Here is a 226,320-nt window from a genome sequence, read left to right as displayed (position 1 = left end):
CGTTTGCCGAGGTGCTGATCGGCGAACTGGATGGCGAGCCCGCCGGTTTTGCGCTGTTCTTCCACAACTATTCGACCTTCCTTGGCAAACCCGGCATCTATCTGGAGGACCTCTACGTGCGCAGCAGCGCCCGCGGTGCGGGACTGGGCAGGGCACTGCTGGCAGAGCTGGCGCACTTGGCCGTGAGTCGCGGTTGTGGTCGCTTGGAATGGTCGGTGTTGGATTGGAACGAGCCCGCGCTCGGCTTCTATCACCGCCTTGGCGCTCGCCCGCTGGACGATTGGACGGCCTATCGCTTGAGCGGTACCGCCCTGACCGAGCTGGCCCAGCACGCAGGCTAAAGCTGCACCTGGGCACTCGCGAGGCTTGCCGTTGTCATAGCCTGCGTACTCACTCAGCACCTTATCTTCTAAAGGGACTCTGCAATGCCCCGTCCTCTAGGTCTTGCTGCGCTCTTGAGCGGCCTCGTCTTGAGTCTGCCGCTGCTGGCGGCCGATATCGACGCCGCCAGCTATGGCTACCCACTGAGCAACCCGTTCGAGGCGACCATCGCCACCACCCCGCCGGAACTACGCCCGGCGCTGCCCGCCGACGCCGATATCGACCAGGCCGACTATGAGCTCAAACTGCGCCCGGAACGCGAGTTCGAGCTGCCGGATAACTTCTGGCCGGTGACCAAGTTGCGCTATCGCCTGGCTGAGCAGAAAGGCCCGGCGCCCCTGGTCTTCATCATTGCCGGCACCGGCGCGCACTACTCCAGCAGCCTGACCGAATACCTGAAGAAGCTGCTCTACGGCGCCGGCTACCATGTGGTGCAACTGTCCTCGCCGACCAGTTATGACTTCATGACGGCGGCCTCGCGCCATGCCACCCCAGGCGTCTCTACCGAGGATGCCGATGATCTGTACCGGGTCATGCAGGCCGTCCGCGCCCAGCACCCTGGGCTCGAGATTACCGACTTCTACCTGACCGGCTATAGCCTCGGCGCCCTGGATGCGGCCTTCGTCAGCCACCTCGATGAAACGCGGCGCAGCTTCAACTTCAAAAAAGTGCTGCTGCTGAACCCACCGGTCAACCTCTACACCTCGATCACCAACCTCGATAGCCTGGTGCAAACCGAGGTCAAGGGCATCAATGACAGCACCACCTTCTATGAACTGGTCCTCGGCAAGCTGACCCGTTACTTCCAGCAGAAGGGCTATATCGACCTCAACGATGCCCTGCTCTTCGACTTCCAGCAGTCCAAGCAGCACTTGTCGAACGAACAAATGGCCATGCTGATCGGCACCGCGTTCCGCTTCTCCTCGGCGGATATCGCCTTTACCTCCGACCTGATCAACCGCCGTGGCCTGATCACCCCGCCGCACTACCCGATCAGCGAAGGCACCAGCCTCACACCCTTCCTCAGGCGTGCGCTGCTGTGCGACTTCGACTGCTATATCGGCGAACAACTGGTGCCGATGTGGCGCGCCCGCACGGATGGCGGCAGCCTGCTGCAATTGATCGACCAGGTCAGCCTCTACGCTCTGGAGGATTACCTGAAAACCAGCAGCAAGATCGCCGTGATGACCAACGCCGACGATCTGATCCTCGGCCCTGGCGACCTCGGCTTCCTGCGCCGCACCCTGGGTGAGCGCCTGACCGTCTACCCCCATGGCGGGCACTGCGGCAACCTCAATTACCGCGTCAACAGCGCCGCCATGCTGGAGTTCTTCCGTGGTTAAGACATCCTTCCTGCTTGCCCTGCTGCTCACCAGCAGCCTGGCCCACGCCGAACAGACGGTTGATCCGGATGGTTTCAGCGAACCGCTGAAAACGCTGAAATTCAACCCGGGCCTCGACCAGCGTGAGTTCGAGCGCTCGAGCCTTGACGCCCTGAACGTCTACGACCCCTTGGAGTCGTGGAACCGGCGGGTCTACCACTTCAACTACCGCTTCGATGAGTGGGTGTTTCTACCCGTAGTTAACGGTTACCGCTACATCACCCCCGGCTTCCTGCGCAGCGGGGTTAGCAACTTCTTCGGCAACCTGGGCGATATTCCCAACCTGCTCAACAGCCTGTTACAGCTCAAAGGCCAGCGTTCGATGGAAACCACGGGGCGGCTGCTGTTCAACACCACGCTGGGGATCGCCGGCCTGTGGGACCCGGCAACTATGCTGGGCCTGCCCAAGCAGACTGAAGACTTCGGCCAGACCCTGGGCTTCTACGGCGTGCCCGCGGGTCCTTATCTGATGCTGCCGATACTCGGCCCGTCCAACCTGCGCGACACTGGCGGGCTAGTGGCGGATTTCAGCCTGGAGAGTCAGATCAACTTCCTCAACGTCGCCGAAGTCAGCGGCGATCACCCGGAAATCAGCGCGCTACGCGCCGTCGACAAGCGCCACAGCACCAATCTCCGCTACGGCCAGACCAACTCACCGTTCGAGTACGACAAAATCCGCTACGTCTACAGCGAGGCGCGCAAGCTGCAAATCGCCGAATAGCCGGCTTGACCCGGGAGCCGCCCCCAGGTTTTAAGCTGCGCCATTCTTGTGTAGGAACGAGCTCTGCTCGCGATCAGATCCACCCACAAAGCATCGCTCGCGATGCTCGCTCCTACAGGTTCACGTCCATTACAGGAGTTTCCATGCGCGTCGCCCAACTGGCCAAAGCCGCCGCCGTCAGCACTGAAACCGTGCGCCACTACACCGCCCTCAACCTGCTGCAACCCCGCCGCAACCCGCATAACGGTTACCAGGAATATGCCAGCGAAGACCTCAGCCGTCTGCGTTTTATCGCCCGGGCACGGCGCCTCGGTTTCAGTTTGAAGGACGTGCAGGCCATCCTCGCCCGTGCCGACAGCGGCGGCGCGCCCTGTGGCGAGGTGCGCGACCTGCTCAGCGAACGCCTGAACGCCCTGCAAGCGCATATCGATGAGTGCCAACGCCTCGCCGGCGTGATGCAGGCGGCGCTCAGCGACTGGGCCAGCAAACCGCAATGCGCGCCGGATGGTCTGGCCATTTGCCGGCTAATTGAAGAGTTCGAGCTAGCCGGCGAAAGCCGCCCGGCCACCCCCTGCCCCGCGCACTGAAAAAACATCTAATAACTCGATATCTATACCGCGAAATTCGCACCATCCAATCTGACCAACCGGGATAGCATGGCTACATTCCCCGCAGGCGGTGCCGTGATGACCCAGTTCCGTAGCGCACTTAGCGTGCAACCTGGCCTAAGGTCGGCCCAGTGCGCGGATCGAGCCGCGCGGCTTACGGGCTGAGCGCTGCAAGCGACTCTAAACCGAGGAAACTGAGCAGCGCCGCCTTTTGCGCCATGGCGTCCTGATAACCCAACTCAATCAGCTCATTGCAGTAGCCCGGCTCGAATAGCAAATAGCTGAGAACCCCAGCGCCGCTGGCCTTGGTCGCGCCAGGCCCACGCAAGAACAGCCGCAGCGTCCGCGGCAGCTCGTGAAGATGGCGCGCGGCGATCAGATCCAGCGGCTGACTCGGGGCAATCACCAACACCTCCACCGGCTTCGGGGCCAAACTTCGCGGCGGTAGCTCGGCGGGCAGCCAACGGCTCATGTGGTTGAGCCGCTCCAGCAGTTCGATGTCGCCTTCCAGGCTGTCAATAAAGGTGCTGTTGAGCAGATGCCCGCCGATCTGCGCCAAGCTGGGTGGGCGCCCGGTTTTCGGCCGGACGACGATCGCATTCGCATCGCCACTCTGCGGATTGCCGCTGACCCCGACCACCAGTACACGGTTGGCGCCCAGGTGCAGCGCCGGGCTGATCGGTGCCGACTGGCGCACTGCGCCATCGCCAAAGTATTCGCGATTGATCTTCACCGGCGGGAAAATCAGGGGGATCGAAGCACTGGCGAGCAGATGCTCGAGCTTCAGCCGGGTGGGTACGCCAACCCGGCGATGGCGAAGCCAGGGATCGATGGTCGCGCGCCCCTGATAGAAGGTCACTGCCTGGCCGGACTCATAGCCGAACGCGGTGATGGCCACCGCGCGTAATTGGCGCATCCGCACCGCCGCGGCGATCCCGGAAAAATCCAGCTCCCGCGCCAGCAATTCACGCAACGGCGAACTGTCGAGCAGCGCGACGGGCAAACTCTTACCCAGGCCGAGCAGGCTGTGACCGAGAAAACGATAGGCCTGACGCAGTACCCCAGGCAGATCGCTGCGATAGATCTGATGGGTATGGAAGTTTTGCCAAACCTGGGTCAGCCGGTGGACCGCCTCGGTGAAGTGCAACGCGCCACACGCCAGCCCCACCGCATTCACCGCGCCGGCGGAGGTACCGACTATCACCGGGAAGGGATTTTGCGTGGCATCCGGCAGCAGGTCGGCAATCGCGGCCAACACCCCCACCTGATAGGCCGCCCGAGCTCCACCGCCGGAGAGAATCAGCCCGGTGACCGGCTTGGCAGAGCTATCTGCTGGATTCATCGGCGCGCTCTCGGGGCATTTCCGCGAGTATAGGCGCGGCCTACTTAGGCCGCTTTTTGTACAACTTGGGTTCACCGCTCGGCCGGGTCTTGAAACGTCGGTGCGCCCACAGATATTGCTCGGGGCACTGGCGAATAGCCGTTTCGACCCATTGGTTGATGCGCAGGCAATCGGCCTCCTCGCTCTCGCCGGGGAAAGCCTCCAACGGAGGATGGATCACCAGGCGATAACCGGCGCCAGCCTCCAGACGCTCCTGGGTAAAGGGTACGACCCGCGCCTTACCGAGCCGAGCGAACTTGCTGGTGGCGGTCACAGTCGCCGCGCTGATGCCGAAGAACGGCACGAAGATGCTTTGCTTGGCGCCATAGTCCTGATCCGGCGCATACCAGATCGCCGCGCCGGCACGCAGCACCTTGAGCATGCCGCGCACGTCTTCGCGCTCGATGGCGCTAATCAGCCGCTGCTCGCGACCACGACGCTGAACGTAATCGAACAGCGGATTCTTATGCGCGCGGTACATGCCGTATAGGCCATGTTCCAGCCCAAGCAAGCCGCCGCCCATCTCCAGGGTGGTGAAGTGTAGGGCCATCAGAATCACACCCTGCCCGTCGGCCTGCGCCTGCTGCAGATGCTCCAGCCCCTCGATCTGCGCCAATTTGCGCAACCGCGCCTCGGGCCACCACCAGCTGATCGCCATCTCAAAGAAGGCGATACCGGTAGAGGCGAAGTTCTCCCGCAGCAGGCGCTTGCGCTCAACCGCAGGCAGCTCTGGAAAGCACAGCCGCAAATTACGTGCGGCAATCTGCCGACGCGAACGCGCGCCCCAATACATCAGCGCGCCCAAGCCGCGCCCGCACTTCAGCAACAGCGCGTAGGGCAATTGGGTGATCAGCCACAGCAAACCCAGGCCCAGCCACAGCAGCCAGAAACGCGGATGGAGGAAATAGGCACGAAAACGCGGACGATCCATCTCAAATTCCGGACAAACAACAAGGCCGCGCATTCTACAGGACTCCACCTGGCTTGCGGCCCAACCGCGTTCTCGCTATAAATCCCGACTACTTTCGCCCTCAGAGCCTGTTCAATATCTGCTGCGTTTGGTCATGCTGCGTTGAAAACAGGCTCGGAATGCTCATTTACCACTCGTAAACTCTGCTTCCTCGCCTGTTTGACTCGTTACGCGTTGTGACCCACATGGATGTGGGGAATGTCGCTACCCGTAGGGAACGGGTGCGGCCCTGACCTGCACTCGCGACGATCTTGAACAGGCTCTCAGCAAACTACCAAGGCGCATCAGGCAAACCATGAGCCAAGCCGATCTTCTCAACCAGGACCCCGTGTTCCAGCTCAAGGGCAGCATGCTCGCCATCACGGTGCTGGAGCTGGCGCACAACGACCTCGCCCGCCTCGAACTGCAACTGGCCGAAAAGGTTGCCCAGGCGCCGAACTTCTTCAGCAACACCCCGCTGGTCCTGGCGCTGGACAAGCTGCCTGATGGTGAAGGCCTGCTCGACCTCGGTGCGCTGATGGCCGTCTGTCGCCGCCACGGCCTGCGCACCCTGGCCATCCGCGCCAGCCGCGAGGAAGACATCGCCGCCGCCAGCGCTCTCGACCTGCCGGTCTTGCCGCCCTCCGGCGCGCGCGAACGGCTGGTCGAACCCGTCGAAAGCATCGCCGCGCGGAAAAAAGCGGAAAAACCTGCAGAACCGGTCGCCAAACCGACCAAGGTCATCACCACCCCGGTGCGCGGAGGCCAGCAGGTGTATGCCCAAGGGGGCGACTTGATCGTACTGGCCCCCGTCAGCGCCGGCGCGGAACTGCTCGCCGACGGCAATATCCATGTGTACGCGCCGATGCGCGGCCGGGCTCTGGCGGGCATTAAAGGCGACACCAAGGCGCGAATTTTTTGCCAGCAAATGGGCGCAGAAATGCTCTCGATTGCCGGTCAATACAAGGTCTCGGAAGACCTCCGGCGCGACCCGCTATGGGGCGACGCGGTGCATGTCAGCCTATCGGGTGACGTGTTGAACATCACCCGTCTTTAACGGATACTGCCGCCGACTTCTAATTTAAGTCCCACCGGGGCATTACGGGAATTCGCGCAGCCGCAGTACGGCTTATTAAGTTCCCGATTTATTTACATTTGGGGTGAATCACCTTGGCCAAGATCCTCGTAGTCACTTCCGGCAAGGGTGGCGTGGGTAAAACCACCACCAGCGCCGCCATCGGTACCGGCCTTGCCCTGCGCGGGCACAAGACCGTCATCGTCGACTTTGACGTCGGCCTGCGTAACCTCGACCTGATCATGGGCTGCGAACGCCGCGTGGTGTACGACTTCGTCAACGTCATCAACGGCGAAGCGACCCTCACCCAGGCCCTGATCAAGGATAAACGCCTGGAAAACCTCTACGTCCTGGCCGCCAGTCAGACTCGCGATAAAGACGCGCTGACCCAGGAAGGCGTAGAAAAGATCATCAACGAACTGCGCAAAACCTTCGAATACGTGGTCTGCGACTCGCCGGCCGGGATCGAAAAAGGTGCGCATCTGGCCATGTATTTCGCCGATGAAGCGATTGTCGTGACCAACCCGGAAGTCTCTTCCGTCCGTGACTCCGACCGTATGCTCGGCCTGCTGGCAAGCAAGTCGCGGCGCGCCGAGAAAGGCGAAGAACCGATCAAAGAGCACCTGTTGCTGACCCGCTACAACCCAGAACGGGTGACCAAGGGTGAAATGCTCGGCGTGGAAGACGTCGAGGAAATCCTCGCCATCCGCCTGCTCGGCGTGATCCCGGAGTCGCAAGCGGTGCTGAAAGCGTCTAACCAAGGCGTGCCGGTGATCCTCGACGACCAAAGCGACGCCGGCCAGGCGTACAGCGATGCCGTCGATCGCCTACTGGGTAAGGAAGTCGGGCATCGCTTCCTCGACGTGCAGAAGAAGGGCCTCCTGCAACGCCTGTTCGGAGCTCGCTAATGAATATTTTTGACTTCTTTCGTGAGCGTAAGAAGGAATCCACCGCCTCCATCGCGAAAGAGCGCCTGCAGATCATCGTCGCCCACGAGCGCGGTCAACGCAGCCAGCCCGACTACCTGCCCGCCTTGCAGCAGGAACTGGTCGAGGTCATTCGCAAATACGTGAACATCGACTCGGATCAAGTACAGGTCGCACTGGAAAGCCAGGGCAGCTGCTCGATTCTGGAACTCAACATCACCCTACCGGATCGTTGATTCGCAAGGGTACGCGACGGCGGCCTCGGCCGCCGTTGGCGTTTCTGGAACTGCCCAATGCCGCTTTCCCACATTGAAATAGTCCACCAGGACGCTGCCATTCTGGTGATCAACAAGCCGACCCTGCTGCTCTCGGTGCCTGGCCGCGCCGACGACAACAAAGACTGTTTGATCACCCGTCTGCAGGAACATGGCTTTGCGGAAGCCCGCATCGTCCATCGCCTGGATTGGGAAACCTCCGGGCTGATCCTGCTGGCCCGGGATGCCGACAGTCACCGCGAACTGTCACGGCAATTCCACGACCGCGAGACGGAAAAAGCCTATACCGCGCTATGCTGGGGCGAACCGCAGCTGGACAGCGGCCGGATCGAGTTACCCCTACGTTACGACCCGCCCACCAAACCGCGACACGTGGTCGATCACGAACTGGGCCGGCACGCCCTGACCTTCTGGCGCGTACTCGAGCGCTGCGGCCATTACAGCCGAGTCGAGCTGACCCCGATCACCGGCCGCTCGCACCAACTGCGGGTCCACATGCTCTCCATCGGCCATCCGCTACTCGGCGATCGACTCTATGCCCATGAGCAAGCCCTCGCCGCCCATGAGCGCCTGTGCCTGCACGCCAGCATGCTCGCCTTCAGCCACCCGCAAACCGGCGAACGCCTGCGTTTCGACTGCCCGGCACCGTTCTAGCTGCAACTTCTCCCTGTTCTTGTAGGAGCGGATTTATCCGCGAAGCCGAGCCCGAGAATGACACCGATCCAGCTGAAAGAACGCCGCGTTGTTCTTGTGGGAGGGGCCTTGGCCACGACGGCTGTGTTGTTTGAGAGGCCCCATCGCGGATAAATCCGCTCCTACAGGTTCACGCAGCCGAGTCCCTCGCGACGCATCCAGCCCAACGACCCCAGCCAATACGGTAAACTGCCGACCTTGCCGCCTGGAGTGCCCTATGCGCGAAGAATTGAACCAAGGCCTGATCGACTTTCTCAAGGCCTCGCCCAGCCCTTTTCACGCCACCGCCAGCCTGGTCCAACGCCTGGAAGCCGCAGGGTTTCAAGCGCTGGACGAGCGTGAGCCCTGGGCCACTGAGCCCGGCGGCCGTTACTACGTGACACGCAACGACTCCTCGATCATCGCCATCAAACTCGGCAAACGTCCGCCGTTGGAAGGCGGTCTTCGTCTGGTTGGCGCGCACACCGACAGCCCCTGCCTGCGGGTGAAACCCCAACCGGAGTTGCAGCGCCAAGGCTTCCTGCAACTGGGGGTGGAAGTCTACGGCGGCGCCCTGCTCGCGCCCTGGTTTGACCGCGACCTGTCGCTCGCCGGGCGTGTCACCTTCCGCGAAGGCGGCAAGGTGCAGAGCCAACTGATCGACTTCCAGCTGCCCATCGCGGTAATCCCCAATCTGGCGATCCACCTCAATCGCGAAGCCAATCAGGGCTGGCCGATCAATGCGCAGAACGAACTGCCGCCGATTCTGGCCCAGGTCGCCGGTGATGAGCGCTACGACTTCCGCGCCCTGCTGGCCGATCAACTGAGCCGCGAACATGGCCTCAACGCCGACGCGGTGCTGGATTACGAACTGAGCTTCTACGACACCCAAAGTGCCGCCGTGATCGGCCTGAACGGCGACTTTATCGCCGGCGCGCGCCTGGACAACCTGCTGTCCTGCTTCGCCGGCCTGCAAGCGTTGCTCGGCAGCGAGGGTGATGAAACCTGCGTGCTGATCTGCACCGACCACGAAGAAGTCGGCTCCTGCTCGGCCTGTGGCGCCGACGGCCCGATGCTCGAGCAGGTGCTACGGCGTGTGCTGCCCGAAGGCGAGGCGTTCGTGCGGATCATCCAGAAATCCCTGCTGGTCTCGGCCGACAACGCCCACGGCGTACACCCCAACTACGCCGACAAGCACGACGCCAACCACGGCCCCAAGCTCAACGCCGGCCCGGTGATCAAGGTCAACAGCAACCAGCGTTACGCCACCAGCAGCGAAACCGCCGGTTTCTTCCGCCACCTGTGCCTGGCCGAAGAAGTGCCGGTGCAGAGCTTCGTGGTGCGTAGCGACATGGGCTGCGGCTCGACTACCGGCCCGCTCACCGCCGGCCAGCTCGGTGTACGCACGGTGGATATCGGCCTGCCGACCTTCGCCATGCACTCGATCCGCGAACTGGCCGGCAGCCATGACCTGGCGCATTTGGTGAAGGTACTGACGGCGTTCTACGGTGCCGAACTGTTCTGAGTGCCTTACGTCCCCTGCACGACGGTAACAACGCCCCGCCAGCAGCAGGGGCGCACCTACTCCGGCACTTCGACGCTCACGTGGATGGCGTCGTGCCGCCAGTACTCGATGTCGCAATCGATGAGCCGGCCGTGCTGGTCACGGTTGATCCGGATGATACGCAGCGCCGGGCTGCCGACCGAGACCTTGAGTGCCGCCGCGGCCTCCACGTGCAACGCGGTCGGCACCATATCGAAGCGCACCCGCCCGTAGAAGATGTCGTACTGCTGCGCATACAACTCGGTCAGCGAGCGGGTCAGGTCGAACGTCAAAACACCGGGGAAATGCGCCGGATTGAGGTAGTGCTCGACATACAGCACCAACCGCCCATCGATGCGCCGGGCCCGGCGAATCTGAATCACGCTGGACAACGCCGGTAACTCCAGCAGAGCGCAGATTGCCGCCGATGCCGGTAGCAAGCGCGCCGACAACACCTCGGTGGCGGGGTGCCGGCCTTGTTCGCCGACCATCGCGTGGAAGTGGCTACGCACCAACGGGTTGTAGGTCAGCCGTGGTGGCGAGACAAACCAGCCGCGCCGCTCTTCCCGATAGATCAGCCCCTGCGCCTCCAACTGCCCCAGCGCCTCGCGCAGGGTGATGCGCGTGGTAGCGAACAACTCACTGAGTTTGCGCTCGGCCGGCAACTTGCTGCCTGACGACAACAAACCGTGCTCAATCTGCTCTTCCAGCGCGCGACAGATGGCCGTCACGGCGCGGGGTGCTTCATCTCGCATCAGGCCTTTCCCATTCTGGACTAGTCCAGCCCCATTTAGGGGCTTTGATTGGCTCGGGTTGAGCCCGTAATAGAGTGGTAATCCTAGGTAGCCTAGATGACTATTCGATGACATCCAGCCGTATTTGCGCGCCGCAGGTCAACCCGAGTAAAAAATCTACAGCAGATAAATCAGTTACTTAACTATGGTCTACGCTTGTTCAGCACGCACCTTGGCACCGCCATGGGCAGCGTGGAAATACCCTGACCGACACAAAACCGTCATCCAACCCGGCTAACTTGGCTTGGCTATTGCTGATCTAGACCAACATCTTCACCACCCCTTGCTACAAAAAGGAGCGTCGAATGAAACGCCTGTTGCTAGCTTCACTCATAGGATCGACCATTGCCCTGGCCAGCTCGGCCATGGCGGCAGAAGCAGAGCTTAAAAGCCTGGAACAAGCTGCCCGTGCCGAAGGCGCAGTGAATAGCGTGGGCATGCCCGATAGCTGGGCAAACTGGAAAGACACCTGGACCGATCTCGGCAAGGTCTACGGTCTCAAGCACCTGGACACCGACATGAGCTCGGCGCAGGAAATCGCCAAGTTCGCGGCCGAGAAAGACAACGCCACCGCCGATATCGGCGACGTGGGCGCCGCCTTTGGCCCCATCGCCACGCAACAGGGCGTGACCCTGCCCTACAAGCCGAGCACCTGGGAGCAGATCCCCGCCTGGGCCAAGGATGCCGACGGCCACTGGATGCTGGCCTATACCGGCTCGATCGCTTTCATCATCAACAAGCAACTGGTGAAAGAGCCGCCGAAATCCTGGGCCGACCTGGAAAAAGGCAAATACAAAGTAGCCATCGGTGATGTCAGCGCGGCCGCGCAAGCGGTCAACGGCGTACTGGCCGCCGCCATCTCCAAGGGCGGCGACGAGAAGAACATCCAACCGGGCCTCGACCTGTTCGCCAAGATCGCCGAGCAAGGTCGCTTGTCACTGTCGAACCCAACCATCCAGACCCTGGAAAAGGGTGAAGTCGAAGTCGGCATCGTCTGGGACTTCAACGGCCTGAGCTACCGCGACCAGATCGACCCGAGCCGCTTCGACGTGCTGATCCCGTCCGACGGTTCAGTGATCTCGGGCTACACCACCATCATCAACAAGTACGCCAAGCACCCCAACGCCGCCAAGCTGGCCCGCGAGTACATCCTCAGCGACGCCGGCCAGATCAACCTGGCCAAGGGCAATGCCCGCCCGATCCGCGCCGAGCATCTGACCCTGCCGGATGACGTCAAGGCCAAGCTGCTGCCGAACGAACAGTACGCCAAGGTCCAACCGATCAAGGACGCCAAGGCCTGGGAGGCAACCTCCAAGGCCCTGCCGGGACTGTGGCAAGAGCATGTGATCATCAACATGGAATAACCGCGTGCCCAGGCGCCGGCCACCCGGCCGGCGCCTAACCACCTCCAAGGCGCAAAGGCTATGAAGCACAACGTCATCCTGGTCCTGCTGGATGGCCTGAATTACGGTGTGGCCCAGCATGCGCTGGGTCACCTTCAGGCTTACTGCGGTGCGGGCCGGGCCGCACTCTACAAGCTCGAATGCGAGCTGCCGGCGCTCTCCCGACCACTCTACGAGTGCATCCTCACCGGCATCCCGCCGATCGAGAGCGGCATCGTGCATAACGATGTCTCGCGCCTGTCCACCCAGCGCAGCATCTTCCACTACGCGACCGCTGCCGGGCGCAGCACCGCCGCCGCGGCTTACCACTGGGTCAGCGAGCTGTACAACCGCTCGCCGTTCAATGCCGCCCACGACCGCCATACCGAGGCGCCGGAATTACCGATCCAGCACGGGCACTTCTACTACGCCGACCACTATCCGGATTCGCACCTGTTCGCCGACGCGGAGAGCCTGCGCCTGCGCCATGCGCCGAACTTCCTCCTGGTGCACCCGATGAACATCGACGACGCCGGCCACCAGCACGGCCTCGACTCGGCGCAATACCGCAATAGCGCGCGGCTCGCCGACATCCTCCTCGCCGAATACCTGCAACGCTGGCTCGACGCCGGCTACCAGGTGCTGGTGACCGCCGACCACGGCATGAACAACGACCGCTCGCACAACGGTCTGCTCGTTGAGGAGCGCGAGGTTCCGCTGTTCGTGCTGGGTGACGCCTTCAGCCTCGACCCCTATGCACAGCCGAAGCAGACCGACCTCTGCGGTACCCTCTGCGAGCTGCTCGGTGTGCCCCACGACAAACCCGTATGCCGGGAGCTGTTGAAGTGAGTTCAACCACCCGCGGCAAATGGCTGGCCCTGCTCTGCCTGCTGCCTTTCGCCATCTTCTTCATCGCCTTCCAGATCGCCCCGCTGGCCTGGGTGGCGCTCAACAGTCTGAACAGTGCCGATGGCTGGGGGCTGGGCAACTATGCCAAGGCCTTCAGTTCGAAGTTCTACCTGCAGGCGATCAAGCACAGCCTGCAGATCTCCTTCTGGTCGAGCCTGATCGGCATCGTCATTGCCATCCTCGGCAGCTACTCGCTGCGCAAGGTGGACAGCAAACTGCGCGACTTCGTCATGGCCTTCTCCAACATGACCAGCAATTTCGCCGGAGTGCCGCTAGCCTTCGCCTTCATCATCCTGCTCGGCTTCAACGGCGCGCTGACCATCCTGCTCAAGCAGAGCGGGGTGATCGAGGACTTCAACCTCTACTCGAAGACCGGCCTGATCGTGCTCTACACCTACTTCCAGATACCCCTGGGCGTGCTGCTGCTCTACCCCGCCTTCGACGCCCTGCGCGAGGACTGGCGCGAATCGGCCGAGCTGCTCGGCGCCGGCACCTGGCAGTTCTGGCGCCATATCGGCCTGCCGGTGATGACCCCGGCGCTGCTCGGCACCTTCGTGATTCTGCTGGCCAACGCCCTCGGCGCCTACGCCACCGTCTATGCCCTGACCACCGGCAACTTCAACGTGCTGCCGATCCGCATCGCGGCGATGGTCGCCGGCGACATCTCCCTCAACCCGAACCTGGCCAGCGCCCTGGCGATGGTGCTGGTGGGCCTGATGGCGCTGATCACCGTGGTCCATCAGTGGCTGCTGAAGAGGAGCTACCATGTCGCGCGTTGAGTCCAAGGTCGGCAGCCTCTACCACCGCACCGTGGTCTGGCTGCTGTTCCTGATCCTGCTCCTTCCGCTGGCCGGCACCCTGCTCTACTCGCTGTCCACCAGTTGGTCGGCGACCATCCTGCCTGACGGCCTGACCTTCAAGTGGTACCTGGCGCTATGGAGCGATGCACGCTTCCTCAGCGCCTTCGGCCAGTCGCTGCTGGTCTGCTTCGGTGCCTTGTTGCTCTCGGTGGTGTTGATCCTACCGCTGTTGTTCGTGGTGCATTACCACTTCCCGAAGCTCGACGGGCTGATGAACATCCTCATCCTGCTGCCCTTCGCGGTACCGCCGGTGGTGTCCTCCGTGGGTCTGCTGCAGCTCTATGGCTCCGGCCCGCTGGCCATGGTCGGCACGCCGTGGATTTTGATCGGCTGCTACTTCACCGTGGCCCTGCCGTTCATGTACCGGGCGATCACCAACAACCTGCAGGCGATCAACCTGCCGGATCTGATGGACGCCGCCCATCTGCTCGGCGCCAGCACCTGGAAAGCCGCACTGTTGGTGGTGCTGCCAAACCTGCGCAAGGGTTTGATGGTGTCGCTGTTTCTCTCGTTCTCTTTCCTCTTCGGCGAATTCGTCTTCGCCAACCTGCTGGTCGGCACCCGCTATGAAACCCTGCAGGTCTACCTGAACAACATGAAAAACAGCAGCGGCCACTTCAACAGTGCGCTGGTGATCTCCTACTTCTTCTTCGTGCTGCTGTTCACCTGGGCAGCCAACCGCTTGAACAAGGACAAGTCATGAGTTTTCTAAGCATCCAGGGTCTGCACAAAAGCTACGGCGGCACGACTATCTTCAGCGATATCCAGGGCGAGATCAGCAAAGGTGAGTTCGTCACCCTGCTCGGCCCTTCCGGTTGCGGCAAATCCACCCTGCTGCGCTGCATCGCCGGCCTGACCGAGGTGAACGGCGGCAAGATCCTCCTCGACGGCCAGGACCTGGTGCCGCTGTCGCCACAGAAGCGCGGCATCGGCATGGTGTTCCAGAGCTATGCGCTGTTTCCCAATATGACCGTGCAGCAGAACGTGGCTTTCGGCCTGCGCATGCAGAAAGTTGCTGGCAACGCTGCAGCAAAGCGCGTCGACGAAGTGCTCGGACTGGTTGAGCTCGGCGACTTCGCTGGTCGCTACCCCCATCAGTTGTCCGGCGGCCAGTGTCAGCGCGTCGCGCTGGCCCGCTCGCTGGTAACCCGGCCCCGCCTGCTCCTGCTCGATGAGCCGCTGTCCGCCCTGGATGCGCGGATTCGCAAGCACCTGCGCGAACAGATTCGGCAGATCCAGCGCGAGCTTGGCCTAACCACTATCTTCGTCACCCATGACCAGGAAGAAGCGCTGGTCATGTCCGACCGGATTTTCCTGATGAACCAGGGCCGCATCGTCCAGAGTGGCGACGCCGAGACCCTCTACACCGCACCGGCCGATGTCTTCGCCGCGGGCTTTATCGGCAACTACAACGTGCTCGACGCCGACACCGCCAGCCGCCTGCTGCTGCGCCCGGTCAACAGCCGCATCGCCATCCGCCCGGAAGCTATCCAGCTCGGTGTTCACGGCAACATCGAAGCCGAGGTACGCAGCCACAGCCTGCTCGGCAACGTCATCCGTTATCGCGTCGAAGCCCGCGGGGTAGAATTAGTGGTCGATGTCCTCAATCGCTCGGCAGCCGATCTGCATAGCAGGGGCCAACGCCTTGCACTGTCCATCGATCCCAGCGCGATTCGTGAGGTAGCCTGATGGCTCTGGCAATTTTTGATTTAGACGAAACCCTGATCCACGGCGACTGTGCCAGCCTGTGGAGCCAGCAAATGGCCAGACTCGGCTGGGTCGACGGCGACTCCTTCCTGCGCCGCGATGCCGAGCTGATGGCCGCTTACGCCAAGGGCAAACTGGCCATGGAGGACTACATGGCCTTCAGCCTCAGCCCGCTGGTCGGTCGTACCCCCGAAGAAGTGGCCTTTGTGGTCGAGCCCTTTGTCGAAGAGGTGATCGAGCCGCGGATCTATGGCGATGCCTGCACCTACCTGGCCAAGCATCGCGCGGCGGGCGATCGCCTGCTGGTGATCTCTGCGTCCGGCGTGCACTTGGTAGCCCCGATCGCCGCACGGCTGGGCGTCGAAGACGTGCTGGCGATCGGGCTGGAACTGCAGCACGGCTTCTACAGTGGCCACACCGAAGGCGTGCTGACCTACCGCGAGGGCAAAGTCACACGTCTGCAAGCCTGGCTGGAAGCCGAAGGGGAATCCCTGGAGGGCGCCAGTTTCTACTCCGATTCGCGCAACGATCTGCCGCTGCTGCAACTGGTCAGTCGCCCAAACACGGTCAACCCCGACCCGGTTCTGCGACGCCATGCCGAACAAGCGGGCTGGCCGATTCTGATCTGGAGTTGAGTCAAGCGGCGGCTAAGGCTTGGCGCTATTCGCCCTGCGCGGAACGAACATCCTCGCAGGGCGAATAAAAGGATGGAGAGCTTTATCCGCCATCCCTTAGCGCAAGCTTTCATCGATCAGCAGCACCAGCTTGCCCGCCACCCGATTGCTCGCCAGCGCGGCGAACGCCAGCTCAACCTCCTTGCTCGGGAAGCTACGCTCCAACTGCGGTTTGAGTCGCCCCTCGGCAAACAGCGGCCAAACGTGCTGGCTCAAGTCACTGAGCAGATCGGCCTTGAACTGCTCGTCGCGGTTACGCAGCGTCGAGCCGCACAGCTGTAGTCGTTTCGCCAACACCAGCGCCAGATCCAGCTGCGCCTCGCGCCCGCCCATCAAGCCAATCAACACCCAGCGCCCATCCTGCGCCAGCAGTTGCTGATTCAGCGCCGCATAGCTGCCACCGACCGGATCGAGGATCACATCGAAGGGGCCGAAGTCGCGCAGGCTTTCCAGGCTCTCGTCGCGAGTCGCCCCGCCCTGGGCGCCCAGTGCCTCGCAATAGGCCAAGCGCTCGGCCGAACCGACGCTGACCCAACAGGGATTGCCGAAGGCCTTGCACAGCTGGATCGCCGCCGAGCCAACGCCACTGGCGCCAGCGTGCAAGAGCACCTTCTCACCCGGCTTGAGCCCAGCCAGCTGAAACAGATTGAGCCAGGCGGTCGCATAGACCTCCGGCAACGCCGCGGCCTCCGCCAGGGACAGGCCCTCCGGCACCGGTAGCGCGTGTCGCGCATCGACCACCACTTCTTCGGCCATGCCGCCGCCGGCCAGCAGGGCGCAAACCCGATCGCCAACCTGCCAGGCGCTGCCGGCGCCAACCTCAGTGACCACCCCGGAACACTCCAACCCGAGGATGTCGCTAGCCCCTGGCGGCGGCGGATAGAGGCCGGCACGCTGCAACAAATCGGCTCGATTGAGACCCGCCGCCGCCACCCGAATGCGAATTTGCCCCACATCGCACGCCGGGCTTGGCCGTTGTGCCCATTCCACCTGCCCTTCAACGCCTTGCAATGCCTTCACGCTGCCTCCATAGTGACTTTGGACTGAGCCCCTTGCAAAACATCGGGCTATTTGCATTATGCAGCCGGACTCGAATGGAACCGGCGCTCTCAAAGACGGCCTAATATGCGTTATCAACTGCCCCCGCGTCGACTCAGCATGCAGCGCTTCCTCCCCAGCACCGCCCTCGCCTTACTCCTTAGCCTCAGCGCTTTACCGCTGGCGGCCAGCACCACTGCCGTCAACAGCTGGGACGGCCTACAGCCCGACCGTGAGCAGGTGATCGCCAGCCTCAATGTGGTGGAGTTGCTCAAACGCCATCATTACAGCAAACCACCGCTGAACGATGAGCGCTCGGCGATCATTTACGAGAGCTACTTGAAGCTGCTCGACCCGGCACGCAGCTACTTCACCGCCGCCGATATCGCGGAATTCGACCGGTGGCGCAACAAGTTCGACGATTTGCTGAAAAGCGGCGACCTCGAGCCGGGCTTCGTCATCTACAAGCGTCATCTGGATCGTTTGAAGCAGCGCCTGGACTTCGCCCTGGCCCTGCTCGACAAAGGCATCGGCAGCTTCGACTTCAGCGTCGATGAAAGCCTGCAAGTGGACCGTGAAAAAACCCCTTGGGCGAAGAATTCGGCGGAGTTGGACGAACTCTGGCGCAAACGGGTGAAAGACGAAGTGCTGCGGTTGAAAATCGCCGGCAAAGAGCCCGAAGCGATTCAGGAGTTGCTGACCAAACGCTACAAGAATCAGCTCTCGCGCCTTGAGCAAACCCGCAGCGAAGATATCTTCCAGGCCTATATCAACGCCTTTGCGCAATCCTATGACCCGCACACCAATTACCTCTCGCCGGACAACGCGGAAAACTTCGACATCAATATGAGTTTGTCCTTGGAGGGTATCGGCGCGGTGCTGCAGAGCGACAACGACACCGTTAAAGTCGTTCGCCTGGTACCGGCTGGCCCGGCAGAAAAAAGCAAACAAATCGCACCGGCCGATAAGATTGTCGGGGTTGCCCAAGGCGACGGCGAAATGGTCGACGTGATCGGCTGGCGACTGGATGAAGTGGTCAAGCTGATCCGCGGCCCCAAAGGCTCCGTGGTGCGCCTGGAAGTGGTTCCCGCCAGCAATGGTCCGAACGATCGGACCAGCAAAATCGTCGCGATCACCCGCGAAGCGGTCAAGCTGGAAGAACAGGCCGCGAAAAAATCCCTCCTCAAGCTGTCCCATGATGGCCGTGAGTACAAGCTGGGCGTGATCGAGATCCCGGCTTTCTATCTGGACTTCAAAGCCTTCCGCGCCGGTGACCCGGACTACAAGAGCACCACCCGCGACGTTAAACGCCTGCTCGCCGAACTCCAGAAAGACCAGGTCGACGGCGTGGTCATCGACCTGCGCAATAACGGCGGCGGCTCCCTGCAGGAAGCCACCGAACTGACCGGCCTGTTCATCAACCAGGGCCCCACCGTGCTGGTGCGCAACAGTGACGGGCGCGTCGATGTGCTCGCCGACGAAAACCCCGGCAGCTACTACACCGGTCCGCTGGCGTTGCTGGTCAACCGCCTCTCCGCCTCGGCTTCGGAAATTTTTGCCGGCGCCATGCAGGACTACCATCGCGCCTTGATCCTTGGCGGCCAGACCTTCGGCAAAGGCACGGTGCAAACCATCCAGCCGCTCAACCATGGGGAGTTGAAGCTGACCCTGGCGAAGTTCTATCGCGTCTCCGGGCAAAGCACTCAGCACCAGGGCGTACTGCCGGATATCGCTTATCCGGCCGTCGTCGACACCAAGGAAATCGGCGAAAGCGCACTGCCCGAAGCCATGCCGTGGGACAGCATCCGCCCGGCGATCAAACCGGAAGTGGATCCGTTCAAGCCCTTCGTGGTCGAGCTGAAAGCCCGCCATGATGCGCGCGTGGCCAAAGACCCGGACTTCGTCTTTACCCGTGACCGCCTGGAACTGGCGCAACAGCTGACCCACGAAACCACCGTCAGCCTGAATGAGACCAAGCGCCGGGCGCAACATGCCGACATCGAAACCCAGCAGCTGACCATGGAAAACACTCGGCGCCAAGCCAAGGGTGAGGAACCGCTGAAAGAGCTGAAGAAGGAAGACGAGGATGCGCTGCCGGCGGAAGACGAAAAGCTCAAGCCAGAAGACGATGCCTATCTCTCGGAAACCGGGCAAATCCTGCTCGACTATCTGGGCTTGAACTCGGCGGTAGCCACGCACTGATCGAGTGTCATCAAAGAGTCATCACCCTGTCGTGAAATAAGGGGCTGATAGCGATATCAGCCCCTTCGCTTTTTCAGGACATCGAGCCCCACCATGACCGTCACCGAGCAGTTGAGCGCGCTAGGCCTAATCCTCGCTCACGGCGACCTGCACAGCCTGTTCCAACCGATTGTTTCACTGTCCGAGCGCCGCATACTCGGCTACGAGGCCCTGATCCGCGGTCCGTCCAACAGCCCCTTGCACTCCCCAATCAACTTGTTCGGCGTGGCTCGCCACGCCGGGCGTTTGGGTGAACTGGAATTGGCCTGCCGCAAGAGCGCCTGCCGAAGGTTCAGCGAGCTCAAGCTGGACGGCAACCTGTTTCTCAACGTCTCGCCAGAGTCCCTGCTGGAACCGACTCATCAACCCGGGCGCACCCTGCAGCTGTTACAGACCTACGGCATTCCACCGAGCCAGGTGGTTATCGAGCTGACCGAGCTATCACCCACCGAAGACTTTGCCCTGCTCGACACCGCCCTGCACCACTACCGTGCCATGGGCTTCTCCATCGCCCTCGACGACCTCGGCGCCGGCTACTCCAGCCTGCGCCTGTGGTCCGAGCTACGCCCGGACTACGTGAAGATCGACCGGCACTTTATCGATGGCATCCATCAAGACGCGGTTAAACGCGAGTTCGTCGGTTCCATTCTGCAGATGGCCAAGGCCTCACGCGCCCAGGTCATCGCCGAAGGCATCGAGCTGATCGAAGAATTAGCGGTATTAGCGGAAATGGGCGTCGATCTGGTCCAAGGCTATCTGCTCAGCCGTCCGCAGGAACTGCCGCCGCGCGATGCCCGCAGCCTGCTGCCGAAGCTGGAGTCCGCCACTCCGGCCCTCAGCGAGGAAGGCAGCGACCTCGCGGCCCTGCTCAATGAACAACCGGCCGTCGCACAACACCTCCCGATCGCGGAAGTCTTGGAAGCCTTTCGCGCACAGGCCAACCTGAATTCGCTGGCGGTCCTCAACGAGGAGCAGCAACCGGTCGGTATCGTCCACCGTCACTCGCTTGCCGACGCACTGCTGAAACCTTTCGCCACCGACTTGTTCGCACGCAAACCGATCAGCCGACTGATGAGTACGGACTTTCTTGCCGTGGAGCTGGGCCAATCTCTGCAGAAGGTCAGCCGACTCCTGACCAGCCGGGCACGGCAACGGATCGAGGAAGACTTCATCATCACCCTGCACGGCCGTTACCAGGGCCTGGGGCGTGTGATCGACGTACTCAAGCTGATCACCGAACTGAAGATCCAGCAGGCGCGCCATGCCAACCCACTGACGCTGCTACCCGGTAACGTGCCGATTCAGCAATGCCTGGCCAGGTTGTTGCAGCAAGCCCGCGAGGCGGTGATCTGCTACGTCGATATCGACAGTTTCAAGCCGTTCAACGACCTCTACGGCTACGCCAAAGGCGACGAAGTCCTGCTCTGCCTGGCGCAGTGCCTGGGTGAGCGCGTCGACCCGGCGCGCGACTTCGTTGGCCACATCGGCGGCGACGATTTCTTGCTGGTACTGGGATCGGAAGACTGGCGCGCACGCCTGAACTATCTGCTCGAAGATTTCCAGGGCCAGTGCCGGCGCTTCTACAGCGCCGAGCACCTGGAAGCGGGCTGCTTTATCGCGCACAACCGTCAGGGTCAGCGGCAGGAATTCCCGCTGCTGTCACTCTCCTTAGGGGTGGTGCATCTACGCCCGGAGAACTGCGCACAACTGGATGCCGCGCAACTGGCCAGCCTGGCCTCGGAAGCCAAGCGGCAGGCCAAGACAGTACCCGGCTACAGCCTGCATATCATCGACACGCAAAAGCTCTCGGCTTAAAACTCAAAGCCCCAACTCGGTCGCGCGCTGCGCATAGAGCGCGGCCTGCTCGGCATCGGCCGCCAGCCCGTGGCCGCCTTGTTGATAGAGTTCGGCCAAGCGGTGTGCCGCCAACGGATGCCCTGTGCTAGCGGCCAATGCCCACCAGCGCGCTGCCGCAAGCCCATCAGGGGCTGCACGGGTATCGCCCGCCAGACTGAGTACGCCCAACTGATAAGCCGCCTTGGCATCCCCCGCGTTAGCCGCCAAACCCAGCAGGCGAATGCCTTCCTCGCGCGCGCCGAAACCACGCCCGCGAAACAACAACAGATGACCGTAGAAACTTTGCGCCGCGACATCGTTCAGTGCCGCCATGCGAGCGAACCGTCCTTCCATCCAAGCCCAGGCCCGTGGTTGACGGACCAGCCACGACCAATGGAAAAGACGCCGGGCCAGGAGATAGCTCAGCCGCGCGGGCAAACGCCAGAGCAGCACTCAAACTTCCTCGGCGTAGCTGTACTCGAACACCCGCACGACTTCTGCGGCATGCCAGGACGCCGCGGCGATACCGTCAGACGGGCCAGCAAAGCGCCCAAGGCGCACGACACACTCAAAGAACCCCGTACGCGGCAGACGGCTCGCGCCCTGACTGATTACCAGCGCGCTGCGCAGCGGCTGATCGGCGCGGGCATCCAACGCAGCGAGATGCTCCAAGGCCGCAGTCAGGGTCTGCATGGCCGGAGTCGGCAGTTCCAAGCGCTCAATCAGCGCCCGATAGGTCAGCAGATGGCGCTGACGGCGCGCATCCTCAAGCTCACTGAGAAGCGCCTGCCAATGCTGGCGGCTAATGCGTACGCTCAAGTCTCCAACTCCCAACCGCTAATACCCAGGGCCCGCGCCAAGGCACGACGAATCGCCGCATCCGGCTGGCGCTCGCCACTTTCGATCAGTGTGAGATAGTGCGGACTGATACCCACGGTCCGCGCCAACTCTTCGAGCGACAAGCCCTTGCCCTCGCGTAATGCGCTGAGTTCAGTCAGCTTGGACATAACAGTCGGCGCTGGTACAGCGACAACCGGGGCCACCGCGCTTCGGCCGGCGGCCTGCAGCAAGGCCTGATACTCAGGCCAGGGCAAAATCGCGTACTCGGCTTCGCCGTCACGCATGATCACTTGCACATCCATCACAACTCTCCGTGGAAAGCAGTGCCGACAGCTTCAGCACCTTCCTTGCAGGCGGCCATCTTATCAGGCCAAGTATGCCTCTGGGCGTGATCTATACGGCCCTGGCGCAATGCGCGCTGGCAGGATGATGAGCGCGAAGCCACTGCACAGCGCAACCAGCACCTCCAGGCTCAGCGTGACGGGGCCTCTGGCTCCGGCGACGGTGCAGACAACAACCGCTCCCAGGCAGTCTGCTGCTCCGGCGATTGCGCCGCTCGCCATGCGCGGAAAGCTTCCAGCTCGCCACTCCAGGCACGCATCAACCAGGCCAGCACGGCGATGTCATCGACAAAGCCCACCCCCAGTAACCCGTCGGGAATCGCGTCCACGGGCGAGAGAAAATACAGCAGTGCCGCGACTACCAAGAGCAAAGCCTGCGAACTGATCGCTCGATACTCGCCGCGCCACCACGCCATACAAAGCGCCTGCAACACACGCAGATCCTCCTTCAACGCACCCAATCGCCCACCCTGCGTGGCGCTCTTGCGCGCGACCGCAAACAGCAACGCAGGTAACCGGCCGCGAGCGAGGAAACGCTGAGCTAACGGCAGGTAACGGGTAAAATTCCACGGTGCGTTCATCCTCACTCCTCGACAGCCCGCGTACTGACTGGGCTCGCTGGGTTATCCACTGAAGCTGTGGATAACCTTGTGAACAAATTTTCAATCAGCCGGGCAAAAGCCCAGCCCATGCGGCCTCGCTACAGATCGGGCATTTTTTAAACAGAACAAAAAAACCAATAAAATCATAAACTTAAAAACAAAACCAAGTTAGCACTAAAGTGTCACCCGAAGTCGATGCGAAACAATCGCGCAATGTGCATAACCGTAACACTCGCAGCGCACTCACCTGTATTCAGACCCTATAGTCAGCTTCGGGTTCGTTTCCTGACTGGCAGAAACAACAACGCCCCGTCTCGACGGGGCGCTGCATAAAGCCGTATTACTTATTGCTGAGTGGCGGCCGGTTGCTGAGCAGCGGCCGGATCTTTGATCCCCAACAGCTCCAACTCGAATACCAGTACCGCGTTAGCCGGAATCGCCGGGCTCGGACTTTGCGCGCCGTAAGCCAGCTCGCTAGGGATGTACAGTTTGTACTTCTCGCCAACGTGCATCAGTTGCAGGCCTTCAACCCAACCTGGGATCACGCCATTGACGGGCAGATCAATCGGGCTGCCACGCTCGACGGAGCTGTCGAACACCTTACCGTCGGTCAGCTTACCCTCGTAGTGCACAGTGACCACGTCGGTAGCTTTCGGCTGAGGGCCATCGGCTTTCTTCACAACTTCATATTGCAGACCAGAAGCGGTAGTGGTTACCCCCTCACGCTTGCCGTTCTCTTCGAGGAATTTCTTACCGGCTGCAGCCGATTCTTCGCTGATTTTGGCCATACGCTCTTCAGCACGCTTCTGCAGATAGGCGAACGCTTCCATCAGCTCTTCGTCTTTCAGCTTCTGCTCTTTCTTGCCGACGGCGTCTTCGATGCCCTGAGCAACAGCCTTGGAGTCCAGGTCGTCCATGCCTTCCTGAGCCAAGCTTTTGCCCATGTTCAGGCCGATGCCGTAGGAGGCTTTTTGCGCCGGGGTTTTCAGCTCTACGCTAGTCTGCGAATCGCAACCCGCGAGAACCAGGCCAACCAGGGCCACCGCCGCCGCTAAACGATGTTGTCTCATGCTATTTCCTTGTTCGTGCGCTAAAGGGCAATCGAGTGAAGACGCGAGCTTAGCAGGCTGCCGCAATCACTGGCTACCGGGATACGAACCAGAAAATGTCGATAAGTTCAGGTGTTTAAACGAGTTTTGCGCGGATTGAAGCGAGCTTGGGTAGAACAGAAGCGGGATGATGCGGAGGCGAAGCGAGGAGAAAAATGGCGCAGCGGACGGGACTCGAACCCGCGACCCCCGGCGTGACAGGCCGGTATTCTAACCGACTGAACTACCGCTGCGCGTAACCCCAAAAGTTATGGTGGGTGATGACGGGATCGAACCGCCGACCCTCTGCTTGTAAGGCAGATGCTCTCCCAGCTGAGCTAATCACCCTTCACTCTCGAAGTGGGGCGCATTCTACGGAGCGATCCACCCCCTGGCAAGCGCTTTTTAAAATAATTTTTACTGCCGTTCCAAAGGCTTAGCGCAGGGTTGGCCAATGGCGTCGAGGGGAGAATAATGCGCGCTTTGCGTTAATGGAGATGCCCCCCTCATGTGGTTCCGCAACCTGCTCGTCTATCGCCTTACCCAAGATCTACCCTTCGATGCGCAAGCGCTGGAAACCGCACTGGCCGCCAAGCCCGCCCGCCCCTGCGCTAGCCAGGAGCTGAGCACTTACGGCTTCATCGCACCCTTCGGCAAAGGGGAAGATGCACCCTTGGCGCATGTCAGCCAGGACTTCATGCTGATTGCCGCGCGCAAAGAAGACCGTATCCTGCCCGGCAGCGTGGTGCGTGACGCCTTGAAGGAAAAGGTCGAGGAGATCGAAGCCGAGCAGATGCGCAAGGTCTATAAGAAGGAGCGCGACCAGCTCAAGGACGAGATCATTCAGGCCTTCCTGCCGCGGGCCTTTATTCGTCGCTCGGCCACCTTCGCCGCCATCGCACCGAAGCAAGGCCTGATTCTGGTCAACGCCGCCAGCCCGAAACGCGCCGAGGATTTGCTCTCCACGCTGCGCGAAGCCATCGGCTCGCTGCCAGTGCGGCCGCTGTCGGTGAAGGTCGCCCCCACCGCGACGCTGACCGACTGGGTGAAAACCCAGAAGGCCGCCGACAACTTCACCGTGCTCGACGAATGCGAACTGCGCGACACCCAGGAAGACGGCGGCATCGTGCGCTGCAAACGCCAGGACCTGACCAGCGAAGAGATTCAGCTGCACCTGTCCTCCGGCAAGCTGGTCACTCAGTTGTCGCTGGCCTGGCAGGACAAGCTGTCCTTCGTGCTCGACGACAAAATGATCATCAAACGCCTGCGCTTTGAAGACCTGCTGCAAGATCAAGCCGAGCAAGATGGCGGCGATGAGGCCCTGGGCCAGCTCGACGCCAGCTTTACCCTGATGATGCTGACGTTCGGCGAGTTCCTTCCAGAGCTGTTCGAAGCCCTCGGCGGCGAAGAGATCCCGCAAGGCATCTAACGCCGCCACATGGCTTGCGGGGACCTGAAGGAAAACCCCCGCAATAATTCACGCGCCCCATCCATCCCGCCGACCTTGCCCGGTTCGGCGGGATGTGCAAAATAGCGCACGGTGTAAGGACGACCTTACCGCTCGTTGAGTGACCAACCGGGGACGGCCCCATCCATAGTCGTACCCTTGGAGGTCACCATGTCCTGGATCATTCTATTTTTCGCCGGCCTGTTCGAAATCGGCTGGGCTGTCGGCCTGAAATACACCGACGGTTTCAGTCGCCCCCTGCCTACCGCCCTCACCCTCGGCGCCATGATCGTCAGCCTGGCCCTGCTCGGCCTGGCGATGAAGGAACTGCCGCTGGGCACCGCCTATGCAGTCTGGACCGGTGTGGGAGCCGTCGGCACCGTCATCGCCGGGATCATCCTGTTTGGTGAATCCATGGCAGTGATCCGTCTGGCCAGCGTCGCCTTGATCGTCTGCGGGCTGCTCGGTCTCAAGCTCAGCAGCCGTTAAAAGAGTGCATAAGAAGCCCGCCAATTGGCGGGCTTCTTCGTTGCCGAGGTTTAACGCGAACTGCCCCGCAGCTCGGCCACCTGCGCTTGCAACGTCACCCGATCGGCCACTTCCGGCGCCAGTGGGGCACCCGCCACCAGGGTGATGCGCGACCACAGACGACGGAACAAGCCCCTGTTCGGGTGGCGACTGAAGAAACTGCCCCATAGCCCCTGCAGCGCCATCGGAATCACCGGTACCGGGTTTTCCTCGAGGATCCGCGCGATGCCATTCTTGAACTCATTAAGCTCGCCATCGCCGGTCAGCTTACCTTCGGGAAAGATGCACACCAGCTCGCCATTCTTCAGGTACTCGCCGATCTTTTTGAACGCCTGATCGTAAATCAACAGGTCTTCACTGCGTCCGGCGATCGGCACCGTACCGGCGGTGCGGAAGATGAAGTTGAGTACCGGCAGGTTGTAGATCTTGTAGTACATGACGAAGCGGATCGGCCGCCGCACCGCACCACCCACCAGCAGCGCATCGACGAAGGACACGTGGTTGCAGACCAGCACGGCCGCGCCTTCATCGGGAATCGCCGCCAAACCACGGTGCTCGACGCGGTACATGGAATGGCTGAGCAGCCAGATCATGAAGCGCATGCTGAACTCGGGAACGATCTTGAAGATGTAACTGTTCACCGCGATATTCATCAGCGACACCACCAGGAACAGCTGCGGAATCGACAGCTTGGCCAGGCTCAAGAACAGAATCGAGGCGAGCGCCGAGACCACCATAAACAGCGCGTTGAGGATGTTGTTGGCCGCGATCACCCGCGCCCGCTGGTTTTCTGCAGTGCGCGACTGGATCAGCGCGTACAACGGCACTATGTAGAAGCCACCGAACACGCCGATGCCGAGAATATCCGCGAGCACCCACCAGGCCTGAGCATGGCTCAGCACCACGAGCCAGCTCTGCGCTTCGGTACCCTGCGGGAAGTTGCCGGAGTGCCACCACAGCAAGATGCCGAACAGGGTCAGGCCAATCGAGCCAAACGGCACCAAGCCGATCTCGACTTTGCGCCCCGACAGCCGTTCGCACAGCATCGAACCCAAGGCGATACCGACCGAGAACACCGTGAGGATCAGCGTCACCACCGTCTCGTCGCCGTACAGCCACTCTTTGGCGTAGGCCGGAATCTGCGTCAGATAAATAGCCCCGAGGAACCAAAACCAGGAGTTGCCGACAATCGAGCGCGACACCGCCGGCCGCTGGCCCAAGCCCAAACGCAGAATCGCCCAAGACTGCCGGAAGATGTTCCAGTCCAAGACCAGCGTCGGCAAGGCGGCCGCCGCACGGGGAATGCCGCGGCTGACCAAGTAACCGCAGCAAGCGACCAGCACGATCGCGGTGGCCACCAGCGACGCGTAAGCCTGCCCCGACATCATGATGCCGGCGCCGATGGTGCCGGCGAGAATCGCCAGGAAGGTGCCCATCTCCACCAGCGCGTTGCCGCCGACCAGTTCCTCCTCACGCAGCGCGGCCGGCAAGATCGAGTATTTCACCGGGCCGAACAGCGCCGAGTGGGTGCCCATGCCGAATAAGGCGATAAACATCAACGTCAGGTTATTCAACAGGAAACCTGCGGCGCCCACCGCCATGATGACGATCTCGGCCAGCTTGATCGCCCGGATCAACGCATCCTTGGCGAACTTCTCGCCGAACTGCCCACCGAGGGCAGAGAACAGGAAGAACGGCAGGATAAACAGCAGCGCGCAGAGGTTGACCAATACCGCCCGATCACCGGAAACACTGAGCTTGAAGAGGATGGCGAGAATCAGCGACTGCTTGAAGATGTTGTCGTTGAAAGCGCCGAGCAATTGCGTGATGAAGAACGGCAGGAAGCGTTTTTTACCAAGCAAAGCGAATTGCGAGTGTGTGGTCATGATCCCTTTGTACCTATGCGAGGCCACGCTGGCCGTCCAACATTGGACTGCAAGTACATGACTCCAAGCCACAGGTCACGATAAATTTTGCTGCCTACTGCAAAAAACGGGCGCTCATCGGCGCCCGTTCAACTTGTCGCTGAGGATTAAAAGCTGACGCTGGTCTGCAGATACAAGGTACGCGGCTGACCGAGGTACTTGCCCAGGTTGTTGTCGGTGGAGCGGGTGTAGTACTCGCGGTTGAACAGGTTCTTCACCCCGGCCGCCACTTTCAGGTTGGCCAGCTGCGGGCCGAAGGCGTACTCGCCGCGGCCGTTCCAGTAGGCGAAGCCGGGGATCTCGCCGAGCGAGCCGTTGGCGCTTTCCGCATCGGTGTTGGCCGCATCGGCGAACTGCCGCGACTGGGCGTAGCCATCCAGGTTCCAGGTCCAGGGGCCGGTCTCGTAGCGCATACCCAGGGTGGCGATCTCGCGCGAATAGAACGGCAGGTCGTTGCCCTGGTTCGCCCCCTCCTCGCGGGTGGCCTCGGTCAGCGCCAGCGAGGCGTAGGCGGAAAGCCCCGCCAGACGCGGATCGAGCGCGGCGAACTGGTAGCTGCCGGCCATCTCCGCGCCGCGGTGGCGGGTCTCACCGGCGTTGGCCCAGGCGCTCGGCGACGAACCAGGCACTAACTCCAACTGGTCTTCGAACTTGATGTGGAAGAAGGTCAGCTCGGCGCTCCAGACGCCATCGTCGTAACGCGTGCCGAGCTCGTAGGTCTGCGCCTTCTCGGCGCTGAGGTCGTCGTCCTGGGACAGCTGGATGTGCTGGATGCTGCCGAAGGAGGTGTTGTAGTTGGCGTAGAGCTTCCAGGCATCGGACAGGTGATACAGGGCGTTGAGCGACGGCAGCGGCTCGCTGTAGCGCTGCTGGCGGTGCTCGCCGGTCAGGCGGTTATGCGAGCTGACCCGCACCTGCTCGTAGCGGATGCCGGGAGTGAGGGTCCAGTTGCCGATATCGATGCGGTCATCGACATAGGCGGCATGCGCCTCGGTCGCGGCGCTGTTGGAGGTTTTGAGGGTTCGCGCGGCCGCCCAAGGATTACCGCCGGCGGCGAAGTTGCGATCGTAGCGCTTCTCCGCCGAATCCTCCTCCATGTAGCGGTAGCCCACGCCCAGCTCGTGGCTGCTGTCGCCCACCAGGAACAGTTGCGAGTAGCGCGGCTCGATGCCGAACACCTCGTAATCCCGGGGGAACTGGCGCAACCAGGTCATCTTGCGCGGGTTGCCGTTGGCCAGGCTGCTGCCACGATGGCTGGTGTTGTAGAAGCTGGTCAGCTCGAACTTGCGATCGGCGTCCGGGGTGCGGCTGTACTTCACCACCGCCTGCTTGCGCTCGCCGTCGAAGCGGTCGAAGGGTCGGCTGCTCTGGAAGGGATCGTCCTCGAACTCGGCGGCGCTCAGGCCGCCCGGCATGTCGGCGTCGGCCTCGTAGTACTGCAGGCTGGCGGAGAGCTCGTCGATGTCGGACAGCTTGTAGCTGGACTTCAGCATCACATCATCGATCTGGGTGTCGCTGTGGTCGCGGTAGGTGTCGCCGCGCACGCCCGAGTAGAGCAGAGCCATGCCTAGACCGTTGTCGGCGGTGCCGCCGATAAAGGCATTGCTGCGATTGAGGAAGCCGCCCTGGGCCGGCGCCGACTCGGTCTGGAAGCTCAGCTCACGTACCAATTCCTCGGGGATGCCGCGAGTGACGAAGTTGATGATGCCGCCGACATTCTGCGGGCCATAACGCACTGCACCGCCACCGCGCACCACATCGATCGATTCGATATTGCCAAGCGACGTCGGCGCCAGCGACAGCTGCGGCTGACCGTAAGGCGCCACCGCCAGCGGAATGCCGTCCTGGAGGATGGTCGCCCGTGGTGACAGGCGCGAGGTCAGGCCACGGGTGCCGACGTTGAGGGAGATGTCACTGCCGCCGGTACCGTTACTGTCCTGCACCTGCAGGCCTGGCACCCGGCGCAGCACTTCACGGACGTTGCTGGCGCCACTCTCACGGATGGTTTCTTCGCGAATCACCGTACGGGCGCCGGGGTGGTTCTTCACGTCCTCGTCGGTTGCGTCACCGAGCCAGTCCCCCACCACTTCGACATTATCCAACTCCAGCGTTTCGGCAGCAGCCGCGACCAACGAGGACAAGGCCAAAGCGACACCCAGGGCCAGGCGCGTGGATTTGCCGACAGACTGCATAACATGATCCCCAATAAACCAATGAGCCGATTGCCGGCCCAAAAAAGGGGAGCGAAAATAGGTGAAAAAGAATCAAATGTAAATAGCAATGAGTCTCAAGTGTAATTTTTATCCATTTTAGACAGGCAGTTGTCCCAACGCCCAACGCAGCAAAAAGAACAGCAGCAGCCCACCGCCGATAGTCGCCAGCAGATTACGACTGAGCGCGGCGACCAGGATCGCGCTGAGGCCCGCGAGCAGATAAGCGTTGTCCAGGTTGAGGGCGAGGTGCTGGCCGTCCGGCAGTAGCATGCCGGGCACGACGATGGCCGTGAGCACGGCCGCCGGCACATAGTGCAAACCCTGCAGCACCAGCGGCGGGAAACGCAGACCTGGCCAGGCGAACAGGCTGTAGCGGATGGCGAAGGTAATCCCGGCCATCCCCAGAATCAGCAACCAGAGCTCCATTACCTACCCTCCCCAAGCAGTTCTGCGTCAGCCCGGCGCTCCAGCCAAATACCGACAGCGATCCCGGCCAAGGCCGCGGCCATCAAACCGAGCTTGTACGGCCAGGCATGCGTCAGCACCGCGACTGCACCCGCCATCAGCGCCGCCGCGACCTGCGGCCGATTGCGCAACATCGGCACGACTATGCCGATAAAGGTCGCCAGCATGGCGAAGTCCAGACCCCAGCCGGCCAAACTCGGCATGGCCTGACCGAACAGCACCCCCAGCAGCGAAGAGGATATCCAGCACAGGTACAGCGATAACGCCACGCCGGCGTGGTACCACTGGCCCTGCCCCCCAATGCCATGGGCGAGGTAACGGCGCTGCACGACCGCGAAGGTCTCATCGGTGAGGCCAAACGCCAGGGGTACGCGCCAGCGTTGCGACAGATGGGCGATATAGGACTGCAGGGAGGCGCTGTAGAGGACATGGCGCAGATTGACGATCAGGGTGGTAAACAGAATCACCGCCCATCCCGTTCCCGCCCCCAACAGGCTGATGGCGATAAATTGCGCCGAACCGGCATACACCAGCAGCGACATGCCCAACGCCTGCCATAAGGTCAAGCCGGCGACGCTGGCCAAGGTGCCGTAAATAATGCCGAAAGGCGCAACCCCGACAATCATCGGAATACTGTCGCGGGCGCCATAGATGAACAGTTGCGAGCGGGTCATGGAAGCTCCTCCTGCCCGCCAGCCTAAGCGGCCCAGCTCAGTCCGTCTTGAACGATCTTGCGCAAGCCAGCCGATACTCGCCGGGGCCGACCCCATAGGCCTGCTTGAACTGGCGGGTCAGGTGGCTCTGGTCGGCGAAGCCCAACTGCACCGCCACGCCGACCGGCGCGCAGCCACTCTTCAACAAGGCCCGTGCCTGCTCCAGCCGCCGCTGTTTGAGCCAGGCATGCGGCGGCAGGCCGGTGGCGCGGCGGAAGACCCGGGCGAAATGGAAGGGCGAGAGGTTGACCGCCGCCGCCAGTTGCTCCAGCGAGGGCGGCTCGCTCAACTGCGCACCGAGCAGCTCCTTGGCCCGCCGTACCGCCTGCGGCTCACGCCCGGCAGCAGGCGCCTCGGGAACTCGCGCATGGCGTTGAAGCAGCAGTAGAAGCGTCTCGCGCCAGGCGGTCTGCTGCTGCAAGACGCAGCCTGGCTGCTCCAGCAGCCGATGCAGGGCATTGAAACGAGCGGTCATTTGCGCATCATGCAAAACGCTGCAGGTAAAAACCGGCCAACCATTTTTGGCCAGCCCCAACTCATCCAGCAGGGTATTCAACTGCTCGAACTCGGGGTAGAAACCCCGGTAGCGCCAGCCTGACTCATGGGCCTTGGAGCCGGTGTGCAGCTCATCCGGATTGATCAGCACCATGCTGCCCATGGGCGCCAGATGCTCGCTGCCACGATGACGGAAATACTGAGCGCCGCTCTCGATCACCGTGATCACATAGCCTTCGTGCACATGGGGGGCGAAGCGCTGCTCGACATAGCGGGCGTGCAGCAACTCCAAGCCGCCCACCGCGGCCGCCTTCCAGAAACGCGTCTGCTCGCCATGACTCATCCCGTATCAGCCGCTGAAACGCGCCTCCAAGCGAGCCTTCACCTGCGGCCACTCCTGATCGGTGATGCTGTACAGCAGGCTGCCGTCCAGCCGCCCATCGGCCAGGCGGCGATGGTTGCGCAACTCGCCTTCGCGCACCGCGCCGAGCTTCTCGATGGCGCGTTGCGAGCGCAGGTTGCTCGCCGCAGTTTGCAACTGCACCCGCACCATCCGCCAGCTCTCGAAGGCATGCCGGAGCATCAGGTATTTGATCGTGCTGTTCAGCCCAGTGCCATGCTGGCTGCGATCCAGCCAGGTCCAGCCGATTTCGGTGGACGGCAGGGCTGGCATAAACCCGGCAAACCGCGTGGTGCCGACCAATCGGTCGCCAAGCCGGATCACAAAGGGTAACGCCTGGCCGTTGCGCTGCTCGATCAGCCCGCTGCGGTACCAATCCAGGCGCAGCGGCCCACTCATATAGGCCAGCTCGTCACGGTTGGCCTCGGCCAAAGCCACCAGGGCGGGAATGTCGCCATCGACCATAGGCTCCAGGCGCAGGGCGCCGCGCTGCAGAGCGATCAACTGCGGTTTGAACATGAATACCATCCTCGTCGACATCTAAGCGTCATGCTAGCAGGGCGAAACGCCCCCAGACGGCTCTGCGACCATAGTCGCGCCTGACTGAATTGTACTTTGGTGCGACACTAACCGGGGCCCGAGTGTTCCCACCTGCTCGTCTCAACAGGCGAGCTGCGCTGGAATGCCACAGCCTCCAAGCCAGCCCCGCGGGCTGGCCGGCAAAACGCTGTACTTGGGGAGCACCCCAAGCGGGTTTACCTGGAGTTCGCATGTCGTTGTCCAGCGGGCTGATCGCCACGGTCGCCCTGAGCTATATGGCCATCCTGTTCGCCATCGCCTTCTACGGCGACCGGCGCCGCACGCCCTTGTCGCCGCGGCTGCGGGCCTGGGTCTACAGCCTGTCGCTGGCGGTCTACTGCACCAGTTGGACCTTCTTCGGCGCGGTCGGCCAGGCCGCCGGGCAGCTCTGGGCCTTCCTGCCGATCTACCTGGGGCCGGTGCTGTTGCTGCTGTTCGCGCCCTGGGTGCTGCAGAAGATGGTGATGATCAGCAAGCAGGAGAACATCACCTCGATTGCCGACTTTATTGCCGCGCGCTATGGCAAGTCGCAGTCGCTGGCGGTGGTGGTGGCCCTGATTTGCCTGGTCGGCGTGTTGCCCTACATCGCCCTGCAACTCAAAGGCATCGTCCTCGGGGTGAACCTGCTGATCGGCGCGGGCGCCGAGTCCACCGGCACCCGCGCCCAGGACACCGCGCTGATCGTGTCCCTGGTGCTGGCGCTGTTCACCATCCTCTTCGGCACCCGCACCCTCGACGTCACCGAACACCACCGCGGCATGGTGCTGGCGATCGCCTTCGAATCGCTGGTCAAACTGCTGGCCTTCCTCGCCGTCGGCGCCTTCGTCACCTACAGCCTGTACGACGGCTTCGGCGACCTGCTCGGCCAGGCCGAGGCCGCACCGCAACTCGACGCCTTCTGGGCGGAGACGGTGAACTGGCCGGCCATGCTGGTGCAGACCGGGGTGGCGCTGATGGCCATCATCTGCCTGCCGCGGCAATTCCATATGACCGTGGTGGAAAACATCGAGCCGCAGGATCTGCGCCTGGCGCGCTGGGTGTTCCCGCTCTACCTGGTGCTGGCCGCGCTGTTCGTCGTGCCCATCGCCCTGGCCGGGCAACTGCTGCTGCCGGCCGGGGTGCTGCCGGACTCCTTCGTCATCAGCCTACCGCTGGCCGAGGCCCATCCAGCTCTGGCCATGCTGGCCTTTATCGGCGGCGCCTCGGCCGCCACCGGCATGGTGATAGTCGAGGCGGTGGCGCTCTCGACCATGGTCTCCAACGACATGCTGCTGCCCTGGCTGCTACGTCGGCAGAGCGCCGAGCGGCCGTTCGAGGCGTTCCGCCAGTGGATGCTGACGGTGCGCCGGGTCAGCATCGTCGCCATCCTGCTGCTGGCCTACGTCAGCTACCGTCTGCTGGGCTCCACCGCGAGCCTGGCGACCATCGGCCAGATCGCCTTCGCCGCCATCACCCAACTGGCCCCGGCCATGCTCGGCGCGCTCTATTGGAAGCAGGCCAACCGCCGCGGGGTGTTCGCCGGCCTGGCCGCCGGCGCCCTGCTCTGGGCCTATACCCTGGTGCTGCCGCTGCTGGCCCGCGGCCTGGGCTGGCCGCTGCAGGGTTTTCCCGGCCTGGCCTGGCTGGCCGGCAACCCGCTGGGCCTGCCGTTCGACCCTATGACCCAGGGCGTGCTGCTGTCGCTGACCGGCAACTTCCTGCTGTTCGCCCTGGTGTCGCTGTTCTCCCGCACCCGCGTCTCCGAACACTGGCAGGCCAGCCGCTTTATCGGCCAGGAAGTCAGCGCGCGGCCGAGCGGCCGCCCGCTGCTGGCCGTGCAGGTGCAGGACCTGTTGATGCTGGCCGCGCGTTTCGTCGGCGAGGAACGCGCACGGCAGAGCTTTGCCCGCTTCGCCGCGCGCCAGGGCAAGGACTTCAACCCCAACCAGACCGCCAACGGCGAGTGGATCGCCCACACCGAGCGCCTGCTGGCCGGCGTGCTCGGCGCCTCGTCCACTCGCGCGGTGGTCAAGGCCGCCATCGAAGGCCGCGAGATGCAGGTCGAGGACGTGGTGCGCATCGTCGACGAGGCTAGCGAAGTCTTGCAGTTCAACCGCGCCCTGCTGCAAGGGGCGATCGAGAACATCACCCAGGGCATCAGCGTGGTCGATCAGTCACTGCGCCTGGTGGCCTGGAACCATCGTTACCTGGAGCTGTTCGACTACCCGGAGGGGCTGATCAGCATCGGCCGGCCGATCGCCGAGATCATTCGCTACAACGCCGAACGCGGCCTCTGCGGCCCCGGCGATGTCGAGACCCATGTGACGCGCCGGCTGTATTGGATGCGCCAGGGCCATGCGCATACCTCCGAGCGGCTGTTCCCCAACGGCCGGGTTATCGAGCTGATCGGCAACCCGATGCCCGGCGGCGGCTTCGTCATGAGCTTCACCGACATCAGCGCGTTCCGCGAGGCCGAACAGGGCCTCAAGGAAGCCAACGAAGGCCTGGAGCAGCGCGTGGCCGAGCGCACCCATGAGCTCTCGCAACTGAACCTGGCACTGAACGAAGCCAAAGGCGTGGCTGAATCCGCCAACCAGTCCAAGACCCGCTTCCTCACTGCGGTCAGCCATGACCTGATGCAGCCGCTGAATGCCGCGCGGCTATTCTCCGCCGCCCTCGCCCATCAGCCCGAGGCCCTGCCGGGCGAGGCCCAACAGTTGGTGCGGCATCTGGACAGCTCGCTACGCTCGGCGGAAGACTTGATCAGCGATCTGCTGGATATTTCGCGCCTGGAAAGCGGTCGCATCACCCCGGATCGGCAAGCCTTCGCGCTCAACGCGTTGTTCGAGACCCTAGGTACCGAATTCAAAGTCCTCGCGCAAGAACACGGCGTGGACTTCCACCTACGCGGCAGCCAACTGCGCGTGGACAGCGATATCAAACTGCTGCGGCGGGTGCTGCAAAATTTTCTGACCAATGCCTTCCGCTACGCCAAGGGCCATGTGCTGCTTGGTGTGCGGCGCAGCGCTGGCGAGTTGCGCCTGGAGGTCTGGGACCGCGGCCCGGGCATTCCCGAGGACAAGCGCCAGGTGATCTTCGAGGAGTTCAAACGCCTCGACAGCCACCAGACCCGCGCCGAAAAAGGCCTCGGCCTCGGCCTCGCGATTGCCGATGGCCTCTGCCGGGTGCTCGGTCATAGGCTCGAAGTGCGTTCCTGGCCCGGCAAAGGCAGCGTGTTCAGCGTCACCGTGCCAATGGCGCGCAGCCCGGCACCGGCCGTGCTCAACGACCTCAGCTCCGAACTTAACGGCCAGACATTGAGCGGTACGCGAGTGCTCTGCATCGACAACGAAGACAGCATCCTGGTTGGCATGCACAGCCTGCTCTCGCGCTGGGGCTGTCAGGTCTGGACGGCGCGCAATCGCCTGGAATGCGAGCACCTGCTAGATGAAGACGTGCGCCCACAACTGGCGCTGGTGGACTACCACCTGGACGAAGGCGAAACCGGCACCGAGCTGATGGCCTGGTTGCGCAGCAAACTCGGCGAGCCGGTGCCGGGCGTGGTGATCAGCGCCGACGGCCGCCCCGAGCTGATCGCCGAAGTCCACGCCGCAGGCCTCGACTACCTGGCCAAGCCGGTCAAACCGGCGGCCTTGCGGGCCTTGCTGAGTCGGCATCTGAGCTTGCGCTGAACCACCCAGCGACACACCCGTAGGCTGGGTAGCGCGCAGCAAAACCCAGCGCTGCGCCGGCTCAGCCGGGTTTCGCCTGCGACTCTACCCAGCCTACGGTTTGAGGAAACCCTTGAACAATTCGCCGACCCGCTCGCCCAACTCCCGATTGGCCGACAGTTGCAGGCCGCGCGCCAGCTCGGTCTCCACCACCTGCTCGACCAGCGGGCGCAGCTGCATGAGGATCTATCCCGTTGGGTGCCCAAGCTCTGGCGCCGCGAATTGAATGCCGGGCACTGGCAGGCGCTGGCCCGGCCGGAGCGCCTGGCCGGCTGGATTCGGGAGTTTGTCCGCGCCCTGGAAAACCGCCAGCAACCTCCAGTTTCCTCGCCGGGGTGAGCAGGCGGTGAGACGCAGGTGACTGCCACTAAGCGCTAGCCGATCGTTTCGTCGACCGCTTCATCGACATGCGGCAGACCGGCTGCGCGCTCCAGTAAGTCCGTCGGCAGGCTTTTGCTGGCGCGGGCGCCGAGCAGTTTGAGGTTTTCCACCCGGCCGATGATATTACCGCGGCCATCGCTGAGCTTGTTCCGTGCCGCGGCGTAGGCCTTGTCCAGCTGCTGCAGACGACTGCCGACCTCATCCAGATCCAGAATAAAGGCGACGAACTTGTCGTACAGCGCGCCGGCCCGCTCGGCGATCTCACGGGCATTCTGGCTCTGCCGCTCCTGGCGCCAGAGGCTGTCGATCACCCGCAGGGTGGCGAGCAAGGTGGTCGGGCTGACGATCACGATATTCTGCTCGAAGGCCTCCTGGAACAGCCCGGAATCGGCCTGCAACGCCGCGGCAAAGGCCGCTTCGATCGGCACGAACAGCAGCACGAAGTCCAGGCTGTGCAGCCCTTCCAGACGCTGGTAATCCTTCACCGAAAGGCCTTTGAGGTGGTTGCGCAGCGACAGCACATGCTGCTTCAGCGCCTGCTGGCGGAGCGGCTCATCGTCGGCGGCAATAAACTGCTGATACGCGCTCAGGCTGACCTTGGCATCCACCACCACCTGGCGCTCGCCGGGTAGCTGAATCAACACGTCCGGCTGGAAGCGCTCACCTTCGGCGCCCTTCAGGCTGACCTGGGTCTGATACTCGCGGCCCTTCTCCAGACCGGCATGCTCCAGCACCCGCTCCAGCACCAGCTCGCCCCAGTTACCCTGGGTCTTCTGGCCTTTCAGGGCGCGCGTCAGGTTGGTCGCCTCATCGCTCAGGCGCTGGTTGAGCAGTTGCAGGCGCTCCAACTCCTTGCTCAGCGAGAAGCGCTCGCGGGCTTCCTGCTGATAGCTCTCCTCGACCCGTTTCTCGAAGGACTGGATACGTTCCTTGAGTGGATCGAGCAACTGGCCGAGGCGCTGCTGGCTGGTTTCGGCAAAGCGCTGTTCACGCTCATCGAAGATCTTCCCAGCCAGTTCGGCGAACTGCGCCCGCAGCTCATCGCGGGAACCTTGCAAGTCGTCCAAGCGCTGCTGATGGCTGTCCTGCTGCTCACGCAACTCGGCAACCAGGCCGGCACGCTCGGCGCTCAGTTGGCGCAGCTCGGCTTCTTTCTGTTCACGCTCGGCACGCCAGGCCTGGGCAGCCTCGCGCGCCGTGCCACGCTCAACCTGCAGCAACTCGGCTTCGCGACGCAATGCGGCCAACTCGGCTTGCTGGTCGGCCTTAGTTTCGCTGAGTTCGGCGACTTCACTGCGATAAGCATTGAGTTGCGCAGCCAGACCATCCTGAGCCAGTTGCGCAGTGCTCAAGCGCTCATCGAGTAATGCGCATTTCGCCTGTTTGAGCGCCAAACGCCGTTGCAGTTGCCAAGCCAGCGCCAACAACGGCACGGCGGCGGCGAACAGACCAATCAGCAAGTTGGGCAAATCGATAGGCATAGACGGCTCCACGCAAGAATGCCGGGCAGTATACCCAGCCCCGCACGGCGCGCTTAAGAGCCTGTTCATGATCTGCTGCGCGTCGGCCATACGGCGTTGAAATCGGGCTCAAAATGCTCATTTACAATTCGTAAACTGCGCTTTATCGCCCGATTTCGCCTTGCCTGACCTTAGCTCGCGAGATCGTGAACAGGCTCTAAGAATGGGGGTAGAGGTTGCTCAGCAGCCGCTTGGCTTCGTGAGAGCCCTGCGCCGCGGCTTGTTCCAGCCAATGCCGGGCTTGCTGCGGTTCATGCTGACGCGGCTGGCTGTACAGCCGACCCAGCTCCAGCTGAGCCCGCCGCTCACCCGCACGCGCGGCCTGGCGCAACAGCTCGAGGCCAATCCGGCGGTCACGAGTATTGCCGCAGTCACGACAGAGCAACTGCCCCAGACGACTTTGCGCGACTACCACACCCTGGCGGGCAGGTTGCTTGAGCAGACGTACGGCGAAACGCTTGACACTGACGGCATGTCCCAGCCGTGGGCTGTCCAACAACCAGAATGCTACTCGGAGAAGCAGACGTGGACGAGTGGGGGCTGGAGCGGCAGGCAGGGAGAGTGAGACGCGAGGCATAAATGACTGGGATGGCGGGAAAGGCGCGCCACTCTACTCTTTTTTTTTCGCCGGTAAAGCCTTGCAAATGACGCCCAACCGCGATCTAGAGCAAGCGCTCGGGACAATCCACAGAAGCTGTGGATAACTCAGTGGACAACTTGGTAGCAAGACTCGCCAAGCCTGATGGGATGGGCCTCCAAGTCAAACTGATGCTTTTTTCACCAGCTTAAAAAAACTATATTTTTCATTGACTTAATAAACACACGGAAAGAATCAAGGGTTTACAGGCGCTTGTGACAGGCGCTTGACAAGCCGCTTCGCAATTGTGCACAAGTTTTCGCGGGGGCACCCTGGGCGCCCCGTTTCAGGGCGTCTACGTGGCGCTTTGCGGGTTAAATTCAATAGCCGCATGAGTGCTCAAGCGACGCAAGACACAGAACAAGCGACCCTGCTCGGCCAAGCCCAAACATGCAGCGGTATTCCCCAGCCTCGTCTTGCGCCAAATCTGTGCACAGCAGCACCCGGCCAAAAAACTGCGAACAACCGTCAATCGCCACTGCTCGGACGCGCAGCAAGCCGCTCACTCGATCACGGGCGTCACGCCGGCTGCGGCAAGCGCCCCTCGACCAGAAAGTCGTCCCAACGAAACAACCGCGGCGTATCGGGGGCCTGCGCGTGCTTGAAAGCCACATAGGCGGCGGTGGTTTCGCACAGCCAGGGCGTCAGGTTACGCGGACGCTTCTCCATGAAGGCTTGCGGGGTATACAGCGCGACATTGGCACCATCCAGCGGACAACGGGCGGACTGGTACTCAAAAGCCTCAACGCCGGCACCACGCATCGCCCCACCGAGCGCCTGAGTCGCCCGGTAGTGCAGCGGATCGGTCAACTCACGCCGATGCTCGGTGAACGGCGCGTGCTGTAACTGAATACCGCGCTCCACCTGATAGCGCGCCTCAAAGGAAGAATGCTCGGACAAAATACGCCCGCTCGGTGGCGGGCTGAGCATGCCGTCCCACAGCACGAAACGGTAATACGCCGTCTCGGCCATGGCGGTTTCCAGACGCGTGGCGGCGTAGAACAGACTGGGCTCGTAGACGCTGCCAAAACGCGAGCCCCAGCGCAGCGGTGGATAGCGAAAGGGGGTTTTCAACAGGTAATGCAGCGGTTCGGCGCTTTTCGGCAGCGGCGGTTTGCTGGCCTCGATCAACTCTTCCAGCAGCGCCTGCTCCGCCAGGTTGTCGACCAATTGCAGCGTCGCGACCTGCTCCTGGCTTTCCACTATGCGCACCAAGCGCCCGCGCAGGGGCTTGATCTGCTCTACACCACGGCAGGCCTGCCAGATATCCATGGCCACTCTTCCTTGTATGACTCAGACCTTGCCGCGAATGGCATCCAGGTATTCGACCACCCGCACCAGCCCTTGCACGTGCCCCATCTGCTGCAGCGGTACGCCTGCCAGATGCCGGTTTTCAGTGCGCAGAAAGTGCCGCATGTCGGCAAGATTGCCGCCGAACAAGGCAAACAAGGCGCGGTAGGCGCGGATCAGCAACAAGGCCAGCTCACCGGTCTTGCTCTGCGGGCGCAAGCCGCCGCTATCCTGCCAGCGGGTGATCGCAGTGCGATGCACGCCAACGATCTCCCCCAGCTCCTGCTGCGTCAGCCCCAGCTGTTCACGGGTATTGAGCAAGGCCTTGGCCAGTACCATGTCGGCGTCAGGCGAGGCTTTAATGAGTGCGCTCATGGCGAACAACCTCTGTGCGTTTGCAACAATATTAATAGAAAATAGCACAAACACACAAGGAAAGACCCAGTCGATAACCCAGCCCTTCCAGCGCAGGCGCCCGACTAACAGCAATCGATCCAGAAGACTTACGGCCCCACCGGACCACCTTTGCAAAAGCGCTATGGCCTCATCTGGTTCGGCGCTGCGTGCACAGCAGAAAACGCCACAAACGTGTCGCCATCGCCCGCGCCTTAGCGATGGAGCCGGACGTAATCCTCTTCGATGAGCCGACTTCGGCGCTCGATCCGGAGCTGGTCGGCGAGATGCTCGCCACCATCCGCAGCCTGGCGGAAGAAAAACGCACCATGATCATCGTCACCCACGAAATGGGCTTCGCCCGCGATGTGGCTAACCGGGTGATCTTTATCGACAAGGGGGTGATCGTCGAGCAAGGCGAAGCCAAGGCGCTGTTTGCCAATCCGCACGAAGAGCGCACCAGGCAGTTTCTCAGCAAGTTTCTCTCGCAGTCAGGATCGCAACCCAGCGGGCTGGTCAGCTCCTAAGCCACGCGGAGCAGGCAGGGTTCGTCGCACCGCTCATGCCTCTGCGGTCGGCTTGGACAGCGCGTCGAGCCCGAGATGGCTTGAGCTTGCCCCAGACTATGGTCGGGCTCCACGGCATTAGACTAGCGGCAGTACAAAGGCTCGCACTTCCCGGGCAAACCGCGTATGGTGTTGCGACTGTGCTGCATGTGTCACCGCGAATCGCAATTGATGTTAGATCTCGATCCAACCATCTCGACTCCTTTTACTCTTTGCACTCAGTCTCGGCTTGGGCTCTTCCAGGACCGTAGTTAACTTTGTTCAAGGAGATACACCATGTCCAATCGCCAAACTGGTACCGTCAAGTGGTTCAACGATGAAAAAGGCTTCGGCTTCATCACCCCACAATCTGGCGGCGACGACCTGTTCGTGCACTTCAAAGCCATCCAGAGCGACGGCTTCAAGAGCCTGAAAGAAGGCCAGACTGTTTCCTTCGTGGCTGCCAAAGGCCAGAAAGGTATGCAAGCTGAAGAAGTTCAGGTGGTCTAAACACCCCTGTTCTGCTCAAAAAGCCCCGCCCTACGGCGGGGCTTTTTTGTGCCCGGATTTTACCCGAGCGACCCAAGCGCCCAGCAGCCGAACGGATTCTTTTTAGCTCTACCCGAGACCGCCGATCCGGCCTCCGTATCCAAAAACTGACCGGCCGATTACAATGCGCACGTTAGTACCAAGCTGAAAGTCAATTAGGCCGCTAAACCCCTCTAGCAAATTTACTCACCAAGAGCACCTTGCTGACACCAAGGGCACCGGCCCCTAGATGGCTCCCAGGTAAAGACTTCTGCCAGCTTCTTTCCAACTTGAAAGACTGCTGTGAAGTCCGTTTACTCTGCCCTAGCCAACCTGTCGATTGATCAGGCTCACCACCCAGGATATCTAACCATCCTTGGTATCGCCTGCCCTCCTAAGTACCTACCTGCCAGCCTAAGCGCCGCGATACTGCGGAGCTTTATCTTGCGGCCCTGCTCCGATTAGATTCATTCCGCCTGTCCATTTGGCCAGCGACACCGGAGCTTTTAATTTTCGCGGTTACCTAACCGTAATTTGTAGGAAACACCTAATAAATATGTCCACCCAACACCAAGTTCAGGATGCTATTCGCACCCTATCCACCGCCTTCGCCCCATTCGATTGCCAGATCCAAGCCGTTCGCAAGGGCTGCTTCAGTTTCACCATCGTCAACGAGCGCGGCATTGCCCGTCATAGCGAACGCTTGTATCCAGAACAGTACTCCTCCGGATCACTGCAACTGGTAATCGATCGAACACATCAGGTATTGGCCAGCAAAGGCTTTACTGCGTGAACCTAACTACCCCATGACGGTCACAACGACTCACTCTCGCGATGGAGCGCCGTCATGCAACACATTAATATCGGTCTGCTTGAGAAAACGTTTCACCCTCTCCGCGTTTCCCTCGGCAACCGCCGACCTGATGGCGGCATAGTGTACACCTTGGCTGACTCGACCAATGTAACGGCTTATAGCCGTGTTATCAGCTCAAAAGAAGTGAGTAGCCCAGAGGTATTTTGTCGCGTGGTAGAAGATGTTCGCCGCGAGCTATCGGTCCGCTCAGGGTCTTTATCTACAGAGATAAGAAAACAGCTGGTAGAGAATGCAGGTGTTATGCCCTACATTTCTGGCTGACAGCGTGCAAACCCAAGTCCCGCAAGCCGCGGGACTTGGGCTTACAACCGTCCCACAGAATTAAATACGTTAGATACCTACTCGAGATACTGCCTTCTACAAGCATTCTGTATCTGATTAACAGCCATGCTGTTTTCAACACCAGGTATGTTTTTTAGCAAGCACTCGTTATATGCCTTTTCTTTACCCAATAGAAAAGCACCTTCTTGGTAAAGCTTCCTACACGCATATTCAATCAAATACGCAGATAGATTTGTTTTTGCACCTTTCTGATACTGCAACAAACAGACATTGTATTCATCGTCATCAGCGCACGCACTGGACGAAAACACCATCACAAGCAAACATATAGCGCCGAATTTATAACTCATTGCTTTCTCGCCAAGAGCATATACTTCTTGTCGTGAACATATGCGAATTCAAAGCATATGGAGCGCCATCAACGTCATAGCTGCAGCCCGCTGACACTTCAAACTATAGCGCTGGCACGGGCCATAGCCACAAGCAGCCAGAATCATTGTTCGCCGCGCTATCCGCGGCAGGACTTACGGAAAATTACTCGAAGCTCTCCATGCCTCGGCGTCGCCGCTCCCTGAGCGTTCGGGATAGCAACCGTGCAACGACAGCCAGGAGCAGTTGAAGCCATGAGCCCCTTATGATGAGGCTCTATGGACGTCCTCGCCCCGGCGTTGCAGGCACGCCGGGCAACTGTTTTGCGCCCGATAGCCGTCACCATGATTACTTGCAGATAACGACCAGACTCCGGCTAGCAAACCTACCGGGCTCTATACCGAGTAGACCGTCAGCTGGGTCGGCGTCCGGCCTGCCTTTCTTGCCGACGGTCTCATAGCCACTACCGGCGCATGCCTGGGTTGCCTTCTCGTAGCAGTGCTCCCACTTTAAGGCCTGACCAGAGCAGTCAATGCTGAGGGCATCACTGCCATCTTTCGTTGTGGTTTTATTCACCGTCGCGCATCCGCCGATGGCCAGCAGAGTGGTGAATACGATAAGCCGGATCATGTCCTTACCTGAGCTAATGTGTTGCACCCTGCAGCCAGCACCAAACGTTACTGCTTAGCGGCAGATAATGATCATGTTGCGACTAGAGAAACCGTCTGGATTTAAACCAAGCGGGTAGTTTTCCGCATAGTCACCTTCACCGACTCCCGACTTCGCCATGACCCTATAACCAGCTAAGCCGCATGCCATGACCGCCTCTTCGTCACACTTTTCCCACGAGGAGGTAAGGCCAGAACAGTTGATATGCAGACCTTTTCTGCCGTATTTCTTGTGCACTGTGGAAGTCGCGGCGCAGCCAGCAATTGCCAGAATGGTAAGCAACACCAAGAGACGCTTCATGCAGTTTCCTTATGCGGCGCCTATTTTTATGCGGCTAGTCGCAGATTGTCATAACCACTTAGCTAGAACTCAACAGCCGAACTGCTCAAGAAATGCCAGCCGACTGGAAGTCCTATGCTCATTCGCTGCTACCTGAGCAGTATCTCATTATTACCCGAGACTCACGACCGCCAGCCACTTGCAAGATCGGCTCACATCGCTCAGCAGCACTTGGCCGGGGTTATCCAACACATGGCATGCCCGGGCGCCTCAAGACTGCCTACACTCCGGTTAAATACGCACCCCATCAACCAAGCAGACTGAATCGCCCCTAGTTAAGCCGCCATACCGGGCTTCAGTCAGTCTCTTCTGGATTTCGCTCAGGCGGCAAACTCTTACTATTGCGCTGCAACTGCTGCTCCAATAGCGGGATAGCCTGATCCCGCGGGTTAACCGAGTCGGCTCGCGGCAGGCGACTACTGTGGTTGTTCAACAGCCGCGGAAGGTTCGGTGCCAGTTCTGGCGTGTTGCGCGGCGTCACTGGCTGATACGGGTTGGGCGTGGCCGTACCCGGTGAGCCGGGTGGCGGACTGCCTGGGGGACGCAGCAGGTATTCCTGCGCGTATGCCCCGGCTGAGCACAACGCGGCGAGGGTAAGCATCGCGAGAACCTGGGTTCGCATGACGAGCCTCCGTAACACGCCGAGGGGCGCTCGCATTGGGCGGTGGCCAAAGCAGGCGCTGACGATGCCTTGCATCAGGCGCCGGTTTGTCACGTTAGACTATGCACCCGCGGCGCTTTGCCCGCATCCCTTCGCTCAGCCCCAGCGACCCAACCGCCAATCCCGAGACCGCCATGAAGCGCTTTGTATTGCTCGACACCGTAGAGATCCCCAATAACGGCGGCGCGTTGTGCCTGTTCGAATATGGCGAGGATTTCGTGATCAAGATCCAGGGCGGTGACGGTGGTCAGTTGATGAACACCCGCATGCACGGCTCGGAAGATGCGCTGGCAGAGATCCCCTGCAAGAAAGTCGCCCAGCGCCCGCAGCCGCGCGTGCTGATCGGCGGGCTGGGCATGGGTTTTACCCTGGCATCGGCACTCAAGCACCTGGGCGATAACGCCGAAGTGCTGGTGGCCGAACTGGTGCCGGGGGTGATCGAATGGAATCGTGGGCCGCTCGGCACCAAGGCTGGCCAGCCGATTCTGGATAAGCGTGCCGAGGTGCGGGCCATCGATGTCGCCAAGGTGCTGCAAGCCGAGCCGCAAGGCTTCGATGCGATCATGCTGGACGTGGATAACGGCCCCGAGGGGCTGACCCACAAGGGCAATAGCTGGCTGTACTCGATGGAAGGGCTGAATGCCTGCCATAGCGCGCTGCGACCAGCAGGCGTACTGGCGGTATGGTCGGCCAGTGCGGATCGCAAGTTCTCGGAAAAAGTGCGTAAGGCCGGCTTCAAGGTCGAAGAGGTGCAAGTGTATGCCCACGGCAATAAAGGCACCCGGCATACCATCTGGATTGCGGAAAAGCTCAAGCCTGCGCGCTGAACCCTGCGCTTGATTACTGGCAAGCCCGTAGGCTAGGTAGAGCTAGGCGAAACCCAGCTCATACCCCGCTGGGTTTCGCTTCGCTCTACGCCAGCCTACAAAGCTCGCGATAGGTACACGCATCAACCGTACAGGCCGGCTACAGCGCAGATAGAGAAAGCGCTAAGCTTTAAGCAAGCGATTAGACGATTTAACAGGTGAGAGCATGAGCACGGAAAAATCTGCGGCGACCCAAAAGACCGACCACATCCTCGCAGAGGCCCAGCGCAGCCGTGAAGAAGGCTACCGGGAAAAAGCCCTGAAAATGTACCCCTGGGTGTGCGGTCGTTGTGCCCGCGAGTTCAGCGGCAAGCGGATCAGTGAGCTAACCGTCCATCACCGCGACCACAATCACGATAACAACCCCCAGGACGGCTCGAACTGGGAGCTGCTGTGCCTCTACTGCCACGACAATGAGCACGCCCGCTATACCGACCAGCAATATTTTGCCGAGGGTTCGACCGCCAGCCAGCAAGGACCGAAATCGACCCACAAGGCCTTCGCCGACCTGGCCGCCTTGCTAAAAAGCAAAGAGTAGCCGGCGCTGTTTGCAGGCCACGACAGCGCAACCGTCCACGCCTGCAAACGCGCTTATCACCCCCAGCCCCTAGGCTGCAGCCAAGCCCGTATAATCGCGGCTTTCTTCAAGAGCACGCACACGTGGCGAACAGAAGGTACAGCTGCATCGGGTTATTCAACCCCAAGTCCCCGGAAAACGTCGGCTCAGTGATGCGCGCGGCGGGCTGCTACAACGTCAACTCGGTGTTCTACACCGGCACCCGTTATGCCCGCGCGCAAGACTTCATCACCGACACCAAGAAGATTCACCAGGACATTCCGCTGATCGGCATCGATGACCTGCAGAAAATCATCCCGCTCGGCTGCACGCCGGTCGCGGTCGAGATGGTGGAAGGTGCCTGCGCATTGCCGGACTACACCCACCCGGACCGCGCCATTTACATCTTCGGCCCGGAAGATGGCTCGCTGGATAAAAGCGTCCTGGCCTGGTGTGAAGATGTGATTTACATCCCCACCAGCGGCTGCATGAACCTGGCGGCGACGGTCAACGTGGTGCTCTACGACCGCCTGGCGAAAGGCAACAACACCAAGTCCGGCCCGCAGTTTTCGCGCTAGTGGCCCCCGCCCCACCCGCAGCACACACCTTAACGGCGCTATCAGTCACACAGAGTTCGGCGGCAGCGCGACCGAAATGCGCGTGGCGGGCGGCACACTCGAAGGTGCGCAAGGCGGTGAGCGAGGGTAGGCGGCGCATAGAAACTCTCGGGGACGCAGTGCGCCGAATCCTCGCCCAGCGCGGCAGTAACGTCCAGGCTTAAGCAGCCGCTGTTAACGCAGCAATGAATTGTCCAGCACCTTGGACGGCTCGGCCATCAGCCCCTCGCTGACCTCGATAAAGTCCTTGGTGCTGACCACATCCATACGCATCAAGCCGCGGCTGACGTCATCCAGCGAGCGCTGATTTTCGGTGCGCTGGCGGATTTCCCGATCCAGTTCCTGCAACAGCAACACCGCACGGGCGGTCGTTGCGCCGCTTACGCTCTCGCCGCGTAGGCTGCTGACCTGGCTACTCCATTTGCTCAAGTTGGCGCGCACGGCCTGATAGCGTTCCTCACTCATGCCACCGGCACGGCGTACCAGTTCGATGGCGTAATACTCGGCCAGACCTTCGCTGATCCAGTCGCTTCTGTCGGTGTCGCGGATGCGGCTGAACACATGCACCAACTCATGCACCAAGGGGCTGGTGCCGTTCTCGCTGACCAGCGGCCGGTCGGCGTGCATGAACAAGGAATTGGCTGCCGACAAACCGCCACGCCACAGCGGATCGCCGGCGCCAACCACCAGCAATTTGCCCGGATCACGCGGAAAAACCGCCTGTACTTCGGGCCAGACGAAGGTCAGCAGCGTGAGGATGTCCATGCGCCGCATGCCGGCGCCGATGGGCGCGGCGATGGTGACCTCGGTTTCCCCGAGTTTGCTGCGGCGGCTGCCGATTTTACCGGCGAGTATCCAACCGGTCGGGCGGTCGAACTGGCGTGAGGGGTTGTCGATCCGAAAACGATTCTTGCCGATCCGCGGCCAGCCGGTTTCAACGCTTTTCCAGCCGTTTGGCAGGGCGAATTCGAGGCGCGAGACCAACTCGACAGCGCTCTTCTGCTTCAGTTGCGCGCTGGGCACCAGGTCATCGCCACGCAGCAACGCCCAGTCCTCGGTCATCCGCGCATCGAAGCTGCCGGACTTGCGCGGATGGCTGATACGCACACGGTAGCTCAGGCTGGCCTTACCGGCCGCCGGCTGCCAGATGCCGCGCTCGCTGCCCTGCTGCTGCCAGTTGCCGTCGGCCTTGAAGTCGCTGTAGTAACCCTTGTTGCCGAGATCGAAGTTCAGGCTTCTGACGGCCTCGCCCTGCTCCAGGGTTAGGCGCACTTCGGCCTGATCGCTCTGCGGCAAGAACCGTACGTGGTAATCCAGATCGACCTTCTGCACAGCCCACAGTGGTGTACTCAAGGCCAGCAAGACGACGGACAGCAGCAGATTCAAGCGGGTGGGCATTGCAGAGGGTTCCTTAGGGCCTGTTCACGAGCTGCTGCGCAGTTCACTCCCTATGAGTCGGCCGGCTTCGATTGATTCAGCGCTGACTCAGCCGGAGCGAAAAATCATGTAGTCCTCCCAGTCATCCTCGGCCACGCTGTTTTCACTGAGCATGTTGCCGGACTGGGAAATGCCGGCGTTGTGCACCATCTGCGGATCGCCGCACACCAGTGGGTGCCAGTGATGCAGGTCCTTACCCTCGGCCACCAGGCGGTAACCGCAGGTCGGCGGTAGCCACTGGAACTCGCTGGCCTGCCCCGGCGTGAGCTGGATGCAGTCCGGCACGAACTTGCGTCTATTGCCGTAATCGGTGCAGCGGCAGCTGTTCAGGTCGAGCAACTTACAGGCGATGCGCGTGTAGTAGACGCTGCCGTCGTCCTCGTCTTCGAGCTTTTGCAGGCAGCACAGGCCGCAGCCGTCGCACAGCGATTCCCACTCGTCCTGATCGAGCTGGTCGAGGGTTTTGCGTTTCCAGAAGGGTTCGACTTTGGCGGCCATGACTAAGGGTACGGAGTGACTGGCGAAAAGGCCGGCAGTCTAGCTCGGCACCACGAGCCGGCCAAGGCCGCGACGCCGAACGGCTTTAATAACCGCGGGCGAAATCCACCTGACCGCGCAAGGCTTCGCCGCTCTGATAGCGTTTGAGGTTGTCGAGGAACAGCTGCGCCATCAGCTTGGGCTGTGTCGGTGCCGAGCTGTGGCCGGTCAGCAGCAAGCCGAACGCGGTCCAGAATGGGTGACGGGCGGGCAGCGGCTCCTGGCGACACACATCGATCACCGCGCCAGCCAGATGGCCCTCGCGCAGCGCGGCCACCAAGTCGGCATCGACCACCGCCACACCGCGCCCGGCGTTGATAAACAGGGCGCTGGGTTTGCACTGGGCGAACAGTGCGGCGTTGTAGATATCCTGGGTGGCCGGGGTATCCGGCAACAGGTTGATCACGTAATCGGCCTGCGCCACCAACCGGCCGAGATCGGCCAGCCCGGCGACTTCCACGAAGGGCGCCAGGGCCCGCGGCTCGCGGGCGACGCCGAGCAGCTCGATGGCAAAAGGCGCGAGGAACTGCGCCACGCTCACACCGATATCGCCGGTGCCGACGATCAGCACGCGCCGCCCGGCGAGGCTGTGCGGCAGGCGGTTGTCCCAATGCCGCTCGACCTGGCTGGCCAAACGCGCCAGCAATTCGCGCTCGTGGGCGAGCATATAGGTCAGCACATACTCGGCCATCACCTGGCCGAAGATACCGACCGCACGGGTCAGTCGATAATCGTGCGGCAGGCCCTTGGCCAGCAGCGGCGTAATGCCGGCCCAGGTCGACTGCAGCCATTGCGGCCGGTGGCCTTTGCGCAACAGCGGCGCGAGCAAATCCGGCTGCCCCAGCCAGAGTGGGCAGTCAACGGCCAGTTGCGCCAACTCGCTAGGATCATCGCTGGCCCGCACCTCCAACGCAGGCTCTGCGCGACGCAGCAAGTCAGCATAGGTAGCGTGGTGCTGCTCGGCAATCAGAACGCGCATGACTTAAAACCTTTCAAAAACATAGCCAGCCCCGTTAACCGCCCGGTAGCAATTGCAGTAATTAGGGGTAATGCCCGCAGGCAAGAGACGGCCTACGGCAAGGCGTTCGCGCCGTTCAGCTGCCGCTTAAAGCGGATCGTTGCGGCGCAGCAGCTCTTCCGGCAGATGCTCGATGTACTCGTCTTCGGCCGGCGGCATTTGCAGGTGATAGCCCTGGCTGTCGAGGTTTGCCAGCACCTTGTGGATGTCCTCACGGGCCAATTGCCGCTCGGGGTTGAGCACCAGATCGAAGGTGTGCAGCGGCGCGCCAAACGCCGTGAGTAGCGACTCCGGCACCCGCTTCAGCGCATCCGCCTTGAGCACGTAGAGGTACATCTCGTTCTTGCGCGGGCTTTTATAAATCGAGCAGATACGTTTCATGCCTGTTCTTCCAGGTGGCCTGTACGGTTAGTTGGTTAACTCAAGTTCGGATGACTGGAGTTCTGAGACAAGGCGCCGCGACGAGTCATAGCTGGGCTATGGCGAGGAGCGGCAACGCGGTATCGGGGCTTCAGGCGCCGAAATTGACTAATTGAACTAGCCACACAGGCCACTAGGGTTGCGCAGCCAAGCTGTCGAGCAGTGCCTGGCCCATCAACTCACGCCGCCAGCCGCGCAGGGACTCGGGCAATTGGTAAGGGCCGTTGGGATAGCCGCTTTTCAGCAGCGCTTCGAGGGTTTTCTTGCGCAGCATCAGCTCGGGCGCCATGTCCAGCCGCTCGGCTTCGCATTGGCCGATGGCGCGCAGTTCTTTGAGCAGCGCCGCGGCCTCCATCGGCAGCGGTTCGGGCAGCGCCAGCGGCCACTCGGCCGCGGGCGTGGCGGCCGCTTGTTTGATCAGCTGGAGAATGAACTCGCCATCCTGACGCACGGTCTTGGGGTGCATATCGTCGATACGCGCCAGTGCGACCAGATTGTCCGGCTGGGTGCGGGCCAGCGGCCACAGCGAGTTTTCCCGAATGATCCGATTGCGCGGCTGATTCCGCGCCCGCGCCTCACGCTCGCGCCAGGCGCACAGCTCCCGCAGCACCGCGAGCTGCGCCGGCGAGAGTTTCCAGGCCAGTTTGGCCTCGCGGTAGACCTCATCCGGATCGACCTCGCGGCGCAGGTTGACGACCAGCTCGGCACCGTCCTCCAGCACCCAGGCGGTTTTCTCGGCCGACAGCTTGGGCCGCAAGGCCTCGAAGACCTGCGCCAGGTGCAGGGCATCTTCGGCGGCGTAGCTGATTTGCGTCTCCGAGAGCGGGCGCTGCAGCCAGTCCGAGCGGGTCTCGCCTTTGGGCAGCTCGATCCCCAGCACGGCCTGTACCAGGCGCGAATAGCCCATGGAGAAGCCGAGGTTGAGGTAGGCGGCCGCCAGTTGGGTGTCGAACAGCGGCGCCGGCAGGCTGCCGGTCAGGCGCGAAAACACTTCCAGATCTTCGCTGCAGGCGTGCAGCACCTTGAGCACCGCCGGGTCTTCCAACAGTGCACTGAAAGCCGTCCAGTCCTGAATCAGCAAGGGATCGAGCAGATAAACCCGTGCACCGTCGCAGATCTGCAGCAGACCGGCGATCGGGTAGAAGGTGTCGACCCGCATGAATTCGGTATCGAGGGCCACGTAAGGCAGGCGCTGCCACTCGGCGCACTGTTGCGCCAGGCTGACGTCGTCACGAATCCAATGAATATCGATGGCCACATGACTCTCCTAAAATAATGGCGCGCAGTATATATCGACCCCGCCGCTTGCCGGGTATTCACGGCTTGCCGTGCGTCATGTGCCCTCCTATGCTGCCGGCGCTTGTCCGCCAAGACACAGAACAAGGATATGTCATGAAAAAGCTTCTGGGCCTGATCGCCCTGCTGCTCGCCGCCGCGGCTATCTACCTCGTTGTCACCCCCAGCCCGATCGATCCGCTGGCCTGGGACGCGCCGAAAGCACCGGCCATGCTCGGTGTGCTGGAACCCAACGACACCCTGATGAAAGCCGAGCTGCTTGCCCAAGGGCAGGTCCAGGGCCCGGAAGATACCGCCGTCGATGCCCAGGGCCGGGTCTACGCCGGCCTGCAGGACGGCAAGATCGTGCGGATCAAGACCGATGGCAGCCTGGAACCCTTTGCCGACAGCCAAGGCCGCCCGTTGGGCATGGACTTCGACGCCAACGGCAACCTGATCGTCGCCGACGCCTATAAAGGCTTGCTCAGCATCAACCCGCAAGGGCAGATCAAGGTGCTCAGCACGCAAGCCGAGGGGCAGCCGTTGCGTTTCACCAATGATGTGGAGATCGCCAGTGACGGACGGATCTACTTCTCCGATGCCTCGAGCAAGTTCGAACAACCGGATTATCTGCTCGACCTGCTTGAGGCTCGCCCCCATGGTCGCCTGCTGCGCTACGACCCGGCGAGCGGCAAGACCGAGGTACTGCTCAAAGACCTGTACTTCGCCAATGGTGTCGCCCTGTCGGTCAAGGAAGACTTCGTGCTGGTCAACGAAACCTACCGCTACCGCATCACCCGCTACTGGCTGAGCGGGGAAAAAGCCGGCACTCAGGATATCTTCATCGACAACCTGCCGGGCCTGCCGGACAACCTGCAAGGCGATCGCGCCGGCACCTTCTGGGTCGCCCTGCCTTCAGCGCGCAAAGCCGATGCCGACTTCCTGCATCAACATCCGTGGTTGAAAACGCAGATTGCTAAGCTGCCGCGCAGCATGTGGCCGAAGGTGGTTCCCTATGGCTTGGCCATCGCCATCAACGAGCAGGGCGAAATCGTCCGCAGCCTGCACGACACCAGCGGTGCGCACCTGCGTATGGTCACCTCGGCCAAGCCGGTGGGGGGCTACCTGTACTTCGGCAGCCTGGACAACGACCGCATCGGCAAGCTGAAGATCCACTAAGCCTTGCCGACTGTAAGACCCCTGCCGCCGTCATTCCGGCTCTGCGCTTTGCGACGATCGGGATGACGGCATGGTGCGACTTCAGTCATAGATTGCCGGCCTGACCTCTATCGGTGCGCTGCCATTTTCTGCGCCGCCTGCGTTTATGATGCGCACTGACCTCGATACGACTCAGGAGCCCGTCATGTCCCTCGCGCAACTGCTCAGCCCCCAACAACTGACCGCCCGCCTGGGCCAACCCGGTTTGCTGATTCTCGACTGCCGATTCGCCCTCGATGACGTTGCCTACGGTCAACGCAGCTACGCCGAAGGGCATATCGCCGGCGCCCACTTTGCCGATCTGGAGCGCGACCTCTCCGGGCCGATCGTCAAAGGCCTCACCGGCCGCCATCCATTGCCGGACCCGGCGGTGCTGATTGAGCGCTTGCGCAGCTGGGGCCTGGACACCGACAGCGAGGTGGTGCTGTATGACGACGGCCCCGGCGCCTTTGCGGCCCGCGCCTGGTGGCTGCTGGCCTGGCTGGGCAAGCGCGACGGCGTGTTCCTGCTGGATGGCGGCTTGCAGGCCTGGCGCGCAGCGGGCCTGCCGTTGACTGCCGAGCCGACAGCCGCCAGCCGGGGCGATTTTCACGGCCAGCCCGACGCCAGCCTGCTAGTGAGTGCCGAGCAGTTGCGGCAACGTCTTGGCGATCCCCAGCTGACCCTGCTGGATGCGCGCGCCTTGCCGCGCTTTCGCGGCGAAGTGGAGCCGATCGATCCGGTTGCCGGGCATATCCCCGGCGCGCAGTGCGCGGTGTTTACCGACAACCTCGGTGCCGATGGGCGTTTCCTGCCGGCCGCACAATTGCGTCAGCGTTTCGCCAGCCAACTCGGTCAACGCTCGCCGGCCGGCCTGGTGGCCTATTGCGGTTCCGGCGTGACGGCCTGTCATAACCTGTTCGCCCTGAGTCTGGCCGACTATGCGCTGGCACCGCTGTACGCCGGCTCCTGGAGCGAATGGATTACCGATCCGCAGCGCCCCATCGCCAAAGGCGAGTGAAGCGTACGACCGATCGAACCTCCTGAAACTCGCCTGGAAGGCTCTAACAGGCCATTTGCCACCCTTGCAGTGGGAAACGCCTGCTAAGCACCAAGCGGAATATCGACAATAACCAAAAGCTGGAAACGATTTAAAAACAGCCCTTTACAGCCGAAAGATCGCACTAGACTTCAACATGAGCGGCTAACCCCGCTCCCGGTGGGGCCTTTCTAGAACAATGAGTAGAAGCTGCCATGCGCCCTGGCCCTGCCGGTCACCTTTCGCGAGGTTTATATGGGCATTGCCGCCAGCGAGTTACGTCAGCACGTTATCCGCCCTACCCTCCTCTACTTGGGGCGTCACTCAGCCAGTGCCGAAGCCCTCTTGCTCGGTGCCGCCGCCTGCCAGTCGGCACTCGGCTCGGCCCTTGACGACCGCCGCGGCCACGGTCTCTACCGCATCGCCGCACTACGTCATCAACTGCTCTGGGATCGCCATCTGGCCCTCGATCCAGAGCTGGCCAGTCAAGTGCGTGGGCTGGCCAGCCAGCATGCTTTCCTGGCTGCGCCGCACCTCGAGCTGACGGTGAATCTGCGCTACGCCACCGCCATCGCCTGGCTGCTGGTGGAAGCCGAAAAGACGCCGCTGCCCGATGCCGACGACCTACTCGGCTTGGCCCATGTATGGCGCCAGGTGTTCCAGCCGCAGGGCCGCTTACGCGACTTTATGGAGGCCTGGCAGCACTGCATCGGCAGCTTCAGCCAGGTCGCTTAACAAGCCGCAAGCGGGTAGGCAGCGTCGTACAAGATCGCAGCAAATGCCATCATTTTGACTCAGATTGTCCGACAAAACCGCTCTAGATCGCGGTTTTTAGCGACTGGCCAGAACCTGGAAATCCTGCTAATTTTCGCGCCCCGCGATACCCCACAGGAATTCCCCGATGAAACAAGCCTGGTTCAAGACCACCCTCGCCCTGGCCATCGGCGCCGCTTCCAGCTACAGCCTGGCCGGCGGCTTTGCCCTCAACGAACAAAGCATCAGCAACATGGGCACGGCCAATGCTGGGCGCTCCTCCGCCGCCGCCGACGCCACCACCGTCTTCGGCAACCCAGCCGGCATGTCCCGCCTGAAGCGCGAACAAGTCAGCGGCGGCCTGGCCCTGCTGGACGCGAAGACCGATATCGACGATGCCAGCGGGAGCTTCGGCGGCAGCAATGACGGCGACATGGTGCCGCTCGTCGGCGTGCCCATGGGCTACTACGTCAAACCGCTGGACGACCAGTGGACCTTCGGCCTGGGCGTGTACGCCCCCTTCGGTCTGGTGACCGACTATGAAAGCGGCTTCCAGGGCCGTTACTACGGTGACCGCAGTGCAGTGCGCGTCATGACGCTGCAGCCAACCCTCAGCTACCAAATCAATGATCGACTCTCGGTCGGTTTTGGCCCGACCATCAACCGCATCGACGGCGAGCTGACTTCCGCAGTACGCAATCCTTTTGGCGGCGCTGACGGCGAAGTGAAGATCAAAGGCGACGACGTTGCCGTAGGTTTCAACGCTGGCGTGCTGTACGAGATGACAGCGCACACCCGCCTGGGCCTGACCTACCACTCGATGGTCGACTACACCCTGGAAGGTGACACCAAGGTTTCCGGTAGCGGCATCTTGGCAAGCGCCGCCGGCAAGTACGACGCCTCCCTGGCTCTGAAAACCCCGGAGTCGGTGGATCTCTCCGTGACCCATGACCTCAACGACAACTGGACTATCTACGCCGGCAGCACCTGGACGCGCTGGAGCCGCCTGCAAGACATCACCGTCGACAGCAAAGGCATCAGAGGCCCATTGGCACCTGTGTTGGGCACCATCAGCGAAGAACAGAAATGGCATGACACCTGGTCCTACGCGGTCGGCGCTGCCTACAAGCTGAACCAGCAATGGCTCCTGCGCGCCGGCCTGGCCTACGACCAGACGCCAACCAACAACGAATTCCGCTCGCCGCGCATCCCGACCGACGACCGCAAGATCCTCAGCCTCGGCGCCGCCTGGAGCCCCAACGCTGACATCAGCATCGACCTGGCCTACTCCTATCTGAAAGAAGATGACGCGGACATCAACCTGAACAGCCCTCTCAAGGGCGCCTACAGCTCCACCTACAAAAACACTGCGCACGGCTTCGGCACGCAAGTGACGTATCGTTTCTAAGCGCTTAAACACGGATTGCGCGACACTCGCGCGGCGCAAAATTGCGCCTCACTTGACCACCTGTTTGCATTGCCACTGACCCGTCATTTGCATTCCATCTGACCACGCATTTGCAAACGGGATGACCACTTCCGCGAGCCACCCGACCGGCTCAAAACGGCCCAAAGCCGACGCCCGAACATGTATACGAAACCAGGGGCGATTCAGTCTGTCGGTACGGTGACGAGGCTTCGATTAACTTTGCTCGGACTCATGGCGGCTAGTTAGCCTGCCGTCTAACACAGCCACGTAAGGAGGTGCCTGCTCTTCACTCATAGCTTGTAGCCGATCTGCCGCAACAAGTTCTTCCGCCACAGGATGTCGTCGTCGCCTTCGATGTCATTGGTACAGAAGCCATCCACCACACCAAGGACACCTCGCCCCTGTTCCGTCTCAGCGAGAATCACTTCAGTTGGATTGGCTGTTGCGCAGAAAATGCGGCATACCTCTGGGACCATTTTGACTGCGTTCAACACGTTCAGCGGATAGAAGCCCTCCCCAAGGAAAATGATGAAGCAATGGCCGGCGGCAATGGCTTTCGCATTCTTCTGGGCAAGTTCGATCATGGCGGTATCGGTGCCAGACCATCGCACCAGGCATTTGCCAGAGGCTTCACAAAAGGCCACGCCAAACTTGATGCCTGGCACGGCAGCAGCCAGCGCTTCGTGGATGTCTTCGACGGACTTGATGAAGTGCGTCTGACCAAAAATAAAGTTCGTCGCTTCCGGCTTATCGATTTTCACAGTGATGAGTTGCATCTCAAACTTCTCCTTTCCCGATGTTGCTTAACTGTGCGGAAATCATGAAGTGCTATCACAGGGCTCGAATCAGACTGAATCGCCCCAACTTCGATAGACACAAATGACCGTCCGTATATGGACTCCTCCTCACCTCGGCATCTTGAGTGCCAGACTGAAGGTGCGAACCGCAGTTAACAGTGAGGAGGAGTCCATCCCATTGCTTCTGGACGATCTCTGCCTGTCACGCGACTCACAGACATGATGATCTAGTCGGATGCAAACAGGTGGTCAGATGGAATGCAAACGCCTGGTCAAGTCCATGCAATTGCCCGATCAGGACTGCGGGGGTTTCTCGTCGTGATTCAAATCCAGCACGGTAGTCGCCGGAGCGATTGGCGGCGCTGGCGGCTCCTGGCTGGCCAGCGGTTCGGCAACCGGCAGCGGCTTAGCCTGCTTGCCACGCAACCGATTGAACAACCAGATGCCACCGCCAATCACAATGAACCAGAACTTCTTCAGCAGCAGCAACCCCGCCGCCAACAGACCCACCTTAGCCGCCACCTTGCCAGCAATCAGCGCACCCAGGCCGTAAGCGGCGACCTTGTCCAACTCCGGATTGAAGTCGGCGTAGCGGTTGCCGTCGTTGAATTCGGTCATGGCCAACACGCCCGGCAGGTTCTGCTCGATAGCGGCCAGTTGCTGCATGTCGGCGACAAAGTTGAGCACCAGCACGCCCTTACGACCGAGCACGCGGATGTTGTAGTTGAGGGTATTGGTCTCAGCCTCGCCGAACTTCAGCTCCTTGGCCCAGTAGAGCTTTTTACCTTCGGCGTCGTAATGCGGCTTGGCGGCCCAGCCGATCAGGGCAACCGGCTCGTAGCCCTGTTCACTGCGCCACTTATTGTTGGCGAGCGAGTCTTCCTGCATGCCTTTGAGCATTTCGTCGTAGTCGATGTCCGCGGCGTCCTCATCGGAGACGTAGCCGTTCTCCTCGTATTCTATGGTCACCGCCCACGACCCACCCGCCAGTGGGGAAATTCCGGCGGGCAAGATCATGCCCAACGGCAGCGGATCACTCGGCGGATTCCCCCAGGCTTCGGTCAGTACCCGCTCGGCATCTGCGCTATTAAGGAAGACAAATTGCTCCGGCAGATCCAGGGTCGCCAGGTTGGCGCCGATGACGACCTTACCTGTCTGCGGATGCAGACCCGCAACGAACTGCTCGTCCGTCACGGCCGGATCTTGTTCGGTGGCACTCTCGGCGGCCAGCTCGGAGGCGACCTCGTCCTGCACCTGCGCGGCAGTTTCTTCGGCGGCTTGGCTGGCGAGGGCATAGGGGATGGCTGCGGCCAATAGGCCCGCCAGGATCAGTTCCTTGATCGACATCGGTAACTCCATGGCAGGGGGATAAAGCACTAAAGAACCTTAGCAGATCCGGTAACTGTCAGCCGGCAGAATTCCGCCAATCGCTAACCACTGACGCGGCCTGCAGAGCGCCGCCGACATCAGGGTTGCGAGGCGATGGCCTGCTCCACCGCGGCACGCAAATCTTCGTTATCCGGCTTGGTCAAGCTGGAGAAACTGGCGATCACCTTGCCCTGACGATCGACGACATATTTGTAGAAGTTCCAGCGCGGCGCGCTGCTCTGCTGCGCCAGGTCTTTGAACAGCGGGATGGCTTGAGCACCGGTGACCCGCTGTGGCTCGGTCATGGCAAAGGTGACGCCGTAATTGACGTAACAGACCTTGGCGGTCTCGGTGGAGTCGGCGGCTTCCTGCTTGAAGTCGTCTGAAGGTACGCCGAGCACTTCCAGGCCCTGATCCTGATAACGCTTATACAGGGCTTCCAGCCCCTTGAACTGCGGGGCAAAACCGCAATGGCTGGCGGTATTGACCACCAGCAAGGGCTTGCCGGCAAAGCGCTGACAGAGGTCGATGCTGTCCTTGGCCCGCAGCTTTGGCAGCTCGCCCTGCAACAATCGCGGGCACTCGGCAGCCAACAGCGGGCCGGCCAGCGCGGCAAGCAACAGTGGAAAGACAAACATACGCAAGGTCATGGCTTACATCCTGAAAGGGCGAACTGGCGAGCAACGCTACTCGCCCTCTCCCGCCACGGCAATCGGCCGCACGTAACGCATTGGGCGGGCACCTAACAGGCACCCATGCCCAGTTGCAGCAAGGCCAGCCCGCCACGCTGCCAACCCCACCAGATCAACGCCAGCACGATCAGCCCGCCAGCGAGTCCCAGCGACCAACCTAGCGAGCCTTTCATGCCGCACTCGCCTCAGTCTGCAAGCGCGCCACCGGCTGCTCGCGCACCGGCCAGTTGAGCGCCGCCGCGAGCAGGCTGAGGAGAATCGCAATCTGCCAGACCAGGTCATAACTGCCGGTACGGTCATACAGATAACCGCCCAGCCAGCCGCCGAGAAAGGCGCCCAACTGGTGGAAGAGGAAGACGATGCCGCCGAGCATCGACAAGTTACGCACGCCAAACAGCGTCGCCACCGTGCCATTGGTCAGCGGCACGGTGGACAGCCACAGCAACCCCATCGCGATGCCAAAGGCGTAGGCACTCCAGACGCTCAATGGCGCCAGGATAAACCAGGCAATCACCAGCGCCCGCGCCAGGTATAGCGCGGTGAGCAGGCGCGGTTTCGACATCCGCCCGCCGAGCCAGCCGGCGCAGTAAGTGCCGAACACATTGAACAACCCGACCAGCGCCAACACCGTGGTGCCCACCTGCGCCGGCAGATGTTGATCGACCAGGTAGGCCGGCAGGTGCACCCCGATAAACACCACCTGGAAACCGCAGACGAAAAAGCCCAGTGCCAGCAGCCAGAAACCGGAATGGCCGGTGGCCTCATGCAACGCCTCCCGCAAGGTCTGCTCATGGCCCAGCAGCGGCAACGGCCGATCACGCAGCATGCCCACCAGCGGCACGATCAGCGCGACCAGTGCGCCCAGGGCCAGCAGCGCCGCCGACCAGCCCAACCAACCGATCAAACCCAGCGTGCCCGGCAGCATGGCGAATTGGCCAAAAGAACCCGCGGCACTGGCGATCCCCATGGCCATGCTGCGTTTCTCGGCCGGCACCGCACGGCCGACTACCCCGAGCAGTACCGAAAACGAGGTGCCGGACAGGCCAATCCCGATCAGTAGACCGGCACTCAGCGATAGCGACCAGGGCGAGTCTGCCAGCCCCATCAACACCAGCCCGGCGGCATATAGAACGCCGCCGACCAGGACCACCCGCGACGCACCGAAGCGGTCGGCCAGCGCACCGGTGAACGGCTGCGCCAGGCCCCAGATCAGGTTCTGCAACGCGATGGCGAAGGCAAACACCTCACGCCCCCAGCCGAATTCCGCACTCATCGGCGCGAGGAATAGGCCAAAGCCATGACGGATGCCCAGCGACAACGCCAGAATCAACGCCGCGCCGACTAGAATCCCTACACTTGCCCGCCAGCTCGTCGACATCACCCTCTCCAAATACAGGTATATACCCGCTTAGTTTCGCAAAAAATCAATCGATGCTTTCCAGATCATCCAACAGCATCAGCAGCGCTTCGCGCTTTCCCTCGCCCAGGCGCTGGGCCAGATCCGCCTGGGCCTTCTTCCAGGCCACCAGCGCCAGGGCGATACGTTCGCGCCCGGCCGCGCTGAGTTGCACCAGGCGACTACGGTGATCCTCACCTTCGCCGAGCACAATCAGACCTTCAGCTTGCAACACCTTGAGGTTTCGCCCCAGGGTGCTGCGATCCAGGCCCATGGCCACGGCCAGCACGGAAATGCTCGGCTGATCCAAGCGCTGCAAATGGCTCAACAGGGAATACTGCGCAACGTTCAAGCCGATATCGCGCAGGGCATCGTCGTAGAGTCTGCTCACGCTGCGAGTGGCGCGGCGCAGTTTGGTGCAAAGGCAGTGGGTCATCAGCATGATTGCATGTATATACCCGCAATCTACAACAGGTCAAGCCTAAACAGCTTGACCGTCGACTCAGGTTGGCGCCCAGCCGTGCGCCAGGGCCAGGCTGAGCAGCACCGCGCATTCCACCAACTCGACCATAGCGCCGGCAGTATCGCCGGTGGTGCCGCCAAGCCGGGCGATCATCCGCCGCCGCAGCCAGGCAAACAGCAGCAAGGCGCAAGCCAGCGCCAGCAGCCCCGCCCAGCCCAACAGCAGTATGGCCAGGCCATGTGCGCCGAGCACCCACGGCAGCGTCTGCCGCGGCAAATGCTCGGCCAGCGCCTGCCCCAGACCGCCGATACGCACATAGGGCGTGCTGAGAAACAGCAGCGGTAGCAGCGCCCGAGCCAGCCAGGGTGCCAGCAGCAACGCCGGCTCCTGGCCCTGTTCGAGCAGCGCCACCAGGGCGGCGAACTTGAGCAACAGCAGCAGCACCAGCGTGACCACCGCGACCGGCCCACTGCGCGGATCTTTCATGATCGTCAGGGTGCGTTCTCGATCACCCAGGCCGCCGAGCCAGGCATCGGCGGTGTCCGCCAGACCGTCTAGGTGCAGCGCACCAGTCAAGATCACCCAGGCCGCCAACAACACGGCCGCGTGCAACAGCAGCGGAGCGCCGCCGAGCAGCACGCTCAAGCCCCAGAGCAACGCGCCCAGCAACAACCCCACGGCCGGATACCAGAGCAACGAGCGCCCCAGCTGTTCCGATGTCGGCATGCCGGCCAGGCGGATCGGCAGACAGGTAAGAAATTGCAGGGCGATCAAGAGTGGCTGAATCGACATGGCTTAGCGCTCGCTCAGCGCGAAGGGAGTCGCGACGCTCAGCTGGAACAAAGCGCCATGCCCGACCTCCACCTGCAACAACTGCTCACGCGGCAGACCGCGCGCCTGGGCCAGCAGCAGCCGCATCACGCCGCCATGGGTCACCAGCAGCAGGCGCTGACCGGTGAAACGGGCGGCCAGCCGCTCGGTGGCGGCCAGCACGCGCGCGGCGAACTGCAGCACGGGTTCGCCCGCGGGTGGCGTGAAGGCGTAGGGATCGGCCCAGAACAACCCGAGTTCCTCGGCCTGCGTCTCCATCAATGCCGCCGCGCTGCGGCCTTCCCAGGCGCCGAAATGCAGCTCGCACAGATCGTTTTCCAGCAGCAGCGCCACGCCCTGCTGCTCCGCCAATTCGCGGGCGAAGGCGGCACAGCGTTGCAGCGGCGAGCTGACGATCAGATCCCAAGGCCCGGCGTCAGCGACCGCCGCGCGCATCTGCGCCCAGCCGCTGGCGGTCAACGCGTCGTCCAGGCTGCCGCGAAAGCCGCCGCCCAGCTCGGTTTCACCGTGGCGCAGCAGATCCAGCTGCAAGCTCATGCCGGCCTATCCGCCACGGCGGCTTCGGCGAAGGTCGCCATGTCGCCGTGCAGACGGCAGGCCAGTTGCACCAGCGGCACCGCCAAAGCCGCCCCGCTGCCCTCGCCCAGGCGCAAGCCGAGCTGCAACAACGGCTGCGCCTGCAGGGCTTGCAGCACCGCCTGATGCCCCGGCTCGGCGCCGCGATGGGCGAACAGCAACCATTGCCGGCAAGCGGGATTGATGCGCACCGCGAGCAGGGCCGCCACGCTGCAGATGAAACCATCCACCAGCACCGCCAAACCCTGCTGGGCGCAGGCCAGGTAGGCGCCGACCAGCGCGGCGATTTCAAAACCACCGAGGTGCTGCAACAGCGCTAGCGGCTCGCCCAGATGGGCCTGATGCAGCGCCAGCGCGCGCTCGATCACCGCGGTTTTATGCGCAACGCCAGCCGCATCCAAGCCGGTGCCGGGGCCGACCATCAGGCGCGCCGGGCAGCCCAACAAGGCGCAGGCCAGGGCGCTGGCCGAGCTGGTGTTGCCAATCCCCATCTCGCCACCGATATACAGCTCGGCGCCGACAGCCTGGGCCCGCCGCACGCTATCACGGCCGGCCTCCAGGGCGATCAAGGCTTGTGCCCGAGTCATCGCCGGGCCCCGGGCAAAATTCTGCGTACCGGCGCCAAGCTGCAAATGTCGCACATTCGGCAAGGGCTCCAGCGGCACCGCGGTGCCCAGGTCGATGACCTCCAGGGCGGCGCCCAACTGCCGCGCCAGCACGCTGATGGCCGCGCCGCCGGTCACGAAGTTGCGCAGCATCTGCCCGGTGACCGCTTGCGGATAGGCCGAAACACCCTCGGCCACCACGCCGTGATCGGCGGCGAAAATCGCGATCCACAGGCTATCAACCCTGGGCCGCTCGCGCCCCTGCATGCCGGCCAGGTCAATCGCCACCTGCTCCAGTTGGCCGAGGGAACCGGCCGGCTTGGTCAATTGCTGCTGGCGCGCCAGAGCCTTGGTGCTGGCGATAGCATCCAGCGGCTGACAGGGTGCAGCCCACCAGGACAGACTCATAACGGCACTCCTTTGAGAATCATGGGTAAACCGGCCACGCTGAAAATCACCCGTTGGCAGCGCTCGGCCAGGGCCTGATGCAGCCAGCCCGCTTCATCGACATAACGGCGGGTCAGTTCGCCCAGCGGCACCACACCGAGGCCGGTCTCATTGCTGACCAGGATGATCCGCCCCGGCAGTTGCTCGATACCGTTCAGCAGCGCCTCACGCTCGGCCGCCAGCCGCGCCGGCTCATCCAGCATCAGCAGATTGGTCAGCCAGAGCGTCAGGCAGTCGACCAGCAGACACCGGTCCTCGGCGGCGTTTTCCGCCAACACGCGGGCCAGTGCCAGCGGCTCCTCGATCAGCCCCCAGTGCAACGGGCGACGTTCGCGGTGGTGCCGGATACGCGCACTCATCTCGCCGTCATGGGCTTGCGAGGTGGCGATATAGGTCACAGGCCCGCCGCTCTCTGCCGCCAGGCGCTCGGCCAAACGACTCTTGCCGGAGCGCGCGCCGCCCAAAATAAGTTCAATCATGTAGAGACCTTAGCTACAGCTCACAGAGTTCGCGCAACCGCGCACAGTCCAGATGTTTCTCGACCAGATCGGCCAGCCGCTCGAGATCGCGCTCGCGCAGGGCGTGGTAATCGACCGGCTGCACGTCGCGCAAGCCGGCCCAGCGCAGCAAGGCACTGCAGGCTGCCGGCGTTTCGAACAGGCCGTGCAGGTAGGTGCCGAGAATCTGCCCGTCCACACTCTGCGCGCCATCGTTGCGGCCATCGGTCAGGCGCACCGCGGCAAGATCCAGCGCCGGCCCGCTAGTGACGCCGGCATGGATTTCGTAACCGCTCATCGGCGCATCCTCCAGGCACAAATGGCCCTGGACATTGCGCAGCTGTTTTTCCGCGGCCAGCACGGTGTCGAACTCCAGCAGGCCGAAACCCGGGCTGGAGCCCGCCGCGCCTTCCAGCCCGAGCGGGTCGTGCAGATTGCGGCCGAGCATCTGCAAGCCGCCGCAAATCCCCAGCAGTTTGCCGCCATAGCGCAGATGCCGTTGCAGCGTCTCTTCCCAGCCGTTGGCACGCAGAAACACCAGATCGGCTCGCACGCTTTTCGAACCGGGCAGGATGATCAGATCCGCCGCCGGAATCGGCTGCCCCGGCGCAACGAACTGCAAATCGACCTGCGGATGCAGGCGCAGCGGGTCGAAGTCGGTGTGGTTGCTGATCCGCGGCAGCACCGGCACCACCACCTTCAGCACCCGCTCGGCCTTGGGCGTCTGGCGGCGGTCGATGGCGTCTTCGGCTTCCAGATGCAGATCGCCGAGGTACGGCAGCACGCCGAGCACCGGCTTGCCGGTCCGCTGTTCGAGCCAGTCGAGGCCCGGTTGCAGCAGGCTCAAGGCACCGCGAAAACGATTGATGACGAAACCCTGGACCCGTGCCTGCTCGCTTGCGGACAGCAGCTCCAGGGTGCCGACCAGGTGCGCGAATACGCCACCCCGGTCGATATCGGCAATCAGGATCACCGGGCAATCCACCGCTTCGGCGAAGCCCATATTGGCGATGTCGCCAGCCCGCAGGTTGATCTCCGCCGGCGAGCCGGCGCCCTCCACCATTACCACCTGGTAAGCGTCACTCAGGCGTCGATGAGATTGCAGCACCGCCTGCAGCGCGACCTTTTTGTAGTCGTGATAGGCCGCCGCCTCCATGCTGCTGATGGCGCGGCCATGGATGATCACCTGCGCGCCCGTGTCGCTGTTGGGCTTCAGCAGCACCGGGTTCATATCGGTGTGCGGCGCCAGACCACAAGCCTGTGCCTGCACCGCCTGGGCGCGACCTATTTCGCCGCCGTCGGCCGTCACCGCGCTGTTGAGCGCCATATTCTGCGGCTTGAACGGCACCACCACGACGCCCTGGCGTTGCAACCAGCGACACAGCGCGGCGACCAGGGTGCTTTTACCGGCATCCGAGGTCGTGCCCTGGACCATTAAGGTACTCATGCAAACTCCTGCCGATAGGCCTGCAACGCTTGCTCGAGGCGGGCCCAGCCCGCTTCATCCGCCGGCAGGCCAAAACGCAGGCTGCTGCTTTGCACTTTTTCTACAAACTGCTGCACGAACAGCCTGACGAGGATGCCGCGCCGGCCGAGGAAGTCCTGCAACGCCTGCGCCTCGGCGCTCGGCAGCCATTGGAACAACGCACAACCACCGACAGGTGCAAAGCCATGGCGCCCGAGCAACCCGGCCAGACGCTCGCTGGCCTGGGCCGAGCGCTGACGCTGCAGCAGATGCCCGTCGCCATCGCGCAGGCAGGCTGCACCGAGCACCCGGGTCGGGCCATTGATAGTCCAGGGCCCGAGCTGTTCGGCGAGCGCCTGCAACAGTTCGTTTGGCGCCAGGACGAAACCAAGCCGGGCACCGGCCAGGCCGAAGAACTTGCCGAACGAGCGCAGCACGATCAGTCCATCTCGGCCGCTGCTGGCCGCCAGACTATGTTCCGGCGTGTTGTCCATAAAGGCCTCGTCGACCACCAACCAGCCACCCCGGCGGGCCAATCGCGCATGCCAGTCGAGCAGTTGCGTCCGTTCGATCAGCCGCCCGGTTGGATTGTTCGGATTGACCAGCACCAGCACGTCGAGTCCATCGACCCCCTCCAGATCCAGGAGCAGGTCCACCTCATCCTCGCCGAGCTCAAGGACGCTATGCCCGCCCTTGCGCCAGGCCTCGGCATGCTCGGCGTAACAGGGCGACAGCACGCCGACTTTGCCAGCGCGACGCAGGCGCGGCAGCATCTGGATCGCGGCTTGCGAGCCGGCCACCGGCAACAGCTGGGCGGCTCCATAATAGGCGCGGGCGGCGGCTTCCAGGCCGTCTTCGGTTTCCGGCAAACGGGCCCAGGCACGCAGCGGAATCGCCGGCACCGGCCAGGGCCAGGGCGCGATGCCGGTGGAGAGATCGAGCCAGTCGGCCTCGGCAATCCCGTACTGGCGCGCCGCCAGTTGCAAACGCCCGCCGTGTTCAAGCATAGAGCCGGCCTCCTACCAGCAAGATCAGCAGCCAGAGCAGCACCCCTCGGCGCACCAGGCTGACCGCCCGCTCGATAGTCTCCGCGCCGGCTGCCGGCCCTTCGCCCAGGCGCGGGCGCTGGTGCAACTCACCGTGGTAAACCGCCGGCCCGCCGAGTGCCACACCGAGCGCACCAGCACCGGCAGCCATCACCGGGCCGGCGTTGGGGCTGTCCCAGGTCGGCGCCTGAGTGCGCCAGCAGTGCAGTGCCAGCCGGGTTTTGCCGAGCAGGGCGTAAGTCAGCGCCACCAGCCGCGCGGGGAGGTAATTGAGTACGTCATCGATCCGCGCGGCGGCCCAGCCGAAGCGCTCGAAGCGCGCGTTGCGATAGCCCCACATGGCGTCCAGGGTATTGCTCAGGCGGTACAGCACCACGCCCGGCGCGCCGAGCAGCACGAACCAGAACAACGCGGCGTAGACCGCATCGCTGCCGTTCTCCAGCACCGATTCGGTGGCGGCGCGGGCGACGGCCTGGTGATCCAGCTCGGCGGTCTGCCGGCTGACCAGGTAACCGACGCGTTCGCGCGCCTGCGGCAGATCATCCTCGCGCAGCGCCCGGGCCACCGGCTCGGCATGCTCGGCCAGGCTCTTCAGGCCGATGGCCGCATACAGCGCCAGGACCTCGACCAGCCAGCCGACAGTGGGCAGCAGGCTCAACAGATAGGCCATCAGCGTCAGCGGCAATACCGCCAGCACCCAGGCCGTGACCCCATGGCTGCGCCAGCCGCGACCGATCTCCTGGTGATGCGGATCACCTTCTGCCGAAGGGGGCGCGAAGGGTCGGTTAAAGCGCCTCTCAAGTGCGTCAGCCAGGCGCCCAAAGGCCACCAGCGGGTGCCAGCGTTTCGGCTCACCCAACACGGCATCCAGCGCCACGCCGGCCACAGTCATCAGGGCGATGCTCATGCCCGCTCACCCCGCTGCCGCTCTTCCCACTGATTGTCGAACACCAGTTCGGCCAGCGGCCGGGGTGTGGCCCAGCCTTCCTGCTGCAACATCGGTACCGGGTAAAACTCCGGCACCGGGCCCAGGCAGAGCACCGCCACCGGTTTCGCCCCGGCCGGTAAATGGAGCAGCGCGGCCAGGGCCTCGGGGTCGAACAAGGACACCCAGCCCAGGCCCAGACCTTCCGCGCGAGCGGCGAGCCAGAGGTTCTGAATCGCGCAGGCGAGCGACGCCAGGTCCATTTCCGGCAAGGTGCGGCGACCGAACACATGCGCCTCGCGGCCGTCCATCAGGGCCATCACCAGCAACTCGGCGCAGTCGCGTATACCCTCGACCTTGAGCCGCATGAATTCATCCGAGCGCTGCTGCAAGGCCTCGGCCGTGCGCACCCGCTCCTCTTCCACCAGGCCATGAATAGCCTCACGCAAGCCTGGCCGGGTGATGCGGATAAACCGCCAAGGCTGCATCAAGCCGACGCTCGGCGCCTGATGCGCCGCCTCCAGCAGACGCGCCAGCAGTTCAGGCGCGACCTGGCCGCCACTGAAATGGCGCATGTCGCGGCGTTCGGCAATCGCGCGGTACACCGCCGCGCGCTCGGCTTCGCTGAACGCGTGCTGGCTCATGCAGTTGACTCGCTCATGGTAGGAACAGGGCCGCAGCCGCCTGGGGATTGGACGGCAGATAAAGGTGGATATAGGAAGCGGTCAGCCGGCCGATCCGGTAAACCGCCTCGGCCGTGCGCTTATAAGTCGGGCAGACGCCACGGGCCAGCGGCTCCAGGGCGCAGTCCAGCTCCGAATAGTGGTAGGTGTGGCCACGCAGGCGCCCTTCCGGCAATTCGATTTCCTGCAACGCCAGCGCCTTCAGGCGTTTGTGCATCAGCGCCTGGCCGGGCAGCAGACCGAGCAGCTCGCCACGCTCACCGTCTTTATCGGTCAGCGCCTTGAGCAGGTAGAGCATGCCGCCACACTCGGCGTGGATCGGTTTGCCGGCGGCGTGATGGGCATGAATCGCCGCGCTCATCGGCTGATTGGCCGCCAGCTGTTGCAGGTGCAGCTCGGGGTAGCCGCCGGGCAGATAGAGGCTGTCTACCTCGGGTATCTCGGCATCCTGCAGCGGCGAAAACTGAATCAGCTCGGCACCCAACTGGCGCAGCAGATCGAGGTTAGCCTGGTAGATAAAGGCGAACGAGGTGTCCCGCGCGACGCCGATGCGCACGCCGGCCAATAACGGCTCGATGGGCTGGCTCTCAAACAGCTCGGGCGCGGCAAAACTCACCGGCGCCGGCAAGCCGACGTCGGCACTCGCGGCCAGGGCATCGGCGGCGGCATCCAGACGGGCGTCCAGATCGGCCAGTTCTTCGGCCTGCACCAGCCCCAGGTGCCGGCTCGGTAGTTCGATCGCGGCGCTACGCGGCAAGGCGCCGTACCAATGAATGTGCTTGGGCAGGCAGTCACGCAATATCTCGCCATGGCGGATGCTGCCGGTGCGGTTGGCCAGCACCCCGGAGAACGGCAGATCGGCCTGGAAGGTGGCCATGCCGTGGGCCATGGCACCAAAGGTCTGGGCCATGCCGGAGCCGTCGATCAGCGCCATCACCGGCACGCCGAAATGCCGCGCCAGATCGGCGGCGGACGGTGTGCCATCGAACAGGCCCATGACCCCTTCGATCAGAATCAAGTCGGCCTCACCAGCGGCTTCCCAGAGCAGGCGACGGCTTTCCACCGCGCCGACCATCCACAGGTCGAGCTGATAGACCGGCGCGGCGCTGGCGCGGGCGAGGATCATCGGGTCGAGAAAGTCCGGCCCGCACTTGAACACCCGCACCCGCTTGCCCTGGCGCGTATGCAGCCGCGCCAGGGCGGCGGTGACGGTGGTCTTGCCCTGGCCGGAAGCCGGCGCGGCGATCAACAGGGCCGGGCATTGGCGTGCGGAGCTCATGCGCTCAAACCTCGTCCGTAGGGTGCATTCGACCGCAGGGCAATGCACCGCATGGCCTCCGGATGGTGGATTGCCGCGTTGCGGCGAATCCACCCTACTAAAGCCAGGCGCCTCAAAACTCCACCCCTTTCTGCGCCTTCACGCCGGACTTGAACGCATGCTTGAGCATGCCCATTTCGGTCACGGTGTCTGCCGCCTCGATCAAGCCGGGCGGCGCACCACGGCCGGTGGCGACCACGTGCTGCAACAGCGGGCGACCACCGATATCGGCCAGCACGGTGTCCAACGGCAAATAGCCATGCTTGAGCGCGATATTCAGCTCATCCAGCACCACCAGGCCGATCTCGGGGTCATTCAACAACTGCTTGGCCACCGCCCAGGCGGCGACGGCCTTGTCGATATCGCGCTGGCGATCCTGGGTGTCCCAGGTGTAACCCTCACCCATCACGTGGTAGCTGACTTCCTCGGGGAAGCGGCGGAAGAATCGCTCTTCGCCAGTGCTCGCCGCGCCTTTGATGAACTGCACCACGCCGACCTTCATGCCATGTCCCAACGCGCGGGCGACCATACCGAAGGCCGAGCTGCTTTTGCCTTTGCCATTGCCGGTGTGCACCAGCAACAGACCGTATTGGTCTTGCGCCTGGGCGATCTTTTCGTCGACCAGGGCCTTCTTGCGCTCCATCCGGGCCTTGTGGCGGGCGTCTCTTTCTGCTGACTCGCTCATCGTTTCACCTCAGAACCTTGCTGCACGTTGGAGGCTGCCCAAACACCGCTGGAAGCGCGAAAAGGGTGTAGAGACAGACTAGTCAGGAAAGAATGCCGCCCGGGACACGGCGGACAAAGTCTCGCCACCGCCGAACCAATAGCTGGCACCAGAAAGGACTTACTCATCGAGACAGGATCTCCACCACTCTCGCCCACAGGACTCAGGCTGGGTAAAGCTTGCGGAGAACAGCGGACGCACAGGCCGCAGCGCAGCCTACACGCCAGACAACGCCCTCCGCGATGCCGTGGACTGCGACAGGCCGGTCTCCGGGCTTACGAGCGGAACACCTTCGAGATGAGGCGTTCGCAAAACCGCACCTTCCCGTGCAGGGCACAGTGGCTAAAAGCGGCTTCTTGACTCGTCTACCGTTGCGGGGGCAGCGCCGGAATAGTTTTGCCTGACTGCTCATTAAATGAACAACTGCAAGAACGCACCGGCTTCCCTGTTTCACCCCGCCGGCACTAAGCCTGGGGGCACCTGAAGCAAGGCAGGCAGGTTAGAGGGTTGGCGGTGGAGCGTCAACGCGGCACTAAGGGTGAATATGGCCAGCTTGCAGCTGAACTCGGCATAGGTGCCGCCAAGCAGCGCACTTTGCCCGGCCGGTGGTGGCGGCCAAAGGCCTTATCCAGTCTTCAAATGCTCTGGCTAGGTGCCGGTGAAGTGTTGAGCTGGCCCGCTGGGTCTTGCACTTTTCCAATGCTCGCCTTGCAACAGCTAACTCAGACATAGCCAAACGAAAAGGCCGGACCCCATGGGTTCCGGCCTTTCGATTTGGTGGACCGAAGGAGGATCGAACTCCCGACCTCCACGTTGCGAACGTGGCGCTCTCCCAGCTGAGCTATCGGCCCTAAGACGGGCTGAATATAGCTCACCGGCTGCAGACTGGCGCTGGCAGGCGGACGCGGTCAAGCCTGTTCGAGTGAATCGTTGGAAAAAGCTGTTGGGGCGAACTCATGCGCCCAGGCCCTGCACAGCTGTCAGTGTTTACGGCAGAGGGTCAGACCATCGCCGATGGGCAGCAGAGACAAATCCAGGCGTTGGTCGTTTTTCAGGCGCCGGTTGAGGGCTTGGATAGCGCGGGTGTCGGCGCTGTCGGGCGCCTGTTCCAGGACTCGCCCACTCCACAGGGTGTTATCGAACAGGATCAAAGCGCCCGGCCGGGCCAGCACCAGGGCATGCTCCAGGTAAACCGGGTAGTTGGCCTTGTCGGCGTCGATAAAGATCAGATCGAAGGTTCCGCTCTGCCCTTCTCGCTCCAGCAGACCAAGGGTCTCCAGCGCCGGCGCCAGACGCAGGTCGATGCGTTCGTGCACTCCCGCCTGCTGCCAGTAGCGACGGGCGATGGCGTTGTAGTCGCCGGGCAGGTCGCAGCAAATCAGTTGGCCATCTTCCGGCATGGCGCTGGCCATACAGAGGGCGCTGTAGCCGGTGAAGGTGCCGATTTCCAGCAGGCGTTTGGCACCGATTAGCTTGACCAGCAGCGCCATGAATTGACCCTGCTCCGGGGCGATCTGCCAGCGCGCCATGGGCAAGGCTTGAGTTTCCTCGCGCAGGCACTTGAGCAGCGGCGTTTCACGCAGGGAGACCTCGAGCAGGTAGTTATACAGCGCGTCGTCGAGGTTCAGGGTACGGCCGGTCATGCGGCACTCCTATGTAAATGGGCGTGGGTAGATAGGCGCGTGCAGATCAGGGCGTGCGGGCGAGACGGGCCGGATTGAGCACCCGCTTGGCCTCCAGGTAGCTCTTCTGCCAGTAGGCAGTCGCCAGGCTATCCAAGCGCACGGTGCCGCCACTGGAGGGCGCGTGAACGAAACGCCCTTCCCCGACGTAAATACCCGCGTGGCTGACCTGACCGCCGCCATTGGTGGCGAAGAACAGCAGATCGCCGGTCTGCAACGCGTCACGCCGCACGCTCGGCGCACGCATGCCGATCATCTCGCGGGTTGAGCGCGGCAAGGCGATGCCGGCTGCATCCCGGTAGACGTAGCCGATCAGGCCGCTGCAATCGAAGCCGCTGTCTGGGGTATTGCCGCCGTAACGGTAAGGCGTGCCGACCAGCCCCAAGGCGCGCAACAGCACATCATCGGCGGCGCCACTGTGCTCGGTGGTGAAAACGCTTTCCGGAGGGGCGGTGTTGCTCGCGCAGGCAGTCAGCAGCGCGGCGAGTACGAGTAGGGCGAGACGGGCCGTGGCGGGCATAAGCGAGGCGGCTCTGATTCTTAGTGCGCTCTACTCTGCCGCGAGGTACGAGCGCGCGCAAGCTTTGCGCTTGCGCGCGCTGAACTCAATGGAGATTAAGGGTGCAGCGGATTGTGGCTAACCGAAGCCAGCGCCAAGGCGCGCTTGGCCTCGATGAAGGTACGGCTCCAGTATTTATCATCCAGGCTGTCCACCCGCACACCGCCGCTGCGGCTGCTGGAAGAATGGATGAACTGATCATCGCCGAGGTAGATGCCGGCGTGGCTGACCCGGCCACGGCCGTTGGTGCTGAAGAACAACAGATCGCCAGGCTCCAGCTCGGTACGCTCCACCAGCGGTGCATCGAGGTTGATCATTTCGCGGGTGGAGCGCGGCAGGCTCATACCGGCTTCTTCTTTGAACAGGTAACCGATAAAGCCGCTGCAATCGAAACCGGAAGACACCGAACTACCGCCGAAACGGTAGCGGGTGCCTACCAGCGACAGGCCGTGAGCCAGGATGCTGTCGGCAAAGGTCGGCAATTCGTAGGGTTTGTCTTGGGCGAAGTCCGGCAGCGGCTCGACAGTTTGCTCATCGGCAATCGGCTGGGGAGCTTCGGCGACCTGCGACTTCGGCGAGTAGCCGGCGCAAGCAACCAGGAAGACTGAGAGTGCGAGGGGCACGAGGGGTGCGAAGCGCTTTAGCATGGGCACGGCCGTGTCGAATTTTATGAAGCCGCGACTATGCCTTCCACAACCCTCACTTGCAAATTTAATTAGCCGGAATGTGACCCAGTAACTCCGGCAACACATCTAAGGCCCTACCCCGTAAATGCACATCCACCAGCCGGCTGAGGTCGCTGTGCATCGGGTTGATTTCGGCGGTGAAGCCGCCTGCGTGGCGGGTGCGCACGACCGGCTCGACTATATAGGGGAAGCTCGCCGTGGTCCCCACCGCCAGCACCACGTCGAAGCCTTTGCGCAGCTCGGCATAGAGCGTGTCGATGGCCAGCTCCGGCAGCAGTTCCTCGAACAGCACCACCGGCGGGCGCAGGATGCCACCGCACTGCGGGCATTTTGGCGGCAGCGGACGCTGTAGATGCTCTGCCAATTCAGCGCTCTCGGCGCCACAGGATTGGCAGAACAGCGGCGCCAGTTCGCCATGAATCTCGATCAGCCGCTCCACCGGACTACCCGCCGCGCGGTGGTAGCCGTCGATATTCTGCGTCAGCACCCAGCAGCCAGATTTGCGCCGTTGCAGTTCGGCGATAGCGTAATGACCGGCATTCGGTTTGGCTCCCAGGCAGGCCTTGCCCAGTTCGGCGAGGTATTTCCAGCACAGGGCAGGATCGCGTTGCAGCATCGGCCCAGAGAGCGCCGTCTCGATCGGCAGCCCTTCTTCGGTCACGCCGTTATACAAGCCGCCGAGACCGCGATAGGTCGGCAAGCCGGAGTCCGCGGAAAGGCCCGCACCGCTGATGATCAGGATGCGTTCGGCGCGCCGAAGCGCCTGAGCGACTCGCTGAATTGCAGTATCCATCGGGGCCTCCCTCACCCTCTAAGGGCGAATACCGAGTCTCGCGATCAATGATTGACCGTATGCGCCAACATCACCGAAAGCTGACACAGGGGCCGGCCGCTTTGGGCGTGCCACTGATTGAACGCGGCTTGCACGGCGGCAAGCTCCTTCAGGCTGGTGGGAGTCTTTTCGATGATCTCCTGCGCCTTCAGGGCCGCGACCATATCGTCAGTCGGAATGAAGGTGTCTTTGCCAACCATGCGCAGCAAGCGTGGCGCCGACAGCCCGCCGAGCTGGCCGCCATGTTTGGCCAGGTACTTCCACAGGCCGACGATATCGGTCACCGGCCAATCGGCGATCAGCGCGCCGAAACTGCCCTGCTGCTTCGCCACATCGAGGACAAACTGCGCGTTACGCGGCACGCTTTTCAGCTTGCCAAGGTGACGGATCAGCCGCGCGTCCTGCATCAGCCGCTCCAGATGCTCGCCGCCCATCAGCACGACTTTCTCGGGAGCGAAGCCGAAGAAAACCTCCTCGAAGGCCGGCCACTTGGCATCCACCAAGCTGTGTTTGAGGCCGGCGCGAAAGACCCGCAGGGCGATCAACGACAGGTAACGGTCATCAGCGATCTGGCGCAACTCGGCCGCCGACTTGGGGGTCGGCAGCCTGGCTTCCAACGCCGCCTTGGAGCCAAAGCGGTTGAGGCAATACTCATTGAGCCATTTATAGTCGCGCATGGGCTGCCCTGGCAGGGTTAATGCCGAGAATCACAGATTCATCACATCGACAAAGCGCGGTGTGGCGTTTTCATCGATGCGCAAACTGGTGAAGTCGAACAGATTGCGGTCGGCCAGCTGTGAGGGCATCACATTCTGCAGGGCGCGGAACATGATCTCGGTGCGGCCGGGCGTCTTGCGCTCCCACTCCAGCAGCATCTCCTTGACCACCTTGCGCTGCAGGTTCTCCTGCGAGCCGCAGAGGTTGCAGGGGATGATCGGGAACGCTTTGAGCTCGGAGTAGGCCTCGATGTCCTTCTCGCTGCAGTAGGCCAGCGGCCGAATCACCACGTTGCGCCCGTCGTCGGCACGCAGTTTCGGCGGCATGGCCTTGAGCGTGCCGCCGTAGAACATGTTGAGGAAGAAGGTCTCGAGAATGTCGTCGCGGTGGTGGCCGAGCGCCATTTTGGTCGCACCGATTTCATCGGCAAAGGTATAGAGGGTGCCACGGCGCAGACGGGAGCAGAGCGAGCAGGTGGTTTTGCCTTCCGGAATTTTTTCCATCACCACCGAATAGGTGTCTTTTTCGACTATGTGATAGTCGACGCCGAGGGCCTTGAGGTACTCCGGCAACACGTGCTCGGGGAAGCCCGGCTGCTTCTGATCCATATTGACCGCGACGATCTCGAACTTGATCGGCGCGACCTTCTGCAGATGCAGCAGGACGTCGAGCATGGTGTAGCTGTCCTTGCCGCCGGACAGGCAGACCATGACCTTGTCGCCGTCTTCGATCATGTTGAAGTCGGTAACGGCCTCGCCAGCCAGGCGGCGCAAGCGTTTCTGCAGTTTGCTTTGATTAACCGAAAGAGTGCCCATGGTGCGCTGAAGTCCGGGGGTTTACGAAAAGGGGTGGCGAAAACCGGCTATTTTACGCAGAAAGCGCCAATAGCCCTACCCTACTTGTCTTCAGGGCTGCGTCTTCAGGGCTGGTTGAGATTCCAGTCATAGCGATAGCGGGGTTTGCCGGTAAAGGCTTGCAACTGCTGCGCCAAGGCTGGGTTAGCGTAATGGATGAGGTGCGCGCGCAACCCCTCCTCGCCACCGAAGTCCTGCGGATACCAGTCATAAATCCTCGACAGCACCCATTTGCCGTCCTCAAAAGCCACCCCCCGCGGGTGGTTGATATAGGCCCGCGCACCCGCCTCCAGCAGGCGCTCGCTGTTCTGCGCGCTATAGGTCTCGGCCGCCAGATTGGGACAGCCGAGGCTGGCGCAATTGAGTGCGTAGTGCAGACGCGGGTCGCGCCAGAGCGGACGAAGAATGCGATGTTCGATGTCGTTGAGACTGAGCTTATAGCCGGCGACCTCGGTGACGGCCTTATCCCAGGGGCCGAACTGATACCAGGCGCCGAGACTGGTAATCGAATCCACCGGATAATTCTTGAGCACCTGCTGCACGATCAGCGCGTTATACAGATTGAGCCAATAGGCCAACTGCTCGGCACGGGTAAATTGCCGCGGATCGAGGGCGCTCAGTTGCTCGACGTACACATCCAGCAGGCGGCGATGGCGGCGATCCACATGGGCGTAGTCGAAACGCGCAATGCCACTCGGATGCTGGCTGTTCAGGTAGCGCGTCAGCAATTCCTGCCAGGCGCTGTGGTCGATATGCGCGGCGCGGCTTTCGTTGCTGACATCCCACACCGCCCAGCGCTCGGCCGCCGGCGCAGCGCTCACAGAACCCGCGAGCAGGATCAGAAAAATAGCGGTCAGCTGGCGCAACAGGCGCATAAACATCCTCCGACTCATGCAGGTGGGACAAGGCGGCACTCCAGTGAGTTCCGCCCACAAACCCGCGCGGCCGCTGTGCTAGGCTCGGTCGATGAACTCCGAACTGAATCCCGCCCTCGACCTTGCCGAACAGTTGCTCGAACTGCTGCGCGAGGCACCCGATGGTTGCAGCGAATATCTGCTGATCCAACGGCTCAAAGCGCGTCACTCGACACATATCCCGCACCTGGCACTGACCGACAAGCTGGTGCTGTTTCGCACCCACTTTCTGCTGTTCAACGCGCTCTACCAACTGCGCGAACGACTCTGGAATGAGCGAACCGCGCACCTGCTGATCAGCCCGTTGTGCGTGCAGTTACAACCCTATCAAGCGGGTAGCTCGGCACTCAGCGAACAGGATCCGCTGCGTGACTACTATCTGGATCTGCAACACCTGCGGGAAACCAGCGAAGACGACGTGGAGAAGCTGCTGACCAGCTTCTGGAAGCGCATGCAGGGCGGGGACGAAAAACGCGCCGCCTTGGAGTTGTTCGAGCTGGAGGAATCGAACGAGCCACTCAACCTCGGCGTTATCAAGCGCCGCTACCGACAACTGGTAAGCCAGCATCACCCGGATCGCGGCGGCAGCACGACGCGCCTGCAGTCGATCAACCTGGCGATGGAAATACTAGAGCGCTATTACAGCTGATATTTAGAGACGAATTTGCTCTAAACCCATGCCCCACGCGCCTTCCAGGCCAAGCCTATACTGCGACATACGGTCGCATAGGTTCGGCCCTGCACCCGGTGGCGCTACTCACGCGCGCCGGGCGCTACGCTGGGGGGCGACCGCTATAACAAGAGGAGGTGTTTGGCATGATCCATCACGTTTGGGGGCTCTTCACGCATCCTGATCAAGAGTGGCAAGAAATTCGTGGCGAAGAGGAAAGTATCAGCCACATGTATCTCACCCACGTCCTGATTCTCGCGGCTATTCCGGCTATTTCGGCTTATATCGGTACCACCCAGGTTGGCTGGACAGTCGGCGGCGGCGCACCCGTTATGCTGACCGAAGGCAGTGCCCTGTGGATGACGCTCATGACCTACCTGGCCATGCTCGCCGGCGTTGCGGTGATGGGCGCTTTTATCAACTGGATGGCCCGGACTTACGACGCCAGCCCAAGTATGGCGCAATGTGTCGTGTTCGCCGCGTACACCGCCACGCCACTGTTTATCGGTGGTCTTGCGGCGCTCTACCCTAGCCTCTGGCTCGCCATGTTCGTCGGCACGGCGGCGGTCTGCTACACGGCCTACCTACTCTATGTCGGCATCCCGGCCTTTATGAACATCCCCAAGGACGAAGGCTTCATGTTCTCCAGCTCGGTGCTGGCGGTCGGCCTGGTGGTGCTGGTGGCGATGATCGCGATGTCGGTGATCTTCTGGGGCCTCGGCGTTGGACCTGTCTACACCAGTTAAGAATCTTTCATTCATTAAGCAGACCCGAAACCGCCGTTTGGCGGTTTCGTCATTTTAGGGCTGCTGGCCGCGACGCGCTTGGGCATAATTCCGCCTGCATTTGGAGGACCCGATGCCCGAACAGCTCAATGCTCGTGTCGAAGCTTGTTACCAGCAGGCCGAGGCTTTTTTCAAGCGCCGCTTTACCCGCCCCGTGGTCAGCCTCAAGTTACGGGGGCAAAAAGCCGGAGTGGCGCACCTGGACGAAAACCTGCTGCGCTTCAACCCGCAACTGTACCGCGAAAACAGCGAAGACTTCCTCAAGCAAACCGTGGCCCACGAAGTCGCGCATATGATCGCGCGCGAGATGTTCGGCTCACGCATCCAACCCCATGGCGAGGAGTGGCAATTGATCATGCGCGGGGTCTACGAGCTGCCGCCCAATCGCTGTCACGCCTACGCCATCAAACGCCGCACCGCGACCCGCTACCTCTACAACTGCCGGTGCCCGGATCACGACTTCCCCTTCTCCGCGCAACGGCATGCACTGGTCAGCAAGGGCCGTCGCTATTTCTGCCGGCGTTGCCGGGCGACCTTGGTATTCAGCGGACAGCAGCGCCAGGAATAGGCGTACTGCCTTCGGCGAGTAACGCCCTACGCTCGTAGAGCAGCCTGCCATCACCGAGTAACGCCACGTAGGGCGGCCTCGGCGCGCAGCGCCAGCCCGCCAGCCCACTAGCGCCTGCGACGAGTAGCGCCCTAGCCGATTACCTTCGCCGCTCTCAACTCGGCGATCTGCTCGGCGGCATAACCCAGGCCACGCAGTACTTCTCCGGTATGCGCGCCTAACGGCGAGCCGATATGCCGTGGTGCCGGCAGGCCACCCGAGAACTTGATCGGACAGGCGATCTGCTTTTGCGGCGAATTACCGCCACGTGGCACTTCGGTGACCAGGTCGCGGGCTTTCAACTGCGGATGTTCGAGCGCTTCGGCCAGGCTCAGCATCGGTTCGACGCAGGCATCCAGAGCCGCGAAACGCTCGCTCCACTCGGCAAAGTCACGCTTCTCGAATTCAAGCTGGATCTCGCGTTTGAGCGCGCGCTGTTCTTCCGGTTTCGGCGACAAACCAAGCGCCGCCAGTTCCGGGCGGCCAAGGCCTACGCAGAACTGCTGCATGAACTGCGGTTCCAGGCTGCCGACCGAGAACCAGCGGCCATCGCGGGTGCGGTAGTAGTCGTAGAAGCTGCCGCCGTTGAGTGCCTGGCTCTCCATCTTCGGCTCCTCGCCGCAGGCCAGGTAACCGGCGCCGGCCATCGCATGCAGGCTGAAGACGCAGTCGGTCATGCTGACATCGACATACTGACCCTCACCGCTCTGCTGGCGCTGGATGACCGCCGCCAGCAGGCCCATCACGCCGTGGAAGGAACCCCCGGCAATGTCCGCCGCCTGGATGCCCAAGGGCAATGGCCCGGTATCGCGGCGCCCGGTCTGGTCGGCGATACCGGACAGGGCCAGGTAGTTGATGTCATGCCCGGCGCGGTCCTTGTAGGGGCCGGTCTGGCCGTAGCCGGTGATCGACACGTAGATCAGCCTGGGATTGATGGCCCTGAGCGCCGCATAACCCACCCCGAGCTTATCCATCACCCCTGGACGGAATTGTTCGAGGACGATGTCGTACTCGCCCAGCAACTGCTTGACCACCTCGACCGCTTCCGGCCGTTTCAGATCGAGGGCAATGCTGCGTTTGTTGCGGTTGAGGTAGGCATGGCTGGCCGAGATTCCGCCATCATGGGGCGGCAGTACGCGGAGCAAATCCATCCGCGTCGGCGACTCGACGCGCAGCACCTCGGCGCCCATGTCGGCCAGCAGCAACGAGGCGAAGGGCCCCGGCAGCAGGGTGGAGAAATCGAGAATCTTCAGTGAGGACAACGGGCCTTTCATGGCGGCTCCTGAGCAAAATAGCGGGGTCTCCTCCGGCACCTCTTGGTGCCAGTTCTGGCTTTGCTGGGTTTCGCCAAAATCGGCCCTACCCAGCCTACGGTTGCTCCCCATGTAATGGCCGGTCACCCGACAACCCGGCATTCCCGCGCAGGCGGGAATCCAATAAACAGCAGAGCGGATGCTGGGTTATGGCCTTCGGCCTAACCCAGCCTACAGCTTAAACACCCGGCGGGCGTTGCCGTGGAGGAACTTGCCCTCCGCCTCCGCAGACAGCCCCAGGTCCTTGATTTGCGCCATGCAGCGCGCGTGGGAAAGCTGCGGGAAGTTAGTGCCGAACAGCACCTTGTCCTGCCCGTAGCTCTGCATAAATTGCAGCAGCTGTGGCGGGTAATAGCGCGGCAAATAGGCCGAGGTGTCGATATAGAGGTTGTCGTGCTTCCAGGCCAGGCCGATCATCTCGTCGGTCCAGGGATGGCCGATATGCCCGGCGACTATGCGCAACTCGGGGAAGTCCAGCGCCACCTCGTCCAGATAGGGCACCGGTCGCCCGGTCTCGGACGGCATCAGCGGGCCGGTATGGCCGACCTGGGTGCAGAACGGGATGTCCAGCTCGATGCACTTCACATACAGCGGATAGTAGAGCCGGTGATTCGGCGCCAGCTTCCACAGCCAGGGCACGATGCGCAGGGCCTTGCAGCCCAGCTCGGTGACTGCCCGTTCCAGCTCGTGCACCGCCGCCACGGGCTTACTCAGATCGACCGTGGCAACGCCGACGAAGCGATCCGGGAAGACGCGCGTGAATTCGGCGACCTCGTCGTTCGTGCAGACCCAGCGCTCCGGCCGGCACCAGGCGGCGAGCAGCAGTTTCTCGACGCCGGCCTTGTCCATCTCTGCGACGGTTTGTTCCGGGCTCAGACAGTGATCGAGCAAATGCGCGGAGCCGGACTTCTCGAACAGTCGAGCGACTTCCGGCATCAGCTCGCGGGTTCTGCCCGTGGCCGGCTGGGCCCAGGCGTCAATGGCGCCGCTGGTGATGGTCATGGTTATCTCCTGCGTCGGGTGGGCCTTGGCCCACCGTGCAAATCCCGCTGGTGGGCCAAGGCCCACCCTACGTCAGTCCGGATGCGCTCAGAGCTTCATCCCGCGGCTGATAATCTCTTTCATGATTTCCGAGGTGCCAGCGAAGATCCGCTGAATCCGCGCATTCGCGTACATCTTGCAGATCGGATATTCCCACATGTAGCCCCAGCCACCGTGCAGTTGTACGCCTTCGTCGACGACTTTGCCGAGCAGTTCGGTGGTGAATAGCTTGGCCTCGGCGGCGACTTCCGGAGTGAGTTTCTTCTGGTTGTGGTCCATTACGCAGCGGTCGACGAAAACTTGCGCCACATCGACCTGAGTGCGCATTTCCGCCAGCTTGAAACGGGTGTTCTGGAAGTGCGAAATCGGCCGATCGAAGGCTTTGCGCTCCTTCACATAGTCGATGGTCACTTGCAGCGCCGCCTCGGCCCCGCCGACCGCGCCACAGGCGTTGGTCAGGCGTTCCTGGGCGAGCATGTTCATCAGGTAGAAGAAACCGGCCTTGGCATCACCGAGCAGGTTGGCCTTCGGTACTTTGACGTTATTGAAGAACAGCTCGGCGGTGTCCTGGCTCTGCATGCCGAGTTTCTTCAGGTTGCGCCCGCGCTCGAAGCCTTCCATCCCGCGCTCGACCAGAAACAGGCCCATGGCGTGTTTGTTCGCCGGGTCAGTCTTGGCCGCAACTATCACCACGTCAGCCAACAGCCCGTTGGAGATAAACACCTTGGAGCCGTTCAGCTCGTAGTGATCGCCCTTGTCGACCGCCGTGGTCCGCATCCCGGCCAGGTCGGAACCGGCGCCCGGCTCGGTCATCGCCACCGCGAGGATGCTTTCGCCACGGATGATCGCCGGCAGGAAGTGGGCTTTTTGCTCGGCATTGCCGTACTCGGCGATATAGGGGCCGCAGAGCGCCGAGTGCAGCGGCAACATGAAACCGGCCTCGTTAACGTTGGCCAGCTCCTCGCACATGATCTGCTCGTAACGGAAATCCTTGAGCCCGCTGCCGCCGTATTCCTCATCGGCCCACGGCAGCAAAAAACCCATCTCGCCGGCCTTTAGCCAAACCTCGCGACTCACCACCCCGGCCTCTTCCCAGGCCTCCTGGTGCGGCACCACTTCCTTCTGCAGAAAGGCGCGGAAGGACTCGCGGAACATGGCGTGCTCGGTGTCGAAATGAATGCGGTGCATCTGGGCAGCTCCCTGCGGATTGAATCGTCCCGCAGGGTAGGCGCCGCCGCCACAACCGCTCAATGACCCAAGCGCTCAGGCTCGATTGACCCATTCGGTCAGCAGGCAGCGCTCTTGTAGGCTGGGCAAATCTCACCGATCGAGTACAACATCGCGTTCAGAATGCAAACACGTTCATGGCACAATGCCTCCGGCTTCCTTCAGATTCGCGGTCACCCGCGCGCCCTTGCCTTCAGCCAACACTTCCCCTTGCCGGGTGTGTAGAGGGCTTTCACCTCCAAGTCATCCAGGCTCACTACTGCCCGGAACAGCGCCAGTCACGGCGCTGCCTGGCGCACACATAAAAAAACCGGGCGTTGCCCGGCTTTTCTATGTGTGCTTACTCATTCCAGTTCTATTTCAAAAGTAGGAAGTAGAACGCGTGGCGCTGCCGACAACGTTATACGAATGAAAGAAAATTGGACTCACCACATCAGATCGTCCGGCACCTGATAAGCGGCATACGGATCGTCCGCATCCGGCGCTTCGGTCGGGGTGTTGAGCAGTATCACCCGGCGCGGATCGCGCTCTTGGATCTTCAATGCGGCTTCACGCGGGATCACTTCATAACCGCCGCCATGCTGAACGATGGCCAAAGAACCACGGCTCAGCTTGTCACGCATCAGGTTGTTGACGGAGAGGCGCTTGACCTTCTTATCGTCGACGAAGTTGTAGTAATCCTCGGTGGTCAACTTCGGCAGACGACTCTGCTCGATCAGTTGCTTGATCTGCGCGGCCTCGGCCTTCTTCTGCGCCTTTTCCTGCTGCTGGCGGTTCAGCTCCTGATCGCGCGCGGTCTTCTCGGCCATGGCTTGCAGGGCGGCACGCTGCTGCGAATCGTCGACCTCGATTTGGCCTTTGTGCTCCAGGCGTTTCTGCTTCTGTTTTTCTTTGCCGACCTGCTTGGCCTGCTTTTGGTTGACCAGGCCGGCTTTCAGCAATTGGTCGCGGAGAGAAAGACTCATAACCTACCTTTGCACAACGAATGAGAGATGTAGGGTGGGCTTTACCCACCCTACGCACTATGAACCGCAACCTAGGCTGTCTTTTTCCTGGCGTTTGGCTTCGCCCCACAGCGCATCCAGTTCTTCGAGGCTGCAATTTTCAATGGGCCGACGGGTTTCGCGCAATGCCTGTTCGATAAATCGAAAACGGCGCTCGAACTTGCCATTGGCACTGCGCAGCGCAGTTTCCGGATCGACCTTCAGGTGCCGCGCCAGGTTAACCACCACGAACAACAGATCGCCCATTTCCTCGGCCAGCGCCTGTGGGTCGTTCTCGCTCATGGCCTCCAGCACTTCGTCCAGCTCTTCGCGGACCTTGTCCACCACCGGCAAGGCCTCCGGCCAATCGAAGCCGACCTGGGCCGTGCGTTTCTGCAACTTGACCGCACGGGACAAGGCCGGCAGCGCCGTCGGCACGTCATCCAGCAATGACAGTTGCTCAGGCGCTGCGGCTTTCTGGGCGCGCTCTTCGGCTTTCAGCTCTTCCCAGCGCTGCTTGACCGCCGCCTCTTCCAGCTTGGCCACATCCGGCGCGCCATACAGGTCGCCGTCCGCGAACACATGGGGATGGCGGCGAATCAGCTTGCGGGTGATGCCGTCCACCACCGCGGCGAACTCGAAACGCCCGTCTTCCTTGGCCAGCTGGCTGTAATACACCACCTGAAACAGCAGGTCGCCGAGTTCGCCGGGCAGGTGCTCGAAGTCGCCGCGCTCGATGGCGTCGGCCACCTCATAGGCCTCCTCGATGGTGTGGGGGACTATGCTGGCGTAGCTCTGTTTGAGGTCCCACGGGCAGCCGTACTGCGGGTCGCGCAGGCGGGCCATCAGGTGCAGCAGGTCGTTGAGTTGGTACATGGATGATCCAATTCGGTTGCTATTTACCCCGCAGGGCGGCCTCGGAGCGCAGCGACAGCCCGCCGATCACCGGCGTACTGCCTGCGGCGAGTACGCCCTACGACCTTAGCCCCTCAGGAAGCGCGGTTGCGCCGCACCTCGATGATATTCGGCAACTGGGAAATCCGCCCCAATAGACGACCGAGTGCATCCAACCCCGGAATCTCGATGGTCAACGACATGGCGGCGGTGTTGTCCTCCTTGTTCGAGCGAGTGTTGACCGCCAGCACATTGATCTTCTCGTTGAGCAGCACCTGGGAGACGTCACGCAGCAAGCCTGAGCGGTCGTAGGCGCGGATGATGATGTCCACCGGATAGGTCTGCACCGGCACCGGGCCCCAATTGACCTGGATAATCCGCTCCGGCTCACGCCCGCTCAGTTGCAGCACCGAGGCGCAGTCCTGGCGATGGATGCTGACGCCACGTCCGAGCGTGATGTAACCAACGATCGCATCGCCCGGCAGCGGCTGGCAGCAACCGGCCATTTGCGTCAGCAGGTTGCCGACGCCCTGGATCTGGATATCACCGCGTTTGCCCGGCTTGTGACCGGTGGGGCGACGCGGGATCAGCTCCAGTTGCTCGTGGCCACGCTCCGGCTCGACCAGTTGCTGTGCGGCGTTGACCAGATGCGCCAGACGCAGATCACCGGCACCGAGGCCGGCAAACATATCCTCGGCGGTTTTCAGGTTGGCCTTCTCCGCCAGGCGCCCGTAGTCCACGTGCGGCAGTGCCAGGCGACTCAGTTCCCGCTCGAGCAAAGCCTTGCCGGCAGCGACATTCTGGTCACGATCCTGCAACTTGAACCAATGCACGATCTTCGCCCGCGCCCGCGAGGTGGTGACATAGCCGAGGTTAGTGTTCAGCCAGTCGCGACTCGGCGTGCCGTGCTTACTGGTGATGATCTCCACCTGCTCGCCGGTCTGCAGGCTGTAGTTGAGCGGCACGATGCGCCCGTTGATCTTGGCACCGCGGCAGTTGTGGCCGATTTCGGTGTGCACGCGGTAGGCGAAGTCCAGCGGCGTCGCACCTTTGGGCAGGTCGATGGCGTGACCGTGCGGGGTGAACACGTAGACCCGATCCGGCTCGATATCCACCCGCAACTGCTCGGCCAGGCCGCCGATATCGCCGAGCTCCTCGTGCCATTCGAGGACCTGGCGTAGCCAGGAGATTTTCTCTTCGTAATGGTTGGAGCCGGATTTGACGTCGGTGCCTTTGTAGCGCCAGTGCGCGCAAACGCCCAACTCGGCCTCCTCGTGCATGGCGTGGGTGCGAATCTGCACTTCCAGCACCTTGCCCTCCGGGCCGATCACCGCGGTATGCAGCGAGCGGTAACCATTCTCTTTCGGGTTGGCGATGTAGTCGTCGAACTCTTTCGGGATGTGCCGCCAGAGGGTATGCACTATGCCCAGCGCGGTGTAGCAGTCGCGCATCTCCGGCACCAGCACGCGCAACGCACGCACGTCATAGATCTGGCTGAACTCCAGACCCTTGCGCTGCATTTTGCGCCAGATCGAATAGATGTGTTTGGCCCGCCCGCTGATATCGGCCTGCACGCCGGTGGCGGCCAGTTCGGTTTTGAGCTGCGTCATCACCTCGGTGATAAACCGCTCACGATCCAGCCGTCGTTCGTGCAGCAGCTTGGCGATCTGTTTGTATTGCTCAGGCTCCAGGTAGCGGAAGGACAGATCTTCCAGCTCCCACTTGATATGGCCGATGCCCAGTCGGTGCGCCAGCGGGGCATAAATATCGAAGACTTCGCGGGCTACCCGATGGCGCTTTTCGTCATCGGCGTGCTTGATCGCGCGGATCGCGCAGGTGCGCTCGGCCAGCTTGATCAGCGCGACGCGTACATCGTCGACCATCGCCACCAGCATCTTGCGCAGGTTTTCCACCTGGGCCTGGGTGCCGAGCACCAGGGACTCGCGCGGTTTGAGGCTGGCGCTGATCGCCGCCATGCGCAGCACGCCTTCGATCAGCTTGGCGACCACCGAGCCGAAACGCTGATGGACCGAGGCCAGGGTAATCTTGCCTTCGCGCACGCCGCGGTAAATGACTGCCGCGACCAGAGAGTCCTGATCGAGCTTGAGGTCGGCGAGGATTTCGGCGATCTCCAGGCCGGTGCGGAAACTGGAGGTGCCTTCGGCCCACAGGTTCTGGGTGGCATTGGCTTGCTGCTCGGCCTCACGGGCGAACTCGCAAGCCGCTTTCAAGGCCCCACGATCCAACGCCTGATCGACGCTGACCACATGATCGAGCCAGGCCTCTAGGTTGATGCTGCCGTCCGTATTGATCGGGTGGTGCGCCCTAACCTGTACCATCGTTTACCTTCCCTACGCCGTGCGGCAAACACGCCGCCTGACTTCATAGAAAATCGCCAGCCTTCTCTGGACTGGTCGGATTACGCGAACTTCCTAGTCCGCCTCGAATAACGCCATCGCCTCGACATGTGCCGTCTGCGGAAACATATCGAGGATTCCGGCACGTTTTAGCCGGTAGCCCTGCCGCACCAACTCAGCCGCATCGCGCGCCAGAGTCGCCGGATTGCAGGACACATACACCACTCGCTTGGCGCGAAAAGCACCGATTTGCTGGACCACTTCCAGCGCGCCATCGCGCGGTGGATCCAGCAGTACCGCGGAGAAACCTTGTGCCGCCCAAGCGGCGTCGGCCAGCGAATTCGACAAGTCCGCCTGGAAAAACTGCGCGTTGTGCAGACCATTGGCCGCAGCGTTACTCGCCGCCCGTTCGACCATGGCCGCGACACCTTCCACCGCCACCACTTCGCGCACCTGGCGGGCCAGCGGCAGGGCAAAATTGCCCAAGCCACAGAATAGATCCAGCACCCGCTCATCGCGTTGTGGCGCTAACCAGTCTAGCGCCTGCGCGATCATCGCCTCATTCACCGGCGCATTCACCTGGACGAAATCGCCGGGGCGATACTCCAACTGCAAATCCCAAGCCGCCAGACGATAGCCCAGCACCTGCGCGCAATCGACCGGCTGCGGCTCACCGACGCCATGCAGCCACAATTGCGCGCCGTGCTCGGCACAGAAGGCCTGCAACAGCGCCAGGTCAGCGTCCGGCAGCGGCGCGGTATGGCGCACCAAAACGGCGCTGGCCGTGCCACTGAACAGCTCGACATGCCCCAGCGCTTGCGGTTTGGCCAAGCCACGCAGCAGCTGCGGTAACGCACGGATAATCGGCTGCAAGGGCTGTACCAGTACCAGGCAATCGGCGATAGCCACGATGTCCTGGCTGGCCGCCGCGCGAAAACCCACGTCCAGGTGTTTAGCCTTGGCATCCCAGCGCACCGCAATGCGCGCGCGGCGGCGATAGGCGAACTCCGGGCCGACCAGCGCCGGCGCCCATTCGTCCGGCTGCAGCCCGGCGATTCGACTCAGTTGCTCGGCCAACAGGCGCTGCTTCAAGGCCAGCTGCTCGCTGTGCGGCAGGTGCTGCAGGGTGCAGCCGCCACAGCGCCCCGCATGGGCACAGGGCGCGACACGCCGCTGCGGGGCGCTGGTCAAAATTCGTTCGGCACGCGCCTCGACGACCTGGCTGCGGGCAGCGAGCACACGGGCTTCCACCTGCTCATCCGGCAGGCCGCCGGCGACGAACCAGGTACGCCCCTCGAAGAACGCGATGCCACGGCCGTCATTGGCCAGGCGCTCGATGCTCAGGCGCTGTTTCTTGCCGACTGGAATTTGCGGCGCGCGGGTACCGCCGCTCGGCTGGAAGCGCAAATCGCCGCTACGTTTAGCCATGATTAGCGTGGGTCATCGTAAACGCCGGTGGATAGATAACGGTCGCCGCGGTCGCAGATGATCGCCACGATGACGGCATTCTCCACTTCACGCGACAAGCGCAAGGCGGCTGCCACCGCGCCACCGGAGGAAACGCCACAGAAGATGCCTTCCTCGCGGGCCAGCCGGCGCATCACGTCTTCCGCTTCGCTCTGCTGCATATCGACGATGCGGTCGACGCGCTCGGCCTGATAAATCTTCGGCAGATACTCTTCTGGCCAGCGGCGGATACCCGGAATCGCCGAGCCTTCCATCGGTTGCAAACCGACGATCTGAATCGCCGGGTTCTGCTCCTTGAGGTAACGCGACACCCCCATGATGGTGCCGGTGGTACCCATGGAACTGATGAAGTGCGTGATGCTGCCCTGGGTCTGGCGCCAGATTTCCGCGCCCGTACCGTTGTAATGCGCAATCGGGTTATCGCCATTGGCGAACTGATCGAGCACCTTGCCCTTGCCTTCGGCCTGCATGCGTTCGGCCAGGTCGCGGGCACCTTCCATGCCCTCTTCCTTGCTGACGATGATCAGCTCGGCGCCATAGGCGGTCATCGCCGCCTTGCGCTCGGCGCTCATGTTGTCCGGCATGATCAGGATCATCCGGTAACCCTTGATCGCGGCGACCATGGCCAGCGCGATCCCGGTGTTGCCGGAGGTCGCCTCGATCAAGGTATCGCCAGGCTTGACTGCACCACTGAGCTCGGCGCGGGTGATCATCGACAACGCCGGGCGGTCTTTCACCGAGCCCGCCGGGTTGTTGCCTTCCAGTTTCACCAACAAGGTGTTGCTGGTCGCGCCCGGCAAACGTTGCAGGCGCACCAGCGGAGTGTTGCCGACGCAATCGGCGATAGTGGGGTACTGCAGGGTCATGGTGTCTTCGCAATCCAGGCTGCGGGGCCACCATGATAGCGGCAAACTGCCGAGCGCCATAACACCCGAACGCGGCGGCTTATTACAGGTTGTTATAAGGAAGGCGTTCGCCTCTTGTTCGTGCAAGGGCAAGCGCTACACTGCCGGCCTGAGCTCACAGAAGCAGCGCAACGCGGGAGGATGATTGTGTTCAAGGATCTTGGCATCAAGGGCCGCGTATTACTGCTCACCCTGTTACCCACCAGCTTGTTGGCGCTGGTGCTGGGTGGCTATTTCACCTGGGTGCAGCTGTCCGACCTGCACGCGCAGTTACTCCAGCGCGGCCAGATGATCGCCGAGCAACTGGCGCCACTGGCCGCCCCCGCGTTGGCGCGCAACGACACCCAGCTGCTCAACCGGATTGCCAGCGAGGCCCTGGATCAGCCGGATGTGCGTGCCGTGCGTTTTCTCTCTGCCGAACACGCGCGCCTGGCCCACGCCGGCCCGAGCATGCTCAACCCAACGCCGGAGGGTGACGGCAACCAGCTGCTACAGCACAGCGGCAATGACGCGACGCGCTTTCTGCTGCCGGTGCTCGGCCGCCATCGCAGCCTGGCCGGCGACCAGACAGCCGATGACCCCGAACGTCTGCTGGGCTGGGTCGAACTGGAGTTGTCGCACCACGGCACCTTGCTGCGCGGCTACCGCAGCCTGTTCGCCAGCCTGTTGTTGATTGTCACCGGCCTCGGCGTCACCGCGCTGCTGGCCCTGCACATGAGCCGCACGATCAACGAGCCGCTGCGGCGGATCAAGCAGAGCGTCAGCCAACTCAAGGAAGGCCGTTTGGAAACTCGCCTGCCACCGCTCGGCAGCCATGAAATGGACGAGCTGGCCTCGGGCATCAACCGCATGGCCGAGTCGCTGCAAAACGCCCAGGAAGAACTGCAACACAGCATCGACCAGGCCACCGAAGACGTCCGGCAGAACCTGGAAACCATCGAAATCCAGAACATCGAACTCGACTTCGCGCGCAAGGAAGCCCTGGAGGCGAGCCGGATCAAGTCCGAGTTCCTCACCAACATGAGCCACGAGATCCGCACCCCGCTCAATGGCATTCTCGGCTTCACCAACCTGCTGCAAAAAAGCGCGCTGACTCCGCGCCAGCAGGACTACCTGGGCACCATCGAAAAATCCGCCGACAGCCTGCTGGGGATCATCAACGAAATCCTCGACTTCTCGAAAATCGAAGCCGGCAAACTGGTGCTGGAAAATATTCCGTTCAACCTGCGCGATGTGCTGCAGGACGCCCTGACCCTCCTCGCCCCGGCCGCCCACGCCAAGCAGCTGGAACTGGTCAGCCTGGTTTACCGCGACACCCCGCTGTCGCTGATCGGTGACCCGCTGCGCCTCAAGCAGGTGCTGACCAACCTGGTCAGCAACGCGATCAAATTCACCCGCGAAGGCACCATCGTCTTGCGCGCCATGGTCGAGGACGAACGCGCCGACCGCGCCCAACTACGCATCAGTGTGCAGGACACCGGCATCGGCCTGTCCGATGAAGACCTGCGGGCGCTGTTCCAGGCCTTCAGCCAGGCGGACAACTCGCTGTCGCGGCAAGCCGGCGGCACCGGCCTCGGCCTGGTGATCTCCAAGCGTCTGATCGAACAGATGGGCGGCGAAATCGGCGTCGCCAGCACCCCCGGCGAAGGCTCGGAATTCTGGATCAGCCTGAGCCTGCCGAAAGCCCGCGATGACGCCGAAGACCTACCGCGTGCGCCACTGCTCGGCCGCCGCGTGGCTATCCTGGAAAGCCATGAACTGGCGCGCCAGGCCCTGCAACACCAGTTGGAAGACTGCGGCCTGCAGGTGTTGCAGTACCAACACCTGGACAGCCTGCTGGAAGCCGTGGCCGCACAGCGACACGGCGACAGCCCGATTGGCTTGGCCGTACTCGGCGTGACCGCCCAAGAGCTGCCGCCGGAACGCCTGAGCCAGCGCATCTGGGACCTCGAGCGCCTCGGTTGCAAGAGCCTGGTGCTCTGCCCGACCACCGAACAGGCGCTCTATCACGAGTCCCTGCCCGACGCCTACAGCCAACTGCAAGCCAAACCGGCCTGCACCCGCAAGCTGCAGCGCGCCCTGGCGGAGCTGGTCAGCCCGCGCCACCTGCGCGTAGAAACCGCCAGCACGCCGGCCAGTCGGCCGCCATGCCTGCTCTGCGTCGACGACAACCCGGCCAACCTGTTGCTGGTGCAAACCCTGCTCGGTGACATGGGTGCCGAGGTTAGCGCCGTCGACAGTGGCTACGCCGCCCTCGCGATCCTCCAGCAGAAGTCCTTCGACCTGATTTTCATGGACGTGCAAATGCCGGGCATGGACGGCCGGCAAACCACCGAGGCCATCCGTCAGTGGGAAGCCGAACGCGAGACCGGGCCAATACCGATCATCGCGCTCACCGCCCATGCCCTGGCCAACGAAAAACGCGCGCTGCTACAAGGCGGCATGGACGACTACCTGACCAAGCCGATCGGCGAGCGGCAGTTGGCCCAAGTGGTGCTCAAGTGGACCGGCCTGGCGCTGCGCAACCACGGCCCGGAACGCTCGGTGGAGAGCTCACCAGCCAACCTCAGCCAGCGCGTACTGGACGCCGAAGAGGGCCTGCGCCTGGCCGCCGGCAAGGCCGAGTTGGCGGCCGATATGCTGAGCATGCTGCTCGCCTCGCTGGAGGCGGATCGTCAAGCCATTCGCCAAGCCCGCGCTGCGGACGACCGCAGCGCCTTGATCGAACGGGTGCATCGCCTGCACGGCGCCACCCGTTATTGCGGCGTCCCGCAACTGCGAGCCGCCTGCCAGCGCAGCGAAACCCTGCTCAAGCAAAATGATCCGGCCGCCAGCATGGCGCTGGACGAGCTGGACGCCGCCATCACCCGACTGGCGAGTGAGGCCAACACCAACGCCTAGGCCGGTGGCACAGGTAGGCCGCTGGGCGGCCGCGGAGTCGGGTCGGGCCCTAGGCCGTGTTAAGATGCCGGCCTTATATTTCCCCTTAGATAGCGACCGAAACCAGCTCCCATGGCCGAACACGACTTCCGCTACAACCTGCTCAACCCCGAGCACACCCTGATCGAATGCCGCGCCCTGGCACCGGGTCGTTATCAAGTCACCGGCAACGGCGGCTCGATCCAGGGCGGCGACAGCCTGCTGGTGACCCTCAAGGGCAGCCGCGACCTGAGCATGCGCCTGAGCGTGGAGAAGGTTCGTCACCTGATCAACCCACCCGGCCAGTGGGTTGCCGTGGCGCAAGGTCCGGCGTTCGGCGAACTGGCTATCCGCCATTGGCAGGTCAACTGCGACGGTTGCGGCGCACAGCTGGATTTCGAGTTCGCCGTCGACTCCGCGCTCGGCAAAAAGGCCCATGCGCCGGCCGCCGAAGCCCGCATTCGCGAACTGCACTGGCAGAACAGCAACGGCCGCCATCTGTGCCCCAAATGCCAAAAAGATCAATAGTGCCAAAAGGACTGCCAATGAAGCGCACCCTCGCCCTCAGCCTGCTCGCCACCAGCCTGCTCGGCTGCGCCAGCGACCCCCTGGTGCTGGAGCAGGACAGCACCTACCAGGTGGAGTGGATCGGCGAGCGCCCACTGATCGACAACAGCCACCTGACCCTGACCCTGGGCGCAGACGGTCGCGCCTATGGCAGCGCCGGCTGCAACCACTGGTTCGCGTCCTATGCAATGCAAGGTGAGCGACTCAGCTTCGGCCAGGCCGGCAGCACCCGCAAAATGTGCGCCCCGGCGCTGATGGAGCAGGAGGCCCGCTTCCTCGAAGCGCTGGGCAAGGTTCAACGCTGGGACGTTTCGCCGATCGACCAGCTACGCCTGTGGCCGGCGCAAGGCAAACCGATCCGCGTGTGGCCGGAAAAGGGCTGATAGAGGTTCTTCACGGATCCGCGAGGGAACCTGAGGTGCGTAGGGTGGAAAACCCGCAAAGCGGTTTTCCACCATAAGGTATCCAGTCTGATCTCGTTGGTGGCTAAGAAGAACGTTATCCACCCTACGTCGATTGATGACCCCAGGTAGGGAATACGCTCAGCGAGCGAACAGCTCCAACTGCTCGCTCACCCGGCGCAAATCGACCAGCCGCACACCGACCCCGATCAGCCGCACCGGCTTGCCGCCACGCTCGAACGCGCTGCTCAGCAACTTCCGATAACTGTCCAGATCGCGCGCGGCGCCGGCCTGCTCGAGGGTGGTCTGGGTGAAGTCATGGAATTTCAATTTAACGAAAGGTTTGTCCGCCCGGTAACTGCCATCCAGCCGCGCCATGCGTTCGTTCAACAGTTCCAGCAAGCCCGGTAAACGCTCCAGGCAAGCCGGCAGATCGGGCAGATCCTTGTCGTAGGTGTTTTCCACACTCACGGTCTGGCGGCGGCTATCGACCTGCACCGCGCGCTCGTCGATGCCGCGCGCCAGGTTCCATAGGCGTTCACCAAAGCTGCCGAACTCGCGTACCAGCGCCAGCTTGCTCCACTCGCGCAGATCCAGACAGCTGAGAATCCCCAGGCGCCCGAGCTTGTCCGCGGTGACCTTACCCACCCCGTGCAGCTTGCTGACCGGCAGCGCCGAGACGAAGCCGTCCACCTCATCCGGAGTAATCACGAATAAACCGTTGGGCTTGCGCCAGTCACTGGCGATCTTGGCGAGGAACTTATTCGGCGCCACTCCGGCGGACACTGTGATATGCAGCTGCAGCGAGACCCGCCGCCGAATGTCCTGGGCGATACGCGTGGCGCTACCGGAAAAGTGTGGGCAATCCGAGACATCCAGAAAGGCCTCATCCAGCGACAAAGGCTCGATGATCTCGGTGTATTCGCGAAAGATCGCCTGAATCTCCCGCGAGACCTCCTTATAGACCTCCATCCGCGGTCGGACTATCAGCAGATCCGGGCACAGCTTCAGCGCCTGCCGCGAGGGCATAGCCGAGCGCACCCCGTAAGCCCGCGCTTCATAGTTACAGGTGGCGATGACCCCGCGTCGATCCGCCGCGCCGCCGACCGCCAGGGGTTTATTGGCCAGACGCGGGTCGTCGCGCATCTCGATGGCGGCGTAAAAGCAGTCGCAGTCGACGTGGATGATCTTGCGCACGGAAAGTCCGGTAAGCCCCGCCCAGCATGGCCTGGAGCCCCGCAGTGTAGCACCAGGGCAGCGCTAAGCATCTGAACAAACAACAGTTTTTCAAAACTAAAGGTTGACAGCCGAGCATTCGGCTGTAGAATTGGCGGCGCGGGATGGAGCAGTCTGGTAGCTCGTCGGGCTCATAACCCGAAGGTCGTCGGTTCAAATCCGGCTCCCGCAACCAAACATTTAAAGGGCCACTTGAAAAAGTGGCCCTTTTTTGTGCCTGTCGTTTCAGCAAGCACTTAAGTCTTTGATCCAAAAGCAAAATAGTGGTTGACAGGGCAGCGCTCGGCTGTAGAATTGGCGGCGCGGGATGGAGCAGTCTGGTAGCTCGTCGGGCTCATAACCCGAAGGTCGTCGGTTCAAATCCGGCTCCCGCAACCAAACATTTAAAGGCCACTTGAAAAAGTGGCCTTTTGTGTTTCTGGCGTTCCTGAATCAGCTCAGCTGCTCGGGATAGCGCGCCAGCAACGCCCCCAGATGGCGCTCCAGCTCGCCATCGGCTTGCCCACCCTGAGCCAGCATCCACTCGACGCGCCGCACGGTTTCTGCCGAAGCCATCTCGGCGATGAAGCGCTGCGACTCATCGGCCAAAGCTGCCGAATCCAATTGCGTGCACTGCCCGACCACGGCTTTGGCATGGGCAATACCGGCAGCGGGGAAGCTGGCGATACGCCGCGCCAAGGCTTCGGTAAAGGATCGTAGCTCTGCATCCGCCAGCGCACGGTTGATCCAGCCGTAACGCTCGGCGGTCTCGGCGTCGTAGTCATCTCCGCTCAAACAAACCTCCAGCGCCCGACCACGGCCGAGCATCTGCGCCAGCCGCACAGTGCCCCCGGCCCCCGGATGTAAACCCACCGCCACTTCCGGCTGGCCGAGCAGCGCCCGCTCGCGGGAGGCGAAACGCATATCCAGCGACAACAGAAACTCACTGCCGGCGCCACGGGCACGGCCCTGCAACTCCCCGATGGTGACTTGCGGCAAACGCGCAAAGCGACTGAACAACGCACTCAACAGGCTTGCCTCACCGGCAGGTGGCAAGGCTGGCGCCCGCTCACCGACCTGCCCGGCCAAATCGAAGTGAGCGATGAAGAAATCCGGATTGGCGCTGCGAAACAGCACAACCCGAGTGGCGCTGTCCTGTTCCAACTCTTTGACCAGTCGCAACAGATCGACCACCACTTGGCGATCGAGCAGGTTGATCGGCGGATGGTCGAAGCTGATGATGGCGACGCCCGCCTCATCGTCACGCTGCAGGCTGTTATAGGGGCTCATAAGTGCTTCTCCGATTGATGTGCCGCGAGCATGCGGCGCAGCAAGCAGCGCTCGGAACTACTATCCAGCAGCAGAATACTGTGGCCATCGGAAAATATTCATCGCGCCGCTATGGGTAACCAGCCCAGGCGCCCCCGCTCTGTCGCGCACAGCCTTAGAGGCGCTCCATGCGCGCCAACCCACCCGACGTGCAACCGCCCCCCGCCCTCCCAGCCAATCGCCTCGACTCGCCTGCGCTGGCTGGAACGCCTCAGCACTTACCGCCAGCCCTCAGGTCCGGCACTGACGCTGCTGCTGTTCGGGGTGACGTTGATTGCCTGCCGTCACCTGCTCAGCGAGTTGGATCCGGATGCCCTGCGCGGCTCGTTGCTCAGCGTACCGACGACGCCCTCGTTGCTCGGCCTGAGCCTACACTTCAAACAACAGGGCCATGCGCGTTTCAGCCTTGGCATGCTGCCGCTGTCCGGCCTGCAACCGCGCCGCGGGACGCCATTGGCCCAGACTTGGTGCCATGCTGTTCCGGCGGGGTTAGCAAATCTACAATTTCCAAGGCTTGCACCGATTCACGGACAACTTCCGGGCGGACCGGGAACCGCGCTACATGGCCTTGCCCGCCGACCTCGACCGCCTTGGCTGACACCGCCGCCCTGATCGCTGGCGGCCTAACTGGACGGGTAAACACTAATGATCCGACGCTACTGGCGACATGTGCTCGCCGTCATCGCCCTGCTGGTTCTGGCTATCGCCCTGCTGTTGTGGAGCCGCGCCACTGCCGCGCAGAACGCGGAACACTCGCAATTAACCGACGGTAGCCCACTGACTTTGGTTAAGCCCGGCAAAGCGCCCGCCGCCGGCCCGGAACTGATGTGCCTACCCGCTGCCAAACTGCTGTGCGTATACGGCAAGGAAGAAATCAACGAAAACGGCCGCGCCGAAAAACCAGCGCCGACGAAAGGCTCGAGCTGCCCGGCGGCCACCATTTCGACGAAGATATCCCGGCCCTGGCGGCCTTGATCGGCAAGAACCCGGACCTGGCCGGAGAAATAAAGGAATGGCACGAACTGGCCGGCACCCTCGGCTACTGGCTGATCGGCCTGCATGCCGCGGCCGCACTGTTTCACCACTTTATCAGCCGCGACAACACCTTCATCCGCATGCTGCCCGGCCGCAACTAGTGTACTGATTTAGAAATAGCAGCCAGCACACAGAGCCTCCGCTCCTTCATTCATTTCCGGGCGGCGCTCCGCTCGCGAAGCAGTACGCCGTCGAACTGGCGGGCTGCCGCTACGCGGCGAGGCCGCCCTACGCGCTGATTCAGAAATAGCAGCCAGTACACAGAGCCTTTGCTCCTACATTCATTTCCGGGCGATGCCGTGGGCTGGGGTAGAGCGAAGCCCAACCTACGGTTTAGAGCCGCCCTCCCCCCAACCCTGGTGGATCAGATCTCCACCTGGGTGCCCAACTCGATCACCCGGTTCAGCGGTAGATTGAAGAAACGCAGGTTGCCGTTGGCGTTCTTCAGCAGGAAGGCGAACAGCCCCTCGCGCCAGCGCGCCATGCCGATGCGTTTGGTCGGGATTACCGTCTCGCGGCTGAGGAAATAGGTGGTGCGCATCGGGCTGAAGTCCAGCTCGCTTAAGTGACTCAGCTTGAGCGCCGCCGGTACGTCCGGCTCCTCCATAAAGCCGAAGTGCAGGATCACCCGGAAGAAGCCCTCGCCATAGCCGCCCACCTCGAAACGCCGCTCCTCCGCTACCCGCGGGCTATCCTCGGCCACCACGGTGAGCAGCACCACCTGCTCGTGCAGCACCTGGTTGTGCAACAGGTTGTGCAACAGCGCATGGGGCACCGCATCCGAGCGCGCAGTGAGGAACACCGCGGTGCCCTGCACGCGATGCGGTGGCTGGGCACGAATGCTGTTGATGAAGATCGGCAGCGGTAGCGCAGCCTCATCCAGACGCTCGACGACGATCTGCCGGCCGCGCTTCCAGGTGGTCATCAGGATGAACAGGGCAATACCGACTATCACCGGGAAGGCACCACCCTCGGGAATCTTCGGCACGTTGGCGGCGAAGAACAGGATGTCCACCAGGAGGAAACCGAGCAGCACCGGAATCGCCAGCCAGTGTGGGGTCTTCCACAGCAGCAGCATCACCGACGCCACCAGCAGGGTGTCGATCAGCATAGTGCCGGTCACTGCCACCCCGTAGGCCGCGGCCAGCGCGCTGGAGGATCCGAAACCTATGACCAGCAGCACCACGCAGACCATCAGCGCCCAGTTCACCGCGCCGATATAGATCTGCCCCCGTTCCTCGCTGGAGGTGTGCTGGATAAACATCCGCGGCACGTAGCCGAGCTGGATCGCCTGGCGGGTCAGCGAGAAGGCGCCGGTGATCACCGCCTGCGAGGCGATGATGGTGGCCAGGGTGGCGAGCCCAATCATCGGCAGCAGCGCCCAGCTCGGCGCCAGCAGGTAGAAGGGGTTACGCGCCACTTCCGGATCGGCCAGGATCGCCGCGCCCTGGCCGAAGTAGTTGAGCACCAGCCCCGGCAGCACCAGGGCGAACCAGGCGCGGTCGATCGGCTTGCGGCCGAAGTGGCCCATATCGGCATACAGCGCCTCGGCGCCGGTCAGCGCCAGCACCACCGCACCGAGGATGGTCACCCCGACCCCCGGATGGGTGATAAAGAACCGCACGCACCATAAGGGGTTGAGCGCCTCCAGCACCTCCGGCCGCTGCAGGATGCCATAGACCCCGAGCGCGCCGAGGACGACGAACCAGAGCACCATCACCGGGCCGAACAGGATGCCGATCCGCGCGGTGCCGTGCTTCTGGATCAGAAACAGGCCGACCAGCACTATCAAGGACAGCGGCACCACCCAGTCCTCGACCCCCTGGTAGGCCAGCTGCAGCCCCTCCACCGCGGAGAGCACCGAGATCGCCGGGGTGATCATGCTGTCGCCGTAGAACAGCGCAGTACCGAACAGGCCGAGTAGCACCAGCAGCGTCTTCAGCCGCCGGTAAGGCAGGGCCGCACGCCGCGCCAGGGCGGTGAGCGCCATGACCCCGCCCTCGCCCTGGTTGTCGGCGCGCAGGATAAACAGCACGTACTTGATCGACACCACCCAGATCAGCGACCAGAAGATCAGCGAGAGGACGCCGAGCACCCCATCCTGGTTGGCCTGCACCCCATAATGGCCGGAGAAGACCTCCTTCAGGGTGTACAGCGGGCTGGTGCCGATATCGCCATAGACCACCCCCACCGCGGCGACCATCAGGCCGATTGTCGATGATTTAGCCTGAGGTGCCGGCTCGCCAGCCGCCGCAGAAAGCGTCTTGGACATGCAGTAAGCTCCTGAAATGGATCGCGGACAGTGGTGCCACACACATCTGCCCAAACTGGCCGGCTTTATACCCGATTATCCCTGCCCGAAGAAGCCGGCACGCTGCTCGACCGGCCGCCCTGAGCATAGCTAACCGACATCTGCCGGACGGAGGCTGGTCAAGCGCGCGGCCTGCCGCTAGAATTGCGCACTTTTTGATCAGCGGCGCCGCAAGCGTCCCTCTCCAAAGCCTGAGGTTAGCCATGTCCACCGCCGCCACGCCGAAAGTCGGCTTCGTTTCCCTGGGTTGCCCGAAGGCCCTGGTCGACTCCGAACGCATCCTGACCCAGCTGCGCATGGAAGGTTACGAGGTCGTCGCCACCTATCAGGACGCCGACGTGGTGGTGGTCAACACCTGTGGTTTCATCGACACCGCCAAGGCCGAATCGCTGGAAGTGATAGGTGAAGCCATAGCCGAAAACGGCAAGGTCATAGTCACCGGCTGCATGGGCGTGGAAGAAAGCGCGATCCGCAACGTACACCCCAGCGTGCTGGCCGTCACCGGCCCGCAGCAGTACGAGCAAGTGGTCAACGCCGTGCACGACGCCGTGCCGCCGAAACTCGATCACAACCCGCTGATCGACCTGGTGCCACCGCAAGGCATCAAGCTCACCCCGCGCCACTACGCCTACCTGAAGATCTCCGAAGGCTGCAACCACAGCTGCAGCTTCTGCATCATCCCGTCGATGCGCGGCAAACTGGTCAGCCGCCCGGTCGGTGATGTCCTGGGCGAGGCCGAGCGCCTGGTCAAGGCCGGCGTCAAAGAGCTGCTGGTGATCTCCCAGGACACCAGCGCCTACGGCGTCGACGTCAAATACAAGACCGACTTCTGGAACGGCCAGCCGGTGAAAACCCGCATGCTGGAGCTGTGCGAAGCCCTCAGCACACTCGGCGTCTGGGTGCGCCTGCACTACGTCTACCCCTACCCCAACGTCGACGATGTAATCCCGTTGATGGCCGCCGGCAAGCTCCTGCCGTACCTGGACATCCCCTTCCAGCACGCCAGCCCGAAAATCCTCAAGGCCATGAAACGCCCGGCCTTCGAAGACAAGACCCTGGCGCGCATCAAGAAATGGCGCGAGCAGTGCCCGGAGCTGATCATCCGCTCCACCTTCATCGTCGGCTTCCCCGGCGAAACCGAAGAAGACTTCCAATACCTGCTCGACTGGCTGACCGAAGCCCAACTCGACCGCGTCGGCTGCTTCCAGTACTCCCCGGTCGAAGGTGCTCCGGCTAACGATCTGGATGCCGAAGTGGTGCCCGATGAAGTCAAGCAGGATCGCTGGGAACGCTTCATGGCCCACCAACAAGCCATCAGCGCCGCCCGCCTGCAACTGAAAGTCGGCAAAGAGATCGAAGTGCTGATCGACGAAGTCGACGAGCAAGGCGCCGTCGGCCGTTGCTTCTTCGACGCCCCGGAAATCGACGGCAACGTCTACGTCGACAGCGACCAAGACCTCAAGCCCGGCGACAAAGTCTGGTGCCGCGTCACCGACGCCGACGAATACGACCTCTGGGCCGAAACGCTCTGATCGGCATCTCCCCGACCTGCATTCCCTCTCCCCCTGGGGGGAGGGAATGCAGGCCGTTGAAAAACGTAGCGAGCGACGGCTAGGCAAGGCGAAATCAGTCGAAAAAGCGCAGTTTACGCGCTGTAAATGAGCATTTTGAGACTGATTTCAACGCCGCTTAGCCTAGCGCAGTAGTTTTTCAACGGCCTGTTAGAGTGAGGGGCTCCCCTCCTCTACACTCTTTATTACCCCCACCCACCAAGCCGCCCCCATGGTCAAGCTCAAGGTCTACTACGACGGCGCCTGCCCGCGCTGCGTCGCCGATCGGCGCCGTTACCAGACACTCAACACCGATAGCGACGACTCGGTGGAATGGCTGGATATCAGCGGGCGCGACGAAGAGCTGCGGCGGCTCGGCATCGACCCCTACCAGGCCCTCACCGAACTGCATGTGCAGGACGAACAAGGGCGCATCCACCGCGAACTGGACGCCTATATCCTGCTGTTGGCCCGCACCCGCCGCCTCAAGCCCCTGGCCTGGCTACTCGCCCTGCCCGGCCTCAGGCCGCTGCTGTCCTGGTGCTACCGGCGCTGGGTGCTACGGCGCCTAAGGCGCAGCGGCAGGCTCTGACGGGGCCGTTCAGCGATCCAACGGACTCACCACCCCCAAACCGCCACGGTTGAGCACATGGGTGTAGATCATCGTGGTCTTCACATCGGCATGGCCCAACAACTCCTGCACAGTGCGAATGTCCTGGCCGCTTTCCAGCAGGTGCGTGGCGAAGGAATGGCGCAAGGTGTGCGGCGTCGCCGGCTTGATCACCCCCGCCCGGCGGACCGCCTCACGCACCGCCCGCTGAATGGTCTTCTCATGCAGATGATGGCGAAAAATGCCGCTAGAGCGAGGGTCCTGCGAGCGATTGCCGGAAGGAAAAACGAACTGCCAGCCCCACTCCGCCGCCGCATTCGGATACTTGCGCGCCAAGGCAAACGGCAGGTTGGTCCGGCCAAAACCTTCGGCCAGATCTTGCTGATGCAACGCCATGACCTCCTCCAGGTGCTGCCGCAGTGGTGCCACCACCAGGCGCGGCAACATGGTCACGCGGTCCTTCTGGCCCTTACCGTCGCGCACCAGAATTTCGCCACGGGCAAACTCCACATCCTTGACCCGCAAGCGCAACGCCTCCAACAAGCGCAGACCCGAGCCATATAACAGATTGGCCACCATCCACTGCACACCCGACAACTCGAGCAATACCCTGGCCACCTCCTCACGCGTCAACACCACCGGTAAATGCTTAGGCTTCTTGGCCCGCACAATCCCCTCCAGCCAAGGCAACTCGACCTTCAACACCTCTTTATAAAGGAACAGCAGCGCCGCCAAGGCCTGGTTCTGCGTCGAACCTGCCACGTTCCGGCGAACCGCCAAATGCGTAAGAAAAGCCTCAATCTCCGCCGCCCCCATCTCCGCCGGATGACGATACTCGTGAAAGCGGATATAACGCTTCACCCACTCGGCGTAGACAGCCTCGGTCCGAATGGAATAGTTTCTGAGTCGAATCTGCTGGCGCAATTGATCCAGCAATCTGGGCTTGCCGTCATCCATGTCGCGTTTCTCCCTGAGTGATGTCGCGCTTGCCGCGACCACCTCTAAGCTAGACAAGGACTTACAGGACGACAAGGAACGTTATACGACATGTCGTCGCGACAAAAAACGCGACATGGCATGTCGCCTAATAGTAGTTAGGCATAAATAGGAGAGCCGCATGTCGATCAAAATTTACGACAACCACTTTGAGAATTGCGGTACCGGCATCAGCGCGCCAGCGGACGCAGACATTGATATTGGAGCTAACCGATTTGTAGCATGTGGGAAGGCTATAGACATTCGAACTCCAGAGAGCCTATTTGGCGCTCTCGGGCTCCGCAACGACACCCCCCCAGAACTCCTACGCGAGGTTCTCTCTTTCATCGGCAATACACACCGAGCGGAAGCTGAGATAGCTGAAAAAGCTGCGTCTGTAGGGCTATTCAAGTGGCTGTCAGCTAGTGCTGATACAACAACACTTATTTCAGGGCTGGCCAGCTTGTATCAGTACGTGCCGCAAATCCTAGCCGCACTTTAGGGAGTGGCCTAACAATGCGCTCAACACCGTTCGCTTCGCTCACTGGACTCGCAAAAGCTGCGCTTTTGCTCGCCTGTTAGCTTAATCGTTAGGCAGCACGACACACCACTCGGGAATCATCATGCTTAAGAGCAAAGCCGCACTTCTTCTCGCAATTTTAGTTGGCCTTACTGCGTGCTCCACCAGCGGCACCTCAATCTTGGTCGGTGAAGGTGGTGCCCATCCGTCCACAGACCCGAATTCAATCTCGCTGCTCATTGAACCACCGCAGAAAAAGCACTCGGTAATTGCTCTAATTGAGGGCGTCGCTGCAACAGACGATTACTTCACAAAAGCAAAGACTGAGGCCGCAGCAATAGCGGCCATGAAAGAAGAAGCCGCCAGAATCGGTGCCAATGCAATTGTTCTTACCGGCAAAGGCACCAAGCCTTACGGCCAACTAACAGTTGGTAACACCGCTGGCTCGGCGTACGGCTCCGCAACGGCTACTGGCTTCAACGCCAACGCTTATGCCACAACTGTCAGCTCTTCTATGGGCTGGGAAAAGATTACTTTTAGCGGCACAGCAATCCGATACACGGATGAGGGTGAGTAGGCGCAGCCTAACAAACGGTTCAAATCGTTCGCTTCGCTCACTGGGACCGCGTTCCGCGGCCCCTTAACCTGAACGTTAGGTTCTTGCACAATGCCGCAAAAATATGGAATCGGACTCCATCATCTATGCCTGCTGCCATACATAGCCAGTTTGTTCTTGCCAGCATTCTCCATAAGCCACCCTTATTTGGATGTTGGTGAATATTACAGCGGCCTACATGTTCTCGCTTGGGGCATATTTGGAATCCTTGACGGGACTCCTGCATGGCTGGCTAACCCCTGTTTCATTTTATCCATAGCCTTCTGGGGCAGCCTTCCAAGAGTATCAATCGCATTATCTTTAGCAGCTACTTTATTGGCCGTCGTTTCTTTCGGTTACACTCGAATTTTCAATGACGGTGATGGGTGGATAAGCATTACCGGAATGCTGGCTGGCTTTTATACTTGGTGGTCTGCATTCATAGCCCTGTTATTACTAAACAGCTATCGTCATATCAGGCAAATGCCATGAACCTAACAAACGGTTCAAGGCCGTTCGCTTCGCTCACTCGGGACGCGCTACGCGCGCCCCTTAACCTAAACGTTAGATGCAAATGAAAAATCTACTTTCCATATTAGGCATCGTAATTCTGACTGCAGCTATCGCCGTAGGATATGCCATCTATGACTTCGGCAGACCGGTAAAAACCCTTGAAATAACTGAAGACAGAGCCGGCTCATTCGTAATTGGAGAAACCAAAGAATTTCTTCTAGCCAAGCTCCCTGAACAGGCCTATTCCCCGCAACCAAAACCTGTTGAGTGTCCAGTCAACTGGATTGAGGTCAAGAAAATGGGCCATACTCAAAGGCAATGTCTCCTCAATGCAAATGAGTGGGAGGTTGGTTACGGTTTAAGGGAGCTGTGCCCAGAGAAAACAGACCTCTTCACCAGCTTGTTTTTCAACGACAACAAGCTGGTGAAAATAGCAGTACGGTGCACCAAACCAGAATAGTGGGAGCATCTAACAATGCGCTCAAATCGTTCGCTTCGCTCACTGGGACACGCTGACGCGTGCCCCTTAGCTTAATCGTTAGGTGCAAATCATGAGTGACAAGCCCCAGACATTGGGCAGCGCCATTACCGAGACGATATTATCTGAGCCTGTCGACTCACTAGTCTCTGAGTATGCCGAAATTGGAATTGACGCAATTTTATCGGAAGGAATCCTCAAAGAAATTCCATTCGTACACAGCCTCATTGCTGTTACAAAAATCGGCATCACCATTAGCGACCGTCTATTAATCAATAAGCTCATAAAATTTCTCTCTGCCATCCAGGATGTGCCATCCAGAGAAAGGCAGGAAATGGTCTCAAGGCTAGAGCTAGACCCAGTATTCGGTCGAAAAGTAGGTGAGCATATTCTAGAGCTTCTTGTACGGGTTGAAGGCAAGCAAAAGCCCAAGATGCTCGCACAAGCGTTCACCGCATATGCAAAAAACAGAATAGATGTTAGAGCTTTACTGAGGCTCAATCACGCAATTGAGCAACTACCAAACTCAGAGCTAGCTAGCGTTCGCCCTTTCTACAACCGCTCGCCAGAAGAACCATTTGAGTTTGATACCTATACTGGGCAATCTCTCGCAACCGCAGGGCTGGCAGAGATTAACGCAGGCTTTGGCGGTATCTCATTTATGAAAACCGAGCTTTGCAGAGTATTTCTTGAGCTGAACCTCGATGTATAAGCACCTAACAAACGGTTCAAGTCGTTCGCTTCGCTCACTGCGGGACCGGCTAAAGCCGGCCCCTTAACCTGAACGTTAGGCCCGCAATGAAGACAATAATCTCCGCACTTTCGATCATAGTAATCATAAGCTTTCAACCGAGTTATGCGAGCGCATTAAATAAAGAAGAAAAAGAAGAGTTCGCAAAAGTAGCTTGTGGCCCAGCTTGGAGAACATTTCTCCCAGACAACGAAGCATTTACAGCGGAAAATATAGAGCTTGCGGAGCTACAACATTACAACCCTGAAGATCAATGCTCACAGAACATCCCAGAGGCCGACTTCGATAATCTTTATAAGGCTGTAAAGAGCGCCGCAGTCAACTCCTTCAAGGGCAGCCCATCCTCCTTTGAGGTTATGGTTAGATTCAAATTAACAACCTCGCAGCCTTCTAGTGTGGAGATGCAAGTAAGGGACGACATAGAGTCGGATTACAAACAACTTAAAAGTTTCAAATCCGCACTAGAAAAAATAGATAACATTCATTCATCATCAGGCATTGCCTATGTGGTGCTCCATTACAAGATAAAACCGGCCTCTACTACCAAGCAATGAACAGAGCCTAACAGTGCTCAAATCGTTCGCTACGCTCACTCGGGACCGGCTAAAGCCGGCCCCTTAACCTAAACGTTAGGCGTCAGAGACCCCAAAAGCTTCGCGCTGGAATAAAGCCGAGCTGAAAGCTACGCTTTATTCCACGCCGTTATACGGGTCGTCGGAGGTGGGTCATGAGCAACGGAAATACTTACAAGGGCAGCTGCTTTTGTGGTGCGGTTCAGTTCACCGTGAGCGGCGAGCCTGCCGCAATGGGCTATTGTCACTGCGAGTCCTGTCGGCACTGGTCTGCCGGCCCGGTCAATGCCTTTACCCTATGGAAACCCGAAGCTGTGCAGATCACACAGGGAGCGGACAACATCGGTACTTACAACAAGACGCCGCAGAGCTATCGCAAATGGTGCAAAAAATGCGGAGGTCATATCCTCACGGAGCACCCAGGCATGGGGCTCACCGATGTATATGCAGCGGTAATTCCAGACTTTCCGTACCAAGCTGCAATTCATGTGCATTATCAGGAGACAGTGCTGCACATCAAGGATGGGCTGCCGAAGATGAAGGACGTTCCAAAGGAAATGGGCGGCTCTGGCACAAGCGTGACGGAATAATTCAGCCGTCACTCCATGTCTCATCGCGACAGAGAATACCGCCTAACAGCATTCAAGAGGGACGTCTTTGGCTGACGCCAAATACGCCCCTTAATTCCAACGTTGGGCCCAACCTATATGAATCCCCTGCCCGCTCTATGTCACTCATTGGCCTCACGAGCATGCAGATATAAGACGCAAACATCGTTGCTCCGCCGATCGTACGTTTGACTGGAAGGAGGCTATCCATGCCCACGAAAATTGCCGTCATACAAAAGCCCCCGGTACTGCTAGACCGGGACAAGACAATTGCGCAGGCGGTTGGATTGATCAACGAGGCCGCCAACGCGGGTGCCGTCCTGCTGGTGTTTCCCGAAGCCTATATACCTGGCTACCCGGCCTGGATCTGGCGGCTCAAGCCGGGCGGGGACATGGCGCTGTCGAGTGACCTTCACGCCCAGCTGCGGCTGAACGCGGTCGACCTGAATCGCGAAGGTTTGCTCCCGCTGCAGGAGGCGGCACGCAAGCATGCGGTGACCGTCGTGATCGGACTCAACGAGATCGACAGCCGCTTTTCTGGCACGACGCTGTTCAATACCGTGGTCGTCATCGGCCCCGATGGGGCGCTTCTGAACCGTCATCGCAAGCTGATGCCGACCAACCCGGAGCGCATGGTCTGGGGAATGGGTGATGCCACCGGCCTGAGAGTAGTCGAAACGCCCGCCGGCCGGCTAGGCGCACTCATTTGCTGGGAAAGCTACATGCCGCTAGCACGGTATGCCCTCTACGCGCAGAACCTCGAAATTTTCGTCAATCCAACCTGGGACAACGGTGAAGCCTGTCATGTGACCTTGCGCCACATTGCCAGGGAGGCGGGCTGCTGGGTGATAGGAACCGCCACTGCGCTACAGGGCTGTGACCTATCCGAGGATTTTCCGGAACGCGACAGACTCTACAAACCGGATGAATGGATTAACGACGGTGATGCCGTCGTGGTCAACCCGAAAGGGGAAATCATCGCCGGGCCACTCCACCGTGAGAAAGGTATTCTCTATGCCGAGATCGATGTTGAAGCGGCTCGGCGAGCACGACGCTCATTGGACGTCTGCGGCCACTACTCCCGACCAGACATCTTTTCCCTCTCGGTGAACCGCAAGCCGCTCCAGCCGGCGGAGTTCTCGGATTGATCAGGCACGGCACGATGCCCGGCTTGCCTGAGGCCCAACCAGGCGTTCCACGCGACGCCTTCGCGCTGCGCGCTCGGCGCGCGTGAACGCCGGCGTTGGGCGTCATCGTCAGATGCACCATTGCAATCGCCGTTTCAGGAGCGCTGCTTGTTGGCGTAGCCTGCGGCACAAGGCCGGGACATCCCATGCATGATGTTCAGCACATAAGCGTCTACATCGACCGCGCTCCGAGCGAGGTCTATGCCTTCGCCTCTGATCCGAGAAACCTCCCGCTCTGGGCCGCCGGTTTGGCCCGTTCCGACGTGACAAAGCAAGGTGACTCTTGGCTTATGGAGTCCCCCTTGGGCAAGGTGATGGTCAGGTTCGCTGAACGAAACGCCTTTGGCGTCCTGGATCATGACGTCACACTCGAGTCCGGGGTTACGGTTCATAACCCCATGCGTGTCGTGCCACATGGCGGCGGCAGTGAGTTCATGTTCACGCTCATTCGTCAGCCTGGCACGTCGGACCAAAGCTTTGCAGCCGACAAAGGTGCGGTTGAAAAGGACTTAAGAACGCTGAAGGCCCTACTAGAGCAAGGAAGATGACGCCCAACAACGCGCTCCAGCTCGACGCGGCTGAGCGCGGGCGTTAGGCAACGTAATTCCACCGCTGGGAGTTCGCAATGTTCTCGCACATATTCGTTGGCGTGACTGACTTCGACCGTGCACTTTCGTTCTACAGCGCCTTGATGCCATGCCTCGGCATCGAAGCTCGCTTCTGCGACCACAATCGTTCGTGGGCTGGGTGGCAAAGTGCAGAGGAAACTCGCCCTCTGTTCCTCATTGGCAAGCCATACGACGAGCAACCGCACGATCGCGGCAACGGACAGATGGTGGCCTTCCTCGCCAGCAATCGCGCAATCGTTGATAGCGCCCATAAGATTGCACTCGCCCATGGCGGTGCTTCCGAAGGCCCGCCAGGTTTGCGGCCCGAGTATCACGCGAACTACTACGGGGCGTACTTTCGAGACCCTGACGGTAACAAGCTCTGCGTCGCCTGCCACGCAGCCGAAGGCTGAAAACATGCCACACCTACCGCTCCAGAAAGCGACGCCTAACAAACGGTTCAAGGCCGCTCGCGACGCTCACTCGGGACCGCGTTCCGCGGCCCCTTAAGCATTGCCAAAAGGACAAGCGACTGCGGCGGCGCAAGGTTATCCCGCAGGTTTATTCCGGGTTGCAGGTATTAACCCAGCCCGGGCGGGTACAATGGCCGCCCTCTCCTTTACGGCCCTTGTCATGACAGACCCCATTCGCCTCTCCAAACGCCTTGTCGAGCTGGTCGGCTGCTCTCGCCGGGAGGCGGAGCTGTACATTGAAGGTGGCTGGGTCACGGTTGATGGCGAGGTGGTCGAGGAGCCGCAGTTCAAGGTGCAGGAACAGAAGGTCGAGCTGCTCCCAGAGGCCGTGCTGAGCAAAGCCGAGCCGGTCACCCTGCTATTGCATCAACCACCGGCGCCTGACTCCAGCGCGGCGTTGCAGTTGATCAGCCCGGCGACGCTGTCGGTTGATCACCGCTACGGCACCCGCCCGCTCAAGGGCCACTTTGTACGGCTGAGCCCGACCGCGGCATTGCAAGCGGATGCCGGCGGTTTGCTGGTGTTCACCCAGGATTGGCGCGTGCTGCGCAAGCTGACTGACGATGCGGCCAAACTCGAACAGGAGTATGTCGTTGAGGTGGCTGGCGAGATCGCCGAGCACGGGCTCAACCGGCTCAACCACGGCCTGACCTACAAGGGTTGGGTATTGCCGCCAGTGAAGGCCAGTTGGCAGAACGAAACCCGCCTACGCTTTGCCCTGAAGAACCCGCAGCCGGGCCAGATCGCGCGCATGTGCGCCAGCGTCGGGCTGACGGTCATCAGCATGAAGCGCATCCGCATTGGCGGCGTCTCCATGGGCAAGTTGCAGCCAGGACAATGGCGTTATTTGGCGGCGACCGAGAAGTTCTAATCCCGCGCACGCCCGCCGACAATGCTGCGCGCTGTCTCTTTATGAATTAATCAGGACACCACAATGATCAATAACGATGTATTGCGCAGCGTGCGCTACATGCTCGATATCAGCGATGCGAAGATAGTCGAGATCATCAAGCTCGCGGATTACGACGTTCAGCTAAACGCTGTGAGCGCTTTTCTGAAGAAAGATGAAGAAGACGGTTATGCCGATTGCAGCGATGAAGTGATGGCGCACTTTCTCGATGGCCTGGTGTTCCATAAGCGTGGCAAGGACGAAAGCCGCCCGGCACACCCGCTGGAGTTGCCGGTCACCAACAACATGGTGCTGAAAAAACTGCGGGTGGCCTTCGAGCTGAAAGAAGACGACATGCACGCCATTCTGCAATCCGCTGATTTTCCGGTCTCCAAACCGGAGCTGAGCGCGCTGTTTCGCAAGTTTGGCCACAGCAACTACCGCACCTGTGGCGACCAGCTACTGAGAAACTTCCTCAAGGGCCTGACTCTGCGTATTCGCGGCTGAGTAACTCGCTTTCCTTTGGGTGGGCGGCTTAGCCACCACCCTGCGGCGCATGGCCGTGCATTCCCAAGCGCAATAGTGCCTCCGCGATGCCCTCTCGCCGATTAGGGTATGCCCACCCATCGCTCAGAGGACTCGCCATGCACCCTTACTTCTCCCTGCAAGGCCGCACGGCCTTGGTCACCGGCGGTACCCGTGGCATCGGCAAGATGATTGCCAAGGCCTTCGTCGAGGCCGGCGCCAGGGTGTATGTCTGCGCCCGCGATGCCGAGGCCTGCGCACAGACCGCTGCCGAACTGTCGGCCTTCGGCGAGTGCCGCGGCATTCCGGCCAACTTGATCAGCGAAGAAGCGGTAGAGGCGCTGGCGGCGCAACTGAGCAGTGAAATCGGCCAGCTGGATATCCTGGTGAACAACGCCGGCACTACCTGGGGCGCACCCCTGGAAAGTTATCCGGTGAAGGGCTGGGAGAAGGTCATGCAGCTGAACGTCACCTCGGTGTTCAGCTGCATCCAGCACTTGCTGCCGCTGCTGCGCAAGGCCGGCTCGGCGGCGAACCCGGCGCGGATCATCAATATCGGCTCGGTGGCGGGGATTTCCTCCTTCGGCGAAGACGCCTATGCCTATGGCCCGAGCAAGGCGGCGCTGCACCAGCTGTCGCGGATACTGGCGCGCGAGCTGGTCAGCCAGCACATCAACGTCAACGTCATCGCCCCCGGGCGCTTCCCAAGCAAGATGACCAGCCATATCGCCAAGGATGCCGAGGCGCTGGCCGAAGACAGCGCGCTGATCCCGATGAAGCGCTGGGGCCGCGAAGAAGAGATGGCCGCACTGGCCATCAGCCTGGCGAGCACCGCCGGGGCCTACATGACCGGCACTATCATCCCCATCGACGGCGGCTTCAGCCTCTGAGGCGCGCCTGCCGCTTGCGCTGGGCGGCGGCGAGCGACAGCCGGTCAGGCCTTGGGCCCTTGGTCGGCTGCCGCTGCTCCGTGCCCCGGCTCTGCTAGCGTTATTGGGTGGGGGTAACGCGACCTCTCGCACTAGAAAAACGAGAAGGAGATTAGTCATGACTATGGCGAACTGGCGTTTGCAGGGGACCGAATTCGCCTCCTGCAACTGCAACTGGGGCTGCCCGTGCCAATTCAGCGCCCTCCCCACCCACGGCAATTGCGAAGCCGTGGTTTCGATGCGGGTGCAGCACGGGCACTTCAACGATATATCACTGGATGATCTGTGCTGGGTGGGCACTTTCGCCTGGCCCGGCGCGATCCATGAAGGCAATGGCCGTTGCCAGGTGTTTATCGAAGACAAGGCCTCGCCAGCGCAACGCGAGGCACTCCTGACCATTCTTTCCGGCCAGGAGACGGAACCCGGCGCCACCGTGTTCCAGGTTTTCAGTAGCACCATCACCGAAATGTACGAACCGCAGTTCGTGCCGATCGAGTTCTCGGTCGACATGGCCAGCCGTCAGGCCCACACACGGATCCCCGGCGTGCTGGAGGTGACCGGTGAACCGATCCGCAATCCCATCACCGGTGAGCCGCAGGAGGCCCGCCTGATCCTGCCCAACGGCTTCGAGTTCACCGAGGCGGAAATGGCCAGCGGCAGCTACCAGACCCACGGCGCCATCAAGATCAGTTCGCAGCAGGGCCATGGACACTTCGCCCGGTTGCATTTCACCGGTGAAGGAGTGGTGCGCTAGAGGTGCTCAGGCTCTCCGAGGGCGTGGCTGAAAAAGCCCAGCGCAGCCCGCGCCTATGGCCGTTGCGCAGGGAGCAGTGGCTGCTGTTGTTTTGCCTGTCGGCGCTGACCGGCCTGGCGTGGCTGGCGCTACGGCGGCTGGCGAGCGATATGGCTACGCCCGGTGGCATGGCGGAGATGGCCATGGCCGGCATGCCGATGCCCTGGGGCTTCGGCGAAGCAGTGCTGATGTTCGTCATGTGGGTGGTGATGATGATCGGCATGATGCTGCCCAGTGCCATGCCGATGCTGCTGATGTACCAGCTGATGCTGCGCAAACGCCTGCCAAACGCACAGCGACACTGGGCTCTATCGCTGTTCTGCCTGGCCTATGTGCTGGTCTGGAGTGGCTTCAGCCTACTCGCCACCTTGCTGCAATGGGGCCTGGAGCAGCTCGCCCTGCTCAGCCCCGAGATGCGCGGCAGCCCCGCCCTGGGCGCTGGCCTGCTGCTGGCTGCCGGCGCTTACCAACTGTTGCCCACTAAGGCGGCCTGCCTGGAGCGCTGCCGTGGGCCGCTGCATTTCTTGCTGGCGTACTGGAGCCCTGGCGTGGGTGGCGGCTGGCGCATGGGCCTGGCCCACGGCCTGTACTGCCTGGGCTGCTGCTGGATGCTGATGGGCCTGCTGTTCGTCGGCGGGGTGATGAACCTGCTATGGATCGCGATGATCGGCGGCTATGTCCTGCTGGAAAAAACCTTGCCCGGTGGGCGTTGGTTCAGCCGCCTGGGTGGCCTGCTGTTGATAGGTTGGGGCGTGTTCCTGCTGCTGGCCTGACGCACGCATGAGCACTGGCCAAGCGCCCCTGCGCAGGTATGATGGCGCGGTTCCTGGCCAGTCTTATTCCCATGCCCTACTCCGTCTCCCCCATCGGTTTCGTCCGCTCCTGTTTCAAGGAGAAATTTGCCATTCCGCGCCAACCACAATTGGCCCCGGCCGCGCGGGGCGTGCTGGAGCTGGTGCCGCCGTTCGACCAGGCCGAAGCCATCGAAGGCCTGGAGCAGGTCAGCCATGTCTGGCTGCTGTTCCTCTTTCATCAGGCGCTGGAAGACAAACCGCGCTTGAAGGTACGCCCGCCGCGCCTGGGCGGGAATCAATCGCTCGGGGTGTTCGCCACCCGCTCGACGCACCGGCCTAATGGCCTCGGTCAGTCGGTAGTCAAACTGGAGAAGGTCGAACCCGGCAAACTCTGGCTGTCCGGCATCGACCTGCTGGACGGCACGCCAGTGCTGGATATCAAACCCTACGTACCCTATGCCGACCGGCTCGATACGGCCTTCAACCGGATTGCCGACGCGGCCCCGCAGCTGATTGCCGTGGAATGGACCGACGCCGCGCTAGCGCAGGCCCATGCACAGGCGCAACGCCTCGGTGAGCCGCTGGTCGAGTTGATCGAGCAGTGCCTGGCGCAAGACCCGCGCCCGGCTTACCAGCTGCCAGAACCCTCACGTCGCTACGGCACCCGCCTGTGGGATGTGGAAGTGCGCTGGCACTATCCCGAACCAACGCGCATCTGCGTGGTGGAAGTGCTGGACGCCTGAGCAGCGGCAGGCACGTTCTGCATCCACTCGCGGAGCAAAGCAGACGCGGAGCGTCTCAGGCTGCGCTCCCGCGGAGCGTGGGAACGATCAAAAATGCGCCCTACAGCGTTGCCCCCATCAGCTGCGCGCCGGATTAAGCGCCAGCCCATCGGCCTCTATCACCTCCTGGGTGACTATCAATGGATTCACCAACGGCCGGCTGGCGAGAAAGTGCGCCGTCAGCATATGCGCCTCAAACGCCGCCTCGTCGGTGTAGATCTCATAGAGATAAAGCAGATCCGGATCGCTGCGATCACGCAGCACATCAAACATCAGGCAGCCGGGCTCATCGCGCACCGAGGCGGCGGCGTTGACGCGCATGGCGGCCATAAAGGCCTCGAAGCTGTTGGGCTTTAGCTGAGTCTTGAGAATCAGGCAGTACACAGAGCAGTCCTTTTTGTCTTATATTCCAGGCAAATTGTATACAAATTGGAGTGTAAGAAAATGCTCGACCGCCCCAGCCAGCTTAACGGCTTGCGCCACCTGGCCCTCTTGGTGCCGAATCTGGAAGCCTGTGAGCGCTTTTATGTCGAGGTGCTCGGCATGCAAGTGCTGCACCGCGCCAATGAAGACTTGGTGTACCTGACCTGCGGCAACGACAACCTCTCCCTCGGTCGCGCCTATGCCAAGAGCAACGGCGTACAGGCAGTCGATCACTACGGTTTTATCGTCGACAGCGTCGAAGAGTTGGAAGCCTGGTATCAGTATCTGCAGGCGCAGGGCGTCACCCTGCTCGACCGCCCCTTCGATCACGGCGATGGCGCGCGCAGCTTTCATCTGCTCGACCCCGCCGGCAACAAGGTGCAACCGATCTATCACCCAGCGCTGTCCGGCCAGCGCTTCAGCCACACCTGAGCAGCTGGCGGCACTCGCCGCCTTTGAAAATAGCGTCTACGCAGAGACAAAAAAGCCCGCCAAAAGGCGGGCTTCTCAGGTGGCGCGAGCGGCTTACTTCTCGACGAAGGCACGCTCGATCAAGTAGTCACCCGGCTCGCCCATGCGTGCAGAGATTTTCAGGCCGAAGCTGTCCAGCACTTCGCTGGTCTCATCGAGCATGCTCGGGCTACCGCAGATCATCGCGCGGTCGTCCTGCGAGTTGATCGGTGGCAGGCCGATGTCGCTGAACAGCTTGCCGCTGCGCATCAGGTCGGTCAGGCGCCCCATGTTTTCGAATTCCTCACGGGTCACCGTGGGGTAATAGATCAGCTTTTCTTTCAGCGCGTCACCAAAGAATTCGTTCTGCGGCAGGTGCTCGGTGATGAATTCCCGGTACGCCACTTCGTTCACGTAGCGCACGCCGTGAATCAGGATGACCTTCTCGAAACGCTCGTAGGTCTCAGGGTCCTGGATCACACTCATGAATGGCGCCAGACCGGTGCCGGTGCTGAGCAGGTAGAGGTGTTTGCCCGGCAGCAGGTCATCCAGCACCAGGGTACCGGTCGGCTTGCGGCTGACCATCAGCTCATCACCTGGCTTCAGGTGTTGCAGTTGCGAGGTCAGCGGGCCGTCCTGAACCTTGATGCTGAAGAACTCCAGGTGCTCTTCGTAGTTCGGGCTGGCGATCGAGTAAGCACGCATCAGCGGGCGCCCGCTCTCTTGCTGCAGACCGATCATCACAAATTGGCCATTCTCGAAACGCAGGCCAGGATTGCGGGTGGTCTTGAAGCTGAACAGGGTATCGTTCCAATGGTGGACGCTGAGCACACGCTCTACGTTCAGATTGCTCATGCAGGCTTCCTCGGTAAGTCGCTCACACCCGGCGGGTGCAGTTGCGTGACATCTTAAGGGCGACCACAATATCTGTTAAGTGGATTATTAAGATATAGGTTATCGGTTATATAGATATGCGATTCACTCTCCGTCAACTTCAGGTCTTTGTCGCCGTCGCGCAGCAGGAAAGCGTGTCGCGCGCGGCGGCATCCCTGGCCCTCTCGCAGTCGGCCGCCAGCACCTCGGTGACTGAGTTGGAGCGGCAATCCAACTGCCAGCTGTTCGACCGCGCCGGTAAACGCCTGTCGCTCAACGCCCTCGGCCATCAGCTGTTGCCACAAGCGGTAGCGCTGCTGGATCAGGCGAAAGAAATCGAGCGCATGCTCAACGGCAAAAGTGGTTTCAGCTCGCTTGCCGTCGGCGCCACCCTGACGGTGGGCAACTACCTGGCGACCCTGTTGATCGGCAGCTTTATGCAGGACCACCCGGAGTGCCGGGTCAAACTGCACGTGCAGAACACCGCTCACGTGGTGCAACAGGTGGCGCACTACGAAATTGATCTGGGGCTGATCGAGGGCGACTGCCAGCACCCGGATATCGAAGTGCAGCCCTGGGTGGAGGATGAACTGGTGGTGTTCTGCGCCCCGCAGCATCCGCTTGCCAGCAAAGGCCAAGCCAATTTAGAGGAACTGACCCGTGAGGCGTGGATTCTGCGCGAGCAGGGCTCCGGTACGCGCCTGACCTTCGATCAGGCGATGCGTCACCACCCGACGGCGCTGAATATCCGCCTGGAGTTGGAGCATACCGAGGCAATCAAACGGGCGGTGGAGTCTGGCTTGGGGATCGGCTGCATCTCGCGCCTGGCGCTACGCGATGCGTTCCGCCGTGGCAGCTTGGTGCCGGTGGAAACCCCGGAGCTGGATCTCACCCGGCAGTTCTACTTCATCTGGCACAAACAGAAGTACCAGACCAGCGCCATGCGCGAGTTTCTAGAGCAATGCCGGAAATTGACGGCCGGCGTCAGCCGCAGCGATGAGATAGTGTTGCCTACGATTGCCTACTAAAGGTGGATGCGCCGAACTCGCGGCACATCCATGTGCGGGCGCCCTAGAGCAGAATGACCGCCCAGACGCTGGCGATCAGGCTCAGCGCGACAAACTGCGCGGCGCTGCCCATGTCCTTGGCATTCTTCGACAGCGGGTGCGGATCCAGCGAGATGCGGTCGATCGCCGCTTCGACTGCCGAGTTGAGCAGTTCAACGATCAAGGCCAGCAGGCACACGGCAATCATCAACGCCCGCTCGCCGCGGCTGACGTCGAAGTAGAACGCCAGCGGAATCAGCAGCACATTCAGCAACACCAGTTGGCGAAAAGCGGCCTCACCGGTGAAGGCGGCGCGCAGGCCATCAAACGAATAGCCGGCGGCGTTAAGGATGCGTTTCAGGCCGGTCTGGCCCTTGAATGGCGACATAGGAAAACAACCAAAATGTGTGAGGGCCGCAGGCTATGCCAAAAGCAGTCAAAAATGCGTGAAAACCTGACGCAGCAGAGCGGATCAGCTGGCTGGAATGGATTCCAGGTGTTGCAACAACAGCGCCGCCTGAGTCCGCGTGCGCACGCCCAGCTTGCGGAAGATGGCGGTGACGTGGGCCTTGATCGTCGCTTCGGAAACGTTCAGCTCGTAAGCGATCTGCTTATTCAGCAGGCCATCGCAAACCATGGTCAACACCCGGAACTGCTGTGGCGTCAGGCTCGCCAGTCCGGCGCTGGCGGCCTTGGCTTCGGCCGACACACTGGCCCCCTCGAGCACCTGCGGCGGCCACCAGACCTCCCCTTCGAGCACCACCCGCACGGCCTGCTGAATGGTTTCCAGTGAACTGGATTTTGGAATAAAACCACTGGCCCCAAACTCGCGGGCACGGGCGACCACGGCGGCCTCTTCCTGGGCCGAGACCATCACCACGGGGATCTGCGGGTACTGCCCGCGCAGCAGCACCAGGCCGGAGAAGCCATAGGCGCCCGGCATATTCAGGTCGAGCAGGACCAGGTCCCAGTCGGCTTTTTCGCCCAGGCGGGCTTCCAGTTCGGCGATGCTGGCGGCTTCCACCAGCCGCACTTGTGGGCCAAGGCCCAGCGTTAGAGCCTGCTGGAGGGCACTGCGAAACAACGGATGATCGTCGGCAATCAGGATTTCGTAGGCGGCCATGGACATATCCTGTTCTTGTTGGGGGCCGGAGGCCGGCGCTCAGCATGCCGAGCCATGCCGGGGTGGTCAAGTTCCAAGCTTTCCGGCACAGTTTGCGACTTTTCCTGCCGAGATCGACCATGCGAAGCCACGCCCTGCGCGCCGACCTATTAATGCTGATCACCGCGATGATCTGGGGTAGCGCCTTTGTCGCTCAACGCATGGGCATGGACTCGATCGGCCCGTACCTGTACTCCGCCCTGCGTTTTGCCCTTGGCACCCTGGTATTGCTGCCGCTGGTATTGCGCCGACCAGCCGACGGGGCAAAACAACCGCTCAACCGTGGCCTGCTGTTCGGCGGCCTACTGATGGGTATCGCGCTGTCGCTGGGGATCAACCTGCAACAGGTCGGCTTGCTGTTCACCAGTGTGACCAACTCCGGTTTTATCACCGGGCTATACGTGATCATCGTACCGCTGTTGGGCTTGGCCCTGGGTCACAAGACCGGCCTCGGCACCTGGCTGGGGGCGAGTCTGGCGGTGCTCGGCATGTTCCTGCTGAGCGTCGGCGAGAACTTCCACGTAGCCTCCGGCGACTGGCTGCAACTGGCCGGCGCCTTCGTCTGGGGCGTGCATGTGCTGCTGGTGGGCTTTTTCGCCAGCCGCTATGACCCGATCCGTCTGGCGGCCATCCAGTTCGCCGTGTGTGCGCTGGTTAGCCTGCTGCTGGCGCTGGTGTTCGAAGAATTCCAGTGGGACAACATCGTTGCCGCCGGCCCGGCGATTATTTATGGCGGCCTGATCTCCGTCGGCATCGCCTACACCTTGCAGGTAATAGCGCAGAAAGATGCCATCGCCTCCCACGCGGCCATCATCTTCTCGCTGGAGGCGGTATTCGCCGCCATTGCCGGCGCCCTGCTGCTCGACGAGTCGCTGCACCTGCGCGGCTATCTCGGCTGCGGTTTGATGTTCGCCGGGATGTTGGTGGCGCAGTTGTGGCCGAAGAAGCTCGACACCAGCGCGTTTGAAACCAAAACCGCGTGACCGCCTTGCTGGTTTGAGTTTGCTCAGAAGACTCCGCCCCAATAGCGCTATCCGGCAAGCCTACAGATACGCCGCCAGCCGCTGGTGCACCTGGTCTTCGGGATCAACCGCGCGCTGATACTTGGCGCCCAGGTAATGCGCGGTGAACACCTCCAGATAAGCATCCAACGCCGCGCCGGCCCGTTGCTCACCGGCCAACTCCAAGCACAACGCCGCCACCTCCGAGGTGCACAGATGGTCGTCGCGCTTGGAGCGCCGCAGGCGATAACGCGACAGTTGCTCCGGTTGCAGGCTGAGCACCGGCAGGCTGTCGAGATAGGGGCTTTTACGGAACATCTTGCGCGCCTCGGTCCAGGTCGCATCGAGCAGGATAAACAGCGGGCGCTTGCCCTCCTCCAGGGCGACCTCGGTCACCACCCGCTCAGGCGCGACAAACTCACCGGGAAAGACCACATAGGGTTGCCACTGCGGATCGTTGAGCAGCATCGGCACTTCGGGTTCGACCGAGGTGCGAAACCAGCTGTAGGCGAAGGTGTCTGGCACCACATCGGCAATCAACCAGCCGGTGTTGGTCGGCTTCAACGGTTCCACGTCGTGCATCAACAGACAGACACCCGCCTGCGTCTGCATCCGTGGACGCCAGGCGCACAGACAATAGCTATCGATCACCCGGCAATGTTCGCAACGCACCGCGCGCGAACCACGGGCGATGAAAGGTTTGGTGCTGCGCTCCAGGCGCTCGGCGCGCAGCCGAGAAACGGCATGCCTCATCGCGGCTTTCGAGCAAAAAGATAAGCGCTGAACATACGAAAAACCCAACAAGCAAAAGAGGTGGTCAAGTTTATCAGAGGCTTTGCTGAAAACCGCCGGGAGCCAGGTTTAAGGTCATCCAAGAGCCAGCGCGAATCCGCTCTTAACTTCTAGGCTTGCAGGCGCTGCGCGCAGCGGCTGGTAGCGAGTGCCACAACGGCCTTGCTCGGACTTGATCTCCCCTTACAGCTTGTTCAGGATGCGCGCTGCTACAGTTCTGCACTCTTGGCCAGGTGGGTGAACACCCAGTGCGATCCGGAGTCAAACTCGTTTTATCCTTATGGAGATTTACATGCTGCGCGTTATGGCTCTTGCCCTCTGTTTTGTCCTGCCCACGGCGCAGGCCGCCTCGCTCAAGGACTACGAGCTGGTGAACATGCTGGATCAAGTAGCCAAAGAAAGCAGCGTCGGCACGCCACGAGCGATCAACGAAGACATCCTCGATCAGGGCTATACGGTAGACGGCAATGAGCTGGTCAATCACCTGAGTGTGCGCGAAGGCCACGCCGTACAGATGCGCGGCAACCCCGACGCGGTGCGCACGCAACTGGCCAACAGCGTTTGCCGCAACACCGGCTATCGCCAGCTACTGGCCCGCGGCGCAGTGCTGCGCTATCAATTCAGCGAGTACAAGAGCAACCGCCCGATCACCACTGAACGCTTCAGCAAAGCCGACTGCGGCCTGAAGTAATCGGCTCTGTTGCACCACGGCTCATCGCAAGGCCCTCCACAAGACGCTGCGCACAGTCGTTTAGCTGGCGATGTCGTTGGCTTGTGCCGCGTGCTGTCGCAGCGGTTTGCAGGCCAATCCACTGGCAGCCCAATCCCGCCGCCAACAAACCTGCGCCGACCTCCCGCTTCGTGGTACAACCTTAAACACTCGGCAGCGCGCGCAAGCCGTCTAAACGGCCTGTTTGATTGCAGTAGTAAGCTCACCACCTTGAGCTTTACTGAACACTACAGAGATCGAAAAGACCCCAATCACTGCGCGAGCGCATAACACAAAAGCCCTGTTCGAGCAGGCCCGCTTTTGAACCAGAAGGAGCGCTCGCACTCGAAGTCAGCACTGCTCGATACACACCCATATCGATCAGCGCCTGCCAGACCCCATCGGGTCTGACTGCGCAATTCAAGCCAATCCGCCTGAGTTGCTCGCGACACAGCCCGTGTCGCAGCCGTGCCAACCACCGTGGCACAGCCAAAGGTTCTGCAGCACAAGGAGAAGTTGAATGCCTTACGAACCGGACGACTATCTATCTCGTCACTTCCAGACCAGTGGGATCGACCTCGCCAGCAAGGTCGATGAACTGGTCGCGCTGTCTACCCCTGGCAGCAGCGTCAATCTAGCGCTTTACCGCGAAATGCTGATCACCGTCATCCGCATGGCCCAAGCCGACCGCAATCGCTGGGACGCCAAAATCATGCTGCAAACCCTGCGTGAAATGGAGCACGCCTTCAGCACCCTCGAGCAGTTCAAACGCCGGCGTAAAGTCACCGTCTTCGGTTCTGCACGAACCCCCGTTGATCATCCGATCTACGCCTTGGCTCGCGAACTCGGCGCCACTCTGGCGCGGTATGACTTGATGGTGGTGACCGGTGCCGGCGGCGGCATCATGGCGGCGGCCCATGAAGGCGCCGGGCTAGAGGACAGCCTGGGCTTCAACATCACCCTACCCTTCGAGCAAGGCCCCAACGCCACCGTCGAAGGCAGTGGCAATCTGCTGTCGTTCCACTTCTTCTTCCTGCGCAAGCTGTTCTTCGTCAAAGAGGCCGACGCGCTGGTGCTCTGCCCTGGCGGCTTCGGCACGCTAGATGAAGCGCTGGAAGTGCTGACACTGATCCAGACCGGGAAAAGCCCGCTGGTACCTGTGGTACTGCTGGATGAGCCCGGCGGTAGTTTCTGGCAGGATGCCTTGGACTTTATCCACAAACAGCTGGAGGGCAATGGCTACATCCTCACCAGCGACATGAAACTGATCCGCCTGGTACACAGCGCCGACGAAGCCGCGGAAGAAATTGCTCAGTTCTATAGCAACTTCCACTCCAGTCGCTGGCTCAAGGATCGCTTTGTGCTTCGCCTGAACCATGCGTTGAGCGAGAGCGCGCTGGCGCAATTGCATGAAGACTTTGCCGACCTCTGCAAGAGCGGCGGTTTTCAGCAGCAGGCGCTGTTCGACGCAGAACGCGACGAACCCGAGCTAAGCCACCTGACCCGCCTGGCCTTCATGTTCAATGGTCGCGATCACGGTCGTTTGCGCGAGCTGCTCGACACCCTCAACCTGCCGCAAAACTGGGCGCAACCCGCCTAACGCTCGCACAGCTGTAGCTGAACCTATTTCCTCGACATCCAGCCATGCGCACAGCGCATGGCTTAAGGCTGCCTGCGCCACACTCAGTCGTCGAGGGCGCCGCGCAGCAGGCGGCCAATCAAATCCAGCGGGTAACCGCGATAACTGAGGAAACGGCCCTGCTGGGCACGCTCACGAGCATCGCTGGGTCGCTGTCCGGCAAACTTGCGCCGCCAGGTGTCCTCCAGTTGCTCACGCCAGTTAATCCCACTGTCGCGCAAGGCCTGCTCGATATCCGCCCGCGACAAGCCGCGTTGCGCCAACTCTTCACGGATGCGCAACGGCCCATAGCCTGCGCGAGCACGGGAGGAGACAAAGCTTTCCAGGTAACGGGACTCAGAGAGCAACCCCTCTTGCGCAAGGCGGTCGAGGGCGGGCTCAATCAACTCGGGAGGGGCACCGCGCTGGCGCAACTTACGCGTCAGCTCGACGCGCCCATGCTCGCGGCGCGCCAGGAGATCCATGGCGGTCCGCCGTACTGCGGCAGGGTTGTCGAGCACGACGGACATAGTGCGAATTAAGCGTCGGCGTCGGCCAGATCATCGACCGTGCTGGTCGCCGCGGCGGCGCTAGCGTTGGAAGCCACCAGCAGTTTTTCGCGGATCAGCTTCTCGATGGTCTTGCCAACTTCCGGGTTGTCTTCCAGGTACTTGGCGGAGTTCGCCTTACCCTGACCAATCTTATTGCCGAGGTAGCTGTACCAAGCGCCGGATTTCTCCAGCAGGCCAAGCTGCACCCCCAGATCGATGATTTCACCGTTCCGGTAGATGCCCTTGCCGTAAAGAATCTGGAACTCGGCTTGGCGGAATGGCGGCGCCACCTTGTTTTTCACCACCTTGACGCGAGTTTCGCTACCCACCACCTCGTCACCCTCTTTCACCGCGCCCGTGCGACGGATATCCAAACGGACAGAGGCGTAGAACTTCAGGGCGTTACCGCCAGTGGTGGTTTCCGGGCTACCGAACATCACGCCAATCTTCATCCGGATCTGGTTGATGAAGATCACCAGGCAATTGGCGTTTTTGATGTTGCCGGTGATTTTACGCAGTGCTTGAGACATCAAGCGGGCCTGGAGGCCGACGTGCATATCGCCCATCTCGCCTTCGATTTCTGCCTTAGGCACCAGAGCCGCCACGGAGTCGATGATAATCACGTCCACCGCATTGGAGCGCACCAACATGTCGGTGATCTCCAGCGCCTGTTCACCGGTGTCCGGCTGCGAGACCAGCAGGTCATCGACGTTGACGCCCAGCTTAGCGGCGTAATCCGGATCGAGTGCGTGCTCGGCATCGACGAAGGCGCACGTCGCGCCCATTTTCTGCGCTTCGGCAATCACCGACAGCGTCAGAGTGGTTTTACCGGAGGACTCGGGGCCATAGATCTCGACGATCCGGCCTTTCGGCAGACCGCCAATGCCCAGCGCGATGTCCAGCCCGAGAGAGCCGGTAGAAATGGCCGGAATCGCCTGGCGATCATGATCGCCCATGCGCATTACCGCGCCTTTGCCGAATTGCTTTTCAATCTGGCCAAGGGCCGCAGCCAAGGCGCGCTTCTTATTCTCGTCCATTGAATCCTCACGTGATCAAGAGGGCCTAGTGGCCGCTAACAACTGTATAAGTAGCCAGTATTATTCCATAGGGCAAGTCGCTCGCCTACCCCTGAACTGGATTTTCTCCCGCGGCTAGCCGGATCAGCCCCGCTAGCGCGGCCTCGACCGTTTGTCGGCGCACCTCAGTGCGGTCGCCCGAAAACTGCCGACACTGCGTAACTAGCTGTTCGGCATTACTCCAAGCCAACCAAACCGTGCCCACCGGCTTTGCCGGTGAACCACCATCCGGCCCAGCCACTCCGCTCACCGCCACAGAGAAACGCGCTGCGCTTTTAGACTGCGCGCCACGCGCCATGGCCTCGACCACCTCACGACTGACCGCACCCACCGACACAAACAACTCGGCCGGCACATCCAGCTGAAGGGATTTCTGTCTGTCCGAATAGGTGACATAACCCGCTTCAAACCAGACCGAACTGCCAGGGATACGGGTGATCGCCTCGGCAATTCCACCACCCGTGCAGGACTCGGCAGTAGTCACCTGGGCACTCAAGGACTGCAGGCATTCGCCAAGCTGCGCGGCGAGACGGGTAATCTCTTCCAAGACCTTCTCCGGGGTTAAAGCGGGTTAGTGGGATACCGTACACTAGCGCCTTTTGCACGCAAGGCCAGGTAATGAGTCAGAGCGACCTTTCCGCACACACCCCGATGATGCAGCAATACTGGAGGCTGAAGAATCAGCACCCAGATCAGCTGATGTTTTACCGCATGGGTGACTTCTACGAGATCTTCTATGAAGACGCGAAGAAGGCCGCCAAGCTGCTCGACATCACCCTGACCGCCCGCGGCCAGTCGGCCGGCACCGCCATTCCGATGTGCGGGATTCCTTATCATGCCGCCGAGGGCTATCTGGCCAAGCTGGTCAAACTCGGCGAGTCGGTGGTGATCTGCGAACAGGTCGGAGACCCGGCGACCAGCAAGGGCCCGGTCGATCGCCAAGTAGTACGGATCATCACCCCTGGCACGGTGAGCGACGAGGCACTGCTCGACGAGCGCCGGGATAACTTGCTGGCCGCCGTATTGGGTGACGAGCGCCTGTTCGGCTTGGCCGTGCTGGACATCACCAGCGGTCGCTTCAGCGTGCTGGAAATCAACGGCTGGGAGAATCTGCTCGCCGAGCTGGAGCGCCTCAACCCGGTTGAGCTGATGATTCCGGATGACTGGCCGCAAGGCCTGCCCGCCGAGAAACGCCGCGGCGTACGTCGTCGCGCGCCCTGGGACTTCGAGCGTGACTCGGCGCTCAAGAGCCTCTGCCAGCAGTTCGCCACCCAGGATCTGAAAGGCTTCGGCTGCGAGAACCTGAGCCTCGCCATCGGTGCCGCCGGCTGCCTGCTGGCCTACGCCAAAGAGACGCAGCGCACCGCCCTGCCGCACCTGCGCAGCCTGCGCCATGAGCGCCTCGACGATACGGTGATCCTCGACGGCGCCAGCCGCCGCAACCTTGAGCTGGACACCAACCTCGCCGGTGGCCGTGACAACACCCTGCAATCGGTGATCGACCGCTGCCAGACCGCCATGGGTAGCCGCTTGCTGACCCGCTGGCTGAATCGCCCGTTGCGCCAACGCGCGGTGCTGGACGCGCGCCAGGAATCCATCGCCTGCCTACTGGAACGCTATCGCTTCGAGAACCTGCAACCGCAACTGAAAGAGATCGGCGACCTCGAGCGCATCCTCGCCCGCATCGGCTTGCGTAATGCGCGGCCCCGCGATCTGGCGCGTCTGCGCGATGCCCTCGCGGCGCTGCCCGAATTGCAGAAGGCAATGGCTGAACTGGAAGCGCCGCACCTGAACGAGTTGGCGGCAACCGTCCGTACTTATCCAGAACTGGCGGACCTGCTGCAACGCGCGATTATCGATAACCCTCCTGCGGTGATCCGCGATGGTGGCGTGCTCAAGACCGGCTACGACGCAGAACTGGACGAGTTGCAATCGCTGAGTGAAAACGCCGGACAATTCCTGATCGATCTCGAAGCACGCGAGAAGGCCCGTACCGGGCTGGCAAATCTAAAAGTTGGCTACAACCGCATACACGGCTATTTCATCGAACTACCGAGCAAACAGGCCGAACAGGCGCCTGCCGACTATATCCGCCGACAGACGCTGAAAGGCGCCGAGCGCTTCATCACACCCGAGCTGAAAGAGTTCGAAGACAAGGCGCTGTCGGCCAAGAGCCGTGCCCTGGCCCGCGAGAAAATGCTGTATGACGAACTGCTGGAGCGACTGATCGGCCACCTTGGCCCACTGCAAGACAGCGCCAGTGCATTAGCCGAGCTGGATGTCCTGAGCAACCTGGCCGAGCGCGCGCTGAACCTCGATCTGAACCGCCCGCGCTTCGTCGACGAGCCGTGCATGCGCATCGTGCAAGGGCGTCACCCGGTGGTTGAGCAAGTGCTGACCACTCCCTTCGTCGCCAACGATCTGGCACTGGACGACGCGACCCGGATGCTGGTCATTACCGGCCCGAACATGGGGGGTAAATCCACTTATATGCGGCAAACCGCGTTGATCGTGCTGCTTGCACATATCGGCAGCTTCGTCCCGGCAGCCAGCTGCGAGCTGTCGCTGGTCGACCGCATTTTTACCCGGATCGGCTCCAGCGATGACCTCGCCGGCGGCCGTTCGACCTTTATGGTCGAGATGAGCGAAACCGCCAATATCCTGCACAACGCCAGCGACCGTAGCCTGGTGCTGATGGACGAAGTTGGGCGCGGCACCAGCACCTTCGATGGCCTATCACTGGCCTGGGCGGCAGCCGAACACCTGGCCAAGCTGCGCGCCTATACCCTGTTCGCCACCCACTATTTCGAGCTGACGGTACTGCCAGAAAGCGAACCAGTGGTGGCCAACGTGCATTTGAATGCTACCGAGCACAACGAGCGCATCGTCTTCCTGCACCACGTTCTGCCTGGCCCGGCGAGTCAAAGCTATGGCTTGGCCGTCGCGCAGCTGGCCGGCGTACCCGGCGATGTCATTCTGCGCGCCCGCCAGCATCTGGCCCGGCTGGAAACCACCAGCCTGCCCCATGATCTGCCGCGCGCAGAGCCCGGACAGCCTGCACTACCGATGCAAAGCGACCTGTTTGCCAGCCTGCCGCATCCGGTGCTGGAGGAATTGTCGAAAATCAATCCGGATGATCTAACTCCGCGTCGTGCGCTGGAACTGTTATATACACTGAAAGCGCGAATCTAACGCCTGCCTGCGCAAGCTGTTAGAATCGCGCGCGCTTTGGGATGCTGCGGCCTATTAGCCTGGTGCCGTAGCTATAATTTCCCGAACCGAGGAGTCCAACTCATACAAGGACTCCCCAGCCGCCTGAGGAGAGAATTAGAAATGACCTTCGTCGTCACCGACAACTGCATCAAGTGCAAATACACCGACTGCGTGGAAGTCTGTCCGGTGGACTGCTTCTACGAAGGCCCGAACTTCCTGGTGATCCACCCGGACGAGTGCATCGACTGCGCACTCTGCGAGCCCGAGTGCCCAGCCCAGGCCATCTTCTCGGAAGATGAAGTGCCTGAGGACATGCAGGAATTTATCGCGCTGAACTGTGATCTGGCTGAAATCTGGCCCAACATCACCGAGAAGAAAGAAGCACTGGCCGACGCCGAAGAGTGGGATGGCGTCAAGAACAAGCTGGAACAGCTGGAACGCTGATTGCTGCAGACTTGAATGCGAAAGGCCCGCTTCGGCGGGCCTTTCGCATTTTTGCCTGTTACTTTTCTACAGGCAAAAAAAGGGGCGGTATGACCCGCCCACTCTTTTGTCCCTACTCCCTTTCTTTCCCAACTCATCGTCCTGATGAATCGCTTCCCGCGATGTTCCCAACCAACATCCTAGTCAGCCCGTGTCATTCCCTAGACACAGGTGTGATAGTAGCGATATCCCTGACAGCAGCAAGCCAGGCAAAACACCTAGAAGCCGCTCAATCGCGTGCCCAATATAAAAATAAAATTATAAATATCAATAACTTGACTAAAGTAATCGATCACATCAGGCCACAGGCTGGCGGACCTTCCCTCTAATCACTTACACCACCTGTAAGCAATCACTTACAAGACCCCACATAAAAAACCCGGCCGAAGCCGGGTTTCTGTTGGAGCGTTAAACAGTTACTGAAACAGAGCGTCGCCCGACAGGCCGTTCTTCTCCAGAATTTCACGCAGACGCTTGAGCGCCTCCACTTGAATCTGCCGCACTCGCTCGCGGGTCAGACCAATCTCCTGGCCAACTTCCTCCAGGGTGCAACTTTCATGGCCGCGCAACCCAAAGCGCCGTACCACGACCTCACGCTGCTTATCGGTCAGTTCCGACAGCCACTGGTCGATGCTCTGCGATAGATCATCGTCCTGCAACAGCTCGCAAGGGTCGGTCGGGCGCTCATCGGTCAAGGTATCGAGCAGCGTCTTGTCGGAGTCTGGCCCGAGGGAGACATCCACAGAGGACACGCGCTCGTTCAGCCCCAGCATGCGCTTGACCTCGCCGACGGGTTTTTCCAGCAGATTGGCAATCTCTTCGGCCGAGGGTTCGTGGTCGAGCTTTTGCGTCAGCTCACGGGCAGCGCGCAGATAAACGTTCAATTCCTTGACCACATGAATCGGCAGCCTGATCGTCCGAGTCTGATTCATGATGGCCCGCTCGATCGTCTGCCGAATCCACCAGGTGGCGTAAGTCGAGAAACGGAAGCCGCGCTCAGGATCGAACTTCTCCACCGCTCGAATCAGGCCAAGGTTGCCCTCTTCGATCAGGTCCAGCAGTGACAGGCCGCGATTAACGTAACGTCGAGCGATCTTCACCACCAGGCGCAGGTTACTTTCGATCATGCGCTTACGCCCAGCCGGATCGCCCTTCTGCGCCAACCGCGCGAAGTGCACTTCCTCTTCGGGAGTAAGTAAGGGGGAGAAACCGATTTCGTTGAGGTACAGCTGAGTTGCGTCTAACGCACGAGTGTAGTCGATGTACTTGTGTTGCTTAGGTGAGGTGGAGTGTTTGGACTTGGTGCGTTTGCTAGGAGTATTGGACTCCTCACTGAGCACTTCCTCCAAGACGATGCCGGGCTCCATAAGCAGCACTTCATCATCTGAGTCAAACTCCGGCGCTTCTTTGTTGAGTGCCATTTTTTTTGTCCCTTGCTGAGTTCGACAGCAAGCTCCGGCGGCGCCTTGTTTCCCTGGCAACACCTGAGCCCGTCCTCCTACATGGTGGCGCGGGCTGACAGCTGATCAACGGCGAGGCAGGAATTGCAGCGGATCTACAGGTTTACCCTGACGGCGAATCTCAAAGTGGAGTTTCACTCGATCGGCTCCTGTGGAACCCATTTCGGCAATCGTCTGCCCTCCTTTGACCTGCTGCCCCTCCCGTACCAAAAGCCTGCGGTTGTGGCCGTAGGCGCTTACGTAGGTATCGCTATGCTTGATGATCACCAACTCGCCGTAGCCCCGTAAACCACTCCCGGCGTACACCACGGAACCATCAGACGCAGCTAAAATAGGCTGTCCTAATTCACCAGCGATATCAATTCCTTTATTCAAACTGCCGTTTGAGGAAAAACGCCCGATTAAAGCACCGCCGGCAGGCCATGCCCAACCCGAGGCCGAGCGGCTTACTGCTTGCACCGACGTATTGGCTGCTGACTGCACGACAGGCGCCTGAATCGGGCGGTTAACCGGCGCCGCTGGCTCTGGCACGGCTGGCGTCTTGACCGGTGATGACCTCACTACCAGCGGAGTCGCGGCCGCGACCGATTGTCCGCCGCGTGACTTGCCATCAAAGCGAATCGCCTGCCCCACCCGAATAGTATAGGGCGCAGGAATGTTGTTGCGCGCAGCCAGCGCTTTCCAGTCCCAGCCGAAGCGGAAGGCGATCGAATAGAGCGTATCCCCACGCTGCACCACGTATTGCCCGCTGGTTACGGCTTGGCGTTGCGGGGTGGATGCCGCGCGCTTGTTGTTGCGATCGAGCACCTGCACGGTGCTAGACGGCGAACTACTACAACCGGCCAATAGCGCACTGAGGACAAGGCCACTCAGTAGACGCTGTACGCCACTGATGCAAATCCGCTGCCGAATGGCTGTGAGACTCACCCGCCTCTCCCTTTCCCGGTGACTATTCATGGTCGTTATTGTGCAGAAATTATTCGGCGCAGCCCGCCGCACGTCTGGCGATACCCTTGGCGCGCAACAATTAGCGATGTTTCTTGAATCTAGCCGCACCAACAATCAGGCCAAGGGACCGTTGAGCAGCGGCACAAAACGCACCGCATCCAGTACATGCCGAGAGAAACCATGCTCTTCACGGACAATCAGCAGCAGTTGCTGCACATCCCCCGCGCCGACTGGAATCACCAAACGCCCGCCAGGAGCCAGTTGATCGAGCAGTGCCGGCGGCACCTCGGCCGCTGCCGCAGTCACGATGATACCGTTGTAGGGCGCCAGCGCCGACCAGCCCTCCCAGCCATCACCCCAGCGAAAGACCACGTTGCGCAGGTTGAGTTCGCTCAGCCGTTCTTTCGCACGGTCTTGCAGCACCTGGATGCGTTCGACCGAGAACACCCGTTCGACCAGCTGAGCCAACACCGCCGTCTGATAACCCGAGCCGGTGCCGATCTCCAGCACCTTATCCAAGGGCCCGGCCGCCAGTAGCAGCTCGGTCATGCGCCCGACCATATAGGGTTGGGAGATGGTCTGGTTATGCCCGATGGGCAAGGCGGTATCTTCATAGGCGCGATGCGCTAACGCCTCATCGACGAACAGATGCCGAGGGGTACGGCGAATCACTTCGAGCACCCGGGGGTTGGACAACCCCTCTTCGTACAGCCGCTGAATCAATCGCTCGCGGGTGCGCTGCGAGGTCATGCCTATGCCGCGGTGCTGCAAATCGTCTTGCCCACGAGCCATCAGAGTAGGCCCTCCAACCAACTGTCGAGGCCCCTGAAGGCCTCATGAAAAGTACGATCCAGCTGCAGCGGAGTAATAGATACATAGCCCTGCATCACCGCATGGAAATCCGTACCCGGCCCACCATCCTCGGCATCGCCGGCTACCGAGATCCAGTAGCCTTCTTTGCCGCGCGGATTCATCACCTTGACTGGCGCCGCCGCGCGGGCACGGTGACCGAGGCGGGTCAGTTGGATGCCGCGGATATGCTCCAGCGGCAGGTTAGGGATGTTCACATTGAGCACGGTGCGCGGCGGCAGATCGAGTTTATCGTGAGCGGCTACCAACTTACGCGCAATGTAGGCGGCGGTCGGCAGGTTGTCCGGCTGGCGCGACAACAGCGAAAAAGCGAATGCCGGCCGGCCGATGAAACGACCCTCCAGGGCAGCCGCCACGGTACCGGAATAGAGCACATCATCGCCCAGGTTGGCGCCCAGGTTAATACCCGACACCACCATCTCCGGCACCGGTTCCAGCAGGCCGTTAAGGCCCAGATGAACGCAATCCGTAGGAGTGCCATTCAGGCTGATAAAACCGTTAGCTAGGTAGTGCGGGTGTAACGGACGGTCGAGGGTCAGGGAGCTGCTTGCGCCGCTCTTGTCCTGATCCGGGGCGATGACCGTGCACTCGGCATAATCCACCAGCGCGGCATGCAGCGCGGCGAGGCCGGGTGCCGTCACTCCGTCGTCGTTCGAAATCAGAATACGCATGGGTTATCCGTCTGCCCTGCCGGCAGCAGATCGACGAGCTCACGCACCATTACGGTGGCAAAGCATCCAGCCGGCAGGACGAATTCCAGTTGCAGAATGTCAGACTCGGGATAATGCCACGTCAAACCGCCAATGGGGAGGCGCAGGATGCGCCGTTCGTGCGCCATGCCTGCTGCGATCAACCAATCGCGCAATGCCGGCTCATGTTCAGCGACCGCCTGCTCCAAGATATAGGCAGCCCCCGTCGTCGGTGACTCACCCGTGCCCCACATCGGCCCCGTGGGATGCAGATCGAGAATCGCCAGACGCGGATCGGTGCATTCGGCCTCACCCGCAGGAAAAAAACTGCGGCTATCGGTGAAGGCCAGCAGATCCCCCACCCGTGCGTGCTGCCAACTGCCATCCGCCACACGGGCTGCCAGCACCTGATTGAACAAGTAGCTGCGGGCCGCCGAGAGCAAGCGTGAACGCAGGTTGCGTTGCTCGGGCAACTCTTTGCGACTGGCGAAATCACGCGCCTGCACGACATTGCCGCCCTGATAAGCAAAGCGCTGGGTGCCGAAGTAATTCGGCACCCCCTGGGCCGCAATCTGTTGCAGACGCGCTTCCAGGGCAGCGGGATCGCCGCTCAGCTGGGTCAAACGCAAGGTAAAACCATTCGCCGCATGCGCCCCGCGGTGCAGCTTGCGCTTGTGCCGCGCGACCTTGAGGATGCTCAGGGTTTCGCCTTCGGCGGCAGACAGGTCGGGGTCGGCCTTGCCCGGCAGATGCAGACTGAACCACTGGCGGGTCAGCGCCTGACGATCCTTCAAGCCGGCATAGCTGATCATCTTCAAGGGCACACCGGCGGCGCGAGCCAGTCGGCGGGCGGCTTCCTCGGTATTCAGCCCGCGCTTTTCCACCCACAACCAGAGGTGCTCGCCCTCTCCGGCCAATGGAATATCCAGCACTTCATCGACCTGGAAGTCTTCCGCCGTGGCTTTCAGTACCGCGCGGCCGACGGCTTCACCATGGGCTCGCGGACCCAGCAGTTCGAACTCGGTCATAGGGCCACCAACAAGGCGACCGCATGCACGGCGATGCCCTCTTCACGGCCGGTAAAGCCGAGTTTCTCAGTGGTCGTGGCTTTCACATTCACCTGATCCAGTTCGACTGCCAGATCGGCGGCAATCGCCGCGCGCATCGCCTCGATATGCGGCGCCATCTTCGGTGCCTGCGCGACGATGGTGGCGTCGACGTTGCCGACCTTCCAGCCTTTGGCCTGCACTAAGCCGAGCACATGACGCAGCAGTGCCCGGCTATCCGCGCCCTTGAACTGTGGATCGGTATCCGGGAAGTGTTTGCCGATATCGCCCAGCGCCGCCGCACCGAGCAAGGCATCGCTGAGCGCATGCAGCAGCACATCGCCATCGGAATGGGCGACCAGCCCGAATGGGTGGGGAATACGCACGCCGCCGAGGGTAATGAAGTCGCCTTCACCGAAGCGGTGCACATCGTAGCCGTGGCCAATACGCATTGAGCTGCTCATGAAAAAATCGGGCCCTGAAAAGTCAGGGCCCGATTCTAACCGCTTTGGCCGACGTTAGCCTTTCAGGGCCTGCGCATGATGGCGTAAATGCTCGTCGATAAAGCTGGCGATGAAGTAATAGCTGTGGTCGTAGCCCGGCTGCAGCCTTAGCGTCAGCGGGTGACTGGCCGCCTTTGCGGCAGCCTCCAACGCCTCGGGCTTCAACTGATTGACGAGGAAATCGTCGCGATCGCCCTGGTCCACCAGGATCGGCAACTTCTCCGTAGCCTCCGCCAGCAGCGCGCAGGCATTCCACTCGCGCCAACGCGAACGCTCTTCACCGAGATAGCGCGAAAACGCCTTCTCGCCCCAAGGGCAGGACGACGGACTGCTGATCGGCGCGAAGGCCGACAGCGACTGATAGCGCCCGGGGTTACGCAGCGCGCACACCAACGCCCCATGCCCGCCCATCGAGTGACCGCTGATACCCCGCTTGGCTGAAACCGGGAAGTGCGCCTCGATCAGCGCCGGCAACTCCTGCACCACATAATCGTGCATCCGATAATGCCGCGCCCAGGGCTCCTGGGTGGCGTTCAGGTAAAAGCCGGCACCCAGACCAAAATCCCAGGCGCCGTCCGGATCACCCGGCACGTCCGGCCCGCGCGGGCTGGTGTCCGGCGCGACTATGACCAACCCCAGTTCGGCAGCCAGGCGCTGGGCGCCAGCCTTCTGCATGAAGTTCTCATCGGTGCAGGTCAGCCCGGACAACCAATACAGCACCGGCAGTTTGGCGCCCTGCTCGGCCTGCGGCGGCAGGTAGACGGCGAACACCATGTCACAACCGAGCACCTCTGAACGGTGCCGGTAACGCTTATGCCAGCCACCGAAGCTTTTCTGGCAAGAGAGATTTTCCAGACTCATGGCCGCACCTTAGAAGTGGATGACCGAGCGAATGCTCTTACCTTCGTGCATCAGGTCGAACGCCTTGTTGATATCTTCCAGCCCCATGGTGTGGGTGATGAAGGTATCCAAGGGGATCTCACCGGTGCGCGCCATTTCCACATAACTCGGCAGCTCGGTACGCCCGCGTACGCCGCCGAAGGCCGAGCCGCGCCAAACGCGCCCGGTGACCAACTGGAACGGCCGAGTGGCAATCTCCTGGCCGGCACCGGCGACGCCGATAATCACCGACTCGCCCCAGCCCTTATGGCAGCACTCCAAGGCCGCGCGCATCAGATTGACGTTGCCAATGCACTCGAAGGAGTAGTCGACCCCGCCATCGGTCAGCTCGACTATCACGTCCTGAATCGGCCGGTCGTAATCCTTCGGATTGATGCAGTCGGTCGCACCCAATTGCTTGGCGATCTCGAACTTGGCCGGATTGATATCGATGGCGATGATCCGTCCGGCCTTGGCTTTGGTCGCGCCGATGATGGCCGACAGGCCGATCCCGCCGAGACCGAAGATCGCCACGGTCGCGCCGGGCTCGACCTTGGCGGTATTCAGCACCGCGCCGATACCGGTAGTGACGCCACAGCCGAGTAGGCAGACCTTTTCCAGCGGCGCTTCCTTGGGGATTTTGGCCAGGGAAATTTCCGGCAGCACGGTGTACTCGGAGAAGGTCGAAGTGCCCATGTAATGGAAAATCGGCTTGCCCTGATAGGAGAAACGGCTGGTGCCGTCGGGCATCAGGCCCTTGCCCTGAGTCGCACGGATCGCCTGGCACAGGTTGGTTTTGCCGGACAGGCAGAATTTGCACTTGCCGCATTCCGGGGTGTACAGCGGGATCACGTGATCACCCACCGCTACCGAGGTCACGCCGGCGCCGATGGCCTCGACTATGCCACCGCCTTCGTGGCCGAGAATGCTCGGGAAGATGCCCTCCGGGTCGGCACCGGACAGCGTGTAGGCATCGGTGTGGCAAACGCCGCTGGCCACGATTCGCACCAGCACTTCGCCAGCCTTGGGCGGCGCAACGTCGACTTCGACGATTTGCAGTGGTTGGTTGGGCGCAAAGGCAACGGCGGCACGTGACTTGATCATGGAGGTTCTCCGGCGGTTAAAACGATGCGTAGAGTGTAGATCAGCGCCTTTTGATTAATAATCCACGGCAAAGCAAAACATTATTGCCATACAGGGATAATCAACCACCATGAATCGCTGGGAAGGCTTGGACGAGTTTGTCGCCGTGGCCGAATGCGGCCAGTTCACCGCTGCCGCCGAACGCCTCGGCGTATCCTCATCACACATCAGCCGGCAGATCGCCCGACTGGAAGAGCGTCTGCAAACCCGCCTGCTGTACCGCAGCACCCGGCGCGTGGCCTTGACCGAAGCCGGGCAGACCTTTTTGCAGCATTGCCAGCGCTTGCAGGATGCCCGCGAAGAAGCCCTGCGCGCGGTCGGCGAGCTAACCAGTGAGCCCAAAGGATTGTTGCGCATGACTTGCGCCGTGGCCTATGGCGAGCGTTTTATCGTGCCACTGGTGACCGACTTTATGGCCCGCCATCCGCAGCTACGGGTGGACATCGAACTGAGCAATCGCACCCTGGACCTGCTGCAGGAAGGGCTGGACCTGGCGATTCGCCTGGGTCGCCTGCAGGACTCGCGCCTGGTTGCTACGCGCCTGGCGCCGCGGCGCATGTACCTGTGTGGGGCGCCTGCCTACCTGGAACGCTACGGCCGACCGCACAGCTTGTCGGAACTGGGTCGGCATAATTGCCTGATCGGCAGCAGTGACACCTGGAGCTTTCAGCAGAACGGTCGCGAATCTTCGCAGCGGGTGCAAGGCAACTGGCGCTGCAACAGCGGCCAAGCGGTGCTGGACGCGGCATTGCGCGGCCTGGGCTTGTGCCAGTTGCCGGACTACTACGTGCAGGAACACTTGAAAAGCGCTGCACTGATATCGTTACTGGAAAACCATCAGCCGCCGAATACTGCAGTCTGGGCGCTGTATCCGCAGCAGCGGCACTTGTCGCCGAAGGTGCGGCAGTTAGTCGATCATCTGAAAACCGGACTGGCCGAGCGGGCAGAATATTCGAACGCCCTGGCCGAGCGACCGTAGGGCGTACTCGCGAAGCAGTACGCCACCCCGACAATGGCGGGCTGGTCGCTTCACGACCGAGGCCGCCCTATGGTTGATCAGCGTTTTTGCGACCAGCGTTGACGCAACCACTCCAGGTCTTCCGGCCGGGTGACTTTGAGGTTGTCGGCGCGGCCCTCGATCAAACGCGGCGCCTGACCGGCCCATTCGATCGCCGAGGCCTCATCGGTAATCCGCACACCGGAAACCAAGGCATCGGCCAATACGCGCTGCAAGCTACCGAGGCGAAACATCTGCGGCGTAAAAGCCTGCCAGATCACCGAGCGGTCGATGGTTTCCGCCACCCGGCCATCGGCGCCGGCGCGTTTCAGGGTATCGCGCGCCGGCACGGCGAGCAGGCCACCGACCGGATCATCGGCTAGTTCGGCGAGCAGCAGATCGAGATCGAAACGCGACAAATTTGGCCGCGCGGCATCATGCACCAGCACCCAATCGCCGTCGCCCGCACCCAGCTCGGCCAGCCGCTGCAAGCCGTTGAGCACCGAATCGGCCCGCTCGACGCCACCCTCGGCGCGCTGGATACGCGAGTCACGCGAGCAATCCAGCTGTGGCCAATAGGGGTCATCGTTGGCCAGGCTCACCACCAAGCCGCGCAACTGCGGATGTCCGAGGAAACAGGCCAGGGTATGCTCGAGAATGGTTTTTCCGGCCAGCTCAAGGTATTGCTTGGGGCGGTCGGCGCCCATCCGTGCGCCCACCCCCGCAGCAGGAATCAGCGCCCAGAAGGCAGGAATGACAGAGGAGATCATTCGGTCAACTGATAGAGGGTCTCGCCCTCTTTAACCATGCCGAGCTCGTGACGGGCACGCTCTTCGACTGTCTCCATACCCTGCTTCAGCTCCATCACTTCGGCTTCGAGGATACGGTTACGCTCGAGCAGGCGCTCGTTTTCACCTTTCTGCTCGGCGATCTGCTGTTGCAGGCTGGTGACCTGCGCCAGGCTGCCGTCGCCCACCCAGAGGCGATACTGCAGGCCCGCCAACAGCAGGATCAGCGCGACGAATAACCCATAAGGTGATTTAGCCATTTGGCGAAAGGTATCCATACAAAAAGGGCAGCTTGCGCTGCCCTTTTACCATTCCCGGCTTAACCGCGGAACTCGGCGCGACCACGGTACGGTGCTTTCTCACCCAATTGCTCTTCGATGCGCAGCAATTGGTTGTACTTGGACACGCGATCGGAGCGGCACAGCGAACCGGTCTTGATCTGACCGGCAGCGGTACCCACGGCGAGGTCGGCGATGGTCGAATCTTCGGTTTCACCGGAGCGATGCGAGATCACCGCCGTGTAGCCGGCCGCCTTGGCCATCTGGATGGCTTCCAGGGTTTCGGTCAAGGTACCGATCTGGTTGAACTTGATCAGGATCGAGTTGGCGATGCTCTTGTCGATGCCTTCCTTGAGGATCTTGGTGTTGGTCACGAACAGATCGTCGCCAACCAGCTGCACCTTGGCGCCGATCTTGTCGGTCAGCACCTTCCAGCCAGCCCAGTCGGACTCGTCCATACCATCTTCGATCGAGATGATCGGATAACGCTGAGTCAGCCCGGCCAGGTAATCGGCGAAACCGGCAGCGTCGAACACCTTGCCTTCACCGGCCAGGTCGTATTGGCCGTCTTCGAAGAACTCGCTGGAAGCGCAGTCCAGCGCCAGGGTCACATCGCTGCCCAGCTTGTAGCCGGCGTTGGCCACGGCTTCGGCGATGGCCGCCAGCGCGTCTTCGTTGGACGCCAGGTTCGGCGCGAAACCGCCTTCGTCACCCACCGAAGTGCTCAGACCACGAGCCTTCAGTACGGCCTTCAGGTGGTGGAAAATCTCGGTGCCCATGCGCAGACCATCGGCGAACGTCTTGGCGCCAACCGGCTGGACCATGAATTCCTGGATGTCGACGTTGTTATCGGCGTGCTCGCCGCCGTTGATGATATTCATCATCGGCACCGGCATGGAGTACTGGCCCGGCGTGCCGTTGAGGTCGGCGATATGCGCGTAGAGCGGCACGCCCTTGGCCTGGGCAGCGGCTTTGGCGGCGGCCAGGGATACGGCGAGGATCGCGTTAGCGCCCAAAGTGGCTTTGTTCTCGGTGCCATCCAGGGCAATCATCGCGCGGTCGAGCGCTTGCTGATCGACCGGGTCTTTGCCCAACAGCAGGTCGCGGATCGGGCCATTGATGTTGGCCACGGCTTTCAACACACCCTTGCCCAGGTAACGGCTCTTGTCGCCATCACGCAGTTCCAGCGCCTCGCGGGAACCGGTGGAAGCACCGGACGGCGCACAGGCGCTGCCAACGATACCGTTGTCGAGGATCACGTCCGCTTCTACTGTGGGGTTGCCACGGGAGTCGAGAACCTCACGACCCTTGATGTCGACGATCTTTGCCATTGTTATTAGCACTCCAAAATTTGACGAAAACGGCGCTGCAGAGAAGTTGGCGCTACCGTCTGCGAATGTTCAAAACGAATCGAGCCGGCTACGACGACTATCTGACTCACGGGTCAGAGCTCGTCCGAGCGGCACTTTACCGAAGAATGACCCGCTTAGGCAGTCTCAATCGGCGGAAAACTCTTCACCAGCTCATCCAACGCCTTGAGCTGAGCGAGGAAGGGTTCCAGCTTGTCCAGACGCAGTGCACAGGGGCCGTCGCACCTGGCGTTGTCCGGGTCTGGATGGGCCTCGAGAAACAGCCCCGCCAGACCTTGGCTCATGCCGGCCTTGGCCAGATCGGTGACCTGGGCACGGCGGCCACCGGCGGAGTCGGCACGCCCGCCCGGCATTTGCAGGGCGTGGGTCACGTCGAAGAACACCGGGTACTGGAACTGCTTCATGATGCCGAAGCCGAGCATGTCGACCACCAGGTTGTTGTAACCGAAGCTGGAACCGCGCTCACAGAGGATCAACTGGTCATTCCCGGCTTCCACGCACTTGGCCAGGATGTGCTTCATCTCCTGGGGCGCGAGGAACTGGGCTTTCTTGATGTTGATCACCGCGCCGGTCTTGGCCATGGCCACGACCAGGTCGGTTTGCCGCGACAGAAACGCCGGCAACTGGAGGATGTCGCACACCGCCGCCACCGGCGCCGCTTGATAGGGCTCGTGGACATCGGTAATCAGCGGCACGCCGAAGGTCTTCTTCACTTCCTCGAAGATCTTCATGCCCTCTTCCAGGCCGGGACCACGGAAGGAGCTGACCGAGGAGCGATTGGCCTTGTCGAAGCTGGCCTTGAAGACGTAGGGAATACCGAGCTTTTCGGTCACCCGCACATATTCTTCGCAGGTCTTCAGGGCCAGATCGCGCGACTCGAGAACGTTGATGCCGCCGAACAACACAAAAGGTTTGTCGTTGGCGATTTCGATAGCGCCAACGCGGATGACTTTCTGGGTCATGCCTTTCTCGCCTTCTGCGCCAGGGCCGCGTTAACAAAACCGCTGAACAACGGGTGACCGTCACGCGGCGTGGAGGTGAACTCCGGGTGGAACTGGCAGGCGACGAACCACGGATGATCCGGTGCTTCCACCACTTCGACCAGGGCGCCATCGCCGGAGCGTCCGGTGACCTTCAAGCCGGCGGCCTGCAATTGCGGCAGCAGGTGGTTATTCACTTCGTAGCGGTGACGGTGACGCTCGACTATCACGTCCTTGGCGTAGCAATCGTGCACCAGCGAGCCGTTTTCCAGCTGGCAGTCCTGGGCGCCCAAACGCATGGTGCCACCCAGATCGGAAGCCTCGGTGCGGGTCTCGACGCTACCGGCCGCGTCTTCCCACTCGGTGATCAGACCGACCACCGGATGGCCGCTGGCCTTGTCGAACTCAGTGGAGTTGGCATCGCTCCAGCCCAGCACGTTGCGGCCGAACTCGATGACTGCGACCTGCATACCCAGGCAGATGCCTAGGTAAGGAATCTTGTTCTCGCGGGCATAACGCACCGTGGTGATCTTGCCTTCGACGCCGCGCAGACCGAAGCCACCCGGCACCAGAATGGCGTCAACGCCTTCCAGCAGGCCGGTGCCTTGCTGCTCGATGTCTTCCGAGTCGATGTAACGCAGGTTGACCTTGGTGCGGTTCTGGATACCGGCGTGACTCATCGCTTCGATCAGCGACTTGTAAGCATCCAGCAACTCCATGTACTTGCCGACCATGGCGATGCTGACTTCTTTTTCCGGGTTCAGCTTGGCATCGACTACCCGCTCCCACTCGGACAAATCGGCACCGCCGCACTCCAGACCGAAGCGCTCGACGACGAAATCGTCCAGGCCTTGGGCATGCAGCACGGAAGGAATCTTGTAGATCGTGTCGACGTCTTCCAGGCCGATCACCGCGCGCTCTTCGACGTTGGTGAACAAGGCGATCTTGCGCCGCGAGGCCATATCGATCGGATGGTCGGAGCGGCAAATCAGCACGTCCGGCTGCAGGCCGATGGAGCGCAGCTCCTTCACCGAATGCTGAGTGGGTTTGGTCTTGGTCTCGCCGGCGGTGGCGATATACGGCACCAGCGTCAGGTGCATCAACATGGCGCGCTTGGCGCCCACTTCCACCCGCAGCTGACGGATCGCCTCGAGGAACGGCTGCGACTCGATGTCACCCACGGTGCCACCGATCTCCACCATGGCCACATCGGCATCGCCGGCGCCCTTGATGATGCGACGCTTGATCTCGTCGGTGATGTGCGGAATCACCTGGATGGTCGCGCCCAGGTAATCGCCCCGGCGCTCTTTACGCAGCACGTCTTCGTAGACGCGGCCGGTGGTGAAGTTGTTGCTCTTGGTCATGGTGGTGCGGATAAACCGCTCATAGTGACCCAGGTCGAGGTCGGTCTCGGCGCCGTCGTGGGTGACGAACACCTCACCGTGCTGGAACGGGCTCATGGTGCCCGGATCGACGTTGATGTAAGGGTCCAGTTTGAGCATGGTGACCTTCAGGCCCCGCGCCTCCAGGATAGCCGCCAATGAAGCCGAGGCGATGCCTTTCCCCAATGAAGAAACAACACCGCCCGTGACGAATATGTAGCGCGTCATGAAAAACCCTAGAAGTCTGCGTTTAAGCGGTCAGCGCCGCCGGGGAAAGCGAAGGAAGGCCTGGGCCCACCCATTACCAGCAGAACCTTAACCGGCGCTGCCTTGAAAATTGAAAGCCATCCACCGATTCCGAAGGAGTCTGCAGAAGCTGTATGAGACGGGAGCGTAGTCTACCGGAAAGGGCCTTTCAGCTCAAACCTTGGTCATTCGTCGGCGGCTGCCAGATCAGTTGCCAACTCCCCTCGGCGGGCCCACTCAGTCCCGGTAGGTTGGCGACCGCGAGCAACTCGTCGGCGCAATAGAGCAACGGCAATCGGCCACGCACAAAAGCGGGCAGCCCCGCCTCGTTAAGCAGCCGCTTGAGATCGCGATGGCCGCGACCCGGCAGTAGCAGCACCTCACCACCCTGGCGATAGTGCACCCGCAACTCGCCTGTCGGCCCCCGCCCTTGCACGCGTAAGCAGCCATTGCCGGGCAGCGTTAGCGGTTGTTTGCAATCACGCCAAGACAGCGGCTGGTGCTCTTTCTGCAACCAGTCGCCGCTTAGCCACCACAACCGTCCGTCGGCCCGGCGCAGTTCGCCCTGGGCTAGACGCCAGACCGGCGCGGCATCCACGGCCGCATCACGCAAATCTTCCCAACCGGCCCAATGTTCGCTATCCGGCAAGAGCGTCAGCGGCGTCAGCCAATGGCGCAGAGCATTGCGTTGGCGCGCCGCCGACACAGCCAACAGCGGCTCCAGCGCCAGCGAGGGCAATGGCAACCAGGGAAAGGCCGACGGCGTTTGCGCAATAGCCAGATCAAGCTCGGCCAGTTCATCCAGCAGGCCCTGCGCCTCGCGCAGATGTGCCGCGCTACGCGCCAACGTCACCACGGCTTGCGGCCAGTGGGCTGTTAGCTGCGGAAACACCCGATGACGCAGATAGTTGCGGGAAAATCGAGGGTCGCGATTAGACGGGTCCTCCACCCAGCTCAGCCCCTGCCCATGGGCATAGGCTTCCAACTCAGCGCGCGAGTACTCCAGCAGCGGCCGCAACAGCCACCCGCGCCCCAGCGGTCGGCTACTCGGCATACCCGCCAAGCCACGCACGCCCGCCCCACGCAGCAGGCGGAACAATAGGGTTTCCGCCTGATCATCGCGATGCTGAGCCGTCAGCAGCACCTCGCCATCGGCCAAAGACTCGGCGAGCGCCGCATAGCGCGCCTCACGAGCGGCACGCTCCAGACTGGCGCTCGTCGCGACCCGCACATGTCGCACCTGTAAAGGCACCCCCAGTTCCGCACAGACTTTCTGGCAATGCAGCGGCCACGCAGCAGCCGTGGCCTGCAGGCCGTGATGGATATGGATAGCGGAGAGTGGCGGCAAGGCCTCGCGCTTGGCGAGGCGTGCCAGGAGATGCAGCAGAACGGTGGAATCGAGCCCGCCAGAAAAGGCGACGCGCCAAGCCGGCGCATCACGCCAGGGCGCTAGGCGCGCTAGCAACCTGGCAGACAGGTCCACTTAGGCGACGCCGTAACTCATCAGGCGCTCATAGCGGCGTGCCAGCAGCGCATCGGTATCGAGCTTCTGCAACGACTTCAACTGCGCCGTCAGCTCCTTGCGGATCGACTCGGCCGCCACAGCCGGTGCGCTGTGGGCACCACCTAGCGGCTCGTCGATGACTTTGTCGACGATGCCCAGGCCTTTCAAGCGCTCGGCGGTGATGCCCATGGCTTCCGCGGCATCCGGCGCTTTTTCGGCGGTTTTCCACAGAATCGAGGCGCAACCTTCCGGCGAGATCACCGCGTAGGTCGAGTACTGCAGCATGTTCAGCTGATCGCAGACACCAATCGCCAACGCGCCACCAGAACCGCCCTCGCCAATCACCGTGGCGATGATCGGGGTTTTCAGCCGTGCCATCACCCGCAGGTTCCAGGCGATGGCTTCACTCTGGCCACGCTCTTCCGCGTCGATGCCTGGATACGCGCCCGGAGTGTCGATGAAGGTCAGGATCGGCATCTGGAAACGCTCGGCCATCTCCATCAGACGGCAGGCCTTGCGATAGCCTTCGGGGCGCGGCATACCGAAGTTGCGCCGAACCTTCTCGCGCACTTCGCGACCCTTCTGGTGACCGATCACCATGACCGGCTGATCGTTCAAACGCGCCACACCGCCGACAATCGCCGGATCATCGGAGAAGTGCCGGTCACCGTGCAATTCATCGAACTCGGTAAAAATGTGTTCGATGTAGTCGAGGGTGTAAGGCCGGCGCGGATGGCGGGCCAGCTTGGCGATCTGCCAACTGCTGAGATTGCCGAAGATGCTGGCAGTCAGCGTGCTGCTCTTGTCCTGCAGGCGAGCAATTTCATCGCCGATATTCAGCGAGTTGTCGTTACCGACCAAGCGCAACTCTTCGATCTTGGCTTGCAGATCGGCGATCGGCTGTTCGAAATCGAGAAAATTCGGGTTCATAGTCATCCGTCTTGCGTCGACGGCCAAGCGGCCGGGCGGCTGAGTCCGTTTAGCGCCTTACCTTACGGGATCAGGCGCATTCAGGTCGAGATTAAAAGTGTCGAGACTAACGCGGTGGGTTACCCCTCGCGCGTTAGCGGTAGTGCAAAAAGACGTTGTCGCGCCCGAACTGGTCACGCAATGTTTGAATCAAGCTGTCCGCCGGGTCGATCCGCCAGCCTTCACCGAACTGCAACAACGCCTTGGCCTCGCTGCCGGTGTAGTCCAGGGTGATCGGGCAGGCGCCGCGATGACGCTTGCACAACTCGCCCAGCCAGCGCAGCCGATCGCCTTTCAGCGCATCGCTCTGCACCCGCACCCGCAGGCTCTCCGCCAGCGAAGTTCGGGCATCCTCGAGGCTCATCACGCGCTTGGCACGCAGGCGTAGGCCGCCGGAGAAGTCGTCGTTGCTGACCTCACCCTCGACCACCACCAGGGCGTCGGTTTGCAGCAGCGCCTGGGCCGAGTGGAACGCATCGGCGAACAGCGAGGCTTCGATCCGCCCGGAGCGGTCATCCAGGGTGATGAAGCCCATCTTGTCGCCCTTCTTGTTCTTCATCACCCGCAGGTTGACGATCAACCCTGCCACCGTCTGCGAGTCCCGCGCCGGCTTCAGATCGATAATCCGTTGGCGCGCGAAGCGACGTACTTCACCCTCGTACTCATCGATCGGGTGACCGGTCAGGTACAGCCCCAGGGTTTCTTTCTCACCGCGCAAGCGCTCTTTCAGTGACAGCTCTTTCGCCCGCCGGTGATTGGCGTAGACGTCCGCCTCGCTATCCGCGAACAACCCGCCAAACAAGTCGGCATGCCCGCTGTCATGGCTGCGGGCGGTCTGCTCAGCGGCCTGAATCGCCTCCTCCATCGCCGCCAGCAGCACTGCGCGGTTACGGTCGATATTGGCCTGGTAGGCTTTGATCTCGTCGTGGAAATACGGCCCGAGACGATCCAGCGCACCGCTGCGAATCAGCGCATCGGTGGTGCGCTTGTTGATGCGCTTCAGATCGACCCGTGCGCAGAAGTCGAACAAATCCTTGAACGGCCCGTCCTGACGCGACTCGACAATCGCTTCGACCGGCCCCTCACCGACGCCTTTGATCGCGCCCAGGCCGTAGACGATGCGGCCATCGTCATTCACCGTGAACTTGAACTCCGAGCTGTTCACATCCGGCGCATCGAGGCGCAGCTTCATGCTGCGGCACTCTTCGATCAAGGTCACGACCTTGTCGGTGTTGTGCATATCCGCCGACAGCACCGCGGCCATGAACGGCGACGGGTAATGGGTTTTCAACCAAGCGGTTTGGTAGGAAACCAGACCATAGGCCGCCGAGTGGGATTTGTTGAAGCCGTAGCCGGCGAACTTTTCCACCAGGTCGAAGATGTTGCCGGCCAGGTCCGCGTCGATGTTGTTCTTTGCACAACCTTCGATGAAACCGCCGCGCTGCTTGGCCATCTCCTCGGGCTTCTTCTTACCCATGGCACGCCGGAGCATGTCCGCCTCACCGAGGGTATAACCGGCCATCACCTGGGCGATCTGCATCACCTGTTCCTGGTACAGGATGATCCCGTAGGTCGGCAGCAGCACCGGCTTGAGCCCATCGTACTGGTAGTCCGGATGCGGGTAGGCCAGCTCGGCGCGGCCGTGCTTACGGTTGATGAAGTCGTCCACCATGCCTGACTGCAACGGGCCAGGACGGAACAGCGCCACCAGTGCGATCAAGTCTTCCAGGCAGTCCGGCTTGAGCTTTTTGATCAGCTCCTTCATGCCGCGCGATTCCAGCTGGAATACCGCGGTGGTCTCGGCTTTTTGCAGCAGGCTGTAAGTCGGCTTGTCATCCAGCGGGATGAAATCGATGTTCAGCGGCCCGTCACCCACCTTGGCGCGCTCGCGATTGATGGTTTTCAGCGCCCAGTCGATGATCGTCAGGGTGCGCAGGCCGAGGAAGTCGAACTTCACCAGGCCGGCGGCTTCCACATCATCCTTGTCGAACTGAGTTACCAGGCCGCCGCCCTCGTCGTCGCAATAGATCGCCGAGAAGTCGGTCAGCTTGGTCGGCGCGATCACCACGCCCCCGGCGTGCTTGCCGACGTTACGGGTGATGCCTTCGAGCTTGCGGGCCATCTCCCAGATTTCCGCCGCTTCCTCGTCGACCTTGAGGAAGTCGCGCAGCACCTCCTCCTGCTCGAAGGCCTTTTCCAGGGTCATGCCGACTTCGAACGGGATCATCTTCGACAGACGGTCGGCCAGGCCGTAGGACTTGCCCTGCACCCGCGCCACGTCGCGCACCACCGCCTTGGCCGCCATGGTGCCGAAGGTGATGATCTGGCTAACCGCGTTGCGCCCGTAGGTTTGCGCCACGTACTCGATGACCCGGTCGCGACCATCCATGCAGAAGTCGATATCGAAGTCGGGCATGGAGACCCGTTCCGGGTTGAGGAAACGTTCGAACAGCAGGTCGTATTGCAGCGGGTCGAGGTCGGTGATCTTCTGCACATAGGCCACCAGCGAACCGGCGCCCGAGCCACGCCCAGGACCGACCGGAATGCCGTTGCGCTTGGCCCACTGGATAAAGTCCATGACGATCAGGAAGTAACCGGGAAAGCCCATCTGGATGATGATATCCAGCTCGAAATTCAACCGATCGACATACACCTGCCGCTTGGCTTCATAGTTCGGCGTGGTGTCTTTCGGCCACAGCACGGCCAGGCGCTCTTCCAGGCCATCGAAGGAGACCTTGCGGAAAAACTCGTCCATGGTCATGCCTTCCGGCACCGGGAAGTTGGGCAGGAAGCTCTTGCCCAGCTGCACCTCGATATTGCAGCGCTTGGCGATCTCGACGCTGTTTTCCAGCGCCTCCGGCAGGTCGCTGAACAGCGCCCACATCTCCTCGGGCGTTTTCAGGTACTGCTGATCGCTGTAAGTCCGTACCCGGCGCGGGTCGTCCAGAGCCCGGCCTTCGCCGATGCACACGCGGGTTTCATGGGCCTCGAAGTCGCCCTGCTTGATAAAGCGCACATCGTTGGTCGCCACCAGGGGCACCTCACAACGCTCGGCCAACGCCACCGCCAGGTGCAGATATTCTTCGTCGTTGACCCGGCTGGTACGTTGCAGCTCCAGGTAAAAACGCTCGGGGAAGACCGCCTGCCACTCCCGCAATGAGGCCTCGGCCTCTTCTGGATTACCGGCCAGCAAGTTCAGGCCGATCTCGCCCTCCTTGGCCCCGGACAGCGCGATCAACCCCTCAGCCGCCTCCTTCACCCACTCGCGCTCGATGATCACTTCGCCGTTGCGCTGACCTTCGATAAAGCCACGGGAAATCAGCTCCGTCAGATTGCGGTAGCCCTTGGCATTCATCACCAGCAAGGTCAGGCGGCTAAGCGGGCCGTCCTCATCCTTGCTCGCCAGCCACAGGTCGGCGCCGCAGATCGGCTTGATCCCGGCGCCCATGGCGGCCTTGTAGAACTTCACCAGCGAGCACAGGTTGCGCTGATCGGTGACCGCCACCGCCGGCATCCCCGCAGCCGCCGCGGCCTTGACCAGCGGCTTGACGCGCACCAGGCCATCGACCAGGGAGAACTCGGTGTGCAAACGCAGGTGAACAAAGGTGGCGGACATGCTGATCCTATGAAAAACACAAAAACGACAAGGCCCGGATTGTACCGGGCCTTGGAGGAAACATCAGCTTGCAGGCTTAAGGCTTTTAGCAGGCGGTTGAATTAAAGGTAGCGAGCGACGGCTAGCCCTGAAGCTCCAGCAATTTGCGCACCGGCGCGAAGGAGCGCCGATGGATCGGCGTCGGTCCCAGGCGCTGCAAGGCTTCGAGGTGCAGCGGCGTGGGATAGCCCTTATGCCCGGCAAGACCATAGCCGGGATACTGCGCATCCAACACCAGCATCTCGCGATCACGGCTGACCTTGGCCAGGATCGACGCCGCAGCGATCGCCGGCACCTGACTGTCGCCCTTGATCACCGCAGCGCTGGGCACCGCCAGTTGCGGGCAACGATTACCATCGATCAGCGCCAGTTTGGGCGTGACACTCAGGCCCTCGACCGCACGCTGCATGGCCAACAGGGTGGCGTGGAGAATATTCAGGCGGTCGATCTCTTCCACCTCGGCGCGCGCGATGTACCAGGCCAAGGCCTTCTCGCGGATTTCATCGAAGAGTGTTTCCCGCCGCGCCTCGCTGAGCTTTTTCGAATCGTTCAAGCCCAGAATAGGCCGACGCGGATCGAGAATGACCGCAGCAGTGACGACCGCACCACACAATGGCCCACGCCCGACTTCATCGACTCCGGCGACCAACTCTTCGACCAGACTGAAATCCAGACCCAGCTGCATCAGTTTGGCCCGATCAAGTTGAGCACGGCCGTCGCGGCCTCGGTCGAAGCATCTCGGCGCAACGCCCGATGGATCACATCGAAACCTTCGGTCTGCACTTCGCCGCCGTCCAACAGCGGCGCCAGCACCTGTGCCAGTGCTTGCGGCGTGGCGGCATCCTGCAACAGTTCGGGCACCAACAGACGCCCGGCCAACAGGTTGGGCAGCGACACATAAGGGCTTTTCAGCAAGCGCTTGAGAATCCGATAGGTCAAGGGCGCCACGCGATAAGCCACCACCATCGGCCGCTTATAGAGCAAGGCCTCCAGCGTGGCAGTGCCCGAGGCGATCAGCACCGCATCGCAGGCGGCCAACGCCGTATGGGATTGACCATCGAGCAGGGTCAACGGCAAATCACGCCCGGCCAGCATCGATTCCAGCTGCACGCGCCGCTCGGGGCTGGCGCACGGCAGCAGGAAGCGCGTGCCGGGGCGCAACGCTCGCAGGCGTAGCGCCGCATCGAGGAACAAGGCACCCAGGCGCGAGACTTCACCGCCACGACTGCCCGGCATCAACGCGACCACCAGGCCTTCCTCGGGCAGCTCCAGTTCGGCCCGTGCGGCAGCGCGATCGGCCTGCAAGGGAATGACATCCGCCAGCGGATGACCGACGAAACGCACCGGCACGCCATGTCCGTCGTAGAACTGCGCCTCGAACGGAAACAGCGTCAGCATCAGGTCGCAGGCCTCACGGATCTTCAGCACGCGCTTCTGCCGCCAGGCCCAGACCGACGGGCTGACGTAATGCACGGTCTTGATCCCGGCGCGACGCAGTTTGAGTTCGACGCCGAGATTGAAGTCCGGCGCGTCGATACCGATGAACACATCCGGTTTGGCCGCAATCAGCGTCTGAATCAGGCGTTTACGCCGCGACAACAGCTCCGGCAGGCGGCCGAGCACCTCGACCAGGCCCATCACCGCCAGGCGTTCCATGGGAAAATAAGGGTTCAGCCCCTCGGCCTGCATGCGCGGGCCACCGACGCCGATGAACTCGATATCAGGGCGTTGGCTTTTCAGCGCCTGCATCAACCCGGCGCCGAGAATATCGCCAGAGGCCTCGCCAGCCACTAGCGCGACGCGCAATACAGCAGCCATGGGTTAGCGGGTGATGCCGCGTGAAGAGGCTTGAATGGAGTCGATAAACACCGCGACTTCCGGAAACTGAGCAGCCGACTCGGCCAGTTCGGCCAGGGCTTTATCGACAGTCAGACCTTGGCGGTAAACCACCTTATAAGCGCGGCGCAGCGCTTGAATCGCCTCATCGCTAAAGCCACGACGACGCATGCCCTCGAAGTTCATGCTGCGCGCTTCAGCCGGGTTACCGAACACCGTGACATAGGCCGGCACGTCTTTACCGATCGCCGTACCCATCCCGGAAAAACTGTGGGCGCCGATGCGGCAGAACTGATGCACTAGGGTAAATCCGGAGAGAATCGCCCAGTCATCGACATGCACATGACCCGCCAGCGCGGTGTTGTTGACCAGGATGCAATGGTTGGCGATCACGCTGTCATGGCCAATATGCGCATAGGCCATGATCAGGTTGTGATCGCCGATGGTGGTCTCGGCACGATCCTGCACGGTACCGCGATGGATGGTCACACCCTCGCGGATCACGTTGTGATCGCCGATCACCAAGCGCGTCTCTTCGCCCTTGTACTTGAGATCGGGAGTGTCTTCACCCACCGAGGAGAACTGATAGATACGGTTATGTTTACCGATCTTGGTCGGCCCCTTGAGGATCACATGCGGGCCAACCACTGTACCCTCGCCGATTTCCACACCAGCCCCGACGATCGACCAGGGGCCGACTTGAACGTCGTCCGCCAGCTTGGCTGTCGGGTCGATGATTGCGCGAGGGTCTATCAAACTCATAGCTTGCGTTCCGCACAGATGATTTCAGCCGAACAGACTTCTTTACCCTCGACACTGGCACGGCAGTCGAACTTCCAGATGCTGCGCTTGCTGCTCAGAAACTTGGCTTCCAGGATCAACTGGTCGCCCGGCGTCACCGGCTGGCGGAAACGCAGTTTGTCGGAGCCGACGAAGTAGTACAGGGTGCCATCGGTCGGTTTGAGGTCCATCATCTTGAAGCCGAGGATGCCCGCGGCCTGGGCCATAGCCTCGATGATCAGCACACCCGGCATGATCGGATGCTGAGGAAAATGCCCATTGAAGAACGGCTCATTGATGCTGACATTTTTGTACGCACGAATGCACTTGCCTTCAGCAGCATCCAGCTCCACCACGCGATCCACCAGCAGGAACGGGTAGCGGTGCGGCAGGTATTCGCGGATTTCGTTAATGTCCATCATGTTCGGGGGAGCCTGTAGTGAAAGTTGGGGACTCGCATTAACCGCGAGTCACGCATCAGATGAAGCATCGCCGGCCGGGGTCACGGCTGCCAGGCGCTTTTCCAACTGTTGCAGGCGGCGCGCCATGTCATCCAGCTGGCGGAAGCGCGCGGCGCTTTTCTTCCAGTCCGCGGCCGGTTGCATAGCAGTTCCGGAGGAGTAGGCTCCGGGCTCGGTAATCGAGCGGGTGACCATGGTCATGCCCGTGACGAAAACACCGTCACAGATTTCGATATGCCCAACCAAGCCGACACCACCCGCGAGCATGCAGTGCCTGCCGATTTTAGTGCTGCCGGAAATCCCGACACAGGCGGCCATCGCGGTGTGATCACCGACCTGCACGTTGTGGGCGATCATGATCTGGTTATCCAGTTTGACGCCATTACCGATCACGGTGTCGGCCAAGGCCCCACGGTCAATGGTGGTGTTGGAGCCGATCTCGACGTCATCGCCCACAGTGACTCCGCCAATCTGCGCGATCTTCTGCCAGACGCCTTTCTCATTGGCGAAGCCAAAGCCCTCGCCACCTATGACCGCGCCGGACTGAATGACTACCCGCTTCCCTATGCGCACATCGTGATAAAGGGTGACCCGCGGAGCGAGCCAGCCGCCCTCGCCCAGCACCGTACGCGCACCAATAAAACAATGCGCGCCAATGGTCACGCCAGCACCGATTTGCGCGCCACTCTCGATCACCGCATAGGCGCCGATGCTGGCACTGGGGTCGAGTTGGACATCCGCCGCGATCACGGCAGTCGGATGCACACCGACAGCGGCCTTCGGCTTGGGATCGAACAGATGGGAGAGTTGCGCGTAGGCCAGGTAAGGATTGGCAACCAGCAAGGCATCGCCGGCATAAGCCTCGGCATCGGCTGGCGCCAGCAAGAGCGCACCGGCACGGGTCTCGGCCAGGTACTTGCGGTATTGCGGGTTAGCCAGAAAGCTCAGCTGCTCGGGACCGGCCTCGTGCAGGGTAGCCAGCCCGCCGATCGTCTTGTCCGCGGCGCCACGCAGGGTGGCGCCGAGACGCTCGGCCAGTTGACCGAGGGTAAAAACCGTTGCCGTCATGATCAGCGCAGCTGGTTCATGCGCTCGATGACTTGGCGAGTGATGTCGTATTGAGGCTTGACATCGATCACCGCACCGCGCTCGAGCACTAGGTCAAAGCTGCCCTTTTTGATCACTTCTTCGACCGCCTTATCCAGGTTCGGCTTGAGCTTCTTCAGCATCTCACGGTCGGCAACGGCTTTGGCTTCGTTCAGTTCCTTGGACTGGAACTGGAAATCACGGGCCTTCTGCTTGAATTCAAGCTCGAGGCGCTCGCGCTCGCCTTGCTGCATTTTTTCGCCTTCTTTAACCAGACGGTCTTGGATACGCTTGGCATCGGTTTCCAGAGTTTTCAACTTGTTCAGTTGCGGGCCAAATTTCTTTTCCGCATCCACGGCGTACTTCTTCGCCGAGTCGGACTCGAGAAGCGCCATTTGATAATTAAGCACGGCGATTTTCATCTCGGCGAATGCCGGAGTCGCCATAAAGGCAACGCTTAACAGAACCAATTGAGTCAACTTGCGCACGATGCACTCCTGCAAAACTGTTGTCGTAACAAATTATCAGACCGTTAGAACGTCTGACCGAGGGAGAACTGGAACACTTGGGTATCGGCATCATCCGGTTTCTTGACCGGCATGGCCAAGCTGAAGCTCAGCGGGCCCAACGCGGTAATCCAGGTCAGACCAACACCGACAGAACTGGCCAGACCGTCCACACCGAGATCGCAGCCACTGTCACCGCGACTCTTTTGGGTGGCACTGCAATTGGTGTCGAACACATTACCGACATCCCAGAACAGCGAGGTCCGCAGGGAGCGCTGGTCCTTGACGAAGGGCAGCGGGAACAGCAGTTCGACGCCACCTTGAACTAGCACATTACCACCGAAGGGCAGCGGATCCTGATCTGGATCGGCCAGCGTACCTTGGTTACCCGTCACGCCCACACCACGGCTCGGCGTACTGCGCGGACCGAGGCTGCTATCTTCGAAACCGCGTACCGAGTTGAAACCGCCGGCATAGTAGTTCTCGTAGAACGGCAAGCCGGAGGTAGAGCCGTAGCTATCGCCATAACCCAACTCGGTATGGAAACGCATGGTGGTGGCATTAGTCAGCGGCTGGAACAACTGGCCACGGTAGTCGAGCTTGAAGAACGACAGGTCGCTGCCCGGCACCGTGCTCTCCAGCACCAGGCTCTGCGAATGGCCACGGTTAGCCAGCACGCCACGGTTCAGGGTCGACTCGGACCAACCGGCCGAGGCCTTGAAGTTGAGATAACTGTCACCTTCCTGCTCGAGGAAACTGAAGATCTCATCGACGGTATACACACCGGTGCTGATGTCATCCTGCTGCGCCGTCAGACCAAAAGTCAGACGCGCAGTCTCGCTGATCGGATAACCCACGCTAACGCCGCCACCCAGGCTATCTACCGCATAGCTGGAAACATCGGTATCCAACTCGTCGTAGTCGGTAGTCCGGTAGAAGGCGTTGTAACCCAAGCTGACACCATCGACAGTCCAGTAGGGGTCGACGAAGCCGAAGTTGTAGCGGGTCTGGTACTCACTGCGCGTCAGACCGACGCTGACCTTGTTACCCGTACCCAGGAAGTTGTTCTGGCTGATCGAGCCGCCCAAAATCAAGCCGGCATTCTGCGCAAAACCAACGCTGGCCGTGATGGAACCCGAGGCTTGCTCTTCGACGCTGTAGTTCACGTCGACCTGATCATCGGTGCCCGGCACTTGCGGGGTTTCGACGTTGACCTCTTTAAAGAAGCCGAGACGCTCCAGACGGGTCTTGGATTGGTCGATCAGGTAGGTAGAAGCCCAGCCACCTTCCATCTGGCGCATTTCGCGACGCAGCACTTCGTCTTCGGACTTGGTGTTGCCGCGGAAGTTGATGCGGTTGACGTAAGCACGCTTACCCGGGTTGACCACGAAGGTGATCGAAACCGTGTGGTCTTCGTCGTGCGCTTCTGGCACACCATTGACGTTGGCAAAGGTATAGCCTTCGTTACCCAGGCGGCGGGTGATCAATTCGGAGGTGGTGGTCATCACTTTACGCGAGAACACCTGGCCTTCCTTGACCAACAGCAAGGCCTTGACCTCTTCCTCGGGCACCTTCAGGTCACCACTGAGCTTGACCTCGCGCACACTGTACTTCTGTCCTTCATCGACGTTGACCGTGATGTAGACGTGCTTCTTATCCGGGGTAATGGACACCTGAGTGGAGGAGATATCCATATTGATGTAGCCGCGGTCCAAGTAATAGGAACGCAGGCGCTCCAAGTCACCCGAGAGTTTTTCGCGGGCGTACTTGTCATCGTTCTTGAAGAAGGACAACCAGTTGGTGGTCTTCAGCTCAAACAGATCAATCAGGTCTTCATCGGCGAAAACGCTATTACCCACCACGTTAATGTGTTGGATAGCCGCGACTGTGCCTTCGTTAATATTGATCTTCAACGCCACGCGGTTGCGCGGCTGCGGAATCACTTCCGCTTCAATCTCTGCCGAGTAGCGGCCCTGAGCCACATACTGGCGCTGCAACTCGTTACGCACCCCTTCAAGCGTCGCCCGCTGGAAGATCTCGCCTTCCGACAGGCCTGACTGATTCAAGCCTTTGAGCAGGTCTTCACTGGTGATGGCCTTGTTGCCCTCGATCTCGATGCTGGAGATTGAAGGACGTTCCACCACGGTAATAACCAGCACATTGCCATCACGACCGAGCTGGATATCCTGGAAGAAACCAGTTTTGAACAGCGCGCGAGTAGCATCCACCAATTGACGATCATCCGCCTGCTCGCCAACGTTAAGCGGCAAGGCACCGAACACGCTGCCCGCGGAAACCCGCTGCAAGCCGTTGACGCGAATATCGGAGATGGTGAAGGACTCGGCGTGAACTTCGGCGATCATCAGTGCGGCAAGCACCACAGGTAGCAGCAGACGTTTCATGAAGTCCTTTCTTATTTCCAACTGACGATAAAAAATCTGCCGCAAAAGGCGACACTTTTTGTAAATGCTGAGAGCGTAATTCAGTGACGCGTTACAGACGACTCAGGTCATTGACCAGGGCAAGTAGCATCACCCCGACGACCAGACTAATACCGATCTGCATCCCCCAACCTTGCACTCGTTCTGACAAGGGACGACCACGCACCCACTCGATCAGATAAAACAGCAGATGCCCCCCATCTAGGACGGGTATCGGCAAAAGATTGAGAACCCCCAAACTGATGCTCAGATAGGCTAGGAAATTCAGAAAATCCCCTACCCCCGACTGGGCCGAAGCGCCCGCCACTTTAGCAATGGTTATCGGCCCGCTCAAGTTTTTTACCGAGAGCTCGCCAAAGAGCATTTTCTTCAGTGAATCAAGGGTCAGGACGCTCATTGTCCAGGTACGGTTGAAGCCCTCACCCACGGCCTCCAAGGGTCCGAAGCGGACCTCGCGCAACATCTCGGCCGGCCATTCGACACCCTGCACCCCTGCCCCCAGGTAGCCAGTACGCGTCTTGCCTTCCCCCCGCGCCGCGAGCGTCAGCGACACTTCAAAGCGCTGTCCGGCCCGCTCAACCGACACAACAACCCGCTCGGCCGGACGCTGCCGCACCCGGTCGACCAACTGCTGCCAGTCATCCAGAGCTAGGTTATCCAGCGCCAGCAGCCGATCGCCTATCTGGAGACCCGCCGCTTGTGCCGGCCCTTCCGGATCCAGCTCAGCCAACACTGCCGGCACTGCCGGACGCCAGGGCCGAATACCCAGGGAAGCGATCGGATCAGGCTCCTCAACCCCCTTGAGCCAATCGCGCAGCACCACTTGGCGCGAGCTCTCAACATTCGAGCCAGACTCGCGCACCAGCAGATCAACCTTGCCGCTCTCACCCAAGCGGCGCACCAACTGCAAGTTGACTGTGGCCCAACCCGTGGTCGGCTCACCATCCACCGCCATGATTTCCTGCCCCGCCAGCAACCCGGCCTCTGCCGCCAGGCTACCGGTCTCGACCGCACCAATCACCGGCCGCACCTGCTGGCTGCCGAGCATGGCCAGCACCCAGAAAAACCCCAGCGCGAGAAGAAAATTAGCGATCGGGCCGGCTGCGACTATGGCAATCCGTTGCCGCACCGACTTGCGATTGAAGGCCTGAGCCAGCTGCTCCGAGGGCACCTCACCCTCGCGCTCATCCAGCATCTTGACGTAGCCGCCCAGCGGAATGGCGGCAATAACGAATTCCGTACCCTGACGGTCATGCCAACGCAACAACGGCGTGCCGAAGCCCACCGAGAAGCGCAACACCTTCACACCGCAACGCCGGGCGACCCAGAAATGGCCGAACTCGTGAAAAGTAACCAGCACCCCGAGCGCAACCAAGAGGCCAAAAACCATATAAAGCGTGCTCATCTACATCCTCCGCACTAGCGCCCGTGGCGATTCAACCATTGCTCAGCCAGCGCGCGCGCCCTGGAATCTGCCGCCAACACGACATCTAGACTTTCGACCACAGCCGCTGGCTCAAAATTCAGCACTGCATCGATGATACTCGCGATCTCCGGGAAACGAATACGCCGCTCGAGAAAGGCGGCCACCGCCACCTCATTGGCCGCGTTCAGCATCGCCGGAGCAGTACCGCCGGCCTCAGCCGCCTGGCGCGCCAGGCGCAGACAGGGGAAACGCAGTTCGTCGGGCGGCAGGAAATCCAGACGCGCGATACTGAACAGATCCAGCGGCGCCACGCCGGAGTCAATTCGCTCCGGCCAGGCCAGGGCATGACTGATTGGCGTGCGCATATCCGGATTACCCAGTTGCGCCAGCACCGAGCCGTCGACATAGTCGACCAGGGAGTGAATCACGCTCTGCGGATGAATCACCACCTCCACCTGGGCGGGCCTGGTGTCGAACAACCAGCAGGCCTCGATCAGCTCCAGGCCTTTGTTCATCATGCTCGCAGAGTCCACCGAGATCTTGCGCCCCATCGACCAGTTCGGATGGGCGCAGGCCTGCTCGGGCGACACCTGCTCCAGCTCAGCCAACGGGGTTTCGCGGAATGGCCCGCCCGAAGCGGTCAACAGAATCCGCCGTACACCGACCGCACCGAGCCCACGGGCATAGTCGCTCGGCAGGCATTGAAAAATAGCATTGTGCTCGCTGTCGATCGGCAGCAGCACGGCGCCGCTTTTGCGCACCGCCTGCATGAATAAAGCGCCGGACATCACCAGTGCTTCTTTATTGGCCAGCAAGACTTTTTTGCCCGCCTCAACCGCCGCCAGGGTCGGCTTGAGCCCGGCAGCCCCGACGATTGCGGCCATCACCGCATCGACTTCTGGATGCGCGGCAACCTCGCACAGCCCAGCCTCTCCCACCAGCACCCGCGTAGTCAGACCTGCGGCCAGCAAGCCACCCTGCAAGGGCCGCGCCGCCTCAGCGTCTGGCACTACCGCATAACGCGGACGATAGAGCAGACACAGGGCCTCCAGCTCAGCCAGGCGCGTAAAACCGCTTAAGGCGAAAACCCGATAACGCTCGGGATGACGGGAGATCACATCGAGGGTGCTGAGACCAATGGAACCGGTCGCCCCCAGCACAGTGATCTGTTGCGGCCGGCTCACAGAGCCCCCCAACCCGCACTCCAGAGCAGCACCGCGAATACCGGGATGGCCGCGGTCAGGCTGTCGATACGATCCAGCACGCCGCCGTGTCCCGGCAGCAGATTGCTGCTGTCCTTCACTCCAGCCTGACGCTTGAACATGCTCTCGGTCAGATCACCGACCACCGAGACCAGCACCACCAGCACCGCACCAGCCAGTGCCAGCAAGAAGCCCTTGCCCTGCCAGCCTTGCTGCAGACCGACCGCCGCAGTGATCAGCAGGCTGGCCAGCAGACCACCATACAGCCCTTCCCAGCTTTTGCCGGGACTCACTTGCGCTGCCAGCTTGCGCTTGCCGAAACGCTTGCCGGCGAAATAGGCGCCGATATCGGCACCCCAGACCAGCACCATCACCGCGACGATCAGGGCATTGGCCTGCGGCCACTGCTTGAGCAGCACCAGCCCTTGCCAGGCTGGCAGGAGGATCAGCAAACCGATCAGCAGACGCCCCGGCCGGCCACCCCAGTAACGACTGCTGCCCGGATAACCGAGCACCAGCAAGGTCGCAACGGCCCACCAGGCCACCGCCAACAGCAGTACCCAGGGCGCCAGTGCCGGCGTGAGATAGAGCAGATAGAGCAGCAACGCAACCAACAGCGCGTAGCCAACACGAGCTGGCTGCCCCGGAAAACCGGCCAGACGCGCCCATTCCCAGCCACCCAAGGTGACTACCGCACCGATAAACAGAGCAAAGGCTCCGCCATCCAGCAGGAAGAACCCGCCTAGCGCGACAGGCAGTAGCAGCAACGCCGTGATGATTCGTTGTTTCAACATTGAGCGCGAGCCTCGGCTGCCACTTGCTCACTGGTCTTACCGAAGCGACGTTGGCGGGTGGCGTAATGAGCCAGTGCCTTGCGCATGGCTTCGTGTTTGAAATCCGGCCAAAACAGATCGGAGAAATACAGCTCGGAGTAAGCCAGCTGCCAAAGCAGGAAATTACTGATGCGGTGTTCACCGCCAGTGCGGATGCACAGATCCGGCAACGGCAAGTCGCCGGTTGCCAGGCAGGTTTGCAGCAGGCCGGGGGTTATATCCTCCGGCTGCAGATGCCCCGCCTGAACCTCCCGCGCCAAGCGTTGCGCCGCCTGCACGATATCCCACTGACCGCCATAGTTGGCGGCGACCTGCAATACGAAGCGTTTATTCCCGGCGGTCAATGCCTCGGCCTCGCGCATCGCCGCCTGCAACTCAGGATGGAAGCGCGTGCGATCACCGATGATGCGCAGACTGATGGCGTTTTGATTCAGTTTTTTCGCCTCACGGCGCAGCGCCATCAGGAATAACTCCATCAGCGCCCCGACCTCTTCGGCCGGTCGCTCCCAGTTCTCACTTGAGAAGGCGAACAGAGTCAAGACCTCGACACCCGCTTCGGCACACACCTCGATCACCGCACGCACCGCATCGACGCCGGCTTTATGCCCAGCAACGCCAGGCAGCAGACGCTTCTTCGCCCAGCGGTTATTACCATCCATGATGATTGCCACATGACGTGGCACTGCTGGCACCCCAGCCTTGACGTTCTTGTCCATGACGATACTGGCCGTCAGACGGCCATCAGGTCCGCTTCTTTCTGCTTCACAGCCACTTCGATATCCGCCACGAACTTGTCCGTCAGCTTCTGGATATCATCTGCAGCACGACGCTCTTCGTCTTCGCTGATTTCTTTCTCTTTGACCAGATCCTTGAACTGACTCAGCGCATCGCGACGGATATTACGCACAGCCACTCGGGCATCTTCCGCTGCGTCACGAGCCTGCTTGGTAAAGCCCTTGCGAGTCTCTTCAGTCAAGGCAGGCATCGAGATAAGAAGGAGCTCGCCCAGGTTCGTCGGGTTGAACCCCAGCCCGGAACTCTGGATAGCCTTGTCGATCGCAGCCAGCATGTTGCGCTCGAAAGCCACCACTTGCAGGGTGCGGGAATCCTTGACGGTCACGTTCGCGACCTGATTCAGAGGTGTGTCGGCACCATAATAAGGCACCATCACCCCACCCAGAATGCTCGGATGCGCCTGGCCGGTACGGATTCGGCTGAACGCATGAGCCAGCGACTCCAGGGTTTTCTTCATGCGCTCCTGCGCGTCCTTCTTGATCTCATTGATCATTGCTCGCCCTCCTCGATCAGGGTTCCTTCGGCGCCACCCACCACGATATTCAGCAGGGCGCCCGGCTTATTCATATTGAAGACCCGCAGCGGCATCTTGTGATCGCGGCACAGGCAGATGGCCGTCAGATCCATCACGCCCAGCTTGCGATCCAACACTTCGTCGTAGGTCAAACGGTCGAATTTTTCTGCATGCGGGTCTTTAAAGGGATCGGCAGTGTAAACGCCATCGACCTTAGTCGCTTTCAACACCACGTCGGCATCGATTTCGATGGCGCGCAGGCAGGCTGCGGAGTCGGTAGTGAAGAAAGGATTGCCCGTACCCGCGGCGAAGATCACCACATCACCCGAATTCAGATGACGGATACCTTTACGACGATCGTAGTGATCGGTCACCCCGACCATGGAGATGGCCGACATGACGATCGCCGGAATGTTCGAGCGTTCCAGCGCATCGCGCATGGCCAAGGCGTTCATCACCGTCGCCAACATACCCATGTGGTCGCCGGTTACGCGATCCATTCCAGCCGCGCTCAAGGCGGCGCCGCGGAATAGATTACCACCACCAATAACCAAACCGACCTGCACGCCGATGCCAACCAGCTGGCCGACTTCCAACGCCATGCGATCCAGCACCTTCGGATCGATACCGAAATCTTCCGAACCCATCAGGGCTTCGCCGCTAAGTTTGAGCAGAATGCGTTTGTAGCGAGGTTGGCGACCACTCACCTGCTGAGCCATGCGTGTCTCTCCTGCGGCGTTTGAATTCTGAGCGGGCTAATGCAGCCTGCATTGATCGAGCGCTTGGACAGCACTCCTGGCATTTGGTGCCGGACAATGCACCAATACCGCTAACACATGCAATTTGTCGCCCTAGTTTGACAAAGAGGCTGCGCGCGTAAGCGGGCAGCCTCTTCGGGGCGACAGCTTGAAACCGTCTTACTGCTGGCTGGCAGCCAGCTGTGCAGCTACTTCGGCAGCGAAGTCGACTTCGCCTTTATCGATGCCTTCACCCACTTCGAAGCGGGTGAAGGACAGGATTTCCGCGCCAGCTTTCTTGGCCAGATCGCCGACCTTGATGCTGTCGTCCTTGACGAAAGCCTGCTCGACCAGGCTGGCCTCGGCCAGAAACTTCTGAATGCGACCAGCAATCATCTTCTCAACGATTTCTGCTGGCTTGCCTTTGATCTTGTCCTCGTTCAAAGCCAGGAAAATTTCTTTTTCCTTGGCAATGAGTTCTTCGGACACATCGGAAGGTTTCAGAACTTGCGGGTTGCTCGCCGCAACGTGCATGGCGATTTCTTTGGCCAGCTCGACGTCGCCGCCTTTCAGGGCAACCAGGACACCGATGCGGTGGCCGTGCAGGTAAGAACCCACCACGTCAGCCTCGATGCTGGTCAGGCGACGGATATTGACGTTCTCGCCCACTTTCGACACCAGAGCCAGACGTGCCTCTTCCTGAGCGGCGATCAGCTGAGCTGCGTCGGCCAGTTTGTCGGCGAAGGCTTTTTCGATGCTGCTGCTGACGAAAGCCTTGAAGTCGTCCTGAAGAGCCAGGAAGTCGGTCTGCGAGTTGACTTCGATGATCACGGCACGCTTGTTGTCTTCAGCAACGCGCACAGCGATCGAACCCTCAGCTGCGATGTTGCCGGCTTTCTTGGCTGCCTTGATAGCACCAGCAGCACGCATATCGTCGATTGCTTTTTCAATGTCGCCGCCAGCGGCAGTCAACGCTTTCTTGCAATCCATCATGCCCTGGCCAGTGCGCTCACGCAGTTCTTTAACCAACGCCGCAGTAATTTCTGCCATTTCAAAATTCCTCTTGGATAGGTTTTCAACCATTCCACCCGACCGAACGGGCGTTCAATTCTTAAAAACCTTTGTTAGCCGCTGCTCATGACAAAAGCTGTATTGGCGACGCTAACAAATGGTTTTTGAGGTGGCAAAAAGGGGGCCTAGCCCCCTTTTTGCGTACCGAGTGACGCTAGACGCCTTCTACTCAGCCTTCAGCTTGCTCAGCAGCCGGAGCCTGCTCGACGAACTCGTCAGTGCCGCCAGCAGCATTGCTGCGACCGCGAACAACGGCGTCAGCCATGGCACCCATGTACAGCTGAATGGCGCGAATGGCGTCATCGTTGCCTGGGATGATGTAGTCCACACCTTCCGGGCTGCTGTTGGTATCGACGATGCCGATAACCGGGATGCCGAGCTTGTTAGCTTCGGTGATTGCAATGCGCTCGTGATCGACGTCGATGACGAACAGGGCATCAGGCAGGCCGCCCATGTCCTTGATACCACCCAGGCTGCGATCCAGTTTTTCCAGATCACGGGTGCGCATCAGCGCTTCTTTCTTGGTCAGCTTGGTGAAAGTGCCGTCCTGGGACTGGACTTCCAGTTCACGCAGACGTTTGATCGACTGACGGATGGTTTTGTAGTTGGTCAGCATGCCGCCCAACCAGCGGTGATCGACGAACGGCGAGCCGCAACGAGCTGCTTCTTCGCGCACGATCTTGCCAGCGGAACGCTTGGTGCCGACGAACAGGATTTTGTTTTTGCCCGAAGCCAGTTTCTCAACGAAGGACAGCGCTTCGTTGAACATTGGCAGGGTTTTTTCGAGGTTGATGATGTGGATCTTGTTACGCGCGCCGAAAATGAACTTGCCCATTTTCGGGTTCCAGTAACGGGTCTGGTGGCCGAAGTGCACACCGGCCTTCAGCATATCGCGCATATTGACTTGGGACATGATAGTTCCTTGATAAGTCGGGTTAGGCCTCCACGCATCCCAATGACCAACCCCCAGCGCTAGCTGAGAGGCACCCAGGCCATCGTGTCGATACGTGTGTGGGTTTAAGCTTTTCAGGCTGGAGCCCGGAAAGCGGCGCATTTTATATCACAGAAGGCGGCAAAACGAAACCAGCAGTGACGAGCAAGCGAGAATGCTCGATCTTTGCCGGCACTAATAAAACAGTCCAAGAACAGCAGCAGTTGCCCGACATAGCACCTCTATATGCCGCGCACCGCTGGAATCACCGAGTTGTGCTTAGTTTCCCGTAGCGGTCTGCTAGAATCGCGCTTTCCAATATTTTTGCCTTGCGCCTGTGTGCGCCGAGAGAGTTTGCATGACCGTCACCATCAAGACGCCCGAGGAAATCGAAAAAATGCGCGTTGCCGGCCGCCTGGCTGGTGAAGTGCTGGAGATGATCGGCGAGTACGTCAAACCCGGCGTCACCACCGAGGAACTGGATCGCATCTGCCACGACTACATCGTCAACGTGCAGCAGGCCATCCCGGCACCGCTCAACTATAAAGGCTTCCCCAAGTCGATCTGCACCTCGATCAACCACGTGGTTTGCCACGGCATCCCGAATGAAAAGCCGCTGAAGGATGGCGATGTGCTGAACATCGACATCACCGTGATCAAGGATGGCTACCACGGCGACACCAGCAAGATGTTCATGGTCGGCAAGGTCAGCGAGTGGGCCGAGAAGCTCGCCCGCATCACCCAGGAGTGCATGTACAAGGGCATTGAGTTGGTTCGCCCGGGGGCCCGCCTCGGCGATATTGGTGAAGTGATCCAGAAGCACGCCGAGAAAAACGGCTACTCGGTGGTCCGCGAATACTGTGGCCATGGCATCGGCCGGGTGTTCCACGAGGAGCCGCAAGTCCTGCACTACGGGCGCGCCGGCACCGGCATGGAGCTGAAAGAAGGCATGACCTTCACCATCGAGCCGATGATCAACCAAGGCCGCGCGGAAACCCGCCTGCTCGGCGACGGCTGGACCGCCATCACCAAGGATCGCAAACTCTCCGCACAGTGGGAACACACCATCTTGGTGACCGCGACCGGCTACGAGATTTTCACCCTGCGCCAGGATGACAGCATCCCGCGCACCTCGGCCTGATCGACCGCTCGCACTATAAGGAAGGCTGCTGCATGCCGCAGGTGGATCCCGAGTTGTTCGACCGCGGCCAGTTCCAAGCGGAACTGGCCTTGAAGTCCAGCCCAATCGCCGCGTTCAAGAAGGCGATCCGTCGCGTTCACGAAGTGCTCGACGCTCGCTTCAAGAGCGGCCGGGATATTCGGCGCCTGGTGGAAGACCGCGCCTGGTGCGTCGACCAGATCCTGCGCGAGGCCTGGGCGCGCTTCGACTGGAGCCGCGAGGCCGAGATTGCCCTGCTGGCGGTCGGTGGCTATGGCCGCGGCGAGCTGCACCCTTACTCGGACATCGACCTGCTGATTCTGCTCGATAGCGCCGATCACGAGACCTTTCGCGAGCCGATCGAACGCTTCCTCACCCTGCTCTGGGATATCGGCCTGGAAGTCGGCCAGAGCGTGCGTTCGATCGACGAGTGCGTCGAAGAGGCCCGTGCCGACCTGACGGTGATCACCAACCTGATGGAAAGCCGCACCATCGCCGGCCCGGAGCATCTGCGCCAGCGCATGCTGGAGGTCACCAGCAGCACCCAGATGTGGCCGAGCAAGGACTTTTTCCTGGCCAAGCGTGCGGAACAGCGCGCCCGCCACGGCAAATACAACGACACCGAGTACAACCTCGAACCCAACGTCAAAGGCTCGCCCGGCGGCCTGCGTGACATCCAGACCATCCTCTGGGTCGCGCGTCGGCATTTCGGCACGCTCAGCCTGCACGCGATGGTCGGTCAGGGCTTCCTGCTGGAAAGCGAATACGCCCTGCTCGCCTCCTCCCAGGAGTTCCTCTGGAAGGTCCGCTACGCCCTGCACATGCTGGCCGGCCGCGCCGAAGACCGCTTGCTGTTCGATCACCAGCGCAGCATCGCCGGCCTGCTCGGCTTCGAGGACAGCAACAGCAAGCTCGCCATCGAACGCTTTATGCAGAAGTACTACCGCGTGGTGATGAGCATCGCCGAGCTGAGCGAGCTGATCGTCCAGCACTTCGAAGAGGTGATCCTGCGCACCGGCGAAACCAGCCAGGCGCAACCCTTGAATAGCCGCTTCCAACTGCGTGACGGCTATATCGAAGTCACTCATCCGAATGTCTTCAAACGCACGCCGTTCGCGCTGCTGGAAATCTTCGTGCTGATGGCCCAACACCCCGAGATCAAGGGGGTACGCGCCGACACCATCCGCCTGCTGCGCGACCATCGGCACCTGATCGACGCCGAGTTTCGCAACGACATCCGCAATACCAGCCTGTTTATCGCGCTGTTCAAGTGCGAGATTGGCATTCACCGCAACCTGCGGCGGATGAACCGCTACGGCATCCTCGGCCGTTATTTGCCCGAGTTCGGCGACATCATCGGGCAGATGCAGCACGACCTGTTCCATATCTATACGGTCGATGCGCACACCCTGAACCTGATCAAGCACCTGCGCAAACTGCAATACACGCCGATCTCGGAGAAGTTTCCGCTGGCCAGCAAGCTCATGGGCAGGCTGCCCAAGCCGGAGCTGATCTACCTGGCCGGCCTCTACCACGACATCGGCAAGGGCCGTGGCGGCGACCACTCGGAGCTGGGTGCGGTGGATGCGGAGGCCTTCTGCCTGCGCCATCAACTGCCGGTCTGGGATAGCCGGCTGATCGCCTGGCTGGTGCAGAACCACCTGGTGATGTCGACCACCGCCCAACGCAAGGACCTGTCCGACCCGCAGGTGATCCACGACTTCGCCCACCTGGTCGGCGACCAGACGCGCCTGGATTACCTCTACGTGCTGACCGTGGCCGACATCAACGCCACCAACCCCAGCCTGTGGAACTCCTGGCGCGCCAGCCTGCTGCGTCAGCTCTATACCGAGACCAAGCGCGCCCTGCGCCGCGGCCTGGAACACCCGGTCGACCGCGAAGAGCAGATCCGCCAGACGCAAAGCGCCGCACTGGACATCCTGGTGCGTAGCGGCACCGATCCGGACGATGCCGAACAGCTCTGGTCGCAGCTGGGCGACGACTATTTCCTGCGCCACACCGCCGGTGATGTTGCCTGGCATACCGAGGCGATCTTGCAGCACAGCGCGACCCACGACCCGCTGGTGCTGATCAAGGAAACCACCCAGCGCGAATTCGAGGGCGGCACGCAGATCTTCATTTACGCCCCGGACCAACACGACTTCTTCGCCGTGACCGTAGCGGCCATGGACCAACTCAACCTGAACATTCACGATGCGCGGGTGATCACCTCCACCAGCCAGTTCACCCTCGACACCTATATAGTGCTGGACGCCGATGGCGGCTCGATTGGCGACAACCCGGCGCGGATCAAAGAGATTCGCCAGGGTTTGATCGATGCACTGAAGAACCCGGACGACTACCCGACCATCATCCAGCGCCGCGTACCGCGCCAGCTCAAGCACTTCGCCTTTGCCCCGCAGGTGACCATTTCCAACGATGCGCAGCGCCCGGTGACCGTGCTCGAGCTGATCGCCCCCGACCGCGCCGGCCTGCTGGCGCGGATCGGCAAGATCTTCCTCGACTTCAATCTGTCGCTGCAAAATGCCAAGATCGCCACGCTCGGCGAGCGCGTGGAAGACGTGTTCTTCGTCACCGACGCGCACAATCAGCCCCTGTCGGACCCGGACCTGTGCGCGCGCCTGCAGGCTGCGATCATCGAGCAGCTGTCCGACGCCGACGGCCAGAAAGTCGAATTGTCACGTATCAGCATCTAGCTCCAACCCTAGGGTGCGATCAGGCCAACGGCCGCCTTGCACCGAACTTGATCCACCGGCGGCGCGCTGCGCTGCGCTTATTGACGCCCGACACCATGAATGACGCACTGACGCAACTGCAGCCCTACCCCTTCGAGAAACTCCGCGCCCTGCTGGCCGGCGCCCAACCGCCGGCCAGCAAGTCACCGATCGCCCTGTCGATTGGCGAGCCGAAGCACCGCTCGCCGGCCTTTGTCGCCGAAGCGCTGGCCAGCAACCTCGAACAACTGGCGGTCTACCCGACCACCCTGGGCATCCCGGCCTTGCGTGAAGCCATCGCCCGCTGGTGCACCCGGCGCTTCGACCTGCCAGCCGGCTGGCTAGATGCCGCGCGGCATGTGCTGCCGGTCAACGGCACCCGTGAAGCGCTGTTCGCCTTCACCCAGACCCTGGTGCAGCGCCGCGACGACGCCTTGGTGGTCAGCCCCAACCCGTTCTATCAGATCTATGAAGGTGCCGCGTTGCTCGCCGGTGCACAGCCGCACTACCTGGCGTGCCTGAGCGAGAACGGCTTCAACCCGGACTTCGACGCCGTGCCCGCCGAGATCTGGCAGCGCTGCCAGATTCTGTTCCTCTGCTCGCCGGGCAACCCCACCGGCGCGCTGATTCCGCTGGAAACCCTGAAGAAGCTGATCCAGCTGGCCGACCAGTACGACTTCGTGATCGCCGCCGATGAGTGTTACAGCGAGTTGTACTTCGACGAGCAGAATCCGCCCGCCGGACTGCTGAGCGCCTGCGCGGCGCTGGGCCGCAGCGATTTTGCCCGTTGCGTGGTCTTTCACAGCCTGTCCAAGCGCTCCAACCTGCCGGGCCTGCGCTCGGGCTTTGTCGCCGGCGACGCCGACATTCTGCAATCTTTCCTGCTGTACCGTACCTACCACGGCTGCGCCATGCCGGTGCAAACTCAGCTGGCCAGCGTCGCCGCCTGGAACGACGAAGCCCATGTGCGCGCCAACCGCGACCTGTACCGCGAGAAGTATGACGCCGTGCTGGATATCCTCGGCCCGGCGCTGGACGTGCAACGCCCGGATGGCGGCTTCTACCTGTGGGCGAAAACGCCCATGGACGATGCCGAGTTCACCCGCGAGCTGTTCGCCCGCGAGCACGTGACCGTAGTGCCCGGTTCCTACCTGTCGCGCGAAGTCGATGGCTTCAATCCAGGTGCCGGCCGTGTGCGCATGGCCCTGGTAGCGCCGCTGGCGGAATGCGTCGAAGCCGCCAAACGCATCCGCGCTTTTGTTGAAGGTCTCTGAACATGAGCATCACGCTGTACGGCATCAAAGCCTGCGATACGATGAAAAAAGCCCGTACCTGGCTCGACGAGCAAGGTGTCGGCTATGCCTTCCACGACTACAAGAGCCTCGGCATCGACCGTGGCAGCCTGAATAAGTGGTGCGCCGAACATGGCTGGGAGAGCGTGCTGAACCGTGCCGGCACGACCTTTCGCAAGCTGAGTGACGCGCAGAAAACCGACCTCGACCAAAGCAAAGCCATCGAGTTGATGGTCGCCCAGCCGTCGATGATCAAACGCCCGGTGCTCGACCTCGGCGACAAGACCCTGCTCGGCTTCAAGCCGGAACTGTATTCCGCCGCGCTGGCCTAAGCCCGCGCTATCACCGCATTCGCTACAAGGAAAAAACCATGACCACGACACTATTCAGCTTGGCCTTCGGCGTCGGCACCCAGAACCGTCAAGGCAACTGGCTCGAGGTGTTCTACGCCCAGCCGCTGCTCAACCCGTCCGCCGAACTGGTGGCCAAAGTCACCGAGAAACTGAACTACAGCGGCGGCAACCAGGCGATCGGCTTCAACACCAACCAAGCCATCGAGCTGGCCGATCTGTTGAAGCACGTCGATTCGGCCCAGGCCGCGCTGCTGACCCGCCTGGCCGAAAGTCACAAGCCGCTGGTCGCCACCCTGCTCGCCGAGGACGCGGCGCTGACCTCCACGCCCGAGGCTTACCTCAAGCTGCACCTGCTCTCCCATCGTCTGGTCAAGCCCCATGGCCTGAACCTCGCCGGGATCTTCCCGTTGCTGCCGAACGTGGCCTGGACCAGCCAGGGCGCCGTCGACCTGGCTGAACTGGCCGAGCGCCAGCTCGAGGCCCGTCTGAAAGGCGAGCTGCTGGAAGTCTTCTCGGTGGACAAGTTCCCGAAAATGACCGACTACGTGGTGCCGGCTGGCGTCCGCCTGGCCGACAGCGCACGCATTCGCCTGGGCGCCTACGTCGGTGAAGGCACCACCGTGATGCACGAGGGCTTTATCAACTTCAACGCCGGTACTGCCGGCCCGGGCATGATCGAAGGGCGCGTCTCCTCTGGCGTGTTCGTCGGCAAGGGCTCGGACCTGGGCGGCGGCTGCTCGACCATGGGCACCCTGTCCGGCGGCGGCAATATCGTCATCGCGGTCGGCGAAGGCTGCCTGATCGGTGCCAATGCCGGCATCGGCATCCCCTTGGGCGACCGCAACACCGTCGAGTCCGGCCTGTACATCACCGCCGGCACCAAGGTGGCGCTGCTGGACGATAAGAACCAACTGGTGAAAGTGCTCAAGGCCCGCGAACTGGCCGGTCAGCCCGACCTACTGTTCCGCCGCAACTCGCAAACCGGCGCCGTGGAGTGCAAGACGCACAAATCCGCCATCGAGCTGAACGCAGCGCTGCACACGCACAACTGATCCTCTTGGTGTGGGCCGGCTTCGACCGGCCATGGCGGGCTGCCGCTGTGCGGCGAGACCGCCCTACATGGGAATCCACATGCCGCTTACCTCCCCCTGGCGCGCCGATTTTCCGGCGCTCGCCGCCCTTGAAGCCGAAGGCCAGACCTATCTGGACAGCGCAGCCACGGCGCAAAAACCGCAGGCGCTGCTCGACGCCCTGCTCGGCTACTACGCCAAGGGTGCCGCCAATGTGCACCGTGCCCAACATCTGCCCGGCGAACGCGCGACCCGCGCCTTCGAAGAAACCCGCGCGAAACTCGCCCACTGGCTGAATGCCGCCGGCCCGAACCAGATCGTCCTCACCCACGGCGCGACCGAAGCCTTGAACCTGCTGGCCTATGGGCTGGAGGAGCAGTTCCAGCCTGACGACGAGATCGTCATCAGCGCCCTGGAGCACCACGCCAACCTGCTGCCCTGGCAACAACTGGCGCAGCGCCGCGGCCTCAAGTTGCGGGTATTGCCACTAGCCCCGAACGGGCTGATCGACCTGCACGCCGCAGAGCAACTGATCGGCCCGCGCACCCGCCTGCTCGCCGTCAGCCAACTGTCGAACGTGCTCGGCGGCTGGCAACCCCTGAACGAACTGCTGGCCCTGGCCACCGCCCAGGGCGCGCTGACGGTGGTGGACGGCGCCCAAGGTGTAGTGCACGGCCGCCATGACCTACAGGCCCTGGGCTGCGACTTCTATGTGCTGTCCAGCCACAAGCTCTACGGCCCGGACGGGGTCGGCGTGCTCTATGGCCGTGCCGCGGCCTTGCAGCGGCTCAAGCCCTGGCAATTTGGCGGTGAGATGGTCCTGCAGGCCGACTATGCCTCTGCCAAGTTCCGCCCAGCACCCCTAGGCTTCGAAGCCGGAACGCCGGCGATTGCCGGGGTGATCGGCCTCGGCGCCACCCTCGATTACCTGGGCGGCCTGGATGCACCGGCAATCGCCCGCCACGAGGCGGCGCTGCACGCCGAACTGTTGGCGGGCCTGGCCGCCCGTGACGGCGTGCGTCTGCTCGGCGCACCACAGGTGGCCTTGGCCAGTTTCGTGGTCGAGGGCGTACACAGCGCCGACCTGGCGCATTTGCTCACCGAGCAAGGGATCGCCGTGCGCGCCGGCCACCACTGCGCCATGCCACTGCTGAAAAGCCTCGGTCTGCCCGGCGCGATTCGCGTGTCGCTCGGCCTGTATAACGATGGCAGCGACCTGGAGCGCTTCTTCAGCGCCCTGGATCAAGCCCTGGGGCTGTTGCGATGAGCCTGCCGGCCGCCGCCCAGAGCGCGCTGCAAGCCTTTACCCAGCCCGGCAGCTGGGAACAACGGGCGCGCTTGCTGATGCAATGGGGCGAGCAACTGCAAGCACTAGACGACCACCAGCGCAGCGACGAATACCGCGTGCCCGGCTGTGAAAGCCAGGTCTGGCTGATCGGCGCAGCGCAGGATGGCCACTGGCAGTTCCGCGCGGCCAGCGACGCACGACTGATCCGCGGCCTGCTGGCGCTACTGCTGGCACGGGTCAACGGCTTGTCGGCGGCAGAGCTGGCGACTGTCGACCTGGCGGATTGGTTCACTCAGCTGGGCCTGGCCCGCCACCTGTCCCCGTCGCGCAGCAACGGCCTGAATGCGGTGCTGCAAAGAATGCGTGAGCTGGCGGATGAAGCGTAGGGCGGACATGGCAAAGCCTTGTCCGCCGTCCCTCGGCGCAATGGCGGACTAGCCGCTGCGCGTCAACTCCGCCCTACGTCTACTGCCGCTCCGCCGGCCGGCGCGCGCCGGCTACCAACTTGTCCACCGCCTTGGCCGCGGCGACCATCCCGAAGGTCGCAGTCACCATCATCACCGCGCCGAAACCGCCGGCGCAGTCGAGCTTGACCCCCTCCCCGACAAAACCCTTCTGCAAGCAAATGCCGCCATCCGGCTTCGGGTAGCGCAGTTGCTCACTGGAAAACACGCAGGGCACGCTGTAGTGGCGCCCCGGCGTGCGCGAAAAACCATAATCGCGGCGCAAGGTCGAGCGCACGCTGGAGGCCAGCGGGTCGTTGAAGGTCTTGTTGAGGTCGCCGACCTGGATCAGCGTCGGGTCGATCTGCCCGCCGGCGCCGCCTGTGGTGATGATCTGAATCTTGCGGCGTTTGCACCAGGAGATCAGCGCGGCCTTGGCGGCGACGCTGTCGATGCAGTCGATCACGCAGTCCATATTCGGCGTGATGGTCGCAGCCATGGTCTCGCGGGTGACGAAATCGCCGACCGCATGCACCACACAGGCCGGGTTGATGGCGCGGATGCGCTCGGCCATCACCTCGACCTTGGGCTGACCGATGGCCCCTTGCAGCGCATGGATCTGCCGATTGGTGTTGGTCACGCAGACATCATCCAGATCGAACAGCGAAATCTCGCCCACGCCACTGCGGGCCAAGGCTTCCGCGGCCCAGGAGCCGACCCCGCCGATCCCCACCACCGCCACATGGGCAGCGGCCAGCCGCGCCAGGCCGGTCTGACCATAAAGCCGGGCGATACCGCCAAATCGTTGCTCGTCTGTACTCATCACCCCACCTCAGCGTTGCCTTGCCCGTCATCTGCGCCTTGCTCGTCATCCACCCAGCAGGCCGGCGCGCATTATAGGAAGGCACGCCGGTCAGCCCAAGCCTAACTCGGCTGAATGGTCGGCCATAGATTCGTAAGCAGTTGGCTGCGGCTATAGTCAGCCGATAACTACAAAGGAGCCCGTCATGCGTAATTTCACCTTCTATAACCCGACCAAGATCCACTTCGGCGAAGGCCAGATCGCCAAGCTCAGCCGGGAAATCCCCGTCGGCAGCCGGGTGCTGGTCACCCACGGCGGCGGCAGCATCTTCCAGAACGGCGTCTGGGAGCAGGTAGAAGCAGCGCTGGCCGGCCACAGCATCAGCCGCTTCGGCGGCATCGAAGCCAATCCGCAATTCGATACCCTGATCCGGGCGGTAGAACAGGGCAAGACCGCGCAGTGCGACTTTATCCTCGCGGTCGGCGGCGGCTCGGTGATCGACGGCAGCAAATTCATCGCCGCGGCGCTGTGCTACGCCGGCGACCCTCTCGACCTGCTCACCGGTACCCGCGTGCAAGCCGCGTTGCCGTTGGGTTGCGTGCTGACCCTGGCGGCGACTGGCTCGGAGAGCAACCCGCATGGCGTGGTCACCCACGTGGCACGCCAGGAGAAACTGCCGTTCTCCAGCGCGCTGCTCTATCCGCGCTTCGCCATACTCGATCCCCGCACCACCTTCAGCCTGCCGGCCCGGCAGATCGGCAACGGCGTGGTAGATGCCTTCGTGCATACCACCGAGCAATACCTGACCTTCCCGGTCGATGCACCGCTGCAAGACCGCTATGCCGAAGGCCTGCTGCAGACCCTGATCGAGGAAGGCCCGAAAGCGCTGGCCAACCCCGAGGACTACAACGTCCGCGCCAACCTGATGTGGTGCGCCACCCAGGCGCTGAATGGCCTGCTCGGCTGCGGCGTGCCGCAGGACTGGGCGACCCATATGATCGGTCATGAACTGACCGCGCTGTATCACCTGGATCATGCGCAGACCCTGGCCGTGGTGCTGCCGGCCTTGCTGGCCGAGCGCCGCGAAAGCAAGCGCGCCAAGCTGCTGCAATATGCCGCGCGGGTCTGGCAGATCGAGCAAGGCGACGAGGAGCAACGGATCGACGCGGCCATCGCCGCCACCCGCACCTTCTTCCAGCGTCTGGGGGTGCCGACCAGCCTGTCCGAGCACGGCCTGGGCGCCGAGGTGATTCCGCAGGTGCTGGCCCAGTTGGAACGGCACAAGATGGTCACCCTGGGCGAGCACCGCGATATCGACCTGGCGGTCAGCGAGCGCATCCTCCTGCGGGCGCTGTGAAGGCTGCGGCCGTTAAAGCCGGCTTAACCCTGGCCGCTTGCCGAGCCTGCCGGCGAACTTCTGCGGCCTCGCGCTGACCAAGGCTAGCAGGCCGCTTATCCGTCCAGCGCCGCGCTGCTGGCGGGAGCTATACAGCCCTTTGGCGCCGGGGTAGGATGCGCGCCGACCGGCGCTCGCCGGCATGTCCCCGTTCCACCCTTTGGAACCTGAAACCTCTATGTCATCGCGTAAATTTGGACTCAACCTGGTGGTCTTCGTGGCAATCGCCGCGTTGTTCACCGGTATCTGGGCACTCTATAACCGTCCGGTAACCGCCCCGGACTGGCCTGAGCAAATCTCCGGCTTCTCGTTCTCGCCGTTCCGTCTGGATCAGAATCCGCAGAAGGATCAGTACCCTAGCGACGAGCAGATTCGTCAGGATCTCGAGCTGCTGAGCAAGCAGACCGACAGCATCCGCACCTATTCGGTGGACGGCACCCTGGGCAACATTCCGCGGATCGCCGAAGAGTTCGGCCTGCGCGTGACCCTGGGGATCTGGATCAGTCCGGACGAGGAGCGCAATGAGCGCGAGATCGCCCGCGGCATCGAGATCGCCAACTCCTCGCGCAGCGTCGTGCGGGTGGTAGTGGGTAACGAAGCGCTGTTCCGCCGTGAAGTGACCACCAAGCAGCTGAGCGCCTTCCTCGATCGCGTCCGCGCCGCCGTCAAAGTCCCGGTGACCACCTCCGAGCAGTGGCACATCTGGGAGAAATACCCGCAACTGGCCAAGCACGTCGACCTGATCGCCGCGCACGTCCTGCCCTACTGGGAATTCGTCCCGATGGAGGACTCCACCCAATTCGTCCTCGATCGTGCCAAGGATCTGAAAAAGCTCTTCCCGAAAAAGCCTTTGCTGCTCTCCGAAGTGGGCTGGCCGAGTAACGGCCGCATGCGTGGCGGCGCCGATGCGTCCCAGGCGGATCAGGCGATCTACCTGCGCACCCTGGTCACCACCTTGAACGCCAAGGGCTACAACTACTTCGTCATCGAGGCCTTCGACCAACCGTGGAAGGCCAGCGACGAAGGCTCGGTCGGCGCCTACTGGGGCGTGTACAACGCCGCCCGGCAGCCGAAGTTCGCCTTCGAAGGCCCGGTTGTGGCGATTCCGCAGTGGCGCGTGCTGGCCGTCGGCTCGGTGGTGCTGGCCATGCTCGCGCTGGCCTTGCTGCTGATCGACGGCAGCGCCCTGCGCCAACGCGGGCGCACCTTCCTGACCTTCGTCGCCTTCGCCGGCGGCTCGGTGCTGGTGTGGATCGGTTACGACTACAGCCAGCAATACAGCACCTGGTTCAGCCTCACCGTCGGTCTGCTGCTCGGGATTGGCGCGATCGGCGTGTTTATCGTGCTACTGACCGAGGCCCACGAACTGGCCGAGGCGGTGTGGATCCGCAAACGCCGGCGCCCGTTCATCCCGGTGAGCGGCGACAGCGCCTACCGGCCAAAGGTCTCGATCCATGTGCCGTGCTACAACGAGCCGCCGGAGATGGTCAAACAGACCCTCGACGCGCTGGCCAACCTGGATTATCCAGACTTCGAAGTCATCATTATCGACAACAACACCAAGGACCCGGCGGTCTGGGAACCGGTGCAGGCCTATTGCGAACAGCTCGGCCCTCGCTTCAAGTTCTACCATGTCGCGCCGCTGGCCGGTTTCAAGGGCGGCGCGCTGAACTACATCCTGCCGTACACCGCCGCGGATGCCGAGGTGGTAGCGGTGATCGACTCGGACTACTGCGTCGATCGCAACTGGCTCAAGCACATGGTGCCGCACTTCGCCGATCCTAAAATCGCCGTGGTGCAATCACCGCAGGACTACCGCGACGGCAAGGAGAGCACCTTCAAGAAACTCTGCTACGCCGAATACAAGGGCTTCTTCCATATCGGCATGGTCACCCGCAACGACCGCAACGCGATCATCCAGCACGGCACCATGACCATGATCCGCCGTACCGTGATGGACGAATTGAAGTGGGCCGACTGGACCATCTGCGAGGACGCCGAGCTGGGTCTGCGCGTATTCGAAAAAGGCTATTCCGCCGCCTACGCCTACGACAGCTTCGGCCAGGGTCTGATGCCGGACACCTTTATCGACTACAAGAAGCAGCGCTTCCGCTGGGCCTACGGTGCCATTCAGATCATGAAGGGCCATGCCAGCAGCCTGTTCCGCGGCAAGGACACCGAGCTCAAGCGCGGCCAGCGTTACCACTTCGTCGCCGGTTGGCTGCCCTGGGTTGCCGATGGCCTGAACATCTTCTTCACCATCGGTGCCCTGCTCTGGTCCGCGGCGATGATCATCGTGCCGCAACGGGTCGATCCGCCGCTGCTGATCTTCGCGATTCCGCCCCTGGCGTTGTTCTTCTTCAAGTTCGGCAAGATCGTGTTCCTCTACCAGCGCGCGGTCGGGGTCAACCTGAAGGACGCCTTCTGCGCGGCCCTGGCCGGCTTGGCGTTGTCGCACACCATCGCCAAAGCGGTGCTGTACGGCTTCTTCACTACCAGCATCCCGTTCTTCCGCACGCCGAAAATGCGCTCCAGCCACGGCTTCATGGTGGCTATGGCTGAGGCTCGTGAAGAAGTCTTCATCATGCTGCTGTTGTGGGGCGCGGCGGTTGGCATCGGCATAGTCCAGGGCTTCCCCAGCGCCGACGTGAAATTCTGGGTCGCCATGCTGTTGGTGCAGTCGCTGCCGTACCTGGCCGCGCTGATCATGGCGCTGTTGTCATCCTTGCCAAAACCCATGGAAACACCCGAGGTGGCGCTGCAAGAGTAAGAACCTCGCAGCAGCTTCACGGCGGCCATTGGCCGCCGTTTTGCTTTAAGATGGCGGCCTTTCTGCTTGATGCCGCTCTGGAGCCGCAATGACTGCCCTCTCCCCGACTCTCACTCCCACCCTAGAGCTGGCCTGCGCCCTGATCCGGCGCCCCTCTGTGACCCCAGAGGACGCCGACTGCCAGGCGCTGATGATCAAGCGCCTGAGCGCCCTGGGTTTCGCGGTGGAGCCGATGCGCATCGAGAACGTCGACAACTTCTGGGCCACCCACGGCGGCGAAGGCCCGGTGCTGTGCTTCGCCGGGCATACCGATGTGGTGCCGACCGGCCCGCTGCAGGCCTGGCAGCATGCGCCATTCGATGCCTTGATCGACGAACAGGGCATGCTCTGTGGGCGCGGCGCGGCGGACATGAAAGGCAGCCTGGCGTCGATGATCATCGCGGTTGAGCGCTTCGTGGCCGAATACCCGCAGCACAAGGGCGCCATCGCCTTTCTGATCACCAGCGACGAGGAAGGCCCGGCCCACCACGGCACCAAAGCCGTGGTCGAACGCCTGGCGGCCCGTGGCGAGCGCCTGGATTGGTGCATAGTCGGTGAACCGTCGAGCACCTCCCTGGTCGGTGACGTGGTCAAGAATGGTCGCCGTGGCTCCCTCGGCGCCAAGCTGACGGTGCGTGGCGTGCAGGGCCATGTGGCCTACCCGCACTTGGCGAAAAACCCGATTCACCTGGCCGCCCCGGCCCTCAGCGAACTGGCGGCCGAGCATTGGGACGATGGCAACGCCTTCTTCCCGCCGACCAGCTTCCAGATCTCCAATCTCAACTCCGGCACCGGCGCGACCAACGTGATCCCGGGTGAACTGGAGGCGGTGTTCAACTTCCGCTTCTCCACCGAATCCACGGTGGAAGGCTTGCAGCAGCGGGTCGCCAGCATCCTCGACAAGCATGGCCTGGACTGGCATGTGGAGTGGGCGCTGTCCGGCCTGCCGTTCCTCACCGAGCCGGGCGAGTTGCTCGACGCGGTGTCCGCCAGCATCAAGGCCGTCACCGGCCGCGAGACCACGCCGTCCACCAGCGGCGGCACCTCGGACGGGCGCTTTATCGCCACCCTGGGCACCCAGGTGGTCGAACTGGGGCCCGTCAACGCCACCATCCACCAGATCAACGAACGGGTGCTGGCCAGCGATCTCGACGTGCTGACCGAGATTTACTATCAAACCCTGGTGAAGTTGCTCGCCTGAAAATCCATGACTATGTCTACTGCGCGCACCGATGACTGCGTTGTGTTCGCCATCCCTGGCGAACACCCTGCGGGCCAGCTTGCAGCTGTCCAGATTCGCTCCCGGCGAATCTGTGGGCGGTACTCGCTCCTCACCTATCTAATTGATATGTCTCGTCGCTGCGTTCCGTCCGCCTTGCTCTCGGTGCGCTCGCTACGACTTACTCACGGATTTTTTACATGCTGACCTGTCCGATCTGCGCAGCGCCCTTGAGCGCGGTTGATAACGGCGTGGCCTGCCCGGCCAATCACCGTTTCGACCGCGCTCGCCAGGGCTACCTGAACCTGTTGCCGGTGCAGCACAAGAACAGCCGCGACCCCGGCGACAACCTGGCGATGGTCGAGGCGCGGCGGCGCTTCCTGGATGGCGGCCACTACGCGCCGCTGGCCAAGCGCCTGGCCGAACTGGCCGCCGAACGCGCGCCGGCGCGCTGGCTGGATATCGGTTGTGGCGAGGGCTATTACACCGCGCAACTGGCCGCGGCCCTGCCTGGTGCCGACGGCTACGCCTTGGATATCTCGCGCGAGGCGGTCAAACGGGCCTGCCGGCGTAACCCGCAATTGACCTGGCTGGTCGCGAGCATGGCGCGCATCCCCTTGGCGGATGCCAGCTGCCAGTTTCTCGCCAGCGTGTTCAGCCCGCTGGACTGGCAAGAGGCCAAACGCCTGCTCGCCCCCGGTGGCGGCTTGATGCGCATCGGCCCGACCAGCGAGCATCTGCTCGAGCTGCGCGAGAAACTCTATGACGAAGTCCGCGATTACAGCGATGACAAACACCTGGCCTTGGTGCCCGCAGGCATGCAGCAGGCGCACAGCGAAGTGCTGCGCTTCAAACTGAGCCTGGAAACAGCCCAAGCGCGCGCCGACTTGCTGGCCATGACGCCGCACGGTTGGCGCGCCAGTGCCGAACGTCGCGCCGCGGTAATCGAACAGCCGTTAGAGGTCACCGTGGCGGTGCGCTACGATTGGTTCCAACTCGATTTGTAGGCTGGGTTAGCCGCCCCGCGGCGTAACCCAGCATGGGATACCGAGCCTCGCGGCCCTCCTCCACTGGCCCGACCGGATTGTTCAAAAGATCAAAAGAGGATTGCCATGCGCCAACCGGATATCGAAATCTACCTGAAGGACGCCGACCACAAAGCCATCGCCAGTTGGTTGAGTGCAGCGCTCGGTCCCTGCACGGAATGGCGGCAACAGGGCCAGACCTACAAGTGCGACATCGACAGCGCGGCCGGGGTGATCCCGCTGACCTGGCTGCCCAAAGCCGTGGGCAAGTGGAGCAGCCTGTATCTGGAAAGCGACTCGACGCCCTGGGCCGATGACCTGGCTTGCGCTCGTGCGGCCTTCGCCGCCCTAGGCATCGAGATCCGCTGCGCGCCGGGCGGCTGGAGCGAAGAGGAAAGCGAGGAAACCGCCGACCGCTGGATCAGGGTCAGCGCCGACGGTGAAGAGGAAATCACCTGGCACACGTCCTAGTGGCCTGAATCGCGGTATCTGTAGGCTGGGTTTCGCTCCGCTCAACCCAGCCTACGTGCTTGTGTCGTGCCAAAAACCAAAGGCCCGTCAGAGACGGGCCTTTGGTTTTTAAGAGCTCTTAAGCCTGGGATCTTCAGGCTTTAGCCACATCTTCGGCCTGGGGGCCTTTCTGACCATCGATAACGGCGAACTCGACACGCTCACCTTCGTTCAGGGAACGGTGGCCTTCGCCGCGAATGGCACGGTAGTGAACGAACACATCGGCGCCGCTTTCGCGCTGAATGAAGCCATAGCCTTTGGAATCATTGAACCATTTGACGGTTCCAGTCTCACGATCAGCCATTACCACTTTCTCCAACTCGCATTTTATTATTGCCTCTTAACGAGGTATCGACGGATCAGTAAAAACGCACTTCTGTAACCGCCGATTCAAACCGAACTCAGCTTGCAGCGACTATTACGAAGAGCATTCTTAACGCGACCGCTGCCGGAGTATAAATCAAGCAAAAGTCCTGCAAAGGACTTTTTCGAAATCGGCTGCAAGCCCCGGCGCATAGGTCTTGCAGCATTGTTTCAGTCGATTTTACAGCCACCCGACGTTGCGCTTCGGTCCAACCTTGGATCGCGAAAAAGCTCCAGACGACGGGCCCAATCCGCTTCAGCCGGCGACAGTTCGGCGCTGGCCTTAGAGCGCTACAACCCGCTCGCCGAGAACAGCGAACCTCGTCGTAGGGTGCGCTCTCGACCGGTCAGCCAATCAGGCCTGACGGCGGCGGCGCCACAACCACAGGGCCAACACGGCCAAGGTCAGCAGCAGCGGCACCAGGGCGATATTGATGAACTTCAGCGTACGACCCAGCGCCTCGATATCGGCATTCAGTTGGTAGCGCACTTCACGCAACTCTTTGCGCAGCTTCACCCGCTCCTGCAGGAACTGCTGCACGGTGGCTTGCTGTTCCGGTGTCAGCTCCTGGGTCTTGCTCGGGTCCTGCTTCTGCTGCAGGGCGGCGAGTTTCTGCTCGGTGTCGGCCAAACGCGTCTGCAGAGCCTCTTCCTTCTCGCGAAACTGCACTTCGGCGTCCCGCTGTAGCGCTTCCACCACCGTGAACGGACGGCTGAAACGGCCTCGCGAACGCACGCTGATCAGCGCATCGGAGCCGGCCAGGTTATCCAGCGCATTGATCGCGAAGCTGGCGTTGTCCGCCCAAGGCTGCGGTACACGCTGACCGAACATGTCCTGCACCTGCACCCACATGCGATCGGTCAGCAGGTCGGTGTCGGCGACGGCGATCACGTTGATATTCGCCGCCTCCTTCAGGCCATCCTTACGCCCCTCGATGCCATTTGGAAACGCGCTCTGCGCCGGGCCGCTGATACGCCCGGCGATGGCATAACGCTCACCGGTCGGTTGCAGTTCACGGATCAACTCTTCGGGGTTGCGCAGCATGCCGAAACGCTGGGCATCGAACGGCATGGCGTATTGCGAGCTCTGGATCAACGGCGTGAAGCGGGTCTTCGCTCCTTCCACCGCCTCCAGGATGCCGGCGGTGGCCACGGTGAGGGTTTCCAGGCCGGCGGTGCTCACGTCGGTTTGATCCAGCGCCGTCTGCGGCAGGCTCAGCCAACCGGCATGGCGGACCGCCCGCTGCCCCTCGCCCAGGCTGACCGCCATGGCGTAGGAACCATCGCCGAGCACCTTGCCCGGCAGCAACCGCAGCCCCCAGGCCTTGAACAGCGGCTCGAGGTCGGAAGCCTTGGTCTCGCCCGGCATGTCGCCCGGCAGCGGCATGCCGCTATCCGCCTCGCTGTACGGATCGACGAAGACCAACAACTTGCCGCCGCGCAGTACGAATTGGTCGATGGCGTAGAGGGTCGGCTGCGGCAGCTGCTTGGGATGAACCAGCAACAATACCGAAACCGTCTCAGGGATCTGGTCAATGCCCGGCTGCAGGCTTTCCACCTTGAACTGTTGACGGATCTCCTCCATCACCAGCCACGGCGGAGTCGGCTGGCGCGCCTGCATGTCGAAACCGCCGTTGAGTTGCAGGCTGGAGAGCACACCCACTACCGGTAGCTCGGGTTTGGCCAGGCTCTGCACCAGACGGCTGATGTCGTACTCGAGGAACTCCTCATGATCGAGCGGGAAGAAGGGGATGACTTGCGTACCCTCCGCGCCGCTGGTCCCGGCCAGGCCGAAGTACGCCTGCTCGCCCGCCTGATTCAGCGGCACGGCCTGCAAGCCGTACTGCGCGGCCTTATCTTCCTCTTCCGAGAACGGCTGCGGATCGACTATATGCAGCTTGATCTTGCCAGCCGCCGCCCGCTCGTAAGCCTTGAGCATCTCCTCGACACGTTTGGCGTAGTTGCGCAGCACCACCAGATCCTTGGTGCTTTTGTCGGAGTAGAAGAAGTACAGATCGATCGGCTCATCGATCTCGGCGAGGATCTTCTTGGTCCCGGCGGAGATGGTGTAGAGCTTCTGCTCCGTCAGATCCAAACGGCTGTCGGTCAGGGTCAGGCTGGAGAACAGGTTGAAGGCTAAAAACGCCAGGGCGATCACTAAAAGCCCAGCGCCGGAATACATCAACTTTTTCATGCGGGCGTCCTCAGTCGGCTTTCTTCAGATCGACCACCACCGCGGTGGCGGCCAGCCAGGCGGCGATCAGGGTGACGAAATACAGCAAATCACGCAGATCGATCACGCCTTTGCTGATGGCATCGAAACGGGTCAGGAAGCTCAAAGAAGCCACCGAATCCAGCACCCATTGCGGTGCCCAGCCACTGAACACATCCAGCACCAGCGGTAGGCCGCTGACGATAAACAGGAAGCAGGCACTGACCGTGAGGATGAAGGCAATCACCTGGTTCTTCGCCAGCGCCGACATGCACGAACCTATCGCCAGGTAGGCGCCGGCCAGCAGCCAGCTGCCGATATAGCCGGTGAGGATGGCGCCATTATCCGGTTCGCCCAGGTAGTTGACGGTGAGCACCATCGGCAAGGTCAGCAGCAGCGCCAGACCGGCAAAGGCCCAGGCGGCGAGGAACTTGCCGAGCACCGCTTCGGCGCGGGTGATCGGCAGGGTCATCAGCAGCTCGATCGAGCCGGATTTACGCTCCTCCGCCCACAAACGCATGGCAATCGCCGGCACCAGGAACAGATAGAGCCACGGGTGGAAATTGAAGAATGGCGAGAGACTGGCTTGGCCGCTCTCGTAGAAGCCACCCAGATAGAAGGTGAACACCCCGGACAGCACCAGGAAAATCAGGATGAATACGTAGGCCAGCGGCGTGGCGAAATAGCTCGCCAGTTCGCGTTTGAACAATACCGGTAACTGTGACCCCCAGGGATGGGGGAAATTCGGCAAGGCTGCCGGGAGCAGACGTCGTTTCATACCGCCTCCCCGCGTGTCAGCGTACGGAACACTTCGTCCAACCGACCACGCTCGACATTCAGCTCCTTGACCGCCCAGCCGCGTTGGCTGAGCAGCGTGTTGACCTGCGGGAAGATCACCTGCCCCGGCTGCGCCAGCACCGTCAGGCTATGCTCGAGGTCGTTGACTTCCACCCCCGCCACACCCGGCAGAGCTGCAAGAGCGGCCTGATCCAGCGCCTCGGCGCCGACCAGGGTGACCGCCTGGTGGTAGCGTGAACGGCTTTCCAGCTCGAACGGCGTGCCATCGGCCAGCAGCTTGCCCTGGGCGATCACCACCGCACGGGTACAGACTGCCGTCACTTCCTCGAGGATGTGGGTCGAAATGATCACGATCTTGTCTTTCGCCAGGTTCTGGATCAGCCCGCGCACTTGATGCTTCTGGTTCGGGTCGAGGCCATCGGTGGGCTCGTCGAGAATCAGCACTTTCGGGTCATGCAGAATCGCCTGGGCCAGGCCGACGCGACGCTTGAAACCCTTGGACAGGGTGTCGATGGACTGCTTGAGCACCTGCTCCAACTCGACCTGGGTCACCGCGCTGGCGACTCTCTGCTGCTTCGCCGCGCCCCTGAAGCCGCGCACCTCGGCGATGAACTCGAGAAAGCCTTTAACCGTCATGTCGCCATAGCACGGCGCGCCTTCCGGCAAATAGCCGATCTGCTGCTGGGCCTTGAGCGTCTGCGTCTGGATATCGAAACCGAGGATGCTCGCCGTGCCGGAAGTCGGCGTAAGAAAGCCGGTGAGCATCTTCATGGTGGTGGACTTACCGGCGCCGTTCGGCCCGAGAAACCCCAACACCTCCCCCTCGTGAACGCGGAAGGACAGGTTGTCCACCGCCAGTTTGCCCACCGCTGAGCGCTGGGCGAATCGCTTGGTTAGATTTTTTATCTCGATCATGGTCTCTCACCATTTTCGGTAAGGGCCCAACCGTCCTGACCACGGGGCCCGTAAGGACCCATCTCGACATCCGGATAACCCAGCGGAGACAGGCTGCCAAAATGCCGCCGGACTATATGAAGCCCTCGGCGCCATTGCAAGACAGCCTGCCACCCTGACCGTTGTGCAGAGTGTTTCCGCACATGACCGTACGACTCCCAGGTCAGGGGGTGACCTGATAGCCCCGCCCCTGCAGGCAACTGGAGTAGGCCGCCGAGTCGACCTCACCGGCATTGGCCGAGGCCTCGCGGCGCTCCTGCCGCTGGCGCATGCCGCCGACCACCGCTCCGGCCGCGGCGGTTTCCCGGGCCCGGTTCTGCCGGTACTCCTGCTTCACGTCGTCGTCGACCCGGTCGTACAGCTCCTCGTGCTGGTTGCCGCGCACCTGCGCCCCCACCGCCCCGGCGGCGGCACCGGCCGCCGCACCGCGCAGCCGCCCTCCCGTAGGGGGCGTGCTCGTGCTGCCGGTGGAGCCGGCAGCAATACTCTGGCAATCCGCCACATCCTGCTGGATCTGCTGGGAACTCTGCCCCTGTAGGGGCACTACCGTTTCGGCCTGCGCCTGGGCATAGGCCGCCGACAAGGCAACGCACAGACAGAGCGATGAAAACCTGTTCATAGCAACCTCCTGAAAGACCAAGTGCCGCACACCGCCAACCCGCCCCGCAACCAAGCTACAAATGGCTCGCAGGGCGCAAACGTCAGGCTTAAAGAATAGTTCCCGATCGGCCACAAGTTGCGCCGAAGCCAGGCCAAGGTGCAGTGAACGCAACCGCGGAGGCTTTTGCCGCGGCTGAGCGAATCCGGCACACTAGCCGCCCCGAGCAGACGCTCGTTTTTTTACACCATTAGCAGACGCCGTATGACCCGCTCCCCGTTCCGCCGCCTCGTGTTTGGCACCCTGCGTCGCCTTCTTTATCTCTGGGTTCGCTCGGAAACCATCAATCAGTCGGCCTTCACCTTGAGGCTCGACCGCAGCAAGCCGGTGCTCTATGTGCTGCAGCAGCCATCGCTCAGCGACTTGGCCGTGGTCGACACGGAATGCCGCAAGGCCGGCCTGCCACGCCCGGTGCTGCCAGTTGCCGTCGATGATCTGCTGGAGCCGGCGGCCTTCTTCTACCTCAGCCCGGAGCCCGACTGGCGCGGCCGCCAGGACAAGCGCGGCGCCTCGCCCACCTTGGTTCGCCTGGTCAACGCGATCAACCAGCATGCCGTCGAAGACGCGCAAATCGTCCCCGTCAGCGTGTTCTGGGGGCAATCGCCGGATCGCGAAACCAGCCCCTGGAAGCTGTTGTTCGCCGACAGCTGGGCGGTCACCGGGCGTCTGCGCCGGTTGATCAGCATCCTGATACTCGGCCGCAAGACCCGCGTGCAATTCTCCGCGCCCATTCATCTGCGCGAACTGATCGAGCAGGACAAAGGCCACGAGCGCACCTTGCGCATGGTCCAGCGCCTCCTGCGCGTGCACTTTCGCAACCAGAAAGCCGCGGTCATCGGCCCTGACGTCTCGCACCGGCGCAATCTGGTCAAAGGCCTGATCCACGGCCCCCTGGTGCGCCAGGCCCTCGCCGAGGAAGTCGAGCGCGAGCAGGTCTCCGTCGAGAAAGCCGAGGCCCAGGCCCTGCGCTACGGCAACGAGATCGCCTCGGACTACGCCTACACCGCGATCCGCTTCCTCGAAGTGGTGCTCAGCTGGTTCTGGAACAAGATCTACGACGGCATCCAGGTCAACCACATCGAAGGCGTGCAGGACGTCGCCCAGGGCCATGAGGTGATCTATGTGCCCTGCCACCGCAGCCATATCGACTACCTGCTGCTGTCTTACCTGCTGTTTCGCAACGGTTTGACCCCGCCGCACATCGCCGCCGGGATCAACCTGAATATGCCGCTGATCGGGGGCCTACTGCGGCGCGGCGGCGCCTTCTTCATGCGCCGCACCTTCAAGGGCAACCCGCTGTACAGCGCGGTGTTCAACGAATACCTGCACACCCTGTTCAGCAAAGGCTTCCCGGTCGAGTACTTCGTCGAAGGTGGGCGCTCGCGCACCGGGCGGATGTTGCAGCCGAAGACCGGCATGCTGGCCATCACCCTGCGCAGCTTCCTGCGTTCCAACCGCCTGCCGGTGGTGTTCGTGCCGGTCTATATCGGTTACGAGCGGGTACTGGAGGGTCGCACCTACCTCGGTGAGCTACGCGGCGCGAGCAAGAAGAAAGAGTCGATCTTCGACATTTTCAAGGTCATCGGCGCCCTCAAGCAGCGTTTTGGCCAGGTGTGGGTGAACTTTGGCGAACCGATCAAGCTGGCCGAGTTCCTCGACCAGGATCAACCCGGCTGGCGCGAGCAGGAGCTTGGCCCGCAGTACCGCCCGGCCTGGCTCAGCGACACCAGCAACCGCCTCGCCGAGCGCGTCGCCCAGCACCTCAACGAGGCTGCCGCGATCAACCCGGTCAATCTGGTGGCCCTGGCACTGCTGTCGACCAGCAAGCTGGCCCTGGATGAACGCGCCCTGACCCGCGTGCTCGACCTGTACCTGTGCCTGCTGCGCAGCGTGCCCTACTCACCGCACACCACTCTGCCGGCAGGCGACGGCCAGGCGCTGATCGAGTATGTCCAGGACATGCAGCTGCTCGCCGAACAGAAGGATGCCCTCGGCAAGATCCTTTACCTCGACGAGCAGAACGCGGTGTTGATGACCTACTACCGCAACAACGTGCTGCACATCTTCGCCCTGCCGGCGCTGCTCGCCAGCTTCTTCCAGAGCAGTGCGCGGATCAGCCGCGAGCAGATCCTCCGCTACACCCGCGCGCTCTACCCCTACTTGCAGTCCGAGCTGTTTATCCGCTGGAGCCTCGACGAGCTGGATGCGGTGGTCGATCGGTGGCTGGCGGCCTTCATCGAGCAGGGGCTGCTGCGCTTCGAAGCCGAGGTGTATGTACGGCCGGCGCCCAGCTCGCGCCATTTCGTCTTGCTGACCCTGCTCTCGCGCGCCATTGCGCAGACCTTGCAGCGCTTCTACATGGCCATCGCCTTGCTGCTCAACGCCGGCCAGAACGCCATCAGCGCCGAGGAGCTGGAAGACCTCTGCACGGTCATGGCCCAGCGCCTGTCGATTCTCCACGGCCTGAATGCCCCGGAGTTCTTCGACAAGAGCCTGTTCCGCCATTTCATCCAGACCCTGCTGAACCTCGGCGTGCTGCGCCAGGACGAAGCCGGCAAGCTCAGCCATCACAGGCTGCTGGGCGAACTGGCCGAAGGCGCGGCCAAACGCGTGCTGCCGGCAGAAATTCGCCTGTCGATCCGCCAGGTGGCGCTGGATCGCAGTGAGGATGCGGTGGAGCCGCTTTAACCAGCCCTCCACTCAGCAGTGCTGTGCACGTGCAGCACTGCCCGCATTTTCAGGGACTCAGCCCAGCATTTTTATTTGGCCTGACCACAGGGACCTGTGTGAGTGAATAAATGGCATGCAAGTCAAGTGATAGGCAGCAATCGGCCAGAAGCGATCATTCACCACTGCCTCGGACTCAAGGGAGCGAAAATAAATTTGTCCCCTTTTCGTGTCCCCTTTTCGATAGCCGAAGGGGTCGTCGCTTGTAAGCGATTTTGGACGGTCGACTTTTCCCCCTCGGCCAGGTCGAGCGAAAAAAGCGAATAGTTCAACACAACAGGCCAGGGCCGACCTTGAGCAGTCGGACAGGATGCTACTTCCTTTGTTTGGTTACCTTACGCAATGGGGTTGATATGACGCTCGAAACTTGGGAGCTCCTTTCCTACATCATGACGGTGGTGGCCTTGCCATTCGCCATTGGCGTGTTCCTCTTCGAGCAACGCAAGGAGCGCGAGAATGAAGAGGAGGCCACATGGCAACAGATTTCCGACGCCTACATCAACTTCTTGGAAGTGGTACTGGCCAACCCAGACCTGAAGCTGCGCAGCCAGCCCGCCACACCAGATTTGACTGACGAACAGCGGGAACGCATGTTGGTCATTTTCGACATGCTTATCTCCCTCTTCGAACGCGCCTATCTGTTGGTCTTTGACGCTGAAATGGACGAGAAGAAACGCCGCCGCTGGCATTCATGGGAGGACTACATGCGCGAGTGGAGCCGGCGTGAGGACTTCCGCGGACGTCTGCCGGAATTGCTCCGTGGCGAAGATCCAGATTTCGCCGTTTACATCCAGCGCCTAGCGGCAGAAGAAGTCCGGGGCGGAAAACCCTTACCGTTGCCTTAGTCACCAATGAGTGGCTGCGGTCTGCTAGCGGAACGGCTTACCTATAGTGGGTCGTTTTGAGCCAGTCGGCTGACACTCAAAATGCTTATACCGCATGCCCCAGGATCAAGCCGAATCCCAAGCCCCAGCCGTGGATGCAGCAAGCCCAGCTTCAGCTCTCCCTGCTCGCCACACGGACAGATACAGCTGTGTAAGCTTGGGGTTGCGCCACCGCTCCGCTAAGCTCGCCTGCCCCCCCTGCCACAAGGATGCTGTCATGTTTCGTCTTACCGCCTTAGTCGCCGGCCTGGCCCTCTCGGCCAACGTATTCGCCCTGTCGCTGGCCGACCTGTCGCAGCAGGATGCCAGCGGCGGCCTCAAGGATGCCCTGACCCAAGGCGCGCAGATCGCCGTCAAACAACTCGGCACACCCGGCGGCTTCAGCGATAACCCGGAGGTGCGCATCGAGCTGCCGGGCAACCTCGGCAAAGCCGCCAAGGCCATGAAGATGATGGGTATGGGCGCGCAAGTCGAGCAGTTGGAAACCAGCATGAACCAGGCCGCCGAAGCCGCCGTGCCGCAGGCCCAGGCGCTGCTGGTGGAGGCGGTGAAGAAGCTGACCGTGCAGGACGCCAAAGCCATTCTCAGCGGCCCGGACGATGCGGCCACGCAGTACCTGAACAAGTCCAGCCGCGAGCAGATCCGCGCCAAGTTCCTGCCGATCGTCAAGCAGGCCACCGACCAGGTGGGTCTGGCCAAGCAATACAACAGCTTCGCCGGCCAAGCCGCCAGCTTCGGGGCCATCGATGCGAAAAGCGCCAACATCGAAGGCTATGTCACCGAGCAAGCGCTGAACGGCCTGTTCGAGATGATCGGCAAGCAAGAAGCCAGCCTCCGCGAGAACCCTGCCGGTGCCGCCACCAGCCTGGCGAAGAAGGTGTTTGGCGCGTTGTGATAGCTACCGCAAGGGAAAACGCGATGGTGTGGCGGTTGAACTGTAGGGCGGTCTCGGAGCGAAGCGACAGCCCGCCAGAGCCATGCCACCCACAAGATTTCCGGCGTACTGCCTGCGGCGAGTAGCGCCCTAGTCGATGGCAACCCTGATATCTCGCGTGTGGGCGCGCATCAAAAAGCCCGATCAACTGACCGGGCTTTTTATTGCGTCACGGGGCTAAACAGCCGCTCGCGGCTCCTCCTTGACCCTGAACCAGGCCGCATAGAGCGCCGGCAGGAACAGCAGGGTGAGTGCCGTGGCGACGATCAGCCCGCCCATGATCGCCACTGCCATTGGACCGAAGAAGGTACTGCGCGACAGCGGAATCATCGCCAGCACCGCCGCCAGGGCGGTCAGCACGATCGGCCGAAAACGCCGCACTGTGGCTTCGATAATCGCGTGCCAGCGGTCCAGGCCTGCGGCGATGTCCTGCTCGATCTGGTCGACCAGAATCACCGAGTTACGCATGATCATCCCCGCCAGGGCGATGGTGCCGAGCATGGCGACAAAGCCAAACGGCTGGCGGAACACGAGCAGGAACAGGGTCACGCCAATCAGCCCCAGCGGCGCGGTCAGAAATACCATCGCCGAGCGCGAGAAGCTCTTCAGTTGCAGCACCAGCAGGGTCAGCACCACCACTATAAACAGCGGAACCCCGGCGTTTACCGACTTCTGTCCACGGGCCGAATCCTCGACGGTACCGCCGACATCGAGCAGGTAGCCGTCCGGCAGTTGCGCGCGGATCGGCTCCAGGGTCGGCAGTATCTGTTTGACCAGGCTGGCCGGCTGCTCCTTGCCGTAGATATCCGCCCGCACCGTGACGGTTGGCAGGCGGTTACGGTGCCAGATGATGCCTTCTTCGAAGCCGTACTCGAGCGTGGCGATCTGCGCCAGCGCGACGCTTTGGCCGTTATCCGTCGGCACCGCCAGGCTCGACAGCAGGGCCACTTCCTGGCGCTCGCGCAGGGTGCCGCGCAGCAGAATTTCGATCAGCTCGTTGCCCTCGCGGTACTGGCTGACGCTGGTGCCGGACAGTGAGCTTTGCAAGAAGCGCGACAGATCGGCGCTACTCACCCCGAGAGCCCGCGCCCGCTCCTGATCGATGCTCAGGTGAACCACCTTGCTCGGCTCTTCCCAGTCCAGGTGCACGTTCACCACATGCGGGTTCTCGCGCACCTTGGCGGCGACCTTACGAGCCAGCGCCCGCACTGCTTCGATGTGCTCACCGGAGACGCGGAACTGCACCGGGTAACCCACCGGCGGGCCATTCTCAAGACGCGTCACGCGGGTGCGCAGGCTCGAGAACTCTTCGTCCAGCCGTTCGATCAACCAGCTGCGAATCGCCTCGCGATCCTCGATGGTTTTCGCCAAGACCACGAACTGGGCGAAACTGGCGGCCGGCAGTTGCTGGTCCAACGGCAGGTAGAAACGTGGCGAACCGGTACCGACATAGGCCACATAGTTGTCGATGCCCGGGTGCTCCTTGAGCAGCTGCTCCAGGCGTTTGACCTGCTCCTCAGTCGCCTGCAACGAGGCACCTTCGCTGAGTTTCAGGTCCACCATCAACTCCAACCGGCCCGAGGACGGGAAGAACTGTTGCGGCACGAAGCGAAACACCACCACGGCGGCGACAAACAGGCCCAAGGTCAGCAGGATCACGGTCTTGCGCCGCCGCACGCACCACTCGATCAGCCGCCGTACGCGCCGGTAGAACGGCGTCGAATAGGGGTCATGGCCCTGGGCGCTGCCGCCATGCTTGGCGGCGTGCAGCTTGGCCAGATCCGGCAACAGCCGCGCGCCGATATAGGGCACGAAAATCACCGCCGCAAACCATGAGGCCAGCAACGCGATAGCCACCACCTGGAAGATCGAACGGGTGTATTCGCCGGTGCCCGACTGCGCGGTGGCAATCGGCAGGAAGCCGGCAGCGGTGATCAGCGTCCCGGTGAGCATCGGAAAGGCCGTGCTGGTCCAGGCGAAGCTGGCGGCCTTCAAGCGGTCGAAACCCTGCTCCATTTTGATCGCCATCATCTCGATCGCAATGATCGCATCGTCGACCAGCAGCCCGAGCGCCAGCACCAAGGCGCCGAGGGAGATCTTGTGCAGGCCGATCCCCAGGTAGTACATGGCGGTGAAGGTCATCGCCAGCACCAGCGGAATCGTCAGGGCGACCACCAGGCCAATGCGCAAGCCGAGGGAGAAGAAGCACACCAGCATGACAATCGCCAAGGCCTCGACCAGCACCTCGACGAACTCGCCAACCCCGGTTTTCACCGCGGCCGGTTGATCCGAGACCTTGTGCAACTGCATGCCCGCCGGCAGGGTTTCCTGCATGCGGGCAAACTCGGCTTCGAGCGCCTGGCCCAAGACCAGAATGTCGCCACCGGCCTTCATCGAGACGGTCAGGCCGATCGCATCCTCGCCCATAAAGCGCATCCGCGGCGCCGGCGGATCGTTGAAGCCACGCTGTACTTCAGCCACATCACCGATGCGCAAGGTGCGCTCGCCGACCCGAATCGGGAAGTCGCGAATTTCCTTCACCGACTCGAAGCGCCCGCTCACGCGCAGCTGGATGCGGTCGCTCGGCGTTTCGAAGAAGCCTGACGAGGCCACGGTGTTCTGCGCATCCAGAGCCTGCTGCACGGTGGCCAGCGGCAGGCCGAGGGTGGCCAGTTTGACGTTGGACAGCTCGATCCAGATCTTCTCATCCTGCAGGCCGAGCAGATCGACCTTGCCGACATCCTTGACCCGCTGCAGCTGCAGCTGGATGCGGTCGGCGTAGTCCTTGAGCACGGCGTAGTCGAAACCGCTGCCGGTCAACGCATAGATATTGCCGTAGGTGGTGCCGAATTCGTCGTTGAAGAACGGCCCCTGAATCCCCGGCGGCAAGGTGTGGCGGATATCGCCGATCTTCTTGCGCACCTGATACCAGAGCTCGGGGATCTGTGCCGAATGCATGGAGTCACGGGCGACAAAGGTGACCATGGACTCACCCGGACGGGAGAAGGAGACGATCTTGTCGAACTCGCCGGTCTCCATCAGCTTCTTTTCGATGCGTTCGGTGACCTGCTGCGCGACTTCCTCGGCACTCGCTCCCGGCCAATTGGTGCGCACCACCATGGCCTTGAAGGTAAACGGCGGGTCTTCACTCTGGCCCAGCTTGGTATACGAGAGTGCGCCGACGACCGCCATCAGCAACATGATGTAGAGGACAATCTGGCGGTTGCGCAGTGCCCATTCGGACAGGTTGAAACTCATCCGGGATTACTCCTGCGCCGCCAGTTTGACCGCTCGATTGTCGCGATCCACCGGCCGTACCACCTGGCCTTCACGCAGCACCTGAACCCCGGCGGCGACCACCCAATCGTCGGCTTGCAAGCCTTCCAGGATCGGCACCCGCTGCTCGCCGTAGGCGCCGATGCGCACAGGGGTTCGCACCAGCTTGGAATCCTTGGGATCGACCACCCAGACAAACGGCGCACCGTTTTCCGCACTCAGCGCCGAGAGTGGCACCGACAACGGCACCGCAGCGGCAACCGGGACAAACACCCGGGCGCTCTGCCCCAGTTCGGCGGGCACCTTACCCTCGCTAAAGGCTACCCGCGCGGCAAAGGTCCGCGACAGCGGATCGGCGGCGGGCGACAGCTCACGGATGCGCCCCGGAAAGCGCTGATCCGGCTGCGACCAGAGTTCCACCGTCACCACCTGGCCAATCTTGAAGCGCTCGAAGGCCTGCTCCGGCAGGCTGATCAGCACTTCACGCTCGCCGTCGGCCGCCAGGGTAAACACCGTCTGCCCGGCCGCCACCACATTACCGACTTCGACCAGACGCTTGGCGACCACCCCCGCCTGCGAGGCGCGCAGCACCGAGTAATCCGCCTGATTGTTGGCCACCGCGAACTCGGCCTTGACTTGCTTCAGGCGTGCTTCGCCGGCGCGATAGAGGTTCTCGGCGTTGTCGTACTGCGAGCGGCTGGCCAGTTGGCGATCGAGCAGGGTCTTGTAACGGTCACGCTCGGCCCGCACCAGTTGCAGATTGGCCGTGGCCGCCGCCACTTGGGCACGCATGGCCTCCAGCTGCAGGCGTACATCCTGCGGGTCGAGCTCCGCCAGCGGCTGATCCTTGCGCACCCGCTGCCCGACTTCGACCAGGCGCTTGGCCACCTTGCCGCCGATGCGAAAAGCCAGCTCCTGCTCCAGACGCGCGCGCACCTCGCCGGGGTAGGTGTCCACCACCTCACCGGCCGGCTGCGGCTGCACCACCATGGCCGGGCGCACTGACGGCTGGGCCGGCTCGCCATTACCGCAGGCGGCAAGCAAAACGAGAAGAGTGACAGGCAGGGCGAGCGGCAAGGCATGGCGGAACATGATGAATGACCTTTCGCAAAGAAGGTTTTGAATACTTATACTGATGGGTATAGTAAAAATAGCAAACTCACCAGTCCAGTATTAAAACGCGAAATGTCTAACAAACTATTACCCGCCAGCGGCCCGGGGCGCCCGAAAGACCCCGCCAAACGTCAGGCCATTCTCGAGGCGGCGAAGACGCTGTTCCTGCGTCATGGCTATGACGGCAGCAGCATGGACGCCATCGCCACCGAGGCGGGAGTGTCGAAACTGACGGTGTATAGCCACTTCACCGACAAGGAAACGCTGTTTTCCGCCGCAGTGAAGTCCAAGTGCGAAGAACAGTTGCCGGAGATGTTCTTCGAGCTGCCGGACGCCGTGCCGATCGAGACCGTGCTGCTGAATATCGCCCACGGCTTTCATGCGCTGATCAACAGCCGCGAATCGATCGAGCTGCATCGCTTGATGGTGACCCTGGGCAGCCAGGACCCGAAACTCGCGCAGATCTTCTTCGACGCCGGCCCACAGCGCATCCTGACCGAGATGGAGCGCCTGCTGAGCAAGGCCGACAAGGCCGGCAAGCTGCGCATCGCCAAGCCAGTGAACGCCGCCGAGCACTTCTTCTGCCTGATCAAGGGCGGCGCCAACTTCCGCCTCTTGATCGGCTGCTGCGGCCCGCAGCAAGGCGAAGAAGCCGAGCAGCATGTGCAAGAGGTGGTGGAGTTGTTTATGCGGGCCTATAGGCCCGACTAGCGCGCCGTCTGGTTAATTCGTGGTCTCCGTAGGCTGGCGTAGAGCGCAGCGACGGCAGAGTTGCCAACGCTGGGTTTCGCCAAAAAACGGCTCTACCCAGCCTACGGCCTGCTTATGCCTTGCCGCTTGAGGCTTGCAGCTTCTTCAACGGATAGATGTCGTAACGGCTGGACTTGCCGTCCAGCGCGTAGCTCGGCTTGGGTCCGGCGATGATGGGGGCCTTACGCGGCCGTTTGACCACTACCCGGTGACTGGCCAGGGCCAAGGCCGCCTCGAGCAATGCCGGGGCATCGAGGTCGTCGCCGACCAGGGGTCGGAACAGGCGCATTTCCTTCTTCACCAAGGCGCTCTTGTCGCGATGCGGGAACATCGGGTCGAGGTAGATCACCTGGGGCGCCTCGCCCTCCCAGCCGCTCAACAGCTCGATGGCATTGCCGACCAGCAGGCGCATCTGCGCCACTATCGGGCCGACCTCGGCATCGCGCGCGGCGCGGAGCAGGCCATCTTCCAGCAAGGCGGCGATCAGCGGCTGACGCTCGATCAGCGTCATCTCGCAGCCCAGGCTCGCCAGCACGAAGGCATCGCGCCCCAGACCGGCGGTAGCGTCCAGCACCCGCGGGCGCACGCCAGGCTGCACGCCGACCGCCTTGGCGATCATCTGCCCGCTGCCGCCGCCAAACAGCCGGCGATGGGCGACCGCGCCCTCGATGAAATCCACCCGCACCGGCCCCGGCGCCTGCGGGCCGAGCTCGGCCAACTGCAGGCCCGCCGCGCCCAGTTGCAGGGCAAAGTCGGCCTCGCCCTGCAGCGGTAAGCCCAAGCGTTCGGCCCAGGCGGCGGCCTGCGCGATATAAGCCGGCTCGAGGGCTTCCACCCGGACTCTGGTGTTTTGCAACGCGTCACTCATCGGGAAATAGGCTCAAAGAATGTTCAACCCGATCGATAGTCGGCTAGGGCGGCATTCTGCCAGAGCCGGCGCTTGCCGGCTGCACCGCGCCGCGCAGATCATCGACGCCCTGGCAGGTGCTCAGGCGTAAACTGGAGACCTGAATGCTAGCGCGAAGGAAAGGCCGCCATGTCTGCCCCGCTCTACCAACGCCTGGAGGTTCCGGGCGGCAAGCCCATCAAACTGTGGACCCAGGATCTGCCGGTGGAAGCGCAAGCCTTGCAGCAACTGCGCAACACCGCGCGCATGCCCTTTATCTACGACCACCTGGCGGTGATGCCGGATGTGCACCTGGGCAAGGGCTCGACCATCGGCAGCGTGATTCCCACGAAGGGCGCCATCATCCCGGCCGCGGTCGGCGTGGATATCGGCTGCGGCATGGTGGCCGCACGCACCAGCCTGAATGCCCGCGATCTGCCGGACCATCTGGCCGGTGTGCGCCGCGCCATCGAGGAGGCCATCCCCCACGGCAAGAGTTTCGGCCGCCACGACGTCGGCGCCTGGCAGGATGCGCCGCACCTGGTGGATGACAGCTGGCGGCTGCTGGCCAGACGCTTCGCCCAGATCACCGGCAAATACCCGCACCTGGCCAAGACCAATAACCGCCTGCACCTGGGCACGCTGGGTGGCGGCAACCACTTTATCGAGGTCTGCCTGGACGAGGCGGACAGGGTCTGGCTGATGCTGCATTCGGGCTCGCGCGGGGTCGGTAACGCCATTGGCCGCTGCTTTATCGAGCTGGCCAAGGAGGATATGGGCAAGGCCCTGGGCAACCTGCCGGATGCTGACCTGGCCTACCTCAAGGAAGGCAGCCAGCACTTCGATGACTATGTGCAGGCGGTGGAATGGGCCCAGGACTACGCCCGCAGCAACCGCACGCTGATGATGCGCCTGCTGGTGGAGGCAGTGCGCCACGAGCTGCGGCGCCCGTTCGAGGCGCAGCTGGAGGCGGTCAACTGCCATCACAACTACGTCTCCCGCGAGTTCCACTTCGGCGAAGAGTTGCTGATCACCCGCAAGGGCGCGCTCAGCGCCAAGGCCGGCGAGCTGGGCATCATCCCCGGCAGCATGGGCGCGCAATCCTTTATCGTGCGCGGCAAGGGCAATCCGGAGAGTTTCTGCTCGTGCAGTCACGGCGCCGGTCGCCTGATGAGCCGCACCGAGGCCAAGCGCAGCTTCAGCCTAGCCGACCATCAACGCGCCACTGCCGGTGTGGAGTGCCGCAAGGATCAGGCAGTCATCGACGAAACGCCCGGCGCCTACAAGCCGATCGAGAAGGTGATGGCCGCCCAAGCCGATCTGGTGGAGATCGTGCATAGCCTCAAGCAGGTTGTCTGCGTTAAAGGCTGAGAGCCTGTTCTGAGCGCAGCCGTCGCGACGGCTCGTGCGTCAGGACTTGAACAACGCATTGATCTGCGCAAAAGGAATCGCCTGCTCGGCAAAACTGAAGCGGCCCTCCGTGCGTATCTCCTGCGCCGCCCGGAAAAACGCGCCATAGGCCGCGCGCGCCAATGCCGAGCCGACACTCACCCGTTTGACGCCCAACTCGGCTAACTGCTCCAACGACAGCGATAGCCCGGACAACCCCATCAGCACATTGACCGGCTTAGGTGCCACGGCGCGCACCACGGCGACTATCTCCGCAGGCATACGCAGGCCCGGCGCATACAACACGTCGGCCCCCGCCTCGGCGAACGCCTGCAAGCGCCGCACGGTATCCGCCAGATCGTTGCGCCCATGCAGCAGGTTTTCCGCCCGTGCCGTGAGCGTGAAGGGAAACGGCAAGCTACGGGCTGCCGCAGCGGCCGCTCTTACCCGCTCGACGGCGAGCTCGAACGGGTAAATCGGCGCATCCGCGCGGCCGCTGGCATCCTCGATCGAACCGCCAACCAAACCCACAGCCGCCGCCCGCAGGATGGTTTCGGCGCAGCCTTGCGGCTCATCGGCAAAGCCATTTTCCAGATCGGCGGCGACCGGCAAGGGCGTGGCCGCGACTATCGCCTGGGCATTGGCCAGAGTCTCATCGCGGGAAATCGCGCCTTCGGCATCCGCTCGACCCAGCGAGAACGCCAGACCGGCGCTGGTCGTCGCCAACGCCTCGAAACCAAGGGCCGCGAGCATCTTCGCCGACCCCGCATCCCAGGGATTGGGGATCACAAAAACCCCAGGGCGCTCGTGCAAAGCCTTGAAGGTGTGGGCACGGCTGACTTGCGCTGACATGGCGAGGCTCCGTCCGATCGGCTGTTGGAAGCCAGAACCTTAGCGCAGTTTACAACTAGTAAATGAGCATTTTGAGCCCGATTTCAACGCGGCATGGCCGACACGCAGCAGATCATGAACAGGTTCTTAGTGCGGCGCCTTGGGCGTGGCGACCTTGTCGCGCAAATACACCGGCTGCGCCTGATCCGCCGGCACTGCCTCACCGCGCGCCCAGGCGAATTGCGCCAGGCTCAGGAGGTCTTGCGCGTGCGGCAACATACCGGCGTCCAACCCACTGAGGGCCACGGGGATGCGTGCCGCATAACTGCCCCAGCCAGTACCGGCACCGAACCAATCGCCAGCGGCATCGCGCGGCAGGCAGGCTTGCTCCGGCGGCAGCACCGCTTCCAGCCCGGCCAGACGCATCTCGCCGTGCTCCTGGCGATAGCAACCCCAGTACACCTCATCCATGCGCGCATCGATGGCCGCGGCCACCTGGTTAGCACCCTGCTCACGCAACGCCCGCTGGGCCAGCACCGCCAGGTTGGAAATCGGCAGCACCGGGCGCTCCAAGGCAAACGCCAACCCCTGCACCACGCCGATGGCGATACGCACCCCGGTAAACGCCCCGGGCCCACGCCCGAAGGCGATGCCATCGACCGCCGACAAGGCGACACCGGCCTCTGCCAGCAGATCCTTGATCATCGGCAACAGACGCTGAGCGTGCAGGCGCGGGATCACCTCGTAGTGGCTGAGCACCTTGCCCTCGTGGAGCAGGGCAACGGAGCAGGCTTCGGTGGCGGTATCCAGGGCCAGCAAGGTGGTCATCGGCGGTTCCGGTCGGAAAAAAGGTCGGCAATTGTAACAGTCAAAGGTGCGAGCGAGCGCTTACCAGACCGGTGAAAACGACAACGGCCCGCAAGCGGGCCGTTGTCGATGCAGCAGAACCGACTTATCAGCTCAGTGCTTCAAGTACCTTGTCGGTGATCGCTTCGACCGTACCGACGCCCGCAATGTGGCTGTACTTTGGCTTGCCTTGGGCTGCAGCGAGCTTCTGGTAGAAGTCCACCAACGGCTTGGTCTGCGAATGATAGACCGACAGACGATGACGTACGGTTTCCTCGGAATCGTCTTTACGCTGAAGCAGATCTTCGCCGGTCGCATCGTCCTTGCCAGCCACTTTTGGCGGGTTGTAGACGATGTGGTAAACGCGGCCGGAAGCCTCGTGTACACGACGACCGGCGATACGCTGAACGATTTCTTCGTCATCGACGGCGATTTCGACCACGTTGTCCAGCTCGACGCCGGCTTTTACAAGGGCTTCGGCCTGAGGAATGGTGCGCGGGAAGCCGTCGAACAGGAAACCCTTGGCGCAATCGGCCTGGCTGATGCGCTCTTTGACCAGGTTGATGATCAGGTCATCGGAAACCAGACCACCGCTTTCCATCACGCCTTTGGCCTGAAGACCCAGCTCGGTTCCAGCCTTGACGGCGGCACGCAGCATGTCGCCGGTGGAAATTTGCGGAATACCGAATTTTTCGGTGATAAAGCGAGCCTGAGTACCTTTGCCGGCACCGGGCGCCCCCAACAGAATCACGCGCATCGCTGTGCTCCTCAAGATTTAAATAGAAATCCTTGGATTCGCCTCATGGGGCCAATCTCTGAATAGGTCCCGGCAGCACTGAGCGGCCAAAAGGTTGACCAAGATACACAGCGCACCGATACCGCACAAGTCACCTAAAGTCGGATAAACCGGGGCTTTAACCGGTGTTACGCAGGCCCGCGGCGATGCCTGCCACACTCACCAGCAAGGCCTGTTCCAGAGGGCTGTCGACGGTACTTTCGCGCAGCCTGGAACGGGCCAGAAGCTCCGCCTGGAGCAGGTGCAGGGGATCCAGGTAGGTGTTGCGCACACTGATCGACTCGCGGGTCTCCGGACTGTGCACCAACAGCTCCGACTGCCCGGTCAACCCGAGCACCGCGGCACAGGCCTGCGACAATAGGTCGCGTAGTTGCGCACCCAATGGTCGCAGTTCGGCATCGACAAGCCGCTCGTCATACAGCCGGGCAATGGCGGCATCGGCCTTGGCCAGGACCATCTCGAGCATATCGATGCGGGTACGGAAGAACGGCCAGTGTTCGCGCATCTGCGCCAGCAACTCGCCTTCACCGCGACTCAGCGCACTGTTCAAGGCCGTTTCCCAGCCCAGCCAGGCCGGCAGCATCAGGCGTGTCTGGGTCCAGGCGAAGATCCAGGGTATCGCCCGCAGGCTCTCCACGCCGCCCTCGCGGCGCTTGGCCGGGCGGCTGCCGAGCGGCAGGCGGCCGAGTTCCTGTTCCGGTGTGGCCTGACGGAAATACTCGACGAACTGCGGATGCTCACGCACCACGGCGCGATAGGCCGTTAAACCATCCGTGGCGAGCCGGCCCATCAGCTCGCGCCAGGCGGGCTCCGGCACGGGTGGCGGCTGCAGGGTGGCTTCCAGCACCGCGGCCAGATAGAGGTTGAGGTTTTGCTCGGCGATATCCGGCAGGCCGAACTTGAAGCGAATCATCTCGCCCTGCTCGGTGCTGCGAAAGCGCCCCGCCACCGAACCCGGCGGCTGCGAGAGGATCGCCGCATGGGCCGGGCCGCCACCGCGCCCGACTGTGCCGCCGCGGCCGTGAAACAGCAGCAGCTCGACCTGATGCTGGCGGCAGATCTCCACCAGGGTTTCCTGGGCGCGGTACTGCGCCCAGGCGGCGGCCGTGGTGCCGGCATCCTTGGCCGAATCCGAGTAGCCGATCATCACTTCCTGCGGGCCGTGCAGGCGCGCGCGATAACCCGGCAAACCGAGCAGGCGGTCGATCACCGGGCCGGCGTTATCCAGATCGGCCAGGGTCTCGAACAGCGGCACCACGCGCATCGGCCGCTGCAGCCCGGACTCCTTCAGCAACAACTGCACGGCCAGCACATCCGAGGGTGCGCCCGCCATGGAGATCACATAGGAGCCCAGCGAGGCCTCTGGCGCGCCCGCCACCACGCGGCAGGTGGCGAGCACTTCGGCGGTGTCTGCCGAGGGTTGGAACTGACCCGGCAGCAGCGGCCGACGGTTGTCCAGCTCGCGCAGGAGGAAGGCGAGGCGCGTCTCCTCGTCCCACTCGGCGTAGTGGCCGAGCCCCAGGTAATCGGTGACTTCGTCGAGCGCGGCCGCATGCCGGGCGGCGTCCTGGCGAATATCCAGGCGCAGCAGGAACAGGCCGAAGGTCGCCGCGCGGCGCAGGCAGTCGAGCAGCGGGCCGTTGGCGATAGTGCCCATGCCAGATTCATGCAGCGAGTGGTAACACAGCTGCAGCGGCGCCAGCAGCTCGCGGTTGTCCTGCAGCACCGCGGGCGGCGCCGGCAGCTCGCCATGCAGCGCCGCCTCGGCCCAGGCGCGAGTGGCCCGCAGGCGTTCGCGCAGTTGTTTGAGCAGGGTGCGATAAGGTTCGGGATGTACGCCCACCTGCACCCGCATTTCATCGCTGGCCTGCTGCATAGACAGCTCGGCAGCCAGTTGATCGACATCCCGCAGGTAGAGGTCGGCGGCCATCCAGCGCGACAGCAACAGCACCTCACGGGTCACCCCCGCCGTGACATTCGGGTTGCCGTCGCGATCACCGCCCATCCAGGAGGCGAAACGCACCGGCGCGGCCTCCAGCGGCAGGCGCAGGCCGGTGACCGCATGCAGTGCCTCATCGGCGCGGCGCAGATAGTTCGGCACCGCCTGCCACAGCGAGTGCTCGATCACCGCGAAGCCCCACTTGGCCTCGTCCACCGGGCTCGGCCGGCTGCGGCGGATCTCCTCGGTGTGCCAGGCCTCGGCGATCAGCCGCTGCAAACGCTGTTTGACCTGGTCACGCTCGGCGGCGGACAGGTCGCCATGGTCTTGCGCCGCCAGCTGGGCGGCGATGGCGTCGTATTTTTGAATCAGGGTGCGGCGCGCCACCTCGGTCGGGTGGGCGGTCAGCACCAGTTCGATATCCAGCCGGCCGAGCTGACGGGCCAGCACCTCGGCGCTGTGGCCATCCGCGTTGAGGCGAGCCAGCAGGTCCGGCAACACCCGCACCTCGAAAGGCTCCGGCTCACTCGGCCCACGCCGGCGTACATGGTGGTATTGCTCGGCGATATTGGCCAGGTTGAGGAACTGGTTGAAGGCCCGCGCGACCGGCAACAACTCCTCTTCACCGAGCTCGTCGAGGGTTGTCGTGAGCTGCTGGGCGCCATCGGCAGAGCCTTGCCGAGCCGCCTTGGCGCCTTTGCGGATGCGCTCGATCTTGTCGAGGAAAACCGCGCCACGTTGAGCGCGGATGCAATCGCCAAGCAGTTCGCCAAGCTGGTGAACGTCCTCGCGCAAACGTGCGTCGATTTCCGCCATGACCGCGCTCTCCGCCGAAGCTGAAATTGCAACAACCCTGGAGCCAGTCCGCGGCTCATCCGCCACCGGGATGCAGCGCCGCGGCGAACACTCAGAGCCTGTTCACGAGCTCGCGAGCTAAGGTCAGGCAAGGCCGCGCCCGCTCCATGCGGGCTAGCGGCATTCACCACATCCCTGTGGATCGCGAAATCGGGCGAAAAAGCGCAGTTTACACGTAGTAAATGAGCATTTTGAGCCCGATTTCAACGCGGCATGGCCGACGCGCAGCAGATCATGAACAGGTTCTCAGAGGAGTGGGCTCCGAGATAGAGAATGCCCAGCGCGCCAACTTCTTACAAGTGCGCGACGCAAGGCATTTGCCCAGCCTAGAGCGGACTAGGCTAATAAGGTAAGTCCCATAAGGATTTACCAACCCGGCGGGCTGATGTCCGGGTGCTCAACAACCGCCCACCACGAGTGAGCACAGGAAGAGGTGTTTATGAAGATTCGCGAACTCGTTAGCCATTGGGAACAGAACGCCAAGGGCCGCCTGACCAATAACCTCTACCAGATCCATCTGGATCTAGAATCCGCCGCGCGCCTCGCCGCGCTGACCGAGATGTACCCCAAACGCCACCCCGAGGAGCTCCTGGGCGAGTTGCTCGGCGCCGCCCTGGAAGAGCTCGAAGCCAGTCTGCCCTACGTCAAAGGCAGCCAGGTGGTGGCCACCGACGAACAGGGTGACCCGCTGTATGAGGACATTGGATTGACGCCGCGCTTTCTCGCGCTGTCGCGCAAATACCTGCGTGAGTTGGTCCAGCAACAGGACAGCGCCAAGCATTGAGCCCAGCATCGGACGAGTAAACCGTCTCAGCAGCTATTCGCCCAGCGCCAACAAGCGGCGATAGAGCGCGGCCATCGCCCCTGAAAAAGCCACCAGCACGGCTCTTTGCAGGGAACTGTCGGCGGGGCGCAGACGCTGTAACTCGGCAACGGCGATAGTCGCCGCCTGCTCTAGGGGATAGCCATACACGCCGCAGCTGATCGCCGGAAAGGCGATGCTGCGCAAGCCTTCGGCTTCGGCCAGCGCCAAACTGTTGCGGTAGCAAGCGGCGAGCAGTTCGGGCTCGCCCTGGCGACCACCCTGCCAGACCGGTCCGACCGTATGGATGACGTAGCGTGCCGGCAGTTTGAAGCCCGGTGTCAGGCACGCGGCACCGGTGGCACAACCCCCGAGAGTTCGGCAGTAAGCCAATAACTCGGGGCCCGCCGCGCGATGGATGGCGCCATCGACACCGCCCCCGCCGAGCAGGCTCGAATTGGCCGCATTGACGATCGCATCCACCTCGAGCGTGGTCAGATCGCCCTGCCAGATCTCGATCTTCATTTCACCTCTTGTGGGGTTTCCTGGCCCAGGCACCGCACCGCCTGTTTACGTTTATCCACCAGCACACCCGTCAAACCCTTCTGCTCAGTATCGAACAACACCAGCACGCCGTCGATACACTGCGCCACCTGGGGCGCCGGCGTCAGCGAGACTTTGTAGTCCTCACCCGGCACGGTCTTGAGCATGGTGAAGTCGGCCAGCAACAAGGCGTCTTGCGGTTTGGCGAAGTGCAGGTAGCCGTAATACCAGAGCACCGCGATGGTGCCGAGGATGCTGCCGATACCGGTGATGATCAGGGGAATAGCGTCGCGTTCTTCGCTCATTGGGGGCTCTCGGGATTAGGGACTTCAGCCAACCGCCGCAGACCGGTGAAGCCCTGCGGGTCGTTTAGAAAGAGCAGCATCACTTGACGCCAGACCGGCTCGGCGAAGGTCTGCACATGTCCACCCCGGGTCGGTTGGAACACCCGCGGCGGGCGCGCAGCTTGATACAAGCTCACCCCGTTGGAAAGGGGCACGACTGGATCGTCGATGCTCTGGTAGATCAGTAGCGGCACACCTTTGAGCTGCGGCATCGCATAAATCGCGCTGTCACCATCCGGCACCAGCCAAGCCAACGGCACCTGCAACGGCCAGGTCAGCCAAGCGTTGTTCAGGGTGAACTGGGCGACCTGGCGATAACTGGCCGGCGCACCATCGAGCACCAGCGCCTTGAGGCGCGCCCGCTGTGGCGGATGCCCGGCCAGGTAGTGCACCGCCAGAGCCCCGCCGAGGCTCTGACCGAGCACCACCAGCGGTTTGCCCTGCACCGGTGGCGCCTCTTGCAACCAGGCGAAAGCGGCGTCGATATCCTGATAGACCCCCGGCAGGCTGGGCTCGCCCTCCGAGCGACCGTAGCCGCGATAATCCAGCAGCAAGACTTGGTAACCCTGCGCCGGCAACCACCAGCTACCGCCCAGATGGCTGGCGACATTGCCACCGTTGCCATGCAGGTGCAGCACCGTGCCTTTAACCGCAACCCCGGCCTTGGCCGGCAGCCACCAGGCATGCAGGCGGGTACCGTCAGCCGCCGTCAGGAACTCGTCACGAAACTCCAGCTTGGCGACGCTCGGGATGAAGGGCTGACCTTTTTCGGGGTAGAACAGCAGCGAGCTACAGCCGCCCAGCACCAGCAACGCCAGCAACGCCAGCAGAAACGCTGCGCGCATCAGTTGTCGCCTCGGCCGCGCGCATCCTCGTGCGGGTTAAAGGTCGTCGCGGACAGCCACTCGGCCAGGAGCGGCGCGAAACGAAAGCCAGCGGCCATGGCGTCCATCAGCCCCGCCTCGAGGATCACCTCCACGGTCTGTGCCGAAGTACCGAGAATTTCATAGTCGAGTTGGTGGCTGGGCATGGTCGCTCCAGGGGGTATCTGTCGCTGTAGGCTGGGTAGAGCCGTTTTTGCCGAAACCCAGCCTAGGTGCCCGCTCTTCGCTAGCGGCTACAGAATATTCGCGTAATCGGCTTCGATCCGGTCCAGGCTCAGGTGATTGAGGAAGTTGGAGAAGCACATCCACGCCGACAACGCATTGAGGTCGCGAAACTGCGGCGGCAGGTACTTGGGCGGCACCACCAGCCCTTCATCCACCAGCTGACGCAGGGTGCGCATGTCTTCCAGGGTGGCCTTGCCGCAGAACAACAGCGGAATCTGCTCCAGCCTGCCCTTACGCACCGCCAACTGGATGTAGTTGTAGATCAGGATAAAGCCCTTCAGATAGGACAGATCCTTGGTGAACGGCAGGCCATTCGGGGTTGAGCCGCGGAACCCCCGGCTGGCGTTGGCGTAGCTCTCCTCCATGCCGAAGCCCTGCTCGCGGAAGAACTCGAACACCTGCAAAAAGTCCGCGCCATCCTCGGCCATATGGATGGCGCGAGTGCGGTTGGTCAACTTGCGCAAGCGGGTCGGATAAGACGCGAAGGCGATCACCTCCATCAGGATCGCCAGGCCTTCCTGGGTCACGGTGGAGGATGGCGGGCCCTTGGCGAGGAAGGTACAGATCGGCTGATTCAGCCCATTCAGCGTAGTACCGACATGCACCAGCCCTTCATGGACTTCCAGCGCACGCACATCGCGTTCGTTGAACATCGCATCGGCGCGCACCTTGATGTAGTCGGCGCCGGCGGCGGCATCGGCGAGGATACCGTCGGACTCGAACACCCGAATGGTGCCCTCCTCTTCCCCGAACACCTTGTTCAAGCGGCCTTGCAGCATCTCGACGGCATCCTTGGCGGTCAGGGTTTTCGGCTCGTCCTTGAGGTCGCCACGGTCATCGATATTGTTCAAAAAGTCGGAAAACATCAGGCCCAGGTCGGCCAAGGTCGGGTCGCCGGCGTGGAAGGCATCGGAAGCCGAACCATAGAGCTCCTGGGAGATCAGGCCGAAGTCCGGCGTACCGCGCGCCTCGAGCATGCGGATGACCATGCGATATTCCTTGCACATGCGCCGCATGATCTGCCCGACCGGGTTGAACTGGCCGAGCTGGCGGGTGATATCGCGCTCGATGTTCTGGAATTCCAGCTTCTTCGCGCCGGAATCGAAGGCCAGCGGGCGGGCGTCGTAATAGGCCCGGTCGACCGCTGGCGGCTCCTTGCCTTTGCTATCGAGAAAGCCCTTGCGGATGCTCTCATCCCACTTGACCGCATCCAGTACACGAATCGGCGTCTGCGCCTCGACGAGGCGATCGGATAATGCGCGAATCACCTGTTGGTAGTCGTCGAGCACTCTGTGACTGTTCATCTGTCCCTCACTGGACTGGTCATTACCACTGGCTGGTTACCCCAAGGTAACCTTAGAACTTGTTCAACATCTGCTGCGCTTGACCACGCTGCGTTGAAAACAGGCTCGGACTGCTCATTTACAACTCGTAAACTCCGCGTCCTCGCCTGTGTTCGCCTTGCCTGACCTGCGCTCGCGACGATCTTGAACAGGCTCTTACTCGCCGGAGCGCTGGTAACGCGCCACCTCGATAAACACATCGGAATTGGCCTGATCGTCCAGATAGGCGAACACCTTATCCAGCGTGCTGGTGACCAGCACAGCGTCGCCCTCGGGAGTCTCCACGGCCTTGCCTTCAAGGCCACCGAGTTCCAGCGCTTGCAGCACCCGATCAATATCGAGGTTATAGAGCACCAGCTCGTTGTCTTTGCTCAGCTCGAAACCGGCGATGGCGAAATTGGCGCCCATGCTCTTCGGCAAACCGGCCGAGAGATACCAGCGGCTGCCGTGGTGGGCAACGGTAAAACCGTATTCTTCAAGGCTTTCCAGGTTGTCCGGGCTGTTCACATAGGTCTTAGCCTGGTAGACGTTAGAGCCGGCACGACTGACTTGGAGATAGAGCTGCTCGCCCCACTCGTTTTTGCGCGTCCACTCACCGAGCAGCGGGATCGGCGCCGCTTCGTTGGCGGGAATGGGATCTCTGAAGGTGACCAGGCAACCGCTCAACAGCAGGAAGGACAAGGCGAGCAGCATACGCCAGGCGTTCATTTCGCTCTCCTTGTGAGGACGCTTCTAGACCGCGCCGGCAGGTGCCTATGCGCAATTGAAAGCTGGCTTGGCCCCGCATTGATCCACTCTAAACAGCCCATCACCACCGGTTTTCTCCTGAGTTAACCTGGGTTAAAACCCCGCAGGTTATTCCATATATATGACAAACCCCGCCGCAGCGGGGTTCGATCAGAGGCCCAGCACCAGATACATGTAGCGCTTGAGAATGGCCAGCATGTCGGCGCAATCCAGATGCTCGACCCCATCGATCAGGCCCTGATATTCCATCCGCTCAATGATGCCCGTCAATACCTTGGCATCCTGTTCCGGCTGTTGCGAGCCCAGCACCTGGAAGAAGTGCGTAACGCCCTGCAGCAGGATCTGCCGATGCGAACGCACCAGCTCATGCAGGCGCGGATTGAGCAGCGCCTCTTGCTGAAAAGCCCGTTCGGCCAACAGATGCTCGGGGCGAGTGAGCAACTGTTGCCGCACATATTCCACCGCCAGGGCGGCGATATCGTCAGCCAGACGCCGACGCGACTCGACACTGCCATTCAGTGCGCCGACCTTCGCCAGCAGCAGACCCTCGGTACCGTCCCAGAACGCGGCCATATCGGCCGCGCTACGCTCGACGAACAGAGCGAAGGTGTCGGTGATCAAGTCGTTGATATCTTTGAAGTAGTAGGTGGTTGCCGAGAGTGGCACCTGGGCCTCCGCCGCCACCGCGCGGTGGCGCACCGCCCGCACGCCCTCACGCACGATGATGCGCATGGCCGCATCGAGAATCGCCTGACGGCGCTGCTCGCTACCCTGCCGACTGGCCTTGCGACCTTGATACTGAACACTTTCAGCGACGGCACTGGCCACATTGGCAGCGCTGTCTTGGGGGGGACGGGTCACGACTGAACTTACCTCTCGCGCGATAAAACAAAAACTCAGGTTTTGGAGCTTTCCTTAGCAGAATAGATCCTTGCACAGACAACAAAAAGCCGCCCGAAGGCGGCTGATTGACGACTGTTTAAGCCTGCGGGCGCATGTGCGGGAACAGGATGACATCGCGGATCGACGGGGCGTCGGTCAGCAGCATCACCAAACGGTCGATGCCGATACCTTCACCCGCGGTCGGCGGCATGCCGTACTCCAGGGCACGGACGAAGTCGGCGTCGTAGTGCATGGCTTCGTCGTCGCCGGCGTCCTTGTCGTCCACCTGGGCCTGGAAGCGTTCGGCCTGGTCTTGCGCGTCGTTCAACTCGGAATAGGCATTGGCAATTTCCCTGCCGCCGATAAACAGCTCGAAGCGATCGGTCACGCTCGGATCGTCGTCGTTACGCCGGGCCAGCGGCGAGACCTCGAAGGGGTACTGGGTGATGAAGTGCGGCTGCTCCAGCTTGTGCTCGACCAGCTCTTCGAAAATCATCGTTTGCAGCTTGCCCAGACCTTCGAAGCCCTTCACATCGGCACCGGCTTGCTTGGCGATGGCGCGGGCCTTGTCGAGGTCCTTGAGGTCGTCGGCACTGAGCTCCGGGTTGTACTTGAGGATCGAGTCGAACACCGACAGGCGCACGAAGGGTTCACCGAAGTGGAACACCTTGCCCTGGTACGGCACGTCGGTGCTGCCGAGCACCAACTGGGCCAGTTCGCGGAACAATTCCTCGGTCAGGTCCATCATGTCTTCGTAGTCGGCGTAGGCCTGGTAGAACTCGAGCATGGTGAACTCGGGATTGTGCCGGGTCGAAACGCCTTCGTTACGGAAGTTGCGGTTGATCTCGAACACCCGCTCGAAGCCACCGACCACCAGACGCTTGAGGTACAGCTCCGGCGCGATACGCAGGAACATGTCCATCCCCAACGCATTGTGGTGCGTCTCGAACGGCTTGGCCGCGGCGCCGCCCGGAATGCTCTGCAGCATCGGCGTTTCCACTTCGAGGAAGTCGCGCTGCATGAGGAAGTTGCGGATATGCGCGATGACCTGCGAACGCACGCGGAAGGTCTGGCGCACGTCTTCGTTGACGATCAGGTCGACATAGCGCTGGCGATAGCGGGTTTCGGTATCGGTCAGGCCGTGGTGCTTGTCCGGCAGCGGGCGCAGCGACTTGGTCAGCAGGCGCACGTCGCTCATTTCCACATACAGGTCGCCCTTGTTGGAGCGCGCCAGGGTGCCTTCGGCGGCGATGATGTCGCCCAGGTCCCAATGTTTGATCGCTTCGAGCAACTCGGCCGACAGGGTCTTACGGTTGACGTACAGCTGAATCCGCCCGCTCATGTCCTGCAGCACTAGGAACGAGCCACGGTTGAGCATCAGGCGACCGGCGACCTTGACTGCAATCTTGGCGCCTTCCAGCTCTTCCTTGCTTTTGCCTTCGTTGGCTTGCTGCAGATCGGCGCAATAGCTGTCGCGGCGGAAGTCGTTGGGGAAGGCTTGGCCTTGTTCGCGCACCGCGGCAAGTTTTTCCTTGCGCAGGGCGATCAGACTGTTCTCTTCCTGTTGCAGCTCATGCAGATCGAGTTGTTGGTCGCTCATGTCTTTAAATTTTCCATCACAGGTTCGGTGCCCTCACCAACAGGACGAGGGACTTAAGTCGGGACTGACGGTTACAGCCCTTGCTTGAGGCTGGCCACAAGGTACTCATCGATATCACCGTCGAGCACGTTAACGCAGTCGCTTCTCTCGATACTGGTACGCAGATCCTTGATCCGCGACTGGTCGAGCACATAGGAGCGAATCTGGTGACCCCAGCCGATGTCCGACTTGGTGTCTTCCAAGGCTTGCGAGGCGGCGTTGCGCTTCTGCACTTCCTGCTCGTACAAGCGCGCCCGCAGCATCTTCATCGCGGTGTCTTTGTTGGCGTGCTGGGAGCGTTCGTTCTGGCAACTGACCACGGTGTTGGTCGGTACGTGGGTGATCCGTACCGCCGAGTCGGTGGTGTTGACGTGCTGGCCACCGGCACCGGAGGAGCGGTAGGTGTCGATACGCAGATCGGCCGGATTGATGTCGATTTCGATGTTGTCATCGATTTCCGGCGAGACGAACACCGCCGAGAACGAGGTGTGCCGACGGTTGCCGGAGTCGAACGGGCTCTTGCGCACCAGGCGGTGCACGCCGATCTCGGTGCGCAGCCAGCCGAAGGCATATTCGCCCTTGATGTGCACGGTCGCGCCCTTGATCCCGGCGACTTCGCCGGCGGAGAGCTCCATGATGGTCGCATCGAAGCCGCGCTTGTCGGCCCAGCGCAGGTACATGCGCAGCAGGATGTTGGCCCAGTCCTGCGCCTCGGTGCCGCCGGAACCGGCCTGAATATCCAGGTAGGCGTGGTTCGGGTCCATCTCGCCACTGAACATGCGGCGGAATTCCAGCTTCTCGAGGGAGGCGCGCAGACGCTCGACTTCCGCGGCGACATCATCGACGGCGGCCTGGTCTTCTTCCTCGGCGGCCATTTCCAGCAGGTCGCGGGCATCGCTCAGGCCGCCGGACATCTCATCCAGGGTCTCGACGATCTGCGCCAGCAGCGAACGCTCGCGGCCGAGATTTTGCGCGTACTCGGGGTTATTCCAGACGTTCGGGTCTTCGAGCTCGCGCTCGACTTCGGTCAGACGATCACGCTTGTGATCGTAGTCAAAGATACCCCCGAATGGTCTGGGAGCGCTCGGACAGGTCCTTGATGCTGTTAAGGATCGGGTTGATTTCCATGGTAGGCAGCACTCGCAGGCGGAACTTTCTGAAAAGCCGGCGAGTATACCCCACTCGGCGCCCCCTGGCAGCCCGCCGGCCCGCAGACTGGGCATGGTGTCTGACCAGCGGGGTTGGATATTCGGCAGCGGTCCAAAAACGCTGGCAAGTTTCAGCCGCCCTAGCCACACAGGCCACTAGCGACAGGCCGGCCTAGATCGAGCCGACCTGATTGCGCCCGCTGCGCTTGGCCAGGTACAGGCCCTGATCCGCCGCCTGGATCAGCAGCCGAGAGGACCCACCCTGCTTGGGCGTCAGAGTCGCAACCCCGGCGCTCACCGTCAGACAGGAGTCGGGCAGCGGTGAGATATGGGGGATCTGCAGGGCCGCCACGGCGAGGCGGATTTTTTCCGCCACCAGCCGCGCACCGCCAGGCGAGGTGCTCGGCAGCACCATGGTGAACTCCTCGCCACCGTAACGCGCCGGCAGGTCGGTGGGGCGGCTACCAGCGGCGCGAATGGCGGTGGCCACTTGACGCAACACCTCGTCACCGGCCAGGTGACCGAAGCCGTCGTTGTAGTGCTTGAAGTAGTCGACATCGATCATCAGCAAGGACAGCTGACTCTGCTCGCGCAGTGCCCGACGCCACTCCAACTCCAGGTACTCGTCGAAGTGCCGACGGTTCGACAGCCCGGTCAGGCCATCCGAGTTCATCAGGCGCTGCAGCACCAGGTTGGTATCCAGCAACTGCTGCTGGCTTTCCCGCAGCGCCCGATAGGCCTCATCGCGCTGCAGCAGCATCAGGTAGGAACGCGAGTGGTAGCGGATGCGCGCGACCAGCTCGAGGGCATCCGGCAGTTTGACCAGGTAGTCGTTGGCGCCCGCGGCGAACGCGGCCCCCTTCACCTGAGCTTCCTCCTTGGTCGACAGGACGATGATCGGGATATCGCGTGTCGCGGGATGGTTACGGTAGTCGCGCACCAGCGCCAAGCCATCCAGACCCGGCATCACCAGATCCTGCAGGATCACCGTGGGTCGGATCTGCACCGCCATGGCGATGGCCTGCTGCGGGTCGCAACAGAAGTGAAAGTCGATATTCGCTTCACCCGCCAGCTCGCGGCGGACCGCCTCGCCAATCATGGCCTGATCATCGACCAGCAGCACCATCACGGCATGTTCGTCTGTTGTCATCGCTGACCTATGGTTGTGAAGGTGATTCATCTGCTCCCCCTGGTATCCGCCGGCGCTCGCCCGGCTGTGCCGGCGTTATTCCAGCGTTCAGGCAAAAAAACCTGTCAGGCTCGGCGCGATCTCGCCGAGGGGCCGGATCTCGACGGCCGCCTCGATAGCCGCCGCGGCTTTGGGCATGCCGTAGACGGCACAGCTCTGCTGATCCTGGGCGATGGTGAGAAAGCCGCGTTCGCGCAGCAGCTTGAGCCCTTGCGCGCCATCGCGGCCCATGCCGGTCAGCAGCACGCCGACGGCCTCGCCGGTCCAGAAGCTCGCCACGCTCTCGAAGAACACATCGATGGACGGGCGGTACACATGGTCGCTCGGCTCCGCGGTGTAGGCCAGGTTGCCGTTTTCCAGCAGCCGGATGTGGTTGTTGGTACCCGCCAGCAACACCACGCCCGCTTGCGGCGGCTCACCGTCGCGGGCCAGGCGCACCGGCAAGCCGGACTCACTGCTCAGCCATTCGGCCATGCCCGCGGCGAAGACCTCATCGACGTGCTGCACCAGCACTATGGCCGCGGAAAAGCCCAGCGGCAGGCCCTTGAGCAACTGTTCCAGGGCCGCCGGCCCACCCGCCGAGGCCCCGATCACCACCAGCCGCGGCTTGGACCCGGCCTGGCGCACCGGCGCCGGGGCAATGCCCGCGCGGTCAGCACGCAGGCCGATCAACCAGCCGATGTTATAAATCTTGCGCAGCAGCGGCGCGGCGGCTTCCTGGGCATTGCCAGAGCCGAGTGCCGGGGTAGCGACCACATCCAGCGCCCCGTGGCCCATGGCCTCGAACACCCGCGGCAGGTTGCGGTTGATGTCGACGGTCACCAGCAGGATCGCGCAGGGCGATTGCGCCATGATCCGCCGGGTCGCCTCGACACCGTCCATGACCGGCATGATCAGGTCCATCAGCAGCACATCGGGGGTCTGCACGGCGCACAGCTCGACCGCTTCGGCACCATTGCTCGCCACCCAGGCGATCTGATGCGCCGGCTCGAAGGCCAGCGCCCGCCGCAGAACCTCGACCGCCATGGGTAGGTCATTGACGATGCCGACTCTCATAGGGCCTCTCCAATCAACAGCAGCACCGCATCGAGCAAGGCTTCGTCGTGGAAGCTGGCCTTGGCCAGGTAGTAGTCGGCGCCGGCATCCAGGCCCCGGCGGCGATCCTCTTCGCGATCCTTGTAGGACACCACCATCACCGGCAGGGATTGCAGGTGGTTGTTGCGACGGATCAGGCTGACCAGCTCGATGCCGTCCATGCGCGGCATGTCGATGTCGGTGATCAGCAGGTCGAAGTGCTCGGAACGCAAGGCGTTCCAGCCATCCATACCATCCACCGCCACCGCCACCTCATAACCCCGGCTGAGCAACAGCTTGCGCTCCAACTCACGCACCGTCAGCGAGTCATCGACCACCAGGATGCGCTTGCGCGCGACCACGTCGGCCTGCCGAGCGCTGCGGTCGATACGTTCGAGCCGGCCGCTGCTGAGCAGCTTCTCGACCGAACGCAGCAGGTCTTCGACATCCACAATCAGCACCGGCGAGCCATCGGCGAGCACCGCGCCAGCGGCGATGTCCTGCACCTTGCCCAGGCGCGGATCGAGCGGCAGAACCACCAGCGTGCGCTCGCCGATGACGCGCTCGACGGCCAGCCCATACACCGCCTCACGCTCGCGGATCACCACCACCGGGAGCGCTGCTTGCGCCAGTTTGCCCTCCGGGCACTGCAACAGCTGACTGGCCGAGACCAGACCGACATGCCGCCCTTCGTGCCAGAAATGCTGGCACCCTTCCAACTGCACGATGTCCTGCGCGTCCAGCTCGCGCATCCGCTCGATATGCGCCAACGGAAAGGCATAGGCCTCGCCGCCGATCTCGACCACCAGGCTGCGCACCACCGAGAGCGTCAGCGGCACCTCCAGATGGAAGTGGCTGCCCCGCCCCGCTACCTGCCGGAGCTGTATCCCGCCATGCAGCTGGCGGACCCCATGCTGCACCGCATCGAGGCCGACCCCTCGCCCGGAGACCTCAGTCACCCGCTCGCTCAGGCTGAAACCCGGCAGAAACAGGAAGCTCAGCAGCTCCGCCTCGCTCAACTGCGCGGCGGTTTCCGCCGGCGCGAGCTGACGCTGCACTATCGCCTCGCGCAGGCGCGGCAGATCGACACCGGCGCCATCGTCGGCCAGTTCGAGCACCAGCGAGCCCGCCTGCTGACGAGCCTTGAGGCTAATCACGCCCTCGCCAGGCTTGCCCGCCAGCAGGCGCTGCTCGGGCAGTTCCACCCCATGACCGACGGCGTTGCGCAGCAGGTGCAGCAGCGGCGCTTCAAGCTTTTCCAAGATCTCGCGGTCGACCTGGGTCGTCTCCCCTTCAAGCTCCAGACGCACCTGTTTGCCCAGCGAACGCCCGAGGTCACGAACCATCCGCGCCTGACCGACCAGGACATCGCTAAAGGGCCGCATGCGGCAAGCCAGTGCAGTGTCGTAGAGCCGCTGGGCGCGCTGAACGGCGTGCCAGCCGAACTCGTCCAGCTCGACAGTCTTTTCGCTGAGCAACTGCTGTGACTCGCCGAGCAGCCGTCGCGCATCCGCCAGCAACGCTTGCGTCTGCGACTCGAAGCCGGCTGCTTTCAGCGCTTGCTGGACCGTCTCGAGCGCCCTGTCGACACCGCGCTGCCGACGCTTGATGCGCTGCAGCGAACCGAGGAACGGCTTGATCCGCTGCGAGCCGACCAACGACTTGCTGGACAGATCGAGCAGGCTGTTGAGGCGCTCGGCCGTGACCCGCAGCACCCGCTCAACGCTCTGTGCCGGGCGGTTCTCGCTACGCGACAGCTCCGGCTCGAGCATCTCCAGCTCTGGGGCAGCCGCCAACCCCGGGGCGACTGGCCCAGGCGCAGCGGCTGACACAGCGGGCTGCAGCAGCGCCGCCAAGCGCAGCACGCAAGCCTCGATGTCCGCCGGCCCGACCTCGCCGTCCTGCCCACTGGCGATGCGCAGCAACAAGTCACTGCCAGACAACAAGCCATCGATATGTTCGGGCAACAGATACAGGCGCCCTTCCTGGGCGGCAACCAGGCAATCCTCCATGACATGCGCCACCCGCACCCCGGCGTCGATCCCGACAATCCGCGCGGCGCCTTTCAGCGAATGGGCCGCCCGCATGCAGGCCTCCAGGTGCTCGGCCTGCGTCGGGTTGCGCTCCAGGGCCAGCAGCCCGCTGCTGAGCACCTGGGTCTGCGCCTCGGCCTCCAGACCGAACAGCTCCTGCAGCGAGGCATCGCGCATCTGCTCCGGGCTCATGTGAGGCTCCGTGTCACCGCCAGCAGGAGTTGTTCGTCATCCAGCAAGCGGATGCTGCGACCACGCCACTGGATGACGCCACGGGTATATCTGGCCGCCGTCAAGGCGCTGGTTGTCGCCGCTGCGGCCAGGCTCGTCTGCTCCAGGGCATGAATCCCGTCCACCTCATCCACCGGGGCCACCACCTGTCCACCCGGCCCACCGATGATCAGCATGCGCGGCAGCGCCCGCCCCTGCACCGCAGCCGCCGGCGCGCCGTCCAGCCCGAGCAGTTCGACCAGCGACAGGCACGCCACCAGCGCGCCGCGCACATTGGCGACCCCCAGCACGGCAGGTGAGCGTTGGTGCGGCAAGGAGTGGATCGCCGCCAGTGGCGAGACCTCGACCAGGGTGCGGGTCGCCAGAGCCAGCCACTCCTCACCGAGGCGGAAAATCAGCATCGAACAGGTGGCGGCGGCTTCTTGTGGGCTTTGCGCGGCTGCCTGGCGGTCATCCTGATGCAGCGCGTAACGATCGAGCAGTCGGGTCGCCGCCGCGGAATACCGCGCACAGTTACGGCAATGAATGTACTCGACCAACTGCGGGCAGGACTTGTCGCCGCGAATGCCGACGCGGTTCCAGCAGTCGTCGACTTGCTGCGCACCCTCTTCTTCCGTCATCGGCGACGGGGCGTACTCAAGCATCTTTGCTCACTCCACGCGCGGCCCTGTCCTGCAGGCGCCGAGCACCCGCCGTATCCCCCTGAGCGGCCAGCAGCGCCGCCAGATGGACCAAGGCTTCCGGATGTTGCGGCTGCACATACAGCGCCTTGCGGTAACAGCCCAGCGCGTCGAGCGGCTGGCCTTCGGCATCACTGAGCAGCCCCAACCAGTAAAAGGCCTCGGCGGCCGGCCCATGCTGCGCGAGATAGTCAACGCAGCGCTGCCGTGCTTCAGCGATCCGCCCCGCGTTGGCCAGGCTGGCGACCGCCTGCAGTTGCTCGGCCGCCTGATCCGCCACGGCGCCGGCCGGGCCTTCGCTGTCGAGCACCTGCAGGCGGCGCGCAGGAGCGGGCCGAACAGGCGGCGGGCTCTGGCTCGGCGCACTCGGGGTTACGCCCGGGTGCCTGAAGGCGAACGACAGTGGTACACCGAGCGGCTGCATACCCAACCGCGACAGCAGGCTGGCCTCCGCCGGGCCGATAAACACCACGCCATCGCTGCGAGTCAAACGCTTGAGTACTGCCAGCGCCGCCTCCTGGGTCGCCAGATCGAAATAAATCAGCAGGTTACGGCAGAACACGAAGTCATAGGCCGGCTCGCCGGCGAGCAGCGCCGGATCGAGCAAATTGCCGCACTGCAGGCGCACCTGCCGGCTGACCTGCTCGGCGAGGGCATAACCGTCCGCGACCAGCGAGAAATACCGGGCACGAAACTCGAGCGCGGCACCGCGAAAGGAGTTCTTGCCGTAGATGGCGCGCTTGGCCCGCTCGATCGAGAGCGGGCTGACATCCAGCCCATCGATCTGAAATAGCTGCGCCGGGATGGCCGCCTCCAGCAGCGCCATGGCAATCGAATAAGGCTCCTCGCCGGTTGCGCACGGCAGGCTGAGAATTCGCAGTGGGCGGGCGCCGTTGAGTTCCGCGAGGCGCTGAGAAGCCCGCTTGCCGAGGGTCGCAAAGGACTCCGGATAGCGGAAAAAGCAGGTCTCGGGAACTATCACCAACTCGATCAGCGCCTGCAGCTCCTCGGCCGAGCCGTGCAGCCGCGCCCAGTATTCGTCGGCGTTGCGCGCAGCCAGCAGGGCGCTGCGCTGGCTGACGGCCCGAGCGATGAGCGCAGGGCCGACGCAGCCGGCATCGAGCCCGATTTTTTCTTTAAGGACGCGCTCGAAGCGCTCATCACCGCTCATGGCCCGGCCTCACCGCCCGGCTCAGCAAGCGTCGCCGGCGGAAACAGAATTGCCCGCACGGCAGCGGGCAGCAACTGTTGCACGCGAATCCATTGCACCAGACCTTGCGCACCCTCGAACACCGGGCCGAGGTAAGGCGCGCCCTGGTTGTCCAGACCATAGTCACGAAAGTCGCCTGGGTTGCAGCGCAAGGTGTCGGTCGCCTGCTCCAGGATCAACCCGAGCGGATGCGCCTGGCCGTCTTCGCCGGCGCGGTAGTGAACCAGGACGATCCGCGTGCTGGTACGCGCCGCAGCCGGCTGAGCGAAGGTCAGCGCGCCGAGGTCGAGCACCGGCACCAGCCTGTCGCGGTGGGCGAAGACTCCAGCCACCCAGTGCGGCGCCTGCGCAATCGGCTTCAAGCGCAGCAGCGGCAGCACCTCGATCACCTCACAGGCGTCCAGCGCATAGCGATCGGCACCGAGCCTGAACAGCAGGAACAGCTTGTTCACTGGCGCCAAGGTGCCGCCGCGGCCAGCCTGCACGGCTGACAGGCCAGGGGCGCCACTCTCAGACTTTGAAGCGGGAGACGCCACTGCGCAGTCCATTGGCCACCAGATTGAGTTCGTCGATGGCGAAGCTGGCCTGGCACAGCGATTTCACTGTCTGCCCGGTCGCTTCACCCAGTTGCACCAGCGCCTGGCTGATCTGCTCGGCCCCGCTGGCTTGCGCCTGCATGCCCTCGTTGACCATCGACACCCGCGGCGCCAGGGCCTGGGTCTGCTGGATGATCTGCGACAGCTGCTCGCCGACCTGCTGCACCTCGGCCATGCCGCGGCGCACCTCTTCGGAGAACTTGTCCATGCCCATCACGCCGGCCGATACCGACGACTGGATCTCGCGGACCATCTGCTCGATGTCGTAGGTCGCCACCGCCGTCTGATCCGCCAGCCGGCGCACCTCGGTGGCCACCACGGCGAAGCCACGACCATATTCCCCGGCCTTTTCCGCCTCGATGGCGGCGTTGAGCGAGAGCAGGTTGGTCTGGTCCGCCACCTTGACGATGGTGGTCACCACCTGGTTGATGTTGCCGGCCTTCTCGTTGAGGATCGCCAGCTTGGCGTTGACCAGCTCGGCGGCGCCCATCACCTGCTGCATGGTCTCTTCCATCCGTGCCAGCCCGAGCTGGCCGGAGCCGGCCAGGGCGGACGCCTGTTCCGCCGAGTAGTAAACCTCGGTCATGGTCCGCACCAGGTCGCGCGAGGTGGCCGCGATCTCCCGCGAGGTCGCGCCAATTTCCGTGGTGGTGGCGGCCGTTTCGCTGGCAGTGGCCTGCTGCTGCTTGGAGGTGGCGGCGATCTCGGTGACCGAGGTGGTGACCTGGATCGCCGAGCGCTGCGACTGGGAAACCAGCCCGGCCAGCTCGGCCACCATGGCATTGAAGCCGGTTTCGATGACTCCGAATTCATCCTGCCGCGCCTGTGCCAGCCGCGCGCTGAGGTCGCCGCGGCGCATGGCCTCGAGGAGGTCGACGATGCGCCCCATGGGCTTCAGGATCGCGCGCATCAGCAGATAGCCGCAGAGGGCCGCGGCGAGCAGGGCGAGGGTCAAGGAAACCACCAGGCTGACTTTTGCGGCAGCCACGGACGAGGCAATCTCTTGGTTATTTTCTTCCAAGTGACCCCTGTTCCACTCAATCAACTGGGCTAAAAGATCCTGCCCATGCCGCCAGGCCGGCAGCAATTTCTCGCTCAGTTGGAGGTGCGCCTGATTCGCTTGCTGTTGCTCATACAGATCGAGCACCGCGGCCTGCAGCTGGCTGTATTCCAGGTGGTGCCGCTGGAATACGGCGAAAGCCTTGCGATCCTCCTCGACATGGATGGTCTGCTCGTAGTTAGCCATCTGCACGCCGAGCTGCTCATCATTGATGCGCAGCTGCTCCAGCTCCGCCTGACTGAGCCCCTGGTCGCCGTGTCGCCCCACCAGCTGCTGGGCCAGCACGAGGCGCTCCATCCAGGCGCCTTGGATCATGGCGCTGTAAAACAACCCCGGCAGGGCATCGCCCTGCATGTCCCGCCCCTCCTCCTCGATCATCAACAGATGCGAGTAGGAGGTAACGACCATCAGCAACATGATGGCGATGATCACCGCAAAGCTCGCCAGGATGCGTTGGCGTAGAGTCCAGTTGTTCAAATCATCCCCCCAGGGACTAACCGTCCAGATGGTCTTATTCGGCGCCAGCAGCGCAGTACCGGGCCCGGCGACGGTAAAGGCCAAGCTCCAAGCTCCAAGCTCCACTCCAGCTTAGCAGCGGGGATTTATAGCGACGGATTATCGCTACCCGCGGGCAAAGTCTGCTGACGCTCCCTACCAGCACTCCGGCCATACAACTGCAACCCAGAGTCGGGCCGGCCTGACCATCTAAATAAAAGATACAAACCATCAACAATCTATAAAACTCATTAAAATCACTTCCTCACGCGGCATTGCCAGCGGCTTTCGCACCAGAGCATGAAGATCAAACCATGATGACCCTGCGCCAGATCCGCCATTTCATCGCCGTGGCCGAAACCGGCTCGATTTCCGCGGCCGCCCAGGCGGTGTTTATCTCGCAATCGACCCTGACCCTGGCGATCCAGCAACTGGAGCAGGAGATCGGCGTCAGCCTGTTCAATCGCCACGCCAAGGGCATGACCCTGACCCACCAGGGTCACCAGTTCCTGCGCCAGGCACACCTGATCCTGGCCACTGTGGATAATGCCAAACGCAGCCTGCAGCAGAGCACCGACCAGGTCGCCGGCCAGCTGACCATTGGCGTAACCAGCCTGGTCGCCGGCTATTACCTGGCGGATTTGCTGACCCGTTTCCAGCGTGCCTACCCCAACGTGGCAATCCGCGTGATGGAGGATGAGCGCCCCTATATCGAACACCTGCTGGTGAGCGGCGAGATCGATGTCGGCGTGCTGATCCTCTCCAACCTGGAAGACCGCCACGCCCTGCAAACCGAGGTGCTGACCCACTCGCCACTGCGCCTCTGGCTGCCACCGCAGCATCCACTGCTGGAGCACGACAGCATCAGCCTGGCGGATGTGGTCGGCGAGCCACTGATTCAGCTGAACGTCGATGAGATGGGCCTGAACGCCCAACGCATCTGGTCGCGCGCCGGCCTGCAGCCACACATCACCCTGCGCACCGGCTCCACCGAAGCGGTGCGCAGCCTAGTCGCCGCCGGCCTGGGCCTGTCGATTCAACCGGACATGACCTACCGCCCCTGGTCGCTGGAAGGCGACATCATCGAAGCCCGCGCGCTAGTCGACCTGACCCAAACCCTCGACGTCGGCCTGGCCTGGCGCCGCGGCACCGCACGCCCGGCACTGGTCGACCCGTTCCTCACCGTTGCCCGCGAGCAACCCGCCGGGCGCAGACCATCTATTTAATCGAACGCTGCGTTCAGTATTAAGAATTTGTAGACCTCACGCCCGCCCTCTAGTCTCTCTTCGCCTATAAGCGGACAGCGTCAAGCTTTAGCTCTGCCTAGAGAAACCCGATGCCCCAACAACAAAAGAGAGCACACAAGATGGCCGGCGCCGCGACTTCCACGCCCCTCTTCAGCGAACTGTTGATCGATGGCCAACTGCTCGCGGGTGCAGGCTTGGTCGAACCGATCCTCAATCCGGCCACCGGCGAGGTCCTGACGCAGATCGCCGAGGCCTCCAGCGAGCAGGTCGAGGCCGCCATCCTCGCCGCGCACCGCGCCTTCGGCAGTTGGTCGCGCACCACCCCGCAACAACGCTCGCTGATGCTGCTCGGCATCGCCGACGCCATCGAACAGCGCGCCGATCAGCTCGCCCGTCTGGAAGCCCTGAACTGCGGCAAACCGCTGCATCTGGCCCGCCAGGATGATCTGAGCGCCACGGTGGATGTGTTCCGCTTCTTCGCCGGCGCGGTGCGCTGCCAGACCGGCCAGCTGTCCGGTGAATACCTGCCGGGTTACACCAGCATGGTGCGCCGCGACCCGATCGGCGTGGTCGCCTCCATCGCGCCGTGGAACTACCCGCTGATGATGGCCGCGTGGAAGATCGCCCCGGCGCTGGCCGCCGGCAACACGCTGGTGTTCAAGCCGTCCGAACACACGCCGCTGTCGATCCTCGCCCTCGCCCCGGTGCTCGCCGAGCTGCTGCCGCGCGGGGTGATCAATATCGTCTGCGGTGGCGGTGAAGGCGTCGGCAGCCATCTGGTCGGCCACCCGAAGGTGCGCATGGTCTCGCTGACCGGCGATATCGTCACCGGGCAGAAAATCCTCCAGGCCGCGGCCAAGACCCTCAAACGCACCCATCTGGAACTCGGCGGCAAGGCGCCGGTGATCGTCTGTAACGATGCCGAGCTGCAGGCGGTGGTCGAAGGCGTGCGCGCCTACGGCTACTACAACGCCGGCCAGGATTGCACTGCCGCCTGCCGCATCTATGCTCAAACAGGTATCCATGACCGTTTAGTCGCGGAGTTAGGTGATGCCGTGAGCAGCCTGCGCTTTGCCCGCAAGCGCGATGCGGACAACGAGATCGGCCCACTGATCAGCGCCCGTCAGCGTGATCGGGTGGCCAGCTTCGTCGAGCGCGCCCTCGGCCAGCCGCATATCGAACGGATCACCGGCGCCGCCGTGCATTCCGGCCCCGGTTTCTATTACCAGCCGACCCTGCTCGCCGGTTGCAAGCAGGGCGACGAAATCGTCCAGCGCGAGGTCTTCGGGCCGGTGGTCACCGTCACCCGTTTCGATGAACTGGAGCAGGCGGTGGCCTGGGCCAACGACTCCGAATACGGCCTGGCGTCCTCGGTGTGGACCCAAAACCTCGACAAGGCGCTGCAGGTCGCCGCCCGCTTGCAGTACGGCTGCACCTGGATCAACAGCCATTTCCTGCTGGTCAGCGAGATGCCGCACGGCGGCCTCAAGCGCTCCGGTTATGGCAAGGACCTGTCCAGCGATTCGCTCCAGGACTACAGCGTGGTACGCCACATCATGGCGCGGCACGGCCAGCAACTGAGTTAAGTCACCGAGTACCACAAAGGAAGTAGTCCGCAACACGACGTTTAACTGCCCCGACCCCAAAACAGAGAAGAGGGAAACCCAATGTTCGTGCAAAAAACCGCTTTATTGAGTGCGTTAACCATCGCACTGCTGGCCAGCGCCAGCCTGCAAGCCGCCGAAACGCTGAAGGCCGTCGGCGCCGGCGAGGGTCGCCTGGACATCGTCGCCTGGCCCGGCTACATCGAGCGCGGCGAGACCGACAAGAACTACGACTGGGTGACTCAGTTCGAGAAAGACACCGGCTGCATGGTCAACGTGAAGACCGCCGCCACCTCGGACGAGATGGTCAGCCTGATGGCCAAGGGCGGCTACGACCTGGTCACCGCCTCCGGCGACGCCTCGCTGCGCCTGGTCTACGGCAAACGCGTACAGCCGATCAACCCCGCCCTGATTCCCAACTGGAAAAACCTCGACCCGCGCCTGAAAGACGGTCCCTGGTATGTGGTCAACCAACAGACCTATGGCGCGCCTTATCAGTGGGGTCCGAACCTGCTGATGTACAACACCACGGTATTCAAAACCGCACCCGACAGCTGGAGCGCCGTGTTCGACGCGCAGAACTTGCCGGATGGCAAACCCAACAAAGGCCGCGTACAGGCCTACGACGGCCCGATCTACGTCGCCGATGCCGCGCTGTACCTGAAAGCGACCCGGCCTGAGCTGAAAATCAACGACCCCTACGAGCTGAACGAAAAACAGTACGCCGCCGTGCTCGATCTGCTGCGTAAACAACACAGCCTGATCCACCGTTACTGGCACGACACCACGGTGCAGATGAGCGACTTCAAGAACGAAGGCGTGGTCGCCTCCAGCACCTGGCCGTACCAGGCCAACGCGCTGAAAGCCGAGGGTCAGCCGATTGCCACCGTGTTCCCCAAAGAAGGGGTCACAGGTTGGGCCGACACCACCATGCTGCATGCCGAAGCCAAGCACCCGAACTGCGCCTACAAGTGGATGAACTGGTCGCTGGAGCCCAAGGTTCAAGGCGATCTGGCCGCCTGGTTCGGCTCCGTGCCCGCGGCACCGGCCGGCTGCAAAGCCAGCGAACTGCTCGGCGCACAAGGCTGTTCGGTGAACGGCTACGACCAGTTCGACAAGATCGCCTTCTGGAAGACGCCAGAGGCCAAGTGCAAGACCCAGGATCAGTGCGTGCCGTACAGCCGCTGGACGCAGGACTTTATCGCGATCATGGGCGGCAGGTAAGGATGATCGTTCCCACGCTCCGGCGTGGGAATACCTTCCCCGGACGCTCCAGCGTCCATTCGCGCAGGCTGACGCAGAGCGTCGCAGGCTGCATTCCTTTGCGGCGCGTGGGAACGATCAACGTTTCAGATTTTTCAGAAGTCCAGGCAGGGCCGCTGCGACGGCCTTCGCCTTTTTGGAGCAACGCACCATGACTCTTGCAGTCCAATTTACCCAAGTTTCCCGTCAATTCGGCGAAGTGAAGGCCGTAGACCGGGTTTCCATCGATATCGAGGACGGCGAGTTCTTTTCCATGCTCGGCCCATCGGGCTCGGGCAAAACCACCTGTCTGCGCCTGATCGCCGGCTTCGAGCAGCCCAGTGCCGGCTCCATTCGTATTCATGGCGCCGAGGCCGTGGGCCTGGCGCCCTACCAGCGCGACGTCAACACCGTATTCCAGGACTACGCGCTGTTCCCGCACATGAACGTGCGCGACAACGTCGCCTACGGCCTGAAGGTCAAAGGCATCGGCAAGACCGAACGCCTCAGCCGTGCCGAAGAAGCGCTGAGCATGGTCGCCCTCGGCGGCTACGGTTTACGTAAGCCCGCACAACTCTCCGGCGGCCAGCGTCAGCGCGTGGCCCTGGCCCGCGCGCTGGTCAATCGGCCACGGGTGCTGCTGCTGGATGAGCCGCTCGGCGCCCTGGACCTGAAGCTGCGCGAACAGATGCAGGGCGAGTTGAAGAAGCTGCAACGCCAGCTCGGCATCACCTTCATCTTCGTCACCCACGACCAGACTGAGGCGCTGTCGATGTCCGACCGCGTGGCGGTGTTCAACAAGGGCCGCATCGAGCAGGTGGACACCCCGCGCAACCTCTATATGAAACCGGCGACAGCGTTCGTGGCCGAGTTTGTCGGCACCTCCAACGTACTGCGTGGCGAGTTGGCCGAACAGCTGACCGGCAGCGCCCAGCCGTTCTCGATTCGCCCGGAACACATTCGTTTAATAGAGAGCCGTTTCGCCGATAGCCCGGGCGCCAGCGGCGAGGTGCAAATCAGCGGTCTGCTGCACGACATTCAGTACCAAGGCTCGGCCACCCGCTACGAGATTCAGCTGGAAAACGGCCAAAACCTCAGCATCAGCCATGCCAACAACCAGTGGCAGGAAACCACGCTGGCGCACCAGCCCGGCCAGCGCGTCACCGCACGCTGGGCGCGCGAAGCCATGATCCCACTGCAAGAAACCGCGCTGGGCGAGGGCGTGTGAGATGGAACTGTCGCTGAATGCCCAGGCTCCGCGGCCCAGCCATGGCCCGCTGCACCGCCTGTCCAACCTGCTGTATCGCAAGCCGAACCTGTACCTGGCGCTGCTGCTGGTACCGCCGCTGCTGTGGTTTGGCGCGATCTATTTCGGTTCACTGCTGACCCTGCTCTGGCAAGGTCTCTACACCTTCGACGACTTCACCATGACGGTGACGCCGGAGCTGACCCTGGCCAATCTGGTGGCCCTGTTCAACCCGGCCAACTACGACATCATCCTGCGCACCCTGGGCATGGCGGTCGCCGTGTCGCTGGCCAGCGCGATGCTGGCCTTCCCCATCGCCTACTACATGGCGCGTTACACCACGGGCAAGACCAAGGCGTTCTTCTACATCGCGGTGATGATGCCGATGTGGGCCAGCTACATCGTCAAGGCCTACGCCTGGACCCTGCTGCTGGCCAAGGGTGGCGTGGCGCAGTGGTTTGTCCAGAGCCTGGGGCTGCAACCGCTACTCGAATTTATCCTCGGCATTCCCGGCGTCGGCGGCAGCACCTTGTCGACCTCGCACCTGGGGCGCTTCCTGGTGTTCGTCTACATCTGGCTGCCCTTCATGATTCTGCCGATCCAGGCCGCGCTGGAGCGTCTGCCGCCGTCCCTGCTGCAGGCTTCCGCCGACCTTGGCGCGCGCCCCTGGCAGACCTTCGTGCAGGTGATTCTGCCGCTGTCGATCCCGGGCATCGCCGCCGGTTCGATCTTCACCTTTTCCCTCACATTGGGCGACTTTATCGTGCCGCAACTGGTCGGCCCGCCCGGTTTCTTCATCGGCAGCATGGTCTACGTCCAGCAGGGCGCAGTCGGCAATATGCCGATGGCCGCCGCGTTCACCCTGGTGCCGATCGTGCTGATCGCCATCTACCTCGCCATCGTCAAACGTCTGGGGGCCTTCGATGCACTCTGAAAAAGCTTCTCTAGGCCTAAAACTGGCCGCCTGGGGTGGGTTGCTATTCCTCCACTTCCCGATCCTGATCATCTTCATCTACGCCTTCAATACCGAAGATGCCGCCTTCAGCTTCCCGCTCCAGGGCTTCACCCTGCACTGGTTCAGCGTGGCCTTCGCCCGCGCGGATGTGCTCGAGTCGATCAAGCTGTCGCTGCAGATCGCCTGCGTCGCCACCTTGATTGCCATGCTGTTGGGCACCTTGGCCGCCGCGGCGCTGTACCGCCGCGACTTCTTCGGCAAGGAAGGCATCTCGCTGATGCTGATCCTACCGATCGCCCTGCCCGGCATCGTCACCGGGATCGCCCTGCTCTCGGCATTCAAGACCCTGGGGATCGAGCCGGGGGTGTTCACCATCATCCTCGGCCACGCGACCTTCTGCGTGGTGATCGTCTACAACAACGTGATCGCACGCTTTCGCCGCACCTCATACAGCCTGATCGAAGCCTCGATGGACCTCGGTGCCGACGGCTGGCAGACCTTCCGCTACATCATTCTGCCGAACCTCGGCTCGGCCTTGCTGGCCGGCGGCATGCTGGCGTTCGCCCTGTCGTTCGACGAAATCATCGTCACCACCTTCACCGCCGGCCACGAACGCACCCTGCCGCTGTGGCTGCTGAACCAGCTGAGCCGGCCGCGTGATGTGCCGGTGACCAACGTGGTGGCGATGCTGGTGATGCTGGTGACCATGCTGCCGATCCTCGGCGCTTATTACCTGACCAAGGGTGGTGAAAGTGTCGCCGGCAGCGGCGGCAAATAACCAAGTACTCCCTCTCCCTTCGGGAGAGGGCCGGGGTGAGGGATGCCTGACGAAACTCGGTGTTTCCCTCACCCCAACCCCTCTCCCAAGAGGAGAGGGGCTTAAACAACAGAATTCGTAGAAACCCTAACCAGAGGATTTCGCAATGCAAAGCAAACTGCTGATCAATGGCCAACTGGTCGACGGTGCAGGCGCCAGCCAGCCGGTACTCAACCCCGCCCTCGGCGCCCCGCTGCTGCACATCAATGAAGCCAGCAGCGAGCAGGTCGATGCCGCAGTGCGCGCCGCCGACGCCGCCTTCGACAGCTGGTCGCAGACCTCCCCGAAAGACCGCTCGCTGTTGCTGTTGCGCCTGGCCGACAGGATCGAAGCGCATGCTGAAGAACTGGCCAAGCTGGAATCTGACAACTGTGGCAAGCCCTACGCCGCGGCGCTGAACGACGAGATCCCGGCCATCGCCGATGTGTTCCGCTTCTTCGCCGGCGCCAGCCGTTGCATGAGCGGCTCCGCCGCCGGTGAATACCTGCCCGGCCACACCTCGATGATCCGCCGCGACCCGATCGGCGTGGTCGCCTCCATCGCGCCGTGGAACTACCCGCTGATGATGGCCGCCTGGAAGCTCGGCCCGGCTCTGGCCGCGGGCAATACCGTGGTGCTCAAGCCGTCCGAACAGACGCCGCTGACCGCCCTGAAACTGGCTGAGTTCGCCGCGGAAATCTTCCCCGCTGGCGTGGTCAACGTGATTTTCGGCCGCGGCCCAAGCGTTGGCAGCCCGCTGGTGACCCACCCGAAGGTGCGCATGGTGTCGCTGACCGGCTCGGTGGCCACCGGCTCGAACATCATCTCCAGCACCGCCAGCTCGGTGAAACGCATGCACATGGAGCTGGGCGGCAAGGCGCCGGTGCTGATCTTCAACGACGCCGACATCGCCGCAGCGGTGCAAGGCATCCGCACCTTCGGCTTCTACAACGCCGGCCAGGACTGCACCGCGGCCTGCCGGATCTATGCGCAGAAAGGCATCTACGAGAAATTCGTCGCCGAACTGGGCGCCGCAGTCGGCAGCCTCAAATACGGCCTGCAGAACGACCCGAGCACCGAGCTCGGCCCGCTGATCACCGCGCAACACCGTGAGCGCGCCAGCGGCTTCGTCGAGCGCGCCAGCGCGCAAGCGCATATCGAGGTAGTTACCGGCGGTAAGGCAGTCCCTGGTGCCGGTTTCTTCTTCGAGCCCACCGTGTTGGCCGGTGCGCGCCAGAACGACGAAATCGTCCGCCGCGAAGTGTTCGGCCCGGTGGTCTCGGTCACCCCGTTCGACGATGAGGCGCAGGCACTGGCCTGGGCCAACGACTCCGACTACGGCCTGGCCTCCTCGGTGTGGACCGGCGATGTCGGCCGCGCCCACCGCCTCGCCGCCCGCTTGCAGTACGGCTGCACCTGGGTCAACACGCACTTCATGCTGGTCAGCGAAATGCCCCACGGCGGGCAGAAGCTCTCCGGCTACGGCAAGGACCTGTCGATGTATGGCCTGGAGGACTACACCAGCATTCGCCATGTGATGTTCAAGCATTAAGCACCACCAGTAGGGCGTACTCGCCGAAGGCAGTACGCCACCGACAGATCGGCGGACTGCCGCTGCGCGGCGAGTCCTACGACTCTCAGGCCTCAACCACGAGTGGCCCATTTCGGGCCAGTCATTCCGAGCAGGAGCAATAACAATGAAAAATGCACTCCGTAGTTTCAGCTTCTTCATGCTATTTGCCGCCGCCGGCCTGGCCCAGGCCGCGGACGATGCTAAAGCCATAGTCGACGGCTATATGGCCGCCTGGAATGCCCACGATGTGGACAAGGCGGCGACCTTCCTCGCAGAGGATGCCGAGTACCTCGACATCACCGTCGGTACGCCACAGAAAGGCAAAGCCGCCGCCCGCGACAACGTAATCAAGGTGTTCGTGACTGCCGTGCCGGACCTGACCTGGAAGATGACCGGCGCGCCGATCGTCAGTAAGGATGGGATTGCCTTCCAATGGGTGTTCAGCGGCACCAACAGCGGCGCCTGGAGTGCCGAGTCACCGGCCACCAACAAACCACTGAAGTTTGAAGGGGTCAGCTTCATCCGCATCAAGGACGGCAAGATCGCCTATCAAGGCGACTACTACGACGCCCTCGGCTTCAACAAGCAGCTGGGCTGGTAAAACCTGCAGCCGCAGCCTTCGCCAGTGATTGGCGGAGGCTAGCCGATTCCCGCCCCCTCATTACGTGCCGACCCGCCCAACCCGACTGTTCGTCGGCTAAGGGGCGCCATTCAGTGCTCAGCATCACAAACCTGCCCCGGTATTGGCGATTTGTCGCCTTGCACGCCCCACAGGAAGCGGAGTTAAGGTTATAAAGGCCGCCGACCGCTCGATCCCTTTCCCTGTAAAGACCATGACCCCGCCACGCCTCCCGAAAAAAACCGGCGCCCCTTTGTTTGCCCTGCGCGGGCTGCAGACGACGCTCGCCTTGTTCTGTCTGGCTGGCAGCCTGAGCCATGCCGATAGCACGACCCAGCAGCCATCAGCCCTGAGCCTCGCGGTCGGCGAAGCGACGCTCACCAGCTGGAACGCGCTGATCGAGCACGGCACGGCGCTCGACGAGCGTGCCAAGCTGGTGGAAGTGAACGGCTTTATCAATCGCTCGGTCGTTTATGCCAGCGATCGGGCCATCTGGGGCGAGCACGACTACTGGGCGACGCCGGCGCAAACCCTGAGCCGCGGCATGGGCGACTGCGAGGACTTCGCCATCGCCAAATACTTCAGCCTGGTGCGCATGGGCGTCCCCAGCGAAAAACTGCGCCTGACCTCAGTCAAAGCGCTCGAACCTTTCCAGGAAGGTCAGGCGCATATGGTGCTGGCCTACTACCCGAGCCCGACAGCCCAGCCGTTGATCCTCGACAACCGGCAGGCGCAGATAAAACCGGCCAGCGAACGCCGGGATCTGCTCCCGGTCTACGCCTTCAACAATCGGGGGGTCTTCCTCGCCAAGGCGCCCCAGAGGGTCAGCCAGCCCGCACAGCGGCTGAGCCGCTGGCGCGATGTCAGCGAACGCGCCCTGGCCGATGGTTCACAAGTACCCTTGGCCGCTCTGACCAACTAAGAACCTGCTCAATATCTGCTGCGCTTGATCATGCTGCGTTAAAAACCCGCGGGCTCAGCGCGGGACGATATGCGCGATCAGCAGTTGCACGCTTTCATTGCCGCGGTATTCGTTGACGTCGAGTTTGTAAGCCAGCTCGACCCAGCGCACCGTCGGGTTCGGCCACAGCTCGCGGTCGATACCGAAGGCGATACCGTCCAGCTGCAGCGCCCCGCATTCGCTTTTCAGCACGACTTTCAGATGCCGCTCGCCGACGATGCGCTGCTGCACCAATTGGAACACCCCGTGGAACAGCGGCTCCGGAAAGTGCTGCCCCCACGGGCCGGCATTGCGCAGAGCGCGGGCCAGCTCCAGGTGAAACTCTTCCAC

At 62.1% G+C, this 226,320-nt stretch carries 219 protein-coding genes, 5 tRNA genes, 8 pseudogenes and 1 riboswitch (2 of these 233 running past the window's edge); of the genes and pseudogenes, 96 read left to right on the top strand and 136 right to left on the bottom strand.

The window, feature by feature from the left end; translation table 11 throughout:
- The 4 genes from FFS12_RS01700 to FFS12_RS01685 all read left to right on the top strand — a co-directional run.
- Nucleotides 1-341: the 3' portion of a GNAT family N-acetyltransferase gene (locus FFS12_RS01700; RefSeq protein ID WP_137885245.1), read on the top strand. The gene continues 148 nt to the left of window position 1, outside the view; 341 of the gene's 489 nt are visible here — the last part of the coding sequence; the start codon falls outside the window, past its left edge; its stop codon occupies nt 339-341.
- Between the two features lie 84 nt (nt 342-425).
- Nucleotides 426-1,724, top strand: coding sequence for an alpha/beta fold hydrolase (locus tag FFS12_RS01695; protein WP_137885244.1), 1,299 nt, complete (start codon nt 426-428; stop codon nt 1,722-1,724).
- A complete protein-coding gene (locus FFS12_RS01690; RefSeq protein ID WP_137885243.1) occupies nt 1,654-2,484 on the top strand; it encodes a VacJ family lipoprotein in 831 nt (276 codons plus the stop codon). The genes FFS12_RS01695 and FFS12_RS01690 overlap by 71 nt, the downstream gene beginning before the upstream one ends.
- 143 nt (nt 2,485-2,627) lie before the next feature.
- Nucleotides 2,628-3,071 carry a MerR family DNA-binding protein gene (locus FFS12_RS01685; protein ID WP_137885242.1) on the top strand — a complete coding sequence of 148 codons (444 nt, stop codon included), beginning with the start codon at nt 2,628-2,630 and terminating at the stop codon, nt 3,069-3,071.
- 175 nt (nt 3,072-3,246) lie between these two features.
- Here FFS12_RS01685 and FFS12_RS01680 read toward each other — a convergent pair whose 3' ends face one another.
- Both FFS12_RS01680 and FFS12_RS01675 read right to left on the bottom strand, forming a co-directional pair.
- A complete protein-coding gene (locus FFS12_RS01680; protein ID WP_137885241.1) occupies nt 3,247-4,434 on the bottom strand; it encodes a patatin-like phospholipase family protein in 1,188 nt (395 codons plus the stop codon).
- A 40-nt stretch (nt 4,435-4,474) separates the two neighbouring features.
- The gene (locus FFS12_RS01675) at nt 4,475-5,404 is read right to left on the bottom strand and encodes a lipid A biosynthesis lauroyl acyltransferase (protein ID WP_137885240.1); all 930 of its coding nucleotides are present in this window, start codon (nt 5,402-5,404) and stop codon (nt 4,475-4,477) included.
- A gap of 334 nt (nt 5,405-5,738) precedes the next feature.
- Here FFS12_RS01675 and minC point away from each other — a divergent pair, with 334 nt between their 5' ends.
- From minC to FFS12_RS01650, 5 genes are all read left to right on the top strand, one after another.
- Nucleotides 5,739-6,479, top strand: a complete 741-nt coding sequence (gene minC / locus FFS12_RS01670; RefSeq protein ID WP_137885239.1) for a septum site-determining protein MinC — start codon at nt 5,739-5,741, stop codon at nt 6,477-6,479.
- Between the two features lie 113 nt (nt 6,480-6,592).
- The gene (gene minD, locus FFS12_RS01665) at nt 6,593-7,405 is read left to right on the top strand and encodes a septum site-determining protein MinD (protein ID WP_137885238.1); all 813 of its coding nucleotides are present in this window, start codon (nt 6,593-6,595) and stop codon (nt 7,403-7,405) included.
- Nucleotides 7,405-7,659, top strand: a complete 255-nt coding sequence (gene minE, locus FFS12_RS01660) for a cell division topological specificity factor MinE (RefSeq protein ID WP_137818457.1) — start codon at nt 7,405-7,407, stop codon at nt 7,657-7,659. Before minD ends, minE begins: the two co-directional genes overlap by 1 nt.
- Nucleotides 7,660-7,716: 57 nt before the next feature.
- On the top strand, nt 7,717-8,352 hold the full coding sequence (locus FFS12_RS01655; RefSeq protein WP_137885237.1) for an RluA family pseudouridine synthase: 636 nt from the start codon (nt 7,717-7,719) through the stop codon (nt 8,350-8,352).
- A gap of 256 nt (nt 8,353-8,608) precedes the next feature.
- The gene (locus FFS12_RS01650; protein ID WP_137885236.1) at nt 8,609-9,895 is read left to right on the top strand and encodes a M18 family aminopeptidase; all 1,287 of its coding nucleotides are present in this window, start codon (nt 8,609-8,611) and stop codon (nt 9,893-9,895) included.
- A gap of 56 nt (nt 9,896-9,951) precedes the next feature.
- Here the strand turns inward: FFS12_RS01650 and FFS12_RS01645 are convergent, their stop codons facing one another.
- Nucleotides 9,952-10,668 carry a UTRA domain-containing protein gene (locus FFS12_RS01645; protein ID WP_137885235.1) on the bottom strand — a complete coding sequence of 239 codons (717 nt, stop codon included), beginning with the start codon at nt 10,666-10,668 and terminating at the stop codon, nt 9,952-9,954.
- Nucleotides 10,669-11,012: 344 nt separating this feature from the next.
- Between FFS12_RS01645 and FFS12_RS01640 the strand changes: the two genes are divergently transcribed.
- The 6 genes from FFS12_RS01640 to FFS12_RS01615 are packed head-to-tail and all read left to right on the top strand — an operon-like array spanning nt 11,013 to nt 16,200.
- Entirely contained in the window at nt 11,013-12,071 is a 1,059-nt protein-coding gene (locus FFS12_RS01640) for an ABC transporter substrate-binding protein (protein ID WP_137885234.1), read from the top strand.
- 60 nt (nt 12,072-12,131) lie between these two features.
- Complete coding sequence (locus FFS12_RS01635) at nt 12,132-12,938, top strand: alkaline phosphatase family protein (protein WP_137885233.1); 807 nt, start codon at nt 12,132-12,134, stop codon at nt 12,936-12,938.
- Nucleotides 12,917-13,777, top strand: a complete 861-nt coding sequence (locus tag FFS12_RS01630) for an ABC transporter permease subunit (RefSeq protein ID WP_137818450.1) — start codon at nt 12,917-12,919, stop codon at nt 13,775-13,777. The genes FFS12_RS01635 and FFS12_RS01630 overlap by 22 nt, the downstream gene beginning before the upstream one ends.
- Nucleotides 13,764-14,561 carry an ABC transporter permease gene (locus tag FFS12_RS01625; protein WP_137818449.1) on the top strand — a complete coding sequence of 266 codons (798 nt, stop codon included), beginning with the start codon at nt 13,764-13,766 and terminating at the stop codon, nt 14,559-14,561. The genes FFS12_RS01630 and FFS12_RS01625 overlap by 14 nt, the downstream gene beginning before the upstream one ends.
- Nucleotides 14,558-15,547 carry an ABC transporter ATP-binding protein gene (locus FFS12_RS01620; RefSeq protein ID WP_137885232.1) on the top strand — a complete coding sequence of 330 codons (990 nt, stop codon included), beginning with the start codon at nt 14,558-14,560 and terminating at the stop codon, nt 15,545-15,547. The genes FFS12_RS01625 and FFS12_RS01620 overlap by 4 nt, the downstream gene beginning before the upstream one ends.
- Nucleotides 15,547-16,200 (top strand): HAD family phosphatase, encoded by a 654-nt coding sequence (locus tag FFS12_RS01615; protein WP_137885231.1) that lies wholly within the window; start codon nt 15,547-15,549, stop codon nt 16,198-16,200. The genes FFS12_RS01620 and FFS12_RS01615 overlap by 1 nt, the downstream gene beginning before the upstream one ends.
- 96 nt (nt 16,201-16,296) lie before the next feature.
- Here the strand turns inward: FFS12_RS01615 and FFS12_RS01610 are convergent, their stop codons facing one another.
- A complete protein-coding gene (locus tag FFS12_RS01610) occupies nt 16,297-17,259 on the bottom strand; it encodes an NAD(P)H-quinone oxidoreductase (protein WP_137885230.1) in 963 nt (320 codons plus the stop codon).
- Between the two features lie 138 nt (nt 17,260-17,397).
- On the opposite strand from FFS12_RS01610, the gene FFS12_RS01605 reads away from it, so the two are divergent.
- The gene (locus tag FFS12_RS01605; RefSeq protein ID WP_171011815.1) at nt 17,398-19,479 is read left to right on the top strand and encodes a carboxy terminal-processing peptidase; all 2,082 of its coding nucleotides are present in this window, start codon (nt 17,398-17,400) and stop codon (nt 19,477-19,479) included.
- Nucleotides 19,480-19,572: 93 nt separating this feature from the next.
- The gene (locus FFS12_RS01600; protein ID WP_137885228.1) at nt 19,573-21,333 is read left to right on the top strand and encodes a bifunctional diguanylate cyclase/phosphodiesterase; all 1,761 of its coding nucleotides are present in this window, start codon (nt 19,573-19,575) and stop codon (nt 21,331-21,333) included.
- 3 nt (nt 21,334-21,336) lie between these two features.
- Here the strand turns inward: FFS12_RS01600 and FFS12_RS01595 are convergent, their stop codons facing one another.
- From FFS12_RS01595 to FFS12_RS01565, 7 genes are all read right to left on the bottom strand, one after another.
- Nucleotides 21,337-21,804: a sel1 repeat family protein gene (locus FFS12_RS01595; protein ID WP_137885818.1), complete on the bottom strand. Its 468-nt coding sequence runs from the start codon at nt 21,802-21,804 to the stop codon at nt 21,337-21,339.
- A 3-nt stretch (nt 21,805-21,807) separates the two neighbouring features.
- A complete protein-coding gene (locus FFS12_RS01590; RefSeq protein ID WP_137818444.1) occupies nt 21,808-22,173 on the bottom strand; it encodes a hypothetical protein in 366 nt (121 codons plus the stop codon).
- Entirely contained in the window at nt 22,170-22,496 is a 327-nt protein-coding gene (locus FFS12_RS01585) for a helix-turn-helix domain-containing protein (protein ID WP_137818443.1), read from the bottom strand. The genes FFS12_RS01590 and FFS12_RS01585 overlap by 4 nt, the downstream gene beginning before the upstream one ends.
- Before the next feature lie 170 nt (nt 22,497-22,666).
- Nucleotides 22,667-23,116 (bottom strand): YkvA family protein, encoded by a 450-nt coding sequence (locus FFS12_RS01580; RefSeq protein WP_137885227.1) that lies wholly within the window; start codon nt 23,114-23,116, stop codon nt 22,667-22,669.
- A gap of 365 nt (nt 23,117-23,481) precedes the next feature.
- Nucleotides 23,482-24,207, bottom strand: a complete 726-nt coding sequence (locus tag FFS12_RS01575; RefSeq protein ID WP_137818441.1) for an FKBP-type peptidyl-prolyl cis-trans isomerase — start codon at nt 24,205-24,207, stop codon at nt 23,482-23,484.
- Nucleotides 24,208-24,402: 195 nt separating this feature from the next.
- Nucleotides 24,403-24,479 (bottom strand) — tRNA-Asp (locus FFS12_RS01570).
- Nucleotides 24,480-24,497: 18 nt separating this feature from the next.
- Nucleotides 24,498-24,573 (bottom strand) — tRNA-Val (locus tag FFS12_RS01565).
- A gap of 160 nt (nt 24,574-24,733) precedes the next feature.
- Between FFS12_RS01565 and rdgC the strand changes: the two genes are divergently transcribed.
- Both rdgC and sugE read left to right on the top strand, forming a co-directional pair.
- Nucleotides 24,734-25,654 carry a recombination-associated protein RdgC gene (gene rdgC, locus FFS12_RS01560; protein WP_137818440.1) on the top strand — a complete coding sequence of 307 codons (921 nt, stop codon included), beginning with the start codon at nt 24,734-24,736 and terminating at the stop codon, nt 25,652-25,654.
- Between the two features lie 189 nt (nt 25,655-25,843).
- Nucleotides 25,844-26,161 (top strand): quaternary ammonium compound efflux SMR transporter SugE, encoded by a 318-nt coding sequence (gene sugE / locus FFS12_RS01555; RefSeq protein WP_137818439.1) that lies wholly within the window; start codon nt 25,844-25,846, stop codon nt 26,159-26,161.
- Nucleotides 26,162-26,211: 50 nt separating this feature from the next.
- Here the strand turns inward: sugE and FFS12_RS01550 are convergent, their stop codons facing one another.
- From FFS12_RS01550 to FFS12_RS01525, 6 genes are all read right to left on the bottom strand, one after another.
- Complete coding sequence (locus tag FFS12_RS01550) at nt 26,212-28,086, bottom strand: MFS transporter (protein ID WP_137885226.1); 1,875 nt, start codon at nt 28,084-28,086, stop codon at nt 26,212-26,214.
- Nucleotides 28,087-28,232: 146 nt separating this feature from the next.
- Entirely contained in the window at nt 28,233-30,317 is a 2,085-nt protein-coding gene (locus tag FFS12_RS01545; RefSeq protein ID WP_137885225.1) for a TonB-dependent siderophore receptor, read from the bottom strand.
- A 117-nt stretch (nt 30,318-30,434) separates the two neighbouring features.
- Nucleotides 30,435-30,764 (bottom strand): AzlD domain-containing protein, encoded by a 330-nt coding sequence (locus FFS12_RS01540; RefSeq protein WP_137885224.1) that lies wholly within the window; start codon nt 30,762-30,764, stop codon nt 30,435-30,437.
- Nucleotides 30,764-31,477, bottom strand: a complete 714-nt coding sequence (locus FFS12_RS01535) for an AzlC family ABC transporter permease (RefSeq protein ID WP_137885223.1) — start codon at nt 31,475-31,477, stop codon at nt 30,764-30,766. Before FFS12_RS01535 ends, FFS12_RS01540 begins: the two co-directional genes overlap by 1 nt.
- Before the next feature lie 37 nt (nt 31,478-31,514).
- A complete protein-coding gene (locus FFS12_RS01530) occupies nt 31,515-32,354 on the bottom strand; it encodes an AraC family transcriptional regulator (RefSeq protein ID WP_137885222.1) in 840 nt (279 codons plus the stop codon).
- Between the two features lie 6 nt (nt 32,355-32,360).
- Nucleotides 32,361-32,930 carry a GNAT family N-acetyltransferase gene (locus FFS12_RS01525; protein ID WP_137818433.1) on the bottom strand — a complete coding sequence of 190 codons (570 nt, stop codon included), beginning with the start codon at nt 32,928-32,930 and terminating at the stop codon, nt 32,361-32,363.
- A gap of 251 nt (nt 32,931-33,181) precedes the next feature.
- Between FFS12_RS01525 and FFS12_RS01520 the strand changes: the two genes are divergently transcribed.
- Nucleotides 33,182-36,661 carry a PAS domain-containing hybrid sensor histidine kinase/response regulator gene (locus FFS12_RS01520; protein WP_137885221.1) on the top strand — a complete coding sequence of 1,160 codons (3,480 nt, stop codon included), beginning with the start codon at nt 33,182-33,184 and terminating at the stop codon, nt 36,659-36,661.
- Between the two features lie 93 nt (nt 36,662-36,754).
- Here the strand turns inward: FFS12_RS01520 and FFS12_RS01515 are convergent.
- Nucleotides 36,755-36,886: pseudogene (locus FFS12_RS01515) on the bottom strand (MerR family transcriptional regulator); the annotation flags it as partial.
- Nucleotides 36,887-36,898: 12 nt separating this feature from the next.
- Here FFS12_RS01515 and FFS12_RS19810 point away from each other — a divergent pair.
- A complete protein-coding gene (locus FFS12_RS19810; RefSeq protein WP_171011789.1) occupies nt 36,899-37,039 on the top strand; it encodes a hypothetical protein in 141 nt (46 codons plus the stop codon).
- 35 nt (nt 37,040-37,074) lie between these two features.
- Here FFS12_RS19810 and rmuC read toward each other — a convergent pair whose 3' ends face one another.
- The 4 genes from rmuC to FFS12_RS01495 form a co-directional block, all read right to left on the bottom strand.
- Entirely contained in the window at nt 37,075-38,562 is a 1,488-nt protein-coding gene (gene rmuC / locus FFS12_RS01510; RefSeq protein ID WP_137885220.1) for a DNA recombination protein RmuC, read from the bottom strand.
- A gap of 196 nt (nt 38,563-38,758) precedes the next feature.
- On the bottom strand, nt 38,759-39,178 hold the full coding sequence (locus FFS12_RS01505) for a tetratricopeptide repeat protein (RefSeq protein WP_137885219.1): 420 nt from the start codon (nt 39,176-39,178) through the stop codon (nt 38,759-38,761).
- 579 nt (nt 39,179-39,757) lie between these two features.
- On the bottom strand, nt 39,758-40,510 hold the full coding sequence (locus tag FFS12_RS01500) for an RES family NAD+ phosphorylase (protein WP_137885218.1): 753 nt from the start codon (nt 40,508-40,510) through the stop codon (nt 39,758-39,760).
- A gap of 21 nt (nt 40,511-40,531) precedes the next feature.
- On the bottom strand, nt 40,532-40,903 hold the full coding sequence (locus tag FFS12_RS01495) for an antitoxin Xre/MbcA/ParS toxin-binding domain-containing protein (RefSeq protein WP_137885217.1): 372 nt from the start codon (nt 40,901-40,903) through the stop codon (nt 40,532-40,534).
- 203 nt (nt 40,904-41,106) lie between these two features.
- On the opposite strand from FFS12_RS01495, the pseudogene FFS12_RS01490 reads away from it, so the two are divergent.
- The 4 genes and pseudogenes from FFS12_RS01490 to FFS12_RS01475 all read left to right on the top strand — a co-directional run.
- Nucleotides 41,107-41,448, top strand: a pseudogene (locus tag FFS12_RS01490) (L-cystine ABC transporter ATP-binding protein YecC); the annotation flags it as partial.
- Between the two features lie 315 nt (nt 41,449-41,763).
- A complete protein-coding gene (locus FFS12_RS01485; RefSeq protein ID WP_119955720.1) occupies nt 41,764-41,976 on the top strand; it encodes a cold-shock protein in 213 nt (70 codons plus the stop codon).
- Nucleotides 41,977-42,550: 574 nt separating this feature from the next.
- On the top strand, nt 42,551-42,787 hold the full coding sequence (locus FFS12_RS01480; protein WP_137885216.1) for a hypothetical protein: 237 nt from the start codon (nt 42,551-42,553) through the stop codon (nt 42,785-42,787).
- A gap of 54 nt (nt 42,788-42,841) precedes the next feature.
- Complete coding sequence (locus tag FFS12_RS01475; protein WP_137885215.1) at nt 42,842-43,129, top strand: DUF3509 domain-containing protein; 288 nt, start codon at nt 42,842-42,844, stop codon at nt 43,127-43,129.
- 77 nt (nt 43,130-43,206) lie between these two features.
- Here FFS12_RS01475 and FFS12_RS20350 read toward each other — a convergent pair whose 3' ends face one another.
- Entirely contained in the window at nt 43,207-43,464 is a 258-nt protein-coding gene (locus FFS12_RS20350) for a VF_A0006 family four-cysteine protein (RefSeq protein WP_305955914.1), read from the bottom strand.
- A 739-nt stretch (nt 43,465-44,203) separates the two neighbouring features.
- Nucleotides 44,204-44,488 carry a hypothetical protein gene (locus tag FFS12_RS01460; RefSeq protein ID WP_137885213.1) on the bottom strand — a complete coding sequence of 95 codons (285 nt, stop codon included), beginning with the start codon at nt 44,486-44,488 and terminating at the stop codon, nt 44,204-44,206.
- An 834-nt stretch (nt 44,489-45,322) separates the two neighbouring features.
- Here FFS12_RS01460 and FFS12_RS01455 point away from each other — a divergent pair.
- From FFS12_RS01455 to FFS12_RS01445, 3 genes are all read left to right on the top strand, one after another.
- Nucleotides 45,323-46,015 carry a spermidine synthase gene (locus FFS12_RS01455; RefSeq protein ID WP_137885212.1) on the top strand — a complete coding sequence of 231 codons (693 nt, stop codon included), beginning with the start codon at nt 45,323-45,325 and terminating at the stop codon, nt 46,013-46,015.
- A gap of 205 nt (nt 46,016-46,220) precedes the next feature.
- On the top strand, nt 46,221-46,592 hold the full coding sequence (locus FFS12_RS01450) for a YajD family HNH nuclease (RefSeq protein WP_137885211.1): 372 nt from the start codon (nt 46,221-46,223) through the stop codon (nt 46,590-46,592).
- 122 nt (nt 46,593-46,714) lie between these two features.
- On the top strand, nt 46,715-47,188 hold the full coding sequence (locus tag FFS12_RS01445) for an RNA methyltransferase (protein WP_137885210.1): 474 nt from the start codon (nt 46,715-46,717) through the stop codon (nt 47,186-47,188).
- 31 nt (nt 47,189-47,219) lie between these two features.
- Here the strand turns inward: FFS12_RS01445 and FFS12_RS01440 are convergent.
- The 6 genes and pseudogenes from FFS12_RS01440 to rnd all read right to left on the bottom strand — a co-directional run.
- Nucleotides 47,220-47,327: pseudogene (locus tag FFS12_RS01440) on the bottom strand (LysR family transcriptional regulator); the annotation flags it as partial.
- A gap of 74 nt (nt 47,328-47,401) precedes the next feature.
- On the bottom strand, nt 47,402-48,625 hold the full coding sequence (locus FFS12_RS01435; protein WP_137885209.1) for a hypothetical protein: 1,224 nt from the start codon (nt 48,623-48,625) through the stop codon (nt 47,402-47,404).
- A gap of 87 nt (nt 48,626-48,712) precedes the next feature.
- Nucleotides 48,713-49,162: a YcgN family cysteine cluster protein gene (locus FFS12_RS01430; RefSeq protein WP_137885208.1), complete on the bottom strand. Its 450-nt coding sequence runs from the start codon at nt 49,160-49,162 to the stop codon at nt 48,713-48,715.
- An 85-nt stretch (nt 49,163-49,247) separates the two neighbouring features.
- Nucleotides 49,248-50,180 (bottom strand): D-2-hydroxyacid dehydrogenase, encoded by a 933-nt coding sequence (locus FFS12_RS01425; RefSeq protein WP_137885207.1) that lies wholly within the window; start codon nt 50,178-50,180, stop codon nt 49,248-49,250.
- A gap of 126 nt (nt 50,181-50,306) precedes the next feature.
- Nucleotides 50,307-50,600: a YcgL domain-containing protein gene (locus tag FFS12_RS01420; protein WP_137818412.1), complete on the bottom strand. Its 294-nt coding sequence runs from the start codon at nt 50,598-50,600 to the stop codon at nt 50,307-50,309.
- 172 nt (nt 50,601-50,772) lie between these two features.
- Nucleotides 50,773-51,897, bottom strand: coding sequence for a ribonuclease D (gene rnd / locus FFS12_RS01415; protein ID WP_137885206.1), 1,125 nt, complete (start codon nt 51,895-51,897; stop codon nt 50,773-50,775).
- Between the two features lie 134 nt (nt 51,898-52,031).
- Between rnd and FFS12_RS01410 the strand changes: the two genes are divergently transcribed.
- The 4 genes from FFS12_RS01410 (at nt 52,032) to FFS12_RS01395 (ending at nt 56,311) form a co-directional block, all read left to right on the top strand.
- The gene (locus FFS12_RS01410) at nt 52,032-53,093 is read left to right on the top strand and encodes an SMP-30/gluconolactonase/LRE family protein (protein ID WP_137885205.1); all 1,062 of its coding nucleotides are present in this window, start codon (nt 52,032-52,034) and stop codon (nt 53,091-53,093) included.
- Between the two features lie 184 nt (nt 53,094-53,277).
- Nucleotides 53,278-54,132 carry a sulfurtransferase gene (locus FFS12_RS01405; RefSeq protein WP_137885204.1) on the top strand — a complete coding sequence of 285 codons (855 nt, stop codon included), beginning with the start codon at nt 53,278-53,280 and terminating at the stop codon, nt 54,130-54,132.
- A 273-nt stretch (nt 54,133-54,405) separates the two neighbouring features.
- On the top strand, nt 54,406-54,885 hold the full coding sequence (locus FFS12_RS01400) for a hypothetical protein (RefSeq protein WP_137885203.1): 480 nt from the start codon (nt 54,406-54,408) through the stop codon (nt 54,883-54,885).
- Between the two features lie 166 nt (nt 54,886-55,051).
- Nucleotides 55,052-56,311, top strand: a complete 1,260-nt coding sequence (locus FFS12_RS01395; protein WP_137885202.1) for an OmpP1/FadL family transporter — start codon at nt 55,052-55,054, stop codon at nt 56,309-56,311.
- Nucleotides 56,312-56,622: 311 nt separating this feature from the next.
- Here FFS12_RS01395 and FFS12_RS01390 read toward each other — a convergent pair whose 3' ends face one another.
- The 24 genes from FFS12_RS01390 to FFS12_RS01280 all read right to left on the bottom strand — a co-directional run bounded on the left by FFS12_RS01390 (nt 56,623) and on the right by FFS12_RS01280 (nt 76,370).
- Entirely contained in the window at nt 56,623-57,108 is a 486-nt protein-coding gene (locus FFS12_RS01390) for an adenosine-specific kinase (RefSeq protein WP_137885201.1), read from the bottom strand.
- A gap of 315 nt (nt 57,109-57,423) precedes the next feature.
- Nucleotides 57,424-58,476 (bottom strand): DUF2167 domain-containing protein, encoded by a 1,053-nt coding sequence (locus FFS12_RS01385; protein WP_137885200.1) that lies wholly within the window; start codon nt 58,474-58,476, stop codon nt 57,424-57,426.
- Between the two features lie 119 nt (nt 58,477-58,595).
- Complete coding sequence (locus tag FFS12_RS01380; RefSeq protein ID WP_137885199.1) at nt 58,596-59,147, bottom strand: glutathione peroxidase; 552 nt, start codon at nt 59,145-59,147, stop codon at nt 58,596-58,598.
- Between the two features lie 92 nt (nt 59,148-59,239).
- Nucleotides 59,240-59,362, bottom strand: coding sequence for a hypothetical protein (locus tag FFS12_RS20070; RefSeq protein WP_256657242.1), 123 nt, complete (start codon nt 59,360-59,362; stop codon nt 59,240-59,242).
- Nucleotides 59,359-60,567 (bottom strand): MFS transporter, encoded by a 1,209-nt coding sequence (locus FFS12_RS01375; protein WP_137885198.1) that lies wholly within the window; start codon nt 60,565-60,567, stop codon nt 59,359-59,361. Before FFS12_RS01375 ends, FFS12_RS20070 begins: the two co-directional genes overlap by 4 nt.
- Nucleotides 60,568-60,613: 46 nt before the next feature.
- On the bottom strand, nt 60,614-61,027 hold the full coding sequence (locus FFS12_RS01370; protein ID WP_137885197.1) for a MarR family winged helix-turn-helix transcriptional regulator: 414 nt from the start codon (nt 61,025-61,027) through the stop codon (nt 60,614-60,616).
- Between the two features lie 60 nt (nt 61,028-61,087).
- Nucleotides 61,088-61,834 carry an adenosylcobinamide-GDP ribazoletransferase gene (locus FFS12_RS01365; RefSeq protein WP_137885816.1) on the bottom strand — a complete coding sequence of 249 codons (747 nt, stop codon included), beginning with the start codon at nt 61,832-61,834 and terminating at the stop codon, nt 61,088-61,090.
- Between the two features lie 9 nt (nt 61,835-61,843).
- Nucleotides 61,844-62,416 (bottom strand): alpha-ribazole phosphatase family protein, encoded by a 573-nt coding sequence (gene cobC / locus FFS12_RS01360; RefSeq protein ID WP_137885196.1) that lies wholly within the window; start codon nt 62,414-62,416, stop codon nt 61,844-61,846.
- Complete coding sequence (gene cobT / locus FFS12_RS01355) at nt 62,413-63,468, bottom strand: nicotinate-nucleotide--dimethylbenzimidazole phosphoribosyltransferase (RefSeq protein WP_137885195.1); 1,056 nt, start codon at nt 63,466-63,468, stop codon at nt 62,413-62,415. Before cobT ends, cobC begins: the two co-directional genes overlap by 4 nt.
- Nucleotides 63,465-63,986 carry a bifunctional adenosylcobinamide kinase/adenosylcobinamide-phosphate guanylyltransferase gene (gene cobU, locus FFS12_RS01350; RefSeq protein ID WP_137885194.1) on the bottom strand — a complete coding sequence of 174 codons (522 nt, stop codon included), beginning with the start codon at nt 63,984-63,986 and terminating at the stop codon, nt 63,465-63,467. Before cobU ends, cobT begins: the two co-directional genes overlap by 4 nt.
- Nucleotides 63,987-63,999: 13 nt before the next feature.
- Nucleotides 64,000-65,451: a cobyric acid synthase gene (locus FFS12_RS01345; RefSeq protein WP_137885193.1), complete on the bottom strand. Its 1,452-nt coding sequence runs from the start codon at nt 65,449-65,451 to the stop codon at nt 64,000-64,002.
- The gene (cobD, locus tag FFS12_RS01340; RefSeq protein WP_137885192.1) at nt 65,448-66,476 is read right to left on the bottom strand and encodes a threonine-phosphate decarboxylase CobD; all 1,029 of its coding nucleotides are present in this window, start codon (nt 66,474-66,476) and stop codon (nt 65,448-65,450) included. The genes FFS12_RS01345 and cobD overlap by 4 nt, the downstream gene beginning before the upstream one ends.
- The gene (gene cbiB / locus FFS12_RS01335; RefSeq protein ID WP_137885191.1) at nt 66,469-67,422 is read right to left on the bottom strand and encodes an adenosylcobinamide-phosphate synthase CbiB; all 954 of its coding nucleotides are present in this window, start codon (nt 67,420-67,422) and stop codon (nt 66,469-66,471) included. Before cbiB ends, cobD begins: the two co-directional genes overlap by 8 nt.
- Nucleotides 67,419-68,084 carry a 5,6-dimethylbenzimidazole synthase gene (gene bluB, locus FFS12_RS01330; RefSeq protein ID WP_137885190.1) on the bottom strand — a complete coding sequence of 222 codons (666 nt, stop codon included), beginning with the start codon at nt 68,082-68,084 and terminating at the stop codon, nt 67,419-67,421. The genes cbiB and bluB overlap by 4 nt, the downstream gene beginning before the upstream one ends.
- 13 nt (nt 68,085-68,097) lie before the next feature.
- Nucleotides 68,098-69,402 carry a cobyrinate a,c-diamide synthase gene (locus FFS12_RS01325; RefSeq protein WP_137885189.1) on the bottom strand — a complete coding sequence of 435 codons (1,305 nt, stop codon included), beginning with the start codon at nt 69,400-69,402 and terminating at the stop codon, nt 68,098-68,100.
- 112 nt (nt 69,403-69,514) lie between these two features.
- Complete coding sequence (gene cobO / locus FFS12_RS01320; protein ID WP_137885188.1) at nt 69,515-70,126, bottom strand: cob(I)yrinic acid a,c-diamide adenosyltransferase; 612 nt, start codon at nt 70,124-70,126, stop codon at nt 69,515-69,517.
- Nucleotides 70,127-70,407: 281 nt separating this feature from the next.
- Nucleotides 70,408-70,664, bottom strand: a riboswitch (cobalamin riboswitch).
- Nucleotides 70,665-70,940: 276 nt separating this feature from the next.
- Nucleotides 70,941-71,016: transfer RNA gene (locus FFS12_RS01315), tRNA-Ala, on the bottom strand.
- Nucleotides 71,017-71,145: 129 nt separating this feature from the next.
- Nucleotides 71,146-71,808, bottom strand: a complete 663-nt coding sequence (locus FFS12_RS01310) for an O-methyltransferase (protein WP_137885187.1) — start codon at nt 71,806-71,808, stop codon at nt 71,146-71,148.
- 46 nt (nt 71,809-71,854) lie between these two features.
- Nucleotides 71,855-72,367 carry a C40 family peptidase gene (locus tag FFS12_RS01305; RefSeq protein WP_137885186.1) on the bottom strand — a complete coding sequence of 171 codons (513 nt, stop codon included), beginning with the start codon at nt 72,365-72,367 and terminating at the stop codon, nt 71,855-71,857.
- A gap of 95 nt (nt 72,368-72,462) precedes the next feature.
- Nucleotides 72,463-73,053, bottom strand: a complete 591-nt coding sequence (locus FFS12_RS01300; RefSeq protein ID WP_137885185.1) for a C40 family peptidase — start codon at nt 73,051-73,053, stop codon at nt 72,463-72,465.
- A gap of 64 nt (nt 73,054-73,117) precedes the next feature.
- The gene (locus FFS12_RS01295; protein WP_137885184.1) at nt 73,118-73,885 is read right to left on the bottom strand and encodes an NAD-dependent deacylase; all 768 of its coding nucleotides are present in this window, start codon (nt 73,883-73,885) and stop codon (nt 73,118-73,120) included.
- A gap of 44 nt (nt 73,886-73,929) precedes the next feature.
- A complete protein-coding gene (locus FFS12_RS01290) occupies nt 73,930-74,601 on the bottom strand; it encodes a DNA-3-methyladenine glycosylase I (protein WP_137885183.1) in 672 nt (223 codons plus the stop codon).
- A gap of 30 nt (nt 74,602-74,631) precedes the next feature.
- The gene (gene ttcA, locus FFS12_RS01285) at nt 74,632-75,456 is read right to left on the bottom strand and encodes a tRNA 2-thiocytidine(32) synthetase TtcA (RefSeq protein WP_137885182.1); all 825 of its coding nucleotides are present in this window, start codon (nt 75,454-75,456) and stop codon (nt 74,632-74,634) included.
- Between the two features lie 104 nt (nt 75,457-75,560).
- Complete coding sequence (locus FFS12_RS01280) at nt 75,561-76,370, bottom strand: DUF547 domain-containing protein (protein WP_218568603.1); 810 nt, start codon at nt 76,368-76,370, stop codon at nt 75,561-75,563.
- A 91-nt stretch (nt 76,371-76,461) separates the two neighbouring features.
- Between FFS12_RS01280 and FFS12_RS01275 the strand changes: the two genes are divergently transcribed.
- The 3 genes from FFS12_RS01275 to FFS12_RS01265 all read left to right on the top strand — a co-directional run bounded on the left by FFS12_RS01275 (nt 76,462) and on the right by FFS12_RS01265 (nt 78,432).
- Entirely contained in the window at nt 76,462-77,058 is a 597-nt protein-coding gene (locus FFS12_RS01275; RefSeq protein WP_137885181.1) for a DNA-J related domain-containing protein, read from the top strand.
- A gap of 167 nt (nt 77,059-77,225) precedes the next feature.
- Complete coding sequence (locus FFS12_RS01270) at nt 77,226-77,825, top strand: Yip1 family protein (RefSeq protein WP_137885180.1); 600 nt, start codon at nt 77,226-77,228, stop codon at nt 77,823-77,825.
- 112 nt (nt 77,826-77,937) lie between these two features.
- Complete coding sequence (locus FFS12_RS01265; RefSeq protein ID WP_137885179.1) at nt 77,938-78,432, top strand: SprT family zinc-dependent metalloprotease; 495 nt, start codon at nt 77,938-77,940, stop codon at nt 78,430-78,432.
- 131 nt (nt 78,433-78,563) lie between these two features.
- Here FFS12_RS01265 and FFS12_RS01260 read toward each other — a convergent pair whose 3' ends face one another.
- The 8 genes from FFS12_RS01260 to cysM all read right to left on the bottom strand — a co-directional run bounded on the left by FFS12_RS01260 (nt 78,564) and on the right by cysM (nt 88,619).
- Nucleotides 78,564-79,745 carry a CaiB/BaiF CoA-transferase family protein gene (locus FFS12_RS01260; protein WP_137885178.1) on the bottom strand — a complete coding sequence of 394 codons (1,182 nt, stop codon included), beginning with the start codon at nt 79,743-79,745 and terminating at the stop codon, nt 78,564-78,566.
- Nucleotides 79,746-79,955: 210 nt separating this feature from the next.
- A complete protein-coding gene (locus tag FFS12_RS01255) occupies nt 79,956-80,786 on the bottom strand; it encodes an amidohydrolase family protein (protein ID WP_137885177.1) in 831 nt (276 codons plus the stop codon).
- Nucleotides 80,787-80,873: 87 nt separating this feature from the next.
- Nucleotides 80,874-82,013, bottom strand: a complete 1,140-nt coding sequence (locus FFS12_RS01250) for an acyl-CoA dehydrogenase family protein (RefSeq protein WP_137885176.1) — start codon at nt 82,011-82,013, stop codon at nt 80,874-80,876.
- Nucleotides 82,014-82,477: 464 nt separating this feature from the next.
- Complete coding sequence (locus FFS12_RS01245; protein ID WP_137885175.1) at nt 82,478-83,017, bottom strand: DUF2058 domain-containing protein; 540 nt, start codon at nt 83,015-83,017, stop codon at nt 82,478-82,480.
- Nucleotides 83,018-83,074: 57 nt separating this feature from the next.
- Nucleotides 83,075-83,911 (bottom strand): nucleoside triphosphate pyrophosphohydrolase, encoded by an 837-nt coding sequence (gene mazG, locus FFS12_RS01240; protein WP_137885174.1) that lies wholly within the window; start codon nt 83,909-83,911, stop codon nt 83,075-83,077.
- Between the two features lie 113 nt (nt 83,912-84,024).
- Nucleotides 84,025-86,268 carry a GTP diphosphokinase gene (gene relA, locus FFS12_RS01235; RefSeq protein ID WP_137885173.1) on the bottom strand — a complete coding sequence of 748 codons (2,244 nt, stop codon included), beginning with the start codon at nt 86,266-86,268 and terminating at the stop codon, nt 84,025-84,027.
- A 93-nt stretch (nt 86,269-86,361) separates the two neighbouring features.
- Complete coding sequence (gene rlmD / locus FFS12_RS01230) at nt 86,362-87,714, bottom strand: 23S rRNA (uracil(1939)-C(5))-methyltransferase RlmD (protein ID WP_137885172.1); 1,353 nt, start codon at nt 87,712-87,714, stop codon at nt 86,362-86,364.
- Between the two features lie 2 nt (nt 87,715-87,716).
- The gene (gene cysM, locus FFS12_RS01225; RefSeq protein WP_171011788.1) at nt 87,717-88,619 is read right to left on the bottom strand and encodes a cysteine synthase CysM; all 903 of its coding nucleotides are present in this window, start codon (nt 88,617-88,619) and stop codon (nt 87,717-87,719) included.
- A 186-nt stretch (nt 88,620-88,805) separates the two neighbouring features.
- Between cysM and FFS12_RS01220 the strand changes: the two genes are divergently transcribed.
- The 3 genes from FFS12_RS01220 (at nt 88,806) to FFS12_RS01210 (ending at nt 92,527) form a co-directional block, all read left to right on the top strand.
- Nucleotides 88,806-91,559, top strand: a complete 2,754-nt coding sequence (locus FFS12_RS01220; protein WP_137885170.1) for a response regulator — start codon at nt 88,806-88,808, stop codon at nt 91,557-91,559.
- A gap of 111 nt (nt 91,560-91,670) precedes the next feature.
- Nucleotides 91,671-92,105 (top strand): hypothetical protein, encoded by a 435-nt coding sequence (locus FFS12_RS01215; RefSeq protein ID WP_137885169.1) that lies wholly within the window; start codon nt 91,671-91,673, stop codon nt 92,103-92,105.
- A gap of 17 nt (nt 92,106-92,122) precedes the next feature.
- Nucleotides 92,123-92,527 (top strand): META domain-containing protein, encoded by a 405-nt coding sequence (locus FFS12_RS01210; RefSeq protein ID WP_137885168.1) that lies wholly within the window; start codon nt 92,123-92,125, stop codon nt 92,525-92,527.
- 159 nt (nt 92,528-92,686) lie between these two features.
- On the opposite strand, the gene dinB is transcribed toward FFS12_RS01210, so the two are convergent.
- Complete coding sequence (gene dinB, locus FFS12_RS01205) at nt 92,687-93,742, bottom strand: DNA polymerase IV (RefSeq protein ID WP_137885167.1); 1,056 nt, start codon at nt 93,740-93,742, stop codon at nt 92,687-92,689.
- 137 nt (nt 93,743-93,879) lie between these two features.
- Between dinB and FFS12_RS01200 the strand changes: the two genes are divergently transcribed.
- Nucleotides 93,880-93,956, top strand: a tRNA-Met gene (locus FFS12_RS01200).
- Nucleotides 93,957-94,082: 126 nt separating this feature from the next.
- Nucleotides 94,083-94,159 (top strand) — tRNA-Met (locus FFS12_RS01195).
- 54 nt (nt 94,160-94,213) lie between these two features.
- On the opposite strand, the gene FFS12_RS01190 is transcribed toward FFS12_RS01195, so the two are convergent.
- A complete protein-coding gene (locus FFS12_RS01190) occupies nt 94,214-95,050 on the bottom strand; it encodes an enoyl-CoA hydratase/isomerase family protein (protein WP_137885166.1) in 837 nt (278 codons plus the stop codon).
- Nucleotides 95,051-95,161: 111 nt separating this feature from the next.
- Between FFS12_RS01190 and FFS12_RS20420 the strand changes: the two are divergent.
- The 3 pseudogenes from FFS12_RS20420 to FFS12_RS19805 all read left to right on the top strand — a co-directional run.
- Nucleotides 95,162-95,452, top strand: a pseudogene (locus FFS12_RS20420) (hypothetical protein); the annotation flags it as partial.
- Nucleotides 95,444-95,862, top strand: a pseudogene (locus FFS12_RS01185) (phosphatidylglycerol lysyltransferase domain-containing protein); the annotation flags it as partial. The pseudogenes FFS12_RS20420 and FFS12_RS01185, both read left to right, overlap by 9 nt.
- A gap of 189 nt (nt 95,863-96,051) precedes the next feature.
- A pseudogene (locus FFS12_RS19805) lies at nt 96,052-96,225 on the top strand (cytochrome b); the annotation flags it as partial.
- A 263-nt stretch (nt 96,226-96,488) separates the two neighbouring features.
- Here FFS12_RS19805 and FFS12_RS01175 read toward each other — a convergent pair.
- The gene (locus FFS12_RS01175) at nt 96,489-98,396 is read right to left on the bottom strand and encodes a potassium transporter Kup (protein ID WP_137885165.1); all 1,908 of its coding nucleotides are present in this window, start codon (nt 98,394-98,396) and stop codon (nt 96,489-96,491) included.
- Nucleotides 98,397-98,638: 242 nt separating this feature from the next.
- On the opposite strand from FFS12_RS01175, the gene rimO reads away from it, so the two are divergent.
- Complete coding sequence (gene rimO / locus FFS12_RS01165; RefSeq protein WP_137885163.1) at nt 98,639-99,967, top strand: 30S ribosomal protein S12 methylthiotransferase RimO; 1,329 nt, start codon at nt 98,639-98,641, stop codon at nt 99,965-99,967.
- A 250-nt stretch (nt 99,968-100,217) separates the two neighbouring features.
- Nucleotides 100,218-100,577 (top strand): thiol-disulfide oxidoreductase DCC family protein, encoded by a 360-nt coding sequence (locus FFS12_RS01160; protein ID WP_137885162.1) that lies wholly within the window; start codon nt 100,218-100,220, stop codon nt 100,575-100,577.
- 9 nt (nt 100,578-100,586) lie between these two features.
- Here FFS12_RS01160 and FFS12_RS01155 read toward each other — a convergent pair whose 3' ends face one another.
- Entirely contained in the window at nt 100,587-101,552 is a 966-nt protein-coding gene (locus tag FFS12_RS01155) for an integron integrase (RefSeq protein ID WP_137885161.1), read from the bottom strand.
- A gap of 160 nt (nt 101,553-101,712) precedes the next feature.
- Between FFS12_RS01155 and FFS12_RS01150 the strand changes: the two genes are divergently transcribed.
- From FFS12_RS01150 to tsaA, 16 genes are all read left to right on the top strand, one after another.
- Nucleotides 101,713-102,072, top strand: a complete 360-nt coding sequence (locus tag FFS12_RS01150) for a hypothetical protein (protein WP_137885160.1) — start codon at nt 101,713-101,715, stop codon at nt 102,070-102,072.
- A 121-nt stretch (nt 102,073-102,193) separates the two neighbouring features.
- The gene (locus FFS12_RS01145) at nt 102,194-102,667 is read left to right on the top strand and encodes a hypothetical protein (protein ID WP_137885159.1); all 474 of its coding nucleotides are present in this window, start codon (nt 102,194-102,196) and stop codon (nt 102,665-102,667) included.
- Between the two features lie 90 nt (nt 102,668-102,757).
- Nucleotides 102,758-103,177, top strand: coding sequence for a hypothetical protein (locus FFS12_RS01140; protein WP_137885158.1), 420 nt, complete (start codon nt 102,758-102,760; stop codon nt 103,175-103,177).
- Nucleotides 103,178-103,259: 82 nt separating this feature from the next.
- On the top strand, nt 103,260-103,658 hold the full coding sequence (locus FFS12_RS01135; RefSeq protein ID WP_137885157.1) for a hypothetical protein: 399 nt from the start codon (nt 103,260-103,262) through the stop codon (nt 103,656-103,658).
- 91 nt (nt 103,659-103,749) lie between these two features.
- Nucleotides 103,750-104,388 carry a hypothetical protein gene (locus FFS12_RS01130; RefSeq protein ID WP_137885156.1) on the top strand — a complete coding sequence of 213 codons (639 nt, stop codon included), beginning with the start codon at nt 103,750-103,752 and terminating at the stop codon, nt 104,386-104,388.
- Between the two features lie 86 nt (nt 104,389-104,474).
- Nucleotides 104,475-104,981: a hypothetical protein gene (locus FFS12_RS01125; protein WP_137885155.1), complete on the top strand. Its 507-nt coding sequence runs from the start codon at nt 104,475-104,477 to the stop codon at nt 104,979-104,981.
- 173 nt (nt 104,982-105,154) lie between these two features.
- Nucleotides 105,155-105,589, top strand: a complete 435-nt coding sequence (locus FFS12_RS01120) for a GFA family protein (RefSeq protein ID WP_137885154.1) — start codon at nt 105,155-105,157, stop codon at nt 105,587-105,589.
- Nucleotides 105,590-105,816: 227 nt separating this feature from the next.
- A complete protein-coding gene (locus FFS12_RS01115) occupies nt 105,817-106,755 on the top strand; it encodes a carbon-nitrogen hydrolase family protein (RefSeq protein ID WP_137885153.1) in 939 nt (312 codons plus the stop codon).
- A 185-nt stretch (nt 106,756-106,940) separates the two neighbouring features.
- A complete protein-coding gene (locus tag FFS12_RS01110; protein ID WP_137885152.1) occupies nt 106,941-107,342 on the top strand; it encodes an SRPBCC family protein in 402 nt (133 codons plus the stop codon).
- Nucleotides 107,343-107,419: 77 nt separating this feature from the next.
- On the top strand, nt 107,420-107,815 hold the full coding sequence (locus tag FFS12_RS01105; RefSeq protein WP_137885151.1) for a VOC family protein: 396 nt from the start codon (nt 107,420-107,422) through the stop codon (nt 107,813-107,815).
- Nucleotides 107,816-108,035: 220 nt separating this feature from the next.
- Nucleotides 108,036-108,746 carry an rRNA pseudouridine synthase gene (locus FFS12_RS01100; RefSeq protein WP_137885150.1) on the top strand — a complete coding sequence of 237 codons (711 nt, stop codon included), beginning with the start codon at nt 108,036-108,038 and terminating at the stop codon, nt 108,744-108,746.
- A gap of 63 nt (nt 108,747-108,809) precedes the next feature.
- The gene (locus FFS12_RS01095) at nt 108,810-109,271 is read left to right on the top strand and encodes a DUF1456 family protein (RefSeq protein ID WP_137885149.1); all 462 of its coding nucleotides are present in this window, start codon (nt 108,810-108,812) and stop codon (nt 109,269-109,271) included.
- Nucleotides 109,272-109,408: 137 nt separating this feature from the next.
- Nucleotides 109,409-110,179 (top strand): SDR family oxidoreductase, encoded by a 771-nt coding sequence (locus FFS12_RS01090; RefSeq protein WP_137820442.1) that lies wholly within the window; start codon nt 109,409-109,411, stop codon nt 110,177-110,179.
- Between the two features lie 157 nt (nt 110,180-110,336).
- On the top strand, nt 110,337-110,972 hold the full coding sequence (locus FFS12_RS01085; protein ID WP_137885148.1) for a DUF1326 domain-containing protein: 636 nt from the start codon (nt 110,337-110,339) through the stop codon (nt 110,970-110,972).
- A 2-nt stretch (nt 110,973-110,974) separates the two neighbouring features.
- Nucleotides 110,975-111,784 carry a DUF2182 domain-containing protein gene (locus FFS12_RS01080; RefSeq protein ID WP_256657240.1) on the top strand — a complete coding sequence of 270 codons (810 nt, stop codon included), beginning with the start codon at nt 110,975-110,977 and terminating at the stop codon, nt 111,782-111,784.
- A gap of 71 nt (nt 111,785-111,855) precedes the next feature.
- Nucleotides 111,856-112,548 carry a tRNA (N6-threonylcarbamoyladenosine(37)-N6)-methyltransferase TrmO gene (gene tsaA / locus FFS12_RS01075; RefSeq protein ID WP_137885147.1) on the top strand — a complete coding sequence of 231 codons (693 nt, stop codon included), beginning with the start codon at nt 111,856-111,858 and terminating at the stop codon, nt 112,546-112,548.
- Nucleotides 112,549-112,665: 117 nt separating this feature from the next.
- On the opposite strand, the gene FFS12_RS01070 is transcribed toward tsaA, so the two are convergent.
- The gene (locus tag FFS12_RS01070; protein ID WP_137885146.1) at nt 112,666-112,971 is read right to left on the bottom strand and encodes a putative quinol monooxygenase; all 306 of its coding nucleotides are present in this window, start codon (nt 112,969-112,971) and stop codon (nt 112,666-112,668) included.
- A 60-nt stretch (nt 112,972-113,031) separates the two neighbouring features.
- Between FFS12_RS01070 and FFS12_RS01065 the strand changes: the two genes are divergently transcribed.
- On the top strand, nt 113,032-113,442 hold the full coding sequence (locus FFS12_RS01065; RefSeq protein WP_137885145.1) for a VOC family protein: 411 nt from the start codon (nt 113,032-113,034) through the stop codon (nt 113,440-113,442).
- Nucleotides 113,443-113,535: 93 nt separating this feature from the next.
- Here FFS12_RS01065 and fpr read toward each other — a convergent pair whose 3' ends face one another.
- Nucleotides 113,536-114,315 (bottom strand): ferredoxin-NADP reductase, encoded by a 780-nt coding sequence (gene fpr, locus FFS12_RS01060; RefSeq protein WP_137885144.1) that lies wholly within the window; start codon nt 114,313-114,315, stop codon nt 113,536-113,538.
- 116 nt (nt 114,316-114,431) lie between these two features.
- On the opposite strand from fpr, the gene FFS12_RS01055 reads away from it, so the two are divergent.
- Nucleotides 114,432-115,361 (top strand): LysR family transcriptional regulator, encoded by a 930-nt coding sequence (locus tag FFS12_RS01055; RefSeq protein WP_137885143.1) that lies wholly within the window; start codon nt 114,432-114,434, stop codon nt 115,359-115,361.
- 43 nt (nt 115,362-115,404) lie between these two features.
- Here FFS12_RS01055 and FFS12_RS01050 read toward each other — a convergent pair whose 3' ends face one another.
- Nucleotides 115,405-115,767, bottom strand: coding sequence for a diacylglycerol kinase (locus FFS12_RS01050; RefSeq protein ID WP_137885142.1), 363 nt, complete (start codon nt 115,765-115,767; stop codon nt 115,405-115,407).
- A gap of 84 nt (nt 115,768-115,851) precedes the next feature.
- Complete coding sequence (erdR, locus tag FFS12_RS01045; RefSeq protein WP_137885141.1) at nt 115,852-116,502, bottom strand: response regulator transcription factor ErdR; 651 nt, start codon at nt 116,500-116,502, stop codon at nt 115,852-115,854.
- 119 nt (nt 116,503-116,621) lie between these two features.
- Between erdR and FFS12_RS01040 the strand changes: the two genes are divergently transcribed.
- Nucleotides 116,622-117,524, top strand: coding sequence for a DMT family transporter (locus tag FFS12_RS01040; RefSeq protein ID WP_137885140.1), 903 nt, complete (start codon nt 116,622-116,624; stop codon nt 117,522-117,524).
- Between the two features lie 60 nt (nt 117,525-117,584).
- Here the strand turns inward: FFS12_RS01040 and FFS12_RS01035 are convergent, their stop codons facing one another.
- Nucleotides 117,585-118,295: a tRNA-uridine aminocarboxypropyltransferase gene (locus tag FFS12_RS01035; protein ID WP_137885139.1), complete on the bottom strand. Its 711-nt coding sequence runs from the start codon at nt 118,293-118,295 to the stop codon at nt 117,585-117,587.
- Nucleotides 118,296-118,626: 331 nt separating this feature from the next.
- On the opposite strand from FFS12_RS01035, the gene FFS12_RS01030 reads away from it, so the two are divergent.
- Complete coding sequence (locus FFS12_RS01030; RefSeq protein ID WP_137885138.1) at nt 118,627-119,025, top strand: quorum-sensing-regulated virulence factor family protein; 399 nt, start codon at nt 118,627-118,629, stop codon at nt 119,023-119,025.
- 538 nt (nt 119,026-119,563) lie between these two features.
- Complete coding sequence (locus FFS12_RS01025; RefSeq protein ID WP_137885137.1) at nt 119,564-120,643, top strand: LOG family protein; 1,080 nt, start codon at nt 119,564-119,566, stop codon at nt 120,641-120,643.
- 83 nt (nt 120,644-120,726) lie between these two features.
- Here FFS12_RS01025 and recX read toward each other — a convergent pair whose 3' ends face one another.
- From recX to FFS12_RS01010, 3 genes are all read right to left on the bottom strand, one after another.
- Nucleotides 120,727-121,191 carry a recombination regulator RecX gene (recX, locus tag FFS12_RS01020; RefSeq protein WP_137885136.1) on the bottom strand — a complete coding sequence of 155 codons (465 nt, stop codon included), beginning with the start codon at nt 121,189-121,191 and terminating at the stop codon, nt 120,727-120,729.
- A gap of 8 nt (nt 121,192-121,199) precedes the next feature.
- Entirely contained in the window at nt 121,200-122,249 is a 1,050-nt protein-coding gene (recA, locus tag FFS12_RS01015) for a recombinase RecA (protein WP_137885135.1), read from the bottom strand.
- An 85-nt stretch (nt 122,250-122,334) separates the two neighbouring features.
- Nucleotides 122,335-122,835, bottom strand: a complete 501-nt coding sequence (locus FFS12_RS01010; protein ID WP_137885134.1) for a CinA family protein — start codon at nt 122,833-122,835, stop codon at nt 122,335-122,337.
- A gap of 71 nt (nt 122,836-122,906) precedes the next feature.
- On the opposite strand from FFS12_RS01010, the gene mutS reads away from it, so the two are divergent.
- Nucleotides 122,907-125,480 carry a DNA mismatch repair protein MutS gene (gene mutS / locus FFS12_RS01005; RefSeq protein ID WP_137885133.1) on the top strand — a complete coding sequence of 858 codons (2,574 nt, stop codon included), beginning with the start codon at nt 122,907-122,909 and terminating at the stop codon, nt 125,478-125,480.
- Nucleotides 125,481-125,621: 141 nt separating this feature from the next.
- Entirely contained in the window at nt 125,622-125,945 is a 324-nt protein-coding gene (gene fdxA / locus FFS12_RS01000; protein WP_137885132.1) for a ferredoxin FdxA, read from the top strand.
- Nucleotides 125,946-126,400: 455 nt separating this feature from the next.
- On the opposite strand, the gene rpoS is transcribed toward fdxA, so the two are convergent.
- The 8 genes from rpoS to FFS12_RS00960 form a co-directional block, all read right to left on the bottom strand.
- A complete protein-coding gene (gene rpoS / locus FFS12_RS00995) occupies nt 126,401-127,405 on the bottom strand; it encodes an RNA polymerase sigma factor RpoS (RefSeq protein ID WP_137885131.1) in 1,005 nt (334 codons plus the stop codon).
- 105 nt (nt 127,406-127,510) lie between these two features.
- On the bottom strand, nt 127,511-128,371 hold the full coding sequence (locus tag FFS12_RS00990; protein WP_256657239.1) for a peptidoglycan DD-metalloendopeptidase family protein: 861 nt from the start codon (nt 128,369-128,371) through the stop codon (nt 127,511-127,513).
- Between the two features lie 135 nt (nt 128,372-128,506).
- A complete protein-coding gene (locus FFS12_RS00985) occupies nt 128,507-129,142 on the bottom strand; it encodes a protein-L-isoaspartate(D-aspartate) O-methyltransferase (RefSeq protein WP_171011814.1) in 636 nt (211 codons plus the stop codon).
- 41 nt (nt 129,143-129,183) lie between these two features.
- Nucleotides 129,184-129,933, bottom strand: coding sequence for a 5'/3'-nucleotidase SurE (gene surE, locus FFS12_RS00980; RefSeq protein ID WP_137885128.1), 750 nt, complete (start codon nt 129,931-129,933; stop codon nt 129,184-129,186).
- On the bottom strand, nt 129,921-130,979 hold the full coding sequence (truD, locus tag FFS12_RS00975) for a tRNA pseudouridine(13) synthase TruD (RefSeq protein ID WP_137885127.1): 1,059 nt from the start codon (nt 130,977-130,979) through the stop codon (nt 129,921-129,923). The genes surE and truD overlap by 13 nt, the downstream gene beginning before the upstream one ends.
- On the bottom strand, nt 130,976-131,449 hold the full coding sequence (ispF, locus tag FFS12_RS00970) for a 2-C-methyl-D-erythritol 2,4-cyclodiphosphate synthase (protein WP_137820484.1): 474 nt from the start codon (nt 131,447-131,449) through the stop codon (nt 130,976-130,978). Before ispF ends, truD begins: the two co-directional genes overlap by 4 nt.
- Before the next feature lie 66 nt (nt 131,450-131,515).
- Nucleotides 131,516-132,361, bottom strand: a complete 846-nt coding sequence (gene fghA / locus FFS12_RS00965; RefSeq protein WP_137885126.1) for an S-formylglutathione hydrolase — start codon at nt 132,359-132,361, stop codon at nt 131,516-131,518.
- 9 nt (nt 132,362-132,370) lie between these two features.
- Nucleotides 132,371-133,483, bottom strand: coding sequence for an S-(hydroxymethyl)glutathione dehydrogenase/class III alcohol dehydrogenase (locus FFS12_RS00960; protein WP_137885125.1), 1,113 nt, complete (start codon nt 133,481-133,483; stop codon nt 132,371-132,373).
- Between the two features lie 109 nt (nt 133,484-133,592).
- Between FFS12_RS00960 and FFS12_RS00955 the strand changes: the two genes are divergently transcribed.
- Entirely contained in the window at nt 133,593-134,501 is a 909-nt protein-coding gene (locus FFS12_RS00955; RefSeq protein ID WP_137885124.1) for a LysR substrate-binding domain-containing protein, read from the top strand.
- 77 nt (nt 134,502-134,578) lie between these two features.
- Here FFS12_RS00955 and ispD read toward each other — a convergent pair whose 3' ends face one another.
- From ispD to rpsB, 23 genes are all read right to left on the bottom strand, one after another.
- Entirely contained in the window at nt 134,579-135,289 is a 711-nt protein-coding gene (gene ispD / locus FFS12_RS00950) for a 2-C-methyl-D-erythritol 4-phosphate cytidylyltransferase (RefSeq protein ID WP_372239442.1), read from the bottom strand.
- Nucleotides 135,286-135,567, bottom strand: a complete 282-nt coding sequence (ftsB, locus tag FFS12_RS00945) for a cell division protein FtsB (RefSeq protein ID WP_137820467.1) — start codon at nt 135,565-135,567, stop codon at nt 135,286-135,288. Before ftsB ends, ispD begins: the two co-directional genes overlap by 4 nt.
- A gap of 59 nt (nt 135,568-135,626) precedes the next feature.
- Nucleotides 135,627-136,916, bottom strand: coding sequence for a phosphopyruvate hydratase (gene eno / locus FFS12_RS00940; RefSeq protein WP_137885123.1), 1,290 nt, complete (start codon nt 136,914-136,916; stop codon nt 135,627-135,629).
- A 155-nt stretch (nt 136,917-137,071) separates the two neighbouring features.
- The gene (gene kdsA / locus FFS12_RS00935; protein WP_137820469.1) at nt 137,072-137,917 is read right to left on the bottom strand and encodes a 3-deoxy-8-phosphooctulonate synthase; all 846 of its coding nucleotides are present in this window, start codon (nt 137,915-137,917) and stop codon (nt 137,072-137,074) included.
- Nucleotides 137,914-139,545, bottom strand: a complete 1,632-nt coding sequence (locus tag FFS12_RS00930; protein WP_137820470.1) for a CTP synthase — start codon at nt 139,543-139,545, stop codon at nt 137,914-137,916. The genes kdsA and FFS12_RS00930 overlap by 4 nt, the downstream gene beginning before the upstream one ends.
- A gap of 187 nt (nt 139,546-139,732) precedes the next feature.
- Nucleotides 139,733-141,046 (bottom strand): tRNA lysidine(34) synthetase TilS, encoded by a 1,314-nt coding sequence (gene tilS / locus FFS12_RS00925; RefSeq protein WP_137885122.1) that lies wholly within the window; start codon nt 141,044-141,046, stop codon nt 139,733-139,735.
- The gene (locus FFS12_RS00920; RefSeq protein ID WP_137820472.1) at nt 141,047-141,997 is read right to left on the bottom strand and encodes an acetyl-CoA carboxylase carboxyltransferase subunit alpha; all 951 of its coding nucleotides are present in this window, start codon (nt 141,995-141,997) and stop codon (nt 141,047-141,049) included. It lies immediately after the preceding gene.
- Between the two features lie 133 nt (nt 141,998-142,130).
- Entirely contained in the window at nt 142,131-145,652 is a 3,522-nt protein-coding gene (gene dnaE / locus FFS12_RS00915) for a DNA polymerase III subunit alpha (protein ID WP_137885121.1), read from the bottom strand.
- Between the two features lie 121 nt (nt 145,653-145,773).
- Nucleotides 145,774-146,376 carry a ribonuclease HII gene (gene rnhB, locus FFS12_RS00910; RefSeq protein ID WP_137885120.1) on the bottom strand — a complete coding sequence of 201 codons (603 nt, stop codon included), beginning with the start codon at nt 146,374-146,376 and terminating at the stop codon, nt 145,774-145,776.
- A complete protein-coding gene (gene lpxB / locus FFS12_RS00905; RefSeq protein ID WP_137885119.1) occupies nt 146,376-147,509 on the bottom strand; it encodes a lipid-A-disaccharide synthase in 1,134 nt (377 codons plus the stop codon). The genes rnhB and lpxB overlap by 1 nt, the downstream gene beginning before the upstream one ends.
- A gap of 3 nt (nt 147,510-147,512) precedes the next feature.
- Nucleotides 147,513-148,289 (bottom strand): acyl-ACP--UDP-N-acetylglucosamine O-acyltransferase, encoded by a 777-nt coding sequence (gene lpxA / locus FFS12_RS00900; protein WP_137885118.1) that lies wholly within the window; start codon nt 148,287-148,289, stop codon nt 147,513-147,515.
- Entirely contained in the window at nt 148,286-148,729 is a 444-nt protein-coding gene (gene fabZ, locus FFS12_RS00895) for a 3-hydroxyacyl-ACP dehydratase FabZ (RefSeq protein ID WP_137885117.1), read from the bottom strand. The genes lpxA and fabZ overlap by 4 nt, the downstream gene beginning before the upstream one ends.
- Before the next feature lie 48 nt (nt 148,730-148,777).
- Nucleotides 148,778-149,836, bottom strand: coding sequence for a UDP-3-O-(3-hydroxymyristoyl)glucosamine N-acyltransferase (gene lpxD, locus FFS12_RS00890; RefSeq protein ID WP_137885116.1), 1,059 nt, complete (start codon nt 149,834-149,836; stop codon nt 148,778-148,780).
- 2 nt (nt 149,837-149,838) lie between these two features.
- A complete protein-coding gene (locus FFS12_RS00885; RefSeq protein ID WP_119955840.1) occupies nt 149,839-150,342 on the bottom strand; it encodes an OmpH family outer membrane protein in 504 nt (167 codons plus the stop codon).
- 44 nt (nt 150,343-150,386) lie between these two features.
- A complete protein-coding gene (bamA, locus tag FFS12_RS00880; protein WP_137885115.1) occupies nt 150,387-152,762 on the bottom strand; it encodes an outer membrane protein assembly factor BamA in 2,376 nt (791 codons plus the stop codon).
- A 91-nt stretch (nt 152,763-152,853) separates the two neighbouring features.
- Nucleotides 152,854-154,206, bottom strand: coding sequence for a sigma E protease regulator RseP (rseP, locus tag FFS12_RS00875; protein ID WP_137885114.1), 1,353 nt, complete (start codon nt 154,204-154,206; stop codon nt 152,854-152,856).
- A gap of 14 nt (nt 154,207-154,220) precedes the next feature.
- Nucleotides 154,221-155,411: a 1-deoxy-D-xylulose-5-phosphate reductoisomerase gene (gene ispC / locus FFS12_RS00870; protein WP_137885113.1), complete on the bottom strand. Its 1,191-nt coding sequence runs from the start codon at nt 155,409-155,411 to the stop codon at nt 154,221-154,223.
- Complete coding sequence (locus FFS12_RS00865) at nt 155,408-156,223, bottom strand: phosphatidate cytidylyltransferase (RefSeq protein ID WP_137885112.1); 816 nt, start codon at nt 156,221-156,223, stop codon at nt 155,408-155,410. The genes ispC and FFS12_RS00865 overlap by 4 nt, the downstream gene beginning before the upstream one ends.
- Entirely contained in the window at nt 156,217-156,978 is a 762-nt protein-coding gene (gene uppS / locus FFS12_RS00860; RefSeq protein WP_137885111.1) for a polyprenyl diphosphate synthase, read from the bottom strand. Before uppS ends, FFS12_RS00865 begins: the two co-directional genes overlap by 7 nt.
- A gap of 14 nt (nt 156,979-156,992) precedes the next feature.
- Nucleotides 156,993-157,550, bottom strand: a complete 558-nt coding sequence (gene frr, locus FFS12_RS00855; RefSeq protein WP_137885110.1) for a ribosome recycling factor — start codon at nt 157,548-157,550, stop codon at nt 156,993-156,995.
- The gene (gene pyrH / locus FFS12_RS00850; protein ID WP_137819429.1) at nt 157,547-158,290 is read right to left on the bottom strand and encodes a UMP kinase; all 744 of its coding nucleotides are present in this window, start codon (nt 158,288-158,290) and stop codon (nt 157,547-157,549) included. Before pyrH ends, frr begins: the two co-directional genes overlap by 4 nt.
- Before the next feature lie 198 nt (nt 158,291-158,488).
- A complete protein-coding gene (tsf, locus tag FFS12_RS00845) occupies nt 158,489-159,358 on the bottom strand; it encodes a translation elongation factor Ts (protein ID WP_137885109.1) in 870 nt (289 codons plus the stop codon).
- A gap of 190 nt (nt 159,359-159,548) precedes the next feature.
- Nucleotides 159,549-160,292 (bottom strand): 30S ribosomal protein S2, encoded by a 744-nt coding sequence (gene rpsB, locus FFS12_RS00840; RefSeq protein WP_137885108.1) that lies wholly within the window; start codon nt 160,290-160,292, stop codon nt 159,549-159,551.
- Between the two features lie 376 nt (nt 160,293-160,668).
- Here rpsB and map point away from each other — a divergent pair, with 376 nt between their 5' ends.
- The 7 genes from map (at nt 160,669) to FFS12_RS00805 (ending at nt 168,593) form a co-directional block, all read left to right on the top strand.
- On the top strand, nt 160,669-161,451 hold the full coding sequence (gene map / locus FFS12_RS00835; RefSeq protein ID WP_137885107.1) for a type I methionyl aminopeptidase: 783 nt from the start codon (nt 160,669-160,671) through the stop codon (nt 161,449-161,451).
- 32 nt (nt 161,452-161,483) lie between these two features.
- On the top strand, nt 161,484-164,186 hold the full coding sequence (locus FFS12_RS00830) for a [protein-PII] uridylyltransferase (protein ID WP_137885106.1): 2,703 nt from the start codon (nt 161,484-161,486) through the stop codon (nt 164,184-164,186).
- A gap of 95 nt (nt 164,187-164,281) precedes the next feature.
- Nucleotides 164,282-165,478, top strand: a complete 1,197-nt coding sequence (gene dapC / locus FFS12_RS00825) for a succinyldiaminopimelate transaminase (protein ID WP_137885105.1) — start codon at nt 164,282-164,284, stop codon at nt 165,476-165,478.
- Between the two features lie 2 nt (nt 165,479-165,480).
- A complete protein-coding gene (locus FFS12_RS00820; RefSeq protein ID WP_137885104.1) occupies nt 165,481-165,828 on the top strand; it encodes an ArsC family reductase in 348 nt (115 codons plus the stop codon).
- Between the two features lie 38 nt (nt 165,829-165,866).
- Complete coding sequence (dapD, locus tag FFS12_RS00815; protein WP_137885103.1) at nt 165,867-166,901, top strand: 2,3,4,5-tetrahydropyridine-2,6-dicarboxylate N-succinyltransferase; 1,035 nt, start codon at nt 165,867-165,869, stop codon at nt 166,899-166,901.
- 79 nt (nt 166,902-166,980) lie between these two features.
- Entirely contained in the window at nt 166,981-168,186 is a 1,206-nt protein-coding gene (locus tag FFS12_RS00810) for an aminotransferase class V-fold PLP-dependent enzyme (RefSeq protein WP_137885102.1), read from the top strand.
- The gene (locus tag FFS12_RS00805; RefSeq protein WP_137885101.1) at nt 168,183-168,593 is read left to right on the top strand and encodes a SufE family protein; all 411 of its coding nucleotides are present in this window, start codon (nt 168,183-168,185) and stop codon (nt 168,591-168,593) included. Before FFS12_RS00810 ends, FFS12_RS00805 begins: the two co-directional genes overlap by 4 nt.
- A gap of 79 nt (nt 168,594-168,672) precedes the next feature.
- Here the strand turns inward: FFS12_RS00805 and tcdA are convergent, their stop codons facing one another.
- Nucleotides 168,673-169,473: a tRNA cyclic N6-threonylcarbamoyladenosine(37) synthase TcdA gene (gene tcdA / locus FFS12_RS00800; RefSeq protein ID WP_137885100.1), complete on the bottom strand. Its 801-nt coding sequence runs from the start codon at nt 169,471-169,473 to the stop codon at nt 168,673-168,675.
- A gap of 184 nt (nt 169,474-169,657) precedes the next feature.
- On the opposite strand from tcdA, the gene FFS12_RS00795 reads away from it, so the two are divergent.
- The 5 genes from FFS12_RS00795 to FFS12_RS00775 all read left to right on the top strand — a co-directional run bounded on the left by FFS12_RS00795 (nt 169,658) and on the right by FFS12_RS00775 (nt 176,372).
- Nucleotides 169,658-170,809 carry an iron-containing alcohol dehydrogenase gene (locus FFS12_RS00795; RefSeq protein WP_137885099.1) on the top strand — a complete coding sequence of 384 codons (1,152 nt, stop codon included), beginning with the start codon at nt 169,658-169,660 and terminating at the stop codon, nt 170,807-170,809.
- A gap of 217 nt (nt 170,810-171,026) precedes the next feature.
- A complete protein-coding gene (locus FFS12_RS00790; protein ID WP_137885098.1) occupies nt 171,027-173,618 on the top strand; it encodes a glycosyltransferase in 2,592 nt (863 codons plus the stop codon).
- A gap of 88 nt (nt 173,619-173,706) precedes the next feature.
- Nucleotides 173,707-174,858, top strand: coding sequence for a succinyl-diaminopimelate desuccinylase (dapE, locus tag FFS12_RS00785; protein WP_137885097.1), 1,152 nt, complete (start codon nt 173,707-173,709; stop codon nt 174,856-174,858).
- A 218-nt stretch (nt 174,859-175,076) separates the two neighbouring features.
- The gene (locus FFS12_RS00780) at nt 175,077-175,883 is read left to right on the top strand and encodes a putative RNA methyltransferase (RefSeq protein ID WP_137885096.1); all 807 of its coding nucleotides are present in this window, start codon (nt 175,077-175,079) and stop codon (nt 175,881-175,883) included.
- A gap of 105 nt (nt 175,884-175,988) precedes the next feature.
- Nucleotides 175,989-176,372 carry a hypothetical protein gene (locus tag FFS12_RS00775; protein ID WP_137885095.1) on the top strand — a complete coding sequence of 128 codons (384 nt, stop codon included), beginning with the start codon at nt 175,989-175,991 and terminating at the stop codon, nt 176,370-176,372.
- A gap of 133 nt (nt 176,373-176,505) precedes the next feature.
- Here FFS12_RS00775 and FFS12_RS00770 read toward each other — a convergent pair whose 3' ends face one another.
- From FFS12_RS00770 to FFS12_RS00750, 5 genes are all read right to left on the bottom strand, one after another.
- A complete protein-coding gene (locus tag FFS12_RS00770) occupies nt 176,506-176,715 on the bottom strand; it encodes a cold shock domain-containing protein (RefSeq protein ID WP_137885094.1) in 210 nt (69 codons plus the stop codon).
- A 414-nt stretch (nt 176,716-177,129) separates the two neighbouring features.
- A complete protein-coding gene (locus FFS12_RS00765; RefSeq protein WP_137885093.1) occupies nt 177,130-178,968 on the bottom strand; it encodes a Gldg family protein in 1,839 nt (612 codons plus the stop codon).
- Between the two features lie 10 nt (nt 178,969-178,978).
- Nucleotides 178,979-179,764 (bottom strand): ABC transporter permease subunit, encoded by a 786-nt coding sequence (locus FFS12_RS00760; RefSeq protein ID WP_137885092.1) that lies wholly within the window; start codon nt 179,762-179,764, stop codon nt 178,979-178,981.
- The gene (locus FFS12_RS00755) at nt 179,761-180,699 is read right to left on the bottom strand and encodes an ABC transporter ATP-binding protein (protein ID WP_137885091.1); all 939 of its coding nucleotides are present in this window, start codon (nt 180,697-180,699) and stop codon (nt 179,761-179,763) included. The genes FFS12_RS00760 and FFS12_RS00755 overlap by 4 nt, the downstream gene beginning before the upstream one ends.
- A 202-nt stretch (nt 180,700-180,901) precedes the next feature.
- A complete protein-coding gene (locus FFS12_RS00750; RefSeq protein ID WP_137885090.1) occupies nt 180,902-181,357 on the bottom strand; it encodes a YMGG-like glycine zipper-containing protein in 456 nt (151 codons plus the stop codon).
- Nucleotides 181,358-181,600: 243 nt separating this feature from the next.
- Here FFS12_RS00750 and plsB point away from each other — a divergent pair, with 243 nt between their 5' ends.
- The 3 genes from plsB (at nt 181,601) to FFS12_RS00735 (ending at nt 185,902) form a co-directional block, all read left to right on the top strand.
- The gene (gene plsB, locus FFS12_RS00745; RefSeq protein WP_137885089.1) at nt 181,601-184,084 is read left to right on the top strand and encodes a glycerol-3-phosphate 1-O-acyltransferase PlsB; all 2,484 of its coding nucleotides are present in this window, start codon (nt 181,601-181,603) and stop codon (nt 184,082-184,084) included.
- Between the two features lie 392 nt (nt 184,085-184,476).
- Nucleotides 184,477-184,968 carry a hypothetical protein gene (locus FFS12_RS00740; protein WP_137885088.1) on the top strand — a complete coding sequence of 164 codons (492 nt, stop codon included), beginning with the start codon at nt 184,477-184,479 and terminating at the stop codon, nt 184,966-184,968.
- Between the two features lie 256 nt (nt 184,969-185,224).
- Nucleotides 185,225-185,902 carry a DUF4197 domain-containing protein gene (locus FFS12_RS00735; RefSeq protein WP_137885087.1) on the top strand — a complete coding sequence of 226 codons (678 nt, stop codon included), beginning with the start codon at nt 185,225-185,227 and terminating at the stop codon, nt 185,900-185,902.
- 216 nt (nt 185,903-186,118) lie between these two features.
- On the opposite strand, the gene FFS12_RS00730 is transcribed toward FFS12_RS00735, so the two are convergent.
- Together FFS12_RS00730 and FFS12_RS00725 are read right to left on the bottom strand one after the other, a co-directional pair.
- Complete coding sequence (locus FFS12_RS00730) at nt 186,119-189,199, bottom strand: efflux RND transporter permease subunit (protein WP_137885086.1); 3,081 nt, start codon at nt 189,197-189,199, stop codon at nt 186,119-186,121.
- A gap of 6 nt (nt 189,200-189,205) precedes the next feature.
- Complete coding sequence (locus tag FFS12_RS00725; protein WP_137885085.1) at nt 189,206-190,309, bottom strand: efflux RND transporter periplasmic adaptor subunit; 1,104 nt, start codon at nt 190,307-190,309, stop codon at nt 189,206-189,208.
- Between the two features lie 93 nt (nt 190,310-190,402).
- Between FFS12_RS00725 and FFS12_RS00720 the strand changes: the two genes are divergently transcribed.
- Entirely contained in the window at nt 190,403-191,041 is a 639-nt protein-coding gene (locus FFS12_RS00720; protein WP_137885084.1) for a TetR/AcrR family transcriptional regulator, read from the top strand.
- A gap of 112 nt (nt 191,042-191,153) precedes the next feature.
- Here FFS12_RS00720 and FFS12_RS00715 read toward each other — a convergent pair whose 3' ends face one another.
- Nucleotides 191,154-191,948, bottom strand: a complete 795-nt coding sequence (locus FFS12_RS00715; protein WP_137885083.1) for a class I SAM-dependent methyltransferase — start codon at nt 191,946-191,948, stop codon at nt 191,154-191,156.
- A gap of 168 nt (nt 191,949-192,116) precedes the next feature.
- Here FFS12_RS00715 and FFS12_RS00710 point away from each other — a divergent pair, with 168 nt between their 5' ends.
- The gene (locus FFS12_RS00710; protein WP_137885082.1) at nt 192,117-193,337 is read left to right on the top strand and encodes an RtcB family protein; all 1,221 of its coding nucleotides are present in this window, start codon (nt 192,117-192,119) and stop codon (nt 193,335-193,337) included.
- Nucleotides 193,338-193,376: 39 nt separating this feature from the next.
- Here the strand turns inward: FFS12_RS00710 and FFS12_RS00705 are convergent, their stop codons facing one another.
- The 4 genes from FFS12_RS00705 to ppc form a co-directional block, all read right to left on the bottom strand.
- On the bottom strand, nt 193,377-194,207 hold the full coding sequence (locus FFS12_RS00705) for an oxaloacetate decarboxylase (RefSeq protein WP_137885081.1): 831 nt from the start codon (nt 194,205-194,207) through the stop codon (nt 193,377-193,379).
- A gap of 126 nt (nt 194,208-194,333) precedes the next feature.
- Nucleotides 194,334-195,014, bottom strand: a complete 681-nt coding sequence (gene tsaB, locus FFS12_RS00700; RefSeq protein WP_137885080.1) for a tRNA (adenosine(37)-N6)-threonylcarbamoyltransferase complex dimerization subunit type 1 TsaB — start codon at nt 195,012-195,014, stop codon at nt 194,334-194,336.
- Nucleotides 195,015-195,141: 127 nt separating this feature from the next.
- Complete coding sequence (gene adk, locus FFS12_RS00695) at nt 195,142-195,789, bottom strand: adenylate kinase (protein WP_137885079.1); 648 nt, start codon at nt 195,787-195,789, stop codon at nt 195,142-195,144.
- A 157-nt stretch (nt 195,790-195,946) separates the two neighbouring features.
- Nucleotides 195,947-198,583, bottom strand: coding sequence for a phosphoenolpyruvate carboxylase (ppc, locus tag FFS12_RS00690; protein WP_137885078.1), 2,637 nt, complete (start codon nt 198,581-198,583; stop codon nt 195,947-195,949).
- Nucleotides 198,584-199,061: 478 nt separating this feature from the next.
- Here ppc and FFS12_RS00685 point away from each other — a divergent pair, with 478 nt between their 5' ends.
- A complete protein-coding gene (locus tag FFS12_RS00685; protein ID WP_137819470.1) occupies nt 199,062-199,406 on the top strand; it encodes a pilin assembly protein in 345 nt (114 codons plus the stop codon).
- Between the two features lie 33 nt (nt 199,407-199,439).
- On the opposite strand, the gene FFS12_RS00680 is transcribed toward FFS12_RS00685, so the two are convergent.
- From FFS12_RS00680 to FFS12_RS20405, 17 genes and pseudogenes are all read right to left on the bottom strand, one after another.
- Nucleotides 199,440-199,949: an O-acetyl-ADP-ribose deacetylase gene (locus FFS12_RS00680; protein WP_137885077.1), complete on the bottom strand. Its 510-nt coding sequence runs from the start codon at nt 199,947-199,949 to the stop codon at nt 199,440-199,442.
- The gene (locus tag FFS12_RS00675) at nt 199,946-200,272 is read right to left on the bottom strand and encodes a hypothetical protein (protein ID WP_137885076.1); all 327 of its coding nucleotides are present in this window, start codon (nt 200,270-200,272) and stop codon (nt 199,946-199,948) included. The genes FFS12_RS00680 and FFS12_RS00675 overlap by 4 nt, the downstream gene beginning before the upstream one ends.
- Nucleotides 200,269-201,156, bottom strand: coding sequence for an alpha/beta hydrolase (locus FFS12_RS00670; protein WP_137885075.1), 888 nt, complete (start codon nt 201,154-201,156; stop codon nt 200,269-200,271). The genes FFS12_RS00675 and FFS12_RS00670 overlap by 4 nt, the downstream gene beginning before the upstream one ends.
- Nucleotides 201,156-201,341: a hypothetical protein gene (locus tag FFS12_RS20415; protein ID WP_372239441.1), complete on the bottom strand. Its 186-nt coding sequence runs from the start codon at nt 201,339-201,341 to the stop codon at nt 201,156-201,158. Before FFS12_RS20415 ends, FFS12_RS00670 begins: the two co-directional genes overlap by 1 nt.
- A gap of 87 nt (nt 201,342-201,428) precedes the next feature.
- Complete coding sequence (locus FFS12_RS00660) at nt 201,429-202,724, bottom strand: flavohemoglobin expression-modulating QEGLA motif protein (protein ID WP_137885074.1); 1,296 nt, start codon at nt 202,722-202,724, stop codon at nt 201,429-201,431.
- 195 nt (nt 202,725-202,919) lie between these two features.
- A complete protein-coding gene (locus FFS12_RS00655) occupies nt 202,920-203,471 on the bottom strand; it encodes a hypothetical protein (protein ID WP_137885073.1) in 552 nt (183 codons plus the stop codon).
- Nucleotides 203,472-203,660: 189 nt separating this feature from the next.
- Entirely contained in the window at nt 203,661-204,371 is a 711-nt protein-coding gene (locus FFS12_RS00650; protein ID WP_137819476.1) for a TetR/AcrR family transcriptional regulator, read from the bottom strand.
- A 118-nt stretch (nt 204,372-204,489) separates the two neighbouring features.
- Nucleotides 204,490-205,992: a lysine--tRNA ligase gene (gene lysS, locus FFS12_RS00645; protein ID WP_137885072.1), complete on the bottom strand. Its 1,503-nt coding sequence runs from the start codon at nt 205,990-205,992 to the stop codon at nt 204,490-204,492.
- A gap of 71 nt (nt 205,993-206,063) precedes the next feature.
- A protein-coding gene (gene prfB, locus FFS12_RS00640; protein ID WP_137819478.1) for a peptide chain release factor 2 occupies nt 206,064-207,159 on the bottom strand; the annotation gives its coding sequence in 2 pieces (ribosomal slippage) (nt 206,064-207,086 and nt 207,088-207,159; 1,095 coding nt in all).
- A 192-nt stretch (nt 207,160-207,351) separates the two neighbouring features.
- Nucleotides 207,352-208,329 carry a PleD family two-component system response regulator gene (locus FFS12_RS00635; protein WP_137885071.1) on the bottom strand — a complete coding sequence of 326 codons (978 nt, stop codon included), beginning with the start codon at nt 208,327-208,329 and terminating at the stop codon, nt 207,352-207,354.
- Between the two features lie 87 nt (nt 208,330-208,416).
- Nucleotides 208,417-209,424: a chemotaxis response regulator protein-glutamate methylesterase gene (locus tag FFS12_RS00630; RefSeq protein WP_137885070.1), complete on the bottom strand. Its 1,008-nt coding sequence runs from the start codon at nt 209,422-209,424 to the stop codon at nt 208,417-208,419.
- Entirely contained in the window at nt 209,421-211,667 is a 2,247-nt protein-coding gene (locus tag FFS12_RS00625; RefSeq protein ID WP_137885069.1) for a hybrid sensor histidine kinase/response regulator, read from the bottom strand. The genes FFS12_RS00630 and FFS12_RS00625 overlap by 4 nt, the downstream gene beginning before the upstream one ends.
- Nucleotides 211,664-212,350, bottom strand: a complete 687-nt coding sequence (locus FFS12_RS00620; RefSeq protein ID WP_137885068.1) for a chemotaxis protein CheW — start codon at nt 212,348-212,350, stop codon at nt 211,664-211,666. The genes FFS12_RS00625 and FFS12_RS00620 overlap by 4 nt, the downstream gene beginning before the upstream one ends.
- Entirely contained in the window at nt 212,343-213,557 is a 1,215-nt protein-coding gene (locus FFS12_RS00615; protein ID WP_137885067.1) for a protein-glutamate O-methyltransferase CheR, read from the bottom strand. Before FFS12_RS00615 ends, FFS12_RS00620 begins: the two co-directional genes overlap by 8 nt.
- Nucleotides 213,554-214,090, bottom strand: coding sequence for a chemotaxis protein CheW (locus FFS12_RS00610; protein ID WP_256657272.1), 537 nt, complete (start codon nt 214,088-214,090; stop codon nt 213,554-213,556). The genes FFS12_RS00615 and FFS12_RS00610 overlap by 4 nt, the downstream gene beginning before the upstream one ends.
- 16 nt (nt 214,091-214,106) lie before the next feature.
- Nucleotides 214,107-215,150 (bottom strand): annotated as a pseudogene (locus tag FFS12_RS20410) (methyl-accepting chemotaxis protein); the annotation flags it as partial.
- A gap of 99 nt (nt 215,151-215,249) precedes the next feature.
- Nucleotides 215,250-215,729, bottom strand: a pseudogene (locus FFS12_RS20405) (MCP four helix bundle domain-containing protein); the annotation flags it as partial.
- 332 nt (nt 215,730-216,061) lie between these two features.
- Here FFS12_RS20405 and FFS12_RS00600 point away from each other — a divergent pair.
- From FFS12_RS00600 to FFS12_RS00560, 9 genes are all read left to right on the top strand, one after another.
- Nucleotides 216,062-216,973 (top strand): LysR family transcriptional regulator, encoded by a 912-nt coding sequence (locus FFS12_RS00600; RefSeq protein ID WP_137885065.1) that lies wholly within the window; start codon nt 216,062-216,064, stop codon nt 216,971-216,973.
- A 110-nt stretch (nt 216,974-217,083) separates the two neighbouring features.
- Nucleotides 217,084-218,580 carry a gamma-aminobutyraldehyde dehydrogenase gene (locus tag FFS12_RS00595; RefSeq protein ID WP_137885064.1) on the top strand — a complete coding sequence of 499 codons (1,497 nt, stop codon included), beginning with the start codon at nt 217,084-217,086 and terminating at the stop codon, nt 218,578-218,580.
- Nucleotides 218,581-218,661: 81 nt separating this feature from the next.
- On the top strand, nt 218,662-219,822 hold the full coding sequence (ydcS, locus tag FFS12_RS00590) for a putative ABC transporter substrate-binding protein YdcS (RefSeq protein ID WP_137885063.1): 1,161 nt from the start codon (nt 218,662-218,664) through the stop codon (nt 219,820-219,822).
- 190 nt (nt 219,823-220,012) lie between these two features.
- A complete protein-coding gene (locus tag FFS12_RS00585; RefSeq protein WP_137885062.1) occupies nt 220,013-221,068 on the top strand; it encodes an ABC transporter ATP-binding protein in 1,056 nt (351 codons plus the stop codon).
- Nucleotide 221,069: 1 nt separating this feature from the next.
- Nucleotides 221,070-222,020, top strand: a complete 951-nt coding sequence (locus FFS12_RS00580; protein ID WP_137885061.1) for an ABC transporter permease — start codon at nt 221,070-221,072, stop codon at nt 222,018-222,020.
- Nucleotides 222,010-222,819, top strand: coding sequence for an ABC transporter permease (locus tag FFS12_RS00575; protein WP_137885060.1), 810 nt, complete (start codon nt 222,010-222,012; stop codon nt 222,817-222,819). The genes FFS12_RS00580 and FFS12_RS00575 overlap by 11 nt, the downstream gene beginning before the upstream one ends.
- 145 nt (nt 222,820-222,964) lie before the next feature.
- Complete coding sequence (locus FFS12_RS00570; RefSeq protein ID WP_137885059.1) at nt 222,965-224,389, top strand: gamma-aminobutyraldehyde dehydrogenase; 1,425 nt, start codon at nt 222,965-222,967, stop codon at nt 224,387-224,389.
- A 145-nt stretch (nt 224,390-224,534) separates the two neighbouring features.
- On the top strand, nt 224,535-225,011 hold the full coding sequence (locus FFS12_RS00565) for an ester cyclase (protein WP_137885058.1): 477 nt from the start codon (nt 224,535-224,537) through the stop codon (nt 225,009-225,011).
- Between the two features lie 232 nt (nt 225,012-225,243).
- Entirely contained in the window at nt 225,244-225,951 is a 708-nt protein-coding gene (locus tag FFS12_RS00560) for a transglutaminase-like cysteine peptidase (RefSeq protein ID WP_137885057.1), read from the top strand.
- A 54-nt stretch (nt 225,952-226,005) separates the two neighbouring features.
- Here FFS12_RS00560 and recJ read toward each other — a convergent pair whose 3' ends face one another.
- Nucleotides 226,006-226,320: the end of a single-stranded-DNA-specific exonuclease RecJ gene (gene recJ, locus FFS12_RS00555; protein WP_137885056.1), read on the bottom strand. The gene runs 1,401 nt beyond the window's last position; the window shows 315 of its 1,716 coding nt (coding positions 1,402-1,716); its start codon lies beyond the right edge, outside the window; its stop codon occupies nt 226,006-226,008.

The sequence above is a fragment of the Pseudomonas sp. 2FE genome, assembly GCF_005503735.1.
In the GTDB taxonomy this organism is placed as follows: Bacteria; Pseudomonadota; Gammaproteobacteria; order Pseudomonadales; family Pseudomonadaceae; genus Aquipseudomonas.
The sequence above is the reverse complement of the archived record's forward strand: the minus strand, read 5'-3'. Positions and strand labels throughout refer to the sequence as shown.

Coding starts and splice junctions, on each gene's coding strand:
- FFS12_RS00635 (WP_137885071.1), bottom strand. CDS start 208,329: ATGACAACAGACGAACATGCCGTGATGGTGCTGCTGGTCGATGATCAG.
- FFS12_RS01520 (WP_137885221.1), top strand. CDS start 33,182: ATGTCGTTGTCCAGCGGGCTGATCGCCACGGTCGCCCTGAGCTATATG.
- rpoS (WP_137885131.1), bottom strand. CDS start 127,405: ATGGCACTCAACAAAGAAGCGCCGGAGTTTGACTCAGATGATGAAGTG.
- FFS12_RS00585 (WP_137885062.1), top strand. CDS start 220,013: ATGACTCTTGCAGTCCAATTTACCCAAGTTTCCCGTCAATTCGGCGAA.
- FFS12_RS01680 (WP_137885241.1), bottom strand. CDS start 4,434: ATGAATCCAGCAGATAGCTCTGCCAAGCCGGTCACCGGGCTGATTCTC.
- FFS12_RS01645 (WP_137885235.1), bottom strand. CDS start 10,668: ATGCGAGATGAAGCACCCCGCGCCGTGACGGCCATCTGTCGCGCGCTG.
- FFS12_RS00570 (WP_137885059.1), top strand. CDS start 222,965: ATGCAAAGCAAACTGCTGATCAATGGCCAACTGGTCGACGGTGCAGGC.
- FFS12_RS01525 (WP_137818433.1), bottom strand. CDS start 32,930: ATGTTCAAACCGCAGTTGATCGCTCTGCAGCGCGGCGCCCTGCGCCTG.
- FFS12_RS00560 (WP_137885057.1), top strand. CDS start 225,244: ATGACCCCGCCACGCCTCCCGAAAAAAACCGGCGCCCCTTTGTTTGCC.
- dnaE (WP_137885121.1), bottom strand. CDS start 145,652: ATGTCCGCCACCTTTGTTCACCTGCGTTTGCACACCGAGTTCTCCCTG.
- FFS12_RS00865 (WP_137885112.1), bottom strand. CDS start 156,223: ATGTTGAAACAACGAATCATCACGGCGTTGCTGCTACTGCCTGTCGCG.
- FFS12_RS01410 (WP_137885205.1), top strand. CDS start 52,032: ATGAAAAAGCTTCTGGGCCTGATCGCCCTGCTGCTCGCCGCCGCGGCT.
- FFS12_RS01250 (WP_137885176.1), bottom strand. CDS start 82,013: ATGCACCGCATTCATTTCGACACCGAGCACGCCATGTTCCGCGAGTCC.
- FFS12_RS00670 (WP_137885075.1), bottom strand. CDS start 201,156: ATGCGCGCAGCGTTTCTGCTGGCGTTGCTGGCGTTGCTGGTGCTGGGC.
- lpxA (WP_137885118.1), bottom strand. CDS start 148,289: ATGAGTTTGATAGACCCTCGCGCAATCATCGACCCGACAGCCAAGCTG.
- FFS12_RS01130 (WP_137885156.1), top strand. CDS start 103,750: ATGAGTGACAAGCCCCAGACATTGGGCAGCGCCATTACCGAGACGATA.
- FFS12_RS01305 (WP_137885186.1), bottom strand. CDS start 72,367: ATGCCCGCCACGGCCCGTCTCGCCCTACTCGTACTCGCCGCGCTGCTG.
- bluB (WP_137885190.1), bottom strand. CDS start 68,084: ATGAGCCAGCACGCGTTCAGCGAAGCCGAGCGCGCGGCGGTGTACCGC.
- rlmD (WP_137885172.1), bottom strand. CDS start 87,714: ATGGCTAAACGTAGCGGCGATTTGCGCTTCCAGCCGAGCGGCGGTACC.
- FFS12_RS01400 (WP_137885203.1), top strand. CDS start 54,406: ATGGGCATTGCCGCCAGCGAGTTACGTCAGCACGTTATCCGCCCTACC.
- cobU (WP_137885194.1), bottom strand. CDS start 63,986: ATGATTGAACTTATTTTGGGCGGCGCGCGCTCCGGCAAGAGTCGTTTG.
- rimO (WP_137885163.1), top strand. CDS start 98,639: ATGTCCACCGCCGCCACGCCGAAAGTCGGCTTCGTTTCCCTGGGTTGC.
- FFS12_RS00985 (WP_171011814.1), bottom strand. CDS start 129,142: ATGACCTCGCAGCGCACCCGCGAGCGATTGATTCAGCGGCTGTACGAA.
- FFS12_RS01630 (WP_137818450.1), top strand. CDS start 12,917: ATGCCGGGAGCTGTTGAAGTGAGTTCAACCACCCGCGGCAAATGGCTG.
- FFS12_RS00810 (WP_137885102.1), top strand. CDS start 166,981: ATGCCGCTTACCTCCCCCTGGCGCGCCGATTTTCCGGCGCTCGCCGCC.
- FFS12_RS00790 (WP_137885098.1), top strand. CDS start 171,027: ATGTCATCGCGTAAATTTGGACTCAACCTGGTGGTCTTCGTGGCAATC.
- FFS12_RS00625 (WP_137885069.1), bottom strand. CDS start 211,667: ATGAGCCCGGAGCAGATGCGCGATGCCTCGCTGCAGGAGCTGTTCGGT.
- FFS12_RS01370 (WP_137885197.1), bottom strand. CDS start 61,027: ATGCTGATGACCCACTGCCTTTGCACCAAACTGCGCCGCGCCACTCGC.
- bamA (WP_137885115.1), bottom strand. CDS start 152,762: ATGAAACGTCTGCTGCTACCTGTGGTGCTTGCCGCACTGATGATCGCC.
- FFS12_RS00730 (WP_137885086.1), bottom strand. CDS start 189,199: ATGAGTTTCAACCTGTCCGAATGGGCACTGCGCAACCGCCAGATTGTC.
- minE (WP_137818457.1), top strand. CDS start 7,405: ATGAATATTTTTGACTTCTTTCGTGAGCGTAAGAAGGAATCCACCGCC.
- FFS12_RS00770 (WP_137885094.1), bottom strand. CDS start 176,715: ATGGCTGATCGTGAGACTGGAACCGTCAAATGGTTCAATGATTCCAAA.
- FFS12_RS01050 (WP_137885142.1), bottom strand. CDS start 115,767: ATGTCGCCATTCAAGGGCCAGACCGGCCTGAAACGCATCCTTAACGCC.
- FFS12_RS01215 (WP_137885169.1), top strand. CDS start 91,671: ATGGCCGAACACGACTTCCGCTACAACCTGCTCAACCCCGAGCACACC.
- FFS12_RS01375 (WP_137885198.1), bottom strand. CDS start 60,567: ATGTCGACGAGCTGGCGGGCAAGTGTAGGGATTCTAGTCGGCGCGGCG.
- FFS12_RS01395 (WP_137885202.1), top strand. CDS start 55,052: ATGAAACAAGCCTGGTTCAAGACCACCCTCGCCCTGGCCATCGGCGCC.
- FFS12_RS01275 (WP_137885181.1), top strand. CDS start 76,462: ATGAACTCCGAACTGAATCCCGCCCTCGACCTTGCCGAACAGTTGCTC.
- ispD (WP_372239442.1), bottom strand. CDS start 135,289: ATGATCTCCTCTGTCATTCCTGCCTTCTGGGCGCTGATTCCTGCTGCG.
- FFS12_RS01545 (WP_137885225.1), bottom strand. CDS start 30,317: ATGCAGTCTGTCGGCAAATCCACGCGCCTGGCCCTGGGTGTCGCTTTG.
- FFS12_RS01145 (WP_137885159.1), top strand. CDS start 102,194: ATGCTTAAGAGCAAAGCCGCACTTCTTCTCGCAATTTTAGTTGGCCTT.
- FFS12_RS00580 (WP_137885061.1), top strand. CDS start 221,070: ATGGAACTGTCGCTGAATGCCCAGGCTCCGCGGCCCAGCCATGGCCCG.
- FFS12_RS00600 (WP_137885065.1), top strand. CDS start 216,062: ATGATGACCCTGCGCCAGATCCGCCATTTCATCGCCGTGGCCGAAACC.
- rmuC (WP_137885220.1), bottom strand. CDS start 38,562: ATGCCTATCGATTTGCCCAACTTGCTGATTGGTCTGTTCGCCGCCGCC.
- dapE (WP_137885097.1), top strand. CDS start 173,707: ATGACTGCCCTCTCCCCGACTCTCACTCCCACCCTAGAGCTGGCCTGC.
- dapC (WP_137885105.1), top strand. CDS start 164,282: ATGAATGACGCACTGACGCAACTGCAGCCCTACCCCTTCGAGAAACTC.
- FFS12_RS01325 (WP_137885189.1), bottom strand. CDS start 69,402: ATGAGCTCCGCACGCCAATGCCCGGCCCTGTTGATCGCCGCGCCGGCT.
- fpr (WP_137885144.1), bottom strand. CDS start 114,315: ATGAGCAATCTGAACGTAGAGCGTGTGCTCAGCGTCCACCATTGGAAC.
- FFS12_RS01685 (WP_137885242.1), top strand. CDS start 2,628: ATGCGCGTCGCCCAACTGGCCAAAGCCGCCGCCGTCAGCACTGAAACC.
- ppc (WP_137885078.1), bottom strand. CDS start 198,583: ATGGCGGAAATCGACGCACGTTTGCGCGAGGACGTTCACCAGCTTGGC.
- FFS12_RS01540 (WP_137885224.1), bottom strand. CDS start 30,764: ATGGAGCTCTGGTTGCTGATTCTGGGGATGGCCGGGATTACCTTCGCC.
- FFS12_RS20350 (WP_305955914.1), bottom strand. CDS start 43,464: ATGGTGTTTTCGTCCAGTGCGTGCGCTGATGACGATGAATACAATGTC.
- cobO (WP_137885188.1), bottom strand. CDS start 70,126: ATGAGCGAGTCAGCAGAAAGAGACGCCCGCCACAAGGCCCGGATGGAG.
- FFS12_RS00750 (WP_137885090.1), bottom strand. CDS start 181,357: ATGAACAGGTTTTCATCGCTCTGTCTGTGCGTTGCCTTGTCGGCGGCC.
- FFS12_RS01450 (WP_137885211.1), top strand. CDS start 46,221: ATGAGCACGGAAAAATCTGCGGCGACCCAAAAGACCGACCACATCCTC.
- FFS12_RS01535 (WP_137885223.1), bottom strand. CDS start 31,477: ATGACCCGCTCGCAACTGTTCATCTATGGCGCCCGCGACAGTATTCCG.
- FFS12_RS00820 (WP_137885104.1), top strand. CDS start 165,481: ATGAGCATCACGCTGTACGGCATCAAAGCCTGCGATACGATGAAAAAA.
- ttcA (WP_137885182.1), bottom strand. CDS start 75,456: ATGGGCACTCTTTCGGTTAATCAAAGCAAACTGCAGAAACGCTTGCGC.
- uppS (WP_137885111.1), bottom strand. CDS start 156,978: ATGGACAAGAACGTCAAGGCTGGGGTGCCAGCAGTGCCACGTCATGTG.
- FFS12_RS01695 (WP_137885244.1), top strand. CDS start 426: ATGCCCCGTCCTCTAGGTCTTGCTGCGCTCTTGAGCGGCCTCGTCTTG.
- FFS12_RS00830 (WP_137885106.1), top strand. CDS start 161,484: ATGCCGCAGGTGGATCCCGAGTTGTTCGACCGCGGCCAGTTCCAAGCG.
- FFS12_RS01125 (WP_137885155.1), top strand. CDS start 104,475: ATGAAGACAATAATCTCCGCACTTTCGATCATAGTAATCATAAGCTTT.
- FFS12_RS00685 (WP_137819470.1), top strand. CDS start 199,062: ATGAAGATTCGCGAACTCGTTAGCCATTGGGAACAGAACGCCAAGGGC.
- FFS12_RS01500 (WP_137885218.1), bottom strand. CDS start 40,510: ATGGATATCTGGCAGGCCTGCCGTGGTGTAGAGCAGATCAAGCCCCTG.
- FFS12_RS01620 (WP_137885232.1), top strand. CDS start 14,558: ATGAGTTTTCTAAGCATCCAGGGTCTGCACAAAAGCTACGGCGGCACG.
- FFS12_RS01280 (WP_218568603.1), bottom strand. CDS start 76,370: ATGCGCCTGTTGCGCCAGCTGACCGCTATTTTTCTGATCCTGCTCGCG.
- FFS12_RS01460 (WP_137885213.1), bottom strand. CDS start 44,488: ATGAAGCGTCTCTTGGTGTTGCTTACCATTCTGGCAATTGCTGGCTGC.
- FFS12_RS01495 (WP_137885217.1), bottom strand. CDS start 40,903: ATGAGCGCACTCATTAAAGCCTCGCCTGACGCCGACATGGTACTGGCC.
- FFS12_RS01530 (WP_137885222.1), bottom strand. CDS start 32,354: ATGAGTCATGGCGAGCAGACGCGTTTCTGGAAGGCGGCCGCGGTGGGC.
- FFS12_RS00595 (WP_137885064.1), top strand. CDS start 217,084: ATGCCCCAACAACAAAAGAGAGCACACAAGATGGCCGGCGCCGCGACT.
- map (WP_137885107.1), top strand. CDS start 160,669: ATGACCGTCACCATCAAGACGCCCGAGGAAATCGAAAAAATGCGCGTT.
- FFS12_RS01040 (WP_137885140.1), top strand. CDS start 116,622: ATGCGAAGCCACGCCCTGCGCGCCGACCTATTAATGCTGATCACCGCG.
- FFS12_RS01615 (WP_137885231.1), top strand. CDS start 15,547: ATGGCTCTGGCAATTTTTGATTTAGACGAAACCCTGATCCACGGCGAC.
- FFS12_RS01055 (WP_137885143.1), top strand. CDS start 114,432: ATGCGATTCACTCTCCGTCAACTTCAGGTCTTTGTCGCCGTCGCGCAG.
- FFS12_RS00805 (WP_137885101.1), top strand. CDS start 168,183: ATGAGCCTGCCGGCCGCCGCCCAGAGCGCGCTGCAAGCCTTTACCCAG.
- FFS12_RS00780 (WP_137885096.1), top strand. CDS start 175,077: ATGCTGACCTGTCCGATCTGCGCAGCGCCCTTGAGCGCGGTTGATAAC.
- minC (WP_137885239.1), top strand. CDS start 5,739: ATGAGCCAAGCCGATCTTCTCAACCAGGACCCCGTGTTCCAGCTCAAG.
- FFS12_RS00755 (WP_137885091.1), bottom strand. CDS start 180,699: ATGATCGAGATAAAAAATCTAACCAAGCGATTCGCCCAGCGCTCAGCG.
- FFS12_RS01625 (WP_137818449.1), top strand. CDS start 13,764: ATGTCGCGCGTTGAGTCCAAGGTCGGCAGCCTCTACCACCGCACCGTG.
- FFS12_RS01120 (WP_137885154.1), top strand. CDS start 105,155: ATGAGCAACGGAAATACTTACAAGGGCAGCTGCTTTTGTGGTGCGGTT.
- FFS12_RS20070 (WP_256657242.1), bottom strand. CDS start 59,362: ATGAAAGGCTCGCTAGGTTGGTCGCTGGGACTCGCTGGCGGGCTGATC.
- fghA (WP_137885126.1), bottom strand. CDS start 132,361: ATGAGTCTGGAAAATCTCTCTTGCCAGAAAAGCTTCGGTGGCTGGCAT.
- FFS12_RS01090 (WP_137820442.1), top strand. CDS start 109,409: ATGCACCCTTACTTCTCCCTGCAAGGCCGCACGGCCTTGGTCACCGGC.
- mutS (WP_137885133.1), top strand. CDS start 122,907: ATGAGTCAGAGCGACCTTTCCGCACACACCCCGATGATGCAGCAATAC.
- tsaB (WP_137885080.1), bottom strand. CDS start 195,014: ATGACCACCTTGCTGGCCCTGGATACCGCCACCGAAGCCTGCTCCGTT.
- FFS12_RS01135 (WP_137885157.1), top strand. CDS start 103,260: ATGAAAAATCTACTTTCCATATTAGGCATCGTAATTCTGACTGCAGCT.
- ydcS (WP_137885063.1), top strand. CDS start 218,662: ATGTTCGTGCAAAAAACCGCTTTATTGAGTGCGTTAACCATCGCACTG.
- FFS12_RS01430 (WP_137885208.1), bottom strand. CDS start 49,162: ATGGCCGCCAAAGTCGAACCCTTCTGGAAACGCAAAACCCTCGACCAG.
- eno (WP_137885123.1), bottom strand. CDS start 136,916: ATGGCAAAGATCGTCGACATCAAGGGTCGTGAGGTTCTCGACTCCCGT.
- FFS12_RS01100 (WP_137885150.1), top strand. CDS start 108,036: ATGACAGACCCCATTCGCCTCTCCAAACGCCTTGTCGAGCTGGTCGGC.
- FFS12_RS01575 (WP_137818441.1), bottom strand. CDS start 24,207: ATGAGACAACATCGTTTAGCGGCGGCGGTGGCCCTGGTTGGCCTGGTT.
- fdxA (WP_137885132.1), top strand. CDS start 125,622: ATGACCTTCGTCGTCACCGACAACTGCATCAAGTGCAAATACACCGAC.
- FFS12_RS01475 (WP_137885215.1), top strand. CDS start 42,842: ATGCAACACATTAATATCGGTCTGCTTGAGAAAACGTTTCACCCTCTC.
- relA (WP_137885173.1), bottom strand. CDS start 86,268: ATGGTACAGGTTAGGGCGCACCACCCGATCAATACGGACGGCAGCATC.
- kdsA (WP_137820469.1), bottom strand. CDS start 137,917: ATGACCCAGAAAGTCATCCGCGTTGGCGCTATCGAAATCGCCAACGAC.
- FFS12_RS01140 (WP_137885158.1), top strand. CDS start 102,758: ATGCCGCAAAAATATGGAATCGGACTCCATCATCTATGCCTGCTGCCA.
- FFS12_RS00735 (WP_137885087.1), top strand. CDS start 185,225: ATGTTTCGTCTTACCGCCTTAGTCGCCGGCCTGGCCCTCTCGGCCAAC.
- rseP (WP_137885114.1), bottom strand. CDS start 154,206: ATGAGCACGCTTTATATGGTTTTTGGCCTCTTGGTTGCGCTCGGGGTG.
- ftsB (WP_137820467.1), bottom strand. CDS start 135,567: ATGGCTAAATCACCTTATGGGTTATTCGTCGCGCTGATCCTGCTGTTG.
- FFS12_RS01245 (WP_137885175.1), bottom strand. CDS start 83,017: ATGAGTCTTTCTCTCCGCGACCAATTGCTGAAAGCCGGCCTGGTCAAC.
- cbiB (WP_137885191.1), bottom strand. CDS start 67,422: ATGAGCATCGCCCTGATGACTGTGGCCGGCGTGGCGCTGGATGCCGTG.
- FFS12_RS00720 (WP_137885084.1), top strand. CDS start 190,403: ATGTCTAACAAACTATTACCCGCCAGCGGCCCGGGGCGCCCGAAAGAC.
- FFS12_RS01605 (WP_171011815.1), top strand. CDS start 17,398: ATGCAGCGCTTCCTCCCCAGCACCGCCCTCGCCTTACTCCTTAGCCTC.
- FFS12_RS01290 (WP_137885183.1), bottom strand. CDS start 74,601: ATGCGCGACTATAAATGGCTCAATGAGTATTGCCTCAACCGCTTTGGC.
- FFS12_RS01035 (WP_137885139.1), bottom strand. CDS start 118,295: ATGAGGCATGCCGTTTCTCGGCTGCGCGCCGAGCGCCTGGAGCGCAGC.
- cobD (WP_137885192.1), bottom strand. CDS start 66,476: ATGCTTGAACACGGCGGGCGTTTGCAACTGGCGGCGCGCCAGTACGGG.
- sugE (WP_137818439.1), top strand. CDS start 25,844: ATGTCCTGGATCATTCTATTTTTCGCCGGCCTGTTCGAAATCGGCTGG.
- fabZ (WP_137885117.1), bottom strand. CDS start 148,729: ATGATGGACATTAACGAAATCCGCGAATACCTGCCGCACCGCTACCCG.
- FFS12_RS00615 (WP_137885067.1), bottom strand. CDS start 213,557: ATGAGCGGTGATGAGCGCTTCGAGCGCGTCCTTAAAGAAAAAATCGGG.
- FFS12_RS01300 (WP_137885185.1), bottom strand. CDS start 73,053: ATGCTAAAGCGCTTCGCACCCCTCGTGCCCCTCGCACTCTCAGTCTTC.
- cysM (WP_171011788.1), bottom strand. CDS start 88,619: ATGACCCTGCAGTACCCCACTATCGCCGATTGCGTCGGCAACACTCCG.
- FFS12_RS01175 (WP_137885165.1), bottom strand. CDS start 98,396: ATGTCCAAGACGCTTTCTGCGGCGGCTGGCGAGCCGGCACCTCAGGCT.
- surE (WP_137885128.1), bottom strand. CDS start 129,933: ATGCGTATTCTGATTTCGAACGACGACGGAGTGACGGCACCCGGCCTC.
- rpsB (WP_137885108.1), bottom strand. CDS start 160,292: ATGTCCCAAGTCAATATGCGCGATATGCTGAAGGCCGGTGTGCACTTC.
- FFS12_RS00760 (WP_137885092.1), bottom strand. CDS start 179,764: ATGAAACGACGTCTGCTCCCGGCAGCCTTGCCGAATTTCCCCCATCCC.
- FFS12_RS00675 (WP_137885076.1), bottom strand. CDS start 200,272: ATGAGCGAAGAACGCGACGCTATTCCCCTGATCATCACCGGTATCGGC.
- FFS12_RS01295 (WP_137885184.1), bottom strand. CDS start 73,885: ATGGATACTGCAATTCAGCGAGTCGCTCAGGCGCTTCGGCGCGCCGAA.
- FFS12_RS01310 (WP_137885187.1), bottom strand. CDS start 71,808: ATGACCGGCCGTACCCTGAACCTCGACGACGCGCTGTATAACTACCTG.
- ispF (WP_137820484.1), bottom strand. CDS start 131,449: ATGCGTATTGGCCACGGCTACGATGTGCACCGCTTCGGTGAAGGCGAC.
- FFS12_RS00960 (WP_137885125.1), bottom strand. CDS start 133,483: ATGATCAAGTCACGTGCCGCCGTTGCCTTTGCGCCCAACCAACCACTG.
- FFS12_RS00565 (WP_137885058.1), top strand. CDS start 224,535: ATGAAAAATGCACTCCGTAGTTTCAGCTTCTTCATGCTATTTGCCGCC.
- FFS12_RS00660 (WP_137885074.1), bottom strand. CDS start 202,724: ATGAACAGTCACAGAGTGCTCGACGACTACCAACAGGTGATTCGCGCA.
- FFS12_RS01675 (WP_137885240.1), bottom strand. CDS start 5,404: ATGGATCGTCCGCGTTTTCGTGCCTATTTCCTCCATCCGCGTTTCTGG.
- FFS12_RS01150 (WP_137885160.1), top strand. CDS start 101,713: ATGTCGATCAAAATTTACGACAACCACTTTGAGAATTGCGGTACCGGC.
- FFS12_RS01505 (WP_137885219.1), bottom strand. CDS start 39,178: ATGCCTCGCGTCTCACTCTCCCTGCCTGCCGCTCCAGCCCCCACTCGT.
- FFS12_RS01345 (WP_137885193.1), bottom strand. CDS start 65,451: ATGAGTACCTTAATGGTCCAGGGCACGACCTCGGATGCCGGTAAAAGC.
- FFS12_RS01485 (WP_119955720.1), top strand. CDS start 41,764: ATGTCCAATCGCCAAACTGGTACCGTCAAGTGGTTCAACGATGAAAAA.
- FFS12_RS01635 (WP_137885233.1), top strand. CDS start 12,132: ATGAAGCACAACGTCATCCTGGTCCTGCTGGATGGCCTGAATTACGGT.
- FFS12_RS01190 (WP_137885166.1), bottom strand. CDS start 95,050: ATGAGCCCCTATAACAGCCTGCAGCGTGACGATGAGGCGGGCGTCGCC.
- FFS12_RS00775 (WP_137885095.1), top strand. CDS start 175,989: ATGCGCCAACCGGATATCGAAATCTACCTGAAGGACGCCGACCACAAA.
- FFS12_RS01580 (WP_137885227.1), bottom strand. CDS start 23,116: ATGAACGCACCGTGGAATTTTACCCGTTACCTGCCGTTAGCTCAGCGT.
- FFS12_RS00680 (WP_137885077.1), bottom strand. CDS start 199,949: ATGAAGATCGAGATCTGGCAGGGCGATCTGACCACGCTCGAGGTGGAT.
- rnhB (WP_137885120.1), bottom strand. CDS start 146,376: ATGCAGCTGGGTCTGGATTTCAGTCTGGTCGAAGAGTTGGTCGCCGGA.
- FFS12_RS01640 (WP_137885234.1), top strand. CDS start 11,013: ATGAAACGCCTGTTGCTAGCTTCACTCATAGGATCGACCATTGCCCTG.
- FFS12_RS01155 (WP_137885161.1), bottom strand. CDS start 101,552: ATGGATGACGGCAAGCCCAGATTGCTGGATCAATTGCGCCAGCAGATT.
- FFS12_RS01650 (WP_137885236.1), top strand. CDS start 8,609: ATGCGCGAAGAATTGAACCAAGGCCTGATCGACTTTCTCAAGGCCTCG.
- FFS12_RS00920 (WP_137820472.1), bottom strand. CDS start 141,997: ATGAACCCGAATTTTCTCGATTTCGAACAGCCGATCGCCGATCTGCAA.
- FFS12_RS01115 (WP_137885153.1), top strand. CDS start 105,817: ATGCCCACGAAAATTGCCGTCATACAAAAGCCCCCGGTACTGCTAGAC.
- FFS12_RS01585 (WP_137818443.1), bottom strand. CDS start 22,496: ATGGATGTGCAAGTGATCATGCGTGACGGCGAAGCCGAGTACGCGATT.
- cobT (WP_137885195.1), bottom strand. CDS start 63,468: ATGAGTCTGTCCTGGTGGGCTGCACCCTGTCAGCCGCTGGATGCTATC.
- FFS12_RS00715 (WP_137885083.1), bottom strand. CDS start 191,948: ATGAGTGACGCGTTGCAAAACACCAGAGTCCGGGTGGAAGCCCTCGAG.
- FFS12_RS01385 (WP_137885200.1), bottom strand. CDS start 58,476: ATGTCGATCAAGGAACTGATCCTGGCGGGCCTATTGGCCGCAGCCATC.
- FFS12_RS01435 (WP_137885209.1), bottom strand. CDS start 48,625: ATGCCCACCCGCTTGAATCTGCTGCTGTCCGTCGTCTTGCTGGCCTTG.
- FFS12_RS01085 (WP_137885148.1), top strand. CDS start 110,337: ATGACTATGGCGAACTGGCGTTTGCAGGGGACCGAATTCGCCTCCTGC.
- lysS (WP_137885072.1), bottom strand. CDS start 205,992: ATGAGCGACCAACAACTCGATCTGCATGAGCTGCAACAGGAAGAGAAC.
- FFS12_RS00930 (WP_137820470.1), bottom strand. CDS start 139,545: ATGACGCGCTACATATTCGTCACGGGCGGTGTTGTTTCTTCATTGGGG.
- FFS12_RS01265 (WP_137885179.1), top strand. CDS start 77,938: ATGCCCGAACAGCTCAATGCTCGTGTCGAAGCTTGTTACCAGCAGGCC.
- FFS12_RS01655 (WP_137885237.1), top strand. CDS start 7,717: ATGCCGCTTTCCCACATTGAAATAGTCCACCAGGACGCTGCCATTCTG.
- FFS12_RS00575 (WP_137885060.1), top strand. CDS start 222,010: ATGCACTCTGAAAAAGCTTCTCTAGGCCTAAAACTGGCCGCCTGGGGT.
- FFS12_RS00705 (WP_137885081.1), bottom strand. CDS start 194,207: ATGTCAGCGCAAGTCAGCCGTGCCCACACCTTCAAGGCTTTGCACGAG.
- FFS12_RS01420 (WP_137818412.1), bottom strand. CDS start 50,600: ATGAAACGTATCTGCTCGATTTATAAAAGCCCGCGCAAGAACGAGATG.
- FFS12_RS01390 (WP_137885201.1), bottom strand. CDS start 57,108: ATGCAACTCATCACTGTGAAAATCGATAAGCCGGAAGCGACGAACTTT.
- FFS12_RS01260 (WP_137885178.1), bottom strand. CDS start 79,745: ATGAAAGGCCCGTTGTCCTCACTGAAGATTCTCGATTTCTCCACCCTG.
- tsaA (WP_137885147.1), top strand. CDS start 111,856: ATGCCCTACTCCGTCTCCCCCATCGGTTTCGTCCGCTCCTGTTTCAAG.
- recX (WP_137885136.1), bottom strand. CDS start 121,191: ATGTCCGTCGTGCTCGACAACCCTGCCGCAGTACGGCGGACCGCCATG.
- cobC (WP_137885196.1), bottom strand. CDS start 62,416: ATGAGCTTGCAGCTGGATCTGCTGCGCCACGGTGAAACCGAGCTGGGC.
- FFS12_RS00955 (WP_137885124.1), top strand. CDS start 133,593: ATGAATCGCTGGGAAGGCTTGGACGAGTTTGTCGCCGTGGCCGAATGC.
- FFS12_RS00710 (WP_137885082.1), top strand. CDS start 192,117: ATGTCTGCCCCGCTCTACCAACGCCTGGAGGTTCCGGGCGGCAAGCCC.
- FFS12_RS01425 (WP_137885207.1), bottom strand. CDS start 50,180: ATGCGCGTTCTGATTGCCGAGCAGCACCACGCTACCTATGCTGACTTG.
- truD (WP_137885127.1), bottom strand. CDS start 130,979: ATGACCGAGTTCGAACTGCTGGGTCCGCGAGCCCATGGTGAAGCCGTC.
- recA (WP_137885135.1), bottom strand. CDS start 122,249: ATGGACGAGAATAAGAAGCGCGCCTTGGCTGCGGCCCTTGGCCAGATT.
- plsB (WP_137885089.1), top strand. CDS start 181,601: ATGACCCGCTCCCCGTTCCGCCGCCTCGTGTTTGGCACCCTGCGTCGC.
- FFS12_RS01105 (WP_137885151.1), top strand. CDS start 107,420: ATGTTCTCGCACATATTCGTTGGCGTGACTGACTTCGACCGTGCACTT.
- FFS12_RS01480 (WP_137885216.1), top strand. CDS start 42,551: ATGTCCACCCAACACCAAGTTCAGGATGCTATTCGCACCCTATCCACC.
- FFS12_RS01405 (WP_137885204.1), top strand. CDS start 53,278: ATGTCCCTCGCGCAACTGCTCAGCCCCCAACAACTGACCGCCCGCCTG.
- FFS12_RS00765 (WP_137885093.1), bottom strand. CDS start 178,968: ATGAAAAAGTTGATGTATTCCGGCGCTGGGCTTTTAGTGATCGCCCTG.
- lpxD (WP_137885116.1), bottom strand. CDS start 149,836: ATGACGGCAACGGTTTTTACCCTCGGTCAACTGGCCGAGCGTCTCGGC.
- FFS12_RS01600 (WP_137885228.1), top strand. CDS start 19,573: ATGACCGTCACCGAGCAGTTGAGCGCGCTAGGCCTAATCCTCGCTCAC.
- erdR (WP_137885141.1), bottom strand. CDS start 116,502: ATGGCCGCCTACGAAATCCTGATTGCCGACGATCATCCGTTGTTTCGC.
- FFS12_RS01065 (WP_137885145.1), top strand. CDS start 113,032: ATGCTCGACCGCCCCAGCCAGCTTAACGGCTTGCGCCACCTGGCCCTC.
- lpxB (WP_137885119.1), bottom strand. CDS start 147,509: ATGGCTGCTGTATTGCGCGTCGCGCTAGTGGCTGGCGAGGCCTCTGGC.
- FFS12_RS01095 (WP_137885149.1), top strand. CDS start 108,810: ATGATCAATAACGATGTATTGCGCAGCGTGCGCTACATGCTCGATATC.
- FFS12_RS00795 (WP_137885099.1), top strand. CDS start 169,658: ATGCGTAATTTCACCTTCTATAACCCGACCAAGATCCACTTCGGCGAA.
- FFS12_RS01160 (WP_137885162.1), top strand. CDS start 100,218: ATGGTCAAGCTCAAGGTCTACTACGACGGCGCCTGCCCGCGCTGCGTC.
- FFS12_RS00740 (WP_137885088.1), top strand. CDS start 184,477: ATGACGCTCGAAACTTGGGAGCTCCTTTCCTACATCATGACGGTGGTG.
- FFS12_RS01210 (WP_137885168.1), top strand. CDS start 92,123: ATGAAGCGCACCCTCGCCCTCAGCCTGCTCGCCACCAGCCTGCTCGGC.
- FFS12_RS01025 (WP_137885137.1), top strand. CDS start 119,564: ATGCCTTACGAACCGGACGACTATCTATCTCGTCACTTCCAGACCAGT.
- FFS12_RS00630 (WP_137885070.1), bottom strand. CDS start 209,424: ATGAGAGTCGGCATCGTCAATGACCTACCCATGGCGGTCGAGGTTCTG.
- FFS12_RS01270 (WP_137885180.1), top strand. CDS start 77,226: ATGATCCATCACGTTTGGGGGCTCTTCACGCATCCTGATCAAGAGTGG.
- FFS12_RS01380 (WP_137885199.1), bottom strand. CDS start 59,147: ATGACCTTGCGTATGTTTGTCTTTCCACTGTTGCTTGCCGCGCTGGCC.
- FFS12_RS01690 (WP_137885243.1), top strand. CDS start 1,654: ATGGCGGGCACTGCGGCAACCTCAATTACCGCGTCAACAGCGCCGCCA.
- mazG (WP_137885174.1), bottom strand. CDS start 83,911: ATGTACCAACTCAACGACCTGCTGCACCTGATGGCCCGCCTGCGCGAC.
- tcdA (WP_137885100.1), bottom strand. CDS start 169,473: ATGAGTACAGACGAGCAACGATTTGGCGGTATCGCCCGGCTTTATGGT.
- FFS12_RS01550 (WP_137885226.1), bottom strand. CDS start 28,086: ATGACCACACACTCGCAATTCGCTTTGCTTGGTAAAAAACGCTTCCTG.
- FFS12_RS01255 (WP_137885177.1), bottom strand. CDS start 80,786: ATGACCATCACCAGCGGCGCCATTGACGCCTGGGCCCAGCCGGCCACG.
- adk (WP_137885079.1), bottom strand. CDS start 195,789: ATGCGCGTGATTCTGTTGGGGGCGCCCGGTGCCGGCAAAGGTACTCAG.
- FFS12_RS20415 (WP_372239441.1), bottom strand. CDS start 201,341: ATGCCCAGCCACCAACTCGACTATGAAATTCTCGGTACTTCGGCACAG.
- pyrH (WP_137819429.1), bottom strand. CDS start 158,290: ATGGCTCAGCAGGTGAGTGGTCGCCAACCTCGCTACAAACGCATTCTG.
- FFS12_RS00620 (WP_137885068.1), bottom strand. CDS start 212,350: ATGCTTGAGTACGCCCCGTCGCCGATGACGGAAGAAGAGGGTGCGCAG.
- frr (WP_137885110.1), bottom strand. CDS start 157,550: ATGATCAATGAGATCAAGAAGGACGCGCAGGAGCGCATGAAGAAAACC.
- FFS12_RS00725 (WP_137885085.1), bottom strand. CDS start 190,309: ATGTTCCGCCATGCCTTGCCGCTCGCCCTGCCTGTCACTCTTCTCGTT.
- FFS12_RS00655 (WP_137885073.1), bottom strand. CDS start 203,471: ATGAACGCCTGGCGTATGCTGCTCGCCTTGTCCTTCCTGCTGTTGAGC.
- tsf (WP_137885109.1), bottom strand. CDS start 159,358: ATGGCAGAAATTACTGCGGCGTTGGTTAAAGAACTGCGTGAGCGCACT.
- FFS12_RS01455 (WP_137885212.1), top strand. CDS start 45,323: ATGAAGCGCTTTGTATTGCTCGACACCGTAGAGATCCCCAATAACGGC.
- rdgC (WP_137818440.1), top strand. CDS start 24,734: ATGTGGTTCCGCAACCTGCTCGTCTATCGCCTTACCCAAGATCTACCC.
- FFS12_RS01030 (WP_137885138.1), top strand. CDS start 118,627: ATGCTGCGCGTTATGGCTCTTGCCCTCTGTTTTGTCCTGCCCACGGCG.
- dapD (WP_137885103.1), top strand. CDS start 165,867: ATGACCACGACACTATTCAGCTTGGCCTTCGGCGTCGGCACCCAGAAC.
- FFS12_RS01110 (WP_137885152.1), top strand. CDS start 106,941: ATGCATGATGTTCAGCACATAAGCGTCTACATCGACCGCGCTCCGAGC.